Source organism: Pelagerythrobacter marensis (assembly GCF_036700095.1).
Classification (GTDB): Bacteria; Pseudomonadota; Alphaproteobacteria; order Sphingomonadales; family Sphingomonadaceae; genus Pelagerythrobacter; species Pelagerythrobacter marensis_A.
On the sequence record NZ_CP144918.1, the window covers coordinates 695,013 to 922,079 of the forward strand.

The window sequence follows — 227,067 nt, forward strand, 5'->3', positions numbered from 1 at the left end:
CTGAAGAGCGGCCCGGTGCCGCTGTCGATCATGGAGGAGAATGTCGCGGCCTGGGTCGCGGCGCAGAAGGGCGCTTGAGGCGGCCCCGGGGCCGGCCAGTCGCAAACGACTCGCAACTGGCGGTTTTCCGTTGAAAACCGCCGTCGCGGCACATACCTGCAAATCGGAACGAAAAGGTCCGATTTGATGCGACTGTCCAACCTGGCCGACTATGCCGTCGTGACGATGAGCGCCGCCGCACGCCATTGCGGCGGCGAACGCACGAGCGCGGCAGAGCTGGCGGCGGAAACGGGCCTGCCTGCGCCCACGGTGGCCAAGCTGGTCAGCAAGCTTTCCGCCGCCGGCCTGCTGCGTTCCGTGCGCGGCGCGGGCGGCGGGCTCCAGCTCGCCCGGCCGGCGGCGGCGATCACCCTGGCCGATATAATCGAGGCGGTCGAAGGGCCGATCGCGCTGACCCAGTGCGTCGAGGGCGACGAATGCGTGGTCGACCATACCTGCAGCGTCAAGCCGCATTGGCCGATCGTGAACGCGGCCCTGCGCGGGGCGCTTGCCGGCATTCCGCTGACGCAGCTGGCAGCCGATCCTGCGCCGGGCCCGGCCGCCGGCCGGGCGCCTTCGGCGCGCGAAACCACTCTATCCGGAACATCTGCATGAACGAAGACATCGACCTCCAGGACCGCGACGCCCGCGAAGCCGCTGCGAAAGCGGCCGAATACGAGTTCGGCTGGCATTCGGACATCGACACCGAGTTCGCGCCCAAGGGGCTGAGCGAGGACACCGTCCGCTTCATCAGCGCGAAGAAGCGCGAGCCCGAATGGATGCTCGAATGGCGGCTCAAGGCGTTCCGCCTGTGGCAGGACATGGCCGAGCCCGACTGGGCCAAGGTCGGCTATCCGCCGATCGACTACCAGAATGCCTATTATTACGCGGAACCGAAGAAGAAGCCGCAGCTCGATTCGCTCGACGAACTCGATCCCGAGATCAAGCAGGTCTACGACAAGCTGGGCATTCCGCTGGCGGAGCAGGAAGTGCTCGCCGGAGTGAAGGGCGCGCGCAAAGTCGCGGTCGATGCCGTGTTCGACAGCGTGTCCGTGGCGACCACTTTCCGCGAGGAGCTGAAGAAGGCCGGCGTCATCTTCCTCTCGATCAGCGAAGCGATCCGCGAGCATCCCGAGCTGGTAAAGAAGTGGCTGGGCAAAGTCGTGCCGCAGCGCGACAATTTCTTCGCCACGCTCAACAGCGCGGTCTTTTCCGACGGCACTTTCGTCTACGTGCCCGAGGGGGTGCGCTGCCCGATGGAGCTGAGCACTTATTTCCGCATCAATGCGGAGAATACCGGCCAGTTCGAACGCACGCTGATCGTGGCCGAGAAGGGCAGCCACGTCTCCTACCTCGAAGGCTGCACCGCGCCGATGCGCGACGAGAATCAGCTCCATGCCGCAGTGGTGGAACTGGTCGCGCTCGAGGATGCCGAGATCAAGTATTCGACCGTGCAGAACTGGTACCCCGGCAATGCCGAGGGGAAGGGCGGCATCTACAACTTCGTCACCAAGCGCGGCCTGTGCCAGGGCGCACGTTCGAAGATCTCGTGGACCCAGGTCGAAACCGGCAGCGCGGTGACGTGGAAGTATCCGAGCTGCGTGCTCAATGGCGAAGACAGCGTGGGCGAGTTCTACTCGGTCGCCGTGACCAACAATTACCAGCAGGCCGACACCGGCACCAAGATGATCCACAACGGGCGCGGCAGCCGCTCGACGATCATCTCCAAGGGTATCAGCGCGGGCAAGAGCAGCAATACCTATCGCGGCCTCGTCCGCGTCGGTCCGAATGCGGAAGGGGTGCGCAACTTCACCCAGTGCGACAGCCTGCTGCTGGGCGACAAGTGTGGCGCACACACCGTGCCCTATATCGAGGTCAAGAACCCGAGCGCGCAGATCGAGCACGAGGCGACCACGAGCAAGATTTCGGACGACCAGCTGTTCTACGCCATGCAGCGCGGGCTGGACGAGGAAGCGGCCGTGGCCCTGATCGTCAACGGCTTCGCGCGAGAGGTTCTGAAAGAACTGCCGATGGAATTCGCGGTCGAAGCGCAGAAGCTGCTGGCGATCAGCCTCGAAGGATCGGTCGGATGATTGCGATCACCTCCCATCACAATCGTCATGCTGAACTCGTTTCAACATCCATCCCTCAACTCGTTCCGGCGGAGCAATGGGTGAAATGGACCCTGAAACAAGTTCAGGGTGACGAGCCCGACTTTGCGGTGGACGGAGGACCTGGTCGATGAGCGACCGCAAGACCCTCCAGCTCCGCGATCCGTCCGAGACCGCCCCCGCCCCTGCGCTCCAGAAGAAGGGGCGTGGGTGGAAGATTTCGGACAAGCGGCTCGACACCTTGCACGACCGTGCGCGCGAGATGCGGCGCTTTCCCTCGGCTGCGCATACGACATTGGCCGAACGTTTCGCCCGCGCCGATCTCGGGCGTTACAAGTTCACGCGCCATGCGGTGGTCGGTTCGGCGATCGTCGACTTCAACTGCCACAACCTGGGCATGGCGATCATTGTCGAGGAAGAGGGTGAGGACGCAGCGCTCGCCCGCCGTCGCGACAAAAGCCTGGAAGCGGTCGGCATCCGGGTGATGCGGATCAAGGCCGCCGATATCCTCGAGAATCTGGACGAAGTGCTCGCGCGGATCACCGCCGGGATGCGCATGCGCATTGCCGACAAGAACGAAGCGCGGCGCGAACATCATGCCAAATCCGCGCCCAGGAGCCGCCGCTGATGGTCGGCTCCCGCTATCTCCTCTCCCGTCGTCCCGGACTCGATCCGGGAGCCCGCTGTCTTGCCGCACCGTGCGTCGACGGAGACAGCGGGACCCCGGATCGGGTCCGGGGTGACGATGACAATGTTGGGAAGTTCGTAGAATGCTGAAAATCGAAAACCTTCACGCCGAAATCGACGGCACGAAGATCCTCCATGGCCTCACGCTCGAAGTGAACGCGGGCGAGGTTCACGCGATCATGGGGCCCAACGGCGCCGGCAAGTCGACGCTCGCCTATGTGCTCGGCGGCCGCCCGGGATACGAAGTGACCGAAGGCTCGGTCACCTTCAGGGGGCAGGACCTGTTCGATCTCGAGCCGCACGAACGCGCCGCGGCGGGGATGTTCCTCGGCTTCCAGTACCCGGTCGAGATCCCCGGCGTTTCCAACGTGCAGTTCCTGCGCGAGGCGCTCAATTCGCAGCGCAAGGCGCGGGGCGAGGAGCCGCTTTCGGGCGGCGAATTCCTCAAGCTCGCCAAGGACAAGGCCGGGCTGCTCAAGCTCGACATGGACATGCTCAAGCGTCACGTGAACGTCGGCTTCTCCGGCGGCGAGAAGAAGCGCGCCGAAATGGTCCAGATGGGCATTCTCGATCCCGTGCTCGCCGTGCTCGACGAAACCGACAGCGGCCTCGACATCGATGCGCTGCGCGTCGTGGGCGAAGGGATCAACGCGATCATGCGCGCGCCCGACAAGGGCGTGCTGCTGATCACCCATTACCAGCGGCTGCTCGATTACGTGAAGCCCGATTACGTCCATGTGCTGAGCAAGGGGCGGATCGTGAAGACCGGCGGCGCCGACCTCGCCAAACGGCTGGAGGCCGAAGGATACGAGGCGGTCGCGGCATGAAGCTGCTCGCCCTGCCCCTCCTGCTCGCCGCGGCCAGCCTGCAGGCGCAGCCCGTTGTGGAGCCCGCTCGGCAGCCTTCAGCTCCGCAGCAGCCGGACGCGCTCGATGCCGAAAGCGCCGCTGCCAAGCTGAAGGGCTGGAAAGGCAGCGTGACGCGGGCGGACGGGCGGCTGGTGTGCCGCACGCGCACCAGCACCGGCGACCGCCGGCTCGATGCGATCCGCTGCGGCGCCATGCTGACCTGCGCCCGCCCGCTGCAGGGCGAGATCGACCAGCTCATGGCTTCGGCTATGCCGGCCGGCGAAAGGCGGTTGGCTTTCGATCGCCTGCTGGCGACGGCCCGGCCGTGCATGGACCGCTACCAGGACGAGGCGCTCGCACGCCTGCTGACCGAAGAAGGAGGGCAATCATGAACGCCGTCACTCTGCCCACCCGCAAGGACGAGGCCTGGCGCTATTCCGCGGTCGAGGCGCTCGAGGGCGTCGATCTCGACGCCTGGCGCGCGATCGACGTGCCGGCAGGCGAAACCTTCCGCGAATGTCTCACGATCGAGGATGAGCCCGGGACGGCCGCGACCGAGCTGCGCCGGCTGCGCGTGACGCTGGCCGCCGGCGCGCGGTGCGAGCTGTTCGCCGTGATCGCGGCCGGTCGGCTCGGCCGGATCGAGATCGAAGTGCGGCTGGCCGAAGGCGCGCATTTCGAACTCGGCGGCGTGACGCTGGGCGGGCGCGAGACGGTGCGCGAATTCGTCACCCGCGTGGTCCACGCCGAACCCGGCGCGACCAGCAACCAGGTGGTCCGCTCGGTCCACTGGGGGCAGGGCACGGGCAATTTCCTCGGCAATATCGACGTCGTGCGCGATGCGCAGAAGACCGACGCGGCGCAGAGCTTCAAGGGCCTGCTGCTGGAAAAGGGCGCGAGCGTGAATGCCGTGCCTCAGCTGGAGATCTTTGCCGACGACGTGAAGTGCGCGCATGGCGCCAGTGTCGGGCAGATGGACGAGATGGCGCGCTATTACATGGCCGCGCGCGGGCTTTCGCCCGAGCTGTCGCGCCGGCTGCTGGTGCAGGCCTTTATCGGCGATGCTTTCGTCGCGCTGACCGACGAGGGCGAGCGCGAGCGGCTGATGAACATCGCCCTCGCCAAGCTGGACAAGCACCTGTGAGCGTGGCGACGACTCTCGATATCGCCAGCGTGCGCGAGGATTTTCCCGGCCTCCGCGCGCCCGGGGGCGAGCCATGGCACTACCTCGACACTGCAGCCACGGCGCAAAAGCCGCAGGCCGTGATCGATGCCGTGTCGCGGGCGATCGGCGCCGATTATGCCACCGTCCATCGCGGCGTCTATTCGCGTTCTGCCGAGATGACGCTCGGTTACGAGGCGGCACGGCGGCGGGTCGCGGGCTTTGTCGGCGGGCGGGAGGATGAGCTGGTCTTCACCCGCGGCGCGACCGAGGCGATCAACCTCGTCGCCCACAGCTACCCGAACAAGGGCCGCGTGTTGCTCTCCACGCTCGAGCATCATTCGAACATCGTGCCGTGGCAGCTGGCCGGGTGGGAAGTCGACGTCTGCCCGCTGACTCTGGACGGCAAGATCGACCTCGACGCGGCCGAGGCAATGCTGACGCGCGAGCACACGATGGTCGCATTCGCGCATGTTTCCAACGTCCTCGGCTCGACGCTCGACGTCGAGCGCGCGGCGGCGCTGGCGCATTCGGTGGGTGCGAAGCTGCTGATCGACGGGTGCCAGGCGGTGCCGCGCCTGCCGGTCGATGTCGCCGCGCTCGGCTGCGATTTCTATGCCTTCAGCGCGCACAAGCTCTACGGACCGACCGGGATCGGTGCGCTCTGGGCGCGCTCGGAGCTGCTGGAGGCCATGCCCCCCTGGCAGGGCGGCGGTTCGATGATCGAGAAAGTCGCGTTCGAGAAGACGACGTATGCCCCGCCGCCGCAGCGGTTCGAGGCGGGGACCCCGGCGATCGTCGAGGCGATCGGCTTTGCCGCCGCCTGCGACTATGTCGAGCGGATCGGGCTCGAGCATATCCACGCGCACGAATGCACGCTGGTCGAACGCCTTCGCGAAAGCCTGCGGGAGATGAACGACGTGACCGTGTTCGGCCCGCCGGACAGCGCGGGCATCGTCAGTTTTGCGATGGACGGGGTTCATCCGCACGACTTGGGCACCATATTGGATGAAGAAAACGTGGCGATCCGCGCCGGGCACCATTGCGCGCAGCCGTTGATGGCGCATCTGGGCGTTCCGGCCACAGCACGGGCGAGCTTCGGCCTCTATTCGCACGAGGACGACCTCGAAGCGCTGTTGCGCGGGATCGATCGCACCAGGAGGATCTTCGGATGACCGAAGCGAACGAGAAGAAGAGAGACTACGTCGCCGCGCCGACGCCTTACGAGGCAGTCGAGAAGCCGCCCCGCGCGCGGGTGGAGGATGCGGTCGATGCGGTCGAGGAACCGGGCGCGGACGAAACCGCGCGCGAGACGCTGTCGCGCAAGCGCGACTATCTCGAAGGGTTCCTGCAGAAGAAGCCGGAAAGCCTTCCGGGCGGCGCGCCGGGCGGCGAACTCTACGAGGCGGTCGTCGCCGCGCTGAAGGAAATCTACGACCCGGAGATTCCGGTGAATATCTACGACCTGGGCCTGATCTACGGCGTCGAGGTCGATGACGAGGGCGGGGTCGTCGTCACGATGACGCTGACCACGCCGCATTGCCCGGTCGCCGAAACGATGCCGGGCGAAGTCGAGCTGCGCGCCGCAAGCGTGCCCGGCGTGCGCGATGCCGAAGTCAACCTCGTCTGGGACCCGCCCTGGGGCCCCGAAAAGATGACCGACGAGGCCCGCCTGGAACTGGGGATGTTGTGATGGCCGAAACGAAAACCCGCCCCGCGCCGAAGGCCGCGGTCGTGCTGACCGCGGCGGCCGAGCAGCGGATCGCAGACCTTATGGCCCAGGCGCCGGAAGACGCCATCGGGGTGAAGCTGTCGACCCCGCGCCGCGGGTGTTCGGGCCTTGCCTACTCGGTCGATTACGTGAGCGAAGAAAAGGCGTTCGACGAGAAGATCGAAACCCCGGGCGGCACGTTCTATATCGACGGGGCCAGCGTCCTCTATCTGATCGGCAGCACGATGGATTGGCGAGAGGACGATTTCACCGCCGGGTTCGTGTTCGAAAATCCCAATGCCAAGGGCGCCTGCGGCTGCGGCGAAAGCTTCATGGTCTAGGCTTGTTGGTTGAGACGGCCCCGGCCCGCTTCAGCCTTGCCGAAAACGACTCCAAGGCGTGTTCTCAGCACGGCTGAACCGCTTCTTCACCGAAAGCGATCCTGGCGGTCTCGCGCCAGCACCCGCTGGGGTGTCTCATCCGCGCCCAGGGGCCGGCCCAGCCAGGCCCGGGCGGCATCGGCGAGCAAGAGCGGCCATTCCGGCGAATTGTCCTCCGGCCGGGTCGCGTGCTGGATGCGGATCAAGGTTTTCGCCGCCCGCTCCGAGACGGCAGGCGCTCTTCTGCCGCCGGTGGCGAACAGGATTCGCCGGGCGAGACGGCATTCGGCCCCGGTGATATGCGGCACGCCGCCAGTCCGGCGTACGCGCGACGGGCCGCACCCTTCGATCACCGCCGCTTCGATTTGCTGCAGGGCATAGCTTCGCAAGCTGTCGGGAACCGAACGCGCGCGTTCGATCAGCCGGACGAGCAGTTCGAGCTCCGCCATCGTCACAGGCTTTCCGCCGGCCTCGATCGCACCGACAAGCCACTGCGCCTTGCCCGCGTCGCAGGTCTGCGGCGGATGGCTTTCGCGAAGCACGAATTCGCACAGCGCGTCGACGAAGAAGTCGATCCATTCGCCGCTTGCCCGCCACAACGAACGGTTGAGCGCCAGGATCGCTTCGGCCTCGTCCCGGCCGATGGCGCCATCGCTCCACCCGAGCTGGCGCAGCGCGAGCAGCGACGGGGGCGAGATCGCCCCTTCCGCCGCGGCGGAGCGTGCCAGGTCGGTGAACCCGATGGTCATCGCGTCGGTCCTCCCATGCGGAACGGGGCGATTTTCGACCCGATTTCGTAAACAGGGGGTTACCGCAGCGCTCCGCCTGCCGCCTATCTGCGGCGCAATGCCGCAACACAGGCGGCCCGGTCGACATCGAGCCCGTCCGAGGCCCGCCGCGCGTCGACATACGTCGCGGTCGGCTGCGCCCCCGGCCGCAGTGGATAGAGGTAGACGTCGAGCACGCACGCATCGCCGGTGAACTGCAGCTTGCGCGCGTCCCCCTCCCACACGTCGAGCCGCGCCGTCCCGAAAGCGCGCTGCAAGGCCTCGACATCGGCGCCGATGACCCCCTCGAGACCCGGCAGGTCCATAACGCGCGGAGGGCGGAAGGCGGAAGACGGCGGTTGCGGCCGGGTCGGCGGCGGTGCCGGGCGCGTCGCATCCGGGCGCGCCGGGTCCGGCGCGCTTGTCGAAGGCGCGGGGACGGTGGCGCATGCGCCGAGGAGCGGCAGCAGGGCGAATGCGACGAATCTAGGACGAACTGGCAATGGCAACGGACGTTTCCTTGCGGCGATGGACGAGGTGCACGGCGGCGGCTGCGCCCAGGACGGGCGCGAGAAGATTGACGAAGGGCACCGCCAGGAGGCCGGCGATCGTGCCGCCGAGTAGGAACCGCTCGGCCGCGTGGAGCGGACCGTTCGCGGTCGCAGGCCCTTGGCGATGACGCGTCCAGGCCAGGTCCTGCAGCTCGCGACCGAGCAGCCAGGCGTTGACCGCCCAGAACACGATTGCCGGCCCGATCGCGGTGAACACCAGCGGAACGGCGAGCGCGAGAGCCAGGAGATTGGCCAGCACCGCGCGCAAGGTGGCGCGGGCGCTCGTGCCCATCTCCTCGCGCCAGGGCACCGCCCGCGCGGTCTTCCGGGCATCGGGATAGTGCCGCGCTTCCACCGCGGCGACGATCTCGTCGGCGAAGAACTGCAGCACTGCCAATGCGACGAGACGAAACAGCAGCCATCCCCCGACGAGCGCGAGCAGCAGCCCCACCAGGGCGCCCACGCCTTCGCCGCCGGCGATATCCCACCGGTCGAGCGCGGCATCGACCGCGACGCCGGCGGCAACGCCTGCGGCGACGAACACGGCCAGCGTGATCGCAACCGACTTGACCAGAACGCGCAGAATCGCCGGATCGGTCAGCTGGCCGGCGGCGCGGCCGAGGGCGGAAAGGAGCGCGAACATCGTGGCGCGAAAATGGGGCGGGGCGCGGGGGCAAGTCAATCGCAAAGCCGCAGGGTGCACCCTTGGCGCGAGGGCTGCCAGCGGCTAGGCGCAAGGTCCTCTCGCGGCTTTTCCAGGACCACACGTGACCCAGCAGACCAACGAACCCCGCTACGACGTGATCGCCATCGGCAATGCCATCGTCGATGTCATGGCGCCTTGCAGCGAGGAATTGCTCGACGAACTCGGTCTGGCCAAGGGCGGAATGACGCTGGTCGACGCCGCGCGCGCGGAAGAGCTTTACTCGGCGATGGGCCCCGCGCGGGAAATCTCGGGCGGGTCGGCGGCGAACACCCTGGCGGGCCTTTCCGCCCTCGGCGCGCAATGCGCCTTCATCGGCCAGGTTGCCGACGATCAGCTCGGCGCGGTTTTCGCGCACGACATCCGCGCCGTCGGGATCGATTTCGATACGCCGGCGCGGCAAGACGATCCCCCCACCGCACGCTGCCTGATCTTCGTCACGCCCGACGCGCAGCGGACGATGAACACGTTCCTCGGCGCGAGCCAGTTCCTGCCCCCTTCCACTCTCGATGCCGAAGCGGTCGCGGCGGCGAAGATCCTCTACCTCGAAGGCTATCTCTGGGACCCGGAAGAGCCGCGCGCCGCGATGCGCCGGGCGATCGAGGCGGCGCGGGCCGCCGGGCGCAAGGTCGCCTTTACCCTGTCCGAAGTCTTCGTGATCGAGCGCCACGGCGACGATTTCCGGGCGCTGATCGACGACGGCCTGATCGACATCCTCTTCGCCAATCACCTCGAACTCGCGGCATTGACGGGGGAGGAAGGGCTGGAAGCCGGGATCGCCGCATTGCGCGACAAAGTGCCGACCCTGGTCGTGACCCGCAGCGCCGAGGGTGCGGTGGCGGTTCACGAGGGGGAACGCGCCGAAGTCCCGGCCGAGCCGATCGACAAGGTGGTCGACACGACCGGCGCGGGCGATCTCTTCGCCGCCGGTTTTCTCTATGGCTACGTTCGCGGGGAACCGCTGGAAACGTGCCTGCGCCGCGGCGCCATCGCCGCCTGCGAGATCATCTCGCACTATGGCGCGCGTACCGAGGCCGACCTGACCCGGCTGATGGCCGAAAAGCTGGGCTAACCCGCCTCAGCGGCCGCTGCGTTCGCGCTCGACCTCGCGCCAACCGATATCGCGGCGGCAGAAGCCGGTGGGAAAATCGATCGCGTCGACCGCCTGATAGGCCGCCGCCTGCGCCTCGGTCACGCTGTCGCCCGTCGCGGTGACGTTGAGCACCCGGCCGCCATTGGCGACGAGCGTGTCGCCCGCGCGCCTGGTGCCCGCGTGGAAGACTTTCGCGCCGCTGGCTTCGGCATCCCCGAGGTCGATCGCGCCACCTTTTTCAGGCGCGCCGGGATAGCCGTTGGCGGCCATGACCACGGTCAGCGCCGTCTTGGGGGAGCGCTGCACAGGGTCGCACGTGCCGAGCCGGTTTTCGGCGCAGGCGAGCATCAGTTCGCCCAGATCGCTTTCCATCCGCATCATCAGCACCTGGCATTCGGGATCGCCGAACCGCGCATTGTACTCGATCAGCCTGGGGCCGTCTTCGGTGAGCATCAGGCCGGCATAGAGCACGCCGGAGTAAGGCATCCCTTCGTCCGCCATTGCGCGCACCGTCGGCGCGATTATGCGCTTGAGAACCTCGCCGTGGAGCGTGGGGGTCAGCACTTTTGCCGGGCTGTAGGCGCCCATCCCGCCGGTATTCGGCCCGGTATCGCCATCGCCCACGCGCTTGTGATCCTGCGCGGTGCCGCAGGGCAGGATCGTGGCACCGTCGGTAAGCGCGAAGAAGCTCGCCTCCTCGCCTTCGAGAAATTCCTCGATCACGACTTCGGCCCCGGCCTCGCCGAACTGGCCGCCGAACATGTCGGCCAGCGCGGCTTCGGCCTCGCCGCGGGTCTGCGCGATCACCACCCCCTTGCCGGCGGCGAGCCCGTCGGCCTTGAGCACGTAAGGCGCGGCGAACCGGTCGAGCGCGGCAGTCGCTTCGCCGAGCGAGGCAGTGCGGACGTAGCCGGCGGTGGGGATTCCCGCGCGTTCGCACAGATCCTTGGTAAAGCCCTTGCTTCCTTCGAGCTGCGCGGCCGCTTTCGACGGTCCGAAGACCGAAATGCCTTCGGCGCGCAGCGAATCGGCGAGGCCGTCGACCAGCGGCGCTTCCGGCCCCACGACCACCAGGCCGATGCGGTGTTCGTCGCAGAACGCGATCACTGCGCCGTGATCGGCCGCATCCAGCGCCACGCAAGTGGCATGTTCGGCAATGCCGGGGTTGCCGGGGGCCGCGTAGAACTTATCCTCGGCACGCGAGAGAAGGCGGGATTGCGCCAGCTTCCACGCCAGCGCATGTTCGCGCCCGCCCGAGCCCAGCAGAAGGATGTTCATGGCCGCTCCAGATTTCGACGATGGTGGCAGAGACGATGGCAGTGGCGGGCTCGTAGCGCGCTCGCGCCAAGGGGACAACGCCGAGCCGCTTTCGATTACCGAGGTTTCCAACCTTCTCAAGCGGACGGTCGAGGACCGTTTCGGCTTCGTCCGCCTGCGCGGCGAGCTTTCCGGTGTCAAGCGGGCCGCGTCGGGCCATGTCTATCTGTGCCTGAAGGATGAAGGCGCGGTGATCGACGGGGTCATGTGGCGCGGCACTGCACAGCGGCTGACGTTCGCGCCGGAGGACGGGCTGGAGGTCGTCGCGTCGGGCAAGCTGACGACTTATCCCGGCCGTTCGAAGTACCAGATCGTTATCGACAGCCTCGAAATCGCGGGCGAGGGGGCCTTGCTCGCGCTGCTGGAAAAGACGCGCGCGCGGCTCGCCGCAGAGGGGCTGTTCGCGCCCGAGCGGAAACGGGCCCTGCCGTTCCTGCCGCGGACGATCGGGGTGGTGACGAGCCCCACCGGGGCGGTGATTCGCGACATCCTGCATCGCCTGGCGGACCGGTTTCCCAGCCATGTCGTCGTCTGGCCGGTGCTGGTCCAGGGGCAGGGCGCGGCCGAGCAGGTGGCGACGGCGGTGCGCGGGTTCGGCGCACTCGATCCGGCCGGCTCAGGGGGCAGCGCGGTGCCGCGCCCCGATCTGCTGATCGTCGCGCGCGGCGGCGGCTCGATCGAGGACCTGTGGGCCTTCAACGAGGAGATCGTGGTCCGCGCGATAGCCGAAAGCCCGATCCCGGTGATTTCGGCCGTCGGTCACGAGACCGATACGACCCTGGCCGATCATGCGGCCGATCGCCGCGCCCCCACACCCACCGCGGCGGCCGAGATTGCCGTGCCGGTGCGCGGGGAGCTGGTGGCGGCGGTGGCCGATTATGCCGCGCGCAAGCGGCGGGCGATCCTGCGGCCGGTGGCAATGGGGCGCGAACGGCTGGAGGCGCGGGCGCAGCGCCTTCCCAGGGCGGAGGCGCTGCTCCAGCCCCAGGCGCAGAAGCTCGACGACCTGGCCGAACGCCTGCGGCGCGCGCTGGGCGACCGGGCGGGCCGGGGGCGGGAAAAGCTTTCCGAACTGCGCCTTTCGCCGACGGTGCTCCAGCGGGGCTTGCGCGACGCGCGCCGGCGGCTGGAAGGCCAGCGCCTCACTCCCCTGCTCGCGACGCTCCGCCTCCAGCGCGAGCGCGAGCGGTTCGCGGCGTTCGAGCGGCTTTATCTCTCGCTCGATCCCAAGGCGCCGCTGGCGCGCGGGTTCGTCCTGGTCAAGGATCATCGGGGCCAGCTGGTCCGTTCGCGCGCTGCCGCCGCTGCCGAGCCTTCGCTGGAGATCGAATTCGCCGACGGCGCGTTGCGGGTCGCGCCATCCGGTTCAGCCCCGGGCAAAGCGGCCGCGTCCAGAACGGCGAAGCGCACGTCCGCACCTGCGGACGGAAAGGCGCCGCGGCAGGAGGATTTGTTCGGCCGCGAATGACTTGCTAGGGCGATGACCATGTTGATGAATTCCGGTAGCGGCGGCGAGGCGAAACTTGCTTATGGCCCCAACGGCTTTCGCGTTCTGCGCGCGGGCCAATACGTGTTCTGCGCCGTGACCGGGGAGGCGATTCCGCTGGAAGAGCTGCGATACTGGAGCGTCGAGCGGCAGGAAGCCTACGCCAGCGCGGAAATCGCCACTCGCCGCATGACGCAGGGCGAATGAGCGGGCGGCCTTTCCCGGTGCGCCTGTCGGGCGGCGCGGCCGCGATGCTCGCGCTGGCGAGCTGCATCCCCTCGCCCGGCATGCCCGACGAAGTGGTTCAGCCCGTGCCGGCCCCGGTTCCGGCCAATCCCCCTTCTCCGCCGCCTTCTCCCGCGCCCGCGCCCGATATCGCGCGCACGCCCGGGCCGACGACGTTCCTGTTCGAGGGGGAAACCACGCAAGGCGGCTGGATCCGCGGACAGGCGCCGGCGGGAGCGGTTTCGGTTTCGCTGAACGACCAACCGGTCGTGCTCGACGCAGAAGGGCGCTTCTTCGCCGCCTTCGATCGCGACGCGGGATCGCGCGCGACGCTGAGCGCGCAACTGGCGGACGGACGGACGATCGAAAGCCCGATCGCGATTGCCCCGCGCGACTGGAATATCGAACACGTCAATATCGCGCGCCGCACCGGCGGGCCGAGCGAGGCGTTCATGAAGATTCGCCGCCCGGAGCTGGCGCGGATCGCGGCCGCGCGCGCGATCGAATCGGACATTGCCGGCTGGCGGCAGGATTTCATGTGGCCGGTGACGGGCCGCATTTCGGGCCGGTTCGGCTCGCAGCGCATCTATCGCGGCGAGCCGGGCAGTTATCATTCCGGCCTCGACATCGCGACCGGCGAGAGCGGCACCCCTTTCGTCGCGCCCGCAGACGGCGTGGTCGTGCTCGCGACCGAGCGACCGTTCAGCCTCGAGGGCAACCTCTTGATCATCGATCACGGGCAAGGGCTGAACAGCGCCTTCCTCCATCTGTCGCGCATCGCGGTGGCGGAAGGGCAGGTGGTGCGGCGCGGGCAGTATATCGGCAATATCGGTTCGAGCGGGCGCGCGACCGGGCCGCACCTGCACTGGAGCATCAAGTGGCGCGACGCCCGCCTCGACCCGCTGCTGTTCCTCGGCCCGATGCCCTGAGCCGCCGGCCGACGCGATGGCCCTGCGTTCCGTAACCGTCCGCCGTATCGCGGCGCTTTTCGTCGCCGTGCTTGCCGCGCCGGGCACCTGGTTGCGTTCGCCGCTGCCCGAACCCGATTATCGCCCGATCCTGACGATCGATCCGCTCGATGCCGGATCGGGGCAAGCGGGCCGTTTCGAAATTGCCGGGGTGTGGCAACTGCGCAGCCCCAACAGCCACTTCGGCGGCTATTCGGCGCTGGTGGCGCTGCCCGACGGGCGCCTGCTCGCGGCCAGCGACCATGGACGCTTTCTGCGCTTTGCACCGCCCGGTGCCGCCCCGCGGGCGGCGTCCCGGGCGCCCGAGTTCGGGGCCATCGGCGGCAGCGTCCACGCGCGCAAGAACGCGGTCGATGTCGAGGCGCTGACCGCCGCGCCCGGCGCCGCGCGGATATGGGCGGCATACGAGGGCAGCAACACGATCGTTCGCTTCGATCCGGCGCTGCGCCACGGCGAGGGGCATGCTCCGTCCGCCATGCGCCGCTGGTCGGGCAATGGCGGGCCCGAATCGCTGGCACGGCTGCCCGACGGGCGCTTTCTCGCGATCGAGGAAGGCGCGCCCACTGCCGGATCGACCACTGCCGCGCTCCTGTTCCCCGGCGATCCGGTCGAGGGGGGCGAACCGATCGCGTTCCGTTATGCCGCGCCCGAAGGATATCGTCCGTCCGACGCCGCCGCCCTGCCCGACGGACGCGTCCTGATCCTCCATCGCCGGGTGACGATCGGCCTGCCCTATGCGTTTGCCACGACCATAGCGATCGCCGATCCGGCCGCGATTCGCCCCGGCCGAATCTGGCGCGGGCGGGAAGTGGCCGCGATTGCCGCGCCCTTGCCGGCGGACAATTTCGAAGGGCTGGCCGTGGTTCCGCGATCCGACGGTTCGGTTACGGTCTGGCTGATCAGCGACGACAATCGCGGCGTGCTCCAGCGCACCTTGCTCTATCGGCTGGAGGTCGATCCGGCACGCCTTTGATCCGGCCATACTTCGATTCGGCAGCGGAGGCCGGGAGTTGGCGGACAAGCAAAAGGGCGCGCGGATCGCTCCGCACGCCCTTTTCTGCTCGTCCGGGCAACCCCGGGGGCCGCGCGATCAGGCGGCGGTCTGCGCCTTCTTCAGCTCGCGCTTGACCTTGAGCGCGCGCGCGCTGAGCTTCTCGTCGCCGGTCTTGAGCAGCCAGTTGTCGAGCCCGCCGTTGTGCTCCACCGAGCGCAGACCGTGCGTCGAGACGCGGAACTTGAAGCTGCGATCGAGCTTCTCGCTCATCAGCGTGACGTGCTGCAGGTTCGGCAGGAAGACACGCTTGGTCTTGTTGTTGGCGTGGCTCACGTTGTGGCCGACCTGGCGGCCCTTGCCGGTCAGTTCGCAAATGCGCGACATGGGAAAATCTCTCGTTCTTGGCTGCTTGGGAACCGGGCATGCCCGTTCCCGGAAAGCGGCGCGCTTAGCCGGGCAGGGGCGAATCGTCAAGCGCGTTGCGGCGGGCGGCGCAAGCGCGTAGCGGGGCGGGGACATGACCCGCTGGCCGATCCCCGATCCCATGGCGCGCGCGCTGGCGCTGGCGCGGGCGGCTGCGGACCGGGGCGAAGTCCCCGTTGGCGCGGTCGTCGCCCGCGCGGGCGAAGTGATCGGGGAAGGGCGCAACGCCCCGCGCGGGACCCACGATCCCACCGCCCATGCCGAAATCGCGGCGATTCGCGCGGCCGCCGCGGCGATCGGCGACGAGCGACTGAAGGGGTGCGATCTCTATGTCACGCTGGAACCTTGTGCGATGTGCGCCGGGGCGATCGTTCACGCGCGGATTGCCCGTCTCTATTACGCCGCGCCCGATCCGAAAGGCGGAGCGGTCGAGCACGGGGCACGCGTGTTCGACCATCCGCAATGCCTGCACCGGCCCGAGGTCTACACCGGAATCGGCGAGGCCGAGGCGGCCGGGCTGCTGCGTGAGTTCTTCCGCGCGCGGCGGTGAGTCACAGGCCGCGCCAGACCTTCACTCGTGCGGCATCTTTTGCTCCGTATCGGGCGCGATCGCATTTCGCGGGGCGAAAGTCCTTGCCGTAGCAGAGCCGCAATTCCTCCAGCCAGCCGCGTCGGTTGAGCTTGATGCCGACCGCGTCGGCGCGCCAGCCGCGGTTGGCGAGGAGGAACGTCTCGCGAATCTTGCCCACTGTCAGCGTTCGATCGCGCGAAAGGCGGTCCATGTCGGGAAAATGCAGCGATTCCCACAGGATGCGGGTCACGCGGAAATAGGTTTCCGGCCGGCGGACCATGCAGCTTCCATGCTTGGCCCATTGCCGGGCCAGCAATGCCGCGCCGGGGGCGAGGCACAGGTTGCGCCGCACCTCCGCCGGCGAGAGACGGCGCGCGGTCGGGCACCACTGCGGCCAGGTCGTGCGTCCTTCGGGCCATAGCCCGTGGACCACGAAGCCGAAGCGTCCGTTGCGGCCGGAACATTGCACGCGGTGGCGCGCCTGGCCCTCTCGCCCCTTGCAGAATTCGGGCGACCACGAGAGCGCGAGCGTATAGCCGGTTACCGGCACCTGGCGGGCCGGGCCGTCGGGCCGGATTTCGGGCACCGAAACCGCGCGCGGCACGCGGCACTGGTAAGCCTGGGCATGGGCCGCGCCCCCTGTTGCCAGCACCGCGAGGGTGAGGGCGAGGGCGGGCGCGGCCTTCACAGCGGCGTGAAATCCAGCCCGATGTCGGCGGCCGGCGCGCTCTGGGTCAGCCGGCCGACCGAGACGTAGTCGACCCCGGTTGCCGCCTTCGCCGCGATGGTCGACAGGTCGATCCCGCCGCTCGCCTCGGTCGGTACGCGTCCGGCGACGATGGCGACCGCCTCGCGCAGTGTCGGCGGGTCCATATTGTCGAGCAGCAGGCGCGTGGCGCCCGCCGCCAGTGCCGGCTCGATCTGGTCGAGCCGGTCGACTTCGCAAATGATCTCGGTCACCCCTGCGGCGACCGCGCGGCGCACCGCCTCGTCCACGCTGCCCGCCACGAGCACGTGATTGTCCTTGATCATCGCGGCATCCCATAACCCCATGCGGTGGTTCGCTGCGCCTCCCTGCCGCGTGGCATACTTTTCGAGCACGCGCAGCCCGGGCAGGGTCTTGCGCGTATCGAGCAGGGTGCAGCCCGGGTTCGCCATCGCATCGACATAGGCCCGCGTCATCGTCGCGATGCCCGAAAGGTGCTGGACGGTGTTGAGCGCGCTGCGTTCGGCGGTGAGCATGGCGCGCGCATTGCCCGAAAGCCGCATGATGTCGGTGCCCGCCGGTACATGCGCCCCTTCCTCCGCCAGGATCTCGATTCCGATTCCCGGATCGAGCGCGCGAAAGAAGGCGGCGGCGACCGGCAGCCCGGCCACGACGATCGGGTCGCGCGTATCCATGACACCCGCGAACCGCGCATGGGCGGGGATCACGCTTTCGCTGGTCACGTCCCGCCCGCCGCCTGACAGCCCCTCGCCAAGGTCTTCCGCCAGCGTGTCGCGGACGAAACGGTCGAGATCGAAGCCGGGCAGGGAGAATTGCGTCATGCAACGGGTGTGGCGGATTCTATCGGCCGCCTCAAGCCGTCACCGATCCCAGCGCTGACGTGCACGACGAGGCGGAGAAGCGTGCCAGCGGCGTGATGAGGCGCCCTGCACGCGCCAGCCTAATGCACGAAACGCGCGACCACGTCGCGATAGCTCCGGCTCACTTTCACCTCGGCGCCGCTGTCGAGAACGAGAAAGCATTCCCCGTTGGTGTGCGGCCGGACCTGGCGCACCTGGTCGAGATTGACGATGGTCGAGCGATGTACGCGCTGGAACTTGCGCGGGTCGAGCCGACGTTCCAGGTCTTTCATCGTCTCGCGCAGAATCAGCGAGTTGTCGCCGGTGTATATGCACATATAGTCGCCGGCGGCCTCGATATGCTCGATCGAACTCACCTCGACCCGGAAGATCTGGCCCCGGTCCTTCACATTGATGAGCTTTTCGAACCGGTCGCTCGCTTCGCTTTCGCTGTCGACGAACTCTTCCGCCGCGTCGGGGGCGACCTCGCTCAGCACGTTGAGCAGCTTCTCCGCTTCCTCGGCGGAGCGTTTTTCGGACAAGCGCAGGCGGACGCGCTCGATCGTGTCGGCCAGCTTGTCCGGGTCGACCGGCTTCATCAGGTAATTGACCGCATTGGCCTCGAACGCGCGGATCGCATGTTCCTGAAACGCGGTGACGAAAACGAACAGCGGCGGCTCGATCTCCATCACGCCCTTGACCACCGAGAAGCCGTCGAACCCGGGCATCTGGATATCGAGGAAGACGAGATCGGGCTTTTCCGTCTTGATCTTGCGGATCGCCTCGCGGCCGTTGGCGCAAGTATCGATGACCTCGACATCCTCGAAAGGCTCCAGGCGGACCTGGAGGCCTTGAATGGCGAGCTTCTCGTCGTCGACGATAATGGTGCGAATGGTCATGTTTCGGTTCCGATTGGCCGCTTCGCCATCGGCGATGCGGCAGAGGGGGATATCGATTGTTCGGAGATACGCTGGCGGGACGCGGCGGGTTCCGCGCTGGCGGCAGGCTCGTAGGGGATCTCGATAATCACGGTGAAGCCGCCCTCGGGCGGGGTGCGGATCTCGAACACATGGTCGTCGCCATAGGCCTGCGCAAGCCGGTTCCTTATATTGGCGAGGCCGACCCCGGTCGAGACCGCCTGCCCGTCGCCAGAAAGTGCGAGTGGCAGGCTGGGGCGCATCGGGCTGTGTTGCAAGCCCGGCCCGGTGTCGGAAACGGCGATGCGCAGACGGTTTCCGACGAGCCGAGCCGTAACGCTGATTCGCGCGCCTTCCTCCTGCGGCGAAACCGCGTACTTGATCGCGTTTTCGACCAGCGGCTGGAGCAGCATCGAAGGCAGGCACCCTTGCGCCGCGGCGGGCTCGATCGCGAATTCGGTTCGCAGTCGTTCCTCGAACCGCATGCGTTCGATCCCGAGATAGAGTTTCAGCGTGTCGATTTCCTGCGCCAGCGTGACTTTGCCGCCGGGCTGGCTGATCAGCGTATGGCGCAGGAACGAGGATAGCCGGGTCAGCATGGCATTGGCCGGCTCCGTCTGCTTGAGAAGCACGAGCGTGCTGATCGAATTGAGCGTGTTGAACAGGAAATGCGGGTTCAGCTGGTACCGCAGCATTGCCAGCTGCGCGCCGGTGGCCTGGGCTTCCAGCCGTTCCAGCCGGTCCGCCTGCTCTTCGATCTGAAGAAAGAAATTGATCGCATAATAGAGCGCCGACCAGGTGCCGAGCAGTGTCAGCGGATAGATCAGGTAAGCGATCAGCAAGGCCGTGAACCCGGCCTCGCTTTCGGGCAGGGTCAAGCTCTTGGCCCAGACCCCGATCGAGGCGAAAGCCAGAACCGCCAGCGCCAGCGCCAGCGTCGAAAGCCCCCAGGTCACCAGCGGACGGCGATTGATCAACTCGCGATAGAGCACCGACAGGATCAGGCTTATCGAAAAGCCGGCGATCGTTTCGATCACGACGATCACGAAGAACGAGAAATCGAGCGCGTTGATCGCCCCCGAAACAACGCGGAGCAGCAGGGCGCCCCCCCAGCCTGCAAACTGCAGGTTCCAGAACGCGCGCGTCTTGTCCTCGAAAAACGGGGTCGGTCTGAAGGGCAGCATGGCCATGACGGGGGTCTTAGCCGATTTGTGCCGATTTGGTCAGATTGTTTTGACCCTCCGCCGCCGCAGGCGCTAAACTGCCTCGCCGGGAGAGAGAACAGATGGACAAGACGGTCGAACGCGCGACGTTTCGCGAAATGAAAGAGGGCACGGCGCAGGACTGGGCCATAATCGGCGGCGAATATCGCGCTTTCGCCCGCGGCCTGGCCGATCGCGTGCTCGACCACTTGCGCTTGCTGAAGGGCGATTTCGGCGGCTTTCCGGTCTGCCGACTGGAGCATTCGCTGCAGACCGCCACCCGCGCGCACCGCGATGGGCGCGACGAGCAATATGTCGTGATGGCGCTGTTGCACGACATCGGCGACACGCTGGGCAGCTATAACCATCCCGAAGTCGCCGCCGCCATTGTCGCGCCGTTCGTGCGCGACGAGCTGCACTGGATCTGCAAGCACCACGGGCATTTCCAAGGATATTACTATTTCCACTATCTCGGCATGGACCGCGATGCGCGCGAGGCGTTTCGCGGGCACGAGCATTTCGATGCCTGCGCCGAATTCTGCGAGAAATACGATCAGGCCGCCTTCGATCCCGATTACGAGAGCGAGCCGCTATCCTTCTTCGAACCGATGGTGCGCCGCGTGATGGCTCGGCCGCTGGCAAGCCTCTACCGCCTGGAAGAGCCTGCCGAAGCTGCCGAATGACGCCGGTGCCGCTTCGGCCTTGCCGAAAACGCCGCTAATCGGGGATTGCGCGCCGGAAGTATCGCGACCAGTCGGCCTCGCCCGCCTGCGCCAGGCGCGCTTCGACCTGCGCGATTTCGGCCTCGATCGTTTCCGCGCGCTCGTCCCAGCCGTCGTGCGTCCGCTTGCGGAACAGGCCGCCCCCGTGGCGCGGCCCCCATCGCTGCATGAAGCGCAGCGCCGCGTGCGGGTCGTAACCGGCATTGGCGAGCAGCCAGGGCATAAGACGGTCGGCCTCGCGCTCGGTCGCACGAATATCCCGCCGTTTTCGTCCCCGGGCATTAAGCCATTCGGGATGGCCGAGCAGGTTGTGCGCCAGCTCGTGCGCGATCGCCGCGGCCAGTTCGTCCTCGCGGTAACCGAACCCGGGGAAATCGCGACCGACCACCACGCGCGTGCCATCGGCCACCGCGCGCTTGCCCGCGACGACTTCGAACCGGCCGGGACAGGCAGCGACGCCGGAAATCTCCAGCGTCTTGCCGTCGTGCAGCGTCAGTTCGACCCTGCCGTTTGCGGCCAGCGAAGTTTCGATCATGCGGTGGAGCCGCGCCAGCCGGCGCCAGTCGTTCGCGGGTCCGGCGGGGATCGCGGCGGGATCCGCCCCGTCGATGGCCGCGATCCCGTCGTCGGGCCGCAGGCCCGCGGTTTCGGCGGGGGAGCCCGGTGCGACCGCCTGCACCGCGACCGGACCGGCGATGCCGTTTGCGGCACGGATCGCCGCGGGGTCGGCATAAGCGGCGATGTCCTGCAGGAGCAGGCCGATTGCCGGGCGCGCCTCGCGGCAAAAAGGTGCATTGCCCGTTGTCAGCCGCCAGCCGATCGCAAGCAGCCGTCTATCGGCCTGGCGCAGCGCTGCCAGATCCGCGGCCAGGGGGTCAGGGGAGGCGGCGATGCCGCGCGGCGCCGGTTGCGAAGCGGCGGCAGAGGGCAGGGCGAGAAGCGCGGCCAGCAGCGCCCCCGCTGCCGCGCGGCACGTCACGATCCGCGCGCCGCGGCCACGGCCTCCTTCAACCCGTCGTAGCCGATCGCCCCTTCGAAAACCTGGCCGCCGATCACCCAGCTCGGCGTGCCGGAGAAGCCGAGCTTCCGCGCGAAATCCATGTTCTTCGCCAGTTCGAAAGACACCTTCTCCGACCCGGCGAAGGCTTTCGCCGCGGCCATGTCGAGCCCCGCGGCCTGCGCCGCGCGGGCAATGCTTGTCTCTTCGGGCGGGCCGAGTTCGAACATGGCCTCGTGAAAAGCGGCGAACTTGCCCTGTTCGGCGGCGGCCAGCGCCATGCGCGCGGCGGCTTCGCTGCCCTGGAAGATGGGCCATTCGCGCACCACCACCCGCAGATCGGGGTTCGCTTCGACCAGCCGCGCCACGTCGGACCGGCTCATCCGGCAGTAGGTGCAGCCATAGTCGGTGAATTCGACCAGCGTCACGGTTCCTTCGGGATTGCCCAGAACGGCGCCGGGAAAGGGAGTCGCGACTTCGTCGGCGAGATCGGCCAGCTTCCCCTCGGCCTCGCGCGCCTGATAGCGTTCGGCCATTTCGGGCAGAATGTCCGGGTTGTCGAGCAGGTAGGCGCGCGTCCGCGCGTCGCCGAGGCCGCTCCACGACCACAGCGCCGCACCGGCAAAGCCGAATACCAGCGCGAGGGCCGCGGCGACGATATGATCGCGTCTCGTCATGGGCAGGGGCGCTACCGGCGCTCCCGCTCGCGTTCAAGCGCTGCACGCGCCTGCAGGGCGATATCCTGCGCCCGGATCCAGTCCGGCGACCCCTCGGGCAGACCCGCCTCGGCCGCCTGCGCGCTGCGAATGGCCATGGCGTATTGCCGGCTCATCACCTGCTGTTCCGCGCTTGCCAGGCGCGCCCGCGGCATGTCGCCGCGCGCGGCATAGACCACGCCCAGCTGGTACCAGGCAAAGGGATTGAGCCGGTCGCGCGCGACCGCGGCGCGCAGGATCCGTTCGGCTTCCTCGAAATGCGCCTGGTCCTCGGTCGCGATCAGCGCATGGCCGAACATCGATGCGATCAGTGGCTGGTTGCGGGTCAGTTCGCTCGCTCGGCGCAGCGGCTCCAGCGCAGCTTGCGGCTGCCCCGATTCGAGCAGGATCTGACCCTTGAGTTCGAGGAAGTAGGGATCGTTCGGCGCAATGGCGAGAAGGGCGTCCGTTTCGGCCAGCGCGCGGTCCATCTGCGCGTCCTTGTGCCAGGCATAGGCGCGGGCGTAGCGCGCCGGAATGTCGGTCATCGTTTCGGGATAGGCCTGCAAGGTGCGCTGCGGTGTCTTCTGATATCCGAACAGCTTGGCCTTTACGCGTTCGAACCGGCGCTGAAGCTCCGCATCGTCCGGCGCTTCCCAGGCCGGGTCGGCGTGATAGACCTCGCGCAGGCGGGCGATGCGGTCGCCCGAAAGCGGGTGGGTGCGGGCGAAGCCGGCCTCGTCGCTCTGGCTGTAGCCGTAACGGAATTCCTGGTTTTGCAGCTTGGCGAAAAAGGCCAGCGACCCGCGGCCCGAAATGCCGGCTTTCGACAGATACTCCGCGCCCGCCGCGTCGGCAGAGGATTCCTGCACGCGGCTGAAAGCGAGATACTTGCCCAGCGCGGCCTGCTGGCCGGCCATCATCACGCCCATGGCCGCTTCGCCGGCGCCTGCCAGCGCCGCGCCGACCCCGAGGAGCAGCGACAGCAGCGAGATATTCGTCGCCGCGCTGGCGCCTTCGGCATGGCGGATGATGTGGCCGCCGGTGATATGGCCCAACTCGTGCGCAATCACGCCCTGAACCTCGTTGGCGGTGTCTGCCGCGTCGATCAGGCCGGTGTGGATATAGACTGCCTGCCCGCCGGCGACGAAGGCGTTGATCGAGCTGTCGTTGATGAGGACGATGTCGACATTGCCCGGCTGAAGCCCGGCCGCCTCGATCAGCGGCGCGGCCATCTCGTCGAGTAGGGCCTCGGTCTCGGCATCGCGCAGGATCGACTGCGCCGCCACGGGCTGTGCAGCCAGCGACAGCGCGGCCACGAGTGCGAGGATTCGGGCGAGGAGGCGCATTGCCCCCCTTGCTAGCGGTTTGGCGGCTGAACCGCCAATGAAGAAATGTTCGAATGCGTGAACCGCGCGTCGGATCGCGGCGGGTCCTGCCGCGTTCAATTCGCCAGCCGGCGGGCGGCGCGTTCGACGAGCGCCTCGTCGCCCGATATCTCGCCCAGCACGGCGACTTCGCCCGAGTCCATCCGGCGGATGACCACGAGGCCGAATTCCTCTCCGCGGGGGGCGATCGCTTCGAACCCGCGCGGTTCGATCGCGCGCAGCTTGCGCATCAGCTTCTCGCGCGGCTTCCCGGCCTGCGACTGCCGCCCGGCTTCCTCCCGGCGCAACTGGCGCTCGGCCTTGACCACGCCTTTGAGGCCACCTTCCGCCTGGGCGAGAAAATCCGCCAGCGCGCCGGCTTCGAGACCCAGCCGGCGGGCGTGCGACAGCACGGCGGCATATTCGGTCAGGCGCGTCTTGTCGTAATCGACGCCGAAAACGAGCTTGACCACCGGCGTCATCGGCGCGCGCTGCTGCACCTTGAGGCCGTTCTCGCCGACCAGGCGGGCGAATTCCTCCGGCGCCTCGCTCGCGGCGAGGCTGAAGTCGTAGGCACGCGACACCGCGGCATAGAGCGCGCCGCGCGTGCGATCCTCGCTGTTGCGCGCTGCCTCCGCGCATTCGCGGGCGGCGGCCAGCGCTGCCGCAAGACCTTCGTCTGCCGGTGCGGGATCCGCCGCCGGAAGATCGGAACCGATGGCGAGCGCCTCGCTTTCCTCGACCGGCAAGGCATCGTCCGGTTCCAGCGGGATGGCATAGGCTTTTCGGGGGGCGGACTGGCGTGCGATCATTTCGGCCATCCGCCAGGGGCCTTCGGGTATCGGCGCCGGGGGCGTGTCCTCGCCGCCTGCATCCCATTCGCCCGGCCCGGCCGCGCCCGAAGGCCCGTCGGCCCAGTCGGTCACCGGATCGGGTTCGCGCGGCTTTTCGGCCGGCGCGTCTTCATCGAGCGCCTGGTCGATTTCCAGCATCAGCTCGTCGGTGGTGAGCTGGTCGGCCAGCTCCTTCCAGTTGATCACGCCGTAAATGAAGTCGATCGTGTCGTCGTCGCTCGAAAACGGCAGCAGGATGCCGCGATAGAGGATCGTCGCACCGCGCTGGTTGACGAATTCCGCTTCGAACCCGATCGGCGCCTGATTGGCCAGGATCTGCATGTAATGGTCGGTGATCCGGCTGAGCAGAGATCGGGCCGGGACGTCGGCCAGCGATTCGATCCCGCCGTTTGCGCCGCATTCCGTCGCAAGCTCCGCGCCGAGATAGGGAACGGCCGGGTTGTCGACGCCCGAGGTGAAATCGAGCAGCACGCTGTAGGGGCCGAAATCGGGCAGGTTCTCGGGATGGAGATCCTCGATCGAAGGGAACGTGCGCTCGTCGAGCAGGCTGGCCCAGTGGTTGTAGGCACGGACCTGCATCCGCCGCTCGTCGGTTCCGATTCCGGCAGGCGGAAGCTCGCTGCCGCCCTCCTCGTCGGAGTAGTCGTGGTCGCGATCCGCTTCGCCATAGTCGGACGAATCGAAGTTTCCGCGAAGTGTGTCCATTGCCGTGTCGAAGCCCCCGAATGCGGTGTGCAATGCCCGTTCTGGGCCCGTTCTGGCGCGACATGGTAAAGTTACCGTTAAGTCGTGCCGGCTGGCCTTTCCCCGCGGTTCCGGGTGGACGAATGCGGCACGATAGGTCGCAAATCGCAACGCACTATTGACAAGCGGGTAAGCAGGAGCAGGATGGGTCGTGCCACGCACCGGTGTGAAAAAGCGTGCGGGCGAGGAGAGAACATATGGCCACGCAGTTCGCCGAACAGCCCCGGCAGTATCGCACGTCGCCGATCGCGGTCGAAGCGCTGAAGGAGCACCTTGCGCTCCATCCCGAGGAGAAGTGGGAGCATACCCACCCCTACGACGTCAGCCGCAGCGACATCTATTACGAGGACCGGTGGCAGCCGATCTTCGCCGAAATGCGCGCCAAGGGGCCGCTGCACTGGGTCGACGAGAGCCCGGTGGGCCCATACTGGAACGTGGTCAGCCACAAGGCGATCGGCCACGTCGAGGCGCTGCCCGAGCTGTTTTCCTCCAGCTGGGAACACGGCGGGATCACGATCCTCAACAAGCTGGACGAGGAACAGCTCGCCGCGCAAGGCCGCGAGCGGTTCGAGCTGCCGATGTTCATCGCGATGGACCGGCCCAAGCACACCGATCAGCGCCGTACGGTCGCTCCCGCCTTCACCCCGGCCGAGATGAAGCGGCTCGAGGACGATATTCGCCATCGCACCGGCGAGCTGCTCGATTCGCTGCCGCGCGGCGAAGTGTTCGACTGGGTCGACAAGGTCTCGATCGAGCTGACCACCGGCATGCTGGCGATCCTGTTCGGCTTTCCGTGGGAGGATCGCCGCCTGCTGACCTTCTGGTCCGACTGGGCGGGCGATACCGAGATCGCCATGGTGCGCGATCTCGACGAGATGCGGCACGAGATCCTGCGCGAGATGGCGGCCTATTTCCAGCAGCTCTGGGCCGAGCGCGCGAACAAGGAGCCGGGGCCCGACCTGATCTCGATGATGATCCACTCGCCGGCGATGAACCAGATGAGCCCGCAGGAATTCATGGGCAACCTGGTGCTGCTGATCGTGGGCGGCAACGACACGACCCGCAACACGATGAGCGGGATCGTCCACGGGTTCGACACGTTCCCTGACCAGCGCAAGCTGTTCGAGGAGAACCCCGACCTGATCCCCAACGCGGTGCAGGAATGCATCCGCTACCAGACGCCGCTGGCGCACATGCGGCGCACTTGCACCGAAGATACCGAGCTGTTCGGAGAGCAGGTGAAGGCGGGCGACAAGCTGGTGCTGTGGTATCTTTCGGCCAACCGCGACGAGGAGGTGTTCGAGAACCCCGACAAGCTCGACATCACGCGCGAGAACGCGCGGCGGCACCTCGCCTTCGGCTACGGCATCCACCGCTGCGTCGGCGCGCGCTTGGCCGAGTTGCAACTGCGCGTGCTGCTGGAAGAAATGCATGCGCGGCGCATGCGGGTTCACCTGGCGGGCGATGTCGAGCGGGTGCGGGCCAACTTCGTCCACGGCTTCCGCAAGCTTGAGGTCGAGGTGACCGGCTTCTGAGCTTTGCTCGCGCCGTTTCGGCGAGGTTCATGCCGGTTGCGGCATATTCGCGGCGATGGACCTGACATCCGCCAGAATCGGCCGTCGCGCCGCCTTGCGCCTGGCAGCGCTTGGCTCGGCAGGGCTGGCACTCGGCGCATGCGGGAGCGGCCGGGCCGATGCGCGCCGGTGGAAAGTCGTCCGCAGCGAGGCCCAATGGCGCGCGCGGCTGACTCGCAGCCAATATCGCATCCTGCGTGAAGGCGGGACCGAGCGCGCGTTCTCCTCGCCGCTCGATCGGGAGGAGCGCGCCGGCACGTTCGTCTGTGCCGGGTGCGGCAATGCGCTCTATTCGTCGAAGACGAAGTACGACAGCGGCACCGGCTGGCCCAGCTTCTGGAAGCCGCTGCCGGGCGCTATCGCGACCGCGACCGATTTCAAGATCGGCTATCCGCGAACCGAAGTGCTCTGCGCCGATTGCGGCGGCCATCTGGGCCATGTCTTCGGCGATGGGCCTCCGCCGACGGGCAAGCGTTACTGCATGAACGGCGCCGCGATGCAGTTCCGCCCCGCCTGAGCGGGCCGGCGCCGCTTCGGCCTTGCTGAAAACGATTCTAGCTTTCGCCCTGCAGCGGAGCCAGGAGCGAGGGGCATTGCAGCCGTGCGGCGGTGTGCGCCAATTCGCGCAGGTTGAAGGTCGTATCGAAGGAAAGGCCGTAGTGCTGGCGATCGCGCCAGCGGACTCGGGCATGGATTTCCGGCAGGCGCCGCGAAACGAGGCGGAGCGGCTGATCGATCGCGAGAAAGGTCGCGCATTCGATGCAGGCGCCCTGTTGCGAGATATTGACCAGATCGCCTTCCAGGACCTGGCCCGTCGCTTCGATCCGCAGCGGCAGGCCCACATCGAGGCGCAAGGGGCGCTTGGGATAGTCGCCCGGTTCGGCCAGCAGGTCGGCAACCTCCACGTGCCGGGCGAAACGATAGCCGACTTCGTTGCCGCGGTTCCAGACCTCGTCGATCGCGTGGCGTTCGCCGCTCTGAAGCTCCAGCAGCAGGCCCTCCCCCCGGGGCAGGCGATGGAACCCGCGCAGGCTGACGCCCGTGGCCGAAACGTCGCGGATGACGCACAGAAACTGGCCTTGCGGTGCGATCAGCTTCGCCGCTCGCAGCAAAAGCGTGAAACGCGGGGCTGCCCGTGCATCGGCCGGCCCGGCCGGTTCCTGGCTGGAAGCCTGATCCATCAATCGCCTTTCGCCAGCAGCGGCCCATGGTATGCCGCCACTTGCCCAGATCGCATACGAACTATCAGCGATTGGTTGTCAAAGTTCTAAGGGATTTATCGTAGTGCCCGTTCGGGAACGGTGGTGCGGGCGGCGGGACTCGAACCCGCACGAGGGAAACCTCAGGGGATTTTAAGTCCCCGGCGTCTACCATTCCGCCACGCCCGCGGATCGTCTGCCGCGCGCAGGATCGCACGGGCCATGCGCGCGCCGGATTACTCGGCGTTCAGGCGTTCGCGCATTTCCTTGCCCGGCTTGAAATAGGGCACTCGCTTGGCCGGCACGTCCACCGGCTCGCCGGTGCGCGGGTTGCGGCCGGTGCGGGCCTTGCGTTCGCGGGTCGAGAAGGCGCCGAATCCGCGCAGTTCCACACGGCCGCCTTCGGTGAGGCGCGCCGCGATCTCCTCGAAGAAGATGTCCACCACCTGTTCGACTTCGTCCGCGCGCAGTTCAGGATTGTCCTTCGCCAGGGCCTGAAGCAGTTCCGATCGTATCATTCGCTTCCTCCGGTAGGCTTGGATGCTCGCGATCCCGGCGCGAATATCCAAGCAGCAGACCCGATCGCCATGTGTCGTTGCGCGATCATCGCCTGCGGTCTCGCGCCGCGAGGCATGCCAGATGTGCTCGCCGGGTGCAATCGCCGGGCTGCCACGCGGGCGCCCGGCGTCAGCCGCGCTCGAGCAGGTCGACCGGGTCGATCCCGAGGCGTTTCATCCGCGCGCGCAGTTCGGGCCATTCCTCGGCCAGGAACTGCTCGCGCTCGCTGCGGCGCAGCCGTTCGGCCGCACCGGCGACGACATACATGCCGACGCCGCGCTGAACTTCCACCAGACCGTCGGTCTGGAACTGCTGGTAGGCCTTGGCGACGGTGAGCGGATTTGCCCCCTGCTCGGCGGCGAACGCGCGCACCGATGGCAACATTTCCCCCTCGGCATAGTCGCCCTCTATGATGGCCGCGGCGATCTGATCGCGCAGCCTGAGGTAAACGGGGCGGCTCTGCTGTGTCATGGGCGGTGGATCATCGGCTTCGTCCTCGGCGCGCGGGGCGGCGCACCATGGTGCATCAGTGACATAACACAGCGCGGCGCGCAAGGTTCCGCCGCGCGGGAGCCTTTATGTTGCGACGAATCGTCGGTTTCGCCTGTAACTAATACTTCACATGGGAAAATCTGGCGTTAGGGTGCGCGAGCTGAATCGGGCCCGGGGAGCGCCCGCATGAACGGTTGATCCGACAAGGGAGGCGCATTCTAGATGGCAACGCAATCCATGCCGCATGGGGACTCGGCAGGAACGATCATCGGTCATCCCAAAGGGCTGTTCGTCCTTTTCTTTGCCGAGATGTGGGAACGCTTCTCCTACTACGGGATGCGCGCGCTGCTCATCTTCTATCTGGTGCAGCACTGGCTGTTTTCGGATGCCCAGGCATCGATCATCTACGGCGCCTACACCGCGCTGGTCTATATCGCCCCGGTCGTCGGCGGCTACCTCGCAGACCGATACCTCGGCCAGCGGAAGGCGGTCCTTTTCGGCGCCGTCCTGCTGACCCTCGGCCACTTCTTCATGGCGTTCGAAGGCGAGGGCGGACAGTCGAGCGTCATCATCAACGTGTTCTGGCTCGCGCTGGCGCTGATCATCGTCGGATCGGGCTTTTTGAAAGCCAACATCTCGGTGATGGTGGGGCAGCTCTATCCGCGGACCGATATCCGCCGCGACCCGGCCTATACCATCTTCTACATGGGGATTAACCTCGGCGCGGCGCTCGGCTCGCTGATCTGCGGCTACCTCGGCATGCACCCCGACTATGGCTGGTCCTACGGCTTCGGCGCCGCCGGCGTCGGCATGCTGCTGGGCCTCGTCGTGTTCATGTGGGGCAAGCCGCTGCTTCTGGGGCGCGGCGAGCCGAAGGAGCCGGCCAAGCTCAAACAGCGCCGGGCGGGGCTCAACCTCGAATGGTGGACCTATCTCGCCGGTCTGGCGATGGTCGCGCTCTGCTGGCTCGCGATTCAGTATCAGGACCTGGTCGGCTGGGTTCTCGCGATCTTTGGTCTCGGGCTGGTCGCTTATGTGATCTTCATCGCGGTGAGTCGTCTTTCCTCGGACGACCGCGATCGGATCTTCGCCGCGTTGTTCCTGATTTTCGTGTCGATCGTGTTCTGGGCACTGTTCGAACAGGCCGGTTCGTCGCTCAACCTGTTCACCGACCGCCACGTCGACCGTGAGTTCTTCGGAATTGCGCCCACCGCCGCGCAGTTCCAGTCGCTCAATGCGATCTACATCGTGCTCCTGGCGCCGTTGTTCGCGATCGTCTGGACATGGCTCGGCCGGCGCGGATGGGAGCCGTCCACGCCGATGAAATTCGGCCTCGGCGTGGTCCAGGTCGGCCTGGGCTTCCTCGTCCTCGTCTGGGGGGCGCAGGCGGTGGGTCTCGAAAACGCGACTCCCGTGCTCTTCATCTTCCTGATCTACCTGCTGCACACGACCGGCGAACTGTGCTTGTCGCCTGTGGGTTTGAGCGCGATGAATCGCCTCAGCCCGGCGCACATGGCCTCGCTGATCATGGGCACCTGGTTCTTCGCTTCGGCGACCGGCAATTTCGCCGCCGGCCTGATCGCCGCCGCAACGGGGGGCGAGAACGTGGGCGAAGAGGCTGGTCGCGACGTCGTGCTCGGCGTCTACCAGACCGTCGGTCTCTATGCCGTCGGAATCGGCGTCGCCGTCATGGTGATCAGCCCGCTGATCAAGCGCCTGATGCATCTCGACACCCTGGTCGACGACACGGTGGACGACGATCTTCTGGGTGGCGGCGAAGTGGGCGAGCCGCAGGCCGCCGGTATTCATCCGGCAACACGCCAGCAAGATTGAGGTTTGGGATTGCCGGGGGTGCGGAGCGATCTGCGCCCCTGCTTTTTCGGGGGTATCCACATGAAAGCGATCATCCGCCTGTTTTCCGTCGCAGCCACCGGTGCGCTGCTTGCGGCCTGCGCCACGACCGGTTCGGGAGAAACCGCCCGCTCCGCCAGCGCGCGCGACTATCCCGACAGGCCCTATCCTTCGACCTATCGGCCCTATCCCGGCGTGCCGACCGCGCTGGTCGGCGCCACGATCTACGACGGGGCCGGCGGGCGGATCGAGAATGGCACCGTGCTGTTTCGCGATGGGGAAATCGTCGCGGTCGGCGATGCGGCGCTTTCGACCGAAGGGTATACCCGGGTCGACGGCACCGGAAAGTTCGTCACCCCCGGGGTGATCGACATTCACAGCCACCTCGGCGATTATCCGACCCCCTCGGTCGATGCCCATTCGGACGGCAACGAGGCGACTGCCCCGACCACGCCCGACGTCTGGGCCGAACATTCGGTCTGGCCGCAAGACCCCGGCTTTACCCGCGCGCTCGCCAATGGTGGAGTCACCGCGCTGCAGATCCTGCCCGGCTCGGCCAATCTGATGGGTGGGCGTTCGGTCACGCTCAAGAACGTGCCCAGCCGCACGGTCCAGGGGATGAAGTTCCCCGGTGCGCCTTACGGCTTCAAGATGGCCTGTGGCGAAAATCCCAAGCGCGTCTATGGTGGCAAGGGGCGCAAGCCCTCGACCCGGATGGGCAACTTCGCGGTCAATCGCCAGACCTGGTACGAGGCGCGCGAATATGCCGACGGCGACCGCAAGAAGCGCGACCTGGCGAAAGAAACCCTGGCCGGCGTGCTCGATGGCGAGATCCTGGTCCACAACCATTGCTATCGTGCCGACGAGATGGCGCTGGTGATGGATATGGCCAAGGAGATGGGTTACCGCGTGACCGCGTTCCACCATGCGGTGGAGGCTTACAAGATCGGCGATCTCCTGCGCGAAAACGACGTGTGCAGCGCGATCTGGGCCGATTGGTATGGCTTCAAGATGGAAGCCTACGACGGAATTCTGGAGAACGCGGCGCTGCTGCGCCAGGCCGGGGCCTGCGTGGTGATCCATTCGGACAGCGACCAGGGCATTCAGCGCCTCAATCAGGAAGCGGCCAAGGCCCAGGCGGCCGGTGCGCGGATGGGGATCGCGATCCCCGATGCCGAAGTCATCGGGTGGTTCACGCTCAACGCGGCGAAGGCGATGGGCATTGCCGATATGACCGGCAGTCTCGAACCGGGCAAGATGGCCGATGTCGTGCTGTGGAACGGCGATCCGCTGTCGGTCTATTCCCGCCCGGAGAAGGTCTGGATCGACGGCGCGCTGATGTTCGATGCGCTCGATCCCAAGCGGCGGCCGGTGAGCGATTTCGAGCTGGGCCAGCCGGGCGAAGGAGACGTCAAATGATCCGCGCAGCTATCCTTGCGGCCGCCTTCGGTTCCGCTCTGGCCCTCTCGGCCTCCGCAGCCGCGCAGAACTTCGTCGTCACCAACGCCACGGTCGCGACCGGCGACGGCAGCGAGCCGATCGAGGGCGGCTACGTCGTGGTCGAGAACGGGCAGGTGACGCAAGTCGGCAGCGGGACCGCGACGGTCGGCTACCCCGCGATCGACGCCGGTGGCGGCTGGGTGACTCCCGGACTCGTCGCGACCGTCACCTCGCTGGGCCTGTGGGACGTGGGTGCGGTCGGCGAATCGAACGACACGCGCGCGAGCCGCTCGCCCTTCAGCGCCGCGCTCGACGTGGCCCCGGCGATCAATCCCAACTCGCAGCATATCATGATCCATCGCGCCGCCGGGATCACCCGCGCGGCCACCGTGACGACGCCCTCGGGCTCGATCTTCGGCGGACAAGGGGCGATCATCGATCTCGGTGCCGATGGCGATGCCGTCACCCGGGCCCGCGCGTTCCAGATCGTTTCGCTGGGCGAAAGCGGCGCGCGCCTCGCCGGCGGCAGCCGCGCCTCGGCCCATGCGCTGTTCCGCAACGCCCTGCGCGAAGCCGACCGGTTCGGAGAGGACGCGCGGATTCCCGGCCGCGCTTCCCGCCCGGCGGAACGCGATCCGGGCGACGACATGCCGCTCGACCCGCGGCTCGTCGCCGGCAATGCGGAGCGCGGCGACGACGTTCTGCTGACCCGCTTCGATGCCGCCGCGCTGGTGCCGGTCGTGCGCGGAGAGCAGCGGCTCTACGTCGAGGTCGAGCGCGCTTCGGACATTCGCAGCGTGCTGGCGCTCAAGCGCGAGTTTCCGCGGCTCGACCTGGTGCTGGTCGGCGCCAGCGAAGGCTGGCTGGTGGCGGACGAAATCGCCGCGGCCGGGGTGCCGGTGATCGCCGACGGGCTCGACGATCTGCCCGAACGGTTCGAGGAGCTGGCGTCGACCCAGTCGAACATCGGCCGCATGGCCGCGGCCGGGGTGAAAGTGGCGATCAATGCCTCGGCAATGGAAAACCCGCGCAATCTCAATCAGTTTGCCGGCAACCTGGTGGCCCTGGCGAAGATGCCGCGCGCTAGCGGGCTGAGCTGGGGGCAGGCGCTGGCGGCGATCACCTCGATCCCTGCGGAGATCAGCGGGCTTGGTGGCCGCGCGGGCGTGCTCGCCCCCGGCGCGGCCGGCGATCTGGTGATATGGGACAAGGACCCGCTGGAAGTGGGCGCCATGCCGGTCCGCGTGTTCATCGACGGGGTCGAACAGCCGCTCGACAACCATCAGAGCCGCTTGAAGGAACGCTATCGCGATCTCGACGAAAGCCGGCTGCCCAAGGCTTACGACTGGTAAGGCGATGACCGCGAGAAACGCCCAGCAGCCCGCCGGCGCGCTGACGACGCTGGCCGCGCTGGCAGCCGCGGCAATGGCCGTCGCGCTGTTCGCCCTGGTCCCGGCCCTGGCGCAGGATCCGGCACCCGATCGGTCGCGGGACACCGCCTGGCATAACGAGCAGCAGGCCGCGCTTGCCCGGTTGAAGCCGGAGGATGGTTGGCGCACGCTGGAAGGCGGCTTGCGCATCCGGCGGGTGAAGGGCGACGGCATCGGACCGCGTCCCACCGTCGAGGACCGGGTGACGATCCACTATGCCGGAACGCTGACCGACGGGACCACATTCGACAGTTCGTGGGACCGGGGGGAGCCGGCCAGTTTCCCGCTCGCCCGTCTTATCCCGGCCTGGCAGATGGCGGTCCCGCAGATGGCGGTGGGCGATACGATCGAAATCGCGGTGCCGGCCGATCTTGCCTATGGGGCCGGCGGCAAGAGGTCCATTCCGGGGAACGCGACTCTGCTGTTCACAATCGAGTTGATCGCTATAGAAGAGCAATAGGCACACGACCGGGGGAGATGCCTGGATGGACCCGCTTGTTTCCCTGAGCGCGGCGAGCGTGGCATTCGTCGGTACGCATTTCGCACTCTCGCATCCCTTGCGCGCCCCGATCGTCGGCGCGATCGGGGAGAAACCTTTCCTCGGCCTCTATTCGCTGGTCGCGCTTGCCACGTTCGTGTGGATGGTGCTGGCGTTTCGCGCCGCGCCGCCCGCCGACCTCGGCGGTTCCGGCCAGGTCGGATGGATTGTCGCGAGCGTGCTGACGATCCCTGCGCTAGTGCTGTTCCTCGGCTCCCTGTCGAAAAACCCCGCCCTGCCCGATCCGCGCGCGGCCCGATCGGCGCAGCGCGACCCCGCAGGGGTTTTTGCCGTCACCCGCCATCCGATGATGTGGGGCTTCGCGCTCTGGGCCATCGCCCATATCGCGCTGTGGTGGAGCGTTCGCACGCTGATCGTGGCCGGGGCAGTGCTGTTCCTCGCGCTGGTCGGCGCGCATATGCAGGACCGCAAGAAACGCGTCCTTATGGGCGAGGCCTGGGCCGGGTGGGAGGCGCGCACGCGTTACTGGCCGCGCTGGACCGCGCTGCCGCGCGCCGGTCTGGTCCTCTGGCTGGTCGCGCTGGCGCTATGGCTGGTGCTCACCTGGTCGCATATCCACGCCGCCGGCATTCCCGCCGGCCTGTGGCTCTGGATCGGCTGACCGTTCGCCCGGCAGGGCGTTGAGAAAGGTCAGCATCCGCGCCTCGGCCGCGTCGTGCCAGGCGAGATCGTGCCCGGCCCCGGGGAATATCTCCAGTTCGGCCGCCGGCAGGGCCTGCGCCAGAGCTTTGGCATGGGCGGGCGGGATGAGGCTGTCGGCATCGCCGTGCAGGATCAGGACCGGCGCCTCGATCGCGCCGATCTTGTCGATATTCTCGAATCGGTCGCGCAGCAGGATGCCGGTGGGAAGCCAGCGGATCTTTTCGCCCACGAGGCGCGAGAGGCTGGCGAAGGGCGAGATCAGCACCAGTGCGCGCACCCGGTGCTCCGCCGCCATCTGGACCGCGACCCCCGAACCGATCGAATTGCCGACTATGACGACTTCGCCCGGCGCGACTCCCCGCGCACGCAAGTACGCCAGGGCCGCGCGCCCATCCGCATAGAGCCCGTGCTCGCTCGGCCGCCCCGGATTGTCGCGATAGCCGCGATACTCGGCGGCCAGCACGCCATATCCTTCGGGCACCAGGCGATCGGTCGCGACGACGCTCGATTGCCAGTCGGCGCCGTTGCCGTGGAAATAGAGGATCGTCGGCCGGCCGTTCCTCGCCGGTCTGTATCCGGCGCGAATGGTAAGTCCGTCGGCCGTGGTATAGGCGATCCGCTCGAAACCTGCCGGCGCGCCGCCGGGGCCGCGCGGGGCCGGGTAGATGAAGCTGCGCTGCGCCACGAACAGGATACCCGCGAGCAGCAGGTATAGTCCCAGCAGGATGGCCGGAACGATCAGCAAGCGGCGCCTTGCCTTGCTGGGCACGCCCGAAACGAAGCCCCGGTCAGGCTCGCGCCTCTTCCACCCCGGCGCTGTTGTGGCGCAGGGCCTTCAACACCGTTTCGACGATATGCGGCGCGTTGAGCCCGGCCTCGTCGTACTGCCGTTCCGGCGTATCCTGGTCCTGGAACATGTCGGGCAGGCGCATCGTGCGGATCTTGAGGCCGGTGTCGAGCAGGCCCGCGTCGCTGGCGAAAGTCAGCACATGCGCCCCCAGCCCGCCGATAGCGGCTTCCTCGATCGTCACCACGACTTCGTGGCTGGCGGTAAGCTGTTCGATCAGCGCGGTGTCGAGCGGCTTTGCGAAGCGCATGTCGGCGACAGTCGTGGCGAGGCCTTTCGCCTCGAGCTGGTCGGCAGCCTTGAGCGCTTCGTGCAACCGGGTGCCGAGCGAGAGAATGGCGACTTTGCCTCCGCTTGCCTTGCCGCGCACCACGCGGCCCTTGCCGATTGCGAGCCTTTCCGGCGTTTCGGGCAGGGGCACGCCCACGCCCGCACCGCGGGGGTAGCGGAAGGCGATCGGGCCGTCGTCGTGCTCGGCGGCAGTATAAGTCATGTGGACCAGCTCCGCCTCGTCCGCCGCGGCCATGACCACGAAATTGGGCAAGGTGGCGAGATAGGTCACGTCGAACGATCCGGCGTGGGTCGCGCCGTCCGCCCCGACCAGCCCGGCGCGGTCGATCGCGAAGCGGACCGGCAGGTTCTGGATCGCGACGTCGTGCACCACCTGGTCGTAGGCGCGCTGGAGGAAGGTCGAATAGATCGCGGCGAACGGCCGCATGCCCTGCGCCGCCAGCCCGGCCGCGAACGTGACGCCGTGCTGTTCGGCAATGCCGACATCGAATGCGCGATCGGGGTGGGCCTGTGCGAATTTGTCCACCCCCGTGCCGCCGGGCATCGCAGCGGTGATGGCACAGATGCGCTTGTCGCTCTCGGCCAGTTTCGCCAGCGTTTCGCCGAAGACGTTCTGGTAATTGGGCGGGCCGCCGCTCGCCTTCTTCTGCTTGCCGGTGATGACGTCGAACCGGGCGACCCCGTGGTACTTGTCGGCGCTGTTTTCCGCCGGGGCATAGCCTTTGCCCTTCTTGGTCACGACGTGGACCAGGACCGGCCCCTGCTCGCTGTCGCGAACGTTTTCCAGCACCGGGATCAGGTGGTCGAGGTTGTGCCCGTCGATCGGGCCGACGTAGTAGAAGCCGAGTTCTTCGAACAGCGTGCCGCCGGTCACCATGCCGCGGGTATATTCCTCGGCCTTCTCGAGACTGGAATGCACCCGGCGCGAAAGCTTGCGCGCGACCTTGGAGGCGAGGTTCCTGAGGCCGAGATATTCGCTGGAGGATACCATTCGCGCCAGATAGGCCGACAGTCCCCCCACCGGCGGGGCGATCGACATGTCGTTGTCGTTGAGGATCACGACCAGGCGGTTGCCGGCCTGTTCGGCGTTGTTCATCGCCTCGTAGGCCATCCCCGCGCTCATCGCCCCGTCGCCGATCACGGCGATCGCCTTGCCCGGCCGGTCGTTCAGCTTGTTGGCCACGGCAAACCCCAGCCCGGCGGAAATCGAGGTGGAGGAATGGGCCGCGCCGAACGGATCGTATTCGCTCTCTGCCCGCTTGGTGAAGCCCGACAGCCCGCCGCCCTGGCGCAAGGTGCGGATGCGGTCGCGCCGCCCGGTGAGGATCTTGTGCGGGTAGGCCTGGTGGCCCACGTCCCAGATCAGCTTGTCCTCCGGCGTGGCGAAGACGTAATGGATCGCCACTGTCAGCTCGACCACGCCCAACCCGGAGCCCAGGTGTCCGCCGGTGCTGCCGACGGCGTCGATCATTTCGCTGCGCAGTTCGTCCGAAAGCTGGCGCAGCTGGGATTTTTCGAGCCGGCGGAGATCGTCCGGCGTGTCGACCGTGTCGAGCAGAGGTGTTTCAAGGGTTTGGCTCATTCCAACCGCCTTACACCGGGGAATGCGGGCTGTCGATGAAGCCTGCGTGCGAAGCGATCACCTCAGGCGGCGCAGGAATCGCACAGGCCGCGCACCTCGATGATCGGGCGGCGGGTGCGAAACGCGCTTTCCCCGGCTATTGCGCGGACCCGGCGCGAGACGGCCTCGTCGTCGACGTGCGTCGCCTCGCCGCAATCGTCGCAGACGAGGAAGATGCAATCGTGCGCGCACCCGGGATGGGTGTTGGCGAGATAGGCGTTGGCGCTTTCCACCCGCATGGCGAGGTTGTTGGCGACGAACAGGTCGAGAATGCGATAGACGCTGTTGGGCGCGACCCGCTTGCCTCGCGCGGCCGAAAGATTGTCGGCGATGTCGTAGGCCGAGGCGGGGCGGTCGTGCCGGGCCAGTTCCTCGAACACCGAACCGCGCATCGCGGTCCACTGTTCCCCCGACGCGATTAGCGCTTCGCGCGCGGCGGAGACGAGATCCTTGCCGCTGTGTTCGCGGTGGGCGTGATCTTTCGCGGTTGCCATGAAAGCCGATATAGCGATTGCTGCGGCGGCGCGCCAGCTTGCCGGGCCGGGGAGCCTAGCCGCGCTGAAACCGCGAACGGTAATGCGCGGGATAGAGGCGCTCGAGCGCCGCGATCTTCGGCCGGTCCCAGCGTTCGACGTAGCGGTTGTCGGGATTCTTCGCGAGGAAATCCTGGTGTTTCGCCTCGGCCGGGAAGAAAGTCCGCGCGGGTTCGATCTTGGCGACGATCGGCCGGCTCCATTTGCCGGAGGCTTCCATCTGGGCGAGATAGGCGCCGGCAACGGCGCGCTGTTCGGCGCCGATCGGGATCAGCGCGGTGCGATAGTGCGCGCCGATATCGGGCCCCTGCCGGTTCTTCAGCGTCGGATCGGCCACGACCGAGAAGAAGATGCGGACCAGTTCGTCGTACCGCACGACGGCGGGGTCGTAGACGACGCGCACGGCTTCCGCATGGTCGGTGACGCCGGAGGAAACGAGGTCGTAGCGCGCCTGGCGCTCGGCCCCGCCGTGATAGCCGGAAACCGCGCTCTTCACACCCTTGACGTGGCTGAAGACTCCTTCGACGCCCCAGAAGCAGCCGCCGGCGAAGATTGCGGTTTTCAGTTCGCCGGTTTCGCGGGCGATTCGCTCGGCCGGCGGTGCCGCGACGATCGTTTCCGCTGCGTCCGCCGCGGGCTGGCAGGCGCCGAGCGCCAGCGAACCCGCGAGGACGAGGAGAGACCTCACCGCAGCTGCGCGGCTTCGGCCGGAGGAGCGATCGCGCCGACGATGTCGGGACCGGCCTGCAGGCCGACGAGCAGCGCCCCGGCGGCAAAGCCGATGGCGAAATTGCGGAACAGGTCGGTCTTGAACAGTTTCATGGCGTGGGTCTTCGTGCGAATCTCTTGGCTTTGCGACCTAGCAGGCCGCGCTTTCGTCAAGGTGAACGTGGGGTTCGGGCCGCGTTTACGAAAGGGCGAGCGGGCCCAGCGTTTCTTTCAGGGGGTAAACCCGGGTGCGGCGATCCTAGTGGCGGAAATGCCGCATCCCGGTGAAGACCATCGCCAGACCCGCTTCGTTCGCGGCGGCGATCACCTCCTCGTCGCGGATCGAGCCGCCCGGCTGGATCACCGCAGTCGCGCCGGCCTCCACCGCGGCGAGCAGTCCGTCCGCGAACGGGAAGAACGCGTCGGAGGCAACCGCGCTGCCGACGGTTTGCGGGGCGTCCCAGCCGTGGGTCTGCGCCGCCTCGGCCGCCTTCATCGCCGCGATCCGGCTCGAATCGCGGCGGTTCATCTGGCCCGCGCCGATGCCCGCGGTCGCGCCGTCCTTCGCATAGACGATCGCGTTCGACTTGACGTGACGCGCCACCGTCCAGGCGAACAGGCAATCCTGCAATTCCCGCTCGGTCGGCTCGCGTTCGGTCACCACTTTGAGATCGGCCTGCGCGATCGCACCGTTGTCGCGGCTCTGCACGAGCAGGCCGCCGGTGATCGGCTTGATCGACAGGCCGCCGCGGCGCGGATCGGGCAGATCGCCGGTGACGAGCAGGCGCAGGTTCTTCTTCTTCGCGAAAGCCGTGCGCGCATCGTCGCTCACCGAAGGCGCAATTACGACTTCGGTGAAGATCTCGCAGATCGCTTCCGCCGTCGGCCCGTCGAGCTCGGTGTTGACGCAGACGATCCCGCCGAAGGCGGAAACGCTGTCGCAGGCGAGCGCTGCGTCCCACGCTTCGCGCAAGGTCGCGCGCCGGGCGACGCCGCAGGGGTTCGCGTGCTTGACGATCACGACTGCCGGATCGCCGCCCGCAAATTCGGCGCACAGTTCGAGCGCGGCGTCGGCGTCGTTGTAGTTGTTGTAGCTGAGCGCCTTGCCCTGGAGCTGCTCGGCCTGCGCAATGCCGCGCGCGTGCGGGCCGACGGGCGTATAGAGCGCGGCCTGCTGATGCGGGTTCTCGCCATAACGCAGCTCGGCCACACGGTGGCCGTCGACCGCCAGCATGTCGGGAAAGGCCTGCCCCTGATCGACGTTGGCGAACCATTGAGCGATCATCGAATCGTAGGCGGCAGTCGCGGCGAAGGCCTTGGCCGCCATCTTGCGGCGGAATGCGAGCGACGTGCCGCCGTCGTGCGCGGCCAGTTCGTCCAGCAGGTCGTCGTAATCCGCCGGATCGGTCACGATGGTAACGAACTGGTGGTTCTTCGCGGCGGAGCGGACCATGCTGGGCCCGCCGATATCGATATTCTCTATGATCTCCTCGCGCCCGGCGCCGCGCGCGACGGTCGCCTCGAACGGATAGAGGTTGACGACGACCAGATCGATCGCGCCGATGTCGTGCGCCTCCATCGCCGCGGCATGTTCGGGGTTGTCGCGCACCGCCAGCAGGCCGCCGTGGACCATCGGATGCAGCGTCTTGACCCGCCCGTCCATCATCTCGGGAAAGCCGGTGAGGTCGGAGACGTCGCGCACCTCCAGCCCGGCGTCGCGCAGCGCCCGCGCGGTGCCGCCGGTCGAAATCAGCTCGACCCCGGCCCGGGCCAGCCGGGTGCCGAGATCCACGAGGCCGCCCTTGTCGGACACCGACAGAAGTGCCCGCCTGATCGTCACGTCGCTCACAATCGAAATCTATCCCATCTTCTTGAACAGCCAGGAGAAATTTCCCCCGCTGCGTGATGTCATTCCCTGGATGACCAGTTGTTCGACCGGATGGGCCCTGCCCTGCCCGTCGACCCACAGGCTTTCCTCGATCGACAGTTCGCCGCCGTTGTCGCCGCGAGCGAGGCGGAATTGCCAGAAGCTGCCGTCCGGCAGGGCCAGTCCCGCGCCCAGCTTGTCGTCCGACAGGCCGACCTCGACCCCGCGGCCGAGGTGGAAGCGAATCGCATAGCCGATCTTCCCGCGCTTGCCCGTCTTGCCGGCGGGAAGCAACACGTCCTCGCCCCGCAATTCGTGCCCGTTGTCGCGCAGGATCAGGATGCGGCGATGGATCAGGCCGTGCCGCGCGGCATAGCCGTCGTGGCTTGCCTCGATCCGCGTTGCGCTGCCGCCGTTCAGTTCGAGCACGCGGCGGTCGATCTCGACTTCGTTCACACCGGTGCCGAGCTTGCCGTGCAGCAGAACGGCGGTCGAATTCGCGTCGTCGAGCACGAGTGTCGAATGCGCCGCCGTCCCGCGCAGGCCCTGTTCGATCCGCACCGGCACCTGCCCGCCGGCGAAAGCCGCCCCGCCGCAGTTGACCACGATCCGCTGCTCGCCGGCGGAGAATTCGAAGGCGAGCGTCGATGCGCAGCCGGCGCGGGCGTGGCGGGGCAACGGCGGCGGCGCGGCGTCGAACACCAGCACGGACTTGCGCGCGGCGACCCGTTGATAGCCCCATTGGCGCGCGTCCTTGAGCGGACGGGTGCGCACGCCGCTCGCTTCGATCAGCGCGGCGACCCGTTCGGCGCGCACTGCGCCGGCGCCCTGCCAGTTGCCGAGCCCGCCGTCGCCGTGGAGCAGCGAAAGCAGCGGCGGGACGAGCAGTTCCAGCATCGTGCCGACGAACGGCGGCGGTTCGCGTTTCACCGCGCGATAACAGGCGCGCAAGTCGATCAGCGCCGCAATGGCGTCGATCTGCGCGAGCGGGCTGCGCGAAAGCACCCCGCCATCTTCCGCCACCAGTTCGCCCAGGGCGCGGGCCAGCCCGGCTTCGGCATAGAGCCGGCGCGGCTTGCCGTCCGGCAGCAGGAGGCCGGCGGCGACCAGCGCGGTCCAGCCTGCGACGGCGCCCGGTCCGTCGGGCGCCCGCGCCACTTTCCGGTCGAGCCAGCGGGCGGCTTCGGAAATGGCGGACAGCACCCGGCCGCGGAGCTGCGTGCCTTCGCCCGAAAGAATCAGCGGAGCGAAGACCAGCCAGTTGCGCAGGCGATGGCCGACATGCTCCACTTCCCATGCCGGGCCCTTGCCCGGCGCGGGGTTGGCATCGAGCCAGGCGCGCAGCACCCGCTCCGCCGTCGCGGCGCATTGTTCGCGCGGCGCACTGGCGGCAAGATCGCGCAGCCATCCGAAACCGTGCACGACGCGCTCGAACGGCGGCGTCAGGCGCGTGCTCGATTCGAACTCCATCTGCGCGATCGGCGCCTTGACGCCATGGACCAGGAAGTGCCCCGCGCGCAGCGCGACCCCGGCCGCACGATCGCCTTCGAGCGGGCTTTCCACCGTGCCCAGCAGCCGGGGCCGTGCCGCCTTGGCAAACGGCGCGGTCAGCGTGGAGCCGGGGACTCCGAGGCGATAGGCGAACCGTATCAGCGCCTCGCCCGCGTCGAGGCGGGGCGGCGCGAGATCGGACAGGACCAGCGCGCGGCCCGGTTCGAGCAGTTCGCGGCGATCCGCCTCGCCGCGAACGAGCGGCTCGCCGGGGCCTTCGTCCAGTGGCAGGGCCGGCGAGTCTCGGCGACCGGCGTCGGAACGGCGGACGCCTGGCTCTGCCAGCGACGCCGCCTCGGCCATCAGCGCGCCTCCTTCAGCGCGGCGATATTGGCGGCATACCGCTCCGGCCCGCCTGCGAAGGTCGCGGAGCCGGCGACCAGGACGTCGGCCCCCGCATCGACGCAGAGGCGGGCGGTGTCGCGATTGACGCCGCCGTCGACCTCGAGATGGATCGCGCGGCCCGTGGCGTCGATCAGGCGCCGGATCGCCTCGATCTTGCGCAACTGGCTGTCGATGAAGCTCTGCCCGCCGAAGCCGGGATTGACGCTCATCACCAGCACGAGGTCGGCCAGATCGAGCAGATATTCCAGCGCGTCCACCGGGGTGCCCGGGTTCAGCACCACGCCGGCCTTCTTGCCCAGCCCGCGGATGGCCTGGAGCGTGCGGTGCGTGTGCGGCCCCGCTTCGGGATGGACGGTGATGATATCGGCCCCCGCTTCGGCAAAAGCCTCCAGATAAGAGTCGACCGGGGAAATCATCAGATGCACGTCGAACGGCTTGTCGGTGTGCGGGCGCAGGGCCTTCACGACGGCGGGGCCGATGGTGATGTTGGGCACGTAATGCCCGTCCATCACGTCGATATGGATCCAGTCCGCCCCGGCGGCGTCGATCGCGCGCACTTCTTCGCCGAGCCGGGCGAAGTCGGCCGAGAGAATGGAAGGGGAAACGAGCGGAACGGTCATTGTCGATCGCGTTGCAGCGGTGGTCAACGCCCGCCTAGATGGCGCGCCGAATCGCGACAAGCACCCGGGAGACGCTTTTCCACACCGCACCTGCAGGCGGAGCCGCAGGCGCGGCGGTTCGGGCAAGCGGGCTACCCGGCCTGTACGATCAATTCAGCGGCAATTCAGGGCGTTTCGCGCAGGTTCGCGCTTCACGGGCGGAAAGCGCGCCGGCGTGCTAGGGCAGGCTGCGCGATTCGATTTCGGCCAGTTCCCCGCCATTACGGATTGAAACGAACGATGACATTCAGGACGACGTTACGCATCGCTGCCGGGACCGCGCTTGCCGCCGGTCTGGTCGCGAGCCTGCCTGCCAATGCCTATCGGCAGGAGATTTCGAACGATCTGTCGCGCTGCGCCGCGGGCAACGGCCCGTCGGTGAAGGTGACCGTAACCGGGATCAAGGCCTCGCGCGGGACCATGCGGGTCCAGACCTATCGCGGCAACGGGAGCGAGTGGCTGGCCAAGGGCAAGTGGCTCCACCGGGTCGAGGCGCCCGCGCGGCGCGGCACGATGACGTTCTGCCTGCCCGTGCCGGCGGCCGGGACTTATGCGGTGGCCGTGCGCCACGACGTCAACGGCAACGGCGATACGGACTTGCGCGAAGATGGCGGCGGCATGTCCAACAACCCCAGCATCAACATCTTCAACCTCGGCAAGCCGAGTTACAAGAAAACCGCTTTTTCTGTCGGCAACGAGGTCAAGGCGATCACCATCACGATGAAATACTGGGGCTAGTTCCGGTCGCGGCACGGGGCCGGTGCCGCTCCGCCGAAAACACTCTAGCGCCGCCCGCGTTCGCGCCAGACGCGGAACAACACTGCGGGCGCGGCGAGCACCGGGTGCCGCTCGCGCCAGGGCGTCAGTTCGACCGGCACGCCCGTATGCCGCTCGATCTTCCACGCGGCGTAGCGCGCCGCGCCGTCGAACGTGGTGCTGGCCTTGAGCAGGCGCGCGACGTTGAGCGGCTTGCCCAGGCGCCGCCGCCGCGACCACCAGCGCAGCACGCGGCGGCGTTCGCCAGGGGGCAGGTGCGGCGCGAGACGATCCCCTTCGTGCGCGAAGGGAATCCCCTGCGCCTGCCAGGCAAGCGGCAGCAGCCCGTCGAAATGGGCGGCGTTGACCGCCAGGATCGAATCCTCGCGCCCCGGCTTCTCGACCCGGAATTCGGCCCGGTAGGTGGCGCGGAACAGCGCCCGCCAGAAATCGGCCGCGGTTCCGCTTTCCGGGCCCAGGGCAGCGGCCAGACGCGCCGCGGTTCGCGCGGCATCGGCCACGGCCCCGATCACGCGCTCCCGCCAGCGATCGCCCTCGACCCAAACGAGCGCGCTCGGCTGGACGAAGCGCGCCCAGATCGTGGTGTCGCGGCTGTCCCCGCGCGCTGCGCGCTCGAAGGTGGAGAGGGCCATCCGCGCGACCTTGGCCCGCAGGATGCGTCCCTCGTGCTGCCATTCGTGATAGCTGACGCGCGGCCAGATGCGCTCGCGCTGCTTTCCCGGCAGCAGGAGGTAGAAGTCGAGCACCCCCTCCAGCTCGCCGGTGCGCAGATTGGAGCCGTAGAACAACGCCGCACATGCGCCCGCATCCTCGGCCAGATGCGCCGCGAAAGCGGCAACCCCGGGGGCGACCGCCGCGTCGAGCTGTTGCCCGATCCGGTGCCGGAGCGTCTCGGTCACGGGACGAGGAAGCGCAGTTCGGGGCCGGACGACAGGCGATAGCGTCCCGCCGGAAAGGCCTCGCCGTCGAGGATGATCTCGTCCGCGACCGCAATGTCCACCGGGTCCGCGGTCAGCCGGTGCAGCCCCCATTGCTCAAGCCACGCCGGTCCGTGCCCGGTCAGAGCGGCGGGCATTCGCAGCAGCAGGCGGCGCTTCGGGTGATCGACCACGATCAGTTTCAGTCCCGCCCGCAGATCGCCGAAGGGCTTCAGGCCGGCGGGGAAACGCTCCAGCGTCGATGCCAGCACGAAATGGCGCCGCGCCGGATCGCCCATTGCGCTGCGCGGCATCGCCTGCCCTTCGGGCCCGAGGGCGATCTGCATTTCCACCCCGCGCCGCCAGGCGTTGCGGTCGGTGCCCAGCAGCGCCTGCAGCACGCCCCAGGCGGCGGTGACCCCGACCGCGAGGCTGTCGAACGCGCCCAGCCGGTGCGCGTCCTGCCCCGCGCGGATACCCGAAGTGTAGGCACCCGCGCCGAAGATGAAGCCGAGCATGGCCGGGGCCTCGCGGTCGAGCGGCTCGACCCGCAGCGGCCGGCGAACGATGCGCCGGGCGGCGGGCCAGGCCGATATGGCCGCGCCGATCGTCCAGCCCGAAGGCGCGCCGAGATCGACGTTGAGCGCATTGGTCTTGCCCTTGGGCAGCACGGCGAGATCGGGCCAGGCGTCGCCGAATACCGGCAGACCCGCGGTCAGGACGTCGCGCACCGTGCCGTCGCCGCCGTTGATGACGAGGTAGTCGATCCCGCGCGCGGCAAAGCGCGCCAGCGCGTCCTGCAGGCTGGCGGTATCGGCCGGCTGGGCGACGAAGATATTCGCGCGCACGCCCAGGTTCAGGTCCTGCCCGCGGTTGCGGTGGCTGCGCGGGTTGTAGATCACCCCGACAGAGGGCGCCTCGGTCGCAGGGTGGGTGGCGTCGGCGGGAGTCATCCCGCAGCCCTTAGCCGCTGGGACCGGGTGGGATACAGGTCTTTTCGCTTCATGCGGAGGAGGCCCTGCCCTATCGTGGCGCATATGCTGCATCCCGATCTGCTCGATTCCGCCCGCGCGCTCTCCGACCGCATCGTCGCCCTGCGGCGGGCGATTCATGCCGAGCCCGAGCTGGGCCTCCACACCCCCCGGACGATGGCCAAAGTGCGCGAGGCGCTGGCGCATCTGCCGCTCGAATGGCGCGAAGGCACTTCCACCACAGGGCAGGTCGCCGTGTTGAGAGGGGGCGGCGAGGGGCGCCGCGTCCTGCTGCGCGGCGACATGGATGCGCTGCCGATGGCGGAGGAAACCGGGCTCGACTTCGCATCGACGATCGCGGGGCGGATGCACGCCTGCGGCCACGACACGCACACCGCCATGCTGGCCGGCGCGGCGGAACTGCTGGCCGGCCTGCGCGAAAGCTTCGCGGGGGAGATCCTGTTCATGTTCCAGCCGGGGGAGGAGGGGTTTCACGGCGCCCGGTTCATGCTGGAAGACGGGCTGCTGGGCGGCGAGCACCATGGCCCGCTGCCCGATGCCGCCTTCGCGCTGCATATCATGCCCAACGCGCCGCACGGGGTCTTTGCCGGCCGGGCCGGGCCGCTGATGGCGGCAGCCGACCAGTTCGACATCGTCGTGACCGGCAAGGGCGGCCACGCCTCCATGCCGCACGAGACGCGCGATCCGGTGCCGGCGGCCTGCGCGATCGTGACCGCGCTCCAGGCGATGGTGACCCGCCGCTTCGACGCCGCCGACGCGGTGGTCGTCACCGTGACCCAGCTGGATGCGGGGACGGCGCACAATATCGTTCCCGACAATGCCCGCCTGCGGGGCACGATCCGCACGCTCTCGGCGAAGCACCGCGCCGCCGTGCACGCGGCCATGGCCGAAGTAGCCGGCGGGGTGGCTGCCGCGCACGGGGTGGCGGCCGAGGTGACGATCACCGAAGGGTTCCCCGTCACCGTCTGCGACGAGCGCGCGGTGGCCACGGGCCGGGCGGTCGCGGCCGAGGCCTTCGGCGAGGGTGCCTGGCGCGAGCTGCCGGCGCCGATCATGGGGGCGGAGGATTTCGCCTATGTGATCGAGAAAGTCCCGGGGGCGATGTTCTTCCTTGGGGTCGCCCGCGAAGGCGAGGACTGGCGCCAGTGCTGCGGCATTCACAGCCCGCGCATGATGGTCGACGAAAGCGCGCTGCCCCACGGCACCGCGATGCTGGCGGGATGCGCGCTGCGCTTCCTCCAGCACGGGTTCGGCTAGGCGCGCCCTACTCCCCTCCGGCGAGCGGACCCAGCGCGTCGCGCAATTCGCCCAGCCACGGCTCGTAAGGCACCCAGGCGCCCTGCCCCGCCCGGTTGATCGGGCGGCGCACCTGTTCCGAACTGGCGGTGCGCACGGCCCGCCGCGTCTTGTGGAAATCGAGACAAGCAGCCTCGAACGGCAGGCCGAGAAAATCGAGCATGCGGCGCACCTGCCCTTCGAGATCGTCGAGCACGTCCTCGTGCTGCACGCGCAGGACTTTGCCCGGCAGGACGGCGTCCCAGTGCTCCATCAGGTCGACGTAGTCGGAATAATACCGGCCGATCTCGGTCAGGCCGTAAGTGAACTCCTGCCCTTCGGCAAAAAGCTGGCGGAATCCCGAAAAGCAGCAGTCCATCGGCGCGCGCCGGGCGTCGATAATCCTGGCGTTGGGCAGGATCAGGTGGATCAGGCCGATATGGCGGAAATTGTTCGGCATCTTGTCGATGAAGAACGGCGCGCCCTGGCGGTGGATGCGCGTATTGTCGATATAGTCGCGCCCCATCTGCGCCAGCTGCTCCGCCGAAAGATCGTGGAGCACTTGCGGATAGCGCGAAACGCCCGGCTGGCGGCCGCGCAGCCGGTGCGCCAGCGCCAGGATGTCGGGCAGCTCCAGCGTGCCATCGACCTGGCTGTGGCTGGCGAGGATCTGTTCGAGCAGCGTCGATCCCGCGCGCGGGAGGCCGAGGATGAAGATCGGATCGGGCGCCTCGTGCCCGGCACCGCGGTGCTTCTCGAACAGCGCGGGGGTGCAGTGTTCGGCCTGCGCCCGCAGTTCCGCGGCCATCCGGTCGGCGTCGTAACGGGTCTGACGGCGCTTGAGCGTATTGCCCTGTTCGTAGAAGCGGAAGCTTTCCGCATATTCGCCGCGATCCTCGTGCGCCTTGCCGAGGGCGAAGCTGATGTGGACCCGGTCCATGAAGGCGATGCCGGGCCGCTCGACCGCAGCGTGCATCGCTGCCATCTCGTCGTCGGTGAAGCGATAGGTCTTGAGGTTGGCGAGCGCGTAGAATGCGTCGCCGTGGTCGGGCCGCGTGGCAAAGGCGGCCCGATAGGCCGCGATCGCGCCCTCCTGCCGGCCCATTGTCTTGAGCGCATGCCCCTTGCTGGTCAGCGTCGCCGGATCGCCGGGCACTTTCGCCAGAACGCTGTCGAACAGCTCCAGGGCGCGGTCGTAATCGCCGGTCTGCATCGATTCGATCGCCAGATGCGACTGGAACAGGACATTGTCCGGGTCGCTGCGATGGAGCCGCTCCGCCTGTTCGCGCGCTTTGGCAAAGCGCTGCCGGCGGCGCAGCGCATCGATGTAGTCGAGCCGGACCTGCACGTTGTCCGGGGCGAAGGCGACCGCGCTTTCGAGCAGGAATTCGGCATCGTCGAGAATCCCCAGGCGCTTGCCGATCTCGGCCAGCAGGCGCATCGCCTCGACATCGCGCGGATGGCGGCGCAGGTAGTGGCGGCAGATCTCCTCCGCCCGCGCCAGCCGGCCTTCGTACAGATGGTTGGCGACGGCGATCAGCTCGCGCGGGAGCGCCGCGATCCTGTCGGCCTGGGCCAGCGCCGCCTGCGCTTCGGCCTTTCGGCCCTGCGCGGCGAGAAGCTCCGCCTGGGCTCTCCAGCTGGCATCGAGCGCGGGGTTGTACCGCGTCGCACGGGCATAGGCGCCCAGCGCCGCCGCCCGGTCTCCGCGCGCACGCGCCAGATGGCCGCTTTCCTGCCAGGCGCGGCCATATTCGGGCGCGGCGGCGTGCAGCCGCTGCAGGTAATCGTCTGCCCGGGAGTATTCTTTCAGATACCGCGCCCCGACGGCGGTGACATAGAGCGCGTCGCTATCGGCCGCGTCCGCCGCCAGCAGCGTTTCGGCATGGCGGATCGCCTCGGCAAAGCGGCCTGCGCGCAAGGCGTCCTGCGCCTGCTTCAGCCGCGCGCCGCGATCGTGCTCCGCCCCTGTCATTCCGGCTCCCTGCCAGAAGGCGGGGGCCGGGGACAAGCGCTCTCGCCTGCCCCCGGCGCGCCGCGCGCTTCGGGTGTCAGTAATCGACCGAGACGCGGACCCCGACCGTCAGCGGCCGGTTCACGGTCACCCGCGCGCGGTCGAAGTTGAAACTGCCCGCAATCTGGGCGCGCTCATCGGTCAAGTTCTCGCCGAAGACCTCGAACGCCCAGCGGTCCTTCTCCACCCCGGCCGAAAGGCTGAAGGTGGTGTAGCCGTCGAGCTTCAGCTTGTTGATTTCGATGATGTCGGTGTACTTCGAGGAGGAGTGGACGACCTGCGGCATGACGTAGGCGTCCAGCTCGTCCGACAGCGCCCATTCGTAACGCACGCGCAGATTGCCCTGGAACTCGGGGGCATAGGCCAGCGGGCCGCCTTCCACGACATCCTCGGTCGGGGTCAGAACCTCGGTAATCTCGGTATCGAGGATGGAGAACGCCCCGGCGACCGTCAGGCCGGGCACGGTATAGGGCTGGTAGGTGAAATCGCCTTCGATCCCCTTGATCTCCGCATTCGCCGCGTTGTCGGAGAAGAACAGGTTGGTGATCGACGGATCGAAGATCGTCGTCTGCAGCCGGCTCACGTCGACGAAGAAGGCGCTGCCGTTCAGCCGCAGCTGGCGGTCGAACAGCTCGGTCTTCCAGCCGATTTCGTAGTTCTGCACCTCGTCGGTATCGAGCGCGAAAGGCACGATATAGTCGCCGGGGCCCTGCGCGCCGCCGGGGCGGTTGAGCAGGCCGGGGCGGAACCCTTCGGAATAAGTGGCATAGAACAGCAGGTCGCGCGTCGGCGTGAACGTGACGGTGCCCTTGAAGATCGTGCCGTCGGTCTTCGCCTTGTCCGGGTTGCCGTAGGGATTGTCGGGCCCGTACTTGTCCGAAAGGTTGGTGCCGCCGCAGCCGGGGATATTGACCTGGTCTTCGACCGGCACGCCCGCATTGGCCCCGAATATGGGCGAGTTGAGCTTGCAGAAGGCCGATGTCGCGGCACCCTCGATATCCACCTCGATATCGTAATAGCGTGCGCCGCCGGTCACGGTCAGCAGGTCGGGCACGATGTCGAACGACACTTCGCCGAACAGGCCGAACTGCCGGTCGGTGCGTTTCACGTCGTTGCGGAAGCCGACGTTCGCCGGCAGCGGGCCGGGATCGCTGAAATAGCCGGGGGCGGCATTGCCGACGATCCCCGTCACTTCGGTATTGGTGAACGGATAGATCGGCGAGAAGCCGCGCGTTTCCCCGTCCGAACCGCGCACCAGTTCCGATGCGTAGTAGTAGTCGTTGCGTTCCTTCAGAACGAGGTCCGAATAGAACCCGCCGACCGTGGCGCGGATGCGTTCCTGCTGCGGCGTGTTGATGCGCAGTTCCTGCGTGAACACGGTCGTATCGGTGTCGGAGGTGACCGAAAGGTTCGGCGCGTAGCAGGTCGGGTCCGCCGGGGCCTGCGCCACGCTGCCCGGGTAGGAAACGGCCGTGTCGCACATGTAATAGGGAATGTACTGGCCGACGAAGAGATAGTCGGAATAGCCGACTGCCTGCTGCGTCTCGCGGTCGGTATAGGCGCCGGTGTAGACGATATCGAGCGCGGCGAGGCGCCCTTCCAGCGTCCAGCTGGTGTTCGAGAAATCGTCCTCCAGCCGGTCGTCGGAGAAGCGCTGGATGTCGAGGTTGTCGAGGCCGAGTTCCGGGTCGGCGAAGAAGACGCCGTCCGATTCGAGGCTCTGTCGGCTGTGGGCGACGGTCAGGCGCCAGTCGGGCGAGAATTCGTACAGCGCGCTGACGCGGAAGCCTGCGTATTGCGTGTCGTTGAAGTTGTCTTCCACCAGCCGCGCGTTGTCGGCTTCCTGGAAAGTCACTTCGCTGTCGATATAGGCCAGCGAATCGGGATCGGACTGGAAGCCCGCGCGCGTGTCGCTGACCGGGACGCCGTTGTCGCGCACCGTGCCTGCCGGCCGATAGCGTGCGCTGTCGCGCATCGAGCGTGTTCCATGAACATTGTCGATATAGCCGCCCTGGTCGTCGAGATAGGCGACCCCGCGCAGCGCCAGCCGGTCGCTGACCGGCACGTTGAGCATGACTTCGGCGTTGTAGCTCGTCTCGCCGCCCTTGGTGAACGATACGCCCGCCTTGCCCGAGCCGTAGAAGCCGGTGAGGTCGGGCTTGTTGGTGATCAGCCGCACGACGCCCGCCTGCGAGCTGGCGCCGAACAGGGTCCCCTGCGGCCCGGCAAGCACCTCGATCCGCTCCAGGTCGGCGGCATAGACGTCGAGGTTGCGGCCCGGCTGGGCCAGCGGCTGCTCGTCGAGATAGAGCGCCACGTTGGGAGCAAGCCCGGCGACGCCGGCAGTGGTGAGATTGGGCGTGGTCGAGGCGAGGCCGCGAATGTAGATCGTGCTCTGCGACGGGCCGCTGCCGCCGGCGGTGACGTTGGGCAGCTGTTCCAGATAGTCGTCGAACGTTTCGATGCTGAGCTGTTCCAGCCCCTCGCTGTCCATCGCCTGGACCGCGATCGGCACGTCCTGCATGCTTTCGCTGTTCTTGGTTGCGGTGACGACGATTTCCTTCAGCCCGCCCTGCCGGCGTTCGGCGGGCGCGGCGTCCTGCGCGATGGCGGGCGTCGTCACGGCGATGGCGGCGGCAAGCGCGCCAAGACTGCCGCTGCTGCGAAGATTGAGCATGGTTTTCCCCTGCACTCTTGTTCTGGTCGACTGTCGGCCCGGCGCGACTGCGCCGGCGAGCGGCAAGATCGTGAAAGAAAAGCACGAATAGCCAAGGCGGCCCGATATTCACGATCGAACCGCGGTGCGCCGGCTAGCAAAGCATTGCCGCGACCACCACCGGCTGCACAGCGAATTTGCACAATGGCCGCAGCGCCGTTGCAAAATGGCAACATCGATCATTTCGTAAATAAAGCGAGCGAAAGGTTCAATAAATTCTATTTCGCCAGCTCGGCGTTCAATGTCTTTCGGTATACTAATCGAACCAAGCGCCATATATATTTTTATATATATCCAAGAGATACAGCTATATACTGTGCGTTACACCGGGCAGTGGGCGGTGAACCTTCACAGCATGCGCCACTACGCGCCCCAACTGGGAGTGCCCCCGCCTGGCCGTTGCGCACCGTGGAAATCGCGGTGGACAAGCCGGACCGAATCGCTATTAGGCCGTCGATATGTTGTATCGTAATATCATCTCGGCCCGCTCGCTTGCCTTCCCTCTCGGTCTCGCCATCTGCGCGGTGGCTGCACCGGTCCACGCGCAGGATCGCCCTCCTGCTGCGGCCGAGGGTGCCGCCGTGCCGGATTCGGACGACTTCCACGATCGCCGCGTCTCGCCCACAGGCGAAATCGTGGTGACCGCGACCGGCCTGGAGCAGCTCGACGTGCTGGCCGGTACGACGGTCGTCGAAGGGGCGGAGCTGCAGCGCAATCTCGAGGGGCAGGTCGGCGACGTGCTGGCCAAAGTCCCCGGCGTTTCGGCGACGAACTTCTCGCCCGGCGCCTCGCGCCCGGTCCTGCGCGGCTTCTCGGGAGAGCGGGTCAAGGTACTGATCGACGGGATCGGCGCGATCGACGCATCGAACACCTCGGCCGACCACGCGACCGCGATCGACCCGCTCACCGCCGAACGGATAGAGGTCCTGCGCGGCCCGGCGGTCCTGCTCTACGGCAGCCAGGCGATCGGCGGCGCGGTCAACGTGATCGACAAGCGCATCCCGCTGCGCCGGTTGAACGAGCCGTTCCACTTCGACGCGCTGGCCGGCGCGAACACGGTCGCCGACTTGCGCGAGGGCGGCGCCTCGCTCGACCTGCCGCTGGGCGAGGGCTTCGTGGTCCATGTCGACGGCGCATACCGCAAGACCGACGACCTGGACGTTCCCGGCTATGTCCTGGCGCCGGAACTGCGTGCGGACCTTCTCGCCGACGCGGCCGAGGAGGAGGAAGAAGGTCATCTGGAAGAGGCCGAGGAGCTGCGCGAGGCCGCCAATCGGCGCGGCACCCTGCCCAATAGCGGGACCGAGACCTGGAGCGCCAATGCCGGATTCGCCTTCTTCGAAGGCGACAGCAATCTGGGCGCGGCCTTCGGCATCTACGATACGACTTATGGCGTTCCCCTCCGGCCCGGCACCGGCCACCACCACGGCGAGGAGGCGGAGGATCACGACGAGGGTCACGATCACGACGAAGACCACGATCACGGCCACGAAGAAGAGCATGAGCACGGCGAGCAGGTGACGATCGCCCTGCGCCAGTATCGGGCGGACCTGCGCGGACGCCTCGCGCTCGGCGACGGGTTCTTCTCCGCGCTCAACACCCGCGTGGGCTTCAGCGACTATACGCATACCGAGTTCGAGGGCGACGAGGTCGGCACCGTGTTCGAGGTCAAGGGGATCGAGGCCAGGGCCGAGCTGGAACAGAACCGGCGCGGCGGCTGGGGCGGTTCGACCGGCGTTCAGTACTATTTCCGCGATTTCGACGCATATGGCGCGGAAGCCTACCTGCCCAAGAACCACACCGACCAGATGGCCGTGTTCACGCTGCAGGAAATCGACTTCGATCCGTTCCAGCTCGAACTTGCCGCGCGGTACGAGGCGACGGACGTCGAATCGCAGGTGGCGGGTTTCGACCGTTCGTTCGACACGTTCTCGGGCGCGCTGGGGCTGATCTACGAAACGCCGGGCGGCCTGCGTTTCGGGTTGAACGGGAGCCGTGTTCAGCGGGCTCCGAGCGCCGAGGAACTGCTGTCCGACGGCCCCCATATCGCGACCCAGGCTTACGAGATCGGCGATCCCGGTCTCGACGTCGAGAGCGCCTGGGGCGTCGAGGCGTTTGTGCGCGGCGCGCTGGGCGAGGGCACGGTCAGCCTCGCGGTCTTCCGCAACTGGTTCGACGATTACATCTATCTCGCCGAAACCGGCGAGGAGGAAGACGAACTGCCGGTGTTCCAGTACCTGCAGGGCGATGCCCGCTATTTCGGGGTGGAGGGCCAGCTGACCTATCCGCTCTACAAGACCGGAGGTTTCACGCTGCTCGCCGATGTGCGCGGCGATTATGTCCGCGCCGAACTCGACGACGGCACGCCGCTGCCGCGCATTCCGCCGCTGCGGCTGCTCGGCGCGCTGGAGGCGCAGACCGGGCCGGTCGATGCCCGGGTCGAAGTCCAGTGGTTCGACAAGCAGGACCGCCTCGCCCCGTTCGAAAGCGTCACCGACAGCTTCACGTTCGTCAATGCCTCGCTGGCTTGGAAGCCCGTGCGGGGGAACGACAACGTGACCGTGCTGCTCCAGGCGAACAACATCTTCGACAGCGAGGGGCGCCGCCACGCGAGCTTTACCAAGGATTTCGTTCCGCTCGCCGGGCGCAATTTCAAGATCGGCGTGCGGACCAGCTTCTAGCGTTCCGGCCCGGGGCCGCCGCGCCGCACTGCGTCGTCAGTCGGCGCCGGTGGCGGCCATCCCTTCGGCTTTCCCCTCGGCATGGGCAGCGCGCAGCTCGGCCTTGCGCGCGCGGTTGCGCTCGCGCATGTGGTCGAAGCTGCCGCGCATCTGGCCATAGGCGAAGACGACCAGAAGGCCCCCGGCCATGGCGAGGTTCTTGAGCGCGGCCGTCAACTGCTGCTGATCGCCGAACTGGTTGTGAAAGAAGAAGATTGTCAGCAGCGAGAACGCGGCCAGCAGAATCGCGGAAATGCGCGTCATCAGGCCGATCGCCAGCATCAGCCCCAGCACGAGTTCGAACACCCCGGTCGGCAGGGCGAGCGAGCCGGGCAGGGTGGTCGCGCCCTCGATATATTCGGCGGTCGCTGCCGGATCGATGACTTTGTTCAGCCCCGACAGGATGAAAATCGCGGCCAGCATGATGCGGCCGATAATCGCGGCAATGGTGGACATAGGTTGTGCTCCTCTTTCCCCGTGTACGGAAAATACACGCAATTCGCAGCCGGCGCCATCCGCCGCGGTGCGATCAGTCCTCCGGTGCGAAAGCGATCTCGGCGTGTTCCTCCAGCCGTGCGACCAGCGCTTCGCCCAGGAAATGGCCGGGCGTGCCGATGCCGCCGGCGGCGTCGCAATCGAGCAGCGCCATGCCGGTTTCGCCCAGCATGCGGCTGGTCGAACCGTATCCGGGATCGTAGCGGCCCTTGACTCCGTAATGCAGCGTGGCGCCGTCGGCCATTTCGCCGATGAACAGCAGGTCGTAGGAGCCCGCCTCGCGCTCCGCCTTGCTCGGCCCCTCGCCGGGCTTGGGCGGCTTCGCCCCGAACGGGTTCTTGAGCATTTCGGCAACGGCCTGCGCCGCGGCCTTGCCGGCATCGCCCGGGCTGGTCAGCATCATCTCGTCGTAACGGAAATCCTCGCCATAGGGGAAACCGTTCAGGAAATTGGTCCGGTGGACGTTCTTGACGTTGATCGTCGCCATGATGAACGGCGCGGCCCATTTGCCCAGATCGTCTTCGTAGCGGGGAACCATGCCGGCCGGCTGGTCCGGCCCTTCGAACCCGGGCGTAAGGCCGAACGGGCTTTGCAATATCGGGATCAGCGCGGGGTTTTTCGCCACCGCCTTCATCGTGGCGCCCAGGCTGGCTGCGGTCCCGCCGGAGAACGTGCCCTGCATCGAACGCACCCGCCCGCGCACGCGCGGCGCCGGCCCGCCGAAGCGCTTCACCGCCTCTTTCTGCAGCATCAGCACGCCGAGGTCGAAGGGGATCGAATCGAACCCGCTGGAAAAGCAAATGCGCGCCCCGCTGTCGCGGGCGGCGCCATGGTGCCGGTCGATCTGCTCGCGCATCCAGCCCGGTTCGCCGCACAAGTCGGCATAGTCGGTGCCGGTCGCAACGCAGGCCGCCACCAGCGCATCGCCGTAAAGCTGGTAGGGGCCGACCGTCGTCAGGATCACGCGCGTGCGCCGGCACATCGCTTCCAGCGCGGCCGGGTCGTCGGCATCGGCCACGACCAGCGGCGTATCGGTCGGGGCGCCGATCGCGTCCCGCACTTCCTCCAGCTTGGTCAGGCTGCGCCCGGCCATTGCCCATTTCGGCCCGTCCGCAGCATCGCCGTATTCGCGGACGAAGTGTTCGGCGACGAGCCGCCCGGTGTAACCGGTGGCGCCATAGACCACGATATCGAATTCACGCTGTGCCATCGGGCGATTCTCCCTCGGCGAGGGAGAATGACGCAGCGCGGCGCGGGTTACAACCGCGGCAGAGTCACGCCGCGCTGGCCCATGTATTTGCCCGCCCGGTCGCGATAGCTCGTTTCGCACCGTTCGTTGCCCTGGAGGAACAGGAACTGGCAGGCGCCCTCGTTGGCGTAGATCCGCGCGGGCAGCGGGGTCGTGTTCGAAAATTCCAGCGTGACGTGCCCTTCCCAGCCGGGTTCCAGCGGGGTGACGTTCACGATGATGCCGCAGCGGGCATACGTGCTCTTGCCCAGGCAGATCACCAGCACGTCTTCCGGCACGCGGAAGTATTCGACCGTGCGCGCCAGCGCGAACGAGTTCGGCGGGATCACGCAGACGTCGGTCTTGCGGTCGACGAAGGAATTGGCGGCGAAATCCTTCGGGTCGACGATGGCGCTGTCGACATTGGTGAAGATCTTGAACTCGTCGGCCACCCGCGCGTCGTAGCCGTAGCTTGAGAGGCCGTAGGAAATGCACCCCTCGCGCCGCTGCGCCTCCACGAAAGGTTCGATCATGCCCTTTTCGGTGGCCTGGGTTCGGATCCATCGGTCGGAAAGAATCGCCATGCGCCGGTCATTCCCGACCGGCGCGGACGGGGCAAGGCGCGCGCGGGCGTTATCCCCTTTCGCGCTTCGCCATGCGTGCCTGACGACTCTAGTCGACCGGTTTCGCGCCAAGTTGCGGATTGAGGAGGGTGATATGGTTGAGCCATTTCTTCGGGCGGCGGAGCATGTCGCGGGGGTAGTCGACCCTGAGGCCCGCGATCCGCGCCATCGCGCCGACGAAATGGATGCAGTTGCGCCGGTCGAGGTCGTAGTACTTGCCCGGCGCGTCGCGCCATCTGGCGACTTCGGCCCGCACGCGCCAGTATTGCGCGTCGGTCAGCGGGACGGTGAAGTGGCGGTTGGTCTTGCGAAGGTAGGCCTCGTCCTCCGTCATGATCGCATGTTCGACCGGTCCGTTGAGGATCCGGGTGGAAATGGACCTGGCGGTGAAGCCGTAGTTCTCCGCGATCGGCGCGCCGGTTTCGTCCAGGGTGCCTTCCAGCACGATGAACGCATGCGGATAGCGGCCGAACAGGACCGAGCCGTTGAAGCTGTGGAAGCTCATCCGCACTTCGGCAGCCGCCCCCGCCGACCAGGCGAGAGCGAACAGCGCAAGCAACAAGGCGACGAGGCGACCCATCGCCGCCTGCCTAGCAAAACGCCGCGCCGAGAAAAGGCCTTTGCGCATGGCCGCAGCCGGTCCCCGGCCGAGCAGCGCTTCCGTTTCGTCGAGCTTCAACCTCGCTGAAAACGGCCTCTAGCTGGCCAGCAAGGTGGCGTTGCCGCCGGCCGCCGTCGTGTCGATGCAGACCACCCGCTCGGTCGCGAAGCGGGCGACGTAGTGCGGCCCGCCGGCCTTGGGGCCGGTGCCCGACAGCCCCTCGCCGCCGAACGGCTGGCTTTCGACGACTGCGCCGATCTGGTTGCGGTTGACGTAGAAATTGCCCACCCGCGCCCGCGCCTCGACGAAGCGGCGGGTCGCCTCGATCCGGCTGTGCAGGCCGAGGGTGAGGCCATAGCCGGTGGCGTTGATATCCTCGATCACCCGCTCCAGCTCGCTCGCCTTGTAGCGCACGACGTGCAGGATCGGGCCGAAGTTCTCGCGCCGCAGGTCGAGGATCGAATCCATCTCGATAATGGTCGGGGCGACGAAGCACCCAGCGGCCGTGCCGCGCGGCAGCTTGCGCCGCCAGACCTTGCGGCCGTGCTTCTTGCGCCGGGCGACGTGGCGCTCCAGCGCGGCCTTGGCGTCGGGGTCGATCACCGGGCCGACATCGGTTGCGAGATCTTCCGGGTCGCCGATCACCAGCGCTTCGAACGCGCCCTTGATCATCTCGAGCATTTCATCGGCCACGTCTTCCTGCAGATAGAGCACGCGCAGCGCGCTGCAGCGCTGGCCCGCGCTCTGGAACGCGCTGTTGACGACATCGCGCGCGACCTGTTCGGGCAGGGCCGAGCTGTCGACGATCATCGCGTTCTGGCCGCCGGTTTCCGCGATCAGCGTGGCGATCGGCCCGTCGCGCGCGGCGAGGCTGCGGTTGATCGCGTGCGCGGTCTGGGTCGAACCGGTGAAGGCGACCCCCGCGATCCGCGGGTCCGAAGTGATCAGCTGCCCCACCTCGCCCGCGCCGGGCAGCAACTGGAACACGTCCTGGGGAATGCCGGCCTCGTGGCACAGCTTCACCGCCAGCGCGGCGATCAGCGGGGTCTGCTCGGCAGGCTTGGCGACCACGGCATTGCCCGCGGCCAGGGCGGCCGCAGCCGGGCCGATGAAGATCGCGAGCGGGAAGTTCCACGGGCTGATGGTGGCGAAGACCCCCCGCCCGTGCAGGCTCAGCCGGTTCTCTTCCCCCGTCGGGCCGGGCAGGGGCATGGGCGCGGCAAACAGGCGCCGCGCTTCGTTCGCATAATAGCGTAGGAAATCGACCGCTTCGCGCAGTTCGAGCACCGCGTCCATCAGGGCCTTGCCCGCTTCGCGCTGGCACAGGCTGAGGATCTCGTCGGTATGCGCCTCGAACATGTCGGCGGCGGCTTCCAGCAGCAGGGCGCGCTTCTCGCCGCCCAGCGCGTCCCAGCCGGGCTGAATCGCAACGGCGCGGGTGATGGCGACGTCGATTTCCTCGGGCAGGGCGTCGCGCCGGGTGCCGACCTCGTGCGTCAGGTCCTGCGGCTGGGTGATCGGCGCGACTTCGCCCTGCTCGGGCGAGCGCAGCGTCGGCTCGGCATGCCAGCGGCGGGCGTCGAGCACATGGAGACGCTCCAGCAGCGGTTCCACCACCAGCGGATCGGCCAGGTCGATCCCCGCGCTGTTGCGGCGGCCGGGGAAGATGTCGGCCGGCAGCGGGATCTGCGGGTTGCGGCGCGGTTCCATCGCGGCCAGCTCCGCCACCGGATCGCCGGTCAGCGCCGCCACCGGCACTTCGGCATCGGCCATGCGGTTGACGAAGCTGGAATTAGCGCCGTTTTCGAGCAGGCGGCGCACGAGATAGGCGAGCAGGTCCTTGTGCACCCCGACCGGGGCATAGATGCGCACCGGCGTCTTGCGGTTGCCCTCCATCTCGGCCAGCTCGGCATAGATTTCCTCGCCCATGCCGTGCAGCCGCTGGAATTCGTAGGACGGGCCCTGCCGGTCGGCCGGTTCGCTCTTTTCCGCCAGCGCCTTGACCGCGCCGATGGTATAGGCGTTGTGGGTGGCGAACGCGGGGTAGATCGCGTCGCGCGCTTCCAGCAGCCGCGCCGCGCAGGCGAGGAAGGACACGTCGGTCCCGACCTTGCGCGTGAAGACGGGGAAATCCTTGTACCCGCCGACGTGGCTGATCTTGATCTCGGTATCCCAGTACGCGCCCTTGACCAGCCGCACCATCAGCCGCCGGCCGTGATGGCGCGCCAGCTTGGCGACCCAGTCGCACAGCGGCACGCCGCGCTTCTGATAGGCCTGGATGGCGAGGCCGAAGCCCTCCCACGGCGTTTTGCCGGGCCGGGCGAAGATCTCGTCGTCGGCCACCAGCGCCTCGACGATGTCGAGCGACAGCTCGAGCCGCTCGGCCTCCTCCGCATCGATGGTGAAATGCATGTTGGCATCGCGTGCCTTGATCGCGAGATCCTTGAGGATCGGCACCAGCGCCTTGGTGGCCGCCTTGGCATGGAAGTGATCGTACTTGGGATAGAGCGCGGAGAGCTTCACCGAGATGCCGGGCGAACGCGCGATCCCGCCGTCGACTTCGTGCGCAAGCCGCTCGATCGCGTGCTCGTAGGCGCGGCGATAGCGCTCGGCATCGGGGTACGTCATCGCCGCTTCGCCCAGCATGTCGAAGCTGTGCGTCAGTCCGCGCGCGCGTTCGGGTGCGGCGCGTTTCAGCGCTTCCTCGATCGTGCGGCCGAACACGAACTGCCCGCCCAGGATACGCATCGCCTGCAGCGTCGCCTTGCGGATCACCGGCTCGCCCAGGCGGTTCATCGCGTTGCGCAGCGTGCGGCCCATGCCGCGCTGGTGCTCATCCGGCCGTTCGAGCACTTCGCCGGTCAGCATCAGCGAGAACGTGGCTGCGTTGACGAATGTGGAGGAGCTTTCGCCGAGATGCTCCGACCAGTCGATATCGCCGATCTTGTCGCGGATCAGCGCGTCGGCGGTCCTGCTATCGGGCACGCGCAGCAGCGCCTCGGCCAGGCACATCAGCGCGATCCCTTCCTCGGTCGCGAGGCCGAACTGCTGCAGGAAGGCGTCGATCCCGCTCGCCTTGCGTTCGCGCGCGCCGGCAATCAGCGTCCCGGCAATGGCCGCCGCCTCGCCATGCACGGCGCTGGCGGGCGCGGCCTGGCGCAAGCGGTCGGCGACGCAGGCTTCCTCGTCCTGGCGGTAAGCGAGGCGGATGGCGGTGCGATCGAGCGGAGCGGAAACGGGCATGGAGCGACTCGGGGTGAAAGTTGCGGTGGATTCGGCGCCCTTGGACGCGCTTTCGGCGGCAATCAAGCGAAGTCGATATCGTGCGCGGCCGCTACGTTTTCGCGGGCGTCCGAGGCCATATGAAGTCCCAGTTTGCTGCGCCGCCAGAGGACGTCTTCGGCCGTCTGCGCGAACTCTTCGCGGCGCAGATAATCGACTTCGGCTTCGGTCAATCCGCTGCCGTAGTTGCGGCCGAGGCCGGCAAGCGATTGCGCGCTGCCGATCACCCGTTCGATCCGCGTGCCATAAGCACGGGCCATGCGCTGCGCCGTAGCGGCCGGCAGCCAGGGCCAGAGGGCGCCGACTTCGCCCAGAAACGCATCGAACCCGCCCGCGAAATCGCCGCCCGGCAGCGTCGCGTCGGCGGTCCACGGCTTGCCGGGAACGCGGATATGGCGGGCCAGCCGTTCCATCGCGTGTTCGGCGAGCTTGCGGTAAGTGGTGATCTTGCCCCCGAATATGCTCAACAGCGGCGGAGCGTCCCCGGGCGCGTCGACGGCGAATACATAGTCTCGGGTCACGGTAGCGTTGCTCGCGGCATTGTCTTCGTAAAGCGGTCTGATTCCTGCATAGGTCGAAACGACGTCTGCGGGCCGCACCGGTTCCGAGAAATACTCGCTTGCCGCGTTGCAGAGGTAATCGCGCTCCTCGTCCGAGATCGCCACCGCATCACGGTCGCCCTCGAACAGCCGGTCGGTCGTGCCGATCAGCGTGAAGTCGTTTTCGTAAGGTATCGCGAAGACGATCCGCCCGTCGCGATTCTGGAAGATATAGGCGTGTGGTCCCGCGAACTTGCGGCGGATAACGATATGGCTGCCCTGGACCAGCCGCAGGTGCGCTTCGGCCCGGCCCGCGGTGGCGAGTGCGGCGATATCGTCGACCCACGGCCCGGCCGCGTTCACCACCGCGCGGGCGGTCACCGTCTCGCCCCCGCTGCGCGTGCGCAGCGTGGCGCGCCAGTGGTCGCCGGCGCGCTCCAGCGCGGTGCAGCGGGTGCGGGTCAGCACCCGGGCCCCGCGTTCGCGCGCGTCGAGCGCGTTGAGCACCACCAGCCGGGCATCGTCGACCCAGCAATCGGAATAGGCGAAGCCGTGCACGAACCGGTCCTTCAGGATCGCATCGTGCGGCGGCGCGGAAAGGTCGAGAGCATGGCTGCCGGGCAGCGAGCGGTTGCCGCCCAGCCGGTCGTAGAGGAACAGCCCCAGCCGCAGCATCCAGCGCGGCCGCAACCCCTCGTCGTGGGGCAGGACGAAGCGCAGCGGGCGCACGATGTGCGGCGCGATCCGCAGCAGCACTTCGCGCTCGCGCAGCGATTCGCGGACCAGGCGGAATTCGTAGTGTTCGAGGTAGCGCAGCCCGCCGTGAACCAGCTTGGTGCTGGCCGAAGACGTATGGCTGGCCAGATCGTCCTTCTCCGCCAGCACGACCGACATCCCGCGCCCCGCCGCGTCGCGGGCGATTCCCGTGCCGTTGATACCGCCGCCGATGACGAGAAGGTCGTCCATGGCCAGCGGCCCTATCGGTTCGGGCCCGCCATGGCGAGCCATTTGCACCCCGCTCCGCCCCCGCTATGGCCCGGGGCGGTATCGAGCGACAGCAAGGGAGAACAGCGCATGGCAGGCCGCTATTTCGACGAATGGCAGGTGGGCGACCGGATCGAGCACGAGATTCGCCGCACCGTGACCGAAACCGACAACCTGCTGTTCACGACGATGACTCACAATCCCCAGCCGCTGCACCTCGATGCGGAGGCGGCGCGCGAATCCGAATTCGGCCAGATCCTCGTCAACGGCACGTTCACGTTCGCGCTGATGGTCGGGCTCAGCGTTGGGGACACCACGCTCGGCACGCTCATCGCCAATCTCGGTTACGACAAGGTCGCCATGCCGGCGCCGGTCGCGATCGGCGACACGCTGCGCGCGACCAGCGAAGTCGCCGCGCTGCGCGAATCGCGATCGCGGCCCGAAGCCGGGATCGTCACCTTCACCCACCGAATGCTCAACCAGCGCGACGAGGTCGTCTGCCGCTGCGAGCGGACGGCGTTGCTGCGCAGAAAACCTGCCTGACCGGCGCGGGAGCCGATCGGTCCGCCGGGCGTTGTCCCGGCAGCCATGAACGAGGATCCGCACAGCATCGAGGATGTCCTCGACGGGATCGAGGAACTCGGCGAACAGCGCGACGAGGTCTGTTTCGGCGACGCGCTCGACGAGTTCGGGCGGCGCAGTTTCGGGCCGGTCCTGCTGTTCCTGCCGCTGATCGAGCTGTCGCCGATCGGGGGGATCCCCGGGGTGCCGACGTTCCTCGCGCTCGCCATCGCGTTGATCGCGGGGCAGTTGCTGCTGGGGCGCGAACATGTCTGGCTGCCGCAGTTCGTGGAACGGCGTGCGATCGCCGGCGATACGCTGGCGCGCGCGGCGCACAGGCTCGACGGTGCGGCGGAGACGATCGACGGCTGGTTCAAGGGGCGGCTGAGAGCGTTTACCCGTCCCCCCTGGCCACGCATCGCCGCGCTGATGGTGATTGTGCTGTGCTGCACCGTTCCGCCGTTGGAATTCCTGCCCTTCGCCAGTTCCGCACCGATGATCGCAATCGCCGCCTTCGGCCTGGCGCTGATGGTGCGCGACGGGCTGCTGATGCTGATCGCCTTCGCGCTTTCACTGGGTGCGGCCGGGCTGGTCGTCGCGCTGGCGGTCTCCGGCTCCGCCGGGTGAATCCGGCCCGCCGGCCCCGAGCGCCGGCGTTATCTTGCCATTCATCGCGTCGCGCCTACATTATCGGGTGAAAGGATCACGTTTCCGATGAACGACGACAAGCAGCCCGACGGCCCCGAGAACGGCGGCGGTCCCAACCCCTGGATGAAGAGCCTGATGATCTGGGGCGGGATTTTCCTGGCGCTGGTGCTGCTGGTGTCGATGTTCGGCAATGCCGGCCAGCCGGCGGGCAAGGAAATCGGCTATTCGACCTTCCGCGAGAATGTCGAGGCCGGGCTGGTCAAGGACGTGACCATTTCGCCCGAACAGATCACCGGCACGATGAACAACGGCGATACGTTTTCGACCGTACCGGTCGCGAACGACACTCGCCTGACCGAGCTGCTCGATGCGAACGGGGTCGAATATACCGGCACCGCGCCCGAACGGATGAACCTGATGATGGCGGTGCTGATCCAGTCGCTGCCGTTCATCCTGATCCTCGGCATCGCGTTCTTCGCGCTGCGCCAGGTGCAGAAGGGCGGCGGCGGCGGCGCGATGGGCTTCGGCAAGTCGAAGGCCAAGATGCTGACCGAGAAGCAGGGCAAGGTCACTTTCGACGACGTCGCCGGGATCGACGAGGCGCGCGAGGAGCTGGAGGAGATCGTCGAATTCCTCAAGGATCCGCAGCGCTTCTCCAAGCTCGGCGGACAGATCCCCAAGGGCGCGTTGCTGGTCGGTTCGCCCGGTACCGGCAAGACCCTGCTCGCGCGCGCCATCGCGGGCGAAGCGGGCGTGCCGTTCTTCACCATCTCCGGCTCCGACTTCGTCGAGATGTTCGTCGGCGTCGGCGCCAGCCGCGTGCGCGACATGTTCGAACAGGCGAAGAAGAACGCGCCCTGCATCGTCTTCATCGACGAGATCGACGCGGTCGGCCGCCATCGCGGCCATGGCCTCGGCAATTCGAACGACGAGCGCGAGCAGACGCTGAACCAGCTCCTCGTCGAGATGGACGGGTTCGAGGCGAACGAAGGCATCATCATCATCGCCGCGACCAACCGGCCCGACGTACTCGACCCCGCGCTGCTGCGCCCCGGGCGGTTCGATCGGCAGGTCGTGGTGCCGGTGCCCGATATCGACGGGCGCGAGAAGATCCTGGGCGTCCACATGAAGAAAGTGCCGCTCGCCCCCGACGTCAACCCGCGCACGATCGCGCGCGGCACGCCGGGTTTCTCGGGCGCGGACCTCGCCAACCTTGTCAACGAGGCGGCGCTGCTGGCCGCGCGGCGCAACAAGCGCCTGGTGGCGATGCAGGAGTTCGAGGACGCGAAAGACAAGGTCATGATGGGCAGCGAACGCCGCTCGATGGTCATGACCGACGACGAGAAGAAGATGACTGCCTATCACGAGGCGGGCCACGCGCTCGTCAGTCTGAACGAGCCCGCGTCGGACCCAATCCACAAGGCGACGATCATCCCGCGCGGCCGCGCGCTGGGCATGGTCATGCGCCTGCCGGAACGCGACAACTATTCGTACCACCGCGACAAGATGCACGCCGACCTGGCGGTCGCCATGGGCGGGCGCGTGGCGGAAGAGATCATCTTCGGCCACGACAAGGTTTCGAGCGGCGCATCGTCCGACATCCAGTACGCGACCAAGCTGGCGCGCAACATGGTCACCAAATGGGGCATGTCCGACAAGCTCGGCCCGCTCCAGTACGAGGAAAGCCAGGAAGGCTACCTCGGCATGGGCCAGACCGCGCGCACGATGGGTTCGGGCGATACCAACAAGCTGATCGATGCGGAGATCCGCAAGCTCGTCGACGGCGCGCACAAGCGCGCGACCGAGATCCTGAAGGCGCAGGAGGACAAGCTGCACCTGCTCGCCCAGGCCATGCTCGAATACGAGACGCTGACCGGCGACGAGATCCGGGAACTGCTCGACAACGGCAAGATCGATCGCCCCGATGCGCCCAAGGGCCCCACTGTGCGCCCGGTCACCGGCTCGGCCATTCCCAAGGCCGGCAAGCGCTTCGGCGGCACCGGCGAAGGCGCGCCCCAGAACGCCTGAGATAGCGATGCCTGAGCGCCGCGGCCCGAGAGTGGACCCGTCGCTCAGGTCCCCGCCATCAGCCCGACCAGGCCCAGGAACAGGCCGATCGCGATCCACGCGAACAGGCTCAGCGCCAGCATGCGCCACAGCGCGCCGAAGCGGCCCAGCGCATAGGTCCCGCGAAGCTGGCGATACATGTGCCACGGCGCATAGAGGAGTAGCAGCCCGCCCAGGCCACCCAGGCCGTAGAAGAACAGCAGGCTGGAAACCGCGGCGAGCGCGATCATGAAAGCGATCGAATAGGTCGCGAAGACAGTGTGATCGTAACCGCGAAACCGGCGGCTGAACGGGAACAGCAGCCAGACGAACGGCACGCTGAGCGGGATCAGCATCCAGCTGAACTTGTAGGCGTTGGTCTGCACCTTGTAGATCGCGAGCTGCGGATTGGCGCGAACCTTGTCGATCGACTCGGTGATCGCGTTGCCTTCGGGCAGCGGATTTTCCTCGAACCCCTTGCGGAAATCGCGCTCGAACGTCGTGCCGACATTGCCGAGCACCATTTGCAGCCCCTGCTGGTCTTCCTCCAGCGAGGCGATGCGCCTGTCGATTTCGGCCAGATCCTGCGGATCGTCCTCGGTTTCCCGGTCGCGACGCAGCGCCGCAAGTTGGGCCTCGTTGGTGGCATAGGCCGATTTGACCTGTTCGAGCGCGTCCGCCTCCGGCTCGAAGGCTTTCGAACCGCCGATCAGGCTGAACACGGCAAAGCTGAGGAACACCACGAACAGGAACAGCGCGATCGGGCTGACATAGCTGGCGCGGCGCCCGTCGATATATTCGCGGGTCAGCTTTCCGGGCTGCCACAGCAGCAGCGGCAGCGTCCGCCAGGTCTTGCCTTCGAAATGCAGCACGCCGTGCAGCAGATCGTGGAAGAAAGCGCTCAGCGTGCGATGGACATGCGCGCGCTGGCCGCAAGCGTGGCAGTGCGGTCCGGCGAGCCGGGTGCCGCAGTTGAGGCAGGCCTCCTCCTGCGTATGCCCGTCCGCGCCGGGCGGTGCGGCCTCGCCCGCGCCCGGTTCCACCGCCCGCGCCGCCAGGCCGCCGGTGGCGATGTCGCCCATGCTTTCCCCGATGTCGCCCGCCATGCCGCCGCTTCTAGCGCGCCAGCGCTAGACCCGCCAGTCGATCGTGCCGCGCCCTTGTGCCTCCAGGAAAGCGTTGGCCTTGCTGAACGGGCGCGAGCCGAAGAAGCCGCGGTGGGCGGACAGCGGGCTGGGATGGGGGGAGCGCAGGACCAGATGCCGTTCGGCCCGGGCCAGTTCGGGTATCCGCGCTGCCTTGCCCTGAGCATGGCTGCCCCAGAGGATGAACACGCTCGGTTCCGCCCGCGCAGCGACCGCGGCGACGCAGGCATCGGTGATCGCTTCCCATCCCTTGCCCGCATGGCTTCCCGCGCGCCCGGCCTCGACCGTCAGCGCGTTGTTGAGCAGCAGGACGCCCTGCCGCGCCCATGCGCTCAAGTCGCCGTGATCGGGCCGGAGCAGGCCGAGATCGCTTTCCAGTTCCTTGTAGATATTGAGCAGGCTGGGCGGGAGCCTGACCCCCTGCGGCACCGCGAAGCACAGCCCCATCGCCTGGTTCGGCCCGTGATAGGGGTCCTGTCCCAGGATAACGACCCGCACCCGGTCGAGCGGGGTCAGGTCGAGCGCCGCCAGGCGCTTTCCGCGCGGGGGATAGACGGTCCGCCCCGCGTCCTCTTCCGCCCGCAGCCATCCGCCCAGGCGGCGCGCCTCGGGCGTGGTCAGCACGGGTTGCAGCGTCGCGCGCCAGCTTTCGGGGATCGCCTCGGTCATGACGGGGACGATAGTGCGGCTGCGGCCCGCTCGCCAGCAGCCCTTTCCCTCAATCCCCAATCGGCCTAAGGGCGGGCGTTATGGCAGTGCATTTCCACGAAGAAGACCTTCCCGCAGGCGTTCTCGCCCCGGGCCCGGTGGCCGTCGATACCGAGACGATGGGCCTCGTCACCCCGCGCGACCGCCTGTGCCTGGTGCAGATAAGCGACGGCCAGGGGGACGAACACCTCGTCCGGTTCGCGGTCGACAGCACGTTCGCCGCGCCCAATCTCAAGGCGGTGCTCGCCGATCCGGCGCGGCTGAAGCTGTTCCATTTCGCGCGCTTCGACCTTGCCGCGATAGAGCACTATCTCGGCGTGACCGCGGCCCCGGTGTTCTGCACCAAGATCGCGAGCAAGCTGACGCGCACCTACACCGACCGGCACGGACTCAAGAATCTGGTGCAGGAGCTGCTCGGCGCGGACATTTCCAAGGCGCAGCAAAGCTCGGACTGGGGCGCGAGCGAAATTAACGAGGCGCAGCGCGATTATGCCGCTTCCGACGTGCGCTTTCTTCACCGACTGCACGCGGTATTCGTCGAAAGACTTGCGCGCGAAGGGCGTAGCGACCTGGCGCAGGCCTGTTTCGATTTCCTGCCCACGCGGGCGCGGCTCGACCTTGCCGGCTGGGCCGAACAGGACATATTCAGCCATGCGTAGGGTGCGCGGTGGCAGGCGCGGCGAATGGTTATCAAGCGACGCATAGAAACCCGCGAGGCGGCGCAGCTGAGGAGCAAGCGCCAGCATTTCGCCGCCCCCGGCGGATCGCACGACCGGCTGATCGGCTTCCTGGTCAAAGTGCTGCCGATGGGGGTGGGCGTGATCGCGGCGCTGATGGTGATAACCCCGCTCAGCCCGCGCGGCGAAGTCAGCTTCCTGCTCGACCGTAACAAGGTCGCGGTGATCGACGAGCGGTTGCGCGTCGATAACGCGATGTACCGCGGGCAGGATAACAAGGGGCGGCCGTTCTCGCTGACCGCGGGCGAGGCGGTCCAGCGGTCGAGCGCGGAAGGGATCGTGCGGATGAACGATCTCGTCGCGCGCCTCGCGATGACCGAAGGCCCCGCCCGGCTGGCCGCGCAGGCCGGGGCTTACGACATCAGCGAGGATCGCGTCACCGTGTTCGGCCCGGTGCGCCTGACCGCCGCCGACGGCTATCGCATGGTCGCGCGCGGCGTTTCGGTCGACCTGGCGGCCAAGCGGATGGTGGGCAGCGGCGGGGTCGAGGGGGAGATTCCCGCCGGGACGTTCTCGTCCGACAAACTGGTCGCGGACCTGCAGGCCCGCACTGTCACGCTTGACGGCAACGCCCGCTTGCGCATGGTGCCCGGCGAATTGAGGATGCCCTGATGACTTCGCACCTTTCCACCGCATCGCGCTGGGCCCTTGCCGGCTTTATCGGCGCCCTGGCGATTTTCGCCGGGATGCAGGCGGGCGCGCAGGCGATCGCGGCGCACAATTCCAATGCCCCGGTGAACTACGCCGCCGACCGGATCGAGCTTCAGGACCGGCAGAACCGCGTGGTTCTGTCGGGCAATGTCGATATTACCCAGGCCGGCCTGCGGGTTCGCGCGGCGCGCACGCTGGTCAATTATTCGGATGCCGGCTCGCTCAGGATCCAGCGCATCACGGCGACCGGTGGAGTGCGGGTGACGCGCGGCAACGAGTCGGCGACCGGCGATGTCGCCGTCTACGACTTCAACCGCCGGATCATCACGATGGCCGGCAATGTCCGCCTGCGCCGCGGCAGCGACACGCTGAACGGCGGAAGGCTGGTGATCGACCTCGCCAGCGGCGTCTCCAGCGTGGACGGAAGCGCCTCGGGCTCTTCCGGTGTGAGCGGGCAGACGAGCGGTTCGGGCGGGCGCGTGTCGGGCACGTTCCAGGTTCCCGAGAACTAAAGTCGTTTTCAGCGGGCCGGCACCGGTGCGGGCCGGCGCCGCTTCTTCAGCCCTGCTGAAAACGACTCCAAAGGCGTCAGCGCCGGCCGGCGTGGCGGGCGATTTCGGCAAGGCCTTGCGCCAGCAGCAGTTCGGCCGACTGGCTGTTGGCGAGCAACGCGCGGTGGAGCGCGACGAGCTTCGCCACCAGCCGGTCGAGCTCGCGCCCGCGCCAGCGCTGGAGCTGGGCGGCGATATCGCGCTCGTCCTTCCAGAAAATGCCCAGCCGGGCTTTCGTCCCGCGATCGAGATCGTTCAGCCGCCGCGAACCGAGCGTCGCCGTGAGCCGCGCAAGCTGCGCCGCGCGCCGCTCGAGCGCGAGCAGGACGCCGACCGGATTGAGCGACAGTTCGCGCAAGCGGTGGATCTCGCCGGGGATCTTGCGCACCTCGCCCGCCAGAACGGCGTTGACCAGCGACATGAACCCGTCTTCCTCGGTCGTCGCGCCGATCGCCTCCAGCGCTTCCGCATCGGCGGTGCGCGGTGCGGCGGGCGAGGCGTCGAGATAGAGCGAAAGCTTCTCCACTTCCGAGCGGGCGAGCCGCACGTCCAGCCCGGCGGCGCGCGCGATCCGTTCGGCGATGTCGCCGTTGAGCCGCAGGCCGGCGGCGTCGGCCATCGTCCGCACGCTGGTGGTGACGGAGGCGAGATCGGGCGGCCAGAACATCGCCACCAGGGCATCGTCGCGCTTCTCCAGCAGCTTGGCGGTGCGCGACTTGTCGGTGGCGGACGTGGCGACGATCAGGACCGGGCAGGCATCGCCCGTTCCGTCGAGCAGGTTGGCGACTGCGTCGTGCGCTTCGTCGCCGTTCGCGCGAACGTAGATGTGGCGCGCGCCGCCGAAGAGCGAGGACGATCGCGCCTCGTCGCCCAGCAGGACCGGGTCCTTGCGCAAGGCGGCGCCGGCCATCTCGACCCGCTCGCCCGGCTCGTCCAGCAGCGCGACGATCCGGTCGGCGGCGGCGGAGGCGCCGGCCTCGTCGGGGCCGCAGAAGAAGAACACCCCGCACTGGCGCGCCGCACGCTGCGCGGTTCCCGCGAAATCGCGCTGGGTCGCCTTCACCGGTCCTGCTGGCGCAGCGTCAGCGACAGCTGGGTGACGATCCGGTCGGCCACGTCCTGCGCCAGGTTCTCGAGCGCGGTCTGTTCCGCTGCGATGGTTGCGTATTCGCTGGAGACGACGTCGATGCCCGCGTCGGAGCCGGCGGTGGCGTCGAGCAGGATCGCCCCGTCGGCGGTGTCGACGAGCTGGTAGCGCGCGCGCAGCGTGCGGCGCTCGCGGCCGACGGTGTCGTCGCTCAGCACGCCGAGCCCCTCCAGCCGGTCGTCGAGCCGCACGTCGAGACGGTAGCGCGGGCTTTCCGGCCCTGCGGCGCCCAGCCGGTCGCGCAGGGCATTGCGCACCAGCCATCCGGCGCGTCCCTCGATCGGGGCGACCTCGACCGCGGCCAGCCCCCGCGCCACCTGGCCGTTGCCGCCGCCGGCGTACATCGGCTGCAGCCCGCAGCCGGCGAGCGCGACCATTACCGCGGCGAGGGCGGCGGCACGAATCATGTGACGATGTTCACCAGCCGGTCGGGCACCACGATCACCTTGCGCACGCTTGCTCCGTCGATCGAACGCTGCACTTTCTCGCTGGCGAGAGCAAGCGCTTCGAGATCCTCGCGCGAAGCGCCCTTGGGCACGGTCAGCGTATCGCGCAGCTTGCCCTTGTGCTGGACGGCGATGGTGACTTCGTCCTCGACCAGCAGGGCCGGGTCGAAGGCCGGCCAGGGCGCGTCGGCGACCAGACCTTCGCCGCCGATCGCGGCCCAGCCTTCTTCGGCCAGGTGCGGCATCATCGGGCTGGAAAGCAGCAGGATCGTGCGGATCGCTTCGCTGCGCGTGGCCGAGGGTCCGGCCTTTTCGGCAGCGCCTGTCAATTCGTAGATCCGCGCGACCGCCTTGTTGAACGAAAGCGCCTCGATATCCTCGGCCACCGCGGCGATCGTCTGGTGGACCTTGCGCAGCAGGGCCTTGTCCTCGCCGCTCGCCGCCCGGTCGTACTGCCCGAACAGGCGCCAGAGGCGCTGGACGAAGCGCCAGCATCCCTCGATCCCGGCTTCGGACCACGGCAGGTCGCGCTCGGGCGGGCTGTCGGACAGCATGAACCAGCGCACCGCGTCGGCGCCGTATTTCGCGACGATCTCGTCCGGGTCGACGGTGTTCTTCTTCGACTTGGACATCTTGATCACGCGGCCGATCGAGACTTCGCCCCCGTCGGCCTTCAGCAGGGCGCGGTCGGCCTCGCGGCTGATTTCGTCCGGCGCGTAATAGACGGTCTTGCCGTCTTCGCTGCGGCTATAGGTCTCGTGCGTGACCATCCCCTGCGTGAAGAGGCTGGCGAAGGGTTCGGCGAAGTCGAGCTGCCCCATGCTCTGCAGCGCGCGGGTCCAGAAACGGGCGTAGAGCAAGTGCAGGATCGCGTGCTCGATCCCGCCGATATACTGTTCCACCGGCAGCCACTTCGCCACTTCCGCGCGATCGAATGGCTTGTCCGCCGGCTGGCTGGCGAAGCGCAGAAAATACCAGCTCGAATCGACGAAAGTGTCGAGCGTGTCGGTCTCCCGCTCCGCCTCGCCGCCGCATTGCGGGCAATCGACGTGCTTCCAGGTCGGGTGCCGTACCAGCGGGTTGCCGGGGGTCTGGAAATCGACGTCTTCAGGCAGGGTGATCGGCAGGCTGTCCTTGGGCGCGGGGACCACGCCGCAGTCCGGGCAGTGGATGAAGGGGATCGGCGTGCCCCAATAACGCTGGCGCGAAACGCCCCAGTCGCGCAGGCGCCAGACGGTCTTGCCCTCGCCGCGCCCCTCGCCCTCGATCCGGCGGATCACTTCGCGCTTGGCGCTTTCCACATCCATTCCGTCGAGGAAGTCGGAATTGACGATCACGCCCTCACCCGGCTCGGCCGCGCCGTCGAAAGGCTTGCCGGCATCCTCCACGCTCGGGGCGACGACGCGCGGGATCGGCAGGCCATATTTGGTCGCGAATTCGAAGTCGCGCTGGTCGTGGCCGGGCACGGCCATGATCGCGCCGGTGCCGTAATCCATCAGCACGAAATTGGCGATGAAGACGGGCAGGTGCTCGCCGGTAAAGGGATGTTTCGCCCCGATCCCGGTGTCGAAGCCGAGCTTTTCCGCCGTCTCCAGCTCGGCCGCGGTCGTGCCGCCGCGCTTGCACCGCTCGACGAATTTCGCCGCATCGCAGTTTTGCGCCGCAACCGCCTGCGCCAGCGGATGGTCGGGCGCGACGGCGACGAACGTGGCGCCGAAGATCGTGTCGGGCCGGGTGGTATAGACGGGCAGCGTCTCGCCGTTCGACAGGTCGAACGCGAACTGCAGCCCGCGCGACTTGCCGATCCAGTTTTCCTGCATCAGGCGGACTTTGTCCGGCCAGTTCTCCAGATCGCCCAGTCCGGACAGCAGGTCCTCGGCAAAGTCGGTGATCTTCAGGAACCACTGGTTGAGCTTGCGCTTCTCGACCTCGGCGCCCGAGCGCCAGCCCTTGCCGTCGATCACCTGCTCGTTGGCGAGCACGGTCATGTCGACCGGGTCCCAGTTCACCTCGCTTTCCTTGCGATAGACCAGACCCGCTTCGTAGAGGTCGATGAACAGCGCCTGCTCGTGGCCGTAGTATTCGGGATCGCAGGTGGCGAGTTCGCGGCTCCAGTCGAGCGCAAAGCCGATCCGCCTGAGCTGCGCCTTCATGTTGGCGATGTTGCCGCGCGTCCAGCCGCCGGGGTGGACGCCCTTTTCCATCGCCGCGTTCTCGGCCGGCATGCCGAAGGCGTCCCACCCCATCGGGTGGAGCACTTCGTGCCCGGTCATCCGTTTGTACCGCGCGAGCACGTCGCCCATCGTGTAATTGCGCACGTGGCCGATATGGATCCGCCCCGAGGGGTAGGGAAACATCTCGAGCACGTAGCTCTTGGGCTTGTCGGAGCGGCTGTCGGCTTCGAAGCAGCGGGCTTCGTCCCATGCACGCTGCCAGCGCGCGTCGGCTTCGGCGGGATTGAAACGGTTATCGGTCATCGCACGCCCTGTTAGGCGATTTGCGCGCTATTGGAAGGCGCGAGTTGGGAAGGCAGCGGGACGGGGAGAGGCACCGGTGCGCGGCATGTCGCCGCCGGTGCGGGCGATCAGCTGACCGTCTGCCGGCGCAGGTCGCGCGCCTTGGTCAGGATAATGCTTTCCAGCTTCTGCACCGTCGCCGCCTGGACCGGGGCATCGACCCAGGCGCCACCCTGGTTGACCTGGCGGCTGGCGGCGACGCGCACCGCGTCGGCGCGCAAGTCCTGGTCGAGGATCGAGACGGTCAGCTTGACCCGCTCGCCCGGATTGTCGGGGTTGGCGTACCAGTCGGTCACGATCACCCCGCCCGCGCTGTCGGCCTGGAGCAGGGGCGCGAAGCTGACCGTTTCGAGCGCGGCGCGCCAGAGATAGGAATTGACGCCGATCGTCGTCACCTGGCTGGCGGCGAGGTCGGCGGCCGGACGGTCGCGGCCGCCGCAGGCCGCGAGGCTGGCCAGCGCCAGCGTGGCGAAAACGGCGCGGGACGCGATCGGGGTTAGGCGGGTGACGTTCATGATGATCCGGTGATGTCCTGTCGCTATGCTCGTCGGCCTCTATAACCGCCCGCACGCGGGCGGCAAGCGCAGCGTGGAATCGCTGCCGACCGGCCCGATTGACCTTCGCGCGCTTGAACAGCGCCTTAATCGCCGCGGCCGTCTGTGTGCGCCGCGCAACAGTTGCCGGCGATTCGCGCCGCGCCGCTTGTGGAAAAGCTGGCCAAGCGGCCCGATTGACACTAGCTTTCGATTCGAGAGTGCTTGCGATTCCCGCCTCGCCGCCGTGCTGACGAAACAATGTCATGGCGAAGGGGCATCGGGGAACCGGGAAACCGCAAGCGCGGCACGCAAAGTCAGGAACGGTTCAGGTGCCATCGCGTCTGAATGTCGGGGAAAAGGCAGGTAAGGGGCAGATGGCTCGGTCAGGCAGAAAGACAGACAAGGGCGGGTTCGTCCCCCTGCTGCTGTCTGCCGCGTGCCTTGCGCTGGCGATTCCATCCGCCGGGCTTGCGGTCGCCGGGCTCGATAACGCCGGCGCCGTTCCCGATCTCGGCGGCTTCGCGCCGTTCACGCCGGCTTCGGTCGATCCCGAACTGGCTCATCGCGTCGCCGAACGGATTGCCGCAAGCGGGCAGGCGCTGCGCTTCACGCCGGCCGGCCCGGCCCGGCCGCTCGACCGCACGGTGACCGTCGCGGTTCGCGTCGACGAAGATACGGCGAAGGCGATTTCCTTCCGCTCGACGCTCGCCGCCGTTGCCGGAGAGCCCGGGAAGGCCCCCGCGCTTGCGTCCACCCGATACAACCTCGGCGTTGCCCGCGGGTATCAGAGCTTCGCCAAGACGCCTTCGCTCCCCGCCGGCGTGCGCAAGATGGAGGTTCCCGACCTGGCCAGCTTCAAACCGTCCGAAGGGGCCGCGGACAAGCCGAGCCGCCTGCAGCCGCGCATTTCTTTCGAGCGCGATCGCAGCCTCGGCCGTTCGCCCCGCACGCTGGAGGGGCTGGGCGATCAGTCGGTCGATCTGGGCGGCGCCTATCGCGTGACGCGCAATCTCGACGTTACCGCGGGCGTGCGCCTGTCGCAGGACCGCGACCGCCTCGCGCCGCTGACCGATATGGAAGAGGACAGCCAGGCGGTCTACGTCGGCACCCAGTTCCGTTTCTGAGTCCCCGGTGCCGGGGCCGACATCGTTTCGTAACACCATTGTTCTTCGACAGACCCCGCCCCCGGCTGCCCGGCGGCGGGGTTTTGCTTTGTAGCTGCGCGCGCCTGGCCTAGGCTTGCGCGGGGGCGAAGACAGCGGATCATTCGGGAGAGATTTCTATTATGGCACGAGTGGCGATTGTTACCGGCGGAACACGCGGCATCGGCGAGGCGATCAGCCTTGCCCTCAAGGCGCAGGGGCGCACCGTGGTCGCCAACTACGCGGGCAACGAGGAGAAGGCGAAGCGGTTTTCCGACACGCACGGCATCGCAACCTACAAGTGGGACGTCGGCGATCACGAAGCCTGTATCGAGGGGTGCAAGCGGGTCACGGCCGAAGTCGGCGAAATCGACATCGTGGTCAACAATGCCGGGATCACGCGCGACGGCACATTGCACAAGATGAGTTACGACGACTGGAACGAAGTCATGCGCATCAACCTGGGCGGGTGCTTCAACATGGCCAAGGCCTGCTTCCCCGGGATGCGCGAGCGCGGGTGGGGCCGGATCGTCAATATCGGCAGCATCAACGGCCAGGCGGGGCAATACGGCCAGGTCAACTATGCCGCGGCGAAGAGCGGCATTCACGGCTTTACCAAAGCCCTGGCGCAGGAAGGCGCGCGTTTCGGGGTGACGGTGAACGCGATCGCGCCCGGCTATATCGATACCGACATGGTCGCCGCCGTGCCCGAGCCGGTGCTGGAAAAGATCGTCGCCAAGATCCCCGTCGGGCGGCTCGGCCAGGCGGAGGAAATCGCCCGCGGCGTGGCTTTCCTCACCAGCGACGACGGCGGTTTCGTCACCGGCTCGACCATGAGCATCAACGGCGGGCAGCACATGTACTGAGGGGACGATCGCTGCCCGCCCCCTATCACCCGCCGGTCAAGCGCTCGGTCGAAATCGCCGGGCACAAGACCTCGATCAGCCTGGAACCGCTGTTCTGGGACATGCTGCGCGAGGCCGCGGCGCGCGAAGGGGTGCCGGTCAACGCGCTGGTGGCGCGGATCGACGAGGAGCGCATTCGGGCGCAAGTTCCGCCGGGCCTGGCCGGCGCGATCCGTCTCTGGCTGGTTGCAAACCGGCCCGGCCTTTCGTTGCCTGAAGTCATATTGACGGAAGGCGCACCCGGAGACGGATAGATGCGATGCCGATGAAGTCTGCCTCTTCGGGCATGGACAGCCGGGATGAAGCGTTCAAAGAACCTCCATTCCTCGTCACCCGGCCGCGCATGATCCGACCGGGCCGATCTATCCGACCCCCATTCCTCCATCCGAACTCAAAGCGCTACCTGTTGCGAATGTGAGGTCGGGTGATGCCATTGAAACGATAAAGGCCGCAATCTCCTCGGGACGAGCCATACGCTTCATTCCGTGTACGTTGGATTTCGCCCATTGTGCCGAGCCCACCTGCCAAACGGCATCTGGCACGTTCTCCATACCAGCAACTCGCCTCACCAATGCAGTGTCGGTGGTACCAGGATTGATCGCGTTTATCCGGATGCCCTTCTCCGCATAATCCAGCGCGGCTGAATGAACCATCCCGACAAGCCCGGCTTTCGATGCGACATAGGCGCTTTGAGCGGGGCCTGCGACATTGGCGACCGAGGAGGCAACGACGAGAATCACGCCCCCGCCCGCGTTCAGCATCGCGGGTATCGAATGCTTCAAAGTGAAGAAGCCGCCATGCAGGTTGGTGTCGATCACATCCTGCCATTCCGGAGTCGCGTAGTCATGCAGCGGCTTCTGGATTGTGATCCCGGCATTTGCGACAACGATGTCCAGCCCACCCAATGCCCGACGCGCCTGGTCGAGAAACCTGGCCACGTCCTCTTCACGCCTCACGTCCGCCTGAATGTATTTTGCCTGCCCACCCGCCGAGGCGATGGATTGTTGAACCTCTTCGCCAAGCTCGGCCCGCCTTCCGCAGAAGGCGACCTTCGCGCCGTGTGCGGCAAAGAGTTCGACCGTGGCCCGGCCAATACCCGACGTTCCGCCGGTAACAACAACGGCCTTTCCAGCGAAACGATCATCCGCTTGCAGCGCGATGGGCGCAGGCGGCCGCGATCCGGCGCCGACGGCCGCACCGGCCACGGCACCAACCGCAAGACCACCAGCCGCACCCAGCATCGCCCTCCGCCCCGGATTGGCGGGTTTGTGTGTATCGGTCATTCCATGCCCTTTTATATTGACAATGAACATATACCCTTTCCTGCACATAATGTTCATTGTCAATATTAAACTGTGGTTGCAGATCTTGCCCGCGAAGAATTCACATCGTGAATCCATGTGGTTAGAGGGGTATCGACGGGCAAAGGGAACGTCATGCCTCGGGCGCTGGTTCGGCAACAACGCCTATGGATGATCGCAACTGCCGGTCGATAACGGAGGAGCGCGCATGGCGACGGGAAAGAGACGCCCTGGCGAGAAGCATGGCGATCTGAAGGTAGCGTTGCTGCAGGTCGCCGGAAAACAACTGGAACAGGATGGCCCCGAAAAACTGTCCCTGCGTGCCGTTGCGCGGATGGCCGGCGTGTCCCAGACCGCGCCTTATAACCATTTCTCCAGCCGCGAAGGACTTCTTGCGGCGCTCGCCGCGCAGGGTTTCGAGCTTCTCGCGACAAGTCAGGCCGCTACCGCACAAGGCCACGACGATCCCCGGATCGCCCTCGAACGCCTTGGATACGAATACATTCGCTTTGCCCGCGAGCACCCCAAGCTCTATCGTCTCATGTTCGGTGCCGGCGTCGGCGGCGAGGGTTGGCACCACGACGAACGCGTTGCGGAGCGGAAATCCAGAAGCTTCGCGCCGCTTGGCGGGGTCATTCGCCGTTTGCTGCCGGCACCGGTTTCTCCGGAGCAAGTCGACAACGGGGCCATGGTCTGCTGGGCCTTCGTGCACGGTTTGTCGATGATGCTGATCGATGGCACCCTTGCTCACCGGGTTAAAGACGATGACGCTCTCGCAGAGCTTTCGCGTCAGTCGATAGCGGTCATTCTGGATGGTTTGACTTGAGGTGCAGGTCCGCAAAGAACCGGCGCGATCCGTCCTGGGTTGCTCTGCCTCAAGCAGATCGCAATGCCGCGTCGACGCCCTAGCGCACCGGGGCCGGATCGCCCGGGGCATCGCCGTTCGCTTCGATATCGGCGATCAGGGCGTTCATCTCGTCGATTTCCTGCACTTGCGCGGCGATGATGCGGTTGGCGAGGTCGCGCACGCGCGGGTCGGAGATCTCCGCGCGGCGGCTGGTCATGATCGCGATCGAATGGTGCGGGATCATCGCTTTCATGTAGCTGACGTCGCCCACCGTCGCCTGACTGCGCACCAGCCACAGCGAGCCGGCGAAGGCGGCGACGGCAAGGCCCAGGATCGCCAGGTTGAGCTGCAGCCGGCCATACATGCGCCACATGAAGCCGAGCATGATCACCGCCATCGTCGCACCCATCAGCAGCGCCATCCAGGCGCGCGTCTGGCTGAAGCGGACGTGATCCCATTCGTAAGTGTTGAGGTACATCAGGGCGTACATCACCAGCGTCCCCGTCGCGATCATGGCGAGGAAGCGGGTGTAGCCCATGCCGGAATCGTTCGATGTCTGTGCCATGCAAGGCAAAGCGGGCGAAACCGCGACGGGTTCCGCCCGCTTCGGCGGCGCGGTTGCGCGTGGGCCTCAGTAATTCGCCGGCGGGTCGCTGGCGGGGAAGCTTTCGTCGCTGGCTTCGTCGGCCTTGCTCCATCCGCGCTTGGGCTTGTCGCGCATTGCTTCCGGCCCTGCGTCGCGCACGTCGGCTTCGCCCTGGTTGCCGGCGTAGGCGGCGTGGTCGGCTTTTTGCTTTTCGTAGAACTTGTACCCGACGTAACCGAGCGCGCCGAGCGCAGCGAGTTTGATCAGTGCCATTGGAACGGTCTCCTTCTTTGCGTTTGTCCGGTCAACGCCGAACGCCGCGGAAAGGTCCGCGCGCCCGGTGCCGCCTGTCGATCGGGGCCCTATTCGTCGCCCACCCGTTCCACTTGCGCGCCGACCAGCGCGAGCTTCTCCTCCAACCGCTCGTACCCGCGGTCGAGGTGATAGAGGCGGCGGACTTGCGTCTGCCCTTCGGCCGCGAGCCCGGCAATCACCAGGCTCATCGAGGCGCGCAGGTCGGTCGCCATCACTTCGGCTCCGGTGAGCTGGGCCACCCCGTGGACGATCGCCGTCCGGCCCGAGGTTTCGATATGCGCGCCCATGCGGTTCAGCTCGGGCACGTGCATATAGCGGTTTTCGAAGATCGTTTCGGTCAGCACGCTCGTCCCCTCCGCGCGGGTGAGCAGCGCCATCAGCTGCGCCTGCATATCGGTCGCGAGCCCGGGATAGGGCGCGGTCGAGAGGTTCGCCGCCTTCAGCGCCCCGTTGGCCGCGACGCGCACGCCCTTGCCTTCCGCCTCCGTATGGACGCCGATCGTGCGCAGCGCGTGGAGCGTGGCCTGCATCTCGCTCGCGTTCGCCCCGTCGAGCAGGACCTCGCCCCCGGTGATCGCGGCGGCGCAAGCATAGGATCCGGCCTCGATCCGGTCGGGCATGACGCGGTAGGTCGCGCCGTGCAGCCGCTTCACCCCGTGGACGGTGAGGTCGGACGTGCCGATCCCCTCGATCTCGGCCCCCATCGCCACCAGCAGGTTGCACAAGTCGACGATCTCCGGCTCGCGCGCGGCGTTGAACAGGCGGCAGGTCCCGCTCGCCAGCGCGGCCGCCATCAGCGCGTTCTCGGTCGCGCCGACCGAGACCACGGGGAAATCGTACTCCCCGCCCGGCAGCCCGCCGTCGGGCGCATGGGCGCGGACATAGCCCTGTGCGAGTTCGATCCGCGCGCCGAAAGCTTCCAACGCCTTCAGGTGCAGGTCGATCGGGCGGTTGCCGATCGCGCAGCCGCCGGGCAGCGAGACGGTCGCTTCCCCCATGCGCGCCAGCATCGGGCCGAGCACGAGGATCGAGGCGCGCATCTTGCGCACCAGCTCGTAAGGCGCGACGGTGCCGGTGATCCGCGGCGCTTCCAGCGTCATCACCCGCCCGAAATCCTCCGGCCGCGAACCCTGGATCGAGGTGGTGACCCCGAACTGGTTCATCAGGTGCTGGAACCCGTCGATATCGGCCAGCCGCGGCAGGTTGCGCAGCGTCAGCGGCTCTTCGGTCAAGAGAGCGCAGGGGATCAGGGTGAGCGCGGCGTTCTTCGCGCCCGAAATCGGAATCGTGCCGGAAAGGCGCTTGCCGCCTTCGATGATGATCTTGTCCATGGGCGAGCGTTTAGCGTGAATCGGTGCGCCCGCAAGCCGTTGCCCGCATCGTCGCCGCCGGCACGCGGGCGCTTGCACCGGGGCGACCCGCTACCTATCCATGACGGATGAGCGAGCGCAAACCGATCAGAAAAGCCGTTTTCCCCGTCGCCGGGCTGGGCACCCGGTTCCTCCCCGCGACCAAGGCTATCCCCAAGGAACTGCTGCCGATCGTCGATCGCCCGCTGATCCAGTATGCGGTGGACGAGGCGCGCGAAGCGGGGATCGAGCAGATGATCTTCGTCACCGGGCGCGGCAAGTCGGCCATCGTCGAACATTTCGACGTCGCTTACGAACTGGAAGCGACAATGGCCGAGCGGGGCAAGGATCTCTCGATCCTCGATTCCACCCGCTTCACCCCCGGCGACATCATCACCGTGCGCCAGCAGGTGCCGCTCGGCCTCGGCCATGCGATCTGGTGCGCGCGCGCGATCGTGGGGGACGAGCCCTTCGCGATCCTCCTGCCCGACGAGCTGATGGTCGGCGCCCGGGGCGACGGCGCGGGCACCGGCTGCATGAAGCAGATGGTGGAAGCCTACGAGCAGGTCGGCGGAAACCTCGTCTCCGTGCTGGAAGTCCCGCAGGAGGATGTCTCCAGCTACGGCGTGATCACGCCGGGCGAAACCCGCGGCGCGCTGACCGAAGTGCGCGGCCTGGTGGAAAAACCGCCAGTGGAAGAGGCGCCGTCGAACAAGATCGTCTCCGGCCGCTATATCCTCCAGCCCGAAGTCATGCGCACGCTGGAAGGGCAGGAGAAGGGCGCGGGCGGCGAAATCCAGCTGACCGACGCGATGGCGCGCATGATCGGCACCCAGCCGTTCCACGCGGTCACTTTCGCCGGCCGCCGCTTCGACTGCGGCAGCAAGACCGGCTTCGTCGAAGCGACCCTGGCCCTGGCGCTGGAACGCGAGGACATGGGCGAAGAGGTCAGGGCGATGGCCCAAAGACTGCTGAAATAGCGCGGTTGTTGGGGCAGCAATAATGCCCTCTCCCCTTCAGGGGAGAGGAAGGAGGTGCGTCAGCGCCGGAAGGAGAGGGGGCCGCCTTACGCATCGCCCGTATCGAGCGGCAGGACGATCTCGTGCATGATGCGGTCGGTTTCCGCCAGGATTTTCACGATCTTCTGATAGTGGCCGATATCGTCCCAGGTCAGCGCCCGGCCCTTGCGGTCCTTTAGCCATTTCTGCGCCGGCTGGTAACCGCCGATGTAGAAACCCCATGAGACGTCCGGCACGCCGTCGAAATACTGCCCTTCGGCCCCCTTGCCGTTGATATAGACCCGCCCCTTCTCGAACCTCGGGTGCCGGGGCGCGACGACATTGTCGCCTTCCCCGTCGAAGGGATAGGGCGTGTCGCCAATCGCCGCCGGTTCCATCAGGTGGAGGCGGCGTAGCTGTTCCCCCTTTTCGCTGACATGGCGGAAGACTTCGGGCGAGGGTGGATAGGGAATGCGCGGGAAGTCGATCTTGAGGAATTCGGCGAACGTCTCGCGATAATCGGGGCTGTGCAACACGCCGTAGATATAGTCGAAAACCTTGATCTCGCTGGGTCGATCCTCGCCGGTCGGCGCGCGGAAGTCGTCTTCCGGTCCGGCGGTGTCGGTGGCATCGATCCCGGCAGCTTCGCAGATGGCGGTGTAGAGCTTAGGGTCGAGGTTGAGCGTGCGTTCGGTGGGGGCCAGCGCATCGACTTGCTTGGCGCTTTCATCAGGGTAGAGGTAGAGAGGGGCTAAATAACTTATTCCACCTCCGGCCGATTTATTTGCGACTGCACATTGGTCTATAACACCGTCGGTCACTCCATTCGATAGATCAACAAAAGTTCCTTTTGCTCGAGAGAACAAAAGCCCGAGATTATCCCCCAAAATCATAGGCTGCATTGCGAGAGGTGATGGCCAAGCAATGAAGCCCTTGCTGTCAGCAGTATAGTATGTATATCGTAAATCGAACGGTCTATATAGGCAGTGGATAAATCGTCTGTCATCTAATCCGTTTTTGCGAACTGATTTGGATACATACTCAACTTTCCCATCTCTGCTATTCCAGCTTGAAAGTGGGTATCTCGCTACAATTTCTTCATCTGTCAGCGTAGAGATGTCGCGGACAACCTTCCTCAATTCTTCTTTATCGAATTGAAATGCGAGACTGTCTCTCTTGGAAACCATTCCATAATTATTGAGGGGGAATAGGCTCGCGATGTCAAAGCCAACTTCATATTGCGTGCCGACGAGAGCATCGCGATTGACGAGGTCAACTTGCGGTATTGTGGGAGTGATCCGGTTCTTGATCGCCTGGGAAAGAATGCCAACACCCAATCCTTCGTACTTGCTTTTCCGACTCCCCCATAAATCACCATGCCAAACCTCGGCCAGTTCTTCGCTCCCCGCGCCCTTCCGCACCGCAATAATTAGCGCGACGCCTTGCTGGATATCGAACACGTTCTTGTCGGGTGAACCGTCGGGGCTGACTTCCTTCTTCTTGGCGTTGCCGTGCAGGTCCAGCACCCAGATCTTGTCGAAGGTCTTGAGCAGGTGCCAGCGCATCCCGCGAAAGGTCGGGTTGTCGAGATAGCCGTGGTTGGTGATGAAGCCGAGCACGCCGCCAGCCGGGTTTCTGGCGATCAGGTCTTCGCTCATGCGGATGAACTTGACGTAATCGTCGTTGATCCATTTTGGATTGCGCTCTTTCAGCCGCTCCTTGCCGCCCGGCTCCATCTTGTAGGCTTCCATCAGCCCCATGATGTGATCGCCCTTGTTGGCGCTCTCGCCCGAATAGGGCGGATTGCCGATCACGCACATGATCGGGGTCTGGCGTTTGACCTCGCTCGCGCCCTTCGCCTCCCTGGCCAGGGCGGGCATGAACAGATCGGCAATGTCGCGGTCCGCCGGTTCCAGCGCATTGGTCAGCCAGACGGAAAGGCGCGGCGGGTCCTTGCTCGGGACATAGCCGCTTTCGGTCAACTGCATGTCCAGCTTCATATGGCACATGGCGTAGCTGGCCATCAGCAGCTCGAACCCGTGCAGGCGCGGCAGCAGGTCGTTCTCGACGTAGCTCGACCACATGCCCGGTGCGCGCGCCTTCACCCGGTCGGCAATGGTCTGCACCGCCTTGGCCAGAAACGTGCCGGTGCCGGTCGCGGGGTCGAGAATCTGGACCCGGTGGACATCCTTCTTGACCGTGACCGCTTTGCCGTTCCTGGTTTCCCCGGTGTCCCAGTCCACCGTCACCTTGCCGGTGTCGGCCAGCCCGTCGGCCAGGCCGAATTCGGTTTTCAGCACGTCGTCCACCGCGCGGACGATGAAATCGACCACCGGTTCGGGCGTGTACCAGACGCCGCGGCTCTTGCGTTTCTTGGGGTTATAGGCGGCCAGGAAGTCTTCGTAGAAATGGATGAAGGGGTCGTTTCGCGCGGTGAAACGGCCGAAATCCTCGAACAGGTCGTGCGGATTGCTGGCACGCAGCACTTCGGCCAGATCGTCGACGATCCATGCGATCCGGTCGTCCAGATCGTAGCCGGCGACGAATTGAAACAGGCTGCGCAGGAAGGGGTTGGACTTGGGCAGCAGCTCCAGCGCCTCGCGCCGGTCGAACGTGCCCGGCGTCCGGTCGTGGAACCGCGCGGCGAACATGCCGTAAGTGATCGTTTCGGCGTAGATGTCGGCGAATTCGTCCGGCGTCAGGTTGGGCAGCAGGTTCGCCTTGAAACTCTTGTATTGCCCTGCAAGGTCCGATTGCAGGTCGGTATCTTCCTTCAGCACCTTGCCCAGCACGTCCTTGATCAGCTTGGCCTTGCCCGCCATCAGTTCGGCAAGGCGTCGCGCGCTGCGGATGCTGATTGGCTTTTCCGCCGCGAAGGCGCGCAAATACGTTTCCAGCCGCTCGAACTCCTCCGGCCGGGCGGGCAGCGCGGGGCTGGTGATGTCGGCGATGGTGATGAAGGCGGTCTGCTCACCATCGCGCAGAAATTCGAAATCCAGCCCGTTGGTATAGATCAGGTTGGGCAGGCCGCTGCGATACCGCTCCTTCTGCTCCTTGCTGTAACCCTTGAGCTTGATGACATCCTTGTCGATGTCCTTGTGTTCGCACCAGCCGCGCGCCACGCCGTCTCGCTGGAAGATGAAATCGGGCGCCCCCACCTCGACCCGGCGCGGTTCGTTGATTACATCCAGATCGGGGTCGATGCTGGCGAACAGATCGCGCAAGGCGGGGCGATAGCTATGCTCGCTTGCCACCCCGGTGGCATGGATCTTGCGGATTTCTTCCAGGTAACCGGCGATATCCATTGTCGTCACAACTTCCCCCTGTCGCCCCATCCTATCGCCCGCCGGGGCGCGGTCACGCAAATCATTTTCCTACACCCCCGCCGGTGTGCTTCAACGCGAATCATGCAGCGACGTGCGGCGATCTTTGGCGGGGGCATCGGTGGCGGTGCGGGCGGTCCGGCGCGGGGCGCGGGAAGGCTGTGTCGCGGGGGGCGGCGGGGAAAGTCACAGGCGGGTGTGACCCGGTGGCGGAAGGTCACAACCGGCGCGGTTCGGCCCGGTTTTGCGCGCGGGCTGGGCGTGGAGGGCGCGGCGCTGGCCCGGCAGAAAAAGGCGTGTTTTTCAGCGCTATATCTCCGCCGGTCGGGCGGTGCGGGGCGCGGCGGGGCCGGGGCCGCTGCGGAAAGTCACAGGGCACAAGATGCCCCTCGAGTGTCACACGGCAGGCAGGCGCGCGGCGCCGGGAGCGGGGTCAGGCTTCCTCCTTCGCCCGCGCGGCGAACTCCTCGCGCAGCTCGCGCTTGTAGAGCTTGCCGTTGGCCTCGCGCGGCAGCTCGGGGCGGAAGTCGAACAGGCGCGGCATCTTGATGCGGGCGAGTTGGGGGGCGAGGAAATCGCGCAGCTCCTGCTCCAGCGCGGCGGCGCCGTCGCCCCGCGCCGCGGCCATGTCGGCCGGCTGGACGACGGCGACGACTTTCTCCCCCAGGTCGGCATCGGGCGCGCCGATCACCGCCGCGTCCATGACTTTGTCGTGCGTTATCAGCAGGTTCTCGATCTCCTGCGGATAGATGTTGACCCCGCCGGAGATGATCATGTGGCTCTTGCGGTCGGTCAGGTAGAGGAAGCCGTCCTCGTCCACATGGCCGATGTCGCCCAGCGTCATCCACCCTTGCGGGTGCATCGCCTCCGCCGTCTTGGCCGGGTCGTTGTGATAAGTGGGGATCGTGTCGTTCTCGAAATAGATCAGCCCGTCGGCGCCGGCGGGCAGCTCCTCCCCGTCGGGCCCGCAGACGTGGACCTTGCCGTGGATCGCGGGGCCGACGGAGCCGGGGTGGGTCAGCCAGTCCTCGCTGCGGATCAGGGTCATCCCGATGCCTTCGGAGCCGGCGTAGTACTCGGTGACGATCGGGCCCCACCAGTCGATCATCGCGCGCTTGACCGGGATCGGGCAGGGCGCGGCGGCGTGGATCGCGCGCTGGTGGCTGGCGAGGTCGTGGCGGGTGCGCGCCGCCTCGTCGAGCTTGAGCATGCGGACGAAGTGGGTCGGGACCCACTGGCTGTCGGTCACGCGGTACCGCTCGATCGCGGCGAGCGCGGCTTCGGGATCGAACTTCTCCATCACCACGACCGTGCCGCCCAGGCGGTGGACCGTGCAGCACCAGCCGAGCGGCGCGGCGTGGTAGAGCGGGGCGGGCGAGAGATAGACCATCTCCCCGTCGGCCGGCATCCCCGCGCCCATCGTGGCGAGCATGACCAGCGGATTGCTCGCCTGCACGTCCGGCTCTTTCGGCGGGGCCGGGCGAATGCCCTTGGGTCGCCCGGTCGTGCCGGAGGAGTAGAGCATGTAGAGGCCGGGCCAGGGATCGTCGATCGGCCCCTCGGGCTGGCGGGCGAGCGCGGCTTCCAGCCCGTCTCCCGCATCGCCGCCGACGAGGTGGATCGTGAGGTCCGGCCGTTCGCGGCGCAGGACCTCCACGACATCGGCGAAGCGCGTCGAGGCGACGAGGCACTTCGCCCCGCTGTCCTCCAGGATATAGGCGATCTCGGGCGCGGTCAGCCGGGTCGAGACCGGGACCAGCATCGTGCCCGCGCGCTGCGATCCCCAGACGAGCTGGAGATAGAGCGCGTTGTTCTCCATCAGCAGGGCGAAGGCATCGTCGCGGCCCATGCCCTGTTCGCGCAGGAAATGGGCGAAGCGGTTGGCGGTGTCGTCCAGCTCGGCATACGTGACGGTCTCCCCCGATCCGGCCATTACGATGGCGGGGCGGTCGGGGCGTGTCTGGGCATGGGCTATCGGGTGCATCGGCGGTCTCTCTCCACTCGCTGCGCCCCGCTGGATCTGCGCCGGCCCGGATTTGCCCGGTGCCGGCTGGGGCGTCTGGTTGTGATAAGAAACCTAGCTTGCGCAGTCCTTGCGGCAAGCAAAAAGGCGGCGGGTCGCAACCCGCCGCCTTTTCAGGCATCCTCCGCGAATGCCGGCCCCGCCCGAGAGCGGGGCGTGAAAGGGTTATTCGTCCCCGCCGCCCATGCCGCCTTCGCCGGTGGCGAGTGCGAAGGCCTGCTGCGCCTCGCTCTCGATCATGTAGGGCATCGGGTTCACCGCCTTGCCGTTCACGCGCACTTCGTAATGGAGGTGCGGGCCGGTCGAGCGGCCGGTCGATCCGACATAGCCGATCAGGTCGCCTTTCCTGACCCGCTGACCATCGGCCACGGCCAGCTTGGACAAGTGGGCGTAGCGGGTCTGCAGGTTGGCGCCGTGTTCGATCTGGATGAACAGGCCGTAGCTGCTGAACCAGTTGGCGCGGCCTACGATACCGTCGGCCGTGGCATAGACGGGGGTGCCGGTCGGCGCGGCGAGATCGACCCCGCTATGCGCGCGCCGGCCGCCGAGCACCGGGTGGTTGCGCATCCCGTAATTGCTGGTGAGCCGCGAATCTTCGAGCGGCATGCGCGAGGGGACCGAGATCCCCGTGGTTGCGACCGGCTGTGCGCCGGTTCCGTCGAGCGAGCGCCAGCTGGCAAAGAGTTCGCGGAACTGCGCGTCGCCGCCCATCGGGCCGGCCTGGGCATCCTGCACCGGGGCGGACATGTCGGCCGCCGCGGCGCTGGAATTGGCGAGCGCCGGAGCGGCAGCGAGCGTGGCGGCGGCGGCGGCGGACATTGCCGCAGCGCGAGCGATCCGCCGGCTGAAAGGAGTTACGACCAAAAGTCCCGTCCTCTTTGTTCGCGGCGCGAGCGCCGCAGCGATCCGTATCCGCAATCGGAGGCAAGAAAGCCGTGCGGCATTTTTCTGGAGACTTGGGAACCCCCCGCCGTCTCAGGAATTGTGGGGTAACCGGGCATTCGCCCCGGAAGCAACACCGCCGTAGAACTCTCGCGACAAACCGGCTGCCGAACGCGCCGAGTCGTTGAACGGTGGTTTCAACGCCCCCCGAAAGTGCGTTTTTACGAGATTTTTCCAGCATTCTGGCGGATTCACGCCATCCGTCTCGCAACGAGCTACAAAATGTTTGGTACCGAACCGAACATGACGAATTTCGTCGTCAAGGATTCGTTGCAGGATGCGGGCACCGTCCTCGTCTCCGTGAGCACGTACACGATCCCGCGTGGTCGGGGTGACGTCGAGGCCGCGCGCTTCGAGTACCATAGGCACGACCGCCAATCGGGCGCGTACGTCGTGTCGAGTTTCATGCGCGGCTTGCCATAAACCGTCATGCGCTGGCAGTTTGCCATAGGCGCTGCCGAGGCGCCGCAGCTTGCGGTCGAGAAGCGCAAAATGCATTGCTTCGTCTGCAGCCACCGATAGGAAATCGTCCACGAAACCGCGCCCCATCTCGCCACCGAACCGACCGGCCATATCGAGCGCGAGATCAATCGCGACAAACTCGATGTGAGCCAGAGCGTGCCACAGGGCGATCCGGCCACGCTCCGAGCCGCCTTTGCCCCGCTTGGGCATGCGGTGGGGGGGCAGCAGCTCGGGCTCGGCGGGCCAGGCCGGGCTTTCGGGCATGGCGACATCGAATCGCCACGCGAGCCGTCCGAGCCGCCAGCGGCGGGCGACTTCGCGCGCGGCGAAGAGTTTCGCCTTCGGTTCGGGCGTCAGCAGGGCGCGGCGAATGGCCGCCGCGACCGATTCGCGCGGACCGGTCAAAGCGCGCGGGCGGCGTCGAGCACGTCCTGCGCGTGCCCTTTCACCTTCACCTTGTTCCACACTTGCGCGATCCGGCCTTCGGCATCGACCAGATAGGTCGTGCGGATCATGCCCATGAAGGTCTTGCCATACATCTTCTTTTCCCCCCACACGCCCAGCGTGTCGGACAGGCCGCCTTCCTCCGCATCGGTCGCCAGCGGGACCTTGAGGTCGTGCTTGGCGATGAAGTTGCGGTGCTTCTGCGGCGAATCCTTGCTCACGCCCAGGATCGCGGTGCCGGCCTTCTCGAACTCGCCGGCAAGTTCGGTGAAATCCTTCGCCTCGGTGGTGCAGCCGGGGGTATTGTCCTTCGGATAGAAGAACAGCACCAGCTTGCGCCCGCGGAAGTCGGACGGGCGCACGGTGCCGCCGTCGGGCGTTTCCATCGCCACGTCGGGCATCGGGTCGCCGGCTTGTGCAGGTTCGCTCATCGGTCTGTCTCCAGTCGTTCCTCGAATATTTCGTACCACGCGGAAGCCACGCATTGGCGTGCCGCCCCCAGCTTGTGCAAGACTTCGTTCAGGTCCGCGCAGCCGCAGGCCCCGGCCAGCGCGCGGGTGGCTGCCGGGGGCGGAGACACGAGGTCGGGTGCAAGCAGCCGCCCGGCCACCAGCAGCCGGGTCATCATCGTTTCCGCCTCGCGCATCGCCTCGGGCAAGAGGCCGCGCTCGACAAGACAGGCGATGGCCTGCCCCAGGTCGGGGAAGATGCAGCCGCCCTGGCGCGTGCTTTCGCGCAGCTGCAGGAAATGGACGAGAAATTCGAGGTCGACCAGTCCGCCGCGCAGCAGCTTGGCATCGAGCGACCCGCGTGGCGGCTTGTTCGCCGCCATGTCCGCGCGCATCCGCAGTACGTCGTGCCGCAACCCGTCGGGATCGCGCGGGCGGATCAGCGCGTCGGCGATCGCGCTTTCGAGCGCGGCGCGGGCTTCGGGCGAGCCGTAGAGCGGCCGTGCGCGGGTCAGCGCCATGTGTTCCCAGGTCCAGGCATCCTCGCGCTGGTAGCGGGCAAAGCTGTCGAGGCTGACCGCCAGCGGACCTTGCGCCCCCTGCGGCCGGAGCCGGGTATCGACTTCGTACAGCGCGCCCTGTGCGGTCGGCACGCTGAGCGCGCCGCTGACCCGCTGGGCGAGGCGATTGAAATAGAGCGTCGCGCCCAGCGGCCTCTCGCCGTCCGATTCGGCGCCGTGATCCCCGGTGAAAAGGTAGACGATATCGAGGTCGGACGCATGGGTCAGCGCGCCGCCGCCCAGCCGACCGAGGCCGAGGACAAGCAGTTCCCCGCCGGGCACCGTGCCATGGCGGGCGGCGAAATCCTGCTCGGTCGTGCGCGCCGCGATATCGAGCGCCGCCTCCGCCGTGCGCGAGAGTGCGGCGGCAATCTCCAGCGGGTCGTGAACCCGCTCGATCAACTGCACGCCGAGGGCGAAGCGCGTTTCCGCGGTGACGATACGAATGCGGTCGAGCGCGGCCTCGTAATCGTCGCCCGTTTCGCCGCGGGCCATGCGGGCGGCGAGTTCGGGGACATCGCCGGGCAGGTCGAGCGCGCTGCGGTCGATCAGCGCGTCGAGCAGGTCGGGCCGCCGGGCCAGTTCCTCGGCCAGCGGCGGCGCGAGCGTGAGCACGCCGACGAGCTGGTCGAGCAGGGCGGGCCGCGCGTCGAGCAGGCGGAACAGGTTGATTGCGCTCGATGCCTTGGTGATCAGGTCTTCCCACAGGATCAGCGCGCGGCGCGGATCGGGCGCCTCGGCCAGCGCTTCCAGCAGTCGCGGCAGGAGCGCGTCGAACGATGCCCGCGCCGCCTCGCTGCGCAGCGACCGGATGCGCCCGTCGCTCCATCCGGCGATCCGTTCGGCCAGCGCTTCGGGATCGGCGAAGCCCAGCCGCTCCAGGCGCGCAGGCAGGCTTTCCCCCGCCCCGGCCGGGGCGGCAGGCGTGCGGCCGTCCTTGTCGAGCAGGCGGGCGTAGCGGGCGGCGACGTCGGCGCACAGCGGGCGCAGGTCGGCCAGCAGGGCGGCGCCGTCGGCGAGGCCGTCGAGCCGCGCGACACGGTCGAGCGCTTCGCCTTCGGGCAAGGTGTGGGTCTGGTGATCCTCGATCATCTGCAGGCGGTGTTCGACCGTCCGCAGCCGGTCGTAGCTGTCGCCCAGGCATCGGGCGTCCTCCGCCGAGATTTGCCCGGCGGCGGCGAGAGCGTCGAGTGCGGCGCGGGTGCCGCGCTCGCGCAGGCCGCGATCGCGGCCGCCGTGGATCAGCTGATGCGCCTGGGCGAAGAACTCGATCTCGCGAATGCCGCCGCGTCCCTGCTTCAGATTGAAGCCCGGGCCGGGTTCGAGCGGGCCGGAGTACTGTTCGCGGATACGCGAGGTCAGCCGCCCGATGTCCTCGATCGCCCCGAAATCGAGGCTGCGGCGCCAGACGAACGGGCGGATCGCGGCCAGGAACTCCTCGCCCGCCGCGATGTCGCCGGCCGCCGGGCGCGCCCGGATGAAGGCCGCGCGCTCCCACGCGAGGGCGGAACTCTCGTAATGGCTCAGCGCCGCATCGAACGAGATCGCCAGCGGGCTGACTTCGGAGGCCGGGCGCAGTCGCAGGTCGACGCGGAAGACGTAGCCTTCGGCGGTATTGGCGGAGAGCAGCTGAACCACGTCGCGCGCATAGCGTTGCGCCGCCTCCCCCGGCTCGTCGCGCGCCCGCCGGGGGAGCGTCTCCGGGTCGTAGAGCAGGATCGGATCGATGTCGGAGCTGTAGTTGAGTTCCCCCGCGCCGTGCTTGCCCAGCGCCAGCGCGAGGAAACCGGCCGGTGCGGCGCCTTCCACGCGGCGCGCAATCGCCTCGCCGATCGCCCGGTCGAGCGCGCGGTCGGCGAGACCCGACAGCTCGGCCATGACCTGCGCGAGGGGGAAGGCGCCGGCAAGGTCGCCGATTGCCAGCGCGGTCGCCAGCGCAAGCCGCTCGCGCCGCAGGGCGGTTTCGCAGTTCGGCGCCCCTTCGCCCGCCGCCCGCGCCATCTCCAGCGCGTCCCCGCCCCGGCCCTGCCGCAAGAGGTCTTCCAGCGCGGGCTGCCGGTCGAGCGCGCGCGCGAGGAACGGCGCGTTGGCGCGGGCGCGGGCGATCGCGTCTGGCCAGTCGAAGCTCATGCGCGCTCCCTGCCCACTCGCTGCCGCCGGCACAAGCGCGCTGTGCCGCATGGCTTGCGGGCCGGCCCGCGACCTGCCAAGCATGGACCGTCGCAGAAATTCGAGAGAGTATCATCATGATCCGCCGCATTCTTGCCGCCACTGCCGTGCTGACGCTCGCCGCGTGCAACGGCGCCGTCGACGAAACCCGGGGCGATGCCGCGCTCGACATTCCCGAAGTCGAAGTGCCCGACATTTCGGTCGAGACCGTGCGCGAAGCGACTCGCGTATTGTCGTCCGACGAATTCGAAGGCCGCCTGCCGGGCACCGCGGGCGAGGAGAAGACCCTCGCCTATCTCGTCGAGCAGTTCGAGAAGGCCGGGCTGGAGCCGGGGAACGAGGGCAGCTGGTTCCAGGAGGTTCCGCTGGTCGAGATCACCGGGCGCGATTTCGCGCCGCTGACGGTGAAGGCCGGGGGCGAGACGATGGCGTTCGATTACGCCGACGACTGGGTGGGCGTTTCCTATCGCGAGACGCCCACGACCACCGTCGAAGACAGCGAACTGGTCTTCGTCGGATATGGCATCAACGCGCCGGAAAAAGGCTGGAACGATTACGAAGGCGTCGACATGACCGGGAAGACCGCGGTCATCCTGGTCAACGACCCCGATTACGAATCCGAAACGCTGGACGGCCCGTTCAACGGCAAGGCGATGACCTACTACGGCCGCTGGACCTACAAGTACGAGGAGGCCGCGCGCCAGGGTGCGACCGGCGCGATCATCGTGCACGACACTTACCCTGCGTCCTATGGCTGGACGACGGTCCGCAACAGCTGGTCCGGTGCGCAGGCCTATGCCCAGCGCGAGGACGGCGGGGCCGACCAGACGGTTATGAACGGCTGGATCCAGAAGCCGGTGGCCGAACGGATACTCGAAGCGACCGGCCATAGCCTGGCCGAGCTTTCGGAAGCGGCGAAGAAGAAGGGCTTCAAGGCCGTGCCGCTGGGCGCGACGGTGTCGACCTCGTTCGAAAACGACACGCGCAGCTTCGCCTCGAAGAACGTGATCGGCATTCTTCCGGGCGCCGAGCGCCCCGACGAATACGTGCTCCACACCGCGCACTGGGACCATCTGGGCAAGTGCGCGCCGGGCGAAGAGGACGAAATCTGCAACGGCGCGATCGACAATGCCACGGGCACCGCCGCGCTGATCGCTCTGGCCGAGGCCCATGCCCGGGCCGGCGCGCCCGATCGCAGCCTCGTGTTCCTGGCCGTTACGGCCGAGGAGCAGGGCCTGCTGGGGTCGGAGTATTACGCCGCCAACCCGGTCTTCCCGCTCGAACAGACGGTTGGCGGGGTCAACATGGATGCGCTGTCGCTCGCCGGACCGGCGAACGATGTCACCGTGGTCGGCCCGGGCAAGTCGCAGCTCGACGATTTCCTCACCGCCGCGCTGACGGCGGAAGGCCGCGTCGGCACGCCCAACCCCTCTCCCGAGGCGGGTTACTACTATCGTTCCGACCACTTCAGCATGGCCAAGCGCGGCCTGCCGATGCTCTATGTCGATGGCGGGCAGGACCTTGTCGACGGCGGCACCGAGGCGGGCAAGGCCTACGAAGACCGTTATCGCGAAACGGCCTATCACGCCGTCGGCGACGAGTTCGACGAGAACTGGGACTGGTCGGGCGTCGCGCAGGATCTGCGCCTCTATTACCGCCTCGGCCGCATGCTCGCGATGTCGACGTCGTGGCCCAACTGGCGCGAAGGCGACGAATTCCGCCGCACCCGGGATGAAGCCTGTACGGCGGCAGAGGACGGCTGCTGAACCGGCTCGGCTGACGGCGAGGGCCATGGCGATGCCCCCGATGCCGCCCGAATGGGCGCCGCAGGACTGGCTATGGATCGGCTTCCCCCACGATGCCGGCGAATGGCCCGGCTATCTGGAGCGCGCGCAGGAACAGATCGCGGCTTTCGCCAATACGGTCGCCGAAAGCGGGCAGGCCGTGCGCCTGCTCGTGCGCGATGCGGCGAACGAAGCGCGGGCGAGGGCGCTCGTTTCGGCCGGCGTGACGCTGGAGCGGCGCGCGTTCGGGGACATCTGGCTGCGCGACACCGGGCCTCTGGTGCGTGCCGACGGATCGGCGCTGCGCTGCGGCTTCAACGGCTGGGGCGGCAAGTACGAAATGGCCGGCGACCGGGAGATCGGGGCCGATCTGGCGCGCGACGCCGGCTTGCCGCTGGCCGTGTCGGACTGGATCCTCGAAGGTGGGGCGATCGACGGCGACGGCACCGGCCTCGTCGTCACCACCGAACAGTGCCTGCTCAACCCCAATCGCAACCCTTCGCTCTCGCGGCAGGAGATCGAGCGGTGGCTGGCGCGCGATCTCGGCTTCGACCGGGTGCTGTGGCTGGGCGAGGGGCTGGTCAACGACCACACCGACGGGCACGTCGACAACCTTGCGCGCTTCGTCGCGCCGGGTCGGCTGGCACTGCCGCGTGCGACTGGCTCGGGCGACCCCAATGCCGCGATTTATGCCGATGCGAAAACCCGGGCCGAGGCGTTTGGAGTGGAGGTCTGCGAAATCCCCTCGCCGGGCCTGGTGACGCGGGGGGACCTGATCGAACCGGCGAGCTACGCCAATTTCGCGATCACCACGAACCTCGTGGTGGTGCCGACTTTCGGCTCGATCCACGACGACGACGCGGTGGCTGCCATCGCCGCGCTGTTCCCCGACCGCGCGACCATCGGCCTTCCCGCCGATGCCGTCCTGGCCGGCGGGGGCGGATTCCATTGCGCCAGCCAGCAGATGCCGGCGCAGGTGCTCGGCGATTAACCTTTCGTCAGCCTTGTCGGTCGATAAGGGCGACGATGACCCATGGTGCCAAACTAGCAGATCGCATCGAATCCGCGGCGAGCGAGGTCCTGCGTGCGGCGCTTGTCAGCGGCTGTGCGCTCGCGCTGATCGCCGCCGGCCCTGCATCTCTCTTCTTCTGAAGTCTTCCCCCGCAAAGATCAGGCAATCGGCCACAGCGCGTCGACCGGGCGCTCCAGCACTTTTGCGGCGACCGGGTGAAGCACCTCCGGCGCAAGGCGCCCGTCGGCGGCGGCCTGCGCGATCCAGCGTTCGATATCGCCACCGGTTTCGGTCCAGCCATCTTGTCTCAGCAGGCCATAAAGCCCCGCGGCGAGCACGTGGATGCCATCGTCGGCCTTGCGCCAGCGATTGGCGGGATTGCGCGCGACGCCGAGCGCTTCGCTGATCAATTGGTCGAGAGCCTGACAGACGTCTTCGTTGAGCATCCCTTCAAGCGTTGTGTAGCCCCATTTGGGATCGTGCTCGCGGACGATGCGCACGATCAGCGCGTCGCGCTCGAGAACGGATAGCGCCGCCTTGGCAGCGGGACCGTCCATCGGGAACGGCGGATGAAGCATTTCGTGGGCTGCGATCCGTACGGTTGTTGCAGTGTTGTAATCGGCAGCCTGGACGAATGTCTGGCCCGCCATTTTCGCGGCGTGCGGCCTGGAGAACGCCAGCAGCACGATATTGATGACCGGATCGAAGGTTCGCCCGGTCAGCTTTTCCTGCCAACGAACGACATCGTAATCGCCCAGGGCGCGAGAAACCTCGGCGATTCGGTTCTCGAACCCGGCCCCCAGCGTCGCCTCGCGAAGGGCGGCGAAGTCGGCGTCGCGCATCGCGGTGAAGACCTGCAGCAGCCTTGCGGCGCGCTGTGCAAACCAGTCCCATCGTTCTTCCGATCCGCTGGGATTGGCCGCATAGCTCGGCCGGAGGCGGGTCATCGGATCGGCAAGCAATGCAATGACCGAATCGAGCGTGGTTACCCGCGCGCTGCTGAGCGTGTTCGCGAGCATCGGCCATAGCAACCCGAACGAAGACGATTCCGCTTCGGCCGCCAGATTCGGGATATCCTCGCGCACGGCGGGGGGCAAGTTCGCGGCAAAGGCATCGGCTTCGGCGGCGTAGAAGCGGCGATAAAGCTCGCCCCCGCTGAGTGCGCCGAGAAAGGCGATGGCGTCGTAGCCTTCCGACCCGCCGACCTGCCATCGTGTACGCGGTGGCGAAGGCAGTCGGGCGAGAAGGGGCGCGGCAGGGAGCGCGAGCGCTGCGGAAAGAAACAATCGGCGATCCATGCCGCCGGTCTAGGCGTTCGAAATCTTGCGGGCTTGAACGGACTTTGCCCGGACGATCACATGCTGCCGCGGTTCAGGCCTCGCCCGGATCGCCGGTGTCGCTGCGCCGGAGGAAGGAGGGTGCCGTGCCCGTCAGCGTCCGGGCCGAACGGGCGAGATGGGCCTGATCGGCAAATCCGCATTCTGCTGCCAGTGCCGCGAGAGAGCCGGACCAGTCGGCCAGCGCAAGCAGGGCACGCCGCGTGCGCGTTTCGAGCCGGAAACGCTTGGGGGAAACGCCATAGACGCGGGAGAACCCGCGGCTGACCGAGGCGGGGTCCAGCCCGACCTCGTGCGCCCAGTCGCGAATTGCGAATGTCTCGTCGGTCGAGAGCGCCCGGGCGAGCAGGTCGGGCCAATCCACCGCCTCTATCGCGCGAGGGCGAAAATCGGCCCGCACCGCTTCCGCCGCGGCAACCGGGTCGCGCTCCGCCAGACGCACGATCGCGTCGGGGTCGGCGACGGTTCCAGGCCCTTCGTCCAGCCCCGCCGCCAAGGGAAGGTTGAGAACGCGCGCGCCGCGTGTCCCAAACCGGTCGCGATGGGCCGACCAGGGGTGGTGGACCACCACTGTCCCCGGTGCGGCCCGCAGACGGCCGGTCTCGCCGGCTTCCTCGTACCCGCCTTCCAGAACGAGCGCGATATAGCCATCGGTGTGGCGATGGCGGTCGAGCGCTGCCCCCGGTTCATGGCGCTCGGGCGCTGCGCAGGTCACCCGCGCAGGTCCGGCGGCGATGCCGCCTCGCGCAGCATTGCGATTGCATCGTCGAGCGGCATGACTTTCTGTTGCCGTTCACCCAGTGTGCGCACCGCGACGGTGCCTTCCTCCGCCTCGCGTTTGCCGACCACCAGCAGGTGGGGGACTTTGGCCAGCGAGTGTTCGCGCACCTTGTAGTTGATCTTCTCGTTCCTGAGGTCGCGTTCGGCGCGGATTCCTGCCGCTTCGAGCTTGGCCGCGACGTCGTTCGCATAACTGTCGGCATCGGAAACGATCGTCGCCACCACGGCCTGCGTCGGCGCGAGCCAGACCGGGAGACGGCCGGCGTAGTGTTCGATCAGGATGCCGATGAAGCGTTCGTAGGAACCGAAGATCGCGCGGTGCAGCATGACCGGGCGGTGCTTCTCGCCATCTTCGCCGACATATGTGGCGTCGAGCCGTTCGGGCAGCACGCGGTCCGACTGGATCGTGCCGACCTGCCAGGTGCGGCCGATCGCGTCGGTCAGATGCCATTCGAGCTTGGGAGCATAGAACGCGCCTTCGCCGGGCAGTTCCTCCCACCCGTATTCCTCGGTTGCCATGCCGGCATCGATCACCGCCTGGCGCAGCTCCGCCTCGGCCTTGTCCCAGTCGGCATCGCTGCCGAAACGCTGTTCGGGGCGCAGGGCCAGCTTGATCTCGTAAGAGAAGCCGAAATCCTTGTAGATCCGGTCGGCCAGCTCGCAGAACTTGCGCACCTCGTCGACGATCTGCGCTTCGGTGCAGAAGATGTGGGCGTCGTCCTGCGTGAACTGGCGCACGCGCATCAGCCCGTGAAGCGCGCCGTGCGGCTCGTTGCGGTGGCAGCACCCGTTTTCGTAGAGGCGCAGCGGCAGGTCGCGATAGCTGGTGATGCCCTGCTTGAAGACCAGCACATGCGCCGGGCAGTTCATCGGCTTGAGCGCCATCCAGTCGGCGGCGTCGGACACCAGCGGCCCCTCGTCCTCGACATTGGGCACTTCGTCGGGGATGACGAACATGTTCTCGCGATACTTGCCCCAGTGGCCGGACTGCTCCCATTGGCGCGCGTCCATCACTTGCGGCGTCTTGATCTCGCGATAGCCGGCTTCGTCGATCGCGCGGCGCATATAGGATTCGAGCGCGCGCCAGATGCGATAGCCCTGGGGGTGCCAGAAGACGCTGCCGTGCGCTTCTTCCTGCAGGTGGAACAGGTCCATCTCGCGGCCCAGCTTGCGATGGTCGCGCTTGGCCGCTTCCTCCAGCCTGTGAAGATGCGCGTCGAGCTGTTTCTTGTTGAGCCAGCCGGTGCCGTAGATCCGCGTGAGCTGGGCGTTGCGCTGGTCGCCGCGCCAGTAGGCGCCGGCCACCCGCATCAGCTTGAACGCCTGCGGGTCGAGCTTGCCGGTGGAAGCGAGGTGCGGGCCGCGGCACATGTCGAGCCAGTCGTCGCCCGACCAATACACCGTCAGCTCTTCGCCCTCGGGCAATTCCCTCGCCCATTCGGCCTTGAACGTTTCGCCTTCGGACTGCCACTTGTCGATCAGCGCCTCGCGGCTCCAGACTTCGCGGCGCAGCGGTTTGTCGGCGCGAATGATCTCGCGCATCTTCTCCTCGATCGCGGGCAGGTCGTCCATCGAGAACGGATCGCGGCTGTCGGGCGCTTTCACGTCGTAATAGAAACCGTCTTCCGTCGCCGGGCCGAAAGTGATCTGCGTGCCCGGCCAGAGGGCCTGGACCGCCTCCGCCAGGACGTGGGCATAGTCGTGACGGACCAGCTCCAGCGCATCGGCCTCGTCGCGCGCGGTGATCAGCGCCAGTTCGGCATCGCCTTCGAAGGCGCGGTTGAGGTCGCGCACCTCGCCGTCGACGCGAGCGGCGAGCGCCGCCTTGGCCAGCCCCGGTCCGATCGCGGCGGCAACATCGGCCGGCGTGGTGCCCGGCTCGACCTCGCGCACCGATCCGTCTGGCAGGCTGATCTTGAGCAGTTCCGTCATCGTTTTCCGTTACCGTTGTTATGTTGCGGCGCCCGCGGCAGCCGCCGTCTGCGGGTGCCATGGCACAGGCGCGCGCGCGCTTGAAGAGCGGCGTTGGCCGGATGGCGATTTCGGGGAGGAACGCCGCACCACCCGAAACCGGGCGGCGGCGGATCGCGTCAGCGCGCGACCGACCGCACCCGGGCACGCCGGGCGGTGGTAGTCGCGGTTGAGCGATGCGCGTTCATGAACGTTCGAGATAGCGGCGAGAGGCCGACGCATCAAGCCGCTTCGGCAGTTGCACGATAGCCTGTCGTCCCGCAGCGGAAAGACATGGCAAGAATCGATGTCATTCTGTCATGCTTGCTTGACATGCCCAGCCTCCTGTGTCTATGGTCCTTTACATCGAATCAAGGGAGCTTGACTCATGCCCGCAATTCGCCCCTTCCTCTGGGCTATCGCCGTTTTCGCCGTCGCCCTGCTCGACATCGCCGATGTGCTGCCCGGCTGGGCCACGATCGCGGCGGTCCTGACGCTGCCGTTCATGGCTGCGGTTTCGGGAATGCGCTGCCGCTATGCGGCGGGAGGCGACCGATGAGCGGCGATCGACCCGGGGCCGGCAGCAGACACCCCGGCCGCCCGCGCTGGCTGTGGGCCGGGCTAATGTTCGTATCGTTCGCGGCGATCGCAGGCTTGCGCATGAGCGGTGCGATCAACGAACCGACCGGTTTCGTCCTGCTTGCGGTGGCGATGCTGCTGATGATTCCGCTGGTCCGCGCCGGACTGGCCCACCGGCGGCAAACCGGCCATCTCAGCCCCGCCGTCGTGCGCTACACCCGGCGTTTTCTCGGCGCGACCTTCGGCTACGTGCTCGGCATGGGCCTCGCCGTCATGCTGCACGAACGGATGGACCTTAGCGGGCCGGAAGCCATCGCCATCGCCCTGCTGCCCGTGGTGCCGATCTTCGCGATGATCTGGGCGATGGGCCGCTATCTGGTCGAGGAGGAGGATGAGTTTCTGCGCCACCGGGCGACGCTCGCGTCGCTCTTCGGCCTCGGGGTCGTGCTCGCCCTGGGCAGCTTCTGGGGCTTTCTCGAAACATTCGGCGTGGCGCCGCATATCTGGGCCTGGTGGACTTTCCCCGTCTGGGCGATCGGCATGGGGCTGGCCCAGTGCTGGATGGCGTGGCGCGACCGTGCGGGGGCCGAAGGGTGAAGAACCGGCTCAAGGTGCTTCGCGCCGAACGCGACTGGAGCCAGCAGGATCTGGCGCAGCGGCTCGAAGTTTCGCGCCAGAGCGTGAACGCGATCGAGACGGGCCGCTACGATCCCTCGCTTCCGCTGGCCTTCCGCATTGCCGCATTGTTCGAAATGCCGATCGAAGCTATATTCCAGCCGGACTGATGAGGGACAGATGAAGCACGTCGCTGCACTGCTGCTTGCCTGCCTGCTCGTTGCCGGATGCGGTGAGCAGTCGGAAGAGCCGTCGCATTTCCAATACGTGCCCGCGCTCTATTGACGCGGGTTGCCATTGCCCCCGCCGGGCGGGCATGGCCACGCGCATGACCGACGATATCGATTTCCACCGGCTCGGCGATGGCCGCCGCATCGCTTTCCGACACTTTGCCGGCCACGGCGATGGCGCCGCGCAGCCGACGCTGGTGTTCCTGCCCGGCTATATGTCCGACATGGCGGGCGGGAAGGCGACTGCGGTGTTCGGGTGGGCCAGGTCGCGCGGGCAGCCCTGCCTTCTGCTCGACTATTCGGGATGCGGCCGCAGCGGGGGCGAATTTGCCGAGGGCACTTTGTCGCGCTGGCGCGAAGAAGTGCTCGCGCTGGTCGCGTCGCGTGCAGAAGGGCCGGTGACCCTGATCGGGTCCTCGATGGGCGGATGGCTCATGCTGCTCGCCGGCGAAGCGCTCGGCCCCCGTATGGCCGGCATGGTCGGAATCGCCGCGGCGCCCGATTTTTCCGACTGGGGTTTCGACGAACGGCAGAAAGCCGATCTGGCCGCCGGGCGAACGGTGCTGGAAGACAATCCCTACGGTCCCGAACCCACGCCGACCTATCCGGCGTTCTGGCAGGATGCGCAGGACAACCGCCTGCTGGAGCGCGAGATCGCGGTCGATTGCCCGGTGCGCCTGCTGCATGGCCAGCGCGATCCCGACGTGCCCTGGGAAACCAGCTTGCGGACCGCAGCGGCGCTGCGTTCGGACGACGTACAGGTGACATTGGTGAAAGACGGCGATCACCGCCTGTCGCGCGAACAGGATATCGACCTGCTGTTGCGAACGCTCGCCGCGCTCCCCATCCAATAGCAGGCACCGCCAAATCAGGAGCCTGCCCGAATGACCCCGCTTCTCGCCCTCCTGCTCCAGGTCGGCCCCGCGCCGACGCTGGAGCCGATCTCGCCCCTTCCGCCGGAAATGGAGCAGCAACGCGCCGACCGCGCGCGCCGCGACGCCTATGTCGAGGTGGGCCCGCCGACCAGCCGGCTCGCGCAGTGCCTCGCGCGCACCCGGCGCGATCCCGGCGGAGCGGTGGAAGAAGCCGAGGCCTGGCTGGCGTCGGCAAGCGGTGCGGAGCGCGGCGATGCCGGCCAGTGCCTCGGGGTTGCGCAGGCGCAGCTGGGGCAAGGCGCGGCGTCGGCCGAGACTTTCCTCGCCGCGCGCGACGCCACCCCGGCCGACGATCGTCGGGCGCGGGCGCTGCGGGGCGCGCTGGCGGGGGGTGCGCTGCTGGCCGAAGGCGATCCGGCCGCCGCCCTCGCGTTGCTCGACACGGCGCGCGAGGACGCCCGGGCCGCCGCCGAAGGGGAGATTGCAGGCCAGATCGCGATCGACCGGGCCATCGCGCTGGTGGCGCTGGATCGTGCGGACGAGGCCGCCGATGCGCTCGCGGCGGCGCGTGCCGCCTTGCCCGACAATGCCCAGGCCTGGCTGCTTTCGGCGACGCTTTCGCGCCGCGCCGGCGATCTGGCCGAAGCGCAGGTGCGGATCGAGCGCGCGGCCGTGCTGGCGCCGCTCGACCCGGCAGTGGGCCTGGAGGCTGGCGTGATCGCCGCCATGGCCGGGCGCGACGAAGCCGCTCGGCGCAGCTGGCGCTCGGTGATCGAAGCGGCTCCGGGCAGCCAGGCCGCCATCGCCGCGCAGCGCTACCTCGACAGATTGGACGACGCATGATCGATTTTTCCGTTCTCGACCTCGTTCCGGTGCGCGAAGGCGGCACGCTGGAGGAAGCCTATGCCGCCTCCGCCGCTCTCGCCCGTACGGCCGAGGCCACCGGGTGCAAGCGATTCTGGATCGCCGAACATCACGCGATGGAGGGGATCGGGGGCGGTGCGACATCCGTCGTCATCGCGCATATCGGGCAGGCGACCTCCACCATTCGCATCGGTGCGGGCGGGATCATGCTGCCCAACCACAACCCTTTCGTGATCGCCGAACAGTTCGGCACGCTGGCCGCGCTGTTCCCCGGCCGGGTCGATCTCGGGCTCGGGCGTGCGCCCGGTGCCGGGCCGGAGCTGCAGCGCGCCTTGCGCAAGGATCTGCACCGCGCGGCCGAGCTGTTCCCGCAGGACGTGGCGGAACTGCGCGCCATGCTGTCGGGCGATCCGGAACTGCCTATCCGTCCGACACCCGGCTTCGGCGCCGATGTCGAGATGTGGATGCTCGGCTCCAGCCTGTTCGGGGCGCAGCTCGCCGCGCGCCTGGGCCTGCCCTATGCCTTCGCGAGCCATTTCGCGCCGACGCATCTCGACGCGGCGCTCGCGCTCTATCGGCGGGACTTTCAGCCTTCGGAAGCGCTGGAGAAACCGCGCGTCATGGCGGCCATGACGGTGTTCGCCGCGGAAACCGCCGAAGAAGCCGAGCTGATCGCCTCGTCGCAGGCGCAAAGCTTCGTCCGGCTGCGCACCGGCAACCCGGGGCGCCTGCCGCCGCCCGTCCCCGGCTATCGCGACAGCCTGCCGCCGCAGGCACGCGCGATCCTCGACCATATCGGCGAGGCGTCGGCAATCGGCACGCCCCACGACGTCAGGGCGAAGATCGAGGCGTTCGTCGACCGAACCGGGGCAGACGAAATCATGCTGTCGGGCGCGACTTACGCGCCCGAGGCGCGCATCCGCATGCTGGAGCTGGTGACCGAGGCGATGGGCTGAGCGCGGCGCCATCCGGCCGCTCCGGCGTGCAGCCGTGCGCTGTGGAGGACTTGTTCGCCGTAGGGGAAATGCGCGCCGGAAACGTGGCTTGCGGCGCGAACGACTTGGGCGTAGTCGCGCAACATTATTGCCGCATCGGCGGTGTCTTTGGGCGGGCGTCAAGCGCCCGATGGAGCGATTTCGATGAGTTCGAGTGCAGCTGCGTCTTCGGGCAAGTCCCGCCGCGGACAGGCCGGCCTTTCCTCTCTCGTCGGGACTTTGACCGACCGGATTTGCGATTCGCTGCTGCCCGGCGATACGCCGTTCGCGAAGGAGAAGGTGCGCGAGGCCGCCGCCTTCATGCTCGAAGCGGCAGCGCGGCGCGAGCGCGGCGAAGCGTCGATCGCCCTCGCCTCCGCCACCGACGAGCGGCGTTTCATGCGGATCGCGCTGGTCAACGACGACATGCCGTTCCTGGTCGATTCGGTCGCGGCGACGATCGCAGCCCAGGGCCTCGCGATCGATCGCCTGGTCCACCCCGTGGTTCACGTTCGCCGCGACGACGACGGCGCATTGCGCGAGATTGCCGGGCAGCGCGGCGACGACACGCGCCGTGAATCGATGATCTACGTCGAGACGGTGCGGATCGACGCGCGCCAGCGGCGCGTGCTGGAGCGCGAGCTGCGGACCACGCTCGCCGACGTCCATGCCGCCGTATCCGACTGGCCGAAAATGCGCGAGGCGATGCGCGCCGACGCCGCCCGAATCGAGGATGTCGAAGGGGCGGAGCTGCTCCGCTGGCTGGAAAGCGGAATGCTGACCCAGCTCGGCCACTTGCGGCGCCATCGCGACGGAAGCCACTCGGGCCTGCTCGGCATCTGCCGCAAGAGCGCGAGGCAGATCCTCGCCGACGCGTCCTACGATCGCGCGTTCGAGTGGTTCGGCGCGGCGGACGAAGGGCGCGAACTGTTGATTATCAAGGCCAACCGCCTTTCCAACGTGCACCGCCGCGTTCCGCTCGACCTGTTCATCACGCCGATCCGCGAGGACGGCGAAGTCGTCGCCCTGTCGATCCATGCCGGCGTGTGGACCAGCGCGGCGCTGGCCGCGTCTCCTGCACAAGTGCCACGCCTGCGCGCGCAGGTTTCCGGCCTTATGGAGAAGTTCGAATTCGATGCCGGCGGCCATGCCGGAAAGGCGCTCGTTCACGCGCTCACCGCGCTGCCGCACGATCTCGTGATCGGTTTTTCCGCAGAGGATATCGAGCGGGTCGCGACCGCGATGATGAGCCTGGTCGATCGCCCGCGCCCCCGGCTTGCTCTGGTCGAGGCGCCGCTGGCCCGGCACCTGTTCGCATTCGTGTGGATGCCGCGCGACATGCTTTCGACCCAGGTTCGCCACCGGATCGAGGACCTGCTGGAAGAAGGCGCCGGGGCCACGATGCTCGACTGGAGCCTGCAGGTTGAAGGCGGCAATCTGGCCATGTTGCGCTTCGTGCTCGACTTGCGCGGCGGGCAGGTCTCGACGCCGGAAGCCGAGCTGGAGGCGCGCCTGCAGAAAATGCTGCGCGGCTGGGCCGAAGCGGTCGAGAGCGAACTGGCCGAGCAGATGGAGGCCGGCCGCGCCGCCGCGATCGCGACCCGTTTCGCCGAAGCGTTTCCGGCCGCCTATCGGGCGGATTACGGCGCGGCCGAGGCTGCGCTGGATATCGCCCGGATGCGCCATCTCTCGGCTCTCGAGTCCGAAGCGCCCAGCGGTGCGCCGCTGCAACGCGACGCGCGCCTCTATGCGCTCGACGGCGATCCCGAAGCCGAACTGCGGCTCAAGATCTACGAGCACGAAGGGGCACTGCCGTTGTCGGACGCGGTGCCGGCGCTGGAAAATTTCGGCTTCCGGGTGCTCGCGGAAATCCCCACGCCGCTGGACGAAGGGCGCCTGGGCACGATCCACGACTTCACCCTTGCCCTGCCCGAAACGGATACCCTGGCGGCGCTGCTCGAGCGTGCCGACGCGATCGAGGAAGCGATCGCGGCAGTGCTCAACGGATCGGCGGAGGACGATCCGTTCAACCGCCTGGTGATCGGCGCGGCGCTGAGCGCCGACGAGGCCAACTGGCTGCGCGCCTTCTATCGCTATTTGCGGCAGGCGGGGGTGAGCTTCACGATCTACACCGTGGTCGACGCGCTCGACCGCGCGCCGGATGTGACGCGTGCCCTGGTGCGCCTGTTCGCAGCACGCAACGATCCCGATTTCGCCGGCGACCGCGAAGCCGCGACCCGCGAATGCGAGGATGCGATCAAGCAGGGGCTCGCCGGGGTTGCGGCGATCAACGACGATCGCCTCCTGCGGCTCTATCACGCGGTGATCGGCGCCATCCTGCGGACCAACGCCTTTGCTCCCGCGGGGCAGGAGGCGCTGGCGTTCAAGATCGATTCGCAGCTCGTGCCCAACTTGCCCCGGCCGATTCCCTGGCGGGAAATCTTCGTCTATTCGCGGCGGGTGGAAGGCATTCACTTGCGCGCCGGCCCCGTCGCGCGCGGGGGGCTGCGCTGGTCCGACCGGCGTGACGACTTCCGCACCGAGATCCTCGGCCTGATGAAGGCGCAGCGGGTCAAGAACGCGGTCATCGTGCCCACCGGGGCCAAGGGCGGGTTCTATCCCAAGCAGCTTCCGGCCCCCGAAAGGGACCGCGCCGCCTGGGCGGCCGAAGGGCAGGCGAGCTACGAGATATTCATCCGCACCCTGCTGTCGGTGACCGACAACCTGGAAGGCGACAAGGTCGTCCATCCCCCGCGGGTGGTGATCCGCGACGGGGAAGACCCCTATTTCGTGGTCGCGGCCGACAAGGGCACGGCGCGTTTTTCCGACGTTGCCAACGCCATTGCGGACAAGCGCGACTTCTGGCTCGGCGACGCTTTCGCCAGCGGCGGCTCGAACGGATACGATCACAAGGCGATGGGAATCACCGCGCGCGGGGCGTGGGTCTCGGTCCAGCGGCACTTCCTCGAACTGGGCGTCGACGTGCAGCGCGATCCGGTGCGCGTGGCCGGTTGCGGCGACATGTCGGGCGACGTGTTCGGCAATGGCATGTTGCTGTCGAAAGCGATCAAGCTGGTCGCGGCTTTCGACCATCGGCATATCTTCATCGATCCCGACCCCGATCCCGCGGCGAGCTGGAAAGAGCGCAAGCGACTGTTCGACCTGCCGGCATCGAGCTGGGAGGATTACGACAAGGCCCTGATTTCGAAGGGCGGCGGCGTCTGGCCGCGAACGATGAAGCGCATTCCGCTGTCGGCCGCCATGCGCAAGATGCTGGGCACCGACGCGAAAGAGATGGAGCCCGAAGCGCTGATTTCGGCCATCCTGCGGGCCGAAGTGGATCTGATCTGGTTCGGCGGCATCGGCACTTACGTGAAGAGCCGGGCGGAAAACAACGTTCAGGTGGGCGATCCGGCGAACGATTCCCTGCGCGTCGATGCGGCCGATCTGCGCGCGAAAGTGATCGGCGAGGGTGCCAACCTCGGGGTTACCCAGGCCGGGCGGATCGAATTCGCGCTGCGCGGCGGAAGGATCAACACCGATTTCATCGACAACTCCGCCGGGGTCGACTGCTCGGACAACGAGGTCAATATCAAGATCGCGCTGGCCGGCGCGCGGCGGGCGGGGCGCCTTTCGGAGCCGCGGCGCAATGCGCTGCTGGTGGAAATGACCGACGAGGTCGCCGAACTGGTGCTCGAAGACAATCGCCTGCAGGCGCTGGCCCTGTCGATCGCCGAACTGGGCGGGGCCAAGGCGACCGCCTCGCAACTGCGCCTGATCGAAACGCTCGAGGATCGCGGCTATCTTGATCGCCGCACTGAAGGCCTTGCCGATGGCGAAGCCCTGGCCCGCCGGGCCAGCGACGGCGCGGGCCTGACCAGACCCGAGCTCGCGGTGCTGCTGTCCTCGACCAAGCTGGTGTTGCAGGATGCCATCGAGCAGGCGGCGTTGCCCGACGATCCCGCGCTCGAAGCCGATCTGTTCGAGTATTTCCCCGCCCCGATGCGCGGCAAGTTCAAGACGCAGATCCTCGAGCACCGGCTGCGCCGCGAGATCATCGCGACGAGCCTGGCGAACCGGATCGTGAACCGTCTCGGGCTGGTCAATCCGTTCGAGCTTGCCGAAGAGGAGGGGGTGGAGCTGGCGCAGGTCGCGGCGGCGTTCGTCGCGGCGGAAAAGCTGTTCGGTATCGAGGACTTGTGGGACCGCCTCGACCGGACCGCGATGGTGGAAACCGCGCGCATCATGCTGTTCGACCGTGTCGCGACCGCGATGCGCAGCCAGATGGCCGACCTGCTGCGGGCGGGCGTCGGACGCGTCGGCCCGTCGCAGATCGTCGAGGAACTGGCCAAAGGTATCGCAGAACTCGCCGCCGGAACCGAGGGGCTGCTCGCGGCCGAATCGCGTCAGCAATCGGAAAAGATGCGCGCCGCCTTCGCCGAGAAGGGAGCGCCTGCCGACCTCGCCGCCGACGTCGCGCACTTGTTCGACATGGATGGCGCGGTCGGCCTGGCCCGGCTCGCGCGCGACGCGGAAATCGGCCCGCGCGCGCTTACCGGCGCCTTTACCGACCTGGGCGCGCGGCTCGGGCTCGACTGGGCCCAGGGAACCGCTGCGCTGATGGACCCGTCCGACGTGTGGGAACGCCTGCTCGTTGCCGGCCTGGCGCGCGATTTTCAGCAGATGCGGCTCGACTTCCTTCGGCGGTTGTCGCGGCGCAAGGATGCGAAAAGTGATCCGGTCGGCGCGGTCAGCAGCTGGGCGGAAGAGAACGGCACGGCCATTCGCCAGTTTCGCGCCATGATCGGGCGCGCGCAGGCGCAATCGCCGGTCGCGCCGGCGATGCTCGCGCAGATTGCCAGCCAGGCGCGGAATCTGCTCGGGCGATAGGGTTCGTTGCCGGGCGGGCTTGACCCGGCTGCCGATTTGCCCAAACCCCCGCGACATGGATAGCGCCGACATCGTGATCGTCGGCACAGGGCATGGCGGGGCACAGGCCGCCATTGCCCTGCGCCAGAACGGATTTGCCGGCTCGATCGCCATGATCGGGCGCGACAGCGAACCGCCGTACGAGCGGCCGCCTCTGTCGAAGGAGTATCTGGCCGGGGAGAAGCCGTTCGAGCGGATATATATCCGCCCGCCGCAGTTCTGGGCCGACAAGGACGTGACGCTCCGGTTGCGGACCTCGGTGGTCGAGGTCGACCCGCACGCTCACGAACTCGTGCTCTCGGACGAGAGCCGGGTCCGCTACGGCCAGCTGATATGGGGCGCGGGCGGCGATCCGCGGCGTCTCCCCTGCCCGGGGGCCGATCTGCCCGGCGTGCATTCGGTGCGCAACCGAGCCGACGTCGACCGGATGATCGCCGAGCTCAAAGGCGGGGCACGCCGCGCGGTGGTGATCGGCGGCGGTTATATCGGGCTGGAGGCTGCGGCGGTGCTGCGCAAGCTGGGGTGCGAGGTTGCTCTGCTCGAAGCGCTCCCCCGCGTGCTCGCGCGGGTTGCGGGGGAGGAGCTGTCGCGGTTCTACGAAGCCGAACATCGCCGGCAGGGCGTCGATATCCGGTTGGAAGCCGCAGTCGAGCGGATCGAAGGGGACGACAGGGTTACCGGCGTGGCGCTCGCAGGGGGCGAGATCGTGCCGGCCGATCTGGTCGTCGTCGGGATCGGCATCGTGCCTTCGGTCGGCCCCCTGATCGCGGCGGGCGCGGCGGGCGCCAACGGAGTCGATGTCGACGAGTTCTGCCGCACCTCGCTCGACGACGTCTATGCGATCGGCGACTGCGCGGCACATGCCAATCCCTACGCCGGCGGCGCGGTGATCCGTCTCGAATCGGTGCAGAACGCCACCGACATGGCGAATGTCGCGGCAAAATCGATCTGCGGCGATCCCCGTCCTTACCAGGCGGTGCCGTGGTTCTGGTCGAACCAGTACGATCTTCGCCTGCAAACCGTCGGTCTGTCGCTCGATCACGACGAGACGGTCCTGCGCGGCGACCCGGCAGCGCGCAGGTTTTCGGTCGTCTATCTCAGCGAAGGTCGGGTGATCGCGCTCGATTGCGTCAACGCGACCAAGGATTATGCCCAGGGCCGCAAGCTGGTCGAGGCCGGGTCGAAGCCCGAGCGCGAGGCGCTGGCCGACCCGGAGATTTCGCTCAAGGCGCTGGTGTAAGCTCGCGCATGGCCCATCGGGCCGCTTCGGCGACCGCCGGATCGGGATCGTCCACCAGCGCGCGGACCGGGCCGGTCAGCGCCGGATTGCCGCTGTTGCCCGCGGCGATCAGGCAGTTGCGGACGAAGCGGTCGCGTCCGATGCGCTTGATCGGCGAGCCGGAAAAGAGCTTCCGAAAGGCCGCATCGTCGAGCGTGAGCAGCGCGTCGAGCCGGGGAGCCACCAGTTCGGCGCGCGGCAGGAACGCACGGTTGCGCGCCGCCGCGTCGGCGAACTTGTTCCACGGGCACACGGCCAGGCAATCGTCGCAGCCGTAGATGCGATTGCCGATCGCCTTGCGGAATTCGTGCGGGATCGGTCCCTTGTGCTCGATCGTGAGGTAGGAAATGCAGCGCCGGGCATCGATCCGATAGGGTTCGGGAAAGGCGTCTGTCGGGCAGGCGTCCTGACACGCACGGCACGATCCGCAGTTGTCGCGGTGCGGCGTCGCCGGTTCGAGATCGAGCGTGGTGTAGATCGCGGCGAGGAACAGCCACGACCCGTGTTCGCGGCTGACGAGGTTGGTGTGCTTGCCCTGCCACCCGATTCCCGCCGCCTCGCCCAGCGGTTTTTCCATCACCGGCGCCGTGTCGACGAAAACCTTGAGCCGGGCCTCCGGCGCGCGCGCGACGAGCCACCGCGCGAGCGCCTTCGCCGCTTTCTTGACCGTGTCGTGATAGTCGCGGCCCTGGGCATAGACCGATATGCGCGCGCGCTCCCGATCGCCCTCCAGCGCCAGGGGATCGCGATCGGGGGCATAGCTCATGCCCAGCGCGATCACGCTCTTCGCCTCGGGCCACATCGCCTGCGGGCCCTGACGCACCTCGGCGCGGTCTTCCATCCAGCCCATCGTGCCGTGGTATCCGGCCGCGATCCATTCGCGCAGGCGCCGGGCGCGTTCGGGATCGTCGGCCGCAGGGGCAATCCCGACCGCGACGAAACCCAGCCGCCGCGCCTCGGCGAGCAGGTCCTCGCGCAGTGCGGCATTTTCGCGGGCTTCGGACACGCTAACGGGTTGCTCCCTGCAATGCGCAGCGGCTACCGCGCGGATATGGAAACTGCGCTAAGCGATCCGCCCCGCGCGGGCAACGATACCGCGTCCGGTGCGCCGCTTGCAATCGAGGCGCACGGCCTGGTCAAGCGGTTCGGGGACACCACGGCCGTCGACGGGGTCGACCTCGCCGTGCCCGAAGGGGCGATCTACGGCGTGCTGGGCCCCAATGGCGCGGGCAAGACGACCACGTTGCGGATGCTGCTGGGCATTATCGACCCGGACCGGGGGGTGCGCCGGCTGTTCGGGCACGACGATCCGCACGATATCGCCGGCCTGGTCGGCTATCTGCCCGAGGAGCGCGGCCTCTACCCGGCGATGAAGGCCTGCGATGCGATCGCCTTCATGGGCGCTCTGCGCGGCATGGCGCTGTCGGACGCGCGCGAGCGGGGGCGTGTCCTGCTGGAAGATCACGGGCTCGGCCATGCGGCGGACAAGCAGATCCGCCAGCTTTCGAAAGGCATGGCGCAGACCGTGCAGTTGCTCGGCACGCTGGTGCACGATCCGCGCCTGGTCATCCTGGACGAGCCGTTCTCCGGCCTCGACGCGATCAACCAGGGCAAGCTGGAAGTGCTGATCCGCGGGCTGGCGGAGCGCGGCACCACGGTGATCTTCTCGACCCATGTCATCGCCCATGCGGAGCGCCTGTGCGAAGGCGTGGCGATCATTGCCGGGGGCAGGGTGCCCTATGCCGGCTCGGTCGACGCCGCGCGCGACCGCATTCCGGCGCGCGTCCGCCTCGAAACCCGCGCGCACGAAGGGCGCTGGCGCGAAGCCTTGCCGGCCGACGCGCGGCGCGAAGGCGATTTCTGGTATTTCTCCCTCCCCGAAACGGGTATCGAACCGCTGCTGCGCGCGCTGATCGAAGGGGAGGCCGGCATACTTTCGCTATCGATCGAGCGTGCCGGGCTGCACGATGCCTTCGTCCATATCGCGGGCGAGGCGGCGGCACGCGCGCTGGAGGAAGAGAGCGCGGCGGGAGGGGCATCGTGACCGGCCCCTTGCCCGGCCGGCGTTCGCGGCTGCCGCTCTGGCGCGCGGCATGGGTGATCGCCCGGCGCGATTTCACCGCGATCCTGTTTTCGAAGGCCTTCCTGTTCTTCCTGGTCGGGCCGCTGTTCTTTATCGGCATCAGCGGCGCGGCGGGCGCGCTCAGCGCCCAGGCGGTCGACAGCGCGCAGAACCCGCGGCTGGCGGTGGCGCTCTCGGCCGCGGAAGGACGCGCCTTTGCGGCGGCTCATGGGCGCCTGGCCGAACTGGTCCGCCTGCCCGAGATCGAGGTGGTCGATCCCGCCGAAGCGACCGATGCGGACAGTCTGCTGGCCGACGACGGACGCAATTTCGGCGCCGTTCTCGATGGAACGCTCGCGGCGCCGCGGCTGATCGGAACCGAGGAGCGGATAGAGGACTGGCGCGGGCGCGTGGCGCTGGTGGCGGCAGAAGCGAGCGGCGCCTCGGCGGCGGACTATCCGTCGGTTGCGCTGGCCCCGACCGCCGCCACGGTCGCCAGCAAGCGCAGCGCCAATGCCGCGACCGCCACGGCCGGGCTGACGCTGCTGTTCCTGCTGACGATGCTGCTGGCAGGCATGGTCATGTCGAACCTGGTGGAGGAGAAGGGCAACAAGATCATCGAGATCCTCGCCGCGGCGATCCCGATGGACGCGGTTTTCTTCGGCAAGCTCTTCGCCATGCTGGCGGTCAGCTTCGTCGGGATCGCGATCTGGGGAAGTGCCGCGGGGGCGATCGTCGTGGCGACCGGGGTGCTCGACGATTTCTCTCCGCCCGCCGTGGGCTGGCCGGCGTTCGCCGCGCTATTTCTCGTCTATTTCGCGATGGCCTATCTCCTGATCGGCTCGATCTTCCTCACGATCGGATCGATGGCGCCGACGGTGCGCGACGTTCAGACGATGTCGATGCCGGCAACGATCCTGCAGCTCCTGGTGTTCTTCCTCGCCAGCTTCGCGATGACCGACGTCGGCTCGCCGGTGGAACTGTTCGCGGTGATCTTTCCGCTCAGCTCGCCATACGCGATGGTCGCGCGCGCGGCGCAGGAACCGGCGCTGTGGCCCCACGCCCTCGCCCTGGCCTGGCAAGTGCTGGCGGTCGTGGTTTTCGTTCGCTTCGGGGCGCGCCTGTTCCGCCGGCGGGTGATGAAATCGGGACCTGCGCCGGCCAAGGGCGGCCGGGGGCTGTGGGCAAGGTTCGCCGGGCGGCGATAGCGGCCGGCCCGCTCAACGCGCGAAGCGGTCGGACAGGCCCCGATCGGTGCCGCAAAGGCGATCCCAGAAGCGGAAATAGAGGCCGTAGTTGCAGGCATAGCGCTCGTGATGGCGCTGGTGGTGGCTGGCGGTGATCAGCCAGTCGCCCACGCGCGAGCGCAGGAGCGCGCGCGGAAACATTTCCCAGCCCATGTGATTGGTCACGCCCATCACGGTCATGATCGCGAGCACGATGCCCAGCACGGCCACATGGATCGGGATAAGGAAGACGAGTGCGGGGATCACCACCGCTCCCGTTACCGCCTCCAGCGGGTGAAAACTCATCGCGGCCCAGGCCGTCGGCGGGCGGCTGGCATGGTGGACCGCATGGGCGAGCCGAAAGAGGCGCGGCCGGTGCATCCAGCGGTGCGTCCAGTAAAACCAGGTATCGTGCGCGAGGAGACAGGCGAACAGCGAAAGCGGCATGACCCACAGGGGATAGGCCAGCGGGTCGGCATAGATCAGCGTCCACCCGTGCGCCTGCCAGCCCCAGGCGACGATCCCGGCAGGCAGGCCGTAGATCGCGGCCGACAGCAGCGACCAGCCGATCTCCCGCCGGATCTGCGGGCCGAGCGAGTCGTAGAGCCCCGGGCGCAGGCGTGTCGTCGCCCATGCGAACAGCCCGCTCGTCGCGAGATAGCGCAGGGCGACGATGGCGATCATCGCCAGGGCGGAAAGAAGGGCAGCGGCAATCATGGCCGGGCGCACTATGCCCGAAGGTGTCGCGCCGGGCGACAGGTTTCAGGCCGCCTCGCGCTCGATATATTCGGGGTAGAAGGCCGGTGCGCGGTCGGACCAGGCGGGGGCGGTGGCGGCGGCTTCGCTGAGCGACTGGAGCAGGATCTTGCGCCGGCCCGGCTTGATCTGCGGCAGCGCGCCGGCGGCGCAGAACGCGCTCGGCAGCCAAGGGCGGGCCTCGGGGCCGATCAGTCGTTCATAGAGGAAGCGAAAGGCGGAAAAGCACTCGATCCGTTCCTGCGCCAGATCGAAAGCGGCCACACGGGTGAGCTTGCCGATGAAGTCTTCGATCCCGTCCAGCCCGCTTTCCACGGGGATCGTGGCGCGCAGGACCTTCAGTTCCTGATAGGCGACGTACTGGCTGCGGATCGCAGCGCTTTCGCCGGCATCGCGCGCCCAGCGCTTGAACGCGTCCTGGCGGCCCAGCCCGATATCGAGGCTGCGGCGGATATAGCGCTGCTCGGCAGGCGTGAAGCTCGCGAACTCGCGCATTTCGGCGATAGTGAGCGATGCAGTGGCGGCCTTGGGCATAGTGCGGTTCCCTGTTGCACCGCCCACCATCGCCGGACTTGGTTAAATTGGGGTTAGCCTTGGGCTCCGCGCCGTCTCAACGAAAACGACCCTCAGATCAAACCGGCGAGCGGGCTCGACGGATCGGCGTATTTGCGGGTCGCCATGCGTCCGGCGAGATAGGCGTCCCGCCCCGCCTCGACCGCCAGCTTCATCGCACGGGCCATGCGGAGCGGATCTTTCGCCTCGGCGATCGCGGTGTTCATCAGCACCCCGTCGCAGCCGAGTTCCATCGCGACGGCCGCGTCGCTTGCCGTGCCCACGCCCGCGTCGACCAGCACCGGCACGCTGGCGCCTTCGACGATGAGACGGATCGTCACCCGGTTCTGAATGCCCAGACCCGACCCGATCGGCGCGCCCAGAGGCATGACCGCGACCGCCCCGGCGTCTTCGAGCTGCTTGGCCGCGATCGGATCGTCGACGCAATAGACCATCGGCAGAAACCCCTCCTTCGCGAGGACCTCGGTGGCTTTCAGGGTCTCGCGCATATCGGGATAGAGGGTTCGCGCCTCACCCAGAACCTCCAGCTTCACGAGGTCCCATCCGCCGGCCTCGCGCGCCAGCCGCAGCGTGCGGATCGCTTCGTCGGCGGTGAAGCACCCGGCGGTGTTGGGCAGGTAGGTGATCTTTTTGGGGTCGATGAAATCGGTCAGCATCGGCGCCTTGGGGTCGCTCACGTTGACCCGGCGGACGGCGACGGTGACGATCTCCGCGCCAGAGGCTTCGAGCGCGGCGGCGTTCTGCTGGAAATCCTTGTATTTGCCGGTCCCGACGATCAGCCGCGAGCGAAACGTGCGGCCGGCGACCGTCCAGCTGTCATCCGATGCCGCCTGGCCGCCGCCGACGAAATGAACGATTTCCAGCGTATCGCCATCGGCGAGCGGCGCCTCGTCCAGTGTCGAGCGGGGCACGATCTCGCCATTGCGCTCGACCGCGACCTTTTCCGGCGCAAGATCGAGTTCGCGCACGAGAGCGGCGATCGTGGGGGCGGAAGTGCGGCGGGTTTCGCCGTTGACGGTGAGAGTGAGCATGGCGGCCATGCCCGGCGAGATAGCGCTCAATCCGCGCGGCGCAAGTTCAGCAGGTGCCCGAGCGCGACGAGCGCCACGCCGATCACGGTCAGAACGGCCTCCCCCGCGCCATGGGGCATCGCCAGCGCTCCGCCCATGAACGTCAGGCCCATCATCGCGGTCACGAACGGGACCGGGCGGCGATGGGTCAGTGCGCCCCAGCCGATCGCCACGGCGGCGATCACCAGCGCGATGGCGAGGCCGACCCGGTGGAATGCAGGGGCGAGCAGGAACTCGGCGCCGATCCCGAGGGCCGAAACGATCGCGATGGACGCGATGCAATGAACGACGCACAGCCCCGACAGCATGATGCCGGCGCGATCGAGCTTCGCACGAATCGGGGTTTTTTGCGCATCCATGGACGAACGTCATGTATGTGACGGTGTAACATTGCGCAAGAGCAAATTGGGCCGGCGCTGCGGCCTTCGGTCGGAAGGTCTTGAGATTCGGCGGTCGCCGTCGCATCAGGCGCACCCATGGCCGTTCCCGAAAGTCCCGACCCGGTTGCATCCGCAACATCGCCCGACACCGCCCGCCCGGCTGCGCTGGCGCGCTGGCTATGGTTCGTCGCCTGGCTGATCGTTGCGATCGTGGTGGTCGGCGGGATCACCCGCCTGACCGAATCGGGGCTGTCGATCACCGAGTGGAAGCCGGTTACCGGCGCGATCTCGCCACTGAACGAAGCGCAATGGCAGGCCGAGTTCGAGGCTTACCAGCAGATCGGCGAGTACCGTCATATCACCGGGCCCGCCGGGATGACGCTGGCCGATTACAAGTTCATCTACTTCTGGGAATGGGCGCATCGCCTGATCGGACGCATCATCGGCCTTGCATTCGCGCTGCCGCTGGCGTGGTTCTGGATCCGCGGGGCGATCCCGTCCGGGTACAAGCCACGGCTTGTCGCCTTGCTCGCGCTGGGCGGGCTTCAGGGGGCGTTCGGCTGGTTCATGGTCCGTTCGGGCCTGTCGGAGGAAGTGACCGACGTCAGCCATTTCTGGCTTTCGATCCACCTGCTCACCGCGTTGTTGACCCTGGGGGCAGTGGTCTGGACCGCGCTCGATTTCGGCCGGCTGGCCCGGATACCGGATGCGCGCGCGCCGCGTTTTGGCCGGCTGGCCTGGCTGGTCGGCTCGATCGTGTTCGTCCAGCTCCTCCTCGGCGCCTGGGTGGCCGGTCTCGACGCCGGCCACGCATCCGATACCTGGCCGCTGATGCAGGGGCGCCTGGTGCCGGAATTCGACATGTCGCGCGGGTTCTGGTGGGCGCTGACCCACGATCCCTTTCTGATCCATTTCCTCCATCGCTGGTGGGCCTGGGTCGCCGTTGCCGCGCTGATCGTGCTTGCGCGCAAGGTGCGCCCGTTCGAACGACGCGCCTCGGTCGCGATCCATGCCGCGTTCGGCACCCAGATCGTGCTCGGCATTGCGACCGTGTGGACGGGCGTTTCGCTGTGGGTCGCGACCGCGCACCAGTTCGTCGGCGCCCTGCTGGTCGTGGCCACTGCCTGGGGCCTTCACATCGTCGGGAGGCGGCGTTGAGCGCGCTCGTCTGGTGTCCTTGCCCCGACGAGCGCACCGCCATGGCGCTCGCCCGCCAGCTGGTGGAAGAGGATCTGGCGGCGTGCGGGAACGCGATCGGCCCGATGCGGTCCGTGTTCGCATGGAACGGCACGGTGGAGGAATCGCGCGAATGCGGCCTGCTGCTCAAGACCCATGCGCGCGTGCTGGATCGCGCGGTGGCGCGGCTCGAAGCGCTGCATCCGTATGACGAGCCGGCCGTGCTCGGCTGGCGCTGCGAGGCGGCGGGCGCGGCCACCGCAGCCTGGCTCGCCGCTCTCGGGACCGATATGCCGGAGGGCGACGGGCCATGAAGGCAGCAGGTTCGACGCGGTGGATTCTTGCCGCACTCGCGCTGTTCGCAGCCGCAGGGCCTGCATCGCTAGCCGCCCGGGATACAGAGCGCGCGCCGGCCGCTTTCGTCGCCCCGGCAGAACCGATGAAGCTGACCCGCGTTCTGGAACGCCGCCTGGGGGATGGTCAGGCGATCGTGGTCTCGCGCAGCTGGCGCGTCCGTTTCGTGCCGCATGCGGGCGGATACCGGGTCGAGGGCGAACAGATCGCCGTTGCGGTCGAAACGCCGCCCCGCCTGGCGCGACTGGCGGAGGTGGAACGCAACAAGCCGCAGGGGGGCGATTTTCCGATCCTGCTCGACGCTGCGGGCCGGATCGTGGGCAACGCCTCGGGCAGCCTCCCGGCAATTCCGGGCCTGGGGGAAGCTGTCCGGGCGTTCGTCGCCGACCGCGACGATGCGCGCCGGGACGAGGCCCTGCAATATGTTGCGGCCGTGCAGCAGGCGGGGGCGGCGATGGCGAGCCGCTGGCCGCCCGATCTGTTCTTCCCGGCCGCTTCGCGCGAGGAACGGCGCGAACTGCCTTTGCCCGGCGGCGGCGAAGGCGCGGTGCAGGTCCGCTTCGAAGGGACGCTGGACGGCACGGGTAAACGGCTCGCCACGGCGCGCCGCCGGATCGTGACCCGGGTGGGAGAGAGCGAGCGGATCTCGCTCGAAACCTGGCGGCTCGAACCTCTCGATTGACGCCAAGGTATTATTTTACCTCTACCAAAAGGCGCGGATTTGCTTGACTTCGGAAGGGTGAGGCGACAAATGCGCCGCTCTCGCGGCTGCCCCGGCAGATTCGCGGCGAGCAACATTTCGAAGGAATTCAAGCCATGAAGGCGCTCCACAAGAGCACCCGGTCGATCAAGCCGGCCGAGGTCGAGAAGAAATGGCATCTGATCGACGCCGAGGGGCTGGTCGTCGGCCGCCTCGCCTCGATCATCGCCAATATCCTGCGCGGCAAGCACAAGCCGAGCTACACCCCGCATGTCGATTGCGGCGATCACGTGATCGTGATCAACGCCGACAAGGTGCGTTTCACCGGCAACAAGCTGGGCGACAAGGTCTATTACAAGCACACCGGGTACGTTGGCGGGATCAAGGAAACGACCCCGGCCAAAGTGCTCGAAGGCCGTTTCCCCGAGCGCGTTCTGGAAAAGGCGGTCGAGCGGATGATTCCGCGCGGGCCGCTGGGCCGCCAGCAGATGAAGGCGCTGCACCTCTATGCCGGCACCGAGCATCCCCATGACGGGCAGAAGCCCGAAGTGCTCGACGTCGCCTCGATGAACCGCAAGAACAAGGTGTCCGCATAATGGCTGACGAGAAGAACACCGTGTCCGATCTGTCGGACCTCAAGGACATCGCCGGCGACGCGCCCGAAGGCGACGCCGCGACGATCGCGGAAAGCACCGCGCCGCTGCGCGAGCAGGAGCTGGACCAGCACGGTCGCGCCTATGCCACCGGGCGCCGCAAGGACGCCGTCGCCCGCGTCTGGATCAAGCCGGGCAAGGGCACGATCACCGTCAACGGCAAGGATCAGGAAACCTATTTTGCGCGCCCGACGCTGCGCCTGATCATCAACCAGCCGTTTGCGATCACCGATCGCGTGGGGCAGTTCGATGTGATCGCCACCGTCAAGGGCGGCGGGCTTTCGGGTCAGGCCGGTGCGGTCAAGCATGGCATTTCGCAAGCGCTCGCGAAATACGAGCCGGCGCTGCGCTCCACGGTCAAGGCCGCCGGTTTCCTCACCCGCGACAGCCGCGTGGTCGAACGCAAGAAGTATGGCCGGGCCAAGGCTCGCCGCAGCTTCCAGTTCTCGAAGCGTTAAACCGCTTCGGTTCGAATACCGGACGAATCGCGAAGGGCGGCCCCAAGGGTCGCCCTTTTCGTATGGTTCCGGGAGGGGCGATCACGCCGGCACCGGTGGAATCCGGCGCACAGTCTTCTTTCTGTCACGCGATCGCCATTCACCGGTAACAGTGCGCGACTAGCCGCCCGTCCAGATCGGTTCTGGAGGGCAAGTTTCAATGAACATCCGCAAGCGCTGTCTCGTTTCATCCGCCGGCATTGCGCTGGCGGCGACTTTCGCGACGCCGGCCATCGCCGGCGACATCGTCGGCACGGTGCTCGACGCCAGCGAAACGATCGCGCTCCAGGCTGCGCAAGTTCGCATCGTCGAACTCGACCGGGTGGCCACCACCCAGCGCGACGGCAGCTTCCTCTTCGCCGACGTGCCGGCCGGCGAATATACGCTGGAAGTCACCTATGTCGGCGCCCCGACCGTCCGCCAGGCCGTCAGCGTGCCGGCCGACCGGTTCGTGCGCGCCGATATCCTCCTCGGCGGCGACAGTTCGCGCGAGATCCTCGTCGTCGGCCAGAGCGCCAATCTCGCCAGCGCCCTGTCGCGCAAGCGTGGCAACGATGGGGTCAGCGACGTGCTGACTCGCGATGCGATCGGCCAGTTCCCCGACCAGAACGTCGCCGAATCGCTGCGCCGCCTGCCCGGCGTCAATGTGTTGAACGACCAGGGCGAAGGCCGCTTCGTCTCGGTCCGCGGCCTCGACCCGGAACTCAACGCAACCTCGCTCAACGGCGTGCGCCTGCCCGCCCCCGAATCCGACGTACGCTCGGTCGCCCTCGACGTAATCTCCAGCGACATCATCGAATCGATCGAGATCAAGAAGTCGCTGACGCCCGACATGGACGCGGACACGATCGGCGCCTCGATCGAGATCGAGACCACCAGCGCCTTCGACCGCAGGAAGGACCTTCTGACCGCCAAGGTCGAAGGCAGCTACAACGATTACGCCGATCACGTCTCACCCAAGGGCAGCATCGATTTCGCAGCCAGGATCAGCGACAATTTCGGCGTCTCGGGCGGTGTGTCCTACTACAAGCGCAAGTTCGAGACCGACAATGTCGAGGCCGATGGCTGGGTGGAGGCGGACGACGGCATTTTCGCGCAGGAAGTGCAGTATCGCGACTACGACGTGGAGCGGGAGCGCATCAGCGCGACGCTCAACTTCGATGTTCGCGCATCGGATACCACCAAGCTTTATGCGCGCGGCGTGTGGAGCCAGTTCGACGATCAGGAATACCGCCGCCGGACGACATTCGACCTCGGCGATTTCGAAGAGGACAGCCCGCCGGTGATCGACGGCATGACCGCGACATTCGACGACGGCGAGGAGGAATATACCGTTGAACGCGACATCAAGGATCGCTTCGAACGCCAGCGTATTCGCTCCGTTGCGATCGGCGGCGAAACCGATACGGGCGGCTGGGTCGCGAAATACTCCGCCAGCTACGCGAAATCGAGCGAGATCGAGCGCGGATCGCTCGACACCACGCAGTTCGAGCGCGACTTCGACGGCGACGGACTGATCACCACGTTCGACTATTCCGATCCCCGCGTGCCCCTTTATCAGGTGTCCGGCAATGTCGACGCGTTTACCGACGCGTCGGAATACCCGCTCAACGATGTCGAATATACGCGGCTTTCCGCTTCGCAGGACGAGGAATGGGCCGCCAGGCTGGATCTTGCGCGCAACATCATCACCGACAGCGGCACGTTCACGGTGCAGGGCGGCCTGAAAGGCCGCTGGCGGGACAAGCGTTACAACAAGGACGTCGAGTTCTACGAACTTGACGGTTACACGCTGGCCGATGTCCTGGGCAAAGGGCAGACCTATCGTCTGACCGATATCTCGCCCGTCGCCGATTACACGCGGCCCACGCAGTTCTTCCACGACAACTTCGACCAGTTCGCGCTCGTGGAGGCCGATTCGCAATTCGATTCCGCTGTTGAAGACTATTCGATCTCCGAAGATGTCCTCGCCGGCTACCTGCTCGGCCGTTGGGACAGTGCGACGCTGCGCGTGATCGGCGGCGTGCGGTACGAGCGCACGAAGAACGACATCGTCGGCAACAATGTCCTCCTGGTGGAAGAAGGCGGCCAGCTTCCGGGCGGGGGCGAGGCCGAGGAGGATACCGTGCTGGTGACGCCGGTGGCTTCCGAACGCGATTACGACCACTGGCTGCCCAGCCTCACCGTCCGCTTCGAGCCGCAGACCGACCTCGTCCTGCGCGCGGCGGCCTATCGCAGCCTGGTGCGGCCGAAGCTGTCGAAGCTGCCGCCGCGCTTCGTGGTGGAGGAAAACGACGAGGGCGAGCGCGAGGGCGCGTTCGGCAATCCCGACCTGCTCCCTTACGAAGCGTGGAATTTCGACGCCTCGGCCGAATATTACTTCTCGGGCAACGGGGCCGTTTCGGCAGCGGTCTTCTACAAGGATATCAAGAATTTCATCGTCGATACCGTGCGCGAGGACGGCGAATACCGGGGCATTGCCTTCGACCAGGCGGAAATTCCGATCAACGGCGAGAGCGCCGAGGTCTTCGGCGCCGAGTTCTCGATTTCGCAGAAGCTCGACATGTTGCCGTCGCCGCTCGACGGCCTGCTGGTGCAGGCCAACTACACATATACCGACGCGACGGGCCGCGTCCCCATCGATGGCGATCCTGACGACTTGCGCGGGATCATGCTGCCGGCAACCTCGAAGCACACCGCGAACATCGCGCTCGGTTACGAGAAGGGCCCGGTCAGCCTGCGGCTTGCCGGCACCTATCGCGACAAGTACCTCGACGAGCTAGGCGACGACGCGACGGAAGACCGGCTGGTCGACGACCACTTCCAGCTCGATCTGAGCGCGAAATACCGCGTCAACGACAATGTTCAGGTCTTCTACGAATGGGTGAACATCAACAACGCGAAATATTTCGCTTACAACACCCTGGGCGCGCGCAAGAACCTCTACCAGTTCGAGGAATATGGCTGGACGATGAAACTCGGCGCGCGAGTGAACTTCTGATGCGGGGCGCGGCAATCTCCCTCTCGCTCGTTGCGCTGCTGACCGCAGGGTGCGCGACAACGCCGATCGTGGGCGATCCGGCGGTCCCGGTCGCGGCCACGGCCGAGACCGAGCCGGTCGGCACCGCCAACGCCGATGCTGCCGACGATCCGGCGATCTGGCGCAATGCAGCCGATCCTGCGGCGAGCCTGATCGTCGCGACCGACAAGAAGGCCGGCCTCTACGTATACGACCTGGACGGCAAGGTGCGGCACTTCCTCGCCGGCGGCCGGCTCAACAATGTCGACCTGGTCGAACTGCCCGACGGGACGGTGATCGTCGGCGCGAGCGAGCGGACCGATCCGGCCAATGCCAAAGTGGCATTGTTCACGCTCGATACGGCCAGCGGCACGCTGGCGCGGGTCGCGACGATCGATGTCGGCCCGGGCGAAGGCTATGGCTTCTGCATGGGGCCGGGGCGCGGCGGCGCCGATGCAATGCTCTATTCGCCGGTCAAGGACGGTTCGCTCCACGGGCAGGCGCTGCGCTGGAACGCCGGCCGACCGAGCGTGGAGACGGTGTTCCGGCACAAGCTTGCGACCCAGCCCGAAGGATGCGTCGTCGATCCGCGCGACGGCACGCTCTACGTGGGCGAAGAGATGGCCGGCATCTGGCGCTTCCGCATGGACGGCACGCCGGGCGAGCTGGTGGCTTCGATCGATAACGCGATGCTGGTGGCCGATGTCGAAGGCCTGGCGATTGCGCCCGAGGGGGCCGATGGCGGGCTGCTGGTCGCGTCGAGCCAGGGTGACAACGCCTTTGCGGTATACCGCCTTCCCGGCATGGAGCCGGTCGGCCGATTCCGCATCGCCGCCGGTGCGCTCGGCGGCGCCGAGGAAACCGACGGGATCGATCTCGCGCTCGGCGATTTCGGGCCGGAGTTCCCCGCGGGTCTGTTCGTGGCGCAGGACGGCGTGAACGCCCCTGCCGCGCAGAACTTCAAGCTCGTTCGGTGGGACAGCGTGCTCCGGGCGCTGGCGGAAGAGGCCGGTCCGGCCGACTGAGGGCACCCGGCATCGGCGGCAACGCGAGTTGACCCGCGCCCGCGCATGCCCAAACTATGCGCGGACCACGGAGAAACGGCATGCCGCATCATACCCCGTTGATCGGAACCATCGTCGCCGGTTTCGTCGCCGCCTTCCTGATGGGGGCGCTGGCGCAGAAGCTGCGCATCTCGCCGGTTGCAGGTTACCTCTTCGCCGGAGTCCTCGTCGGGCCGTTCACGCCGGGCTTCGTTGCCGACACGGCTCTGGCCAACGAACTCGCGGAGATCGGCGTGATGCTGCTGATGTTCGGGGTCGGCCTGCACTTTTCGTTCCGCGACCTGCTGTCGGTCAAGCACATCGCGCTGCCGGGCGCGGTGCTGCAGATCGCGGTTGCCACGGGCCTCGGCCTCGGCCTCGCGACTTATCTCGGCTGGTCGATCGCCGCCGGCCTTGTTTTCGGCCTGGCGCTGTCCGTTGCAAGCACGGTGGTGCTGTTGCGCGCGCTCGAGGCGCGCAACCTGGTCGAGACCGACCGCGGCCGGATCGCGGTCGGCTGGCTGATCGTGGAAGACCTCGCGATGATCCTCGCCCTGGTTCTGCTGCCCGCCATCGCCGGAATGCTGGCGGGCACAGCGGACGGTAGCGGGCTGCCGACGATCCTGGGCACGACTCTGTTGAAGGTCGGCGGATTTGTCGCCTTCATGCTGATCGTTGCGCGCCGGGTCATCCCTGCGGCCCTGCACTGGACGGCGCATACCGGTTCGCGCGAGCTGTTCCGTCTGGCGGTTCTTTCGATCGCCTTGGGGGTCGCGCTGGGAGCGGCATATATCTTCGACGTTTCGTTCGCGCTCGGTGCGTTCTTTGCCGGGATGATCCTCGGCGAAACGCAATTGAGCCGCCGCGCGGCGGAGGAAACACTGCCTCTGCGCGATGCCTTCGCCGTGCTGTTCTTCGTTTCTGTCGGGATGCTCTTCGATCCTGCCGTGGTGCTGCAGCAGCCCGGTCCCCTGATCGCGACGGTGCTGATCATCGTGGTCGGAAAGTCGCTGGCGGCATATGCGATCGTGCGGGCGTTCGGGCACGACAACGGGTCGGCCCTGACCGTCGCGGCGAGCCTCGCGCAGATCGGCGAATTCTCCTTCATTCTGGCCGGTCTGGGAACCGAGGTCGGCGTCCTCCCGCCGGAGGGGCGGGATCTCATCCTGGCCGGCGCGATCTTCTCGATTCTTGTAAATCCGGTAATCTTCGCGCTGGTTGCCGGCCGATTGGCAGCGGTGCCCGCGCCCGAAGAAGCGGACCCTGGGGAAAGCGAGCGAAGCTGCCAGGACGAGTGGCGCGAACACGTGATCCTGGTCGGGCACGGGCGGGTCGGACGCCTGATTGCGGAAGGGGCAGCCCGTCGCGGCCGGACGATAGTGGTCATCGAGGAACAGATCGACTTCGCGCGTCAGGCGGAAGAAGCCGGTCGCGAAGTCGTGATCGGCAATGCGACAAGTCCGCATGTCCTGGAGGAAGCGGGCGTGCGCCACGCGGCCAAGCTGATCATCGCCACTCCCGAAGGGTTCGAAGGCGGCGCGATCGCCGAGCATGCCCGACGGGTGAACCCCGATATCGTGATTTTCGCCCGCGCCCATTCGGACGACGAAGTGACTTATCTGGAAGGGTTAGGAGTGGACCATGTGATCATGGGCGAACGCGAAATCGCCCGAACCATCCTGGGCCTTGTCGCCCCCGGCCCTGCCACGGCCTGACCGGCAGGATGAATCAGTGGACCGGCGGATCGGTGCGCGGGATCTGCCGCACCGGGGCCACCGGCTCTCCGGGCTCGCGCGGCGGGCGTGCGTCTTCGGGCACGTCGTCGATCTGCATGTCGCGGGTTCGGATACGCTCCAGATTCCGCACGCGCACGCGCAAGGTCTCGCCGTCCCAGGTCAGTTCGTTGAAGCTGGGCGGTGTCGATCGCGTGCGCTTGGACAGCGTGCCCGCGCCGATCATGCGGACGGGGCCGTTGTCCGTTTCCTCGACGATGTCGAACGCGTCGTGGACATGGCCTGACAGCACCGCGAGCACCGGGCGCTTCGCCAGTTCGGCAAGCGCTCTGCCACCGCCGCGGGTCAGCGCCGTCCCGGCGGTCCCGACTTCGCGCAAGGGATGATGGCAGGCGACGAGAGCCTGGACTCCGGAGGGCAGGCTATCGATCGCCCCAAGGCATTTTTTCAGCGCGCGTGAGCTGACCCAGCCTTTAGACCAGTTGAGCCGGGGCTGGGCGCGAACCGCCGTCTTCAGCGGCACGATGGCGAGGCCGGGCAGGTCGATCGCGCGCTCTACCCTATCGGCGATGCCATGGAACCGGCGATAGGGCTGGAAGAACCGTTCGATCAGGTTGAAATAGGGCAGGTCGTGATTGCCGACTTCCACCGTCACGGGCACATCCAGCGAACGGATCCACCGGCAGGCCGCGTCGAACTCGCGGTGGCGCGCACGCATTGTCAGGTCGCCGGTGATCGCCACTGCGTCCGGGCGCTTTTCCGCAATCTCCCGCTTGACCCAATCGAGCGCGCGATTGTCCTCCAGCCCGAAGTGGATATCGCTGATGTGGAAGAGAAGACTCGTCTCAGCCGCCATGCCCGGTCGCTAGCAGATCGACCTCGCATGCGGCCATGACGAATTCCTCCCGAGCTTGCCCTTGTGCAGGCTCGCCGTCGATCAGCAGGCCGATGGATCGGCTTTCGCTGTCGGCGACCACGATCCGGTCGAGCAGCCCGAGGCGGTCGTGCGGCCCTTCGCGAAACTGCCGACGGAGCAGGGCCCACCCCTGCTGCAGGAACTCGCCGGCGTTTTCGGCATGATAGGCGTCGACCTGCATGCCCCACGGGCCGGGCGTGAATTCGATCAGCGGATAGCCGTCGTCGCGACCGATCTGCGGATCGCGGCAGCGCAGCATCGATCCGCCGGTCGTTTCTGCAAGAGCTTCGCCGGCACTGTCGGCCATGGCTGCGATATCCGCGTCGCGCATGGCCTCGCGCACGGCGTACCAACTCGTTCCCGGCCCGGCGAGGAGGCCCGCCAGGGCGTCGCCATGGGCGGTCCGCGCGATATCCGGGCGCACTCGCCGCGCCGCGCCCCTGCCCGCCCGCAGCAGGATTTCCTCGCTCGTCGCATCGCCGTGCAGGCGCTGCGCCAGCAGGTTCATCGTCCCCCCGGGCAGGACCAGGATCGCGCCCCGCCAGCCATAGAGGCCGGTTACCGTAGCGTTGATCGTACCGTCGCCGGCATAGACCGCCAATGTATCGACACCCGCCGCGTCGAGCGTTGCGGCATCGGGCAGCGGCTGGTCCGGGAAGTCGATTCGGCGGGCGAGTGTCAGGCCATACTGGTCGCAGCAGCTTTCCAGCGCCTCGATTGCGGCGGGGTTGTTGTTGCCGCTGGCGGAATTGACCACCAGCCAGAGCGCGCGCGTCGTGTTCATGCCAGCGAAGCGCCGGAAGGCGGGTGCGGTTCCCGCATTTACACCCGCCCGGTGAGGATCAACCAGGCGGAGGCGACATTCAGCGCCGTATAGCCGAGATAGGCCCAAACGATCGCGGGCCACCCGTTCGCGACCGACAGCATCGCCGCAAGCAGGACGAGGAACTCGGTCACCAGAGTGATCCGCCCGCCGAGCATGTGCACGAACCAGGGCATGCGCCCGAGCAGGGGATGGCCGCTTTCCAGCACGGCCTTGTGCATCGCGAAATTGCCGATGCCCATGAAGAAGACGAGGATCAGGATCACGGTGCGCATCATGCACCCGCGCCCGTCGGTTGCCAAACACGGTTCGTCGGGCGGTTCGATCCGTCCGTCAGGCGGCCCGGGCGCCTGTCGACGCAGGGCGATCTGCGGTCGATGCGCGGATGCGGCCGGCGGAGGGCGGGCCTATCCCATGGCTTGCGGGTCGCCTCTCCCCCCAATCGATTTCGGAGGCGCCCGCTGATGGAGGAAAGCTCATGAAACGCCCCCTTGTCGTTCTTGCCGCCGTTGCCGCATTCGGTGCGACCGCGGCGCCTGCCTATGCCGATACGCTGTCCATTCCCTACCGCGATCTCGACCTCTCGACCGCTGAAGGTCAGAAGGCTCTCGACCGGCGGATCGACGTTGCCGTGCGTGAATTCTGTGCGCTCGACCAGCAGCTCACGGGCACCCGAATCGCGACGAGAGAGTCGCGCAAGTGCTATGCCGAAACGCGGCGCCAGGCGGACAAGCAGTTCGCTGCCATCATGGATGAGCAGCGGGTCGGCGGCTGATCACTCCGGTCGCGACCTCGGCCCGGACCGGTTCAGTCCCCCGGTCCGGGCCGAATTGCGTGCGAACCGTGCGCGGAAGAAGCGCGGCCCCCGGCCTCGCCGGAGACGATTCTAGCGTCCGGCCATTCCCTTGACTTTCGGCAGATAGGTCCGTCCGATCCGCACCGTCTCGCCATCCTCCAGTTCGGCCGACCATACGCCCAGCCCGTCGTGGCGCAGCCCGCGGATGCGATCCTTCCTGAGGATGGTCGAACGATGGACGCGGATGAACTCTGCCGGATCGAGCCGTTCTTCGAGCCCTGCAATCGTCTGCAACAGCAGATAGCTGCGATCGCCCAGATGGAGCCGGACATAATCGCGCTCCGCATCGATGCGGTCGATCTGGTCGATTTCGATCCGCAACAGTTCCGAACGATGCGGGACCCATAGCTCGGTAAGCCACTTGCTCTCGTTCCGCGCCGGTTTGCTGCGACGCGAAACGGCCCGCTCGATCGCGCGCGCGAGCCGGTCGTGCGCCACGGGCTTGAGAACGTAGTCGACGGCATCGAGATCGAACGCTTCGACGGCGAAATTGTCGTGCGCGGTAACGAAGATCACCGCGGGCCTTTGTGCGCGTTTTGCCAGCTTTCGGGCGACCGCAAGCCCGTCGGCTTCGGGCATCGTCATGTCGAGCAGAACGAGATCGGGGCCGAGCGCCTCCACCAGGCGCAGCGCGGCGGCACCGTCGCTTGCGGTCCCCACGACTGCGAGTTCGGGCAGCTTGGCGCAGATAACCTGCATGCGTTCGACCGCGAGCGGTTCGTCGTCGACGATCAGCGTGCGAAGGGGTCGGTTGTCGTCTTCAGCCATGTTTCACCAGGGGGATGCGAATTTCGGTCAGGTAGCCGCCCTCGACCGGGCCGGATGTGAGCGAGGCCTCGCGCCCGAAGCGGGCCTGCAGGCGATCGCGAACATTGGCGAGCCCGATGCCGAACCCCTCCCCGGCTGCCGACGACGCGCCCGGGCCATTGTCCTCGACCGTGATCGCGAGGCGGCCGTAATCCTCGCGCGCAGCGACGCGTATGGTGACGGGTTGCCTGTGCGGCGCCACGGCATAGCGAACCGAATTTTCGACCAGGGGCTGGAGGATCATGCCCGGCACGCGTGCTTCGGCAAGTTCGGCGGGCAGATCGAACACCGCGTCCAGCCGGGCCGGGAAACGGACCGATTCGATGGCGAGATACTGCCGCTGAAGCTCGAATTCGTCCTCTATCGCGACGTCGTTCGTGGGGTCTTCCGCCAGGCTGTGGCGATAGAAGCTGGCGATCGACTGGATCATGGTTTCGGCCCGGTCGGTCCTGCCGGTCATCACCAGCGAAGACAGCGAGTTGAGCGTGTTGAACAGGAAATGCGGGTTTACCTGGTACCGCAGCGAGCGCAGTTCGGCCGCCTTGGCTGCACTGCGGAAACGCTCCTCGCGGCGTTCCGCTGCGCGCGCCTGCGCGCCTGCGAGCATCGCGAAATAGAGCGAAGCCCAGGCGAGAAGCAGGAAATAACGGCCGAGCGCGATATCCACGACTTGCAGCCACTGGTCGAGGCGCGAGGGCGCCGGGGCGATCATCACGCTCGCCGGCGCGCCGGCGGTGGCTGCGTCGCTGCTTACGCCCAGCCCCGTCAGGTCGCGGAAGCGTTCGGGCGGAATGTCGACCAGCAGGTTGCCCGCCTCGTCGCGGCGAATGTTGATCCCGCGGTCGCGGCCGAAGTTCTCTTCGACCTTGCGCTGCATGTCCGCAAATACCCACTGGTTGGTCTGGGCGATGGGGATGGCGATCGGGACCGCGACCAGAACGGCGGCGAGGATCTTGGTCCACAGGGGGCGATCGTCGAACAGCCGCAGGATCGCCCACAGCAGAACGGTCATGCCGATGCCGACCAGCGTGACCAGCCCCCGGCGCCAGAGCATCTCGACCTGGGGCTCGAAACCGACGATCGCCGCGCGAACGGTGGTGAGCAGGAAATAGCACAGCCACAGTCCCGCCATGGAGGCGAGAACGGTGACGACGGGCACGCGGGCGCGTTCGTCGGCGGGAGCGGTTTCGACCATTTTCAGCCTCCCGCTCTAATCCCGGCGGGGGGCATGCGGCCAGCGCGGTCGTCGGAGCGCCTCGGCGCTTCGTCGAACGCCGTCACGCGCCCTCGAGCAGCTTTTCGCGCGCGATCCGCTCTTTCCATTGCGCGGGGGCGAGCTTGTGGACATTGTTCCCGGCGGCATCGACCGCCACGGTGACCGGCATGTCCTCCACCGTGAATTCGTAGATCGCTTCCATGCCGAGATCCTCGAACGCCACGACTTCCGCCTGCTTGATCGCGCGTGCGACAAGATAGGCCGCGCCGCCGGTCGCCATTAGGTAAGCGACCTTGAAGCGGCTGATCGCATCCACTGCGTCGGCGCCGCGCTCGGCCTTGCCGATCATCGCAAGCAGGCCGAGGTCGAGCATCATCTCGGTAAACTTGTCCATCCGGGTGGCCGTGGTCGGGCCCGCAGGGCCGACGACCTCGCCCATCACGGGGTCGACCGGGCCGACGTAATAGATCGCCCGCCCCCTGAAATCGACCGGCAGCTCCTCGCCCCGGGCGAGCATATCCTGGATGCGCTTGTGCGCGGCGTCGCGCCCGGTCAGCATCTTGCCCGAAAGCAGCAGCCGGTCGCCGTGCTGCCAGCTCTCGACTTCCTCTTTCGTCAGGCTGTCGAGATCGACCCGCCGTGCGGCAGCATCGGGCTGCCAGTGGACATCGGGCCATTCGTCCAGCTTCGGCGGCTCGAGGTAAGTCGGGCCCGACCCGTCGAGCGTGAAATGCGCGTGGCGCGTCGCGGCGCAATTGGGGATCATCGCCACCGGCTTGCCCGCCGCGTGGCAGGGCGCGTCGAGGATCTTGACGTCGAGCACTGTCGACAACCCGCCCAGCCCCTGCGCGCCGACACCCTGGGCATTGACCGCGTCATAGATATCGATCCGCAACCTCTCGATATCGCTTTGCGGCCCGCGCGCCTTGAGCTGCGCCATGTCGATCGGTTCCATCAGGCTCTGCTTGGCCAGTTTGACGCAGTGCTCGGCCGTGCCGCCGATCCCGATCCCCAGCATCCCCGGCGGGCACCAGCCGGCGCCCATAGAGGGGATCTGTTCGAGCACCCATTCGACAATGTTGTCGCTGGGGTTCATCATCTTGAATTTGGACTTGTTTTCGCTCCCGCCGCCCTTGGCCGCGACGTCGATCTCGACCTTGTCGCCGGGGACCATTTCGACCGAGAGCACGCACGGCGTGTTGTCGCGCGTGTTGCGGCGGGTAAAGGCCGGATCGGCCAGGATTGAGGCGCGCAGCTTGTTGTCCGGATGGTTGTAGGCCCGCCGAACCCCCTCGTCGACGACCTCCTGCAGGCTGCGCGCCGAATCGAGCCGGCAATCCTGCCCCCACCTGACGAAGACGTTGACGATTCCGGTATCCTGGCAGATCGGCCGGTGCCCTTCGGCGCACATCCGGCTGTTGGTCAGGATCTGTGCGATCGCATCTTTCGCGGCCGCGCCCTGTTCTGCCTCGTAAGCCGCGCCGAGCGCGCGGATATAGTCCATCGGGTGATAGTAAGAGATATATTGCAGCGCGTCGGCCACGCTTTCGATCAGGTCCGCCTCGCGGATCGCTACCAGGGGCCGTCCTTCAAAGTCGCTCATCGAAGCCAAGTTCCTTCCCATCGATTGGCGAATCCCATAGGCGCGGGGAATGCCTAGCGTCAAAGCGCTTGGCCGGGCGGGGCGATACGCCTAAAGCCATGCCCGATTGACCAACTGTGTTAAGCATGTAATACAGCGCGCCGAGGCTCTCCGATGACACTTGCTGAAACCCGCCCCCCCCAGACCGATTTCGCCGCCGCGCGGCGCGCCATGATCGACAGCCAGCTTCGTACGAGCGGCATCAACGAAGCCTTCGTGCTTGAACGGATGAACGCTGTGCCGCGCGAGGACCATGTGCCGGATTCCGCGCGCGGGGTGGCCTATATGGACCGTGCGATCGCCTTCGACGAAGGCGGCCATATTGCCGCCCCGCTGTTTTACGGCATGATGTTGCGCGAAGCGCAGCCGGGGCCGGACGACGCCGCGCTCGTGGTCGACGGGGGCAGCGGCTATCTGCCCGCGCTGCTCGAACCGCTCGTCGCCTCGGTCAAGACGGTCACGCCCGAGGGGGCGCAGGGCACGCTGCGCGGCACCTATCCGCTGATCCTGGTCGACGGCGCGGTCGAGGTGTTGCCGGCCACGCTCACTCGCCGTCTGGCCGAAGACGGCCGCATCGTTACGGGCCTGATCGAGAACGGCGTGACCCGTCTGGCCGTGGGTCGCCCGGCAGGCGGCGGGATCGGCTGGCTGCGTCTCGCCGAAATGGGCATTCCGCGCCTTGCGGTCTTCGATGCGCCGAAGCGATGGAGCTTCTGAGATGATGGGGAGGGGCGCGCGGCCGGCCATCTCGGCCCTGATGGCCGGTGCGGCGCTGGTTGCGGCACCGGCCAGCGCCGATACCCTGCGCGAGGCATTGGCCGAAGCCTATCGCACCAATCCGAATCTCCAGGCCGCGCGGGCCGAACAGCGTGCGGTCGACGAAGGCGTGCCGATCGAAAAATCGGCCGGCCGGCCCAGCGTCGACGCCTCCGGGCGATATTCCGAGTTCCTCAACCAGAGCTCCACCAGCTTCACGGCGCCTGAGCGTGCAATCACCGCCAATGTCGACCTCGGCGTTCCGATCTATTCCGGCGGCGCGGTCAAGAACGCGGTTCGCGCCGCCAAAGAGCGCGTGCAGGCCGGGCAGGCCGATCTGCGGGCCACCGAATCGGCCGTCTTCAGCCAGGTCGTCGCCGCCTATATGGACGTGATCCGCAACGAGGCGATCGTCGGGCTTGCCGCCAACCAGGTCGATGTTCTTTCAACCAATCTCCAGGCGACCAGCGACCGTTTCGAGATCGGCGACCTTACCCGCACCGACGTTGCCCAGTCCGAATCGCGGCTCGCGATCGCGCAGAGCGATTTTCGCTCCGCACAGGCGAATCTGATCGCCGCGCGGGAAAACTACATCGCGCTGGTCGGCAGCGCGCCCATCGATTTGCAGCCGCCGCCGCCGCTGCCCGGCTTGCCCGACAATCCCGACGTCGCAGTCGCGGCCGCGTTGGAAAACAATCCCGATCTTATCGCCGCCCGCGAACGGGCGGAGGCTGCCGGCTACGACATCGACGTCGCCGGCGCGGGCCGGCTGCCGCGTGTCTCGCTGTTCACCGGCTATGGGTATGAAAACTTCCTCGGCACCCGCGGTGGCGCGGTGATCGACGATCCGACGCTGCCCGATGCCGACGTATCGCAAACCTCGGCCAGCGTCACGGCGGGCGTTTCGGTCAGCATTCCGATCTTCCAGGGCGGCCGTCCCGCTGCGCTCCAGCGCCAGGCCCAGGCGCGCGCTTCGGCCGCGCTCGAGGGCGTCATTGCGGCGGAGCGTGACGTGATCGCGCAAGTGCGCGCTGCCTATTCCAGCTGGCAGGCCTCGCTTGCGATCATCGAAAGTTCGCGATCGGCGGTCGCCGCCGCCGAACTGAGCCTGGAGGGTGTGCGGGCGGAAAACTCGATCGGCAACCGCACGATCCTCGACGTTCTCAATGCCGAACAGGAACTGCTCAACGCGCAGGTCGAACTCGTGACCGCCCGGCGCAACGCCTACGTCGCCGGGTTCAGCCTGCTCGCCGCGATGGGCCGCGCCGAGGCCCGCGATCTGGGCCTCGACGGCGACGGCCTGCTCTACGATCCGCAGATCAATTTCGAGCGGGTCGAAGGCAAGTGGTTCGATTGGGATCGCGACCCGGCCCCGGCTGTGCGATCGACGAGAACCGTTGACATCCCGGCGCAAGACGCTGACATTCCGCGCGAATGAACGGGCTCGGTTCGGCTGCGCGCCGGGCTGGCATCAATCGAGGGCCGAAACGGGGGGCCGGGATACGTGCGCCAGCATAGCGAAGCATCGGTCGAAGAAATTCTCGAATCGATCAAGAAAGTGATCGCGCGGGACAATCGCGCGAGTGCCGTCGAAACGCGCCGTCGACGCGAGGAGGACGGCGTTCCGGTAGCGGCCGGCGACGCCGACAGTGCAGACGAGCACGAGGGCGTGCTCGATCTGGGGGCGGCCGCCTTCGTCGAGGAAGCGCGAGATGCAGAGGTTTCGGAAGAGGACAGCGAGGATTCGCCGCTGACCACCGATGCCGTGCGCGATTCGCTGCGCGAGAACCTCGCCGCGCTTGCCATGCTGGCGGAGCCCGGGGCGCAGCCGCAGATCGTCCGCTCGGGCGAAACCTCGCTGGAAGGCCTGGTGCGCGACATGCTGCGGCCGATGCTCGCCGAATGGCTGGATCGGAACCTTCCCCCGATCGTCGAACGGCTGGTGAAGGCCGAGATTTCGCGGATTGCAGGCAAGCGCGGTTGAAGCGATCCGGCCGGGGCGACGGGCCGGCGATAGAGATCGTTGCAGGTTGCGATGCCGGACGCTAGGCCAGCGTCCATGATCAGGATCGCAGGCTTCGCAGCCTCCCTCGCCGCGCTGACGATGGCAGCGCCCGCCCTTGCCCACGAGACCGCGCCGATGACGGCGCAGGACCTGGTAACAATGCCGCGCCTGGGCGCGCCGGTCGCTTCGAACGATGGCCGATACGCGGTCTATCCGGTGACCAGGACCGACCCCGACAGCCATGCGCGCACGGTGCAGCTCTATCTGCGCGACCTTGCCGATGCCGATGCGGAGGCCGTGGCGCTGGACCTCGGCGGCGCGGCCGGCAGCCCGGCGTTCGGCCCGGACGGCTGGCTCTATTTCCTCTCCGATCGCGCGGGCGCCGACGGGGAGGAGCGTAGCCGCGTCTGGCGCGTTGCGGTCGGGCCGGCGGGCGCGGTGTCGGCGCCGGAACAGGTGACGCAAGCGGCGGCCGACGTGACCGGTTTCGCGATCTCGCCCGATGGCGGAAAGATCGCGCTGTTCGGCGACATTGCCCGCGATTGCCCGACGTTCGGCTGCGCGCCTGACGCGGGCGGCGCGACACACCTGCCGGGGCCGGGCGACGGCATGCTCTACGACGCTGCCGACGGTTTCGTGCGGCACTGGGATACCTGGGAAACGCCGGGCATTTTCGCCCGCGTTTTCGCTTTCGACCTCGTCGACGGCAAGGCCTCCGGGCAGGGCGTACCGCTCGACGGGCCGGCGGGCGCGGATGCCCTGGTGGGCGACACCCCGACCCGGCCTTTCGGCGGGGGGGAGGACGTTGCCTGGGCGCCCGACGGTTCGGGGGTCTATTTCGCCGCACGCCGCTCGGACGCCAGCGAGCCGACCTCGACCAATGTCGATATCTGGTGGAACGACCTGTCGGGCGCGCCGCCGGTCAACCTTACTGCCGACAATGCGGCGACCGACACGCTTCCCGCCCCCTCGCCCGATGGAAGATGGCTTGCCTGGGCCGCAATGGCGCGCCCCGGTTACGAATCCGATCGTCTGGTGATCCACCTGCGCGATCTGGCCAGCGGCGAAACGCGTGCGCTGACGCAGGATTTCGACCGCTCGTTCGGCTCGCTCGCGTGGACGCCCGATTCGCGCTGGCTCGTTGCCACCGCGCAGGACGTTCTCGACACCCCGGCCTATCGGATCGACCCGGCGACAGGGCAGGTGGAAGAACTCGACCTGATGGCGGGTAACGAGGCGCATATCGGCAATGTCGTTCCGCTTTCGGGCGAGCGCCTGCTGTTCACGCGCGATTCGATCGGCGCCCCGCCCGAGCTGTTCCTTTCGCAGGGCTGGCAGCAGGCCATGCCGCTGACCGAGGTCGCCGGGCGCCACCTCGGCCGGCTCGCACCTATCGTCACCCGGCGGTTCAGCTTTGCAGGCGCCGGCGGGGCCACGGTCTGGGGCCAGATCACCAAGCTCGACGGGCGCGATGGGCCGATGCCGGCAATCCTCTACGTCCACGGCGGCCCGCAGGGGTCGTTCAACGACAGTTGGTCGACGCGGTGGAACCCCCGCGTTGTGGCGAGCCGGGGCTATGCGGTGATCTCGGTCGACTTTCACGGGTCCACCGGATACGGCCAGGCCTTCACCGATGCGATCAACCGCGACTGGGGCGGCAAGCCGCTCGAGGATCTGCAAAAGGGATTGGCCGCCGCCCTGGCGCTCGATCCGCAGATCGACGGGACGCGCGCCTGCGCAATGGGTGCGAGCTATGGCGGTTACATGATGAACTGGATCGCCGGGCAATGGCCGGACCGGTTCGACTGCCTGGTGCAGCACGATGGCCTGTTCGACATGCGCAGCTTCTATTACACGACCGAGGAGCTGTGGTTCCCGCGCTGGGATTTCGGCGGATCCTATGCCGCCAATCCGGAACTTTACGAAAAGTGGAACCCCGTCCACCACGTCGACAAGTGGAAGACCCCGATGCTGGTCGTCACCGGCCAGAAGGATTTCCGCGTTCCCTATACCCAGGCGCTGGGCGCGTTCACGGCGCTGCAGGAACGCGGCGTGCCGGCGCAACTGCTCGTCTTCCCAGGCGAAAATCACTGGGTGCTGGGGGCGAAGAACTCGTTGCAGTGGCATGAGACGGTCTTTGCCTGGCTCGACCGTTGGCTGGGCGAGGAATGACCGCTCCGAAGGAACTGGGCAAAGCGCAGAAGGCGCTCCGCGCGATCGGCGGCGAAACGGTTGCGCGCCATATCTTTCTGTGCGCGATGTCGGACAAGCAGAAATGCTGCCGCCGCGAAGAGGGGGAGCGCGCCTGGAAATACCTCAAGAAGCGGCTGAAGGAGCTGCGCATCGCGGGCTCGGTCGTCCAACGGACGAAGGCCGATTGCCTGCAGATATGCGAAGCGGGGCCGATCGCGGTCGTCTGGCCCGACCAGGTCTGGTATCATTCGTGCACCGAGGGGGTGCTCGAACGGATCATCCAGGAACACCTGATCGGCGGCGTGCCGGTCGAAGAATTTCGTCTGCGCAGCGCGCCCGATCGCTGAACGCCTTCACGATGCCGGGGCGTGCCCGGCTGTTCCCATTGCGGCGCATTGCGGATCGAGCGCGATCACGCCGCGGCGCAGGGCCGTGCGCGCGAGCCGTTCGACTTCGACTTTCCGCCGGGCGGGCGAAAGCGGTTGCGACGGCGCGGGGCGGACGATTTCGGCGTCGTAGCCGTCGGCGACGATGACCCCGCAGCAATCGGGGCGGAAATCGGCGAGGTCGAGCGGCGAACGATCGAGCGCAAGCGGGAGACCCCAGTAAAACCGGTCGCAGAAATCGAGATAGTCGGGCCACTTGCCGTCGCCCAGCAGATCGGCGCGGCTCACCTTGATTTCGACGATGACGATGCGGCCTTTCGCGTCGATTCCCATCAGGTCTGCGCGCCTGCCGTTGCGCAGCGGCATTTCGCCGAGGCACCAGATATCGTTGCGGGCGAACAGGCGGCCGATCCCGCGCGCCACGTCGGCGGCACTGGCGTTTTCGAGAGCGGACGGTGCGGGCAGCGGGGCGTCGATCATCCGCCATTTGTTGGAACAGATAGTGAACTCAGTCAAGCCTGCAGGCGGCCGTCTGCGGTTCTCAGACGCCTGAGCGAGGTCCGGACGCGCCGGCGTCCGGTGCGAGAGCCAGCAGCGCGGTGAGCCGCATATTGCCCATCCGCTTGCCGAAACGCTGACCCGCCGCGGCGATCCGCGGAACCTCCGTCAAATTCAACTGGCACGCGGCGCCCCCCTTTGCTAAGCGCCCCGCTCGCGCCAGCACCCGTAGCTCAGCTGGATAGAGCGCTGCCCTCCGAAGGCTGATGTCAAGGGGCTGGGCGACAAAGAGGAGACAAAAAGAGGTAGTGAGAACAAGGATTTGCGAGACCCTCGTTCTGATCTTTCAACTCGCGAAAAGTTCACGTAAGCACTGCGTAAGCATTTGCGACACGGTAAGCACCCATAGCTCAGCTGGATAGAGCGTCGCCCTCCGAAGGCGAAGGCCCCAGGTTCGAATCCTGGTGGGTGCGCCACCTCCCCCAAATTGCATCCGCAGGCTTGGTCAATCTCACGCCGAATGAACTGCCGTTCGCCCGACGCGCCACATTGTCCACGCCTTCCGAGCAAGCGCGGTCTTATAGAAGGCCACGACCATAGACCGACTGGTCCGAGAAGACGAGGGCCAGTGCGACTCCGACTAGTCTAGAACTCCAACGTTTCGGTGCTCACGTACAGGAACCCGACGGCACCGCTCTCCCTAGGAGCGGCGATCAAGGTGCCACTGGATGCCGCCGATCAATGTCGAGCCCCAGCGGTTCCAGACAGTTCTCATAAGGCGTAGAGTTTTGTCGCCGCCCGAAACGACTATTCCGAAATGATGGAACATCTCACCCGATTTCCTCGTCAACGGCAACGAACTCGAATGCCGAGCGACAGGCTCTCGGCGCCTCATTCATTGGGCCAGATCTTCATCGCCATATCGGCGACGTCGTTCAGCTCCGCCCGTGACGCACCGCTTTTGGCCTGAACCGCCATTCCTGTCGCTACCGTCATGACATAGCCGGCGAGCGATCGCGCGCTCCAGCCAGACGGGAGTTCGCCAGCCTCCTCGAACTGCGCGAAGCGGGCAGCGACATCGGCTTCGGCAGCTCGACGCAGCCTCGCCATCGCTTTCCGGACGTCCTCGGATTCCGGACTGGTGGCCAAAGCGCCCTGCACCATCAAGCAGCCTTCGGGGGTATCCTTCCCGGAGACGAGATCGATTTCGCCCATAAGAATGCCAAGTGCGACTTCGCGTGCGGACGTCTTCTTGAACGCCTCCTCGTAGAGACCTGCGCTGTACCGGTCGTAATGATCGACGGCTTTCAAGAACAGGCTCTCCTTGTGGCCGAATGCGTTGTAGACGCTCGCCACGGTCAAACCCATTGCCTCCGCCAGCGTGGAAATCGCCGTCCCCTCATAGCCATGGCGCCAGAACAGGCGCAGGGCAACGTCTACTGCCTGCTCCTCGTCGAACTGTCTCGGTCGGCCTCTCGGCATTTTTAGAACCTACACTATAAAATTCTTGACTCAATCATCACGCTTAATATTATAGCGACCATTCTAATAATCAAGCGTATCTCGCATCAGCGGGACTCCGGAGATCAGAGGAGGCGAAAATGCAGCCGACAATGCGCACCAAGGCCGGCACCAGGGAATGGCTGGGACTTGCGGTTCTGGCGCTTCCCACGCTGCTGGTATCGATGGACATGACGATCCTCTATCTGGCGACGCCCTCGCTCAGCGCGGCGCTGCGGCCCAATGCCGCCGAGCTTCTCTGGATCTCCGACATCTACGCCTTCCTCGTCGCCGGTGCTCTCATTCCGATGGGCGCGATCGGCGACCGCATTGGTCGGCGCCGTCTGCTGCTTATCGGTTCGGTCTTCTTTGGACTCGCCTCTATCCTAGCGGCGTTTTCCACAAGCGCCGCCATGCTGATCGTGGCACGCGCCATCTTGGGCATCGCCGGCGCGACCTTGCTGCCCTCGACGCTGGCATTGATCCGAAACCTGTTCCACTCTCCGGAGCAGCGGGGCCTTGCCATCGGCATCTGGACCACCTGTTTCACTCTTGGTGGTGTGCTGGGCCCTCCGGTCGGTGGTTTCCTGCTGCAGCACTTCTGGTGGGGCTCGGTATTCCTGATCGGCGTGCCGGTTATGGCGGCACTGATCCTTCTCGGCCCGGTCTTCTTGCCTGAGTGCCGCGAAGAGGATGGCGAGACCGTCGACTATCCAAGTGTATTCCTGTCGATGACATCGCTCCTCGCGATCGCCTATGGCGTCAAGCATATTGCCGAAGCGGGCGTCACGGCCATGGCCGCCGCAATACTCGGTTTCGGCGCTGCTGTCGGTTGGGTGTTCGTCCGCCGCCAGAAACGGCTCGAAGCGCCACTGGTCGATCTCGCGCTGTTCCGGTGTCCGTCCTTCACGGCTGCGCTCGGCGCGAACACGATGGCGCTGTTCGCTTGGGTCGGCGTGTCGTTGCTGGTTGCGCAATATCTCCAACTCGTGCTCGGCATGGCGCCGATGATGGCCGGACTGTGGACTATTCCGCCGGCCGCCGCCTGTGTTGCTGGCTGTCTGGGCGCGCCGGCATTGGCACGCCGGATCGCGCCCGGGACTATCGTCGCTCTGGCGCTTCTGCTCGTCGCGGCCGGCTTTGCGATCATGGCGGCATTCACGAGCGGATTCGGCCTTTTCGCGATCGTTGCTGGCATGATGGTTCTAGGCTTGGGGGTCGCGACGATCGTGACCATGGGAACTGACCTGATCCTCACCGCGGCACCGCCGCAAAAGGCCGGCGCGGCCTCGGCGATTTCGGAGACGGGCGCCGAGATCGGTGGCGGCCTGGGCGTTGCGCTGCTCGGCAGCATCGGTGTCGCGGTTTACCGGGCGATGGTCTTGATTCCCGGAAACCTCGCAAATGAGGATGCGGCTGCGGCGCGCGACACGCTCGGCGCAGCCGTCGACGTTGCCAAGGAACTGCCGGACGCCTCCGGCACAATTCTGATGACTTCGGCACAACACGCGTTCGAACGCGGCCTGGTGATCGCCACGGCCGCCGGGTGCGGCGTTCTCCTCGTCACCGCATTCTTGTTTGCATGGACCAATCTTCGGCACCACGCATCTCGCCCCGAGTTTCAAGGCCAGCAGGAAACGTTGTGACGAGCTGAAACCTGAAGGTTCAAGGGCGCAACGAGAACTCAGTGATGGAGCGGACAATGACGTTTCCCGATGTTGTACCTCGTAGAGAGTGGCTGGCTGCGCGCGGCGAGCTCCGCGACAAGGAAAAGCACCTGGCTAGACAGCGCGAGGCGCTGAACGATGAGCGGCAAACGTTGCCGATGTGGAAGGTCGAGGAGACACCTTTCTTTGAGGGGCCGGATGGCCCGTTGCGGCTCCGGGATCTGTTTGCGGGGCGGCGCCAGCTAATCGTCTATCACTTCTGGTTCGAACCCGGCGCGGCGCCTTGCGACGGCTGTTCCCTCTGGACGGACGATCTCGGCGACCTTGGCGGCGACTTCGCCAATCTGCATCGACACGACACGTCTCTGGCCTTCGTTTCCCGCGCCTCGCAGGCAGAAATCGCGAGCGTGAAGGGGCAACATGGCTGGAATATGCCGTGGTTCACCGTGGCCGACGAAACGTTCAACAAGGTGACTGGCTACGAAGGCTGGGCGCAGCTTTCCATCTTCGTCCATGATGGGGAGCATTCGCACTTGGCCAATATCGTTCCTATGGAGGACCTCACGGCGATCGGCAACCACTGGACCCTGCTCGAACGCTGTCCTTTCGGCTTGGCGGGAAGTTGAGGAACACGCGCTAGGTCGAAACAAACTGATCTGGTCTGAATGTTGGGTTTGCCGCTCGCCGATCTATTAGGAACGTCGACCCTATGCGGTTACGAACGGATCCAGCGCGCCGACGTACCCTGCCTTTTTTGAAACACCGGGATAGCCGCCGCGTTGTCGGGATGCGAATCGATGCCCGGACTCTCCTCATAAGCGGAGGAATGACGGGTCTCACGTCACAGCGTTTTCCAAAACGCTCGAACGCCTCGATTTTCGACGGATCGATAACGTCGTCCACGACACAAGTGATCATATCTGCTCTATCTGAGTTAGAGGGGCCTTCGATGTGCCCGATTGTATTCGGCCGAGCGGTATATTAAGCACAATGCCTTGCTACCGAAGGTAGAGGGCATGGGCACTTTTCCCGTATGCTCGCATATGCGACTGGTCGATGAGATCGTGAGCCTGATGTTGCCGAAAAGTCGGCGCGGTTCCCGGTAACCATGAACAACGGCCGTCAGTGGTTCACGATGCCTGCCGAAAGGCGGCCTCGACGTTGTTGCCGTCGGGATCGATCACATAAGCGGCATAGTATCCGGGATCTCGTTCGCCCGGCGCACCATTGTCCGCGCCTCCTGAGGCGAGCGCCGCCTTGTAGAAGGCGTCCACCGCCGACCGACTGGTCGCCACGAAACAGATATGAACCGGAGACGACGACGGTGTGTGGGTTTCGGACCAGAATTCCGGCGCATCGGGGCCTACATACAGGAACCCGGCCGCACCGCCCTCCTCGGGAGCGACGATGAAGGCGCCGTTCGGATGCCGCTGAACAATTTGGAGACCGAGCGGTTCCAGACAGCTTTCGTAAAACCGCAGGGCCTTACCGGCATCCGAAACGATCATTCCGAAGTGGTCGAACATCCAGTCAACACTCCTCTCATGGGTGGCTACAACTCAAATGCCGGCCGGCAGCAACATGGCGTCTTGCTCCGCGTGCCAGATCTTCATCCCCCTATCGCTAAGGGAAAAGGAACTGATCCGGCCTGTGTGACGGGTTGGTCGCCCGCCGATCCATGAGGAGCGCGGGCCCCCATGCGGTTTCGACCCGGCCCCGCGCAGCGACGAACCCGGCCTTTTCAAAGCACCGGATCGCCGCCGCATTGTCGGGATGCGGATCGATGCCGACGGCGGGTGCGCCTGAGCTGAAGAGATGATCCACATACTGACGCAGGAGGGCCGCCCCGTGGCCGGCCCCAAGCATGTCCGGCTCGCCGACATAAAGGTCGATCCCCCGCGACCCCGGCGGTAGATAGCCGAAGTGATGGCCCGGCCAGGCATGGATCTCATAGTCCTGAAGGAAGGCGAACGGGCGTCCGGCATGGCTGGCGACCCAGAGCGCGATGCGCGGGTCGTCCAGTTTATCGGTATCCGGCTCGACGTCCGGATCGTCCCACCACCGGCGGACGTGGGGTTTGGAGCGCCATCGGCGGAGCAAGGCGAGGTCGGCTCTGCGGACGGGGCGAATCTCGTACCGGTTGTTCATAGTGTACCCGAAGGGATCGCCGCATCCAGGGTTTCGCCAAGGTGTTCGAGCACGGCCGGCCAGCCGTTGCGCATGCCCTCATAAGCCTGTTTGGCAAGCGGCGAGTCCAGATCGAAACCGTCGTGGACGAGTTTCAATCGCGTTCCGCCGCCTTCGGGGCTGAGATGCCAGGTGATGATTGTGTCGAGCGCGAAGCGGTATTGGAGCAGTCGCTCCGGTTCGACCTGTAGAACCTCGCACGGCTGCATGCCCCATTTGCCCATGTCGAGCTCGAATGTATGGCCGACCACTGGGCGAACATCGCCTGCCGCCCACCAGCGCGCATGCAGCTTCGGGTCCGTCAGCGCCTTCCAAACCTTGGCTGGAGGGTGAGCATAGACGTGCTCCACCTCGATGGATCTCCGCTTCGTCATTGACCTTCCTCATCGTCCAGCAGTTGTTCGAGAGCCGTCATGCGCTGCTTCCAGTAGTGAGTGAAGGCATCAAGCCAGGTCTCGACATCCGCCAAGGGCCGCGGATCGAGATGGTAGTAGCGTTCGCGGCCGCGCGGCTCTTCCCGGACAAGGCGCGCCCGGCGCAGCACCTGCAAATGTTCCGAAACCGCCGGGCGGCGGATTTCGAATCCGCGCGCGAGCTCGCTGACCGGCCGGGGCCCCTCACGCAGGCTGACGAGAATTTCCCGGCGGATCGGATTGGCGAGCGCGGAAAAGACATCGACCTCGTTCATGCGCTTTGCCCGTGGGCGTGCGTCCCTTCGGACTGTGCCGCGGGTTTGCGGCGCCAACTGTCGGTACCAGGCATCGGCCGACCGGTCTCAAGGATTGTCTTCAGGCTCGACAGAATCGCCGGCCACCCTTGGCGCGCCATATCGTCGGCTGCAAGCGGCGCATGGGTGAGCGTTAACTTGGTGTCGTGGCCGGTTGGCTGCAGGCGGAACTTCACCGTGGACGGCGGGGCGTCGGGCGCCATGGTGACGTTCCAGGTGTAGGACACGGTGTTTGGCGCCTCGCAGGCGATGACCTCGCCAAAGACTTCGAAGTCCGCGGTGTCGTCGATGTAAAGATGAAAGGGCGATCCCGGTCGCCAGTCAGTGGTGATACGCCGCCCCGCCCAATACTTCGCGGTCTTATCGGGATTGGTGAGAGCCTCGAAGACCCTCTCCACGGAGGCGTCGATATAAATCGTGTAGTCGAAGGTTTCGTCCGTCATCGGTTTCTCCCGGTTCGCTGATGCAATCGAGATGCCCGTCGGCAAAGTGCCCACGCCACGGTTATCTCAACGCAGCATAATATGTCGGAATATTCCGACGCGTCAACTTTTTCCGACGCATCCGATATGGCAAGGGTGTCCCCTCATTCGGCACTTGGCGTATCGGTCTGATCGGCCAACGCCGACAATATTCGGTAAGCAGCCGACACGCGCTCGGGTATGGGGTAGTTCCTGTTGGCCAGGATCACGATGCCAATGTCGCGGGATGGGATGAACGCAGCATAGGCTCCAAAGCCGTTCGTCGAGCCTGTCTTGTTGATGAACACATTTTCCCGAGGCGGCATCGGCGGCGCGAACCGTTCGACTTCATGGGCTTCGAACGCCATTTGACGTGAATTTCCCGCCAGTAGCCGATCGCGTTCCGTCGGGTAGGCATACATCTCCCAACCGAGCCCCTGAACCATCCCGTCGACCGTATAGTATCCAGTGTGCGTGGCCGTGACGGCGCGCTGCAGTGCGGCGTCCAAACCCGTGGGGTTCATATTGATCTCGACGAACCGGATCAGGTCTGCGGCGGAGGTCTTCACGCCATAGGCTTCGGCGTCCCAGATGCCGGGGTTCACGCGAATGGGCCGACCATCCTTCGAATAGCCGTAGGCGTAGTCGCGCATCCTGTTTTGCGGCACGTGGATAAATGTATTGCTCAGCCCGAGCATCGGGAAAATCGTCCCTTCCATCAGCTCGTCGAAGGGTTGACCTATGCTTCTTGCCGCCAGATGCCCGAACAAACCTATGCTCGCATTCGAGTAGCGCCGGTGCGTTCCGGGAGCGTATTCCGGTTGCCAGTTCCTGTAGTAATCGGACCAATTCTCTTCGGTGACGTGGCCCGGAACCTGGAGCGGGAGACCGCCGGCCGCGTAGGTGCCGAGGTCCAGGAGGCTGATGCTGTCGAAGCTGCTGCCGGCAAGCCCCGGCAGATACGCGCTCGCGGGGTCGGAAAGCGAGAGCGCCCCGGTCTCCTCCGCATAGGCGGCCAGGGTCGCCGTGAACGTCTTGCTGATCGAGCCGATCTCGAAAAGCGTGTTCTCGGTGACGGCCTGTCCGCTCGCTCTCGAAGCGACGCCATAGGTGAAGACGTGTCGCGTTCCCCCGACGGTGATGGCGACGGCCATGCCCGGCACGTCATGGTTTTGCATGATCGGGTGGATTGCCTCGTCCACGATGGTTTGGAGGCCGCTTGGGGCATCGCCTTCGGACGCATGCGCTCCAGGCCAGAACAAGAGCAGCGAGAACATCGCGAGGGCCAATCCCGACTTGCAAGAAAGAGTTTTTGTCATGGCGGCGCACATTCCTGGCAGGGCGGTTGAGGGCATCGTGGGGGCCCGAAATGAGAGTCTCGGACTTTTTACCCGGGTGTTATTGTAATTGCAATAATACCCGGATATTAAAAAGAGATGACTGAACGACACACCCATACGGCCTTTGTCGGCGAACGATTGCTGGCCACCGGTTCGGCGGCGGACGTGGCGCTGGCGGTGAAGGCTGCCTCGCCAGCGTCCGATGAGGACCCCATTCGCATTTTCGACAACCGAACGGGCCGAATGGTGGATTTCGATTTGCGTGGCAGTGACGAGGAGGTCGCAGCCCGGCTGGCCGCAGACAGTGAGAACGGCGGGGCCAAAGAAGCCAAACGGTCGCGCGGTCGCCCGAAGCTCGGCGTCGTGGCGCGCGAGGTGACGCTGCTGCCCCGGCACTGGGAATGGCTGGCCGCACAACCCGGCGGCGCTTCGGTGACGCTTCGAAAGCTGGTGGAGGCGGCACGGAAAAACGATCCGAACCAGACCGGTGTGCGTCAGGCGCAGGCGGCCGCGGACCGGTTCATGTTGATCATGTGTGGCAATGAGCCCGGCTTCGAGGAGGCGACACGTGCGCTCTACGCGGGCGACAAGGCGCTGTTTCTGTCGCTGACCAAAGGGTGGCCCAAGGACCTACGCGATCACGCGCGACAACTGGCCGAACCAGCCTTTATTACATCCGGTGAGAGTTGAAGGAACCAGAAGGAGGAAAGCATGCACATCAAATTCGCAGAAATACCGGTCTCCGATCAGGACCGGGCAATTGAATTCTACACCAAACATCTGGGCGCAAGCGTGATAACGGATCGCAACTATGGCGGTGATGGCTGGCGCTGGGTGGAGCTCGGCTTCGACGGAGAAAGAACGCATCTGTTCCTGGCGCACCGTGCGGACGATCAACCGTCGGACAAGCCGACCATGGTGTTCATCGACCCCGATGTGGAAGGCGTCATTAGCCGGCTGGAGAAAGCCGGTGTGGAAGTTATCACGCCGCCGCAGGAGGCGCCCTGGACGCCTGGCCAGACCTTCGCGGAATTCCGCGATAGCGAGGGCAACCGGATCGTTCTGAATTCACAATAGCGCGACTTCCCCTGAGTTCAGCGCGCTTGCAGTAACCGCGAAGTCGACTTCGGCGGGCAATCTCGTCGTCCGGGTCAGGTCGAGCGCAAGTGTCAGAGCGACGAGGATCGGCAAGAGGATGTACAATCGTCAACTCATCCTGCGTGAGCGCCCCACCGGGGCGGTTGAATTCGCGCACTTCGAGATGGTCGAAGCGCCGGTTCCCACGCTTGCGGCGAACGAGGCCTTGGTGCGGGTGGTCTGGCTCGGTATCGATCCGACGCAACGCACATGGCTCAATCCGACCGCGACTTATGCCGCGCCGGTCGCTGTCGGCGACGTGATGCGGGGGAGCGGAGTCGGCAAGGTCATCGCCTCCAGGTCCGAAAGATTTGCGGTGGGCGACTGGGTCGCGGGCGAGACTGGCTGGCAGGACTATGCGGTGGCCAGGAGCGAAGGCCTTGCCGGTTTCACCAGGATTCCCGAGGGGCTCGATCCCAAAGCCATGCTGTCGGTTTTCGGCGTCAGTGGGCTGACGGCCTATTTCGGAATGACGGATATCGGCCGTCCGGTTGAAGGCGACACGGTATACGTTAGCGGGGCGGCGGGCAGCGTGGGGTCGCTCGCGGGTCAGATCGCGCGGATCGAAGGCGCGCGCGTGATCGGTTCGGCGGGCGGCCCGGCCAAATGTGGATGGGTCACGGAGGCCGCCGGTTTCGAGGCCTGCATCGACTACAAATCGGAAGACGTCGCGGCCCGGCTCGGGAACCTGGCCCCCGACGGCATCGATATCGTGTTCGACAATGTCGGCGGTATAACGCTCGAACACGCGCTGGACAATCTGGCGACAGGCGCTCGCGTCGTTCTGTGCGGGAGCATATCGTCGGGCTATGGCGAAGCGGCCTATGGCGTTGGCCCGAGCAACTACATGCAGCTCGCCTTCAAGCGGGCGCGCATGGAGGGGTTTATTTTCCTGGACTATGTCGAGCGCTTTCCGGGCGCCGTTGCCGACCTCGCCAAATGGGTTGCTGAGGGTCGGCTGATCTACCGTGAGGATATTCTGGGAGGGCTCGAAAACGCGCCTGCGGCTCTGCAGGGCCTGTTCGATGGCCGGAACACCGGCAAGCAACTTGTGCAACTTTGCGATCCTAGTGAGGTGCGAACATGATCGGCCGTTCCCCAATGGATCTCCTGCGCCTGCGCTATGTCATAGCAGCGGCGGATACGGGAAGTTTTCGGAAGGCGGCTTCGAAGCACAACGTACAACAATCAACCATAAGCCGCGCGATCCGACAGCTTGAAGACCAACTGGGCGTCTCGATCTTCGAACGGAGTCGAACGGGAGCGTGTTTGACCGATGCAGGCCGTCGACTGCTGGAGGAAGCGCGAACAGCGGTCGAACTCCTTGACCTGGCGGCGCTGTCAGCAGGAGAAGCTGGACGTGCAGAGACTGGAATCGTTCGTGTCGGCATAATTTCCTCGCTTGCCGCGGGCTTTCTGCGCGAGCTTCTCTCCAGCTATTTCTCAAAGCATCCGAACATAGATGTCGATATTCAGAATGGCCGCCGTGATGAACATATCACCGCTGTCCAGCGCCGCTGGGTCGATGTGGCGATTCTGGCGGGTGTAAGCGACGTCGAAGGGTGTGACACGGTCGTCTTGTGGGAAGAACGCATTCACGTAGCGCTTCCATCAGATCACAGACTTGCCGATCGTAAGCAGGTCGATTGGCCGGACCTGTTCGAAGAGACTTTTATCGTCTCCAGAATGGGACCGGGGCCCGACGTCACTGACTTCATTCTTCGGCGCTCGGCCAGTCTGGGCGTGATGCCAAATGTCGTCTACAGAGCGGTTGTTCAGGAGACCCTCCTGCACCTCGTCGCTTTGGGACAAGGCATCACGCTTGTATCGAGTGCTTGGATGGCGGTTCAACTGCCCGAAATAGTGCTGCGACCATTGAGCGGGTCAGCTTCGATCGTCCAGTTCAGCGCTGTATGGTCGACTCAGAACGACAACCCCGCTCTTCGCTGCTTCATCAGTGTGGCACATGTTCTTGCTGGTCACGTACGCAGAGGTAGTTCCGACTGGGTGCGGCATTCGGTATAAGGGCGGTAGTATCGGAATGAGCGTGGCGTGTTCTAAATGACTGACAATGCCGGAAGCGCGTTCATCCGATAAACTGACCGTTCCGATCTACGGCTCCGACCGCCTTGGCGCTTCGCGACGCCGATGATCTTTCCTGGCCTTCGCAAATCCCCGATCGGTCGCCATGAACCGTGCCAGCATTGGGGAGATGAGTTTGGCCGGCTCGTTCTTCTGTCCGGTTTCCCGAGCCAGTACGTCAGCATAGGCTACGAGGTCCCGGTGGACATCTGCGGGCAGTTCGATATTCAGTTTGACAGGTTTGTCGTCAGGTATGGCGCCCAGTTTCAGCTTGGTCATTGATCAGCTCCGATAAGGTTCGAGGATCAGATCGCGCGTGACCATGACCCTTACGGGAAAACCCGGGCGGATGGTCAGCGTCGGTGGAACAGACATATGGCGGCGCACGATCTCATCACCGGCGCGGCCGACTGTGTCTTGCGTCCCCTCGCGAATGGCGCGGGCAATGTCACTCTCATTGTCGGCGCCAAGTTCCACACCGATATTGAGGACGGTGGCGAGACCGGCCGCCATGAACAAGCTGCCCCAGTGATGATCGACGCCGTCTTCCAGACCAGCGTAACCGGCTTCGTCGGCGCCGGGCTGGCGTTCAAGAGTAATGGAGCGGCCATTGGGCAGGATCAGCCGCGTCCATACCAGAAGCACCCGACTCTGCCCGAAGGCGACGCGGCTGTCATACTCGCCGATGAGGCGCGATCCCTGCGGGATCAGCAGGAAACGCCCGGTCGGGCTGTCATATACATGGGATGTCACCTGGGCGGTGATCTGGCCGGGAAGATCGGAGCGAAGGCCGGTAACAAGCGCTGCGGGAATGACCGCACCGGCCTGGACAACATACGGGCTCGGCGGATCGGTAAGCCGGTCGGTACTCGTCGTGCGGCGATCGACAGGTTCGTCGAGAAAGGCCTCGCGCCGTTCCGTCGCGTCCGGCGCGGCCGAAGCCGCATTGGCGGGAAAGAATGACTCGGCGGTGGGCGGAGCGGCAGCCACTTGCGCGGTTTGCGGCGGTTCCCGAACGGCGGTGTTGGCCTCGGCGAAGAGTTGGCTGAGGCGAGCCGCTTCCATTTCCTGGGCGCGGCGCTGTTCCTCCGGATCGGCAGCCGGTGTGGTGACCACTGGCGAGCGTACCGGCACACCGCGCTGCTGAGCCGACAGGATCGGCCGTCCGAGCTCGCCAGGCAGCGGCGGGCCGAGCTGCGGTACATCCGTGTAATCCGCCGGCAGGCGCGACAGGCCTTCAGCCTCCTGAATGCGCTCTGTGGAATAGAGCTCTTGCGGACCAACAACAGGATCGCGGTCCTGCAAGGCGACGATCAGGATGGCCCCGAGTCCCAGACCGCCAGCCGTTCCCAGAACCATGAGCGTCCGGCGAGAGAGCCGCATGACACGCGGCGGGTCAGCACGCAGTCTCAGCGATGCAGCGATTTCCTTTTCGTCTCGGGTCTCCGGTCCCGTCCCAGTATTTTCGGTCATTCGGGCCCTCCACCGGAGGCATGGCGTGCGGCTCCGCTCTGCCGCACGCCATCGGTGCGGACGATCCGTATCCGCTTCTGTTCGTCGCCGAGGCGCAGCTCGGCGGCGGCGAAGAGCCGGTCGACGATCATGTAGTTGCGGCGGATGCGGTAGTTGACGAGTTGGCCTTCGCCTTCGGGCCCAATGACAAAAAGTGGCGGCATCTCACCCTGACCGATTCCGCGCGGAAACTCGATGAAGACCTGCCGCCCGTCATCGAAGGCGCGCCGCGGCCGCCAGGGCGCGCGGTCGCCTTCGATCCGGTAGCGGAAGCGCAGAGAGTCGAGCGCGACGTCGCGTTCGATCGGCAGAGCAGCCTCAGCCTCGGCATTACGTCGCCTGAGGGCGATCAGCGCGTCCTCGGCATAGGTCCAGGAGACCGACGCCATATAGGCGGACGGATTCGCCCTCAGTTCGAGATGATAGGTCCGCCGATCCGTATTGATGACGAGATTGGTCTGAAGATCGGGCCGTGTCGGTTTGACGAGGATATGGATGCGCTGGGAATCGCCCGAACCGCTTTGCGTATCGCCGATAATCCAGCGTGCCGTGTCGCCGGCGGCGATGGGACCGGAGCCGGTCAGCTTCTCGCCAGGCTGAAGCGCGATGTCGGTGATCTGGCCTGGCGAGGTATAGACCTGATAAAGCGCACCCTCGCTATACGGATAGAGCTGGACGGCATTGATGAAACCGTCGCGCACCGGCTCCATTCGGGCGGCGGCGTTCGCCTCGGTCACGCGTTCGGCAGGATCGGTGGGCTCCGGCTCTCCCTCTTCGCCATCAACCGGCTTGAGCTGTCCCGGAAGGGGCAGCGGTTCGGTTCGCTCGACGATCCGCACCGGACGGTCCGGTTCCGGGAGAAGCGTCGCTTCGATGGCGGGTTCGTCATAGGCGATTTCGGGCGGCTTGAAGGTCGCGCATCCCGACAAAGTGGTGGCGGCCAAAAGGACGGCGATGGAGGCTTTGCGAGGCGAACGTGTTCTTGTCATTGGGCAGTCTCCCGGGACCAGTTGATGGCGTTGACGAAAATGCCGAGCGGGTTCTTGCGCAGGCGCTCGGCGTCGCGCGGCTGTTGCAGGACGATGGTGAGAATGGCGGTCCAGCGCTCGGTCGCAGCGAGTTGCCCGTTCGTGTAACGGCGCTCGATCCAGGCAATGCGGAAACTGCTCTCCGAAGCGCGGATGACGCTGGAGACCTCGACCGAGATCTGCGTTTCGCCGACCTTGGCGAAGGGGTCGTTCACGCGGGCATAGTCGTTGAGGGCGACCGCCCCTCTGTCGGTGGTGAAGTCATAGGCGCGCAGCCAGTTCTGGCGCAGCACGATCGGATCGGCGGGGATCTGGCGCACATTCTCGATAAAGCGCGACAGGTGATAGGCAATCTGCGGGTCTTTCGGGCGGTAGTCTGCGGTCGCGGGCGCCACAGCTTGCGCCGCGCCGAGCCGATCCACTTCGACGACATAGGGCGTGATCGTCCCTTGCATGGATTGCCAGGCCAAGGCTGCGCTGAGCCCGGCCGACAGCAGCAAGGACCCGAACGCCATCAACCGCCAGTTCCTGGCCTGGACGCGCGCCGAACCGATCCGTTCGTCCCAGGCCTGGGCGGCTTTCTGATAGGGCGTGACGGGCTCGGGTGTCTTGGAATAGCGAACGCTTGGACGACGGAACATCATGATTTCTCCGAAAGGCTGACGGCGGTCCCGCCACCGCTATGGTCGCCGGAGCGAATGACATGGGTGGCGACGGCGGCGCCGTGGTGAAGGGTCTGCTGGTGTTTCATGCGGCGCGCCCAGGCAGGCGGCCCGCTTGGTGATCCTGGCGCGGACGCAGACCTTTCGGGGGCGTTGGTGAACCCGCCGCCGGTGGCCTCGAAGGCAGCGCGCGAACCGGACCGGTAGCTCTCGCTCATCGAGCGGCGGAGCGGACTCGTCGCGGCGGCGACACCGGCCTCTCCGACACTGGCTATGCCTGCTGCGACACCCGGAGCGCCGCCGCCTGCGGAGGTGCTTCCCATGCGATAGGCGGTCGACGCCCCGCCGGCGAGTGCCGCCGTTCCACGAGCCCCGGCGCCTGCCGCGCCGGCGGCAAGCTTTGCGCCCGCCACGCCACCCATTGCCATGCCGCCTGCGGCGAGACCGGTTCCGACCGCGGCGCCAGCGCCGAGTTGCGGACCACCAGAAACGATCCCATTGGCGATGCCGGGGCCGAAAATGCCGAGCGCCAGCATGGAGAGCGCGGCGAGCACGATCGCCATGGCGTCCTCGATTGTCGGTTCGCCAGTGAAGCCAGCCGTGAACTCGCCGAAGATGGTCGAGCCGATGCCGATGATCACGGCGAGCACCAGCACCTTGACGCCCGACGAGATCACCAGTCCGAGCACGCGCTCGGCCATGAAGGCGGTTTTGTTGAAAAGACCGAAGGGCACGAGGATAAAGCCGGCCAGTGTCGCCAGCTTGAACTCGATCAAGGTGACGAAGAGCTGGATCGCCAGAATGAAGAAGGACAGGAGAACGACCAGCCAGGCGAACAGCAGGATGACGATCTGTAGGAAATTCTCGAAGAAGGACACGAAGCCCATCAAGTCGGCGATGGACGCAAGGATGGGGCGGCCAGCTTCGAGCCCGATTTCGGCGATGCGGCCCGGCTGGAGAAGTTCACCGGCGCTCAGGCTGCCGCCCGAAGCGATCAGCCCGAGGCCCGCGAAGCTTTCGAATACGATGCGGGCGAGCGCGTTCCAGTTGCCAATGATGTAGGCGAAGACGCCGACGAAGAGCGTCTTCTTGATGAGCCGGGCGAGGATGTCGTCGTCTGCGCCCCAAGCCCAGAAGAGCGCGGCGAGCGTCACGTCGATCGCGATCAGCGTCGTTGCGAGGAACGCGACATCGCCGCCGAGCAGGCCGAAGCCGGAGTCTATGTAGGAGGTGAAGACCTGGAGGAACCGGTCGATGACGCCCACGCCCTCCATCCTTTAATCCTCCTCGGTTCGGTCGGCAGGCAGACCGAGGAAGCGGCGACGATGCTCGGTCCAAGCGGCGCGGCAGGTTGTATCGGTATCCAGATTTTCCGGCGTTATCGTCCGGCACCGCGCTAGCTCTTCTTGCAATGGATCATCGCCCGCTGACGGCTCCACTGGCGCTTCTGGTGCGGCAGTGGTCGCCAACTCGACGGCTGCGAAGAGCGCCGCAAGGCCGCCGAGGCCGAAGGCGATGTGCCGAAGAATATGGTCGGGGGAGTTGCGCATCGGCCTACCGGAACATGGTGACGATGGTCGGCCGGTAGCCGCTTCCATAGTCGAGGAAGCGATAGAGGTTCTCGCGGGCCTGAGCCTCGGCGGAGGCCCTTCGGGCCGCGTCCAGCGCCTGCGCGCGGTTCTGCGCGGCGATGGCGGCGGTCAAATCCGTCATCTGCTGACTTTGCAGCGCGAGAAGCTGATTACCCGCCTGCGCCGCCTGCAGGGCGCCGGTTGCGCCCTGGCTCTGGGAAACAAGATTGCTGAGCTCGGCGCGCGTTCCTTCGATATTGTCGACGACGCCCGCCTGAACCTTCAGGGCATCTTCATAGCCGGCGACGGAGGTGCGCCAGCGCGCTTCGGCGTTGGCGATCATGTCGGCGAAATCGCCGTTCGCAGCCGCCTCGCCATACTGTTCGTTGAAAGCGGTCTCGATCTCCGAGACCTGATAGGCGATGTTCTGCGCCTCGTTCAGGAGATCCTGAGTGTGGGCGATCGTGTTCTGAAGCTGGGTGAGCGAGGAATGCGGCAGGCTCGCAAGATTGCGCGCCTGATTGATCAACATCTGCGCTTCGTTCTGAAGCTGCTTGATCTGATTGTTGATCTGTTCGAGCGTACGCGCGGCGGTCAGGACGTTCTCGGCATAGTTTGACGGATCGAACACGATGTCGCCAAAGCCAAACAGTGCATGAGCCGGTTGCACCGGCGCGAAAGCGATGGCGCCGGTCATCATGAGGGCGGCAAGTTTCTTACGCATTTGTATTCTCCTGGGTTTGAGATGAAGGATCTGGATCGGGGACCGGGCCGAGCAGTTCGACGGCCCAGTCGAGTCCGAGCTGGGCGAGCCAGGCGGCGGCGAAGCCGTCCCGCCCGTTTTCGGTGAGGATGTCGGTGATGGCGGTCTGGTCGGTTTTGGAGGATGCCGCGGTGAAGGCGAGCGCGACCTCGCCGAGGCCGAGCGAGAAGAGCCGGTTGCCCCGCCGCGACTGGCAGTAATAGTCACGCTTCGGCATGGCCCGCGCGACGATCTCGATCTGGCGCTCGTTGAGACCGAAGCGCCGATAAATCTCGGCGATCTGCGGCTCGAAAGCGCGTTCGTTCGGCAGAAAAACCCTGGTGGGGCAGCTCTCGACGATGGCAGGCGCGATAGCCGAATTGTCGATGTCGGCGAGCGACTGGGTGGCGAAGAGGACGGAGGCGTTCTTCTTTCTCAGCGTCTTCAGCCATTCGCGGAGCTGACCGCCGAACGTCCCGTCATCGAGCGCGAGCCAGCCTTCGTCGACGATGATCAGGCTCGGGCGTCCGTCGAGACGCTCCTCGATCCGGTGAAACAGGTAGGCGAGCACGGCGGGGGTCGCGGCCGATCCGATCAGTCCCTCGGTCTCGAACGCCTGAAAATCGGCTGTTCCCAGTTCTTCCGTCTCGGCGTCCAGCAACCGTCCAAAGGGGCCGCCCAGACAGAACGGCGCGAGCGCCTGTTTGAGCTCGGTCGACTGCAACAGGACCGAAAGACCTGTCAGGGTGCGTTCCTCGACGGGCGCCGAAGCGAGCGAGGTCAGCGCCGACCAGAGATGATCCCGCGCCACGGGGTCGACAGTGACACCTTCGCGCACGATCAGGTCGGACAGCCAATCCTGCGCCCAGGCGCGCTCGCTCGTCTCGTCGATGTTGCGCAGCGGCTGAAGCTGGACCGCCGCCTCATCCTCCGCCAACGCCCCGGCGAGATTCTGCCAGTCACCGCCGCAGGCAACCGTCGCGCAGCGGATCGAACCGCCGAAATCGAAGGCGAACACAGGGCACGGGCGCGGTGCGATTGAGCCGCTTCTGCTTGACCAGCAATTCGAGCGCCCGGTAGCGGCGTCCGCCGGCCGGGATCTCGAACATGCCGGTTTCCGCGCCAGTCTCATCCAGCACCGGCCGGACCGTGATCGAGGACAGAAGTGTGCGCCGGGCGATATCTTCGGCCAGCTCCTCGATCGAGACGCCGGCCTTCACACGCCGGACATTGGACTGGCTCAGCACCAGCTTGTTGAAGGGGATGTCGCGCGAGGCGCTGAGAGTGATTTTCTGAGACTTTGTCATGTCAGTTCTCCGCGACGGGCCAGCCGGGAGCCTCTCTCTCGACCTCCAAACCCGTCACGAAAAAACCGGCCCGCCTCTTCCTCTCCAGGAAGCGACGGACCGAAGACAGACAGAGCGCCGATTTCAGACTACGCCGCACGCTCCAGGAGTTTCTTCGCCTTGCCCTCCATATCGAGCCGGGCGTCCTGCTGAGGCTTCGACCGGGCCACGGCAGTGATGCCCTGCACAAAGTCGAACACGGACTCCGGCGGGCGGCCTTCCTCGGCGAGAACCGTCTCGACGATCCTGGCCGTTTCCGCCTTGGAGAACCCGCGCTTGCGCAAGAAGTCGGTGCGATCGTCGTCACTGCGGGCGACGATCCGCTCGCGCGCCGCACGGATACCTTCGACGAAGGGGTGTGGCGAGGAGTCGGCGAAGCGGGTCAGCGCCGGCGCAGCCTCGTGCGCGAAGCGGTTGGCGGCGTATTTGGAATGCCGGATGCTGATCTCCTGGAAGTCTTCGACGCCCCAGAGATTGCGGTTCTGGCAGACGGCGCGGAGATAAAAGCTGGCGATGCCGAGCGTCTTGGCGCCGACTTCCGAGTTCCAGCAATAAAATCCCCGGAAATAGAGGTCCGGCGATCCGTCCGGCAGCTTGCCCGCTTCGATCGGGTTCATATCGTCGACCAGGAAGAGAAGGACGTCGCGGTCCGAGGCGTAGAGCGTTGTCGTGTCCTTGGTGATGTCGACCATCGGGTTATAGACGCCGCTCGACCAGTCGAGCGCGCCGGGCACTTTCCAGCGCGTATCGCCGGTGCCATTGCCTGCGATCTTCTGCACGGCGGCGACGAGTTCGTGGTCATAGATGCGGCCATAATCCGGGCCGGTGACGGCGCGTAGCTCCGTGCGTCCGTCTTCGGTCTCCAGCGTCTTGATCTGCTCGGCGCGGTGCGAGGTGAGCCCGTATTGCAGATTGATGCCAGCAAGCGGCGCCGGAAGCTGGCGCAGATAGGCTGCCGGTGCGCTGACTAGGCTGGCGAGCTGGCCGAAGCTCCAATGGGTCGGGGCGACCGGAGTATCGGCGTTGGGCAGGATGAGCGCCAGGCTTTCCGGATCGTCGCGATGCGCCTCGACGCGGATCGCGGCGCTCTCCACCGTCCGCGTGCGGCTGCGCTCGGCGCGGCTTTTCACCGAGGCATGGAGCTCCGATAGAGACAGATAACGCTCGTCATCCGGCCGCGAAAACCACTCTGAGGAGACACGGCCGATCCGCTCTCCGCGCGAAATATCGACTTTGTAACCGCCGCTCGCGTCACGCCGGCCGTCCAAGATTTCAAGGTTCGTCATGGGTCAATCTCCGCGACGGGCCGGCCGGGAGCCTCTCTCTCGACCTCCAAACCCGTCACGGCGAAAGCCGCCGAACTCTTACTCTCTGGGGGCGTTGCGGGGTCTCCCCGCTCGAAGGGGTCGGCCGAGACTTCAGGATCGGCCGCAGGGAAGGCCTTCCCCTCCTGGCTTTCAGACCGCGAATTAGCGGCTTCCAATTTGCGGGTCGTTGAATTCCAATCAGCCGATATCGATGCCCTCCCGGTTTGGGGACCGGGGGACCGTGTTCGCCGCTCGCAACTGGACGGTATGTGCATGGGGATCGGGACGGGTTCTTTCTGGCGCCAACGCTCTCGGACGACGTCGCGCTGCATCTCGAATGCAGTGACATTTGCTCTGCTTCCATCGGTAAGTGCAGAGGTTTCATCGCTATACTTGTGGAGGTACTGTTAACCGGAAGTCCGGTTTGTCTTTTGTTTGTATGATACATAGCCTCACACGGTGGACGGCAAGGTGAGAGAATAGATATCGGTGGTCCAGCTCGATCTCAGCACGAGTCCACGACCTCCTTGAGACACACGGATTCCCGCGCCTTGCGGAACCTTGGAAAGTGGGAGTGGGGGGAACGGGAAATGAGAATACGCCGACTGAGGCTGTCGAACTTCCGAAGCGTTGCCGACGGTGAGGTGATCTTCCCGGGTCACACGGTCATCATCGGCGGGAACAGCGTCGGGAAATCGACGATGTGCGAAGCCCTGGACCTGTTGCTCGGTCCGGATCGCTTGTCGCGGGCATCACCGATCGACGAGCATGACTTCTTCGCGCGCCGTTACCTCGATGATGACGGCGACCCCATCGTCATCGAATTGGAAGTGGTACTCACCGGTCTTACTGCTGATGTGCTTACCAAGTTCCGAACCCACCGCGAATACTGGAACACGACCACGAACACGCTGCTGGATGAGACAGCGACGCCGGAAGATGTCGAGGCCGACGATGTCGTGCCGGCGCTTCGGATCAGGTTCGAGGGCGTCTACGACATTGAGGAGGACGAGTTCCGTGCGGAGACCTACTTCGCCAGTCCGCCGCCGGACGATGAAACCCGACGCGCCAGGGTCACGCGCCCCGCAAAACGTCAGTTCGGTTTCATCTATCTTCGCGCGCTGAGGACCGGCTCCAGGGCTCTCAGCCTGGAACGCGGCTCCCTGCTCGACATCATCTTGAAGCTCAAGGACGATGATCGCTCCGCCATGTGGGAGCAGACGCTCGGTGCAATGGAAGATCTGGATCCGGCGATTGACGCCATACCCCAGCTCAGAGCGATCCTGGACGAAGTCGACAGCCGCGTGCGCCGTTTCGTGGGTCTTTCCGATGATGATCGTGCCTTCCGCCTGTATCCGTCCGCGTTGACGCGAGAGAGCCTGCGTCGCTCGATTACACTGTTTGGTTCCTCGGAGCGCTCGAACACGCCTGTTCCGTATTGGTGTCTGGGGTCGGGTGTCATCAATTCGATGGTATTCTCGCTCCTGACGTTCATCGCGGACCTCAAGTCCAACGTGATATTCGCGATGGAGGAACCGGAGATCGCGATTCCGCCGCACACGCAGCGCCGCATTGTCCAGTTTCTCCAAAGGGAAATGGATCAGTCGATCCTTACGACCCATTCCCCGTTCGTGCTCGAGCAATACGATCCGGAAAACGTCATCCTTCTGGAAAGGGGCGGTGGCGGGACGGTCGCAGGCCGCCGCATCGAAGTCACCGGCATCAAGGCCAAGGCCTATCGGGGAAACCTTCGCCGCGTCCTCGCCGAAGCCATGCTCGGCAACGGTGTGCTTTGCGTAGAGGGTGTTTCCGACAGCGAAGCGATCTACTCCGCTTCCGCCATTCTCGAGAGGCATCGTGCCGAGGGCGCGTACACGCCGCTTGATCTGTCGGGCGTCACGGTGGTGCAGTGCGAGGGGGATGGCGGGCTGTTGCGCTACGGCGAGTTCTTCTCTGGCCTTGGCCTGAAGACCTACGCCTTCTACGACCGACAGAAGAATGAAGCGATCAGCGAGGAGATAATGGAGGTCTTCGATGCGGCCTGGGAGCTGGAGCAGACAGGGATCGAGTATCTGCTTGCCGACGAGATAACGGTCGACGTCATCCGCACATTCCTCGTCGAGGCTTCGGAGTGGGACGACTATCCGTACAACGCAAAGAACGCGAGCCTGTTCGAGTATGACCCCGGTGCGGATGACGAAGTTGTACAGGCACTCTGCAAGAGGGTTCTCAAGGCCCGGAAGGGTGCCGGCTATGCGCAGCGGCTGGTCGAACTTTGTACGGAAGCGGATCTGCCAGCCATCATCGTCGAAGCTCTGGAGCGCATCAGCGGGGATCTTCCCAACGAGCTTTCCGCCGGTGATGGAAATGATGATGAAGACAAAGATGATGATCCAGAAGCGCCCGACGACGAGACATGACCAATCCGGAAGGCCGCTTCGACCTCTGCGATAAACGCCGTGCCATTCTGGGTAATGCGGGTCACATGTTGGTGTTGGGTGGGCCCGGCTCCGGCAAGACGACCATCGCTCTCCTGAAGGCGAGACGCATGGTCCTCGAGCGACTGCAGCCGGAACAATCGGTCCTCTTTCTCAGCTTCTCCAACGCCGCGATTCGGCGCATTCTAGAAAGCGCGGGCAGCGTCCTGACGCGCGAAGTCAGCCGCCAGGTTGAAATCAAGACCTACCATTCATTCGCATGGGACATCCTGCAGTCTCATGGCTATCTGCTGTCATCACAGCGAAAGCTGGGGATCGTCGCGGCGCAGGACGCCGCCGTCATTCGAGCAGGGCTGGATGATGACGCGTGGCTTGCCGAGGAAGATCGGCTGTTTCAGGAAGATGGTCGCGCCACCTACGATCAGTTCGCGCCGCGCGCCGCGGATATTCTTGAGAGATCTGCCATCGTTCGCGATTGCTTTTGCTCGGCGCATCCGCTGATCCTGGTCGACGAGTTCCAGGACACCGATGAGGATCAATGGAGACTGGTTCGGGCATTGTCGGAGAACGCCGAGATCATCGCTCTCGGCGACACCGAGCAGCGAATCTACGCCTGGCGAAAGGGTGTCAGCCCCAAGCGTATGAATGAGTTTGCCGAAACGCTGGGCGCGGCCACCTACGATTTTCAGAACGAGAACAATCGCAGCCCGGCAACGGGCATCGCTGGATACGCCCGTGGTCTATTGTCTCCCGATGTCCGTCTTGAACTGCCCGATGACATTGCATTCAAGCGGTTTCGGCCGGGCCAGTTTGCGATTGGCGTTCGCGTCGGGCTCATCAAGGCGTGGAACGAGACCGTGAAGAGAGCGGGACATCGCGAAATCACGGTGGCGGTCGCCGCTCGCAGTCGCACGATGGTGCGCCTGATCTCGGATGCGTTGGCACAAAAACTCACGCTAGGCGTGAAGGAGCACGGGCCTGTTCCGCACGACGTGATGTTCGACCAGATGCAGATCACCCTTGCATCGCGGGTGATCGCCTATCTGCTGGCGTCGCAGCACGACCCGCGAGGTGAAAGGCTGGCCGGTGCGCTGGAAAGGATCAGCGCCGTTTTCCGTTCCTCCGGAAAGAAGACAGCGATCAAGACATCCGATCGCTTGTTGGGCTGGGCGGGGAAGTGCCGTGACGGAAAGGTGCCAGTCACGAAATGCGTCACCGCTCTGACGGTCGCACTTGATGCGATCGATGCCGACGGATTTTCAGGCTCACCGACCGAAGACTGGCTCCTGGTCCGCCGCGCCCTGGAGCGGGCCGACGCGGATGAACTGAAACGAACGGGAGATCATGCTCGGTATCTCCGATTGCTGCGGCGTGGATCGGCAATCGAGGATCAACTGGCGGAGCTGTGGAAGCAGACTGGAACCTACGCCGGCGCCGAAGCCGCGTTGGAAAATGCGATCCTGCAAGATCAGATGACGGACAGCCATAGCGAAGTCTCGAGCATTAGCGTTATGACGATGCATCAGCTCAAGGGCCGGGAATACGATGCCGTCCTTCTTATCGAGGACCAGCACAGGACATTTCGGGGGAGAGACCAGGAGCCGCCCTACATGGAAACACGGCGACTGCTGCAGGTCTCGTTAACGAGGGCTCGCCATTTCGCCTATGTCCTATCGGCAACGAAGAACGCCACGTTGGATGTCCTTTTCGACGACTGAGCACCCGTCTCTCCACTGACCGATCGGATTCGTATCCCTCCCGCGCCCAGCAGTTGCATATACTTGAACATTCTGATAACAGTCATATCTGACGATTAAATTCTGAATGGGCATCAGATATGGCGGTTAAGATAAGTTCCTTGAACGCGCGGCGAGCCCTTGAGGCTCTGGGTGCGAACATCAAGACGGCCCGTTTGAAGCGGCGCATCTCCATGCAGGGATTTGCCGAACGGGTCGGTGTGTCCGAGAGTACCATCAGCCGCCTAGAGAAGGGGGACGATGGCGTCAGCATTGGTACACTGGCGATGGCATGCCTGGTGCTCGGCGAGATCGGGCGGATTTCGGACTTCCTCGATCCAGGGTCCGACGATACCGGACTGCTGCTCGACAGAGCGGCACTGCCCAAGCGGATCGACCGGAAGCGAGGCTCAAGACGCGCTGAATCTGCGAAGGGGGAAAACACTCTTCCGGACGGTAGCGACGATGATGAAGGGGTCGGTTTCTAATGCCCGAAGCGATCGTCGCCCTCGGCGAAGGCAAGCGTATCGTTGGCCGTCTGCGGTTCGAGACCGACGGCCGGCGCCAGCATTCACAATTTGAGTATGCCGCCGAGTGGTTGGCGGCGCCCGACCGCTTCGCGCTCTCTCCCGGCCTGCCTCTGCGTGAGGGCGGCCATTTCAGCGCAGGCCGCGGCGATCGCCGTTCGGCGCTACCTGGTTGTTTTTCCGACGCCGCGCCGGATTCTTGGGGACGGGCGCTAATGACCAAAGCCTTGGGCGGTGGTCTCAGCGAGTTCGACTATCTGGTGCTGTCCGACGACCGCACCCGGCAGGGCGCGTTGCGGTTTCTCGGGGACGACATGGAGTCGTTATCTGACCTGACGCCGCCGATCCCGCGACTGGTCGAGCTCGACCGCCTGCGAGCGCTCGCGCACCGCTTCGAGCGCGATCCCGGCGGCACGGAGGAAGAAGTGCGCGATCTGGCCGGTGTCGCCGGATCGCTCGGCGGCGCCCGCCCGAAAGCCAATGTCGAAGGCGATGGACATCTGTGGATCGCCAAGTTCACCTCAGCCCAGGACACCAAGCCAGTCGAGCGCGTCGAGGTCGCCACGCTGAAGCTGGCGGCGAAATGCAGCTTGCGAGTCGCCGAAGCAAGACTCGAGATGCGCGACAGCGACAGCCCGATCGCGCTGATCCGACGGTTCGACCGCCGCGGCAATACACGAATTCCCTACATTTCAGCTCGGACCGCGCTCGACTGGGACAGCGACGAAGGTGGGTTCTACACGGACATCGCCGACGTAATCCGCCAGATTTCGAGCAAGCCCTCCGACGATCTGCATGAACTCTGGCGGCGGATCGTCTTCACGATTCTCGTATCCAACAAGGACGACCATCTAAAGAACCATGGCTTCATCTACGCAGGAGGAGATCGGTGGCGACTGTCACCGGCTTTCGACATCAATCCCTCCCCCTCACGGAACAGAATACTGGAAACCGGCATAATCCAAGGTGGATCGTTCGACGCCTCACTAGATATTGCATTCGAAGCATGCGAGTTTTTTGATCTAACACTGGCTAGCGCTAAGCTTGAAGCGTTTCGTCTAGCCAAAACAATTGCGGGGAATTGGAAACGAGCTCTTCTAGAAGAAGGATGTACCTCGGCGGACGTGCAGAGCTACGCAAATGCCTTCGAACATAGCGAGAGCGAGCTTGCGTTGGCCAATGGCGAGGAGGGAACAGTTTGATCCGTATGGAGGACTCCCGACAGGGAAGGCTGGCGCGCTCTGAGCCCGAGGCTGCCTATGCTTTACCGGGTTTGCATCCGGTCGCGAGTTCACCGACGGAGGAGGAGGACGCATCCGAGCAGACGATTAGTCGCCGGCTGTACGACCTGAGGCGGATTGCGGCATCGCTTCGAGCCGACGGCGTATCTCCACTCTCCGCATGCGAAGCGGTTATGGCCGATCGTCTGAAGAACGAAGCGGCCCGGCAGTTCTTCGTCGATCTGCCCGATACGGAAAAGCACTACTGGATATCGAGTCTGTATGCGCTCCTCATGCCGAGCGGAAGAAGGCAACGTCTCGCCGCCTATTTTACACCACCTCATCTGGTTCGGTACGTGCTCGATGTTCTGGCGAAATCCGGGGTACAGCCGGGTCAGCATAGGATTCTCGATCCCGCTTCCGGCGGCGCAGCGTTCCTCGTGCCGCTGGCGGCACAAATTGCGAAGGCCGAACGCGCGCGCTACACAAACCCGGAAACGATCCTTCGTATTGTCGAAACCTCTCTGGCCGGCGTGGAAATAGAGCCGCGCCTCGCCCAGTTATCGCGATTACTTCTGACGGACCTGCTCTGGCCAGAGTTGGCCGAGGCGCAGCGGGAATTCCGGGTCGGAATTCAGCGCGCAAATACGCTAAAGCTCGCACCTCCCGAGGAACTCTATGACGCCGTGGTGGGCAATCCACCTTACGGGCGCGTGTTCAGACCGTCTGACACCCTGCTGTCGGAATACGCTTCGGTCGTCACCGACGGCTACGTCAATCTCTACGCACTATTCATTGAACAGTCCCTGCGCTTCACGCGTCCGGGCGGAATCGTCTGTCTTATCGTCCCCATGTCTTTCGTGGGGGGAGCCTATTTTGCGGCTCTGAGAAAACGCATTCTCGAACAATCAGAGGTGCTCCGTGTTGATCCGATCGACAAGCGCAGCGACCTCTTCATGGACGTTCTGTACGATGTCTGCGTGCTCGTATTGAGGAAGTCCGCTCCTGAGGTGCCGCCAGTACTGGCCGAAAGCGCTCTTTTGACCGTCGGCAAGCCGCCGCGCCATCTGGGGCAGATAGACCTTCCCAAGAAGCCGGGTGACCGCATCTGGGCCCTGCCTGACGGGCAGCTCGACGACTGCCTTTTTCAGGACGGTCTCGAGACACTGGCGGCCTACGGATACCTGGTCAAAACAGGATATTTCGTATGGAACAGAGAAAAGGAACGCTATCGCGCCGGCTTCAGTCCCCGTGCGAACGAGGTTCCCCTGTTCTGGGCTCATAACATTCGTCCGAACGAAATTTGCCAGCCCTATGACAGAGACTCCGCTACCGACCGTATCGGCATGGTGAGGATCGCGAAGGACAGCACGGCTTTGATTGCTTCCGACGCTATCCTTTTGCAGCGGACGACAAACAGAAGGCAGAAGCGCCGGATCATCGCCGGTGTCGTTCGCAAAAGGCTGGTGCCGGGCGGCCGGGGATATGTGAGCGAGAACCACACGATCATCGTAGTTCCTGATCCTGACAAGAAGCAGGCGATCACGCTTAAAACCTTATGCCGGCTTCTCAATACGGAAGCGGTGGACGCCCGGTTCCGGCGAATCTCGGGTTCGGTCAGTGTTTCCACAAAAGCGCTACGGCAGCTCCCGCTGCCAACCCCGGATGCCGTCCGCGAAGCGTTCGCGGTCATCAAGGATGATGAGGCCGCCGCGGTGCAGGCATACGCTTCCTCGCTTTCCGGCGCTGCGAGCCAAGCGACACCATCAGATGGCGGGGGCGGTGATGACGGCTAGCCCGAACGCCTCACTTTCCCCGGCACCCGAGCCCGCCGGGGCCTACACGGGGATACCCTTGCGGCGGCGTAGCGCACCGCAAGATGTCCAGCATCTTGGCGCTTCCGCAGAAGAGGTTTTGCACCGGTTTGACGAGGCAATCCGCTCGGGAACGAGCGAGGCGCTGCTGCTCTGGCCTCAACGTCCGGACGGCGTGGCCGTCTTCCACGCGCTGGCGGCTCTTGGCCGGATCGGAACCTGCGATCAAACGCCGCTCGCCACACTGCTATTCCCGTGGAGCCGCGGCGTCGGCGGCACACAAAGAACGCTTCTGGTCGACCGGGATTTTCTTTCGGCGACGACGTTGCCCGCGCTCAATCGGGCGCTGTCCGCTCCCGGTCCCGTCTTCGGCTATTTGATGGCCCTCCATAGCCTCAAGCATGTCTTCTCCAGCGGAAAGAAGGATAAGCGCTTCAAGGCGAAACTGGAGGCCGATCCGGGCGTCGTCCATCCAACGTTGTTTGAAATCACCCCCCAACACGGCGTGCAAAATTCCGGGTTTCGGCCCTACGGCGATCAGTTTTTGCGGCGGCTGAGACGCCATACATGGATCGGCGATCAGTCAGCACATATCGAGGCCGCGACAGATCCCTCAAAGACGCCGTTTTTCCTGTTCGGCGTTCACGCTGACGCTGTGCGCGTGAAATTGTTGCGGGATGCGGGCCTTGATCCGCGTCACGGCGGCCGAGTGCCTGACATCGTTCTACTTGATCTCACCCACCGGGGCCGCAATCGGCTGGGCGCGGGCTGGAGGCAATCTCTCACGCGGTTTTTTGCCACCACCTGCGATCTCTATGCAGCTTCGCAGGCGCCGCCGATCCTTGCCGTCACCGATGATGTGTTTGTACTCCGCTCCCTCAGGTGGGAGATCATCAAGGACTATGAGCAGCGTCGCGGCACGCGCGGCGCTCGCGACAAAAGGCCGGAAGCCGCGCGGCTGGTTCTTCATCCCAAGCCTGATCCATTGGAACAGGAAGTCATTCGTCCAGGTGCCCTGTCGGCGCTGAAAGCCGAGGTTTACGGCTCCGACGTTCTCAAGATCGTCGAGTCAGCCCTGAAGCTCAGACGAGCTCTCCTGGCATCGGGGGATGACGAAATCGCGGATGCCGTCACCACCGCCATGCAGGTAGCCCAGAACCTGATCGGTCTGCCAGGCTCACCGAAAGAGTTTCATGATTTTCTGATCGAGAACTATGAGGGCTATGAACGCCAGAAGATGGGGGCACGTTATGACCCTCTGGCCCCTCGAAGCCGTATCCAGTCCGCCCTCCAGCAGGGACTTGCCGGCGTCAATCACAAGCACCTGTCCCAGTTTCTCGACGCGTATGACAAGCTCCGCAAGATTGCCGATTCCGACAATCCGGGAAGCAAGCTCTTTGACAAGTGCATCAGCGAGCTGGTGCAGAAATCAACGCGCTCGATTGTCGTCTTTTCGAGCGAGTTGCTGCGTGGTTTTGCCGAGTGGCGGCTGGATTCCGATCCGGCGATTTCGCGACATGTCGGGCGCAAGCTGCTTCTGGTTGATCGCCGGGAGGCTATCGAAGAACTGGAACTCGATGGGCAGGAACTGAAGCTCTTCCACCGGATCGTCTTCGTGGAGCCTTTCCCGGATGATCTCCTTCATGTCCTTATGCGGCCATGGCTGCCCCAGAATGTCATTATTCTTGCCAACCTCGCCCTCGCCGAGCAGGCGCGCCGCCGCATCCATATTCTGCGTGACCTTGAGGGCGCCGCGCCCATTCTCGACTTGCTCGCGGCCGTAGAAACCGAATTCGCGCGGGTCCTGCAGGGGCACAGCGTGGAGGTGCCCGATCTCGACACGCCGCCAGCGCTACCGCGACTGGGGACGCTCGATCTGACGACCGCCAGCACCTGCGGTTCCGGCTCACCGCGGCTCATCAGGACATCGGGGGATCTTGAAATCCGGGCGTTCGACGGTTCCGAAATGGCGGCCTATGATCCGGAAGCCTTGCAGGTCTTTTCAAGAAAGGTCGCGAAGGATCTCGTACCCGGCGACCAGATATGTGTCTTCAGCTCCGATTTTGTCAGCATGGCGCGCGAAAAGCTCAATCTCTCCGCCAATGCTTCGGACATCCTGCCCCTTTATCACAAGGCGGTGGCAGATACCGTGCAGGAACTGCCCGGCGCGGACATGACCTCGAAGGCGCACGCCCTTCGCGCACGTATGCGCGAAAACAATCCTGATCTGGAATTGCCGACCGTTCAGGCCGTGCGGCACTGGATAGACGTGGCCGCTCTGATCGACGCGCCGCGTAATGAAGTGAGGCCGCAAGCGCCGCGCAACCGCCAGCACTATCTGTCTTTCATGTCGGCGCTGGGGATCAGCGAAGATGTTGCCCGTCATTACTGGGACTGGGGAATTTTCTGGACCCGCTCGATGCGTATCCGCAGCGGCGCGGCGTTCCATCAGGTCTTTATGGGTATTCTTGTCGATCCGCACGCCACGGCGTCCCGGCTTCCCGAAGCGCGGCGGCACGATGTCTGGCGCATCTACGAGACAGCCGAACACCACGTGGTCACCGTGGAATCCAACGAACTGGAGGCAGGGTAATGGTCAGGATTTCCGACATGAAGCTTCCGCAGGAAGTGGCCAGCCGCGTTAGCGACGCCAAGGAAGGTCTTGTGGACGCGCTGCTGAACCTCACGTGGCAGAGAGTGAGCGGCGCGGGCGATGAGGGGGAGGTTGTTTACGGCACGAAGCCGTCGCTGCGCTTTGTCTCGGGTTTTTTACTGCCGCGTTACGAGGAGACCGGCCAGCAGGACGAGACGTCGGACATCCATCTGAGTACGCATGGACTTGATCTTCAGATTACTGATGACGCGGAAGGCCAGCTCACCGTCGAAGCGCGCTTTGCGATCTATATCCGCGCGCTCCCCGACTGGAAGGAACTTGTCAGGCCTGAACTCGACCTATTTCCGAATCCGCCCCTTCGCCGGGACCTTGAGCAGCATATCCGCGATGAAATGAAGGCGCGCCTTGCGGAAGCGAAAGTATCCGAGGCCGCGAAGCCGGAAGAGGAACGGCGTTCCCATCGGGAGCTTCAGCAGGAGATTTACCGCGCGCTTCTCGGAGAAAACGGCGTCGAAGTGTCTCCAGACGGTATGGTGGCGGATGCCGAGGAGAACGTGGCAGACGACACTGATGCCGATCAGGAGACGGAGAACGGGGAAGATAACGACACGGATGAGGAGATCGGCGGCCGCCTGCATACGCCGCGCGGCCATTACATCTTTCACAACGACAACGCCGCGCAGGACGTGGACATTCCGCAAAAATGGCGCCGGCTTCCGGTCAATCTCGAACCGCTGTCCATCGAGCTTTCGGAGGACAATCAATCCCGGCAGGCTGCCATCGCCGCGTGGGTTTCCGCCATGCGGGCAGCGGTCAAGGCCACGGTCAGGAACTGGGTGGAAAGCGCTGACGGCCGCGATTGGGCCTATCGCCCGGCCACCATCCGACCCAGCCATTTCCGGACGGAAGAGACGTGGAATGCCTTTCTGACGGAGCTTCGCAAGAGCGCGCCCGTGATTGATGACATTGCGCCTAACCTCGACGGTTTGTCGCTGACGATCCAGGACGAGAGCGACCTGCGCGATCCGCGCCGCCGCAATTTACGGATCATGCTTGAGAACAACGGCCGGGACGCTCCCCGCCGCCGGCGCGAACGTTTCGAGCAGGCCATTCATCAGGTTCGGATCGTGGTTGACCTTCCGGCGGCGGTGCATCGTCCTCTCAGGCTTGATCGTGTCGAGGCGTCGTACCGTTTCCGGGACTTTCTCTCCTATCCTGCAATCGGCATTAACTGCGGGGTTTCGGAAAAGCAGATCGACGGCCAGCTGCATCTCGCTACCAACTGGATGCCGCGCTATCACCAGCCCCGCATTGTCCCGAATGCTATTGAGGGCGTGCCAACGGAATTCGCGGTCCTGGGCGGCGAGGATTTTGATCCGGCCTTGTTGCGGCCGCTGATCGAAGCCTACGACGACTGGATTTCGGCGGAAGAATCCACTCTCGACCCTGCGCACGGCGTCAAAGATCAGGACGAAGCCCAGCGTGAGCGGAAAAAATTCGAGGGCGATATCGCGAGCTACCGGCGCGAGGTCCGCAGGATTGCTCTTGGCATCGATCTTCTTGAAACTGCCTATGGCAAATTCAAGGAAGACGCATCGGCGTCGGAAGCGATGCCGTACAGGGCGTGGCAGCTTCTCAATCAGGCGTTTCAGGACGCTGGTGCCGCGCGGGGCATTACCGGCTGGCGGCTGTTCCAGCTGACATTCATCCTCGCCCACATTCCCACCATCGCCTCGCGCATGCCTGCGTATGCAAAAGAGCCATGGTTCGATTCCGACTTCGACGAGGAAACCGCGACCCTCCTCTATTTCCCGACAGGCGGCGGCAAGTCCGAAGCATTTTTCGGCCTGCTCGTGTTCAACCTCTTTCTTGACCGCCTGCGGGGCAAGCGCATCGGCGTGACAGCGCTGATACGATACCCGCTCCGGCTTCTCACACTTCAACAGGCACAGCGGCTGCTGGCGATCCTCATGCGCGCCGAGCTGTTGCGCCGGCGGGCAGGGCTAGAGGGCGCACCCTTCGAAATCGGCTTTTGGGTGGGGCGCGGGAACACGCCGAACCGCACGGACGACGACCGCCTTGATCCGGTGCCGCGTATGGGCAGTCCCAAACACGAAAACGACGAGACGACCAGCGCGTCGTACCGGGAGGTCAACGAGAGTTTCAACAAGATTCCGGTCTGCCCGATTTGCGGAGAGCATACCGGATTGCGTCGCATCTCCTGTCCCGTGGACGAGGAGATCGCGATCGTTTGCTTCAACAAGACCTGCAGCTGGAACACGGCAACGGAGAACAGTCCCCTTCCTTTCCTGATCGTGGACCGGGACATCTACCGCCATGCGCCAGCGGTCTTGCTGGGGGTGATCGACAAGCTCGCCCTGATCGGTCAGCACCCTGCCACCATCAACCGCGTCATGGGCATGTTCGGCCTGGCGCGCTGGCAGGAGCGCGAAACCGGCAGGCTGGTCATGCCCACGCGGCGCATGCTCAGGGACGGTCCGGCCGCCAATGGCTGCGAACCGCTGGCACCCGCATACGAGCAGGGCCGCGACGTTTTTCTTGATTCGTTCCCCTCGCTTATCATTCAGGATGAGGCGCATCTGCTGGAAGAGAGTCTCGGGACGTTTGCTGGGCTCTTCGAGACGATGTTGGAGCAGCTCTTTGCGCGGACCTCCGATATTCTGGGTGACCGCGCCGCGCGCGGTCCTTCTGCAGGAAGCCCTGTGCGCCTTCCGAAAATCGTCGCCGCCACAGCCACGGTGAGCGTGCCGGAGCAGCAATTCGGCGCTTTGTACCAGCGGCGTCATATGCATTTTCCCTATCCGGGTACGTCCATTTACCGGTCTTTCTATGCCGTACCGGCAACGCCCGCGCGGACGGAGCGCCGCGGGCTGGGTGGTGGGGGGCCGCGTGCGCCGGAAGTCGAAGCGCCGTGGATGCGCGTCTATGCCTCGATCATGACCAACGGGCGTAATCACACGGTTACGACTGTGAGCGTGCTGGCCGCGTACCACCTCGCAGTTACCGAGCTCTGGCTGGACCTGCTCGATGAGACAAGGCGCGACGATGCGGCCGACCGCATTCTGGGCGCACTCACGTCCGATACGCCCCTTGCCATATTCCATTCCGATGCGATCGAGGCTTGCGCGGGTCAGGACCCCAACATCCTGCCAACGCTGCTCGACCTGATGCGGATTTCGCTCACCTATGTGACGAACAAGAAGGGTGGCGATCAGGTCATCGACGCATTCAGGGAGGAGGTGGCGAAGCTCCATCGCCGACACGGGCGCGACATGGTTCAGGTCTATACGCGCCTTATCTCCGGCGGCGTCGACGTGGCGGAAATTCAGGAAATCATGCGCGAGGCCGAAGGGGAAAACGGGCCGGGCGATCCGTTTCCCGATCTTTCCCAGTCGCTGCGGAATATCGTGGCGACCTCGGCGATCTCTCATGGCGTTGACGTGGACAAGTTCAACGCGATGTTTTTCGCGGGAATGCCTAACGACATAGCGGAGTTCATACAAGCGTCCTCCCGCGTAGGACGCACGCATGTCGGCTTCAGCCTCCTGATCCCGACGCCCCACGCGCGGCGCGACCGCTACATCGTCGAGACGCACGACGTATTTCACCGCTTCCTTGAACGGATGATCGCCCCACCGGCTATCACGCGCTGGGCGGAGAGCGCACAGGAACGCGTGCTGACCAGTCTGTTCCAGTCATGGCTTTGCGGCTGGGTCGAGCAGAAGCTGTTCAGCGAAAAACCGGAGAGCGAAAAGGTCCGCGCTCCTGCTTTTGAGACCGTGAGCGACGTGAACCGCCTGCTGACGGGGCCGGACATGCCCGATGCCGCCGATGATTTCATGGACTTCGCGGTGCGCGCGCTCGGTGTCCGGGGGCGGGGCGCAGACCATATCGGCGGCGCGTTCCACCCGGACTACTACGAGGATCGTATCCGCAACCTCGCCAAGCAGCTTATCGATGAATTCCGCACCGAGTATGCGACGACGCGGCTGGGGGACTACTGGGATAACGCGCCGGTTGGTCAGCGTCCCATGATGTCGCTGCGGGATGTCGATGAAGCCGGCCGTTTCTTGGCGGCGCGGCACTTCCGGGAGCGTAAGCTCAGGGGCGAGGAGGAGAAGGCCGTTCTCGCGGAGGCCCTGCGCATCGTCAGGCGTCAGGCCGGACGCGTTAGCGAACTCGATAGTGATTCCGGGGAGCTGTAACGCCTATGCAGAGATCGCGCACGCAAATCGCCACTTCATACGCCCCAGGCGCCCTGTTCACGTACGAGGGCGGGCTTGGCTGCTGTATCGCCGTACCTGTTGCCACACCTTATACGCCGTCCTCCCCGGCCGTGGCCAAGCAGCTTTTTGAACATCTCGCCGAGTATGTGGAGTCATGGTTTGAACGGGCCATACGCGCCCGTGCGGACCCGGAAGTTCTTCCAGAGCAGTGCGTCGATCCAGTCTTTCTGAACAACAAGAAGGAGCCGCTTGTTGATCCGGGACGGTTCTCACTCAACCAGCCCAGCCGGATCGGGTTCGCACCCGATCCGCTCGTGTTCGTGTGTTCAAATACCGACTGCGGTAAACTCGTAGAATTCGAGAATGTCGAGGATCTGACGCGGCGCTGGCCGCAGACCGAAAAGCGCACAGATTGCCGGGGATCGTCCTCGGGCCGCCATGAATGGCGTCAGATCGATGTAGTATTTGCTCACTGGTCCGGCAACTACGCCGGTCTCAGTCCCTATCGCTGGGTGATGGCGCCTGACGGAAGCGTCAATCAGGCCAAGAAGTGCCAGAACTGCGGGCAGGACGAGTACCAGCTCGTCACGAGGTCGTCGCCGTTTTTCAGCGACTGGAAGTTCCAATGCTGTAATTGCCTCGCGCTCAAAGACGTTGTGCAGGCCGACCGGGAGACGCTGGAGCTGCTCAAGCCGCGGATGGACGGCGGGCACGGGAATCTTCCGAAGGAATGGAACATGCTGCCGGTGTCATACCGCGCATCGTCGGTTTTTTATGTGCAGACGGACAGCTTCATTCTGTTCCGGGACGCTGAAGTCACGTCATTGCTCAGTACGGCCCGCCGCAGCGACCTGATCTCTCGTCTCATGAAGCTGTATACCTTTCCCGGCACGCCGCTCACCCATAAGGAAGTTATCCGTCAGCTGCAGGACAACGGTCAGGATGCGAAGGCGACAGAGTACAAGCAACTCATGGACATCGCGGCGGCTCTTGTCGGCGACCAGAAGGCGGTGATCGAAAACCAACTCGCCGACAAGCGTACCAGCTACGAAGCGGCCGGGCTGATTGCCAAACAGCACGATGAGTCGCCGGTGCTCAGAACGCAGGCTGAAAGAAGTCAGGACTGGGCGCGTCGGTACAACCCGATCCGGCTGGCGATCGAGCATGCTTCATTGTGCGATGAGGTGGTAGAGCGTCAGGGAAGCGATCCGAGCCTTCCCGCCGTTTCCGTCCGCAACCCCGAGGTATGCGACATTGACCCGACGGATACGGCGGCGCGCGGGGCCTACGCCGCGCGCGTGGATCAGGAACTGAGGCGTCTGGGGCTTGATGAGCTGGTGATGCTGCGCGGTCTTGATATCTGCGAGTTCAGTTTCGGGTACACTCGCGTCGGCTCCACGCCCTCCATAACGGTGAAAGACCGGGAAATGCCGGTGCGGCTGCGGGCGTTCGATTATGCGGAGAAGAACAGGCGCCCTGTCTATATTCTCGAGCAAAAAAATGAAGGCTTTTACATCCGGCTCAATGAAGCGCGGGTCATTGACTGGCTCGCGAGTAACGGTCTGGGCGGGGACCTCCCGCCGCGCGACGGGATGCATCTGGGAGGATTGCTGATTGAACAATACGCCGATTTCGGGCGGTTTCTTGAGGACTACAAGGAGCGGACGGCAGACGCCCGCACGCCGCGCTCATTGCCGAGCTATGTTTATCTTCTGCTGCATACCATGGCGCATCACTTCGCACATGCTGTCGTCGAATATTCCGGGCTGGAGCACGGCTCGATCGGGGAATACGTCTTTCCGGCCGATCTGGCTTTTCTCGTCTATCGCCGCGGCATGACGCCCGATCTGGGGAACCTGTCAGCCATGTGGCGCAATCACGGCCTGACCGTCCTTGAGCAGCTCCTTTCGGACCGCGCGCTCAAGTGCGATGGCGGCAGTCTGTGCGATCAGCGGGGCGGCGCTTGTCCGGCCTGTATCATGGCACCGGAAGTCACGTGCATTGCGGGGAACAATCTCCTTTGCCGCGCGGCGCTCAATGGCGGCGCGCCCCCTGGATGGGATGCGGACAGAACGCCCCTGACCGGATATTTCCGGCTCGCAGGTGCGGGGGCGGAGGCCGCGTAGACATGAACATGTCGGAAAGCACGCAGCAGGATTCCCGCTATCCGCTCGAGGCCTTGCCGCGCCGGATATTTCTGGATTCCTGCACGGCACAAACGCTCAGAGACTACGACTATTACATTTATGAAGGCGAACCTGTCCCGCCGTCCGACCGCCTTCACACTATTCCGGAAGGCATGGAGAATCTCGACGCCCTGCGCCGGATTTTCCTGCTGAATGAACGCGCGCTCTTTGAGTGGATCGTGTCGGGGGCCAGCATGCAGGAAGCTCACGACAAGCGCGATCCTGGCCATATGCAATGGTTGTGGGACGTTGCAGACCACTCCGGCGTCTGCCTCGACGATGATGCGGCGACCACCGAGAGCGAGACGCTAGCCGCACGCCTGAGCGAATCCCGGTTCGGGTATCTCAGCAAGAAGGACCGCTTGCTGCTTCAGCATGCCATCGCGCTGCGCTGTCAGGGCTTCCTCACAATGGAGCGCCGGTTGCCGCGAAATGCCGCTCACATTCGTGAGCAGCTTGGATTGCTAGTACTGACCCCGCGCATGCATTGGGAAATGCTGCACCCTTGGGCAGCATTATGGTTGTAGGTGTGAATCAGGCAGTCACTTGGCTGCTGGGTCATTCATCCACCGGGAGCGAAGGAATTGTCACGCCGATCTACAGATAGGCCTCTTTCGAGTTACCGGGTGTCATCAGCGACCTTCTTTGGCTCCAAATTGATGTTAATGAAAGTATATATGTCCCTCAAATTTAGTTTCTTGGCCAAGAAGACATGAACCAAGCGGAATTTGCACGAATATTCTGTGAACGACCGGAGGGTTACGCGTGGTTCTTGGGAGCCGGTGCATCGCACAATGCCAATCTTCCGACAGCAGAAGATATCATCTCGGATCTCAAGCGGCGATACTACTGCAGCGAAGAAAACCAGACCCTCTCGACGAAGGACCTGCAAAATGATGCTGTGCGGGCGAAGGTAGAGGCCTATATGCAATCGCGCGGATTCCCGGAGCGCTGGTCGGCGTCGGAATACACAACCTATTTCGAGACGATTTTTGGTGACGACCGCGAGCGGCAGCGACGCTACATATCGAGCATCTTGGCGGAAGACCGCGCCAGATTGGCTGTTGGCAACCGCGTTTTTGGCGCACTGCTAGCCAGCGGTATGTGCCGTATGGTTTTCACAACGAATTTCGATCCGGTTGTCGAAAAGGCCGTCGCGGAGATTTCCGAAAAGCCATTGTCAGCCTACCACATCGAAGGTGCCCGGAATGCTGTGTCGGCGCTCAACAACGAACAGTTTCCTATCTACTGCAAGCTGCACGGCGACTTTCAGTATGACAGCATAAAGAACCTGTCCTCTGATTTGGCAGCGCAAAATGAAGAGCTCTCGAAATGCATGGCAATGGCTGGCTCAAGGTTTGGCTTTGTCGTTGCAGGGTATTCGGGGCGCGATGAGAGTATCATGGCCTTGTTCCGGGCCATACTGGCAGCCCCCAATCCATTTCCGCACGGCCTTTACTGGATGAAGATGAGGGGGGCGATGCCACTTGAGGGCGTCGCCGCGCTCATGAGGGACGCCAAGGCTGCCGGAGTTCGTGCTGAGTTCGTCGACATCGATACCTACGACACCCTGATGCTCCGGCTGTGGCGTAATCTTCCCGACAAGCCGGATGAGCTTGATGCGAAGGTGCGCAAAGGTCGTGTCGGAAAAGTTCAAATCACGATACCAGGTCCGGAGGGCGGCAAGCCCGTTCTGCGCTTCAATGGGCTGCCAATGACACAGGTCCCGACGACTTGCGCCAAGGTGAAACTGAAGTCCGCCACGAACTGGGACGCCATTGCCGAACTCAAACGAAAGCCGGAGACGAGCGCGGTTCTTACTATTGACGGCGACGTTATGGCTTGGGGCGGACCCAAAGATATTGAAGGCAGCTTCGGAACGGATTTTCTCGACCAAAGCGAGATGACATTCGATTCGGATTGGCGGACTGGATCACGACTCCACATCAAGAACTTTCTCGAAGAGGGCTTGGGGCGGGCGCTGTGCCGGGAACGGCCGCTGCTCCAACGTCGCCAGAGGTCTGGGGTTTCCTTGATCGTTGATCATAAGGCGCAAGATGTGGGCATTTTGGAGGATCTGTATCGTGAGGCTGGCAAGGTCACCGGGCAAGTGCCAGGGCTTTCCCTTCCAGCGACCGAAGAGCATGACGCGGTCCATCAAGTGCACTTCGCTGAGGCGGTCCACCTTTCGCTTAGTTATGCCGACGAGCGGCTCTGGTTGCTCTTGAAGCCCGATGTCTGGATATGGCCGACTATTGCGCGTCAGCATGCAACGCAGTTTCTAGATAGACGCAAAGCGGGTCGGAGGAACGACAAGCATGACCGTCTGCTTTCTGCTTGGATTGGCGTATTGTCGGACCATGCGGGGAAGGATGTTGAAGTGACGGTCTCGCCCTTTGAAGGCGATATCGGTTTTGCAAATCCGGTCTTCGGCTTCTCGACTCAGACAGGCTTTGCCATGAAGAGGGGCAGAAAATGACCGATGCGCTTCCCGCATATGCGGTCGCTCCCGAACCTGAGCTGATCTTTCACGGCGGGAGGACCGATCGGCATCCCCTGCGCGGGCTGATCGATCACGGCCCCTTCAGTCTACGGTTCGGCGCACCATCAGTGGTCCGATTCGCCGTGATTGCCCCGCAGGCCGATATGGCTCGGATTGATGGGTTGGTTCGGGAATTGAACTCATCAGCGAAACCGAAAGAAGCACCGGCCTACTATCCGGAATATCCGGGCTTTGAAGCACTGATGCGCACGCCAATCACTGATATCGAAGACGCTATGCGTTTCGCGTTACCGGACGAACTGAACCGGCTTGCGGCTGCGAGGAACAGGCTGGGGTTAGCGCAGGCTTTGCTCAATGAGGTGATCAAGCTGCGGGCAGAGCGCCACCGTTTTGATGTCGCGTTGGTCTACCTCCCACGCTCCTGGAGCGATTGCTTTGAGGGGGAGCGTTTCAACCTGCATCACTTCATCAAGGCCTATTGCGCCCCCACTGGCATTCCGATCCAGATTTTGAATCAGGAAAGTTTCGATCGGTCGTGTAGAGCCAATGTGATGTGGGGGCTGTCCGTGGCGCTGTTTGCAAAGGCCCGCGGCGAGCCCTGGAAACTCACTGGGCTTGACCCACAAGAAGCCTTCATCGGCATCAGTTACGCTACGCGCCGGAAAACCGACGGCAGCGGACAAGAATATACGACGTGTTGCAGCCAGGTGTTTGATCCGGATGGAACAGGATTTCAGTTTGTCGCTTATGACGCCAAGGAGTTCACGGAGGACCGCCGCCACAATCCGTATTTGTCGTATTATGAAATGCAATCCGTGCTCGCGAAGAGCTTACACGTCTATCAATCTGGCCATGTCGGCAGGACGCCCAAGAAGATAACGATCCATAAGAACACTGAGTTCAAGGAGGAGGAGATTGAAGCAGCGCTTGACAGCTTCAACGAAGGCACTGAGGTCGAACTCGTGCAGGTCGTTCAATCCACCGATTGGACCGGCCTGCGATACACTTCTGGAAAGCAAGCGCAGTACGGCAATCCGGCTGAACCACCGAAGCCATATAACTATCCTGTCGAGAGAGGGGCGTATGTTCCGATCTCTCCATCGGAAGCGTTGGCTTGGTCGCAGGGAAGCGTTACCGGTGTTCAGCTCAAAAACCCCAACTATAACATCTACAAAGAGGGCGCACTCAAACCTACGCCATCGCCGCTCTTGTTGCGTCGTTTTTCAGGCCAGGGTGGCTGGCATGAGACCGTTAACGGCATTCTTGCGCTGACCAAAATGGATTGGAACAACAACACGTTGTATAAGAAGCTGCCAGTGACGATGGTTTATTCGGGCCGCTTTGCGGAGATCATTCAGCAAAATCCCGAGCTGGTGGACCAAGTCTTTGATTTCCGTTGCTTCATGTAGGGATCAAAGGATCGTTAAATTGTGAATTGAGTCTATTCTACGTGAAGACAGTAGGACACCCTTTTGTTCCTACACCGCTGGCCTAGATTCCGTGAGCATTTGATCGATTGCGCTCTTCCTGGATTGTCGATCCAGCGTGTAAGTGTTCCGTCTGAATTCGACGCCTTCAAGCAAGGCCTTTACGTAGCCCGACACGGTGTCCGCAGCCATGATCAACGTTGAGTCGAGGGTGTGGACGTATTTGCTCGTGACCGATCCCTTCGCGTGGCCGATCAGAGCGGCGATCGTGATCTCTGTGAAACCCAAGTCGTTCGCGATACTTGCGAAACTGTGCCGTAGCACGTGAGGCGTCACATCCCAGAGCGGGGTATCCTTGAACAGCTTCTTCCAACTCTGCGGGAAGTTGCCGACCGCATTGTCGAAGCCTTGGCCGGGAAAGACATAAGTTCCGGTTCTGTGCGGTCGTTCCTTCTCCAAATATTCCACGACTGGAAGGCCTACCGGGCGAACCGAGGAGCCTTCCTTGCTATCGACCAGCCGCAAGCAGCTACCCTCAAGGTCGATCTCACTCCATTTGAGGTTGACGATTTCTCCGCGCCGACACCCGGTCAGCGTAATCAGCCTCAGGATCTCGGCATGTATTCTGAAGCGATCGCTTTGCTGAGCCTGACGAAGGATGTCTCCCAAAATACGGTACTCAGCCTCGCTGAGCCGACGGTCGCGAACCTGGTATTTCGGTTTGCGGAGACCGTGCGTCGGATTGTGTTCGATCACCCCGGCCTCGACCGCGTAGGAGAAGATGCCGCCGAGCAGACCCATTGTCCGTATTGCAGTGCCACGGCCACCGCGAACGATCGCCTTGCCGCGCAGCTTTTCGGTCTTCATGGTCGCGCGTGTCTTGCCGGCGATGATGTCCTTCATCAGGTTGTTCATGTCGGGCTTGGTGATGTCCCGCACGCGTCGCGTCCCGAGAAGAGGGATGATGTGCCTGCGGATACGCCCGACATCGGTGGCGATGGTGGTCTCCTTCTTCGGTCGGCCGCCTTTGCCCAGGATGAGGCCGGCTTCCATGTCGGCGATGTACTGCTCACACAGCTGCTTGATTGTCAGCGCCTTGCGGTCTTCTTCGCGTTCTTCAGCCGGATCGCCGCCATGGGCGACCTGTCCGAGCAGGGCCTTGGCTTCGCGGCGCGCAGTCTCGGGCGTCCACACGCCATGAAGGCCGATCGTGTAGCGACGCGAGCGGCCACGGGATCGGTACTGGACGATGTAGCTGCGCTTGCCGGAGGGATAGACGCGAAGACCGAAGCCTGGCAATTCGTCGTCCCAGACGACGTGACCTTTGCTCTGCGGCTCGACGGCCTCCACGAACCGTTTGGTCAGTTTGGTCATGCTCCCGTCCCTCGGAAGCCCCAATTTCGAGTAAGCACCACGCAAGCACGCGGGCGGAAATCAAGGCGTAATCTCGGATAGAGACTTCGGAGAGCGGATTCTGAAAATCAATATATTTCAGCTGGTTATCGTGCTCTGGCGTGCCCTATCGTGCAATTCGGATAGGCCCTTAGACCAGCTCCGAAGGCAGAGGTCACAGGTTCGAATCCTGTCGGGTGCGCCAGCTTTTGAAATTCAAGGCTTTACGCAGACACCGGTTGTCGCTTCGTGCGCGTGCGGAAACGTCACGGCATTGGTCGGAAATGGGATTGGCGCAAATCGGCGGTCTACCTTGGCTGACCTTGCGAAATTTTAAAACGCATATTATATAATAGATATTGCAAAACGGGAGGTCCCGTATGGCGCGGCCGCGAACGTTTGACGAAGAGACAGTCCTGTCCGGTGCGATGCATGTGTTTCGCCGCCAGGGATATACAGCCAGCTCGGTCCGCGACCTGGAGGAGGCAACGGGGCTCACCTCCGGCAGTCTCTACAACACCTATGGCGACAAGCGCGGGCTCTTCCGAGCTGCGAGCGATCATTACAATCGCAAGGTCTTGATGCGCCGCCTTCAGGATCACGCACCGAAGGGCTCCGGTATCGAGGGCCTGCGCCGCCTGTTCCTGTCGCTTCTGCACGAGCCGAACGGAGGCTCGTCAGGCTGCCTGATCACGAACAGCGCCGTCGAGTTCGGCGACACGGAAATACCGCCCTTCGTATCACACGGGTTCGACCTCCTTCGCGAGGCTTTCGCCGACCGGCTTGGCGGCGACGGACCCGACGCGGTGGGGTTGCTGGCGCTCTACCAGGGCGTCCTCGTCCTGGTTCGTGCGGGTTACGAGACCCGCGACCTGGAAAAGATGATCACCAACCATTTCAGCATATTGGAGGCGTGTCATGGACGCTGAAACACTTTGGCAGCGCTACGCGAAGATCTGGTCGTCAGAACCGGCTGTTCGCGAGAGCGAATTACAGGAGTGCCTGGCCGACGAGGCAACTTATTGCGACCCGAACGGGCCACTGAGCGGCCGAGCGGCGCTTTCCGACTATATGGGCGGCTTCCAGCAAAGCGTTCCGGGCGGCCGTTTCCAGATCAGCCAGGTGATCGCCCACAACGGTCGGTCTCTGGCCCGATGGGCGCTCCTGGGTGCGGACGACGCGGTCCTGCAACGCGGCGCCAGTTTCGCTCTGCACGATGAACAGGGCCGACTGCAAAGCATCAGCGGGTTCTTTCCGCTGACAGCCCCGGACGCCGCCCAATGACGGGGCGGACAACATGGAATTCGGCCTCGTCATGACGGGGTTTTCCATTTGCGCTGACGATGCCGACCGCCGCGGCTTCCTTTCGCACGGCAGCGCTCCGCCTGGGCGGTCGACGCCCTGCAGGTGCGGCGTTCGCCACCGAACTGGAGAAGCAATGGCCTCGCCTCCTGCCAAGGACGGCAGAGAAAGAGGGGGCGTCTTCCATCGAGGCCATACCGCCTCGTCGCCGGTTATTCGGGAACGTAGACGAGGTTCCCGTCGGGCAGGCGGTAAGTCGTTCCGGCCTTCACCCCGCCGCCCTCGCCGAGCCGGTCGGTCGAGGTATAGCGCTCCAGCTTCTCGCCATCCTTTATCGTGACGGTCATGTCCTCCGCACCGGGGTTCTCCACCACCACGACGTTGTCCGACTGGAAGGGATTGAGCGGGTTGCGGACGATCAGCACCATCAGCACCGCGGTGATCACGAGGAACAGGTCGACGAGGTTGACCACGGAAAGAATCGGATCGTCGGCCTCATCATCTTCGAGAAAGCGCATCATGCGGCCTCCCGCGCGGTTTCGAGCATGCGCAGTTCTTCCAGCAGCCAGCGGCGGCGGATCGTGTAGACGAAGAACGAGATCGAGGCGGCGATCAGCGCCAGGATAACGGAGGAGAAGGCGACGACCAGGTTCCTGCCGACCTCCGCCGCGTCGTCGGTGCCCAGCGCCAGCAAAGCAGGCCCCATCGGGATCATCGTTGCCACGAGCCCCAGCATGGGCGCGCTGCGCGAGACGATGCGCAGCCACTCCAGCCGGCGCAGGACGACAAGTTCCAGATCTTCGCCCGTGTGACCCGTGCGGCGGTTATGTTCCGTGAGCGGCCGGCGGGCGCGTCCCGCCGCCCTCGCGGCGGCCTCGGCAGCGAAGCGCCCGAGGCTGATCAGCGCGTAGGCGAGCGATGCCAGGATCAGCACGATCACGGGCACGAGGAACAGGCGGGAGGCATCGTAAAGGGTGGCTTCAAGCACGAGCATCGGCGGTTTCCCAGGTTCTGGAGGAGCGGCGGCTGCCCGCTTCGAGCAGCACGCCGGCAAGGAACAGCAGCATCAGCAGGATCGCGGCGGGAAGCTGCCCGCGAAGCGACGGCGGCCGCGGCGGATCGGGCAATACCTGCCGTTCGAGGATACGGCCCATAACGGGGGGCACCGGCGGCGCGGCCGATGCAGCGGCGGCGGCCGCGCTCGACGCTGCAGGCGGCGCGCCCGTTGCAGCCGCGAGGCCGAAACCCCGGCGCCGGGCAGCGTCGTTCGCAAGATCGCCCGCGGCGGCGACCAGGCCCTGCAGTTCGCGCCGCCGCTCGGCCAGCGATCGGCGGGTGGCCTCGTCCGCCTGCCAGTATCCGCGCGCGATCGCCTCCTGCATCCGCTCGATCATCTGCAGCTGCGCATCGGGATGCACCCGCTCGAAAAACCGGTCGAGGCCGAGCCGGCGCGCATCGCGCACATAGGTATCGTGCATCGCCTGCCATTGATCGGCGCGCACGCTGCCGGGATCGGCGACCTGCCAGCCCCAGAGATTGTCGACGATGCCGAGCATCGTGTTGGCCCCGGCATAGCCTTCCTTCTGCATTTCCCCGATCCAGTGCGGATTGAGATAGCGCACGCGCAGTTCGTCGGAGAGGAAGGACGCGGCCGTGGCCAAGCGTGCCTCTCCGCCGCGCATATCGGTGACGTAGAGCGCGGGCGAGTGGCCGGTCAGGTGCCGCACGGCGAGCGACAGCCCGCCCAGGTGTTCGAACGGGTGATCGGTCGACAGGAGGCCGTGCAGATTGGAGGAGCGGCTCATCACTGCCGCGTCCACATGGCGGAGCTGCTCGGCGAAGAGATTGGTGCCTTCGAGCTTCAGGCCCCAGTCGCGCGCGCCATAGGCATATTGCATCCGCGCGAGGAAAGGATCGGCGAGATCGCCTTCCCCCTCCCAGCTTGCGGCCCCGCCGCTGCCGCCCGCGGCGATAGCGTCGGGCAGCCCCGTACCGTAGTCGCCGGGGGCATTGGTGAAGATGCGCAGGCGGGACAGTTCGCGCGCGCGCGCCGGCGCGATGCCGCGCGCGATCAGGGTTTGCTCGAGGTCGTGCGCTCCGGCCGCGGGGCCGCTGTCCTCGTCGAGGTCCGCGAGACGGTCGATCCCGTCCGCGAGCAGGCGCAGGAAGGCGTCGAACTGGTCGCGATAGACGCTGGTCGGCTGCATCACCACGTCGATGCGCGGACGGCCGAGTTCCTCCAGCGGCACGATGTCCAGCCGCTCCACCCTGCCTCCGCGGTCCCAGACCGGACGGAGCCCGAGCGCGTGAAGGATCTGCCCCTCGCCGATCCCCAAAGTGCGGATGGTCTCGCCGGAGAAGACCGAGAAGGCGATCTTGCCCGGTATCTCCCCATGCCGCGCCTTGTGCGCTTCGATCATCCGCTCGAGCGCCCTGCCGCCTTCTTCATAGGCAGCGGGTGCCGGCACTTTCTCCGCCTCGAAGGCGTAGAGATTGCGCCCGCTGCGGATCTCGGGGTTGCGGATCGGGTCCCCGCCTGCGCCGGCACGAACGAAACCCCCGGCCAGCCCGGTGAGGAGAGCTTCGGTTTCGCCGGGATCGGCCAGGTTGCGGTCGTAGGCGGCGGCCAGCGCGATCTGCTCGCGCAGCGCCGGGTCGGCGATCGCGGCGATATCCTCGCCCTCGCGCAGATAGCGCGCGAGCGTGCGATAGGGCGCGCTTGCCGCGATGTCGTCGAAGTGCTCCGCGAACGCTTCCTGCGGATCGAGGCCGAGCGCGGCGAGATAGTCCGGCCCCAATTGCTGCATCACCGTCGTCAGCCGCCGATCGGGCGTGGCCGGCGCGCCGAAGACGTGGAGGCCGAGCGGGATCGAGGTTCGCGCCAGCTGGTGCAGATGATCGTGCAGCGCGGTGTAGTAGCCGGGAAAATCGCGCGCGGCCGCCTCGTCGCTCCAGCCCATGTCGGCATCGAGCCGCGCGCTGCGCGCCTGGGCGCGAATCGCTTCGGCCACGCGATCGCGCACCGGCCCCGCCTCGAGCTGGGCATATTGATGGATCAGCGCATGGATATCGCGCAGTTCGTCGTAGAGGCCCGACGGGGCAAAAGCCGGCGTCTGATGGCTGACCGTCACCGCCCGCCCGCGCCGCCGCGCCTGGAGCGCCTCGGCGACGTTGTCCTGGATATAGGGATAGAACACCGGCACGTCGCCCACCAGCAGGAAGGGGTAATCGCCGGCCCATAGCCCGCGATCCTTGCCGGGCGTCCATTCCTGCGTGCCATGCGTGCCCATGTGGACGATCGCATCCGCCCGTTGCCCCTCGCGCACCCAGAGATAGGTCGCGAGATAGCGGTGATCGGGCGGCGTGGCCTTGTCGTGATAGGCGCTGCCGGGGTCGCGACCGCGCGGCGGCTGCGGCAGGATGGCCAGCTTGCCCAGCATAAGACGGGGAATGACGAAATCCCCGCCAACGACCGCCGGGCTCTCTTCCGGCGGCCCCAGAGCGGCCACAAGCTCCTCGCGGCGCGAGGCGGGCAAAGCGTCGAGCCACGCCTTGTAGGTGGCGAGCGGCAGGCGCGCGGCAAGATCGCGGTCCAGCAGACTGCCAAGCGTTTCGGGGCGATAGAGCCCGCCGAGCATGGCCTGGGCCGCGGCGATCAGCGGCGCGCTTTCCTGCGGCGCGACGTCGTAGCCGGCCGCCGCCAGATCGCGCGTAAGCTTCTCCAGGCTCAGCGGCAGATTGAGGTTGGATGCGGCAAGGTTCTTCTCGCCTTGCGGATAGTTCCAGAAGAACAGCGCCAGTCGCTTGGAGCCGGCAGGCGTCGTGCGCAGCGCCACGAGCCGTGCGAGCTTGGCTGTCAGAAGCTCGACCTGCTCGGCAATGGGGACGGGCGCGCCGTCCTCGACCGCGCCGAGGACGACGGGATCGGCAACGCCCCATGCTTCGGGGACTGTCAGCATGACCGCGGCGGAAGACCCGCCGATGCCGGATAGGCTTTCGCGCCATTGCGCCGCCGTGCCCGACCTTTCGTTCAGGCCCTGGAGCACGGGAAGGTTCAGCGCCTCGAACTCGGCCTTTCGCGCATCGCCGTCCTGCATATGCGTCAGGTTGACCAGCGCCTGCGCCGCGAGCGGGCGGATCATGCGCGCGATGCCCTGCGGATCGCGCTCGTCGTACCAGAAGAAGACCGGCATCAGCCCGCGCGCTGCGGCGCTGTCTGCCAGCGCCTCGATCACCGCGGTCTGCATGTCGCGGATCGCGCCGCCGGAAATGGCGAAGGCGACCACCGGGCGCGCTTGCCATCCCCTCTGCTCCATCCAGCGCCCGACCTCCCCGGCTTCCCGGAAAAGCCGCGGCGCCTGCGGGTGGTAGTAACCGGTATCGGGCATGGGCCGGGGCGGCGGCAGGCCGTCCAGACTCTCCCCGGCCAGCGCGAGCGGCACCGCGGCGACGAAAGTTTCGAGATTGGCCGCGCCGCCGCCGGCATAATAGGCGATCAGGCGCCGCGCGGCCGCGGGAGGCAGGTTGCCGAAGCCCGGCGGCCCGCCGCCGACGCTCAGCCACGGGATCGGGAGCGCCGCGAGCGGCCCCACGGCCTGCTTCGCCGCCGCCATGTCGCCGGGGCGCGGTCCGTCGAGTACGAGAAAGTCGGCGCCGGCGGCGGGATCTCCGGCATCCCGGTCGCTCTCACCGACATGGACCCATTCGAGGCGATAGCCGGCATCGCGCGCCCAGGCCTGCATCGGCCGGAACTTCGCGGGGAGCACGAAGGGCGTGGTCACGATACGCACGACCGGCCGGGCCTCTTGCTCCTGCGCCGCGAGCGACGGCGGGAGCAGCAGCAAGGCGCAAAGAAGCAGGAGCAGCCGCGGCATCGGTCAGAGCGACACACCCAGGCCGACGAAGAAGACCCGGCCGGGCTCGGCCACGCGGTAGAGCGCGGATTCGTCCGCCAGCCGCGTCTCGAAAATGTTGTCGACGCCTGCCTTGAGCGTGAGCTTGTCGTCGAGATCGTGGCTTATATCGAACGACCACACGTCGTATCCGTCCAGGCGCAGCGGCTCGGCGTTGGCATAGACCGTCTGCCTGCCGATATAGCGGCCGCGCAGGTTGAACAGCGTCGCATCGGTCGCCTGCCACGCCAGCTGCAGCTTGGCGCTGTGGTTCGGGCGCTCGGCCAGTTCCCGGTCGGCGGACAGGTCGCGCGGGTCGAGATAGCTGTAGCTGGCGGACAGGGTCAGCGCTTCGACAGGCGCGATCTCGCCGCCGACTTCGATGCCGCGGATGCGGGCCTTGTCGACGTTGAGATAAGTGCGCCGTTCCTGTCCGCGAATGCCGCAGCTTTCGACGCATTCGGTCTGCACCAGATTGGAAAGATCGTTCTGGAACAGCGTGGCGCCGAAATGCCAGTTCGCGCCGTAGTAGGCCGCTCCGATTTCGTAGCTCGTGCTCGTTTCCGGCTCGAGGTCGGGATTGCCCGTGATGATGAAGCGCCCGCCGGCGGCAACGGTGATGTAGCCCGGCGAAAGCTGTTTGAGCGTTGCCGCCTTGAACGCTTCGCCCATGCCGCCGCGGATGACGAGGCCGTCCGCCGGCTCGACCACGAGATAGGCGCGCGGGCTGGTTTTCCAGCCGTAGGCGGGATGATGGTCGAAGCGGCTGCCCAGGGTGAGCGTGGCACGCGGGGCGAATTCCCACTCGTCCTGTATGAAGACGGCATCGTGGTCGACGCTATCCTCGCCCTCGGCATTGACGGTGGCGTCGCGCAGCTTTTCGTGGCGATGCTCGGCACCGATCGTCAGCCGATTGCCGGCGAAAGGCATTACCGCGAGCCTGCCGTCCACGACGACGTCGGTCGCCTTGGTGGGTGCGGTCGGCCGCTGATCCCGGTCGCGCGCGTTCACCCGCTCGAGCACCGAACGATAGGCGCCCAGCTGAAGCTCGCCCCAGGTCCAGGTGCCGGTATATGTGCCCGAGGCGCGCGCCCGGGCGATGTGATCCCGATACTCGTAATGGACGGGGTTCGGACCCGAGGTGACGGTATCGCGGGCCCGGTCGTCGTCGCTCGCCATATAGCCGAGTTCGATGCGCTGGCCCACGGCCGGTTTCCACCAGCCGATGACGCTGCCGCTCCATGCCTCGCGAGCTTCCAGCTCGCTCTGGAGCGGGTCCTCCTCGCTTTGCGTGCGGTCGCGGCGGCGATATTCGCCCCAGGCGACCAGGCCGATCCGCTCGTCGATCGGCCCGCCCACAAGGGCGGCGACCTGGCTGGAATTGCCACCCGAACCGTCGCGGAAGCCTTGCAGGGCGAGCGCACTGGCTTCCAACCCTTCCTCGGGACGGCGGGTGATGACATTGACGACACCGGCCAGCGCCTCCGATCCGTACAGGGCCGAAAGCGGGCCGCGCACCACTTCCACCCGGTCGATCGCAATGCTCGGCACCCAGCCGAGATTGAAATCGACATGCGCCATGTTGGCGCTGGCATCGTTGATCCGCTTGCCGTCCACCAGCGTCAGCACATGCTCTTCGGACATGCCGCGGATGGATATGCCCCGGCGCGTCATGCCGACCGAGTTGATCAGCAGGCCGGGTTCGTTCTCCAATGCCTCGGCGAGATCCTGGACCGGCCGGCGGCGCGTCTCGCTGCCCTGTACGACAGAGATGCTCGCCGGTGCCGTGCGGATTTGCTGCGAAGTCTGCGAAGCCGTCACCACGATCGCGGATCCATCGAGATCCCGCTGGCGCTCCGCGCGTTGCTGCGCGCTGCCGTCCTGTTCCTCTGCGTGCGCGACATGCGCCAGGGCGAGCGCCGTGAACGCCAGATATCTCAGTTTTCTCATGAATCCCTTCGATCCGTTGGGACCGTCCGGCGGTTTCCCGGACGTGCGACCCTTGCCCGTTCTGCGCGATGCCGTGCCGATCCCGCGACACGATTCGCAGCACGTTATATCGTCTCATTCATGCGTTGCAATATGGGCCGGGGGTTTCCTCCGTTCGCATCGAAGCCGGTGCGGCCCGCCCCGCGTGGGCAGGACGGGCCGCATTCGGGGCCGGTTACTTCCTGTCGATCGACGTGATCCGGTTGCCGCTGTCGCTCATGCCGAAATCGAACGCGATTTCGTCGCCAACCGTCACCTGCCGGCGCAATTCCTCGTCCGCGTCGAAAGCCATCGTCATCGCCGGCCAGTCCACCGCCGGGACGGGGCCGTGATCGATCGTGATCGTGCCTGCCGCGTCGTCGACGGCGGTGACGGTGCCTTCCGCGCGCGCCATGCGCATCCCGCTGTCGGAGGCCATCGGCGGGCTTTCGGCGTCGCTGCCGTCCGCACCGCTGTCGCAGGCGGACAGGGCCAGCGGGACGGCCAGCATCGTCGTGAGAGCTACTGCACGCATTCTTCGTCTCCTTCGGGTTGGGTCGGCCTCGCGGGCCGGGGGCGCCGCATCAGCAGATAGGCGGCGGGAAGCAGGAACATCGACAGCAGCGGGGCAGTGATCATGCCGCCCACCATCGGCGCGGCGATGCGGCTCATCACTTCGGAGCCGGCTCCCGTGCCGATGAGGATCGGGAACAGCCCCGCGAGGATCACCGCCACGGTCATCGCCTTGGGCCGCACGCGCAGCAGCGCGCCTTCGCGGATCGCCGCGTCCACCTCTTCGGCAAGGGGCCCGGCCCCGCGCCGCTCCAGCGCGGCCTTGAGGTAGATCAGCATGACCACGCCGAACTCGGCGGATACGCCGGCGAGCGCGATGAAGCCCACGGCAGTCGCCACCGACTGGTTGTAGCCGAGCAGGTAGAGCAGCCAGAACCCGCCGACGAGCGCGAAGGGAAGCGTGCCCATGATCAGCAACGCTTCGTCCAGCCGGCGGAAGATCAGATAGAGCAGCAGGAAGATGATCGCGAGCGTCGCCGGCACGACGATCTGCAGCCGCTCATAGGCGCGCGTCAGATACTCGAACTGCCCGGCATAGGAGAGGCTGACGCCCGGCGGGAGGTCCACTTCGGCTGCCACCCCTTCCTGCAGGTCCGCCACGACAGAGGCGAGGTCGCGCCCGCGCACGTCGACATAGACGTAGCTCGTCGGGCGCCCCTGGTCGCTCTTGAGCATCGGCGGCCCGTCGGTCACCCGCACCTCGGCCACGGTGCCGAGCGTAATCTGCTGCCCCGACGGCGTCAGCACCGGCAGGTTGCGCAGCTCGTCCACGCTGTCGCGGATTTCGCGCGGGTAGCGGACATTGATCGGGTAACGCGCCAGCCCTTCGACCGTGCGGGCGACATTGGCACCGCCGATCGCGCCGGAGACGATCGCCTGCACGTCGGCGATGTTGAGGCCGTAGCGGGCCGCAGCCGTCCGATCGATATCGACATCGATGTATCGCCCGCCCGAAAGCCGTTCCGCCAGGGCCGAGCTGACGCCCGGCACACGGGCGGCGACTTGTTCGACCTCGAGCGCCACACGCTCGAGCTGTGCCAGGTCCTCGCCCGAGACCTTCACCCCGATCGGGCTCTTGATCCCGGTCGCCAGCATGTCGATCCGGTTGCGGATCGGCGGGACCCAGACATTGGCGAGGCCGGGCACCTGCACCGCCCGGTCCAGTTCCTCGACCAGTTTGTCGGGCGTCATCCCCTCGCGCCACTCGTCGCGCGGCTTGAACTGGATGGTCGTCTCGAACATCGTCAGCGGGGCGGGATCGGTGGCCGTGTCGGCCCGCCCGGCCTTGCCGAAAACGGTCTCCACCTCGGGCACAGTCTTGATCAGCCGGTCGGTGCGCTGGAGCAGCTCCGAAGCCTCCCCCGGCGACAGGCCGGGCAAGGCGCTCGGCATGTAGAGCAGGTCGCCTTCGTCGAGCGGGGGCAGGAACTCGCCGCCCAGCCGGTTGAACGGGATCAGCGCGGTCAGGAACACCAGCCCGGCGATCGCGAGCGTCGCCTTCGGCCGGCGCATGACCCAGTCGAGACCGGGGCGATAGGCGCGTGTCAGCGCGCGGTTGAGCGGATTGCTGTCCTCGCGCGGGATCTTCCCCCGGATCAGCCAGCCCATCAGCACCGGCACGAGCGTGACCGAAAGGATCGCCGCCGCCGCCATCGCATAAGTCTTGGTGAACGCGAGCGGCGCGAACAGCCGGCCTTCCTGGGCCTGCAGCGTGAACACCGGGAGGAACGACAGCGTGACGATCAGCAGGCTGAAGAACAGCGCCGGGCCGACCTCCTTCGCGGCATCGGCGACGATCCGCCACCGCTCCTGCACCGAAAGAACCGCGTCGGGGTTCTCGTCCGTCCAGCGCTCGATGTGCTTGTGCGCGTTTTCGACCATCACCACCGCGGCATCGACCATCGCGCCGATCGCGATGGCAATGCCGCCGAGCGACATGATGTTGGCGTTCACCCCCTGGAAGCGCATCACGATGAAGGCGGCGAGCACGCCCAGCGGCAGCGTGACGACCGCCACCAGGGCCGAGCGCACGTGCCACAGGAACAGCGCGCACACGAGGGCGACGACGATGAACTCCTCGATCAGCTTTTCCGTCAGGTTCTCGACCGAGGCGTCGATCAGCTCGGACCGGTCGTAAGTCGTGACGACCTCGACCCCTTCGGGCAGGCTCGCCTTGAGCTGCTCCAGCTTCTCCTCGACCGCCGCGATCGCCGCCCGCGCATCGGCGTCCTGCCGCAGGATGACGATGCCGCCGGCGACCTCGCCCTCTCCGTTCAGCTCGGCGATCCCGCGCCGCAGCTCCGGGCCGACCTGGATATGCGCCACGTCGCCGAGGGTGACCGGCACGCCGCCGGCCGCGGCCCTGAGCGGGATCCGCCGGAAGTCGTCCAGGTCGCCGAGATAGCCCGATGCGCGGACCATATATTCGGCTTCGCCCATCTCGACGATCGAACCGCCGGTTTCCCGGTTCGCGCTCTGGACCGCATCGACGATCTCGCCGTGGGTCACGCCGAGCGAGGCCATCCGGTACGGATCGAGCACGACCTGGTACTGCTTGACCATCCCCCCCACGCTGGCGACTTCGGATACGCCGGGGACGGTCTTCAATTCGTAGCGCAGGAACCAGTCCTGCAGGCTCCGGAGCCCCGCCAGATCGTGCCCGCCGCTGCGGTCGACCAGCGCGTACTGGTAGATCCAGCCCACGCCGGTGGCGTCGGGGCCGAGCGCCACGGTCACCCCCTCCGGCATGTCGTCCTGCGTCTGGCTCAGGTATTCGAGCACTCGCGAGCGCGCCCAGTAGAGGTCGGTGCCGTCTTCGAAGATGACGTAGACGAAGCTGTCGCCGAACATCGAGAAGCCGCGCACCGTCTGCACGCCGGGCACCGAAAGCATCGTCGTCGCCAGCGGATAGGCGACCTGGTCCTCGACGATCCGCGGCGCCTGCCCCGGATAGCTCGAGCGGATCACCACCTGCACGTCGGACAGGTCCGGCAGGGCGTCGACCGGCGTGGTCCGCACGGCCCAGAAGCCGCCCAGCGCCAGCGCGATCGCCGCCAGGGCGACGAACACCCGGTTGGCGATCGAGGCGTCGATGATGCGCGCGATCACTGGCCGCTTCTCCCGATGGAGACGATCCGCGGCCCCGTACCCTCCTGCACGAACGTGAAGGCGACTTCGTCGCCCGGCTTCAGGCCTCGCATTTGCGCCGGCCCCTCGATGGCGAAAGCCATCGTCATCGCCGGCCAGTCCAGCGCGGGGATCGGCCCATGCCGCAGAGTCACGTTGTGTTCGCCGATCCGGGTCACCGTTCCCCTGGCGGTGTGGCGGACGGGCTGCTCTTCGGCGCGCTCCGCCCTCTCCCCGCCGATCGGGCGCACGTCGATCCCGGAAAGGCTCGCTTCGGAATCGAGCAGGAACTGCCCGGAGGTGACAACGTCCTCGCCCGGAGCCAGGCCCTCCAGCACTTCGGTCCGCCCATTGGCTTCGCGCCCGATCCGCACTTCCGCCGGGCGATAGCCGCCTTTGCCCTGCGCGATCATCACCAGCGTGCGCGCGCCGGTGCGGATGACCGCCTCGGACGGCACCAGCAGCGCCTCGCGCCGCTCGGGGGCGAGCGAGACTTGCGCGAACATGCCGGGTTTCAGCCGCCGGCCCGGATTGGCCAGGCGGGCGCGCACGGTAATCGTGCGGCTTTCTTCGCTGGCACTGGGCAGGATGTCGATGATCCGGCCCGCGAAGCGCTCGCCCGGGAAGGCGGTCAGCGTCGCGCCGACCGGCTGGCCGACCCGCACGGTTCCCGCCAGCCGCTCGGGCACCGCAGCCTCGAGCCAGATCGGCGCGAAGTCGGCGATCTCGGCGAGCGTCTGCCCGGCCGCAACCGTCATGCCCGGCCTGACGGACAGCTGCGTTATGGCGCCCGAAATCGGCGCGGTGACGGTAATGGTCGAGTGCGGCGTCCGCGTGCGGGTCACTCGCGCGATCAGGGATTCGGGCATGCCCAGCAGCATCAGGCGGCTGCGCGCGGCCTGCGCCAGCGCCTCGTCCCCGGTGCCGAGCACCGCCAGATACTCGCGCTGCGCGCCGCCCCACTCGGGCACCAGCAGGTCGACGATCGGCGCGCCCTGCGCAACGACGTCCTGCGGCGCGCGGCCATAAGTGCGCTGCACATAGCCGCCCGCCCGCGGCTGGACAATGGCCACGGCGCTGCCGTTGTAGGCCAGCGTCCCGGTGACCGTGACGTCCGGCTCGAGCACGCCGATCTCCGCCTTCGCCGTCCGAATGCCGAAGCTCTGCACCAGCGCCGGGTCTATGGCGACCCCGCCGGCGCCCGCCGCTTCTCCGGCGCACTTGGGCACGAGCTGCATATCCATGAACGGCGATTTGCCCGGTTCGTCGAAATGCTGGTCGGGCACCATCGGGTCGTACCAGTAGAGCACGTCCTCGCACGCCGTCGCCGCGGCATCGCCGGCGCCCGTGCCGCCGTTCCCGCCGAGCTGCCCGAGCCCATAGCCGGCCGCGATGCTTACGATGGCAATCGCGGCTGCCGCCGCCCACGACCTCTGCCGCGGCGTCGATCTTTCCCACACCCCGATCATGGCCTGTGCTCCGTATAAGTCAGCCGCAGGGTGGCAGCCGCCTCGACGGTCGCCGCCTCGCGTTCGAGGATATCGAGCCTGAGGATCGCCAGCGCCGTCATCGCCTCGACCACGTCGAGCAGCTCCGCGCGCCCGGCGGCAAAGCTCGCCCGTTCCAGATCGGCGCGCTCGCGGGCGAGCGGCAGCAGCTCTTCCTCCGCCCGCTGCCACTGCCGATAGGCGCTGCGCCAGGCGGCGAGGTCGGCCTCGAACTGCGCCTCCAACTCGCGCAGCCGGTCGTCGCGCTGGGCGCGCGCGGCGGCCTCTTCCGCCTGGGCCGCCCTGATCCGCGGGTCCTGCCTGCGGCCGGAAAAGAGCGGCAGCGTCACCGAGCCCATGACCGAGAACACGTCGCCGTACTGTCCGTCGCGCAGGCCATAGCCGACGCCGATGGCGAAATCGGGCCGCTTGTCCGCGCGCGCGCGGTCGGTCGCGGCCTGCGCCCGGCCGACCGCCGCACCGGCGAGCAGGAATTCCGGGTTGTGCTCCAGCGTCGCGCGAAGCCGCGCGGCGTCGATCTCGGCCGGGGGAGCGGCGCCCTCGGCCACCGGCGCCTCGACCGCGACGTAGCGCTGCAGCCGCGCCTGCGCCGCCTCGCGCTCGGCCTCGATCCGCGTGCGCGCGTCCTCGATCTCCAGCAGCGCGCGCCGGATCTCGAGGCTTTTCGCCGGGCGCGCCGAACCCGAAGCGACCGCGCTGCGGGCGACCGGCACCAGCTCGCGCAACTGGCCAAGCGTCTGGTCGGCGAGCGCAAGGCGCCGCTGGGCGAAGGCCAGCGCGATCCACGCCCGCCCGGCGCCGAGCCGCGCCATGTGTTCGGCATGGGCAAGCTCCGCGCGGGCGAGGCTCACGTCGGCCTCGGCAATGCCCGTTTGCGCGTGACGCTTGGCGAGGTTGGGTATCTCCTGCTCCACGCCCAGCTGGAGCATGGTCATCATCTGCCCGGTCGGGTCGAGCGCTTCCGGCCCGGTCACCGGCAGGTTCATCAGGCCGGCCGTGAGCCGCGGGTCCGGCAGTTCGTCCGCCGCCTCGGCGGTTTGCCGCCGGGCCTCGATCTGCGCCTCGCGCGCCTGCAGCGCGGGCTGTTCCAGCGCGGCCAGCCGCAAGGTTTCTTGATAGCCGACCGGCTGCGCCTGGACAGCCGGGGCCGAAAGCAGGGCCGCCGCAGGGGCCCAATAGATTCGCCAATCCATAGGAATGCTCACTCAGCAGGTGGAGCAGGCGGGGCGCCGCGTTCGCGCTTCGGCAACGAGGCCGAGAGCGGGCGCGGATGTCCGGCTGCCCGTGCCCGGTGCAAGCGCACCGGGGGTGAAAGCTATGCTGTGAGCGCGGGTTGTGGAGGCGGCGATTCCGGCGGCAGCGGCGCGCCGTTCAGCCACGCGATTCCATGCGGTTGATAGGGGGCCCCGATCGCATGAAACGGCGCATCGGCGGCGGCCGGCTCGGCCAGCGCGATCGGCGGAATGCAGTTCATCGCGATCAGGCACTCAAGCGTCTTGCCGCACGGCCCGCCTTCGACCTCGGGCTGCATTTGCGCGTCGGCGTTCCCGGAATGCGCCATCTCGGCGCAATCCATCGTGCCCGACGCCTGCACCTGCACCTGCGGCATCGCCGATGCCTGCGCCGCGACCTGCACGAACAGGCCGAATGCAAAGCAGATCAGAGCCAGGGCGCGGACATATTGCACGCGGTCACTATATGCCGCCGCGCCGGCGATAACAAGCGGATCGCCGGCGCGGCGGCCGGCCCCGGCGGTTTCGGCGAAGGGCCTGCCTTTCGTTGCAAGCGGGTGGTGAAACGGATATAGTTCGGCGAGCAAATAGGGGGGCTCGTCATGCACCTACGTTTGGGAAGTAAACGCCGGAAGCCGGTTCACGGTTTCCCCTCCGCTTCCCGAACGCCGGCATCGGCCCGGATCGACGAAGGCCTGGCGGCCGGCATATCGCGGCGGTCGGCCTTGCGGGGCATTGCCACCACTCTGGCCGCGTCGTCGCTCGGCGGTTCCGTCGCTTTCGCCCAGGGATCGGACAGGCCGGTCCTGTTCACCAATGCGCGCATCTTCGACGGGCGGTCGGGCAGGCTGATCGAGGGATCGAACCTCCGCATTGCCGGCAACAAGGTCGATGCGCTGATCCCCGCCGGCGAGAACGTCGCCGACGTGGAAGTGGTCGATTGCGGCGGCCGCGTGCTCATGCCCGGCCTCATCGACGCTCACTGGCATGCGCTGATGGCGGCGATTCCCGAGGTTGTCGCGCTGACCGCGGACCTGCCCTATGTCCATCTGGTGGCAATGCGGGAAGCGGAGCGGACGCTGATGCGTGGCTTCACCACGATCCGCGACGTCGGCGGCCCGTCCTTCCCGCTGAAACGCGCGATCGACGAAGGGACGGCTCCCGGCCCCCGGATATTCCCCTCGGGTGCGATGATCTCCCAGACTTCGGGGCATGGCGATTTCCGCATGCGCCACGAAGTGCCGCGCGCTTCGGGCGGCCACCTCAGCCATCCCGAGATGGCCGGCATCGCGGCGATCGCCGACGGCGTTCCCGAGGTGCTCCGCCGCGTGCGCGAGCAGCTGCTGCTGGGGGCAAGCCAGATCAAGATCATGACCGGGGGCGGCGTTTCCTCCGCTTACGACCCGATCCACGTCAACCAGTTTACGGCCGAGGAAATCCGCGCCGCTGTGGACGCGGCGTCGGATTGGGGCACTTATGTCTGCACCCACGTCTATACCCCGGAAGGCATTCAGCGAGCCTTGCGGAACGGCGTGAAGTGCATCGAACACGGACAGCTCGCCGACGAGGATTCGGTCAGGATGATGGCCGACACGGGCGCGTGGTGGAGCCTGCAGCCGTTCCTTGCCGACGAGGACGCCAATCCCAAGTCCGACCCCGTGCAGAGGCAGCAGCAGGAGGAGATCGCCATAGGCACGATGCGGGCTTACGAGCTTGGCAAGAAGCACAATGTCAACCTGGCCTGGGGGACCGACGTTCTCTTCAACCCGAAGGGGACCGCCACCCAGGGCAAGCAGCTCGCCAAGCTTTCGCGCTGGTTCGACAATGCGGACGTGCTGCGCATGGCCACCGGCCGCAACGGGGATCTTCTTGCTCTTTCGGGCGAGAGAAACCCCTATCGCGCCAGGCTGGGCGTCATCGAGCCGGGGGCGCTGGCGGACATTCTCGTCATCGACGGCAATCCGCTGGAGGACATCAATCTGATCGCGGACCCGGACAGGAACCTGGCGCTCGTCATGAAGGACGGGAAAATCCACAAGAACGCGCTGCCGAGCTGAGGGGCATGGCCATGGCCAGATCCGCAGCATCCCCGGCCCTTGCGGCTGCGCTGTTCTTCCTGGGGGCGACCGCCGCCTACGCGGCCGATCCGGCACCGCCGGAAGAGGCGCCCCCGGAACCCGCACCGTCGTCCGGGTGGGTCGTCCAGGTCACGCCCTATGTCTGGGCCGCGGGCATGGAGGGCGACGTCTCGCCGTTCCGGCGCGCGCCGACCATCCATGTCGAGAAGGATTTCTCCGACGTCCTCGACGATCTCAACGTCGGCGGCTTCGTCAATTTCAGGGCGCGCAAGGACCGGTTCGTCATTGCCGGCGACATAATGTATGCCAACCTCACCGAAAGCGCCGTGGCGGGGCCGATTCCGATCGTCGGCGCCATCGGAGCCGATTACGACACGGCGCAATTCGCCGCCGCGCTGCAGGCCGGATACCGGCTCCACGACACGCCGCAGTTCACTTTCGACGTTCTGGCCGGCGCCCGGTTCTGGCATCTTTGGAACGATCTCAACGTGAGCGTCGCCGGCCGCACCCGGACGATCGAGAACGATTTCGGCTGGATCGATCCGGTCGTCGGCGCGCGCGCCCATGTCCGCGTCAACGACAAAGTCTCGTTCCTTGCCCAGGGCGACATGGGCGGGTTCGGGGCCGGCTCCGATTTCACATCGCAGGGGCTGGTAACCGTCAACTATGCGTTCAACGACAAGATCGCCCTGTCCGCAGGGTACAAGGCACTCTTTGTCGATTACGAAGACGACGGGCGCGTCTTCGACACGACGCTGTCCGGTCCGGTTGTGGGATTGACGTACCGGTTCTGAAACGCCGGACTTCGCTCCGCCTTGTCCGGCCTTTGGAAGGTGCCGCTTCAGCCTCGCCGAAGCGTCTTCAGTACCGGCCCACCAGGTTTATGAAGAACCCTTTCTGATCGTAATCGAAGTCGGTCAGATCGTCGCTGAACTGGGTGAAGTTGTAGCCCACACCGATGCGAAGGTTCTGGGCGATGTCGCGGTCCACACCGACCAAGAAGCCGTGCCGGATACCGCCGTCCTTGACGTCGAGGGCGCGGTATTCGGCCAGGGCATGCCATTTCGACAGGACTTCGTAACGGGCCTGGACGGCACCGAAGGTGGCCGCCGAATCGAACCATTGGCCGGTGCCGCGGCCCATGCGCACTTCGCCTTCGCGCCGCGCGATCTTGGCGGCGAATTCCCAGTTCCGGTCGAACCGGTGAACGCCTTCGAGCGAGAAGATCTGCGATTTCTGGTCGTAGTCCGCGCCGCCTTCCTGGCCCAGCGTCGCAAGGTCGTAGAGATAGGTATAGCGGCCGAAGACACCCCATCGCGTGCTGTTCCACGGACGCCAGGCGAAGCCGGCGTTGCCCTCGATAAATCGGGCGCTGGCGCGCGGATCGATACGGTCGTTCGTGTCCGAATAGTTGAAGCGCAGGGCCACGCGCCAGCTTTCGTTGATCTTGTGCGCGATGCGATTGGTGGAAACCCATTGGGTGCGCTGCTCGGCGCCGGAATCGCGCCGCCATTCGAGCTTGCTCTGCCAGTCGGTATCGGGCGAGGTGCGCCCTAGGCGCACGCTCACCGCCCGGCGCCTGACCAGTCCACCGCCCTCGTTGCGCAACTCCCCGGTCTGGAGGGTGAAGCCCGTGCTCCAGCCCCGCGCCGGATAGAAATCCAGGCCATAAGTATGCGCCAGGCCGGATTGCGACGGCTCCTTGAGATACTGGCTTTCGTTGAAGATGTTGACCTGGTTGGACAATCGCCAGCGTTGCCCCAGTGTCCAGCCGTTCTGCCGGTTGGGATTGAGGAGCGATTGGGATTCGGTCGTGTCTGTGGAATAGGTATAGACGCCGTAGAGCGTGTGATCGGGCGCCAGCCGGTATTCCGCGTTCACGCTGGCCGCGTCGCCGCGATCCCCGGTGCTGACCTCTCCGCCGATCGAGGACTGATCGTTGAAGAGATAGCGCGCGCCCGTCAGGATCATGTCGTTGTCGCGATAGCGGCCCTGATCGTCGTCGAGCGTCAACTGTCCCTGGACATAGAGGTCGAGCGCCGTGCCGACACGGCGGGTATATTTGAGCGCGCCCAGCGTCCCGGCGCCATCGGCATAGGTCGAACGTTCCTCGACATGCCTGATTTCCGCGGCGAGGCTGTTCGTGTCGTCGAGCCGCCAATCGAGGGTGCCCTGGGCCTGGGTAAGCGAATCGGCGCCGCTTTCGGCCTTGCTGTAGCGGGCGTAGAGGCCGAGGCTGTTGGTGATCTGGCCCAGCAGTTCGCCGCCATATTCGGTGGTGGGCCGGCCGGTGTTGTAGCGGCTGGTGGAATAGCCCGCATCGGTGTCCCGCCACCAGGCCGCCGCGCTCCAGTCGAGCGCGACCCACCCCATCTCCTTCAGGTTGACGCGCGCCTCGATCGATTTCGCTTCCCCCTCCTGCGGGCCGGTGCCGGAAAGGCGGGTGAAGTCGAAACCGCCGTTGCTGGAGAAGAAGGTTGGCGCGGCGAGCGCCTTCGTATTGGCATATTCGGCCTTGAGATAGGTGCCCCGGCCGGCTTGCAACGTTATGTCGCCGCCATAGAGGGTGTAATCCTCGCCGGCGCGATTTTCCTCCACATAAGTCGCGCCGATGCCGATATGGTCGCCGAACCATTGCTTGCCGCGCACGCCGGCCGCGATCTCGTCGCTGTCGAAGCTCGAGGGCACCCATTCATAATCGACGATCAGCCGCTGCTCGAAGCCGTCGAGCGGCCCGTCGCGGGTGATCGAGGGAACGTTCTCCCGCGTGATCTGGGCGAGCGGGCGGGTGAGGATGATCCGGCCCTGCAACTCGTCGATTTCGTAGTCCGCACCCCGCGTGAGCCGGACCCGGTTTTCCGGGCGCCCCGTGGTCCGGTCCCTGATTTCGAGATAGACGACGTCCGAACCCGGCAGCACATCGGTATGGCGCAAGTAATAGAGGCTGCCGCCGGTGCCGATGAACTCGTTGTGCCCCGGGGCGGTCTGCGCCTGGGAGCCGAAGGCCCGCAGTTCCGTCTTCGGGTCGCCCCAGCGGTTGTTGCCGTTGGACCGCCAGTCGAGCGCCGCGCCATAGAGCGAGCGGACATATTGCGCATAATCGGTGCCGGTGATGCCGGTCTGATAATTGCCCCACAGCGCCTGGTTCTTATCCCAATCCGCGCGCAGATAGAAACGGCCCATCGTATCGACGTCGCGATACGTGGTCGAATCGTCGCCGTAGACGGGGTAATAGAGATCGGGATCGAGCCGGCGGAAGATGTCCTCCGGGTCGGCCTTTCCAAAGCCCTTGAAGAGATCGCCGAGATCGCGCTCGGTCGTATCGGCCTGCGCGGTGACCAGAAAGCGGCCGCCGAGCTTGGATTTCAGATAGAACGCCAGCCGGCCATCGGCGAGAATGTCGTCGTCCGCCCGGTCGTCGCCGGCGAACGGTTCGACCGACCCGGAAATATCGTTCTGCGAAATGGTGAGGTCGGCAATGCCGACGCCGAAGAAATAGCGACCCGTTACGTCGATATCGAGCCGGTGATGGCGCGCGGTTTCGCCGCCGCTGCCGCTCAGTGCGATGTCGAAAGTGTGCCTGCCGATCGGCGAGAGATATTCGGCGACGAACTTGCGTTCCAGATCGACCGGATAGGATGCGCCATTGATCGTGAGCTGTTCGTTCTGCGGCAGGTTGCGCCCCTGGATACGGATGCGCGAGCCGTGGATGGCAATGTTCTGCTGGCGGAGGCTGTTGCCGGCGAACACGTCGTCGATCAGGTTCTGGGTTTGCGCCTCTTCGGAAGAGAGCGACGTGCCCAGCTTCCGTTCGATATCGGTCCGCAGCAACTGGTTGTTGCGCGCGACGTCTTCGGGCCGGACCAGTTGCAGGCGTTTCTGATGGGTTTCGTCGAATGCGCCGTTTTCGCCATAGGCCCGCAGGACGTAGATCAGCTCGTCGCCCGTGCGGAAGCGATGCCTGGCGGGCAGGGTGCCGTCCCAGCTGGCCTCCGTCACCGCCGCCACGTCGAGCGGAACGACCGCCAGCGGCTCGACCATATCGGCATCTGTGCTGCGGTAGATCGAGATTTCGAGCCGCTCGATGAAGCCGGGATAGTTGCCGCGGACGAAGAAGCGAACCGGCTCCACGATCCGCGCGCCGTCGTAGGCGACGATGCTGGGGGCCGAAACGGAAAGTTCCGGCCGGCCGAGATTGGGGTCCTCCGTCGCCCAGATCGTGCCGCCATTGGGCAGCGAGATGGAGAACTTGCCCAGCGCGGTCGCCTGGCCCGGCTGTTCGACCGCAACGGTCGCGCGCCGATCGGGCTGGAGGGCTTCCGCCGGGGAGGAGGCGTTCGTGCCGTCCGTTACGGGGCGCGAATAGCTGCGCGTGCGCAGGCGGAAGAGAAGGTCCTCCCCGTCCGAGCATTCGTCGCGCGTGCAGACGAGGGTGCCATCGCCTTCATCGCCGGGTTTCGCCGCCGCCTGCTGCCCGCCATCCTGGGCGAGGGCGGATGGCGAAACGCTGGCCAAAAGGCTGGCGATCGTTAGACCGAGGAGCTTGTTCTGCATGGTTCCGCGCCCCCTCACTTGTGCTGCTCGTTGATCGGTGCGGCCGGATCGTCGCTGGCTTCGACGCGGATCTTCGATCGTATGTCCGGCGGGACCCTGTCGGCGAGCGCCTGGTAGACCGCACGGGCGCGGCGCATGCCCAGCGCGCTGTTGTAGTCGAACGATCCCCGGACATCGGTATGGCCGACGATGGCAATGGTGCCGCCGCCCTGAGCCGCTATCCATTCCGCGATCCGGTCGAGCAGAGGCTCGAACTGCGGCCTGATGTCGGCCTTGTCGGTATCGAACAGGACGGTGCCGAGCAGGGCGCCGCCTTCGTCCACGCCGACGATCATCGAGGAAGGATCGCTGGCTTCGCCCCGCGCGACGACGCGGAGATTGCGTGCCGCTTCCGGCTGGAGCCGGGCCAGGAGCGCCGCCCTGACCGCATGGGCCCGTTCGTAGGCGAGCGCTTCTTCCTCGGCCGTGGCGTCGATCACCACTTCGCCGCCCCGATACTCGTGGACCATCGCCGCCATGCGCTCGATTGCGGGCAGATATTGCTCGCTCACTTCGGCGCTCCCGGGGGCGAAGATGATCCGCCCCATCTCCAGCTCGATCTCCTCGTCGACGCCCTCGATCTGTATGACCGGCAGCTTGACGCCCCAGTCGAAGCGGACCGGGATACCGGGCGTGATCCGGCGAAGTTTCGGGTTGTCCGTGGTGAAGGTCGCGCCGTCCGGCAGCGTGGCGGGATCGACCTTCAGGATGAAGTTGCGCCCGCGCCGCCATTCGCCCCCGGGAATGCCCGCCAGGTGATAGCGGCCGAACTGGTCGGTCTCCATGATGAGGCCTTCGACCGAGGCGATGCGCACGCCGGGGATGCCGCGTTCATCGATGCCGGCGTTCTCGACGACATAGTCGACGATATAGCCGCCTTCTCCCTGTGCGACCCTGCGTTCGACGCGCGGTTCGGCGCCGTTGAGGCCCTTTGCCGCGTCGCCGCTCTTCTCCACGCTGGTCTGCCCCGCCGCGTCCATGCGCACGGTCACGCCTTGCGCATTGGTGAGCACGAAATCGTCGGTGAAGGAGAGGGCGCTCAACCGCTGGCGGATCACGATCCGGTGATTGTCGATCGGATCGCTTTCCGACTGGCGCGCGCTCAGGCGGCCCAGGCGGATGCCGTGCAGCAGCGGCGCGCTCTCATCGGGTTCGGGCCGCATGCCTTCGCCCCGATCGATGCGCGTGGAGCCGGGAACGTATGCGTCCGGTGCGAAGCCGCCCTGGACATGCAGGCCCGACAGGGCGGCGCTGTCCTGCCAGCCGTCGCCGTCGCGATCGTCGAAGACCGTGCCGAAGATCAGCGAATCGTCGATCAGCGGATCGCCCACCAGTTCGACCTGCGCCGTCGCCGGGTTGGACACGGGGAGGCCGTCCAGCGCGCGGACCTGCGCCTGGTTGATATGGGTTCCGGGGCGGACCCCAGCGCCGACGCGCATCAGATAGGCGAGCGTGGCCGTTTCTCCGGCTTCCACGTCGACATTCTCGAACCGCAGCGGGCTCTGGCCGGAGACGGTTGCGGCGCCGTCCGCATCGAAGGCCTGCAGCGAATCCTCGACATAGGTAAAGCCGGCGGGCGGCGTGTCCACGATGCTGCCGGCGACGAGATCGCGCGTGCCGACATTTTCGACCGAGAGCGTGTAGCGGACCAGATCGCCGATCCGCACTTCGCGCACGGCTGCGGTCTTGACCAGCCGGATCAGCGGCAGGTCGACCTGGTGCTCGACCACGCAGGCCTCGCAATTCGGCTCGGAGCCGCCGCCGGTGGCCGTCACCATGTTGCGGACGGTTTCGCCGGCGTCATCGTTGACGGTCGCGCTATAGACCAGCTCGTGCCTGCCGACCGGCGTGCCCGCGGGCAGGGTGCAGGTGACCGTTTCCCCGGTCGCCTCGCAGGCCGCAGGCAGGTCGGTCACGGTCAGGCCCTGTCCGGGGGTGTCGACCAGCACCAGCGGCTCGGTGATCGCGCCGTCGGCGATCGTGACCACCAGCGCATAGGTCAGCGTCTGGCCGACCTGCACGGTCTCGCCGGCGGCGGGATCGGCCGATTTGCTGACGCTGACGAGGGAGGTGGCGACCGGGGTGCTGGTGGTGCAGGTGTCGGCGCAGCCCGGGCCGTCGGTTCCGCTGCCGACCACGCTGTTGGTAACCGCCCCGGACGCAGTGGCGTTCACCGTGGCGGTGTATGTCATGGCATAGCTGCCCGGCGCAGTGCCTGCCGGCAGCGTGCAGACCAGCGGGCCGCTCTCGTCGCAGGTGAAGGCGCCGGCATCGGTGATGGCGGCGAAGTCGAGCCCGCTACCCAGCGTGTCGGTGAGGGTCAGGACGTCGACGGTTGCCGAATTGGCGACGGTGACCGTCAGCGTATAGGCAATCGTATCTCCGGCCCTGACAGTATCCGCCGGTGCCGAGGCGCTCTTGGCATAAGTGACGGCGGGGTCCGCGACCGTCGTGTCGGTGCCGCAGGCGGTGGTGCAGGTCGGGTTGTCGTCGCCCGATCCGACGACGACGTTGCTGACCGATCCGCTGGCCTGCTCGTTGACCCTGGCGGTATAGGTGACTTCGTAATCACCGGGTCCGGCGCCGGCGGGCAGGGTAAACTCGATGACCGGATCGCCCGAGGTGTCGACGCCATAGGGGCCGGCATCGGTGACGGCGACGAAGTCGAGACCGGTGCCGAGCGTGTCGGTCAGCAGGACGACATCGGATGTCGTCTTGGAATTGGCGACGGTCGTCGTCAGCGTGAAGGTGATGATGTCGCCCGCGCTGACCGGCCCCGCCGTATCGGCCGCCTTGGCGAAGCTGACCTCGGGCGCGACGAGCGGCGTCTCGGTCTCGCAGGCCCCATCGCACGCGGGATTGTCGCCGCCCGTGGCGCGCACGGTGTTTCTGACGCTGCCGGTGGCGGAACCGTTGACCGTCGCGGTGTAGGTCAGGCTGTAGACGCCGGCCAGAGTGCCCGCCGGCAGCGTGCAGACGAGCGGTCCGCCGCCGTTGCAGGTGAATGCCCCGGCATCGGTGATTGCGGCGAAGTCGAGCCCGCTACCCAGTGTGTCGGTGAGCGTGACCACGTCGGTCGTCGGCGCATTGGCGACCGTGACGTCCAGCGTATAGGCGATGGTATCGCCGAGTTTCGCCTGCGCGGCGTTGGCTCGCTTGCCATAAGTGACGCTGGGGTCGGTGACTGTGGTGCTCGTGCCGCAAGCGGTGGTGCAGGTGGGGTTGTCGTCGCCCGATCCGACGACGACGTTGCTGACCGATCCGCTGGCCTGCTCGTTGACCCGGGCGGTATAGCTGACCGCATAAGTGCCCGGCCCCGTTCCGGCAGGCAGGGTAAATTCGATGACCGGATCGCCCGAGGTGTCGACGCCATAGGCGCCGGCATCGGCGACGGCGACGAAATCGAGCCCGTCGCCCAGCGTATCGGTCAGCAGGGCGACATCCGATGTCGTCTTGGAGTTGGCGACGGTCGTCGTCAGCGTGAAGGTGATGACGTCGCCCGCGCCGACCGGGCCCGCGGTGTCGGCGGTCTTGGCGAAGCTGACCTCGGGCGCGACGAGCGGCGTCTCGGTCTCGCAGGCCCCGTCGCACGCGGGATTGTCGCCGCCCGATCCGACCACGGCATTGGTGACGCTGCCGCCTGCGCTCGCATTGACCGTGGCAGTGTACGTGAGGTCATAGGTGCCGACCGGCGTGCCGGCGGGCAGCGTGCATTCCAGCGGGTTGCCCGGCGTGCAGGCGAAGGCGCCCGCATCGGTGACCGCGGCGAAATCCAGCCCCGCGCCGAGCGTGTCGGTAAGGGTGAAATCGTCGGTCGTGGCCGAATTGGCGACCGTGGCGGTCAGCGTATAGGTGATCGTGTCGCCCACTTTCACCTGCGCGGCATTGGCGCTCTTGGCATAACCGATTTCGGACGGGGTAACGTCCGTCTCTGTGGTGCAGGCCCCGACGCAGCTCGGATCATCGCCGCCCGATCCGACCACGGCATTGGTGACGCTGCCGGTGGCGCTGTCATTGACGGTGGCGGTGTAGGTGAGGCTGTAGCTCCCGACCGGCGTTCCGGCGGGCAGGGTGCATTCCAGCGGATCGGCCGCATTGCAGGTGAACAGGCCCGTATCGGTGACCGCATTGAAATCCAGGCCCGCGCCGAGCGTGTCGGTGAGCGTGACCACGTCGGTCGTCGGCGAATTCGCGACAGTGACGGTCAGTTCATAGCTGAGCACATCGCCGGCACTGACGGTCGCGGAAGGTGCGTTGACACTCTTGCCATAAGTGACGGCGCTGTCTTCGACCGTTGTGTTCGTGCCGCAATCGACAGTGCAGGTTGGGTTGTCGTTGCCCGATCCGACCACGACATTGCTGACCGATCCGCTGGCCTGCTCGTTGACCCGGGCGGTATAGCTGACCGCATAAGTGCCGGGTCCGGCGCCCGCGGGCAGGGTAAACTCGATCACCGGATCGCCCGAGGTGTCGACGCCATAGGGGCCGGCATCGGTGACGGCGACGAAGTCGAGACCGGTGCCGAGCGTGTCGGTCAGCAGCACGACATCCGATGTCGTCTTGGAATTGGCGACGGTCGTCGTCAGCGTGAAGGTGATGATGTCTCCGGTGGAAACAGGCCCTGCGGTGTCGGCCGTCTTGGCATATGTCACGTCCGGCGCGACCACAGGGGTGTCGGTGTCGCAGGTGCCGCCGCAGCTCGGATTGTCCGGTCCCGTTCCGAGAACGGCATTGGTGACGCTGCCGGTCGCCTCGTCATTGACCGTGGCGGTGTAGGTGAGGCTGTAGCTCCCGACCGGCGTTCCGGCAGGCAGGGTGCATTCCAGCGGGTTGCCCGGTGTGCAGGTAAAGGCGCCCGCATCGGTGACCGCGGTGAAGTCCAGGCCGGTGCCCAGCGTGTCGGTGAGAGTCAGGACGCCATTCGTGGCGGCATTGGCGACGGTGGCGGTCAGCGTATAGGCGATCGTGTCGCCCACCTTCACCTGGGCGGCGTCGGTGCTCTTGCCATAAGTGACGTTGGGGTCGGTGACCGTTGTGTCGGTGCCGCAATCGACGGTGCAGGTCGGGTTGTCGTTGCCCGATCCGACGACGACGTTGCTGACCGATCCGCTGGCCTGCTCGTTGACCCGGGCGGTATAGCTGACCGCATAAGTGCCGGGTCCGGCGCCCGCGGGCAGGGTAAACTCGATCACCGGATCGCCCGAGGTGTCGACGCCATAGGGGCCGGCATCGGTGACGGCGACGAAGTCGAGACCGGTGCCGAGCGTGTCGGTCAGCAGCACGACATCCGATGTCGTCTTGGAATTGGCGACGGTCGTCGTCAGCGTGAAGGTGATGATGTCTCCGGTGGAAACAGGCCCTGCGGTGTCGGCCGTCTTGGCATATGTCACGTCCGGCGCGACCACAGGGGTGTTGGTGTCGCAGGTGCCGCCGCAGCTCGGATTGTCCGGTCCCGTTCCGAGAACGGCATTGGTGACGCTGCCGGTCGCCTCGTCGTTGACCGTGGCGGTGTAGGTGAGGCTGTAGCTCCCGACCGGCGTTCCGGCGGGTAGCGTGCATTCCAGCGGGTTGCCCGGCGTGCAGGTAAAGGCGCCCGCATCGGTGACCGCGGTGAAGTCCAGGCCGGTGCCCAGCGTGTCGGTGAGCGTGAACACGCCCGTAGTCTGCGAGTTGGCGACCGTGGCCGTCAGCGTATAGGCGATCGTGTCGCCCACCTTCACCTGGGTGGCATTGGTGCTCTTGGCATAAGTGACGGCAGACGAGGCGACGGTGGTGCTGGTGTCGCAGGTGCCGCTGCAGCTCGGATTATCGCCGCCCGTTCCCAGAACGGCGTTGGTGACGCTGCCGGTCGCATCGTCGTTGACCGTCGCGGTATAGGTCAGATCGTAAGTGCCGACCGGCGTTCCGGCGGGCAGGGTGCACTCCAGCGGGTTGCCCGGCGTGCAGGTGAAGGCGCCCGTATCGGTGACCGCGGTGAAGTCCAGCCCCGTGCCGAGCGTATCGGTGAGGGTGAGCACCTCCGTGGTCGGCGAATTGGCGATGGCGACACTCAGCGTATAGGTCAGGACATCGCCGACCGCCACCGTCGCACCGGGCGCGGTCACGCTCTTGCCGTAGGTGACGCTGGTTTCTTCGACAGGCGTATCGGTTCCGCAGTTGACGGTGCAGGCCGGATTGTCGTCGCCCGATCCGACGACCACGTTGCTGACCGACCCGGTCGCCTCCGGCGCGACGACGGCCGTGTAGCTGACCTCATAAGTGCCCGGCTCCGTGCCTGCGGGCAGGGTGAACTCGATCACCGGATCGCCCGAAGTGTCGGCCCCATAGATGCCGGGATCGGTGACGGCGACGAAGTCGAGGCCGGTGCCCAGCGTGTCGGTCAGGACAACGTCCGAGGTGATCAGCGAATTGGTGATCGTCGTGGTCAGCGTGAACGTGATCACGTCGCCCGTCGAAACCGGCCCCGCGGTGTCGGCCGTCTTGGCATATGTCACGTCCGGCGCGACCACAGGGGTGTCGGTGTCGCACGACCCTGCGCAGGTCGGATCATCGCCCCCCGTTCCGACCACGGCATTGGTGACGCTGCCGGTGGCCGATGCGTTCACGGTGGCGGTGTAAGTAAGTTCGTAGACGCCCACCGGCGTGCCCGCCGGCAATATGCATTCCAGCGGGTTGCCCGGCGTGCAGGTGAAGGCGCCCGTATCGGTGACTTCGGTAAAGTCCAGCCCCGGGCCCAGCGTGTCGGTGAGCGTGAGATCGTCGGTCGTGGGCGAGTGAAACACCTCGGCCGTCAGCGTATAGCTGATGACATCGCCCACCGAGGCATCGGTTGCACTCGTGCTCTTGGCATAAGTGATGGCCGGAGCGACCGGGGTGACGACGCATTGGCTGGACGGACAGGGAGGGATCGACCCGTTGGGATCGCGGGCGATATTGGAGATCTCGGTCAGGGTTGGCGGCAGGGGATCGTCCACCTCCACAACCACGGAGAGGGCGAGCGAGCCGCCTGCAGGAATGGACAAATTCGTCCATTCGACATCGCCGCCGTTCGGCGCACCGCCGTTCGTCGCGCTGACGAAACTCGTGTTCGCATCGAGCGTGTCGATAACGCTGTAGCCGCTGACCGCGACGCTGCCGGTGTTGGTCAGCGCGATCTGGTAGGTGAGCTGTTCGCCGGGTTCAGCGCTGCCCGGAACTTCGCCGCTTTCGTCGATCAGGGATTTCGCAACCTCGACCCCGGCATCCACATCGGTGGCACTGTTATTGGATGGATCGGTCTCGAGCGCCGTATCGGGCGGCGTGACCGTCGCGGTGTTGGTAAGATCGCCCGAATAGTCGGACGGTATCTCCAACGTCATGCTGAAAGTGACGGATGCCCCTACCGGCAGGTCGACGGTTTGACCGGCAATTGCTCCGCTGCCGCTCGCTTGACCGCACACGCCGCCGCCGGTCGCATCTCCGCACGTCCAATCCGCAGCCGTCGTTCCGGTCGGCAGCGGATCATCGACGACGGCTCCCTGAACGCCGAACGGACCGCTGTTGCTGACCACGATGCTGTAGGTCGTGCTGGTGCCCGCAGTGTAGAAATTGCGGTTGTCCGTCTTGGTGATCGCAAGGTCGACACCGAACTGTAAGGGGGTGCTATAGCACTTCGCGCCGTCATTATTGGTCGTGCTCGGCGAAGAGGAGATGAGCGTCGCGTTGCCCGTCAGAAGGTTGAACTGGTAGAAGCCGCCGGAATTGTTGATACCGAAGACGCCGTTGGATGCACTGGCGAAAGCTCCGAATGCGCCGCTGACGCCGGCCGGGCCGATGTCCTGCACCTGGCCACTGGAAGGGTCGATCGTGTACAGAGTATCGGTGTTTGAATCATGCGAGTAGAGGAGGCCGTTATACCAGGCCAGATCCACTGAACTGCGTGGTTGCGACAGGTTGATGCGCGTCGCAACCCTGGTCGAAAGATCGACCCGATATAAGGCTTGGTCACCGGGTGCTGCGTACTTGACATAAAAGAAGCCATCTGCGCCGATTTCGCCGGCAACCGGAAGACCGCTCGGTACGTTGATATTGCCGCCCGTTATTGTCCCGACGACCTGGACCGCTCCATTGCTGCCGATACGCAACAGGCGAATGTTCGAGCCGCTAGGCCGGTCCAAGCCATAGATGTAATTGTCGGCCGGATTGAAGGCGATTGCATTGTAAGGTCCGCTGTATGCCGGGCCGATGTTTGGATAGGTGAAGGGATTGGTGGTCGTGTCGACCCGGAACAGTTGTGTCGGGTTGTTCTGTCCAAGGTAAACGTCCGACGTGCAGCCTGAAAACGGCGGGGGTGTCGCCTGAGCGTGCGCCGGCGACGCGAAAAAGAAGAACTGCGCCAGCACGAGGCTGGCGGCCAGCAAGCTTGCCACAGCCCATCGAATATTCGCTGCGATGCACGAGGTAATCGCAGACGCCATTTCTGATGAACGCGCGTTCGTTAGAATGCGGCTCAGCGTCATGTTCATCCCGTTCCCCCTCGGATCGAATCCTGATCGGGGCAAATCCACATCAAGTTGATGTATAAATATATAACGGCGACGCTTAATGCCGGCACAGTCCGTTGCTCGGGCGCTTCCCATCCCGCCTGCGCAAGATTTTCATTTTTTATTTATTATTCAAATATTTGAATGATGAACGCACGTGGTGCTCGGCCGGTTGGAGCCGGCGTCATCTTGGCGGCAATGGCGGTCCGAGCATGGAAAGGGCGAGGATTCGGCCATGCACGGCAGGAACCGAAGGCCATGTTTCGTTTTTACTGCACAGTGGTGTAATGAAAGGGCCGGGCCGCACAGGCGGACAAGTGTACATATAACCCCTGAAATTTTTGGCACATTCTATACTTATGACGATATGTCCGAGGTAGAAGGATATGCGAATTGATTAGAGGAGGAGTGCTTGATCCAAGGTATCAGCAATTGATTTCTTCTCTGGTGAAGGCACGCAAGACCAATAAGATATCGCAATCGAAGCTCGCTTTTCAGCTGGGGCGCGCGCAGCAGTTTGTTTCACGCTACGAACATTCTGAAAGAAGGCTGGATATTATCGAATATGTCGATATCGCCTCCGCTCTTCATCTGGATCCTGTGTCCGAGCTGAAAAAAGTTATGCATAAGCATAACAGGAAGTAGTTCCAGCCCACGCAATTGCAGCCGGCCCGGCCGTGCCGGCGCGCCGGCCGTGCCCAGGCGGTGGCGGGCACCTCCAACGGCGTGGCTTCCTGCGGTCGGGCCAGGCACCCGGCGGGGTACAACCATTTCGGATGTATCGCCCTCCGTTCGGCTCCGGAACGGACGGGGCCGTCGTTGACCGACTCGGCCCGGACATAGGATTGTCCCCCTCGCGCAACATTCGGATTTTACGTCAGAATCCTGCGGCGCAAGGGGGGCGCGCTATGCAAGCTGTGGTCAAGTGCCATGCCCGCGAAGGGCTTTGGATGTGCGACGTGGCGAAGCCCGATCCGGCGCCCGGCGAAGTGCTGGTGAAGGTCCGCAAGACCGGAATTTGCGGGACCGATCTCCATATCTGGAACTGGGACGAATGGGCCCGCGGCGCCATCGCCGTTCCCACGACCGTGGGGCACGAATTCGTCGGCGAAATCGTCGAGCTTGGTCGCGACGTGACGCATCTTTCATGCGGGCAGCGGGTTTCCGGCGAAGGCCACGTCGTTTGCATGCACGGCCGCGCGGCGCGGGCGGGCCGGCCGCATCACTCCGCGCAGATGGAGGCGATCGGAATCACCCTGCCCGGCGCCTTCGCCGAATACCTCGTGCTTCCTGCAGCGAATGTCGTCCCCTTGCCGGACGCGATCCCCGACGACATTGCAGCCATCCTCGACCCGCTCGGCAATGCCGTGCACGCCGCGCTGTCGTTCGATCTTGCCGGGGAAGACGTTCTGGTAACGGGCGCGGGCCCTATCGGCATTATGGCGGCTGCCGTCGCGCGTCATGCGGGCGCTCGCAAAGTGGTCGTCACCGATATCAACCCCGGCCGCCTCGCCCTCGCGCGGGCGGTGGTCGATGCAACGACGGTCGATGTCTCGGCCCGTCCCCTGGCCGATGCCATCGGCGAGTTGGATATCGGCGACGGCTTTGCCGTGGGGCTGGAGATGAGCGGCGCGCCGTCGGCATTCGACACGATGGTCGATGCGATGGCTCCGGGGGGCCGGATCGCCTATCTCGGCATTGCGCCGCGTCCGATGCTGGTCGACTGGACGCGGATCATCTTCAAAAGCCTGATTATCAAGGGGATTTACGGGCGGGAGATGTTCCGCACCTGGCACAGGATGATCGCGCTGCTCGAATCCGGGTTGAATGTCGAGCCGGTCATAACGCACCGGCTCGACGCCGCCGACTTCGTATCGGGGTTCGAGGCCATGCGCTCCGGCCGGGCGGGCAAAGTCGTGTTGTCCTGGCCCCCCGGCACGAGCGTCGCGGCGCGCCGCTCCGCCGCCGAGCGCGTGGAGGCATAGAGCGGTGGGCGGCGAACCGGAAGTCATCGTGGCGAAGACGATCGACGCGGTTCCCGCCGGCGCTTACGACGATCTGGCGGCGCATTGCGGAGCCTCCGCCTATTACGACCGGCGCTTTCTGCGAGCCGCGGAACGGCACCCTCTGTTGCCGATAGAGAGCCTGCACTACCTGCTCGTGCGCGATGGCGACCGGCTCGACGCCTTCATGCCCGTCTATTGCCATGCCGTGTCGACCGCCGATCCGCTCGGTCTCCTGTCGCGCACCGCCTCGGCCGGCTTTCACTCGTCGGAAAGCGCGCTTTTCAGCCATGTCATGCATTGCTGCGACACGCGGCTGCTCTTGCGCGACAATGCGCCGGCTCTGTTCGCGATGCTCATGGACCGGCTCGAACGGCTCGCGCGCGACAGCGGGGTGCCGCAGTTCGCCATCGCCAATGTGGCCGACCCGGCCTTGCTCGCAATGGCCGAGGCCAGGGGGATGGAGATCAATTACTCGGTCGATCGCTACCAGATGGATCTGGCCGGGATCGATTGCGTGGAGGATCTGATCACACGGCATATTCCGGCGGACGGACGACAGGAAATTCGCCGCCAGCGCCGCAAGCTGGCCGAATACGGGGTCCGGGTGGAGATCGAGGCCCCGCCATTCGCGCGAATCGAAGAAGCCGGGCGGCTCTGTCACGAGACGACGGCGCGGCGCGGCACGCCCGGCTATCTGCCCGCAGACGCGCTGGCACGGTTCCTGACCGAGTGCGGCTCGCTGCTGCGGATCGTGTCGATATACCACGGCGACCGGCGCATCGGTGTCAGCGCGCTGCTTCTCGACCGGCCGACGGTGCACCTCTGGCTCGCCGGCATGGACTACGCGCTCGACACCTTCAGCCCTTACACCGTCACCTTCGATACGCTTTTCCACTTCGCGTTCGAGCATGGCTTCACCCGCATAGAGTGCGGCCGGCTCAACGAACGGACCAAACAGCGCTTCGGCTTCACGCCGCGCCCGCTCCACGCGATCGTGCAGCGGGTGGAGGCGCGGCCAGGACGGGATGCGAAAGGCGCGCCGTCGCCGGCCGGTTCGCCCCGTCACGATCAAACCCCGATTTGCCCGAACCCTCCGCCTGAAAGGACAGGACCATGAATACCGTCACGTTCCCCTCTTCCGTCGCCATGCCGCGCAACGACGACCGGCCGCTATGGGATGTCCTGCTGGGCGTCTTCGGCCTGCCGGCGCTGCTCATCGGGCATCGGCTCGGGATGTTCGAACTTGTCGATGCGAAGAAGCCGACTTTCGAAGAGCTGTGCGCGGAGCTGAAGCTCGCGCGCCGCACGGCGCAGATTCTGGTGAGCACTGCGACCGCTCTCGAATTCATGGCCCTCGACGAGGGCCGCTACCGGCTGACGCCATTGTCGGAAGACTACCTGCTGCCGCGCAGTTCGACCTATTTCGGATATTACTGGGACCTAATCATCGACAATCACCAGGTGTTCTCCTTCGACGCGCTGACCGAGGCGATCGTGCACGACAAGCCGACCGCCTACGGGGTCGACGATATCTATCAGACCCATCGCGAGGAGGAGGAACGGACGCGCGAATTCACCCGCGCGATGCATTCGATCAGCCTGCCTCCGGCCATGGCCTGGGCCCGCAAGCTCGACTTGTCGCAACATCGGCGAATGCTCGACATCGGCGGCGGGTCCGGGGCGCACGCCCTGATGGCTGCCAAGGCCGTGCCCACGCTCGAGGCGACGATCTTCGAGCTGGAAACGGTCTGCCCGGTGGCGGAAGAATTCATCGCGCATTACGGCCTGGCGGATCGCGTGTCGGCCGCGCGGGGGGATATGTGGATCGACCCGTTCCCCGCCGCCGATTTCCATTTCTATTCGCACGTCTTCCACGGCTGGCCGCCGGAGAAATGCGCATTCCTGAGCCGCAAGAGCTTCGAGCATCTCGAACCCGGCGGCCGCATCGCGGTTCACGAATTCGTCTATCGCGATGCCGACAAGACCGGGCCGTTCCCGGTCGCTGCGATGAGCATGGTAATGCTGGGCTGGGGCGTCGGAGAGCAGTATTCGGCGGACGAAATCACCGAGTTCCTGACGCAAGCGGGCTTCGTCGACGTCGAAACCGTGCCGACCTTCGGCTACTACAGCATCGTGACCGGCAGGAAGCCGTGAGCGACCGTAGGATGCCGGTGCCGGATCGGCTGGACCGCCGATTGGCCGAACGGATCGAAGGAACGGTCGTCGGCCGCGGCGCGCCCGATTACGAAGCGCGCCGCACCGGGCTCGTCTGGAACGGGCGCCCGGCCCCGAACTGTCCCGATCTCATCGTGCGGCCGGATAGCGTCGAGGATGTGCGCGTCGCGATCGCCTTTGCCCGGGAGCACGGCCTGTGCGTCGATATGCGCGGGAGCGGCCACAGCTACAGCGGTATCTTCCTGCACGATGGCGGCATGCTGCTCGATCTGTCGGCGCTCGACGACATCGTCCCGGATCCGAAAGCGCAAACGGTATCGGTCGGGCCGGGTGCGACCGCCGGCCGCATCGATGCCGCGCTTGCGCCGCATGGGCTGGCCTTCCCGGTAGGACACGGGGCGCAGGTGGGGATCGCGGGGTTCCTGCTCGGCGGCGGGATAGGGATCAACGGCGGGGCCTGGGGCGGGATGAGCTGCCACAATATTCTCGCCGCCGATCTGGTCATGGCCGACGGCCGCCTCGTTCGCGCCAGCCCCGACGAGAATGCCGATCTGTTCCGCGCGCTTCGCGGCGGAGGGCCGGGACTGCCCTTCGCGGTCGTGCGGTTCACGCTGCGATGTTTTCGCCGGCCTGCCCATATCGGCCTGGTCAACCATTTCGTCCGCTTTTCCCGGCTGCCGGACCTGACGCAGGCGATCGAAGGATCGACCCATCGGCTCGATCCCCGGCTGCAACTCATGCTCGCGATCGTCCCTGCGCCGGCCGGGCTGGCGCCCCGGTTGCAGGAAGGCGATCACGGACGGGTCGGCGCCTTGACCGCGATCGCCTTTGCCGACGATGCGAACGAGGCCGCACTGTTGCAGGCGGCGCTGGACGGTGCGCCCGCATTGCAGGCCGCGCTCCATCGTGAGGCCATCGATCCGGCCGACTTTGCCGACATCTTCGCGATGACCGATATGGCGCTGACGGCCCCGCGGGTGCGCGCGGACAATATCTTCACCGACCGGCTCGGCGATGCGGTTGCCACGATAATGCGGCATCTTCCCGCGGCGCCCTCGCCGGCGTGCATTCCGCTGATCGTGCGGCGCAACGCCCCCGCTTTACGGCCCGACGCCGCGTTTTCGATCCGCGGCCGCTTTTCGGTTTCCACATACGCGCAATCGGAACGGGCGTGCGAGGATGCTCCCACTGCGGCATGGCTCCATCGCCTCTACGACGATCTCCTGCCGATCGCTTCCGGGTCCTACGTCAACGAGGTGGATCTGGAAGGGCGGCGGGATGCGCTCGATCGCTGCCATTCGGACGCCGTGCGCGAGGACCTTGCGGCCATTCGCGAGCGCCACGATCCGCGCCGGCTGTTCCGGCGCCTCGCCGCCTGAGCGCCAATCTGCAAGTCACCCGCGTCACGCATTCGCGCAGCGTTTCCTCCGGGCTGTCGAAGAGGCTGCAGCGCGCTGCGCCCCTCGGACATGTCTGTGAGACAGGACGGCGACTTCGATCTCACTATGGCTTCGGGCCGGAAAGTCGCGGGCAGCGGGCGCTATCGGCGGGGTATCGAGAGCCCGGATCTGCCGGACCAATAAGCCCGCTCCCATGTTCGGGCCGGTCGGTGCCGTCTCGATCAACGCGGCTCTAGCGTCCCTCGCCGTCGGGAGGGCTGGACGTTTGCGACAGGAAGGCCTCGACCAGCCGGGCCACCGTCGGCGAACGGACAAGATCGTAGTGAGTCGCGCCCGGGACGATCGCGAAACGATGGAGTGGCCGCGACGCTCCATCGAGGCCGGCGTCGCGCTTCCCCCCGCCGATCAATTGCCAGGCTTCGGCCATATAGCCGGGCTTCAGCGCGTCGGCGTCGGCGAAAACGAGCATCGTCGGTGCGTCGATCTCAGCCACTTTTGCGGACCAGTCGTAATCTTGCGCCAGAAGCCGCCCTGTCTTGGCAAAGAGCGTCACCCAGTCGACTTCGGGATAGGCTGCGGCAAGAGGCGACCGGGCGACATTGGCGCCGATCTGCGGCGCCATGGCTTCCATTCGGTCGAACTGCTCGAGCACTTCGGGGAAATAGCCGTCCCGCTTCCATCCGCTCGAAACGACGACCAGCCGATCGACCATGCCGGGATGCCGGATTGCAAACTGCGTCGCGACACCGCCCCCCAGCGAATAGCCCATGATGTCGGCCTTTGGGATCGCCAGATGGTCGAGCAGAGCAGCGATGTCGTCCGCCATCGCCTCGTAGGACAGGGGCCGGTCGATATCCCTGGTGTGCCCGTGACCCTGCAGGTGGACCAGGATAACCTGCCGGTTGGGGGTGAAGACCGGCAGGCCGGATTCGAAAATTTCGAACGCGGCGATTCCTCCGTGCAGCAGGAGCAGCGGCTTTCCCTCCCCATGGACCTCGTAATAGAGATCGAGCCCGTTGACGGGGGCGTAGCGACCGACCGTTTCCTCCTGCCTGTCGGCCGCGCGAGTGTCCGCGGGCGACTGAGCCTGGACCAGGGGGGCCATGACGGCCGCGAGGGCGAGGGCAAGGGCGGGCAGCAAATGTCTTGGCATGATGAACTACCGATCCCGACAGTTGGTATGCATGGCAGCCAGGTCGGGAACGTTCGCCCGACCGGCCCCTTTTACAAACATGAGCCTCTCTCATATTTCGGCGCCGGCCGCAAGCCGGCGCTTGACTGTACGGACCGACGGTTCGCCTTGCAGAGCTGCAGAAGGAGCCCCGCCAGCCGGGTGCGCTCGCCGCTTGCCGCGCAAACCGGCACGGTCGCGCTCAAGGGGGCCTGGAATGGCGATCGAGGCGGGACGTGCGGGTGCGCCGGCGGGAAACCGGTCCCACTGTCGGAGCTGACCGGGGGGGCAGTCCGCGACCGACGGTGACACAGGCGGCCGGTCAGATTTTTCCGCCTCCGATGTCACAATCGGACCGAAGCCGGCGTCATGGGAGTGGTTCCCCGGAAAAGGGGAATCGTCAGAAGAGGACCCGATCACATGTATGGATTGATTATCGAGCATCGCGCGCTCGCCGGCCGGCGGGAAGACGTCGAAGCGGTCTGGGCAAAGCACATGAAAGACGCCATTGCCGGCAATCCCGGACACCGGGTCTATGCCTATTCCTACGGGCCGGGGGAGGATCGGATCGTCGCATTCCAGGTCTATGACACGCAGGAACAAGCGAACGATTTCCTGAAGCATTCCTCCTACAAGGCCTATCTCGCCGAATCGCGTCCGCTCCTTGCGCGCGATCCGGTCATCACCGTCCTCGATGTGCGATGGCTGAAGCGATAGGCGGACGACCGCCCGGATTTGCGGCGGCAATGGATACGGCCCTTGCCGCCTGCGCCATACCGGGACCCCTGGCAGACGCCGAAGATGTTCTCCAGGAACGCCTTTGCAAGATGGAGCGCCTGTCGCCCCTCGAGCGAGCGCGCCCGGGCTACGCGTCACCTTTGTGCGATCGCGCGGTTTACCTGAGGCGCTCGAGCACGCCCTTCCGCTTGGCGATATTCGCATAGTCCCATGCAATCGCCTTCGACTTCTCGAGCCAGCGGCCGACATCGGCCAGGTCGACTTCGTCGAGCGTGCGGTAATAGATCGAGGCATCCTTGAACTTGCCCCCGATTTCGGTGAGCCCGGGTTCGTCGAAACCGGCTCCGCTCCAGAACATCAGCCTCAATCCCTTCTTCTGCTTGCTGTAGCCGACGGTGGGATTGCGTTCGAGAAACCATACCGGATGGCGATGCCAGACCTTGCTCTCGGCTTCCGGGAGATGGTCGTCGATCGTCTGTGCGAGGAGATCCGCGATCTCCCGGTCACCGTCGTCGAGCGCGTCGTTGTATGCGCGAATATCCTCGTTCATTTTCCTGCTCCTGCGTGGAAAGGATCGACAGTTTCGGGCTCCCCCGTCGCCTTGCATTGCCGGCCCGTTCGAAACAGGCTCAGTCGCGCCGCTCGCTTGCCTCGTCCCGGTCCCAGCCCGCCTTGTAGCGATCGAACCAGGCGAGTATCGCCGAGGTCTTGGCCGCCGATTGCGAGGGGCGCGCGGCAAAGCTGCCGTGGCTGGCGCCGGGAACCTTGACCAGGGCGGTCGGGACGCCGCGCAGGCGGAGCGCGGTGTAGTATTGTTCGGATTCGCTGACCGGCGTGCGATAATCCTCGCTGCCGACGACAACCAGCGTGGGCGTCTCGACATTGCCGACCAGCGACAGCGGGGAACGGCGCCAGTAGGCCTCGGGGTCTTCCCAGGGCTGGGCGCCGATCCAGTACTTGCCGAAGAAGGCGGGGCCATCGGCGGTCAAAGCCTGCGTCGTCCAGTTGATCACCGGCTTCTGCGTTGCCGCGGCCTTGAAGCGATTGGTCTTGCCGACGATCCAGCTGGTCAGCACGCCCCCGCCCGATCCGCCGGTCACGAACAACTGGTCGGGATCGGCGATGCCGAGCGCGATCGCGCGGTCGACGATCGACATGAGGTCGAAATAGTCGTTGCCGGGATAGGCCTTGTCGATGCCGTGCGCGAAATCCTCGCCATAGCTGGTCGAACCGCGCGGATTGGCCGAGAGCACTGCGTAACCGGCGGCGGCGTAAAGCTGGTTGTCGGTCGAGAAATGCGGACCGTAGGCGGCAAACGGGCCACCGTGGATTTCGAGGATCAGCGGCACGCGCTGGCCCTCTACGTAATCTGGCGGGAGGGTCAGCCAGCCCTCGATCTCGAGCCCGTCGTGGCTCGACCGTGCGGCGATACGGCGCACTTCGCCGAACGATTTCACGGTTCGCAGCGAACGGTTGAGGTCGGTCAGGATCCGCGACTCGCCGCCGCGCCGCAGCTGGACTTCGGCAGGCCGGGTCGCCGTTCCGCCGGTATAGGCGATGGCATCGTTGTCGGAGACCGTGAAGCTGCCACCGGTATAAGGCCGGTCGAGTCCGCCGCCCGACAGCCCTTCGGCGACATCGCGCACCGAGCCGTCGAGCGCGATACGAGCCACCCGCGTCTCCCCTCTGATGTCGTATTGCGCGTAAATGCCCCGGCCGTCGGCGTCCCATCGGATGCTGGCGGGGCTGTAGTCCCAGTCGACCGTCAGGTTGCGGATGTCCGATCCGTCGCGATTCATCACGTAGAGATCGTTATCCTCATAGGCGCGCAGCGCATCGTCGAAGCCGAGATAGGCGATCAGGCGACCATCGGGCGAAGCCACCGGGTTGGCGTCGGGGCCGTCGCGGTCCGTCAGTTGGCGCACGCCGGCCGTCGCGACGTCGATCGCATAGACCTCGCTCTCGAGCGGATCGCTTTCCCAGTCGGGACGACGGTTGGCAGCGAAGTAGAGCGTCGAGCCGTCGGGCGACCAGGAGAGCGGCCCGCTGTCGTGGTAACGGCCGAAGGTGATCTGGCGCGGCGCGCCGCCCGTGGCCGGAACAACGAAGATCTTCTCGAAACCCGGTTCGATATAGCCCCGACCGTCGGCCCGATAGGTGAGCAGGTCGCGAATCTCGAGCGGTTCCGCCCATTCGGCGCCCTCGGGCTTGTTGGCAGGTGCGGCGCCGAGCTTCGGCGCTTCGCCTTTCACGAGCATCGTATAGGCGATCGAGCGACCGTCGGGCGACCAGGCGATGTTCGATGGACTGGTCGGCAAGCCGGTCAGGCGCACCGCCTCGCCGCCTTCCATCCAGCGGACCCAGAGCTGGGGGCCGCCCGCCTCGGTAGAGGCATAGGCGAGCCGATCGCCGGTGGGCGACCACCGCGGACCGAAGGCGTCGCCGTTGCGCCCGGCGATCGGCGTTTCGCGGCCCGTGCGGGTGTCGACGAGCCAGATCGAACTGACTGCCCGGTCGGACATTGCATCGTTCGTTTGGCGGACATAGGCGATACGGCGTCCGTCCGGGCTGATCTGCGGATCGCTGGCAATCGCGATATCGAACAGGTCGGCCCCGGTGAAACGCCGCTCGGGTCCGCTGCGGTCGCTGCCGGCAGCGGCGCCGGACATCGGTGCCGGGTCGGCGGATCGGCCTGGAGCCTCGACCGGCCGCTCCTGCGTCGACCGGGCCGGCGTCTCCCGGGCGATACCGGTTTGCGCCTGAACGGCGAGCAGGCTCGCTCCAACGAAGATCAGTTTACGAACTGTCATGGACATCTCCCGCCTGAGGTCGATTTGCGTGGATCATGCAAGCATCGCCGCACATGTACTCCGCCCACACGCCGTGCGCCGATATCGATACGGCGATCGCGATCTTTGCATCGGCGGCGGGTGCATGGCAATCTGGAAGGGGCGCAGATCCATAGGGCCCCGCTAGTGCCGCAGTGGGCCATGAGGGCGAGAAATCGCGCCCTCCGACCAGTCTCGCGCCATGCTGCGAAAATGATCCATCAGGGCGACGTAAGGGGCCGGCCCGGCACTGATCCGCGCGACGCCTGCGTCGATCCATGGCTGTTTGGCGGCCAGGACATCGGTGACCATGACGTTCACGGGCAGATCTATGACCTCGCACAGGTCCGCCGCCAGGTCCGCATCGTCGAGGCCGGGGAAGAATACTCCGGATGCGCCCGCCTCCTTGTAGGCGAGGGCCCGCTCTATTGCCTCCGACTTGGCCGCCAGCCGGCCGGGTGTCGCCGCCGTGCGAAAGAAGACGTCCGAGCGCGCATTGATGAACAGGGGCGCTTCCGCCCGCCACGCGGCCTCCCTTGCCACCCTCAGCTTATCGCATTGCACCGCCGCTTCCAGCAGATCGTCCCCGGCCGGATCGCGATCCTCGATATTCACGCCGACCACGCCGCTCGCGATCAGCCTGTCGACATTTCGCGCCAGTTCCCGGTGATTGCGGGCGAAGCCGGTCTCGATATCGACTGTCACGGGAACGGAAAGCCGGGAACACATCTTCGAAGCCATCTCGAGCATCCGGTCGAACGGCATCTCCTCTCCATCCGAATGCCCCGAAGCCGCCGCCACCGACCGGCTGCTCGTTCCGACAGCGGCCGCGCCGGTTTGCTCCAGGGCCGTGGCGCTCCCGATATCCCAGACATTGAACAGCAGAAGCGGCCGGCCTTTCTCGTGCAGTCTCGCGAACCGCTCGAATGGATCGGGATCCACGGCCGAAGCGATATCGAGCATCAAGCACCCTCCTACCAGCCTTCCCAGGGGGTTCGCCCACCGGCCGAGGCCCTGCCAAGGCACGCCGCCCCGGCTCGATAGCGACCGGCCGATCGAACGGCGTTCGTCGCTGCGATCTAGATGGTCCGGGTGGTGCAAGAAAATGTTCCACTTTCGAATGATTTTTACTATACCAATTTCGGCGGCAATGCCCCGCCTGCCGCGGCGGGCGGAGCCAAGAGATCGGCCACTCGTGAATAGCCTGGAATTCGAACTCGACGTCCCGCCGCCCGGATCGCGTTCGCGTTTCCGGGCGCTTCACCGGCAGTTGCGCGAAGCGATTCGGTCGGGCCGGCTTGCCGATGGAGCCAGATTGCCGGCCACGCGGGATTTTGCCGCGCAATACGGCCTCTCGCGAAATACCGTCGTCGCGCTTTACGACCGGCTGCAGCGAGAGGGGCTGATCGAAGCCAGGCGCGGATCGGGAACCTTCGTTGCAAATGCTGCCTCGGGGTCCACCGAAATCGAGCGTGTGGCAGATGCACCCATCCATTTGCCCTGGGCCGGAATGAAGGGTTCGGGCGAACTCCCGCCGCGGCCGGAAGGCGAGCTGGAGGCCGATTTCGGCATCGGCTTTCCCGACACCTCCCGGCTTCCACTGGACATCTGGCGTCGGCTGTATGCTCGCGAACTGCGGCGGCTGCCCGCGTCGCAAACCCAGTACCGCCGGCCGCATGGAGAGGAGCGGTTCCGTGTCGCGGTATCCCGGCATCTGTCCTATTCGCGGGCAGTGGCCAGCAGCCCGGATACGATCGTAGCCACGGCGGGGGCGCAACAGGCCTACGATCTGATCGCCCGGACGCTGGTGCAGCCGGGCAAGACGCTGGTGGCGCTGGAGGATCCGGGCTACCCGCCCATGGGGGCGGCTTTTCGTTTCGCCGGCGCGCGCATCGCCCCGGTTCCCGTCGATGACCACGGGATTGTCGTCGAACGTATTCCGCGTGGAACCGATATCGTTTGCGTTACCCCTTCGCACCAGTTTCCGACCGGCGTCGTTCTCTCAGCTCAGCGGCGCGCGGAACTGCGCGATCGCATCGAGAATGAAGGACTGATCGTTGTCGAAGACGATTACGACAGCGAGTTTCGATACGGCGCCAAGCCGCTCGATGCGCTCAAGACGGCCGACATCCGGGACCGGGTTTTCTATGTGGGGACCTTCTCCAAATCGCTGTTTCCCGCGCTCCGGCTTGGCTTTCTCGTCAGCCCGCGATGGGCTCTCGAAACGATTGGCCAGACCAAGAGAATATCCGATTGGCACAGCCCGACACTCTCGCAGCTCGTTCTGTCGGCGTTTATCGAAGACGGGCACCTTTCGCGCCATATCCGAAGCATGCGCCGAATCTATGCAAGGCGCCGCGCGTGCCTTATCGCGGCGCTGGAAAGAAGGTGCGGAACGGCGTTGACCCTCTATCCTTCGGCAGCCGGCCTCCATCTCGGCACGCGTCTGTCCGGGATCGAAGCCGTGTCCCTGGCAGCGACGCTGCTCGAACGGGGTATCGGTATCGAGACTTTCGAACGGTATTCGCTCGGGCCCAACCGAATAAACGGCCTGCTCTTCGGCTTCGGGCAATGTGCCGAGGAGAATATTTCGACCGGCGTCGACATGATCGCCCGTACGATCGGGGAATTGTCGGGTTGATGCGGCAGATGCTTTCCCACCCCACGCGAGCGATCAGCGGTCGCAGGGTGAAGGCCTTGTCCCGGCGTTCCGCTGGGCGCCTCTGATCGGCGATTGTCGCTTGCGATCGCCGGATGGAAAGGATGCCGTATCATCCGAGCATGGAGAACGGATCCTGCGGGATACTGCGCTTGTACATGGCCAGCACGGCTTCGGCGTCGGCCCGATCGAGCGTGATCGCGAGCCGGACGGTCGCAGCAATCTGGTGGTTCAAAAGGCGCGCGAGATTGAACAGCTGCGCAGCGTCGCCTTGCGGCAGGAGCCGATGAAGTTCGGAGGCCAGGATCTGGATGTGGGCATCCATGTCGCCTCCCTCGATATCGCGCAGCCTCCTGTCCGCCTTCGTGGCATGCCAGATGTGGCGCATGACGGGTTCGGCAAGATACAGCTCGTAGAATCCGTCGACAATCGCGCAAATGCCTGCCTTCAAATCTGCCGGGTCATCGATGCGGGCCAGCACGTCCTCGACACAGCGCTGTCCGCGTTCGTTGAAGCGCTCCGCCAGGGTAAGGATGACCGCCGACTTGTCGGGGAAATACTGATAAAGCGAGCCGAACGACACTTCTGCCTTTTCGGCCACTTCCTTCATCGTGAGGCCGTCGCTTCCCTTGTCCGCTATGATCTGGGCCGAAACGTTCAGAATGCGGGCGAACCTTTCCTGGCTTCGCTGTTGCACGGGATATTTGCGCGGTCCGGGGGACTCCCGTTTCCCCGTGGTGCCCTTCTTTCTTGTGCTGGCCATATTCTCGCCCTCTGCCGATGGGCCGCGAACGGACCCTGTCGTTATACGGCCGCAGCCGCCGCCATGCCCGTTTCGCGCGTCTAACCCATTGCCCCTGCAATTCAAATCGCGAGGGCCTTTTCCGCGGGATGTCGGCTTAAGCCGGGGTTGAATGCGAGATATTCTCACATTATAACGGGGCCAGCACGGGCCGGGTGAGTCGCAGGCGGATGAGCACCGACGCAAGAAACATCGTAATCGTCGGCGGCCCCGGAAAGGTCGGGAAGCGGGTGGCCGATCGTTTGTCCGCCCTCCGAAACGCAAACGTGCGCTTCGCGTCGCGGTCGACTTCGCCGCCTTTCCATTGGGAGCGTCCGGCGACCTGGCCCGCGGCATTGCGGAATGCCCATGCTGCGTTCGTGGCATTTCAACCCGATCTTGCGCTTCCCGCGGCCGCGGATGCGATCCAGTCGCTTGCCGAAATTGCCAACCGGCAGGGCCTGGCACGGATCGTCCTGCTCTCCGGCCGCGGCGAGGAGGGCGCTCTCGAAGCCGAGCGCCGCCTTGCGACATTCGAAGGTGAATGGACCGTCGTTCGGTGCAGCTGGTTCAGCCAGAATTTCAGCGAAACGTTCCTGGCGGACCAGGTGCGCTCGGGCGAGGTGAGCCTGCCGGTGGGGACCATGCGCGAGCCCTTCATCGATGCACGCGATATCGCCGAGGTTGTCGGCGCAGCTCTCATGGATGCCGGCCATGCCGGCGAGACATATGAACTGACCGGGCCGGAGGCCCTTACTTTCGCGGAAGCGGTAGAAGCCATCTCGGCGGCGCTCGGGCGCGAAGTCATCTATCGCCAGGTCACCCCGGGACGGTTCAGGGAGCGTTTGCTTGCCGACGGTGTCGACCGGGAGCTTGCCGATCTTCTGGTCGAACTGTTTTCGGTCACGATGGACGGTCGCAATGCGGCGCCGGCGGACGGCGTCGAACGCGCCCTTGGCCGGCCGCCGAGGTCTTTCGCCGACTATGCGCTCCAGACAGTGCGCGAGGGGAAATGGGCAGTCTGATGCCGGGAGTGGAGATCGTTCTCGCGCTCGCCGCAGGGGCAGGATCGCTGTTTTTGGGCGGCTTTTACTACGCCTTCTCCAACAGTGTAATCGAGGGGCTCGACTCCCTCGAACCGGATCATGGCGCGGCGGCGATGGTGCGGATCAACGAACTGGTGCCGCGATCGCTGTTCCTTCCCCTGTTTTTCCTTACCGCGCTTTCCGCGCTGGGCGCCGCAGCGGCCGATCTGACGCTGCACGGCGATACGATTTCCCTGCTGATCGGTGCGGGAAGCGCGCTTCACCTGCTGGCCTCGTTCCTTTCGACCATCATCCGCAACGTGCCTTTGAACAATGCGCTGGCCAGGGCGAGCGAACAGGATCGCGGGCGGGTCTGGGCGACCTATCGCCGCGACTGGCTGCGCTGGAACAATCTTCGCGTGGCGGCTTCGCTCGCCGGCGGCATGCTCCTGCTTTGCGGCACGCTGGCAAGGCTCCTCTGAGGGCCCCGCAGACCTCCATGGCAGCGCGGATGCGCAGAGGCGGGCTCGGCCGGAGAAACGGAGAGGCGGCAAAGTCCGGCGCTTCCCCGGCCCGGCAGATACCCCGTGACGCGGGGGGGTGAGGTGGAGCGACAATGCCTTCCAGAATGGCGAAACGATTTCCACCTGCGAGTAGAGGGCGGCGCGCGGTTCGCCTTGCTCCCGAAGCCCGGAAGGCACGGAGTTCAAGGGCGGCAGGGCAGCTTCGAGTACCCGCCGGCCGAATTGCGCAAGACTTGGTATGAAATGGAGCGGGCGAAGAGATTCGAACTCTCGACCCCAACCTTGGCAAGGTTGTGCTCTACCCCTGAGCTACGCCCGCTCACTGGCGTTTCCGGCGGCGCATGGCCCCGGTGGGAGGCGGCGCGATTAGCAGCGGCTGCCGAAGGCTGCAAGGGGAAAATCGCCAGTCGCCCCGCCGCGCACTTCGCCCTTCACAATGCGCACAAAAAGCCCACATTGGCGGCTTATCCGAAAGCGTGACAACGGGAGCGAACCTTGGCGAGCATGGGCCTCAATATCGACGAGCAGAAGGCGGTGGACCGCTTCCGCAAGGATGTGGTCGAGCCTTCGATGACGAAACTCGTCGTCCTCGATTTCTGGGCCGAGTGGTGCGGCCCGTGCAAGGCGCTCGCTCCGGTGCTGGAGAAAGTGGCCGCCGAATACGCCGACAAGGGCGTGATTCTGGCCAAGATCAACGTGGACGAGGAACAGTTCATCGCCAGCCAGTTCCAGGTCCGCTCCATCCCCACCGTCTATGCCCTGTTCCAGGGCCAGCCGGTCGCGGACCTGACGAATGCGCGCAGCGAATCGCAGCTGAAGCAGACGCTCGACCAGCTCCTTTCCCAGCTGCCGGTGCAGGGCGGCGATGGCGGTGCGGCCCAGCAGCAGGGGCAGGACATCGAACAGTTCGTCGCGATGGGCGAGCAGATCCTGGCCGACGGCGATGCAGAGCGTGCGGCCGGCATTTTCGGCCAGGTGATCGATATGGCGCCCGACAACGCAGCCGCCCACGCCGGCCTGATCCGGGCGCTGGTCGCGGCGAAACGCGTGGAGGAAGCCCAGGCATTGGTGGCGGGGCTTCCCCCGGCGCTGGCCGACGACCCGGCGGTGAAGACGGCGAAAAGCGCGCTGGAACTGGCCGGGACCTCGGTCGACGAGGGCGAGCTGCAGACCTTGCGCGCCGCGGCTGCCGAAGACCCTGCCGATATGGAAAAGCAGCTCGCCTTTGCCGAGGCCGCCTTCGCTGCGAACAGCCGCGACGAGGCGGCCGACACGCTGCTGGCGATGGTGGAGCGGGATCGCGAGTGGAACGATGGTGCCGCGCGGGCCAAGCTGCTCCAGATTTTCGAAGCGGTCGGGCTGGAAGATCCGTGGGTCGTCGCCACCCGGCGGCGCCTTTCGAAGATCCTGTTCGGATGACCATGGCCCGGCGCCTTCGCCGCGAACGGGTCTGCGGGTGACGACCCGACTCTCGATCTTTCCGCTGCCCGGGGCGATCCTGTTCCCGGGCCTCCAGCTGCCCCTGCACGTTTTCGAGCCGCGCTATCGCGCGCTGGTAAGCGATGCCCTGGCGCGCGACCGGCGGATCGCGATGATCCAGCCCCAGCGCCCGGCCGAGGGCGCCCCGCTGTTCAAGGTGGGGTCCGTCGGACGCATCGGCGAAGTCGAGGCGCTGGACGATGGCCGCTACAACATCGTGCTGGAGGGGCAGGCGCGCTTTCGTTTGATACGCGAACTCGACGTGACCACCGCTTTCCGCCAGGTCGAAGCCGAACTGATCGAAGATCGCGGCGGCGAAGTGCTCAGCAGCGTCGAGCGGGCCGGGTTCGAGGCCGAGGCGCGGCGCTTCGCCGACGCCCAGGGCTATAGCGTGGACTGGGATTCGGTCGCGCGGCTCGACGATATGGCGCTGATCAACGGGGTCAGCCAGATCGCGCCGTTCGATCCGGCGGCCAAGCAGGCGCTGCTGGAAGCGCCGGGCCTGAGCGAACGGTGCGAGTTGCTGATCCAGCTCATGCAGTTCTTCGGCTATCGCGACGGCGACGACGGGCGCGTGACGCTCCAGTAAAGGCGAGGCGTCAGAAAAACGCTCCGCGCAATCCGTCGATCACATATTGTGCGGCCAGCGCCGCCAGGAGCACGCCGAGCAGCCGGGTGATAACCGCTTCCACGCGCGCGCCGAAGAAACGCATCAGCGGGCCTGCTGCGAGAAAGGCCAAGAGGGTAATCGCCAGCACGAGGAACAGCGCGCCGAGAACGACCATCGTCTGTTCCGTCCCTTCGGCCTCGTTCATCAGCAGCATGATCGCGGCGATCGCACCGGGGCCGGCGAGCATCGGCATGGCCATCGGAAAGACGGAGACGTCCTCGATCTCCGGCGTGGCGGCGACTTTCTCGGCCCGTTCCTCGCGCCGCTGGGTGCGCTTTTCGAACACCATTTCGAACGCGATCCAGAACAGCATCAGCCCGCCTGCGATACGGAAACTGTCGAGTTCGATATGCAGCGCGCCGAGGAGTTCCTGCCCGAACAGGGCAAAGACCAGCAGGATCGCAAGCGCGATCAGGCAGGCGCGAATCGCCATGGCGCGCGCCTGCGCGGCGGTCGCTCCTTTGGTCAGCCCGGCATAGATCGGCGCGCAGCCGGGCGGGTCGATAACCACGAAGAGGGTGATGAAGGCGGAAATGAACAGCTCGACCATCGCGTATCAGTCTCCGGCCGGCGCGGCGACTTCGCTGCGCAGCACCTCTTCCATGGCGTCGCCCTGGCGCAGGAAGACCGTTACGACGCGCGAGCGATCGGGGGCGACCCGATAGCGGTAGACCAGCGTCCGGTCCCGCGATTCGCCGTAACCGTCGGCGAGACCCAGGCCCATGGCGTCGGTATTGGCATCCCGGTCGGCCTGTGCCGAAGCGAACGCGGCCGGCGGGCCGCCTGGCGCGCAGTCGGCCACCCGGGTGCGGATAATATCGGGTTCGGCCAGCGGCTCGGCCAGGGTGTCGGTGTGATCGAGCATCCAGCGATGCTCCTCCTTGTCCCCCGGCCGCCCGCGCCGTTCCCACACAGTGATGAAATAGCCGGTCGTGCCGTCGGGTTTCTGCCATGCACCGCGGGTGACCGAAAGCGATCCGTCGCAGCTCGACCACAACATGTGCGGCTGCCGCCGCACCGGCTGCGGCGGGTCCTGGCGGCGAGCGAGCCATTGGCGGGCGTCGACCGCCTCGGGCACGAACATCACCGCATCGTCCGCCGCAAACCTGCGGAACGCGGTCCACTGGCCCCTCTCGCGCGCCTCGCGAGCGAGCGCCAGTTCGGTTGCGATCACGGCGCTGGGGTTGGCCTGCGGTTCCAGCGAGCGGTAGAAGCGATCGCGCGCGCTCCCGCCCGGTCCGCCCGCGCACCCGGCCAGCAGCACGGCGACAGACAGGGCGGCGGCGAGGTTTTTCATATCGTGCCTTCGGGAAGAGCGATCCCGGCGTTGCGATGCGCGGCGACCAGCGTGTTGCGCAGCAGGACCGCGATCGTCATCGGCCCGACTCCGCCGGGAACGGGCGTGATCGCGCCGGCAACCTCGCGCACTTCGTCAAAGGCGACGTCGCCCACCAGCCGACCCTTGTTCGCGCCCGGTTCGGGGGCGAGGCGGTTGATGCCGACGTCGATCACGGTCGCGCCGGGCTTGATCCAGTCCGCCCTGATCATCTCGGCGCGGCCGACCGCGGCGACCACGATGTCGGCCCGCCGGACGACGTCGGCCAGATCCTTCGTCCGGCTGTGCGCGATGGTGACCGTGGCATTCGCGTCGAGCAGGAGCTGCGCCATCGGCTTTCCGACGATGTTCGAGCGGCCGATGACGACCGCGTTCAGCCCCGAGAGGTCGCCCAGCCGATCGGTCAGCAGCATCATGCAGCCCAGCGGCGTGCAGGGGACGAAGCCGCTTTGCCCGACTGCCAGACGGCCTGCATTGGCGACATGGAACCCGTCCACATCCTTGTCCGGGTCGATCGCGGCGATCACCGCCTGCTCGTCGATATGATCGGGCAGCGGCAATTGCACCAGAATGCCGTCGACCGCCGGATCGGCGTTGAGCCGTTCGACCAGCGCAAGCAGATC

199 protein-coding genes, 3 tRNA genes and 2 pseudogenes (2 of these 204 running past the window's edge) are annotated in these 227,067 nt (G+C 66.0%); 99 read left to right on the forward strand and 105 right to left on the reverse strand.

What is annotated here, in order from left to right:
- From V5F89_RS03255 to V5F89_RS03305, 11 genes are all read left to right on the forward strand, one after another.
- Positions 1-78, forward strand: partial view of a DUF885 domain-containing protein gene (locus V5F89_RS03255; protein WP_338446826.1) — the 3' end only. The gene continues 1,731 nt to the left of window position 1, outside the view; 78 of the gene's 1,809 nt are visible here — the last part of the coding sequence; its start codon lies beyond the left edge, outside the window; its stop codon occupies positions 76-78.
- 108 nt (positions 79-186) lie between these two features.
- Entirely contained in the window at positions 187-654 is a 468-nt protein-coding gene (locus tag V5F89_RS03260) for an SUF system Fe-S cluster assembly regulator (protein WP_338446827.1), read from the forward strand.
- Positions 651-2,132, forward strand: a complete 1,482-nt coding sequence (gene sufB, locus V5F89_RS03265) for a Fe-S cluster assembly protein SufB (RefSeq protein ID WP_338446828.1) — start codon at positions 651-653, stop codon at positions 2,130-2,132. The genes V5F89_RS03260 and sufB overlap by 4 nt, the downstream gene beginning before the upstream one ends.
- Complete coding sequence (locus V5F89_RS03270; protein WP_338446829.1) at positions 2,129-2,284, forward strand: hypothetical protein; 156 nt, start codon at positions 2,129-2,131, stop codon at positions 2,282-2,284. The genes sufB and V5F89_RS03270 overlap by 4 nt, the downstream gene beginning before the upstream one ends.
- A complete protein-coding gene (locus V5F89_RS03275; protein WP_338446830.1) occupies positions 2,281-2,778 on the forward strand; it encodes an endonuclease domain-containing protein in 498 nt (165 codons plus the stop codon). Before V5F89_RS03270 ends, V5F89_RS03275 begins: the two co-directional genes overlap by 4 nt.
- Before the next feature lie 142 nt (positions 2,779-2,920).
- Positions 2,921-3,664, forward strand: a complete 744-nt coding sequence (gene sufC / locus V5F89_RS03280; protein ID WP_338446831.1) for a Fe-S cluster assembly ATPase SufC — start codon at positions 2,921-2,923, stop codon at positions 3,662-3,664.
- Positions 3,661-4,077: a hypothetical protein gene (locus V5F89_RS03285; RefSeq protein ID WP_338446832.1), complete on the forward strand. Its 417-nt coding sequence runs from the start codon at positions 3,661-3,663 to the stop codon at positions 4,075-4,077. Before sufC ends, V5F89_RS03285 begins: the two co-directional genes overlap by 4 nt.
- A complete protein-coding gene (locus V5F89_RS03290; RefSeq protein ID WP_338446833.1) occupies positions 4,074-4,829 on the forward strand; it encodes a SufD family Fe-S cluster assembly protein in 756 nt (251 codons plus the stop codon). The genes V5F89_RS03285 and V5F89_RS03290 overlap by 4 nt, the downstream gene beginning before the upstream one ends.
- Positions 4,830-4,831: 2 nt before the next feature.
- Positions 4,832-6,022 carry a cysteine desulfurase gene (locus tag V5F89_RS03295; protein WP_338446834.1) on the forward strand — a complete coding sequence of 397 codons (1,191 nt, stop codon included), beginning with the start codon at positions 4,832-4,834 and terminating at the stop codon, positions 6,020-6,022.
- Entirely contained in the window at positions 6,019-6,540 is a 522-nt protein-coding gene (locus V5F89_RS03300) for an SUF system Fe-S cluster assembly protein (RefSeq protein WP_338446835.1), read from the forward strand. Before V5F89_RS03295 ends, V5F89_RS03300 begins: the two co-directional genes overlap by 4 nt.
- Positions 6,540-6,899 (forward strand): iron-sulfur cluster assembly accessory protein, encoded by a 360-nt coding sequence (locus V5F89_RS03305; RefSeq protein WP_338446836.1) that lies wholly within the window; start codon positions 6,540-6,542, stop codon positions 6,897-6,899. Before V5F89_RS03300 ends, V5F89_RS03305 begins: the two co-directional genes overlap by 1 nt.
- A gap of 86 nt (positions 6,900-6,985) precedes the next feature.
- Here the strand turns inward: V5F89_RS03305 and V5F89_RS03310 are convergent, their stop codons facing one another.
- The 3 genes from V5F89_RS03310 to V5F89_RS03320 all read right to left on the reverse strand — a co-directional run bounded on the left by V5F89_RS03310 (position 6,986) and on the right by V5F89_RS03320 (position 8,899).
- Entirely contained in the window at positions 6,986-7,687 is a 702-nt protein-coding gene (locus tag V5F89_RS03310; RefSeq protein ID WP_338446837.1) for a hypothetical protein, read from the reverse strand.
- Positions 7,688-7,770: 83 nt separating this feature from the next.
- Positions 7,771-8,214, reverse strand: coding sequence for a hypothetical protein (locus V5F89_RS03315; RefSeq protein ID WP_425334370.1), 444 nt, complete (start codon positions 8,212-8,214; stop codon positions 7,771-7,773).
- A complete protein-coding gene (locus tag V5F89_RS03320) occupies positions 8,192-8,899 on the reverse strand; it encodes an EI24 domain-containing protein (RefSeq protein WP_338446838.1) in 708 nt (235 codons plus the stop codon). Before V5F89_RS03320 ends, V5F89_RS03315 begins: the two co-directional genes overlap by 23 nt.
- Before the next feature lie 190 nt (positions 8,900-9,089).
- Between V5F89_RS03320 and V5F89_RS03325 the strand changes: the two genes are divergently transcribed.
- Positions 9,090-10,031 carry an adenosine kinase gene (locus V5F89_RS03325; protein ID WP_338447503.1) on the forward strand — a complete coding sequence of 314 codons (942 nt, stop codon included), beginning with the start codon at positions 9,090-9,092 and terminating at the stop codon, positions 10,029-10,031.
- A 6-nt stretch (positions 10,032-10,037) separates the two neighbouring features.
- Here V5F89_RS03325 and purD read toward each other — a convergent pair whose 3' ends face one another.
- On the reverse strand, positions 10,038-11,330 hold the full coding sequence (gene purD, locus V5F89_RS03330; protein ID WP_338446839.1) for a phosphoribosylamine--glycine ligase: 1,293 nt from the start codon (positions 11,328-11,330) through the stop codon (positions 10,038-10,040).
- Here purD and xseA point away from each other — a divergent pair.
- The 4 genes from xseA to V5F89_RS03350 are packed head-to-tail and all read left to right on the forward strand — an operon-like array spanning position 11,329 to position 15,021.
- Entirely contained in the window at positions 11,329-12,837 is a 1,509-nt protein-coding gene (gene xseA, locus V5F89_RS03335) for an exodeoxyribonuclease VII large subunit (protein WP_338446840.1), read from the forward strand. The two genes, purD and xseA, sit on opposite strands and share 2 nt — an antisense overlap.
- 18 nt (positions 12,838-12,855) lie before the next feature.
- Positions 12,856-13,062 (forward strand): DUF2093 domain-containing protein, encoded by a 207-nt coding sequence (locus V5F89_RS03340; RefSeq protein ID WP_338446841.1) that lies wholly within the window; start codon positions 12,856-12,858, stop codon positions 13,060-13,062.
- Positions 13,059-14,009, forward strand: a complete 951-nt coding sequence (locus V5F89_RS03345; protein WP_338446842.1) for a M23 family metallopeptidase — start codon at positions 13,059-13,061, stop codon at positions 14,007-14,009. The genes V5F89_RS03340 and V5F89_RS03345 overlap by 4 nt, the downstream gene beginning before the upstream one ends.
- A 16-nt stretch (positions 14,010-14,025) precedes the next feature.
- Positions 14,026-15,021, forward strand: coding sequence for an esterase-like activity of phytase family protein (locus V5F89_RS03350; protein ID WP_338446843.1), 996 nt, complete (start codon positions 14,026-14,028; stop codon positions 15,019-15,021).
- Positions 15,022-15,138: 117 nt separating this feature from the next.
- On the opposite strand, the gene rpmB is transcribed toward V5F89_RS03350, so the two are convergent.
- A complete protein-coding gene (rpmB, locus tag V5F89_RS03355; protein ID WP_119514216.1) occupies positions 15,139-15,426 on the reverse strand; it encodes a 50S ribosomal protein L28 in 288 nt (95 codons plus the stop codon).
- Positions 15,427-15,559: 133 nt separating this feature from the next.
- On the opposite strand from rpmB, the gene tadA reads away from it, so the two are divergent.
- Positions 15,560-16,015, forward strand: a complete 456-nt coding sequence (gene tadA / locus V5F89_RS03360; RefSeq protein WP_338446844.1) for a tRNA adenosine(34) deaminase TadA — start codon at positions 15,560-15,562, stop codon at positions 16,013-16,015.
- A 1-nt stretch (position 16,016) separates the two neighbouring features.
- On the opposite strand, the gene V5F89_RS03365 is transcribed toward tadA, so the two are convergent.
- The 4 genes from V5F89_RS03365 to V5F89_RS03380 all read right to left on the reverse strand — a co-directional run bounded on the left by V5F89_RS03365 (position 16,017) and on the right by V5F89_RS03380 (position 19,709).
- Entirely contained in the window at positions 16,017-16,724 is a 708-nt protein-coding gene (locus tag V5F89_RS03365) for a ribonuclease T2 family protein (RefSeq protein ID WP_338446845.1), read from the reverse strand.
- Positions 16,721-17,584 (reverse strand): carboxylating nicotinate-nucleotide diphosphorylase, encoded by an 864-nt coding sequence (gene nadC / locus V5F89_RS03370; protein WP_338446846.1) that lies wholly within the window; start codon positions 17,582-17,584, stop codon positions 16,721-16,723. The genes V5F89_RS03365 and nadC overlap by 4 nt, the downstream gene beginning before the upstream one ends.
- A gap of 119 nt (positions 17,585-17,703) precedes the next feature.
- Positions 17,704-18,501: a LytTR family DNA-binding domain-containing protein gene (locus V5F89_RS03375; RefSeq protein ID WP_338446847.1), complete on the reverse strand. Its 798-nt coding sequence runs from the start codon at positions 18,499-18,501 to the stop codon at positions 17,704-17,706.
- Positions 18,498-19,709: a sensor histidine kinase gene (locus V5F89_RS03380; RefSeq protein ID WP_338446848.1), complete on the reverse strand. Its 1,212-nt coding sequence runs from the start codon at positions 19,707-19,709 to the stop codon at positions 18,498-18,500. The genes V5F89_RS03375 and V5F89_RS03380 overlap by 4 nt, the downstream gene beginning before the upstream one ends.
- 95 nt (positions 19,710-19,804) lie before the next feature.
- On the opposite strand from V5F89_RS03380, the gene V5F89_RS03385 reads away from it, so the two are divergent.
- The gene (locus tag V5F89_RS03385) at positions 19,805-20,404 is read left to right on the forward strand and encodes an HD domain-containing protein (RefSeq protein WP_338446849.1); all 600 of its coding nucleotides are present in this window, start codon (positions 19,805-19,807) and stop codon (positions 20,402-20,404) included.
- Between the two features lie 34 nt (positions 20,405-20,438).
- Here the strand turns inward: V5F89_RS03385 and V5F89_RS03390 are convergent, their stop codons facing one another.
- The 4 genes from V5F89_RS03390 to V5F89_RS03405 form a co-directional block, all read right to left on the reverse strand.
- On the reverse strand, positions 20,439-21,422 hold the full coding sequence (locus V5F89_RS03390; protein WP_338446850.1) for a M48 family metallopeptidase: 984 nt from the start codon (positions 21,420-21,422) through the stop codon (positions 20,439-20,441).
- Complete coding sequence (locus V5F89_RS03395; RefSeq protein ID WP_338446851.1) at positions 21,419-22,117, reverse strand: DsbA family protein; 699 nt, start codon at positions 22,115-22,117, stop codon at positions 21,419-21,421. Before V5F89_RS03395 ends, V5F89_RS03390 begins: the two co-directional genes overlap by 4 nt.
- Before the next feature lie 11 nt (positions 22,118-22,128).
- The gene (locus V5F89_RS03400; RefSeq protein WP_338446852.1) at positions 22,129-23,484 is read right to left on the reverse strand and encodes a M48 family metalloprotease; all 1,356 of its coding nucleotides are present in this window, start codon (positions 23,482-23,484) and stop codon (positions 22,129-22,131) included.
- A gap of 95 nt (positions 23,485-23,579) precedes the next feature.
- A complete protein-coding gene (locus V5F89_RS03405; protein WP_338446853.1) occupies positions 23,580-25,061 on the reverse strand; it encodes a hypothetical protein in 1,482 nt (493 codons plus the stop codon).
- Positions 25,062-25,297: 236 nt separating this feature from the next.
- Here V5F89_RS03405 and V5F89_RS03410 point away from each other — a divergent pair, with 236 nt between their 5' ends.
- Together V5F89_RS03410 and msrB are read left to right on the forward strand one after the other, a co-directional pair.
- Positions 25,298-26,635 (forward strand): cytochrome P450, encoded by a 1,338-nt coding sequence (locus V5F89_RS03410; RefSeq protein WP_338446854.1) that lies wholly within the window; start codon positions 25,298-25,300, stop codon positions 26,633-26,635.
- Between the two features lie 55 nt (positions 26,636-26,690).
- Entirely contained in the window at positions 26,691-27,191 is a 501-nt protein-coding gene (gene msrB / locus V5F89_RS03415) for a peptide-methionine (R)-S-oxide reductase MsrB (RefSeq protein WP_338446855.1), read from the forward strand.
- 37 nt (positions 27,192-27,228) lie between these two features.
- On the opposite strand, the gene V5F89_RS03420 is transcribed toward msrB, so the two are convergent.
- From V5F89_RS03420 to V5F89_RS03435, 4 genes are all read right to left on the reverse strand, one after another.
- Positions 27,229-27,855 carry a PilZ domain-containing protein gene (locus V5F89_RS03420; protein ID WP_338446856.1) on the reverse strand — a complete coding sequence of 209 codons (627 nt, stop codon included), beginning with the start codon at positions 27,853-27,855 and terminating at the stop codon, positions 27,229-27,231.
- A 121-nt stretch (positions 27,856-27,976) separates the two neighbouring features.
- Positions 27,977-28,062 (reverse strand) — tRNA-Leu (locus tag V5F89_RS03425).
- 47 nt (positions 28,063-28,109) lie between these two features.
- Complete coding sequence (locus V5F89_RS03430; protein WP_338446857.1) at positions 28,110-28,391, reverse strand: integration host factor subunit beta; 282 nt, start codon at positions 28,389-28,391, stop codon at positions 28,110-28,112.
- 169 nt (positions 28,392-28,560) lie between these two features.
- Positions 28,561-28,902, reverse strand: a complete 342-nt coding sequence (locus V5F89_RS03435; RefSeq protein WP_338446858.1) for a GntR family transcriptional regulator — start codon at positions 28,900-28,902, stop codon at positions 28,561-28,563.
- A gap of 243 nt (positions 28,903-29,145) precedes the next feature.
- On the opposite strand from V5F89_RS03435, the gene V5F89_RS03440 reads away from it, so the two are divergent.
- Genes V5F89_RS03440 through V5F89_RS03460 form a run of 5 tightly spaced genes read left to right on the forward strand, consistent with a single transcriptional unit; the run spans position 29,146 to position 34,804 of the window.
- Positions 29,146-30,756, forward strand: coding sequence for a peptide MFS transporter (locus tag V5F89_RS03440; protein ID WP_338446859.1), 1,611 nt, complete (start codon positions 29,146-29,148; stop codon positions 30,754-30,756).
- A gap of 60 nt (positions 30,757-30,816) precedes the next feature.
- A complete protein-coding gene (locus V5F89_RS03445) occupies positions 30,817-32,193 on the forward strand; it encodes an amidohydrolase (RefSeq protein ID WP_338446860.1) in 1,377 nt (458 codons plus the stop codon).
- On the forward strand, positions 32,190-33,566 hold the full coding sequence (locus V5F89_RS03450; protein ID WP_338446861.1) for an amidohydrolase family protein: 1,377 nt from the start codon (positions 32,190-32,192) through the stop codon (positions 33,564-33,566). The genes V5F89_RS03445 and V5F89_RS03450 overlap by 4 nt, the downstream gene beginning before the upstream one ends.
- A 4-nt stretch (positions 33,567-33,570) precedes the next feature.
- Positions 33,571-34,104, forward strand: coding sequence for an FKBP-type peptidyl-prolyl cis-trans isomerase (locus V5F89_RS03455; RefSeq protein ID WP_338446862.1), 534 nt, complete (start codon positions 33,571-33,573; stop codon positions 34,102-34,104).
- A 25-nt stretch (positions 34,105-34,129) separates the two neighbouring features.
- Positions 34,130-34,804: an NnrU family protein gene (locus V5F89_RS03460; RefSeq protein WP_338446863.1), complete on the forward strand. Its 675-nt coding sequence runs from the start codon at positions 34,130-34,132 to the stop codon at positions 34,802-34,804.
- Here V5F89_RS03460 and V5F89_RS03465 read toward each other — a convergent pair.
- The 8 genes from V5F89_RS03465 to rpe form a co-directional block, all read right to left on the reverse strand.
- Positions 34,730-35,590, reverse strand: coding sequence for an alpha/beta hydrolase (locus V5F89_RS03465; RefSeq protein WP_338446864.1), 861 nt, complete (start codon positions 35,588-35,590; stop codon positions 34,730-34,732). The genes V5F89_RS03460 and V5F89_RS03465 overlap by 75 nt on opposite strands.
- 43 nt (positions 35,591-35,633) lie before the next feature.
- The gene (dxs, locus tag V5F89_RS03470) at positions 35,634-37,565 is read right to left on the reverse strand and encodes a 1-deoxy-D-xylulose-5-phosphate synthase (RefSeq protein ID WP_338446865.1); all 1,932 of its coding nucleotides are present in this window, start codon (positions 37,563-37,565) and stop codon (positions 35,634-35,636) included.
- A 62-nt stretch (positions 37,566-37,627) separates the two neighbouring features.
- A complete protein-coding gene (locus V5F89_RS03475) occupies positions 37,628-38,098 on the reverse strand; it encodes a Fur family transcriptional regulator (protein ID WP_338446866.1) in 471 nt (156 codons plus the stop codon).
- Positions 38,099-38,153: 55 nt separating this feature from the next.
- The gene (gene msrA / locus V5F89_RS03480; protein WP_338446867.1) at positions 38,154-38,825 is read right to left on the reverse strand and encodes a peptide-methionine (S)-S-oxide reductase MsrA; all 672 of its coding nucleotides are present in this window, start codon (positions 38,823-38,825) and stop codon (positions 38,154-38,156) included.
- Positions 38,822-38,959, reverse strand: a complete 138-nt coding sequence (locus tag V5F89_RS03485) for a hypothetical protein (protein ID WP_338446868.1) — start codon at positions 38,957-38,959, stop codon at positions 38,822-38,824. The genes msrA and V5F89_RS03485 overlap by 4 nt, the downstream gene beginning before the upstream one ends.
- A gap of 145 nt (positions 38,960-39,104) precedes the next feature.
- Positions 39,105-40,694, reverse strand: coding sequence for a bifunctional phosphoribosylaminoimidazolecarboxamide formyltransferase/IMP cyclohydrolase (gene purH / locus V5F89_RS03490; protein ID WP_338446869.1), 1,590 nt, complete (start codon positions 40,692-40,694; stop codon positions 39,105-39,107).
- A 9-nt stretch (positions 40,695-40,703) separates the two neighbouring features.
- Positions 40,704-42,566, reverse strand: a complete 1,863-nt coding sequence (locus tag V5F89_RS03495) for a heparinase II/III-family protein (RefSeq protein WP_338446870.1) — start codon at positions 42,564-42,566, stop codon at positions 40,704-40,706.
- Positions 42,566-43,228 carry a ribulose-phosphate 3-epimerase gene (gene rpe / locus V5F89_RS03500; RefSeq protein ID WP_338446871.1) on the reverse strand — a complete coding sequence of 221 codons (663 nt, stop codon included), beginning with the start codon at positions 43,226-43,228 and terminating at the stop codon, positions 42,566-42,568. The genes V5F89_RS03495 and rpe overlap by 1 nt, the downstream gene beginning before the upstream one ends.
- Positions 43,229-43,507: 279 nt before the next feature.
- On the opposite strand from rpe, the gene V5F89_RS03505 reads away from it, so the two are divergent.
- The gene (locus V5F89_RS03505; RefSeq protein WP_338446872.1) at positions 43,508-44,005 is read left to right on the forward strand and encodes a DUF2141 domain-containing protein; all 498 of its coding nucleotides are present in this window, start codon (positions 43,508-43,510) and stop codon (positions 44,003-44,005) included.
- Positions 44,006-44,049: 44 nt separating this feature from the next.
- On the opposite strand, the gene V5F89_RS03510 is transcribed toward V5F89_RS03505, so the two are convergent.
- The gene (locus tag V5F89_RS03510; protein ID WP_338446873.1) at positions 44,050-44,943 is read right to left on the reverse strand and encodes a hypothetical protein; all 894 of its coding nucleotides are present in this window, start codon (positions 44,941-44,943) and stop codon (positions 44,050-44,052) included.
- Complete coding sequence (locus tag V5F89_RS03515) at positions 44,940-45,914, reverse strand: diacylglycerol kinase family protein (RefSeq protein ID WP_338446874.1); 975 nt, start codon at positions 45,912-45,914, stop codon at positions 44,940-44,942. Before V5F89_RS03515 ends, V5F89_RS03510 begins: the two co-directional genes overlap by 4 nt.
- A gap of 84 nt (positions 45,915-45,998) precedes the next feature.
- Here V5F89_RS03515 and V5F89_RS03520 point away from each other — a divergent pair, with 84 nt between their 5' ends.
- The gene (locus tag V5F89_RS03520) at positions 45,999-47,210 is read left to right on the forward strand and encodes a M20 family metallopeptidase (RefSeq protein WP_338447504.1); all 1,212 of its coding nucleotides are present in this window, start codon (positions 45,999-46,001) and stop codon (positions 47,208-47,210) included.
- A gap of 7 nt (positions 47,211-47,217) precedes the next feature.
- Here the strand turns inward: V5F89_RS03520 and V5F89_RS03525 are convergent, their stop codons facing one another.
- Complete coding sequence (locus V5F89_RS03525; protein WP_338446875.1) at positions 47,218-49,203, reverse strand: tetratricopeptide repeat-containing sulfotransferase family protein; 1,986 nt, start codon at positions 49,201-49,203, stop codon at positions 47,218-47,220.
- Positions 49,204-49,279: 76 nt separating this feature from the next.
- Positions 49,280-51,919, reverse strand: coding sequence for a TonB-dependent receptor (locus V5F89_RS03530; RefSeq protein WP_338446876.1), 2,640 nt, complete (start codon positions 51,917-51,919; stop codon positions 49,280-49,282).
- Positions 51,920-52,416: 497 nt separating this feature from the next.
- On the opposite strand from V5F89_RS03530, the gene V5F89_RS03535 reads away from it, so the two are divergent.
- The gene (locus V5F89_RS03535) at positions 52,417-54,639 is read left to right on the forward strand and encodes a TonB-dependent receptor (protein WP_338446877.1); all 2,223 of its coding nucleotides are present in this window, start codon (positions 52,417-52,419) and stop codon (positions 54,637-54,639) included.
- A gap of 36 nt (positions 54,640-54,675) precedes the next feature.
- Here the strand turns inward: V5F89_RS03535 and V5F89_RS03540 are convergent, their stop codons facing one another.
- From V5F89_RS03540 to glpD, 6 genes are all read right to left on the reverse strand, one after another.
- Positions 54,676-55,134: a DoxX family protein gene (locus tag V5F89_RS03540; RefSeq protein WP_338446878.1), complete on the reverse strand. Its 459-nt coding sequence runs from the start codon at positions 55,132-55,134 to the stop codon at positions 54,676-54,678.
- Between the two features lie 73 nt (positions 55,135-55,207).
- A complete protein-coding gene (locus V5F89_RS03545) occupies positions 55,208-56,383 on the reverse strand; it encodes a saccharopine dehydrogenase family protein (RefSeq protein WP_338446879.1) in 1,176 nt (391 codons plus the stop codon).
- Positions 56,384-56,430: 47 nt separating this feature from the next.
- Complete coding sequence (gene dcd, locus V5F89_RS03550; protein WP_338446880.1) at positions 56,431-56,985, reverse strand: dCTP deaminase; 555 nt, start codon at positions 56,983-56,985, stop codon at positions 56,431-56,433.
- An 88-nt stretch (positions 56,986-57,073) separates the two neighbouring features.
- Positions 57,074-57,604 carry a hypothetical protein gene (locus V5F89_RS03555; RefSeq protein WP_338446881.1) on the reverse strand — a complete coding sequence of 177 codons (531 nt, stop codon included), beginning with the start codon at positions 57,602-57,604 and terminating at the stop codon, positions 57,074-57,076.
- 117 nt (positions 57,605-57,721) lie between these two features.
- Entirely contained in the window at positions 57,722-60,868 is a 3,147-nt protein-coding gene (putA, locus tag V5F89_RS03560) for a bifunctional proline dehydrogenase/L-glutamate gamma-semialdehyde dehydrogenase PutA (RefSeq protein ID WP_338446882.1), read from the reverse strand.
- Positions 60,869-60,930: 62 nt separating this feature from the next.
- Entirely contained in the window at positions 60,931-62,412 is a 1,482-nt protein-coding gene (gene glpD / locus V5F89_RS03565) for a glycerol-3-phosphate dehydrogenase (RefSeq protein WP_338446883.1), read from the reverse strand.
- 108 nt (positions 62,413-62,520) lie between these two features.
- Between glpD and V5F89_RS03570 the strand changes: the two genes are divergently transcribed.
- The 3 genes from V5F89_RS03570 (at position 62,521) to ftsH (ending at position 65,667) form a co-directional block, all read left to right on the forward strand.
- Positions 62,521-62,973 carry a MaoC family dehydratase gene (locus tag V5F89_RS03570; RefSeq protein ID WP_338446884.1) on the forward strand — a complete coding sequence of 151 codons (453 nt, stop codon included), beginning with the start codon at positions 62,521-62,523 and terminating at the stop codon, positions 62,971-62,973.
- A 45-nt stretch (positions 62,974-63,018) separates the two neighbouring features.
- Positions 63,019-63,618: an exopolysaccharide biosynthesis protein gene (locus V5F89_RS03575; protein ID WP_338446885.1), complete on the forward strand. Its 600-nt coding sequence runs from the start codon at positions 63,019-63,021 to the stop codon at positions 63,616-63,618.
- A gap of 87 nt (positions 63,619-63,705) precedes the next feature.
- The gene (gene ftsH / locus V5F89_RS03580; RefSeq protein ID WP_338446886.1) at positions 63,706-65,667 is read left to right on the forward strand and encodes an ATP-dependent zinc metalloprotease FtsH; all 1,962 of its coding nucleotides are present in this window, start codon (positions 63,706-63,708) and stop codon (positions 65,665-65,667) included.
- 44 nt (positions 65,668-65,711) lie between these two features.
- Here ftsH and V5F89_RS03585 read toward each other — a convergent pair whose 3' ends face one another.
- Positions 65,712-66,791 (reverse strand): DUF3667 domain-containing protein, encoded by a 1,080-nt coding sequence (locus V5F89_RS03585; protein WP_338446887.1) that lies wholly within the window; start codon positions 66,789-66,791, stop codon positions 65,712-65,714.
- Positions 66,792-66,815: 24 nt separating this feature from the next.
- Complete coding sequence (gene ung / locus V5F89_RS03590; protein ID WP_338446888.1) at positions 66,816-67,499, reverse strand: uracil-DNA glycosylase; 684 nt, start codon at positions 67,497-67,499, stop codon at positions 66,816-66,818.
- An 80-nt stretch (positions 67,500-67,579) separates the two neighbouring features.
- Between ung and V5F89_RS03595 the strand changes: the two genes are divergently transcribed.
- The 3 genes from V5F89_RS03595 to V5F89_RS03605 are packed head-to-tail and all read left to right on the forward strand — an operon-like array spanning position 67,580 to position 69,438.
- Complete coding sequence (locus V5F89_RS03595) at positions 67,580-68,197, forward strand: ribonuclease D (RefSeq protein ID WP_338446889.1); 618 nt, start codon at positions 67,580-67,582, stop codon at positions 68,195-68,197.
- A gap of 24 nt (positions 68,198-68,221) precedes the next feature.
- Positions 68,222-68,887: an LPS export ABC transporter periplasmic protein LptC gene (locus V5F89_RS03600; RefSeq protein WP_338446890.1), complete on the forward strand. Its 666-nt coding sequence runs from the start codon at positions 68,222-68,224 to the stop codon at positions 68,885-68,887.
- On the forward strand, positions 68,887-69,438 hold the full coding sequence (locus V5F89_RS03605; protein ID WP_338446891.1) for an LptA/OstA family protein: 552 nt from the start codon (positions 68,887-68,889) through the stop codon (positions 69,436-69,438). The genes V5F89_RS03600 and V5F89_RS03605 overlap by 1 nt, the downstream gene beginning before the upstream one ends.
- Positions 69,439-69,514: 76 nt before the next feature.
- Here V5F89_RS03605 and holA read toward each other — a convergent pair whose 3' ends face one another.
- The 4 genes from holA to V5F89_RS03625 all read right to left on the reverse strand — a co-directional run bounded on the left by holA (position 69,515) and on the right by V5F89_RS03625 (position 74,101).
- Positions 69,515-70,540 (reverse strand): DNA polymerase III subunit delta, encoded by a 1,026-nt coding sequence (gene holA / locus V5F89_RS03610; RefSeq protein ID WP_338446892.1) that lies wholly within the window; start codon positions 70,538-70,540, stop codon positions 69,515-69,517.
- Positions 70,537-71,031, reverse strand: a complete 495-nt coding sequence (gene lptE, locus V5F89_RS03615) for an LPS assembly lipoprotein LptE (RefSeq protein ID WP_338446893.1) — start codon at positions 71,029-71,031, stop codon at positions 70,537-70,539. Before lptE ends, holA begins: the two co-directional genes overlap by 4 nt.
- Entirely contained in the window at positions 71,028-73,547 is a 2,520-nt protein-coding gene (gene leuS, locus V5F89_RS03620; RefSeq protein ID WP_338446894.1) for a leucine--tRNA ligase, read from the reverse strand. Before leuS ends, lptE begins: the two co-directional genes overlap by 4 nt.
- A gap of 107 nt (positions 73,548-73,654) precedes the next feature.
- Positions 73,655-74,101: a DUF3576 domain-containing protein gene (locus V5F89_RS03625; RefSeq protein WP_338446895.1), complete on the reverse strand. Its 447-nt coding sequence runs from the start codon at positions 74,099-74,101 to the stop codon at positions 73,655-73,657.
- 395 nt (positions 74,102-74,496) lie between these two features.
- Between V5F89_RS03625 and V5F89_RS03630 the strand changes: the two genes are divergently transcribed.
- The 3 genes from V5F89_RS03630 to V5F89_RS03640 all read left to right on the forward strand — a co-directional run bounded on the left by V5F89_RS03630 (position 74,497) and on the right by V5F89_RS03640 (position 76,423).
- The gene (locus tag V5F89_RS03630; protein WP_338446896.1) at positions 74,497-75,246 is read left to right on the forward strand and encodes a hypothetical protein; all 750 of its coding nucleotides are present in this window, start codon (positions 74,497-74,499) and stop codon (positions 75,244-75,246) included.
- A 161-nt stretch (positions 75,247-75,407) separates the two neighbouring features.
- A complete protein-coding gene (gene phbB / locus V5F89_RS03635) occupies positions 75,408-76,130 on the forward strand; it encodes an acetoacetyl-CoA reductase (RefSeq protein WP_338446897.1) in 723 nt (240 codons plus the stop codon).
- Positions 76,131-76,141: 11 nt separating this feature from the next.
- Positions 76,142-76,423 carry a ribbon-helix-helix domain-containing protein gene (locus V5F89_RS03640; protein ID WP_338447505.1) on the forward strand — a complete coding sequence of 94 codons (282 nt, stop codon included), beginning with the start codon at positions 76,142-76,144 and terminating at the stop codon, positions 76,421-76,423.
- Positions 76,424-76,531: 108 nt separating this feature from the next.
- On the opposite strand, the gene V5F89_RS03645 is transcribed toward V5F89_RS03640, so the two are convergent.
- The gene (locus tag V5F89_RS03645; RefSeq protein WP_338446898.1) at positions 76,532-77,452 is read right to left on the reverse strand and encodes an SDR family NAD(P)-dependent oxidoreductase; all 921 of its coding nucleotides are present in this window, start codon (positions 77,450-77,452) and stop codon (positions 76,532-76,534) included.
- 226 nt (positions 77,453-77,678) lie between these two features.
- Between V5F89_RS03645 and V5F89_RS03650 the strand changes: the two genes are divergently transcribed.
- On the forward strand, positions 77,679-78,296 hold the full coding sequence (locus tag V5F89_RS03650; protein WP_338446899.1) for a TetR/AcrR family transcriptional regulator: 618 nt from the start codon (positions 77,679-77,681) through the stop codon (positions 78,294-78,296).
- Between the two features lie 79 nt (positions 78,297-78,375).
- Here the strand turns inward: V5F89_RS03650 and V5F89_RS03655 are convergent, their stop codons facing one another.
- From V5F89_RS03655 to murA, 3 genes are all read right to left on the reverse strand, one after another.
- Complete coding sequence (locus V5F89_RS03655) at positions 78,376-78,855, reverse strand: DUF305 domain-containing protein (protein WP_338446900.1); 480 nt, start codon at positions 78,853-78,855, stop codon at positions 78,376-78,378.
- A gap of 93 nt (positions 78,856-78,948) precedes the next feature.
- The gene (locus tag V5F89_RS03660) at positions 78,949-79,176 is read right to left on the reverse strand and encodes a hypothetical protein (RefSeq protein ID WP_338446901.1); all 228 of its coding nucleotides are present in this window, start codon (positions 79,174-79,176) and stop codon (positions 78,949-78,951) included.
- A gap of 89 nt (positions 79,177-79,265) precedes the next feature.
- Positions 79,266-80,549, reverse strand: a complete 1,284-nt coding sequence (gene murA, locus V5F89_RS03665) for a UDP-N-acetylglucosamine 1-carboxyvinyltransferase (protein WP_338446902.1) — start codon at positions 80,547-80,549, stop codon at positions 79,266-79,268.
- A gap of 107 nt (positions 80,550-80,656) precedes the next feature.
- Between murA and V5F89_RS03670 the strand changes: the two genes are divergently transcribed.
- Positions 80,657-81,547: a UTP--glucose-1-phosphate uridylyltransferase gene (locus V5F89_RS03670; protein WP_338446903.1), complete on the forward strand. Its 891-nt coding sequence runs from the start codon at positions 80,657-80,659 to the stop codon at positions 81,545-81,547.
- An 86-nt stretch (positions 81,548-81,633) separates the two neighbouring features.
- Here the strand turns inward: V5F89_RS03670 and V5F89_RS03675 are convergent, their stop codons facing one another.
- The 6 genes from V5F89_RS03675 to glnE all read right to left on the reverse strand — a co-directional run bounded on the left by V5F89_RS03675 (position 81,634) and on the right by glnE (position 91,898).
- Entirely contained in the window at positions 81,634-84,870 is a 3,237-nt protein-coding gene (locus V5F89_RS03675) for a type ISP restriction/modification enzyme (RefSeq protein ID WP_338447506.1), read from the reverse strand.
- A gap of 451 nt (positions 84,871-85,321) precedes the next feature.
- Positions 85,322-86,872 carry an acyl-CoA synthetase gene (locus tag V5F89_RS03680; protein ID WP_338446904.1) on the reverse strand — a complete coding sequence of 517 codons (1,551 nt, stop codon included), beginning with the start codon at positions 86,870-86,872 and terminating at the stop codon, positions 85,322-85,324.
- A gap of 204 nt (positions 86,873-87,076) precedes the next feature.
- Positions 87,077-87,730, reverse strand: coding sequence for a M23 family metallopeptidase (locus V5F89_RS03685; protein WP_338446905.1), 654 nt, complete (start codon positions 87,728-87,730; stop codon positions 87,077-87,079).
- A gap of 156 nt (positions 87,731-87,886) precedes the next feature.
- A complete protein-coding gene (locus V5F89_RS03690; RefSeq protein WP_338446906.1) occupies positions 87,887-88,720 on the reverse strand; it encodes a ferritin-like domain-containing protein in 834 nt (277 codons plus the stop codon).
- Positions 88,717-89,190: a peroxiredoxin gene (locus V5F89_RS03695; protein WP_338446907.1), complete on the reverse strand. Its 474-nt coding sequence runs from the start codon at positions 89,188-89,190 to the stop codon at positions 88,717-88,719. The genes V5F89_RS03690 and V5F89_RS03695 overlap by 4 nt, the downstream gene beginning before the upstream one ends.
- Positions 89,187-91,898 carry a bifunctional [glutamate--ammonia ligase]-adenylyl-L-tyrosine phosphorylase/[glutamate--ammonia-ligase] adenylyltransferase gene (gene glnE, locus V5F89_RS03700; protein ID WP_338446908.1) on the reverse strand — a complete coding sequence of 904 codons (2,712 nt, stop codon included), beginning with the start codon at positions 91,896-91,898 and terminating at the stop codon, positions 89,187-89,189. Before glnE ends, V5F89_RS03695 begins: the two co-directional genes overlap by 4 nt.
- A gap of 116 nt (positions 91,899-92,014) precedes the next feature.
- Between glnE and V5F89_RS03705 the strand changes: the two genes are divergently transcribed.
- Genes V5F89_RS03705 through V5F89_RS03715 form a run of 3 tightly spaced genes read left to right on the forward strand, consistent with a single transcriptional unit; the run spans position 92,015 to position 94,873 of the window.
- Positions 92,015-93,703, forward strand: a complete 1,689-nt coding sequence (locus V5F89_RS03705; RefSeq protein ID WP_338446909.1) for a M28 family metallopeptidase — start codon at positions 92,015-92,017, stop codon at positions 93,701-93,703.
- Positions 93,704-93,728: 25 nt separating this feature from the next.
- Positions 93,729-94,712: an agmatine deiminase family protein gene (locus V5F89_RS03710; protein ID WP_338446910.1), complete on the forward strand. Its 984-nt coding sequence runs from the start codon at positions 93,729-93,731 to the stop codon at positions 94,710-94,712.
- 35 nt (positions 94,713-94,747) lie between these two features.
- Complete coding sequence (locus tag V5F89_RS03715; RefSeq protein WP_338446911.1) at positions 94,748-94,873, forward strand: hypothetical protein; 126 nt, start codon at positions 94,748-94,750, stop codon at positions 94,871-94,873.
- Positions 94,874-94,891: 18 nt separating this feature from the next.
- Here the strand turns inward: V5F89_RS03715 and V5F89_RS03720 are convergent, their stop codons facing one another.
- The 3 genes from V5F89_RS03720 to thrS all read right to left on the reverse strand — a co-directional run bounded on the left by V5F89_RS03720 (position 94,892) and on the right by thrS (position 98,782).
- Positions 94,892-96,031 (reverse strand): hypothetical protein, encoded by a 1,140-nt coding sequence (locus V5F89_RS03720; RefSeq protein WP_338446912.1) that lies wholly within the window; start codon positions 96,029-96,031, stop codon positions 94,892-94,894.
- A 73-nt stretch (positions 96,032-96,104) separates the two neighbouring features.
- The gene (locus tag V5F89_RS03725; protein WP_338446913.1) at positions 96,105-96,785 is read right to left on the reverse strand and encodes a helix-turn-helix transcriptional regulator; all 681 of its coding nucleotides are present in this window, start codon (positions 96,783-96,785) and stop codon (positions 96,105-96,107) included.
- On the reverse strand, positions 96,782-98,782 hold the full coding sequence (gene thrS / locus V5F89_RS03730; protein ID WP_338446914.1) for a threonine--tRNA ligase: 2,001 nt from the start codon (positions 98,780-98,782) through the stop codon (positions 96,782-96,784). The genes V5F89_RS03725 and thrS overlap by 4 nt, the downstream gene beginning before the upstream one ends.
- A gap of 406 nt (positions 98,783-99,188) precedes the next feature.
- Here thrS and V5F89_RS03735 point away from each other — a divergent pair, with 406 nt between their 5' ends.
- The 8 genes from V5F89_RS03735 (at position 99,189) to V5F89_RS03770 (ending at position 109,106) form a co-directional block, all read left to right on the forward strand.
- Positions 99,189-99,359, forward strand: a complete 171-nt coding sequence (locus V5F89_RS03735; RefSeq protein WP_338446915.1) for a hypothetical protein — start codon at positions 99,189-99,191, stop codon at positions 99,357-99,359.
- Positions 99,356-99,976, forward strand: coding sequence for a hypothetical protein (locus V5F89_RS03740; protein WP_338446916.1), 621 nt, complete (start codon positions 99,356-99,358; stop codon positions 99,974-99,976). The genes V5F89_RS03735 and V5F89_RS03740 overlap by 4 nt, the downstream gene beginning before the upstream one ends.
- Positions 99,973-100,164 (forward strand): helix-turn-helix transcriptional regulator, encoded by a 192-nt coding sequence (locus V5F89_RS03745; RefSeq protein WP_338446917.1) that lies wholly within the window; start codon positions 99,973-99,975, stop codon positions 100,162-100,164. The genes V5F89_RS03740 and V5F89_RS03745 overlap by 4 nt, the downstream gene beginning before the upstream one ends.
- 158 nt (positions 100,165-100,322) lie before the next feature.
- Complete coding sequence (locus V5F89_RS03750; RefSeq protein WP_338446918.1) at positions 100,323-101,078, forward strand: alpha/beta hydrolase; 756 nt, start codon at positions 100,323-100,325, stop codon at positions 101,076-101,078.
- A gap of 30 nt (positions 101,079-101,108) precedes the next feature.
- Positions 101,109-101,942 carry a hypothetical protein gene (locus V5F89_RS03755; RefSeq protein ID WP_338446919.1) on the forward strand — a complete coding sequence of 278 codons (834 nt, stop codon included), beginning with the start codon at positions 101,109-101,111 and terminating at the stop codon, positions 101,940-101,942.
- On the forward strand, positions 101,939-102,919 hold the full coding sequence (locus tag V5F89_RS03760) for an LLM class flavin-dependent oxidoreductase (protein ID WP_338446920.1): 981 nt from the start codon (positions 101,939-101,941) through the stop codon (positions 102,917-102,919). Before V5F89_RS03755 ends, V5F89_RS03760 begins: the two co-directional genes overlap by 4 nt.
- Before the next feature lie 183 nt (positions 102,920-103,102).
- Positions 103,103-107,827: an NAD-glutamate dehydrogenase gene (locus V5F89_RS03765; RefSeq protein WP_338446921.1), complete on the forward strand. Its 4,725-nt coding sequence runs from the start codon at positions 103,103-103,105 to the stop codon at positions 107,825-107,827.
- 55 nt (positions 107,828-107,882) lie between these two features.
- On the forward strand, positions 107,883-109,106 hold the full coding sequence (locus tag V5F89_RS03770; RefSeq protein ID WP_338446922.1) for an NAD(P)/FAD-dependent oxidoreductase: 1,224 nt from the start codon (positions 107,883-107,885) through the stop codon (positions 109,104-109,106).
- On the opposite strand, the gene queG is transcribed toward V5F89_RS03770, so the two are convergent.
- Positions 109,090-110,151: a tRNA epoxyqueuosine(34) reductase QueG gene (gene queG / locus V5F89_RS03775; RefSeq protein ID WP_338446923.1), complete on the reverse strand. Its 1,062-nt coding sequence runs from the start codon at positions 110,149-110,151 to the stop codon at positions 109,090-109,092. The two genes, V5F89_RS03770 and queG, sit on opposite strands and share 17 nt — an antisense overlap.
- A 45-nt stretch (positions 110,152-110,196) precedes the next feature.
- On the opposite strand from queG, the gene V5F89_RS03780 reads away from it, so the two are divergent.
- The gene (locus V5F89_RS03780; protein WP_338446924.1) at positions 110,197-111,189 is read left to right on the forward strand and encodes an ABC transporter ATP-binding protein; all 993 of its coding nucleotides are present in this window, start codon (positions 110,197-110,199) and stop codon (positions 111,187-111,189) included.
- Complete coding sequence (locus tag V5F89_RS03785) at positions 111,186-112,415, forward strand: ABC transporter permease (RefSeq protein ID WP_338446925.1); 1,230 nt, start codon at positions 111,186-111,188, stop codon at positions 112,413-112,415. Before V5F89_RS03780 ends, V5F89_RS03785 begins: the two co-directional genes overlap by 4 nt.
- 12 nt (positions 112,416-112,427) lie before the next feature.
- On the opposite strand, the gene V5F89_RS03790 is transcribed toward V5F89_RS03785, so the two are convergent.
- From V5F89_RS03790 to V5F89_RS03805, 4 genes are all read right to left on the reverse strand, one after another.
- Positions 112,428-113,150 (reverse strand): sterol desaturase family protein, encoded by a 723-nt coding sequence (locus tag V5F89_RS03790; RefSeq protein WP_338446926.1) that lies wholly within the window; start codon positions 113,148-113,150, stop codon positions 112,428-112,430.
- 45 nt (positions 113,151-113,195) lie between these two features.
- Positions 113,196-113,723, reverse strand: a complete 528-nt coding sequence (locus tag V5F89_RS03795; RefSeq protein WP_338446927.1) for a hypothetical protein — start codon at positions 113,721-113,723, stop codon at positions 113,196-113,198.
- Positions 113,724-113,815: 92 nt separating this feature from the next.
- Positions 113,816-114,802 carry a sulfur carrier protein ThiS gene (thiS, locus tag V5F89_RS03800; RefSeq protein WP_338447507.1) on the reverse strand — a complete coding sequence of 329 codons (987 nt, stop codon included), beginning with the start codon at positions 114,800-114,802 and terminating at the stop codon, positions 113,816-113,818.
- 17 nt (positions 114,803-114,819) lie between these two features.
- Positions 114,820-115,191, reverse strand: coding sequence for a MerC domain-containing protein (locus V5F89_RS03805; RefSeq protein WP_338446928.1), 372 nt, complete (start codon positions 115,189-115,191; stop codon positions 114,820-114,822).
- A gap of 117 nt (positions 115,192-115,308) precedes the next feature.
- On the opposite strand from V5F89_RS03805, the gene V5F89_RS03810 reads away from it, so the two are divergent.
- From V5F89_RS03810 to ybaL, 8 genes are all read left to right on the forward strand, one after another.
- Positions 115,309-116,370, forward strand: a complete 1,062-nt coding sequence (locus V5F89_RS03810; RefSeq protein WP_338446929.1) for a COX15/CtaA family protein — start codon at positions 115,309-115,311, stop codon at positions 116,368-116,370.
- Complete coding sequence (gene cutA, locus V5F89_RS03815) at positions 116,367-116,702, forward strand: divalent-cation tolerance protein CutA (RefSeq protein WP_338446930.1); 336 nt, start codon at positions 116,367-116,369, stop codon at positions 116,700-116,702. Before V5F89_RS03810 ends, cutA begins: the two co-directional genes overlap by 4 nt.
- Before the next feature lie 125 nt (positions 116,703-116,827).
- On the forward strand, positions 116,828-117,424 hold the full coding sequence (locus V5F89_RS03820) for a hypothetical protein (RefSeq protein ID WP_338446931.1): 597 nt from the start codon (positions 116,828-116,830) through the stop codon (positions 117,422-117,424).
- A 134-nt stretch (positions 117,425-117,558) separates the two neighbouring features.
- Complete coding sequence (rplM, locus tag V5F89_RS03825) at positions 117,559-118,038, forward strand: 50S ribosomal protein L13 (RefSeq protein WP_338446932.1); 480 nt, start codon at positions 117,559-117,561, stop codon at positions 118,036-118,038.
- Positions 118,038-118,553, forward strand: a complete 516-nt coding sequence (rpsI, locus tag V5F89_RS03830) for a 30S ribosomal protein S9 (RefSeq protein WP_338446933.1) — start codon at positions 118,038-118,040, stop codon at positions 118,551-118,553. The genes rplM and rpsI overlap by 1 nt, the downstream gene beginning before the upstream one ends.
- Positions 118,554-118,752: 199 nt before the next feature.
- Positions 118,753-121,593, forward strand: coding sequence for a TonB-dependent receptor (locus tag V5F89_RS03835; protein ID WP_338446934.1), 2,841 nt, complete (start codon positions 118,753-118,755; stop codon positions 121,591-121,593).
- Positions 121,593-122,636 carry a phytase gene (locus V5F89_RS03840; protein ID WP_338446935.1) on the forward strand — a complete coding sequence of 348 codons (1,044 nt, stop codon included), beginning with the start codon at positions 121,593-121,595 and terminating at the stop codon, positions 122,634-122,636. The genes V5F89_RS03835 and V5F89_RS03840 overlap by 1 nt, the downstream gene beginning before the upstream one ends.
- Before the next feature lie 80 nt (positions 122,637-122,716).
- Positions 122,717-124,369: a YbaL family putative K(+) efflux transporter gene (ybaL, locus tag V5F89_RS03845; RefSeq protein ID WP_338446936.1), complete on the forward strand. Its 1,653-nt coding sequence runs from the start codon at positions 122,717-122,719 to the stop codon at positions 124,367-124,369.
- A gap of 13 nt (positions 124,370-124,382) precedes the next feature.
- Here the strand turns inward: ybaL and V5F89_RS03850 are convergent, their stop codons facing one another.
- The 3 genes from V5F89_RS03850 to V5F89_RS03860 are packed head-to-tail and all read right to left on the reverse strand — an operon-like array spanning position 124,383 to position 126,404.
- Complete coding sequence (locus tag V5F89_RS03850) at positions 124,383-125,243, reverse strand: metallophosphoesterase (RefSeq protein WP_338446937.1); 861 nt, start codon at positions 125,241-125,243, stop codon at positions 124,383-124,385.
- Positions 125,233-126,087, reverse strand: a complete 855-nt coding sequence (locus tag V5F89_RS03855; protein ID WP_338446938.1) for a diacylglycerol kinase family protein — start codon at positions 126,085-126,087, stop codon at positions 125,233-125,235. Before V5F89_RS03855 ends, V5F89_RS03850 begins: the two co-directional genes overlap by 11 nt.
- A gap of 38 nt (positions 126,088-126,125) precedes the next feature.
- Positions 126,126-126,404 (reverse strand): hypothetical protein, encoded by a 279-nt coding sequence (locus V5F89_RS03860; RefSeq protein ID WP_338446939.1) that lies wholly within the window; start codon positions 126,402-126,404, stop codon positions 126,126-126,128.
- A gap of 200 nt (positions 126,405-126,604) precedes the next feature.
- Between V5F89_RS03860 and V5F89_RS03865 the strand changes: the two genes are divergently transcribed.
- Positions 126,605-126,901 (forward strand): UrcA family protein, encoded by a 297-nt coding sequence (locus V5F89_RS03865; protein ID WP_338446940.1) that lies wholly within the window; start codon positions 126,605-126,607, stop codon positions 126,899-126,901.
- Between the two features lie 111 nt (positions 126,902-127,012).
- On the opposite strand, the gene V5F89_RS03870 is transcribed toward V5F89_RS03865, so the two are convergent.
- The 3 genes from V5F89_RS03870 to V5F89_RS03880 form a co-directional block, all read right to left on the reverse strand.
- Complete coding sequence (locus V5F89_RS03870) at positions 127,013-127,750, reverse strand: LytTR family DNA-binding domain-containing protein (protein ID WP_338446941.1); 738 nt, start codon at positions 127,748-127,750, stop codon at positions 127,013-127,015.
- The gene (locus V5F89_RS03875) at positions 127,743-128,984 is read right to left on the reverse strand and encodes a sensor histidine kinase (RefSeq protein WP_338446942.1); all 1,242 of its coding nucleotides are present in this window, start codon (positions 128,982-128,984) and stop codon (positions 127,743-127,745) included. Before V5F89_RS03875 ends, V5F89_RS03870 begins: the two co-directional genes overlap by 8 nt.
- A gap of 82 nt (positions 128,985-129,066) precedes the next feature.
- Positions 129,067-130,608, reverse strand: a complete 1,542-nt coding sequence (locus V5F89_RS03880; RefSeq protein ID WP_338446943.1) for a fumarate hydratase — start codon at positions 130,606-130,608, stop codon at positions 129,067-129,069.
- A gap of 153 nt (positions 130,609-130,761) precedes the next feature.
- Between V5F89_RS03880 and V5F89_RS03885 the strand changes: the two genes are divergently transcribed.
- The 5 genes from V5F89_RS03885 (at position 130,762) to V5F89_RS03905 (ending at position 135,948) form a co-directional block, all read left to right on the forward strand.
- Positions 130,762-131,364, forward strand: coding sequence for a protein-L-isoaspartate O-methyltransferase (locus tag V5F89_RS03885; protein ID WP_338446944.1), 603 nt, complete (start codon positions 130,762-130,764; stop codon positions 131,362-131,364).
- A 4-nt stretch (positions 131,365-131,368) separates the two neighbouring features.
- The gene (locus V5F89_RS03890; protein ID WP_338447508.1) at positions 131,369-132,841 is read left to right on the forward strand and encodes a TolC family outer membrane protein; all 1,473 of its coding nucleotides are present in this window, start codon (positions 131,369-131,371) and stop codon (positions 132,839-132,841) included.
- Positions 132,842-132,907: 66 nt separating this feature from the next.
- Positions 132,908-133,387 carry a DUF2497 domain-containing protein gene (locus V5F89_RS03895; protein WP_338446945.1) on the forward strand — a complete coding sequence of 160 codons (480 nt, stop codon included), beginning with the start codon at positions 132,908-132,910 and terminating at the stop codon, positions 133,385-133,387.
- 75 nt (positions 133,388-133,462) lie between these two features.
- Entirely contained in the window at positions 133,463-135,580 is a 2,118-nt protein-coding gene (locus tag V5F89_RS03900) for a S9 family peptidase (protein ID WP_338446946.1), read from the forward strand.
- Positions 135,577-135,948 (forward strand): (2Fe-2S) ferredoxin domain-containing protein, encoded by a 372-nt coding sequence (locus V5F89_RS03905; protein WP_338446947.1) that lies wholly within the window; start codon positions 135,577-135,579, stop codon positions 135,946-135,948. Before V5F89_RS03900 ends, V5F89_RS03905 begins: the two co-directional genes overlap by 4 nt.
- Positions 135,949-135,954: 6 nt before the next feature.
- Here the strand turns inward: V5F89_RS03905 and V5F89_RS03910 are convergent, their stop codons facing one another.
- Entirely contained in the window at positions 135,955-136,467 is a 513-nt protein-coding gene (locus V5F89_RS03910) for an MmcB family DNA repair protein (protein ID WP_338446948.1), read from the reverse strand.
- Positions 136,468-136,884: 417 nt separating this feature from the next.
- On the opposite strand from V5F89_RS03910, the gene V5F89_RS03915 reads away from it, so the two are divergent.
- A tRNA-Arg gene (locus V5F89_RS03915) sits at positions 136,885-136,961 on the forward strand.
- Positions 136,962-137,376: 415 nt separating this feature from the next.
- Here the strand turns inward: V5F89_RS03915 and V5F89_RS03920 are convergent.
- Positions 137,377-137,967: a TetR/AcrR family transcriptional regulator gene (locus tag V5F89_RS03920; RefSeq protein ID WP_338446949.1), complete on the reverse strand. Its 591-nt coding sequence runs from the start codon at positions 137,965-137,967 to the stop codon at positions 137,377-137,379.
- A gap of 131 nt (positions 137,968-138,098) precedes the next feature.
- On the opposite strand from V5F89_RS03920, the gene V5F89_RS03925 reads away from it, so the two are divergent.
- Both V5F89_RS03925 and V5F89_RS03930 read left to right on the forward strand, forming a co-directional pair.
- Positions 138,099-139,631, forward strand: coding sequence for an MFS transporter (locus tag V5F89_RS03925; protein ID WP_338446950.1), 1,533 nt, complete (start codon positions 138,099-138,101; stop codon positions 139,629-139,631).
- Between the two features lie 56 nt (positions 139,632-139,687).
- A complete protein-coding gene (locus V5F89_RS03930) occupies positions 139,688-140,278 on the forward strand; it encodes a DUF899 family protein (RefSeq protein ID WP_338446951.1) in 591 nt (196 codons plus the stop codon).
- A 504-nt stretch (positions 140,279-140,782) separates the two neighbouring features.
- On the opposite strand, the gene V5F89_RS03935 is transcribed toward V5F89_RS03930, so the two are convergent.
- From V5F89_RS03935 to ampC, 6 genes are all read right to left on the reverse strand, one after another.
- A complete protein-coding gene (locus V5F89_RS03935) occupies positions 140,783-141,178 on the reverse strand; it encodes a VOC family protein (RefSeq protein WP_338446952.1) in 396 nt (131 codons plus the stop codon).
- 97 nt (positions 141,179-141,275) lie between these two features.
- Positions 141,276-141,800, reverse strand: coding sequence for a GNAT family N-acetyltransferase (locus V5F89_RS03940; protein ID WP_338446953.1), 525 nt, complete (start codon positions 141,798-141,800; stop codon positions 141,276-141,278).
- Positions 141,797-142,213 (reverse strand): SRPBCC domain-containing protein, encoded by a 417-nt coding sequence (locus V5F89_RS03945; RefSeq protein ID WP_338446954.1) that lies wholly within the window; start codon positions 142,211-142,213, stop codon positions 141,797-141,799. The genes V5F89_RS03940 and V5F89_RS03945 overlap by 4 nt, the downstream gene beginning before the upstream one ends.
- A complete protein-coding gene (locus V5F89_RS03950) occupies positions 142,210-142,527 on the reverse strand; it encodes a metalloregulator ArsR/SmtB family transcription factor (RefSeq protein WP_338446955.1) in 318 nt (105 codons plus the stop codon). The genes V5F89_RS03945 and V5F89_RS03950 overlap by 4 nt, the downstream gene beginning before the upstream one ends.
- Positions 142,524-143,009: an SRPBCC domain-containing protein gene (locus V5F89_RS03955; RefSeq protein ID WP_338446956.1), complete on the reverse strand. Its 486-nt coding sequence runs from the start codon at positions 143,007-143,009 to the stop codon at positions 142,524-142,526. The genes V5F89_RS03950 and V5F89_RS03955 overlap by 4 nt, the downstream gene beginning before the upstream one ends.
- Positions 143,010-143,152: 143 nt before the next feature.
- The gene (gene ampC / locus V5F89_RS03960; RefSeq protein ID WP_338446957.1) at positions 143,153-144,346 is read right to left on the reverse strand and encodes a class C beta-lactamase; all 1,194 of its coding nucleotides are present in this window, start codon (positions 144,344-144,346) and stop codon (positions 143,153-143,155) included.
- Positions 144,347-144,463: 117 nt separating this feature from the next.
- Here ampC and V5F89_RS03965 point away from each other — a divergent pair, with 117 nt between their 5' ends.
- Positions 144,464-145,057, forward strand: a complete 594-nt coding sequence (locus tag V5F89_RS03965) for a DUF2239 family protein (protein ID WP_338446958.1) — start codon at positions 144,464-144,466, stop codon at positions 145,055-145,057.
- Positions 145,058-145,078: 21 nt separating this feature from the next.
- Positions 145,079-145,444: a VOC family protein gene (locus V5F89_RS03970; protein WP_338446959.1), complete on the forward strand. Its 366-nt coding sequence runs from the start codon at positions 145,079-145,081 to the stop codon at positions 145,442-145,444.
- On the opposite strand, the gene V5F89_RS03975 is transcribed toward V5F89_RS03970, so the two are convergent.
- On the reverse strand, positions 145,436-145,570 hold the full coding sequence (locus tag V5F89_RS03975) for a hypothetical protein (protein WP_338446960.1): 135 nt from the start codon (positions 145,568-145,570) through the stop codon (positions 145,436-145,438). The genes V5F89_RS03970 and V5F89_RS03975 overlap by 9 nt on opposite strands.
- On the opposite strand from V5F89_RS03975, the gene V5F89_RS03980 reads away from it, so the two are divergent.
- Positions 145,563-146,591: an NADP-dependent oxidoreductase gene (locus V5F89_RS03980; RefSeq protein ID WP_338446961.1), complete on the forward strand. Its 1,029-nt coding sequence runs from the start codon at positions 145,563-145,565 to the stop codon at positions 146,589-146,591. The two genes, V5F89_RS03975 and V5F89_RS03980, sit on opposite strands and share 8 nt — an antisense overlap.
- Positions 146,588-147,529: a LysR family transcriptional regulator gene (locus tag V5F89_RS03985; protein ID WP_338446962.1), complete on the forward strand. Its 942-nt coding sequence runs from the start codon at positions 146,588-146,590 to the stop codon at positions 147,527-147,529. Before V5F89_RS03980 ends, V5F89_RS03985 begins: the two co-directional genes overlap by 4 nt.
- Positions 147,530-147,616: 87 nt before the next feature.
- Here the strand turns inward: V5F89_RS03985 and V5F89_RS03990 are convergent, their stop codons facing one another.
- The 10 genes and pseudogenes from V5F89_RS03990 to V5F89_RS04035 form a co-directional block, all read right to left on the reverse strand.
- Positions 147,617-147,865 (reverse strand): DUF2274 domain-containing protein, encoded by a 249-nt coding sequence (locus tag V5F89_RS03990; RefSeq protein WP_338446963.1) that lies wholly within the window; start codon positions 147,863-147,865, stop codon positions 147,617-147,619.
- A gap of 3 nt (positions 147,866-147,868) precedes the next feature.
- Positions 147,869-149,059 carry a TrbI/VirB10 family protein gene (locus V5F89_RS03995; RefSeq protein ID WP_338446964.1) on the reverse strand — a complete coding sequence of 397 codons (1,191 nt, stop codon included), beginning with the start codon at positions 149,057-149,059 and terminating at the stop codon, positions 147,869-147,871.
- Positions 149,056-150,087 (reverse strand): P-type conjugative transfer protein TrbG, encoded by a 1,032-nt coding sequence (gene trbG / locus V5F89_RS04000; protein WP_338446965.1) that lies wholly within the window; start codon positions 150,085-150,087, stop codon positions 149,056-149,058. Before trbG ends, V5F89_RS03995 begins: the two co-directional genes overlap by 4 nt.
- Complete coding sequence (gene trbF, locus V5F89_RS04005; RefSeq protein ID WP_338447509.1) at positions 150,084-150,767, reverse strand: conjugal transfer protein TrbF; 684 nt, start codon at positions 150,765-150,767, stop codon at positions 150,084-150,086. The genes trbG and trbF overlap by 4 nt, the downstream gene beginning before the upstream one ends.
- Positions 150,767-152,062, reverse strand: coding sequence for a P-type conjugative transfer protein TrbL (trbL, locus tag V5F89_RS04010; protein ID WP_338446966.1), 1,296 nt, complete (start codon positions 152,060-152,062; stop codon positions 150,767-150,769). Before trbL ends, trbF begins: the two co-directional genes overlap by 1 nt.
- Before the next feature lie 3 nt (positions 152,063-152,065).
- A complete protein-coding gene (gene trbK-alt / locus V5F89_RS04015; protein ID WP_338446967.1) occupies positions 152,066-152,386 on the reverse strand; it encodes a putative entry exclusion protein TrbK-alt in 321 nt (106 codons plus the stop codon).
- Positions 152,343-153,083 carry a P-type conjugative transfer protein TrbJ gene (gene trbJ, locus V5F89_RS04020; RefSeq protein ID WP_338446968.1) on the reverse strand — a complete coding sequence of 247 codons (741 nt, stop codon included), beginning with the start codon at positions 153,081-153,083 and terminating at the stop codon, positions 152,343-152,345. The genes trbK-alt and trbJ overlap by 44 nt, the downstream gene beginning before the upstream one ends.
- Positions 153,076-154,119, reverse strand: a pseudogene (locus tag V5F89_RS04025) (conjugal transfer protein TrbE); the annotation flags it as partial. The pseudogene V5F89_RS04025 and the gene trbJ, both read right to left, overlap by 8 nt.
- Positions 154,115-154,408 (reverse strand): annotated as a pseudogene (locus V5F89_RS04030) (ParB/Srx family N-terminal domain-containing protein); the annotation flags it as partial. The pseudogenes V5F89_RS04030 and V5F89_RS04025, both read right to left, overlap by 5 nt.
- A 128-nt stretch (positions 154,409-154,536) precedes the next feature.
- On the reverse strand, positions 154,537-155,733 hold the full coding sequence (locus V5F89_RS04035; protein WP_338446969.1) for a DUF932 domain-containing protein: 1,197 nt from the start codon (positions 155,731-155,733) through the stop codon (positions 154,537-154,539).
- 611 nt (positions 155,734-156,344) lie between these two features.
- Between V5F89_RS04035 and V5F89_RS04040 the strand changes: the two genes are divergently transcribed.
- From V5F89_RS04040 to V5F89_RS04090, 11 genes are all read left to right on the forward strand, one after another.
- Positions 156,345-158,174, forward strand: a complete 1,830-nt coding sequence (locus tag V5F89_RS04040) for an ATP-dependent nuclease (RefSeq protein WP_338446970.1) — start codon at positions 156,345-156,347, stop codon at positions 158,172-158,174.
- The gene (locus V5F89_RS04045; RefSeq protein ID WP_338446971.1) at positions 158,171-159,910 is read left to right on the forward strand and encodes an ATP-dependent helicase; all 1,740 of its coding nucleotides are present in this window, start codon (positions 158,171-158,173) and stop codon (positions 159,908-159,910) included. Before V5F89_RS04040 ends, V5F89_RS04045 begins: the two co-directional genes overlap by 4 nt.
- A 119-nt stretch (positions 159,911-160,029) precedes the next feature.
- Positions 160,030-160,416 carry a helix-turn-helix transcriptional regulator gene (locus tag V5F89_RS04050; protein ID WP_338446972.1) on the forward strand — a complete coding sequence of 129 codons (387 nt, stop codon included), beginning with the start codon at positions 160,030-160,032 and terminating at the stop codon, positions 160,414-160,416.
- Positions 160,416-161,657: a type II toxin-antitoxin system HipA family toxin gene (locus V5F89_RS04055; RefSeq protein WP_338446973.1), complete on the forward strand. Its 1,242-nt coding sequence runs from the start codon at positions 160,416-160,418 to the stop codon at positions 161,655-161,657. The genes V5F89_RS04050 and V5F89_RS04055 overlap by 1 nt, the downstream gene beginning before the upstream one ends.
- Before the next feature lie 212 nt (positions 161,658-161,869).
- On the forward strand, positions 161,870-163,471 hold the full coding sequence (locus V5F89_RS04060) for an Eco57I restriction-modification methylase domain-containing protein (protein WP_338446974.1): 1,602 nt from the start codon (positions 161,870-161,872) through the stop codon (positions 163,469-163,471).
- On the forward strand, positions 163,446-166,082 hold the full coding sequence (locus V5F89_RS04065) for a hypothetical protein (RefSeq protein ID WP_338446975.1): 2,637 nt from the start codon (positions 163,446-163,448) through the stop codon (positions 166,080-166,082). The genes V5F89_RS04060 and V5F89_RS04065 overlap by 26 nt, the downstream gene beginning before the upstream one ends.
- Positions 166,083-166,099: 17 nt before the next feature.
- Positions 166,100-170,329 carry a DEAD/DEAH box helicase family protein gene (locus V5F89_RS04070; RefSeq protein WP_338446976.1) on the forward strand — a complete coding sequence of 1,410 codons (4,230 nt, stop codon included), beginning with the start codon at positions 166,100-166,102 and terminating at the stop codon, positions 170,327-170,329.
- Between the two features lie 5 nt (positions 170,330-170,334).
- Complete coding sequence (locus V5F89_RS04075; RefSeq protein WP_338446977.1) at positions 170,335-172,476, forward strand: hypothetical protein; 2,142 nt, start codon at positions 170,335-170,337, stop codon at positions 172,474-172,476.
- A gap of 2 nt (positions 172,477-172,478) precedes the next feature.
- Positions 172,479-173,063, forward strand: coding sequence for a hypothetical protein (locus V5F89_RS04080; protein WP_338446978.1), 585 nt, complete (start codon positions 172,479-172,481; stop codon positions 173,061-173,063).
- 185 nt (positions 173,064-173,248) lie between these two features.
- Entirely contained in the window at positions 173,249-175,015 is a 1,767-nt protein-coding gene (locus V5F89_RS04085) for an SIR2 family protein (RefSeq protein ID WP_338446979.1), read from the forward strand.
- Positions 175,012-176,448, forward strand: a complete 1,437-nt coding sequence (locus V5F89_RS04090) for a nuclease PIN (protein WP_338446980.1) — start codon at positions 175,012-175,014, stop codon at positions 176,446-176,448. The genes V5F89_RS04085 and V5F89_RS04090 overlap by 4 nt, the downstream gene beginning before the upstream one ends.
- A gap of 69 nt (positions 176,449-176,517) precedes the next feature.
- On the opposite strand, the gene V5F89_RS04095 is transcribed toward V5F89_RS04090, so the two are convergent.
- Positions 176,518-177,840 (reverse strand): tyrosine-type recombinase/integrase, encoded by a 1,323-nt coding sequence (locus tag V5F89_RS04095; protein WP_338446981.1) that lies wholly within the window; start codon positions 177,838-177,840, stop codon positions 176,518-176,520.
- A gap of 398 nt (positions 177,841-178,238) precedes the next feature.
- Between V5F89_RS04095 and V5F89_RS04100 the strand changes: the two genes are divergently transcribed.
- Together V5F89_RS04100 and V5F89_RS04105 are read left to right on the forward strand one after the other, a co-directional pair.
- Positions 178,239-178,787: a TetR/AcrR family transcriptional regulator gene (locus tag V5F89_RS04100; protein WP_338446982.1), complete on the forward strand. Its 549-nt coding sequence runs from the start codon at positions 178,239-178,241 to the stop codon at positions 178,785-178,787.
- Complete coding sequence (locus tag V5F89_RS04105) at positions 178,777-179,142, forward strand: nuclear transport factor 2 family protein (protein WP_338446983.1); 366 nt, start codon at positions 178,777-178,779, stop codon at positions 179,140-179,142. Before V5F89_RS04100 ends, V5F89_RS04105 begins: the two co-directional genes overlap by 11 nt.
- 230 nt (positions 179,143-179,372) lie before the next feature.
- On the opposite strand, the gene V5F89_RS04110 is transcribed toward V5F89_RS04105, so the two are convergent.
- The 9 genes from V5F89_RS04110 to V5F89_RS04150 form a co-directional block, all read right to left on the reverse strand.
- The gene (locus tag V5F89_RS04110; protein ID WP_338446984.1) at positions 179,373-179,681 is read right to left on the reverse strand and encodes a DUF2149 domain-containing protein; all 309 of its coding nucleotides are present in this window, start codon (positions 179,679-179,681) and stop codon (positions 179,373-179,375) included.
- Entirely contained in the window at positions 179,678-180,154 is a 477-nt protein-coding gene (locus V5F89_RS04115) for a MotA/TolQ/ExbB proton channel family protein (protein WP_338446985.1), read from the reverse strand. The genes V5F89_RS04110 and V5F89_RS04115 overlap by 4 nt, the downstream gene beginning before the upstream one ends.
- Positions 180,141-184,034, reverse strand: coding sequence for a cobaltochelatase subunit CobN (gene cobN, locus V5F89_RS04120; RefSeq protein WP_338446986.1), 3,894 nt, complete (start codon positions 184,032-184,034; stop codon positions 180,141-180,143). Before cobN ends, V5F89_RS04115 begins: the two co-directional genes overlap by 14 nt.
- Positions 184,035-184,037: 3 nt before the next feature.
- Complete coding sequence (locus V5F89_RS04125; RefSeq protein ID WP_338446987.1) at positions 184,038-186,002, reverse strand: TonB-dependent receptor domain-containing protein; 1,965 nt, start codon at positions 186,000-186,002, stop codon at positions 184,038-184,040.
- Between the two features lie 214 nt (positions 186,003-186,216).
- On the reverse strand, positions 186,217-186,555 hold the full coding sequence (locus V5F89_RS04130; protein ID WP_338446988.1) for a copper-binding protein: 339 nt from the start codon (positions 186,553-186,555) through the stop codon (positions 186,217-186,219).
- Positions 186,543-189,701, reverse strand: a complete 3,159-nt coding sequence (locus V5F89_RS04135) for an efflux RND transporter permease subunit (protein WP_338446989.1) — start codon at positions 189,699-189,701, stop codon at positions 186,543-186,545. The genes V5F89_RS04130 and V5F89_RS04135 overlap by 13 nt, the downstream gene beginning before the upstream one ends.
- On the reverse strand, positions 189,698-191,188 hold the full coding sequence (locus V5F89_RS04140; protein ID WP_338446990.1) for an efflux RND transporter periplasmic adaptor subunit: 1,491 nt from the start codon (positions 191,186-191,188) through the stop codon (positions 189,698-189,700). Before V5F89_RS04140 ends, V5F89_RS04135 begins: the two co-directional genes overlap by 4 nt.
- Entirely contained in the window at positions 191,185-192,420 is a 1,236-nt protein-coding gene (locus V5F89_RS04145; RefSeq protein WP_338446991.1) for a TolC family protein, read from the reverse strand. The genes V5F89_RS04140 and V5F89_RS04145 overlap by 4 nt, the downstream gene beginning before the upstream one ends.
- Before the next feature lie 122 nt (positions 192,421-192,542).
- On the reverse strand, positions 192,543-192,836 hold the full coding sequence (locus V5F89_RS04150) for a hypothetical protein (RefSeq protein WP_338446992.1): 294 nt from the start codon (positions 192,834-192,836) through the stop codon (positions 192,543-192,545).
- A 225-nt stretch (positions 192,837-193,061) separates the two neighbouring features.
- Between V5F89_RS04150 and V5F89_RS04155 the strand changes: the two genes are divergently transcribed.
- Both V5F89_RS04155 and V5F89_RS04160 read left to right on the forward strand, forming a co-directional pair.
- Entirely contained in the window at positions 193,062-194,516 is a 1,455-nt protein-coding gene (locus V5F89_RS04155) for an amidohydrolase family protein (RefSeq protein ID WP_338446993.1), read from the forward strand.
- Positions 194,517-194,527: 11 nt separating this feature from the next.
- Positions 194,528-195,331 carry a hypothetical protein gene (locus V5F89_RS04160; RefSeq protein ID WP_338446994.1) on the forward strand — a complete coding sequence of 268 codons (804 nt, stop codon included), beginning with the start codon at positions 194,528-194,530 and terminating at the stop codon, positions 195,329-195,331.
- 67 nt (positions 195,332-195,398) lie between these two features.
- Here the strand turns inward: V5F89_RS04160 and V5F89_RS04165 are convergent, their stop codons facing one another.
- A complete protein-coding gene (locus V5F89_RS04165; protein ID WP_338446995.1) occupies positions 195,399-199,091 on the reverse strand; it encodes a hypothetical protein in 3,693 nt (1,230 codons plus the stop codon).
- Between the two features lie 14 nt (positions 199,092-199,105).
- Complete coding sequence (locus V5F89_RS04170; protein ID WP_338446996.1) at positions 199,106-207,538, reverse strand: isopeptide-forming domain-containing fimbrial protein; 8,433 nt, start codon at positions 207,536-207,538, stop codon at positions 199,106-199,108.
- A 507-nt stretch (positions 207,539-208,045) separates the two neighbouring features.
- On the opposite strand from V5F89_RS04170, the gene V5F89_RS04175 reads away from it, so the two are divergent.
- From V5F89_RS04175 to V5F89_RS04195, 5 genes are all read left to right on the forward strand, one after another.
- Positions 208,046-208,297, forward strand: a complete 252-nt coding sequence (locus tag V5F89_RS04175) for a helix-turn-helix transcriptional regulator (protein ID WP_338446997.1) — start codon at positions 208,046-208,048, stop codon at positions 208,295-208,297.
- Between the two features lie 263 nt (positions 208,298-208,560).
- Positions 208,561-209,637, forward strand: a complete 1,077-nt coding sequence (tdh, locus tag V5F89_RS04180) for an L-threonine 3-dehydrogenase (RefSeq protein WP_338446998.1) — start codon at positions 208,561-208,563, stop codon at positions 209,635-209,637.
- A gap of 4 nt (positions 209,638-209,641) precedes the next feature.
- A complete protein-coding gene (locus tag V5F89_RS04185) occupies positions 209,642-210,775 on the forward strand; it encodes a GNAT family N-acetyltransferase (RefSeq protein WP_338446999.1) in 1,134 nt (377 codons plus the stop codon).
- Entirely contained in the window at positions 210,772-211,812 is a 1,041-nt protein-coding gene (locus V5F89_RS04190; RefSeq protein ID WP_338447000.1) for a methyltransferase, read from the forward strand. Before V5F89_RS04185 ends, V5F89_RS04190 begins: the two co-directional genes overlap by 4 nt.
- On the forward strand, positions 211,809-213,212 hold the full coding sequence (locus V5F89_RS04195; protein WP_338447001.1) for an FAD-binding oxidoreductase: 1,404 nt from the start codon (positions 211,809-211,811) through the stop codon (positions 213,210-213,212). Before V5F89_RS04190 ends, V5F89_RS04195 begins: the two co-directional genes overlap by 4 nt.
- Positions 213,213-213,465: 253 nt before the next feature.
- Here V5F89_RS04195 and V5F89_RS04200 read toward each other — a convergent pair whose 3' ends face one another.
- Positions 213,466-214,386 carry an alpha/beta hydrolase gene (locus V5F89_RS04200; protein WP_338447002.1) on the reverse strand — a complete coding sequence of 307 codons (921 nt, stop codon included), beginning with the start codon at positions 214,384-214,386 and terminating at the stop codon, positions 213,466-213,468.
- A 438-nt stretch (positions 214,387-214,824) separates the two neighbouring features.
- Between V5F89_RS04200 and V5F89_RS04205 the strand changes: the two genes are divergently transcribed.
- A complete protein-coding gene (locus V5F89_RS04205) occupies positions 214,825-215,121 on the forward strand; it encodes an antibiotic biosynthesis monooxygenase (protein ID WP_338447003.1) in 297 nt (98 codons plus the stop codon).
- Positions 215,122-215,299: 178 nt separating this feature from the next.
- Here V5F89_RS04205 and V5F89_RS04210 read toward each other — a convergent pair whose 3' ends face one another.
- From V5F89_RS04210 to V5F89_RS04220, 3 genes are all read right to left on the reverse strand, one after another.
- Positions 215,300-215,692 (reverse strand): DUF1801 domain-containing protein, encoded by a 393-nt coding sequence (locus V5F89_RS04210; RefSeq protein WP_338447004.1) that lies wholly within the window; start codon positions 215,690-215,692, stop codon positions 215,300-215,302.
- A 79-nt stretch (positions 215,693-215,771) separates the two neighbouring features.
- Positions 215,772-217,952 (reverse strand): S9 family peptidase, encoded by a 2,181-nt coding sequence (locus tag V5F89_RS04215; protein WP_338447005.1) that lies wholly within the window; start codon positions 217,950-217,952, stop codon positions 215,772-215,774.
- Positions 217,953-218,114: 162 nt separating this feature from the next.
- On the reverse strand, positions 218,115-218,933 hold the full coding sequence (locus V5F89_RS04220; protein WP_338447006.1) for an isocitrate lyase/phosphoenolpyruvate mutase family protein: 819 nt from the start codon (positions 218,931-218,933) through the stop codon (positions 218,115-218,117).
- A 232-nt stretch (positions 218,934-219,165) separates the two neighbouring features.
- On the opposite strand from V5F89_RS04220, the gene V5F89_RS04225 reads away from it, so the two are divergent.
- Positions 219,166-220,611 carry a PLP-dependent aminotransferase family protein gene (locus tag V5F89_RS04225; protein WP_338447007.1) on the forward strand — a complete coding sequence of 482 codons (1,446 nt, stop codon included), beginning with the start codon at positions 219,166-219,168 and terminating at the stop codon, positions 220,609-220,611.
- 130 nt (positions 220,612-220,741) lie between these two features.
- Here the strand turns inward: V5F89_RS04225 and V5F89_RS04230 are convergent, their stop codons facing one another.
- Positions 220,742-221,797 (reverse strand): TetR/AcrR family transcriptional regulator, encoded by a 1,056-nt coding sequence (locus V5F89_RS04230; protein WP_338447008.1) that lies wholly within the window; start codon positions 221,795-221,797, stop codon positions 220,742-220,744.
- On the opposite strand from V5F89_RS04230, the gene V5F89_RS04235 reads away from it, so the two are divergent.
- Together V5F89_RS04235 and V5F89_RS04240 are read left to right on the forward strand one after the other, a co-directional pair.
- Positions 221,791-222,435: an NmrA family NAD(P)-binding protein gene (locus V5F89_RS04235; RefSeq protein ID WP_338447009.1), complete on the forward strand. Its 645-nt coding sequence runs from the start codon at positions 221,791-221,793 to the stop codon at positions 222,433-222,435. The two genes, V5F89_RS04230 and V5F89_RS04235, sit on opposite strands and share 7 nt — an antisense overlap.
- Positions 222,435-222,917 (forward strand): DUF1772 domain-containing protein, encoded by a 483-nt coding sequence (locus V5F89_RS04240; protein WP_338447010.1) that lies wholly within the window; start codon positions 222,435-222,437, stop codon positions 222,915-222,917. Before V5F89_RS04235 ends, V5F89_RS04240 begins: the two co-directional genes overlap by 1 nt.
- Before the next feature lie 286 nt (positions 222,918-223,203).
- Here V5F89_RS04240 and V5F89_RS04245 read toward each other — a convergent pair.
- Positions 223,204-223,278 (reverse strand) — tRNA-Gly (locus V5F89_RS04245).
- A gap of 185 nt (positions 223,279-223,463) precedes the next feature.
- Between V5F89_RS04245 and V5F89_RS04250 the strand changes: the two genes are divergently transcribed.
- A complete protein-coding gene (locus V5F89_RS04250) occupies positions 223,464-224,378 on the forward strand; it encodes a tetratricopeptide repeat protein (RefSeq protein WP_338447510.1) in 915 nt (304 codons plus the stop codon).
- Between the two features lie 31 nt (positions 224,379-224,409).
- Positions 224,410-225,027 (forward strand): LON peptidase substrate-binding domain-containing protein, encoded by a 618-nt coding sequence (locus V5F89_RS04255; RefSeq protein ID WP_338447511.1) that lies wholly within the window; start codon positions 224,410-224,412, stop codon positions 225,025-225,027.
- 10 nt (positions 225,028-225,037) lie between these two features.
- On the opposite strand, the gene V5F89_RS04260 is transcribed toward V5F89_RS04255, so the two are convergent.
- The 3 genes in view from V5F89_RS04260 to folD are tightly spaced (at most 6 nt apart) and all read right to left on the reverse strand, a layout consistent with a single transcriptional unit that may run on beyond the window.
- On the reverse strand, positions 225,038-225,658 hold the full coding sequence (locus V5F89_RS04260; RefSeq protein ID WP_338447011.1) for a MarC family protein: 621 nt from the start codon (positions 225,656-225,658) through the stop codon (positions 225,038-225,040).
- A 6-nt stretch (positions 225,659-225,664) separates the two neighbouring features.
- Positions 225,665-226,405, reverse strand: coding sequence for a hypothetical protein (locus tag V5F89_RS04265; RefSeq protein WP_338447012.1), 741 nt, complete (start codon positions 226,403-226,405; stop codon positions 225,665-225,667).
- Positions 226,402-227,067 carry the 3' portion of a bifunctional methylenetetrahydrofolate dehydrogenase/methenyltetrahydrofolate cyclohydrolase FolD gene (gene folD, locus V5F89_RS04270; RefSeq protein ID WP_338447013.1) on the reverse strand. The gene runs 231 nt beyond the window's last position, so 666 of the gene's 897 nt are visible here — the last part of the coding sequence; the start codon falls outside the window, past its right edge; its stop codon occupies positions 226,402-226,404. Before folD ends, V5F89_RS04265 begins: the two co-directional genes overlap by 4 nt.

Excerpts from the sequence above, each read along its gene's own strand:
- V5F89_RS03475 (WP_338446866.1), bottom strand. The coding sequence starts at position 38,098 with ATGGCAACCGCGAAAGATCACGCCCACCGCGAACACAGCGGCAAGGAT.
- V5F89_RS03875 (WP_338446942.1), bottom strand. The coding sequence starts at position 128,984 with ATGGTCGAAACCGCTCCCGCCGACGAACGCGCCCGCGTGCCCGTCGTC.
- thiS (WP_338447507.1), bottom strand. The coding sequence starts at position 114,802 with ATGGCCGCCATGCTCACTCTCACCGTCAACGGCGAAACCCGCCGCACT.
- V5F89_RS04200 (WP_338447002.1), bottom strand. The coding sequence starts at position 214,386 with ATGCCAAGACATTTGCTGCCCGCCCTTGCCCTCGCCCTCGCGGCCGTC.
- V5F89_RS03935 (WP_338446952.1), bottom strand. The coding sequence starts at position 141,178 with ATGTTCGACCACTTCGGAATGATCGTTTCGGATGCCGGTAAGGCCCTG.
- V5F89_RS04105 (WP_338446983.1), top strand. The coding sequence starts at position 178,777 with ATGGACGCTGAAACACTTTGGCAGCGCTACGCGAAGATCTGGTCGTCA.
- V5F89_RS04250 (WP_338447510.1), top strand. The coding sequence starts at position 223,464 with ATGGGCCTCAATATCGACGAGCAGAAGGCGGTGGACCGCTTCCGCAAG.
- V5F89_RS03740 (WP_338446916.1), top strand. The coding sequence starts at position 99,356 with ATGAGCGGCGATCGACCCGGGGCCGGCAGCAGACACCCCGGCCGCCCG.
- dcd (WP_338446880.1), bottom strand. The coding sequence starts at position 56,985 with ATGGCGATTCTTTCCGACCGATGGATCCGAACCCAGGCCACCGAAAAG.
- V5F89_RS03485 (WP_338446868.1), bottom strand. The coding sequence starts at position 38,959 with ATGAAACTGTTCAAGACCGACCTGTTCCGCAATTTCGCCATCGGCTTT.
- V5F89_RS03450 (WP_338446861.1), top strand. The coding sequence starts at position 32,190 with ATGATCCGCGCAGCTATCCTTGCGGCCGCCTTCGGTTCCGCTCTGGCC.
- V5F89_RS03555 (WP_338446881.1), bottom strand. The coding sequence starts at position 57,604 with ATGGGTCGCCTCGTCGCCTTGTTGCTTGCGCTGTTCGCTCTCGCCTGG.
- V5F89_RS04035 (WP_338446969.1), bottom strand. The coding sequence starts at position 155,733 with ATGACGAACCTTGAAATCTTGGACGGCCGGCGTGACGCGAGCGGCGGT.
- V5F89_RS03270 (WP_338446829.1), top strand. The coding sequence starts at position 2,129 with ATGATTGCGATCACCTCCCATCACAATCGTCATGCTGAACTCGTTTCA.
- V5F89_RS03930 (WP_338446951.1), top strand. The coding sequence starts at position 139,688 with ATGACGTTTCCCGATGTTGTACCTCGTAGAGAGTGGCTGGCTGCGCGC.
- V5F89_RS03340 (WP_338446841.1), top strand. The coding sequence starts at position 12,856 with ATGTTGATGAATTCCGGTAGCGGCGGCGAGGCGAAACTTGCTTATGGC.
- ampC (WP_338446957.1), bottom strand. The coding sequence starts at position 144,346 with ATGACAAAAACTCTTTCTTGCAAGTCGGGATTGGCCCTCGCGATGTTC.
- V5F89_RS03965 (WP_338446958.1), top strand. The coding sequence starts at position 144,464 with ATGACTGAACGACACACCCATACGGCCTTTGTCGGCGAACGATTGCTG.
- V5F89_RS04220 (WP_338447006.1), bottom strand. The coding sequence starts at position 218,933 with ATGCTCGATATCGCTTCGGCCGTGGATCCCGATCCATTCGAGCGGTTC.
- V5F89_RS04190 (WP_338447000.1), top strand. The coding sequence starts at position 210,772 with ATGAATACCGTCACGTTCCCCTCTTCCGTCGCCATGCCGCGCAACGAC.
- V5F89_RS03810 (WP_338446929.1), top strand. The coding sequence starts at position 115,309 with ATGGCCGTTCCCGAAAGTCCCGACCCGGTTGCATCCGCAACATCGCCC.
- V5F89_RS03455 (WP_338446862.1), top strand. The coding sequence starts at position 33,571 with ATGACCGCGAGAAACGCCCAGCAGCCCGCCGGCGCGCTGACGACGCTG.
- V5F89_RS03430 (WP_338446857.1), bottom strand. The coding sequence starts at position 28,391 with ATGATACGATCGGAACTGCTTCAGGCCCTGGCGAAGGACAATCCTGAA.
- V5F89_RS04070 (WP_338446976.1), top strand. The coding sequence starts at position 166,100 with ATGAAGCTTCCGCAGGAAGTGGCCAGCCGCGTTAGCGACGCCAAGGAA.
- putA (WP_338446882.1), bottom strand. The coding sequence starts at position 60,868 with ATGCCCGTTTCCGCTCCGCTCGATCGCACCGCCATCCGCCTCGCTTAC.
- V5F89_RS03995 (WP_338446964.1), bottom strand. The coding sequence starts at position 149,059 with ATGACCGAAAATACTGGGACGGGACCGGAGACCCGAGACGAAAAGGAA.
- V5F89_RS03435 (WP_338446858.1), bottom strand. The coding sequence starts at position 28,902 with ATGACACAGCAGAGCCGCCCCGTTTACCTCAGGCTGCGCGATCAGATC.
- V5F89_RS03675 (WP_338447506.1), bottom strand. The coding sequence starts at position 84,870 with ATGGATATCGCCGGTTACCTGGAAGAAATCCGCAAGATCCATGCCACC.
- V5F89_RS03545 (WP_338446879.1), bottom strand. The coding sequence starts at position 56,383 with ATGGCACAGCGTGAATTCGATATCGTGGTCTATGGCGCCACCGGTTAC.
- V5F89_RS03865 (WP_338446940.1), top strand. The coding sequence starts at position 126,605 with ATGAAACGCCCCCTTGTCGTTCTTGCCGCCGTTGCCGCATTCGGTGCG.
- V5F89_RS03925 (WP_338446950.1), top strand. The coding sequence starts at position 138,099 with ATGCGCACCAAGGCCGGCACCAGGGAATGGCTGGGACTTGCGGTTCTG.
- V5F89_RS03990 (WP_338446963.1), bottom strand. The coding sequence starts at position 147,865 with ATGACCAAGCTGAAACTGGGCGCCATACCTGACGACAAACCTGTCAAA.
- V5F89_RS03625 (WP_338446895.1), bottom strand. The coding sequence starts at position 74,101 with ATGAACGTCACCCGCCTAACCCCGATCGCGTCCCGCGCCGTTTTCGCC.
- sufB (WP_338446828.1), top strand. The coding sequence starts at position 651 with ATGAACGAAGACATCGACCTCCAGGACCGCGACGCCCGCGAAGCCGCT.
- V5F89_RS04155 (WP_338446993.1), top strand. The coding sequence starts at position 193,062 with ATGCACCTACGTTTGGGAAGTAAACGCCGGAAGCCGGTTCACGGTTTC.
- trbJ (WP_338446968.1), bottom strand. The coding sequence starts at position 153,083 with ATGCGTAAGAAACTTGCCGCCCTCATGATGACCGGCGCCATCGCTTTC.
- rpmB (WP_119514216.1), bottom strand. The coding sequence starts at position 15,426 with ATGTCGCGCATTTGCGAACTGACCGGCAAGGGCCGCCAGGTCGGCCAC.
- V5F89_RS03515 (WP_338446874.1), bottom strand. The coding sequence starts at position 45,914 with ATGACTCCCGCCGACGCCACCCACCCTGCGACCGAGGCGCCCTCTGTC.
- rpsI (WP_338446933.1), top strand. The coding sequence starts at position 118,038 with ATGGCTGACGAGAAGAACACCGTGTCCGATCTGTCGGACCTCAAGGAC.
- V5F89_RS03770 (WP_338446922.1), top strand. The coding sequence starts at position 107,883 with ATGGATAGCGCCGACATCGTGATCGTCGGCACAGGGCATGGCGGGGCA.
- V5F89_RS04260 (WP_338447011.1), bottom strand. The coding sequence starts at position 225,658 with ATGGTCGAGCTGTTCATTTCCGCCTTCATCACCCTCTTCGTGGTTATC.
- V5F89_RS03670 (WP_338446903.1), top strand. The coding sequence starts at position 80,657 with ATGAGCGAGCGCAAACCGATCAGAAAAGCCGTTTTCCCCGTCGCCGGG.
- V5F89_RS04265 (WP_338447012.1), bottom strand. The coding sequence starts at position 226,405 with ATGAAAAACCTCGCCGCCGCCCTGTCTGTCGCCGTGCTGCTGGCCGGG.
- cobN (WP_338446986.1), bottom strand. The coding sequence starts at position 184,034 with ATGCCGCGGCTGCTCCTGCTTCTTTGCGCCTTGCTGCTGCTCCCGCCG.
- V5F89_RS04080 (WP_338446978.1), top strand. The coding sequence starts at position 172,479 with ATGAACATGTCGGAAAGCACGCAGCAGGATTCCCGCTATCCGCTCGAG.
- V5F89_RS03495 (WP_338446870.1), bottom strand. The coding sequence starts at position 42,566 with ATGGCCGAGGCGGCGTCGCTGGCAGAGCCAGGCGTCCGCCGTTCCGAC.
- V5F89_RS03980 (WP_338446961.1), top strand. The coding sequence starts at position 145,563 with ATGTACAATCGTCAACTCATCCTGCGTGAGCGCCCCACCGGGGCGGTT.
- V5F89_RS03710 (WP_338446910.1), top strand. The coding sequence starts at position 93,729 with ATGGCGATGCCCCCGATGCCGCCCGAATGGGCGCCGCAGGACTGGCTA.
- V5F89_RS03890 (WP_338447508.1), top strand. The coding sequence starts at position 131,369 with ATGGGGAGGGGCGCGCGGCCGGCCATCTCGGCCCTGATGGCCGGTGCG.
- tadA (WP_338446844.1), top strand. The coding sequence starts at position 15,560 with ATGACCCGCTGGCCGATCCCCGATCCCATGGCGCGCGCGCTGGCGCTG.
- V5F89_RS04160 (WP_338446994.1), top strand. The coding sequence starts at position 194,528 with ATGGCCAGATCCGCAGCATCCCCGGCCCTTGCGGCTGCGCTGTTCTTC.
- V5F89_RS03885 (WP_338446944.1), top strand. The coding sequence starts at position 130,762 with ATGACACTTGCTGAAACCCGCCCCCCCCAGACCGATTTCGCCGCCGCG.
- V5F89_RS03350 (WP_338446843.1), top strand. The coding sequence starts at position 14,026 with ATGGCCCTGCGTTCCGTAACCGTCCGCCGTATCGCGGCGCTTTTCGTC.
- thrS (WP_338446914.1), bottom strand. The coding sequence starts at position 98,782 with ATGACGGAACTGCTCAAGATCAGCCTGCCAGACGGATCGGTGCGCGAG.
- V5F89_RS03780 (WP_338446924.1), top strand. The coding sequence starts at position 110,197 with ATGGAAACTGCGCTAAGCGATCCGCCCCGCGCGGGCAACGATACCGCG.
- V5F89_RS03860 (WP_338446939.1), bottom strand. The coding sequence starts at position 126,404 with ATGATGCGCACCGTGATCCTGATCCTCGTCTTCTTCATGGGCATCGGC.
- V5F89_RS03400 (WP_338446852.1), bottom strand. The coding sequence starts at position 23,484 with ATGCGCCTCCTCGCCCGAATCCTCGCACTCGTGGCCGCGCTGTCGCTG.
- V5F89_RS03755 (WP_338446919.1), top strand. The coding sequence starts at position 101,109 with ATGACCCCGCTTCTCGCCCTCCTGCTCCAGGTCGGCCCCGCGCCGACG.
- V5F89_RS03325 (WP_338447503.1), top strand. The coding sequence starts at position 9,090 with ATGGCGCCTTGCAGCGAGGAATTGCTCGACGAACTCGGTCTGGCCAAG.
- V5F89_RS04095 (WP_338446981.1), bottom strand. The coding sequence starts at position 177,840 with ATGACCAAACTGACCAAACGGTTCGTGGAGGCCGTCGAGCCGCAGAGC.
- V5F89_RS03955 (WP_338446956.1), bottom strand. The coding sequence starts at position 143,009 with ATGACGGACGAAACCTTCGACTACACGATTTATATCGACGCCTCCGTG.
- V5F89_RS03970 (WP_338446959.1), top strand. The coding sequence starts at position 145,079 with ATGCACATCAAATTCGCAGAAATACCGGTCTCCGATCAGGACCGGGCA.
- V5F89_RS03530 (WP_338446876.1), bottom strand. The coding sequence starts at position 51,919 with ATGCTCAATCTTCGCAGCAGCGGCAGTCTTGGCGCGCTTGCCGCCGCC.
- V5F89_RS04165 (WP_338446995.1), bottom strand. The coding sequence starts at position 199,091 with ATGCAGAACAAGCTCCTCGGTCTAACGATCGCCAGCCTTTTGGCCAGC.
- phbB (WP_338446897.1), top strand. The coding sequence starts at position 75,408 with ATGGCACGAGTGGCGATTGTTACCGGCGGAACACGCGGCATCGGCGAG.
- V5F89_RS03375 (WP_338446847.1), bottom strand. The coding sequence starts at position 18,501 with ATGACCATTCGCACCATTATCGTCGACGACGAGAAGCTCGCCATTCAA.
- V5F89_RS04060 (WP_338446974.1), top strand. The coding sequence starts at position 161,870 with ATGGCCGATCGTCTGAAGAACGAAGCGGCCCGGCAGTTCTTCGTCGAT.
- V5F89_RS03910 (WP_338446948.1), bottom strand. The coding sequence starts at position 136,467 with ATGATCGACGCCCCGCTGCCCGCACCGTCCGCTCTCGAAAACGCCAGT.
- V5F89_RS03685 (WP_338446905.1), bottom strand. The coding sequence starts at position 87,730 with ATGTCCGCCGCCGCCGCCGCCACGCTCGCTGCCGCTCCGGCGCTCGCC.
- V5F89_RS04240 (WP_338447010.1), top strand. The coding sequence starts at position 222,435 with ATGCCGGGAGTGGAGATCGTTCTCGCGCTCGCCGCAGGGGCAGGATCG.
- V5F89_RS04050 (WP_338446972.1), top strand. The coding sequence starts at position 160,030 with ATGGCGGTTAAGATAAGTTCCTTGAACGCGCGGCGAGCCCTTGAGGCT.
- V5F89_RS03695 (WP_338446907.1), bottom strand. The coding sequence starts at position 89,190 with ATGAGCGAACCTGCACAAGCCGGCGACCCGATGCCCGACGTGGCGATG.
- trbL (WP_338446966.1), bottom strand. The coding sequence starts at position 152,062 with ATGGAGGGCGTGGGCGTCATCGACCGGTTCCTCCAGGTCTTCACCTCC.
- V5F89_RS03880 (WP_338446943.1), bottom strand. The coding sequence starts at position 130,608 with ATGAGCGACTTTGAAGGACGGCCCCTGGTAGCGATCCGCGAGGCGGAC.
- V5F89_RS04140 (WP_338446990.1), bottom strand. The coding sequence starts at position 191,188 with ATGATCGGGGTGTGGGAAAGATCGACGCCGCGGCAGAGGTCGTGGGCG.
- V5F89_RS03505 (WP_338446872.1), top strand. The coding sequence starts at position 43,508 with ATGACATTCAGGACGACGTTACGCATCGCTGCCGGGACCGCGCTTGCC.
- V5F89_RS03750 (WP_338446918.1), top strand. The coding sequence starts at position 100,323 with ATGACCGACGATATCGATTTCCACCGGCTCGGCGATGGCCGCCGCATC.
- V5F89_RS03300 (WP_338446835.1), top strand. The coding sequence starts at position 6,019 with ATGACCGAAGCGAACGAGAAGAAGAGAGACTACGTCGCCGCGCCGACG.
- V5F89_RS03790 (WP_338446926.1), bottom strand. The coding sequence starts at position 113,150 with ATGATTGCCGCTGCCCTTCTTTCCGCCCTGGCGATGATCGCCATCGTC.
- V5F89_RS03760 (WP_338446920.1), top strand. The coding sequence starts at position 101,939 with ATGATCGATTTTTCCGTTCTCGACCTCGTTCCGGTGCGCGAAGGCGGC.
- trbF (WP_338447509.1), bottom strand. The coding sequence starts at position 150,767 with ATGTTCCGTCGTCCAAGCGTTCGCTATTCCAAGACACCCGAGCCCGTC.
- V5F89_RS03920 (WP_338446949.1), bottom strand. The coding sequence starts at position 137,967 with ATGCCGAGAGGCCGACCGAGACAGTTCGACGAGGAGCAGGCAGTAGAC.
- V5F89_RS03950 (WP_338446955.1), bottom strand. The coding sequence starts at position 142,527 with ATGAACGAGGTCGATGTCTTTTCCGCGCTCGCCAATCCGATCCGCCGG.
- V5F89_RS03680 (WP_338446904.1), bottom strand. The coding sequence starts at position 86,872 with ATGCACCCGATAGCCCATGCCCAGACACGCCCCGACCGCCCCGCCATC.
- msrB (WP_338446855.1), top strand. The coding sequence starts at position 26,691 with ATGGACCTGACATCCGCCAGAATCGGCCGTCGCGCCGCCTTGCGCCTG.
- sufC (WP_338446831.1), top strand. The coding sequence starts at position 2,921 with ATGCTGAAAATCGAAAACCTTCACGCCGAAATCGACGGCACGAAGATC.
- rpe (WP_338446871.1), bottom strand. The coding sequence starts at position 43,228 with ATGACCGTTCCGCTCGTTTCCCCTTCCATTCTCTCGGCCGACTTCGCC.
- xseA (WP_338446840.1), top strand. The coding sequence starts at position 11,329 with ATGGCCGCTCCAGATTTCGACGATGGTGGCAGAGACGATGGCAGTGGC.
- V5F89_RS04205 (WP_338447003.1), top strand. The coding sequence starts at position 214,825 with ATGTATGGATTGATTATCGAGCATCGCGCGCTCGCCGGCCGGCGGGAA.
- V5F89_RS03275 (WP_338446830.1), top strand. The coding sequence starts at position 2,281 with ATGAGCGACCGCAAGACCCTCCAGCTCCGCGATCCGTCCGAGACCGCC.
- V5F89_RS03645 (WP_338446898.1), bottom strand. The coding sequence starts at position 77,452 with ATGACCGATACACACAAACCCGCCAATCCGGGGCGGAGGGCGATGCTG.
- glnE (WP_338446908.1), bottom strand. The coding sequence starts at position 91,898 with ATGAGCTTCGACTGGCCAGACGCGATCGCCCGCGCCCGCGCCAACGCG.
- lptE (WP_338446893.1), bottom strand. The coding sequence starts at position 71,031 with ATGATTCGTGCCGCCGCCCTCGCCGCGGTAATGGTCGCGCTCGCCGGC.
- V5F89_RS03575 (WP_338446885.1), top strand. The coding sequence starts at position 63,019 with ATGAACGAGGATCCGCACAGCATCGAGGATGTCCTCGACGGGATCGAG.
- ftsH (WP_338446886.1), top strand. The coding sequence starts at position 63,706 with ATGAACGACGACAAGCAGCCCGACGGCCCCGAGAACGGCGGCGGTCCC.
- V5F89_RS03840 (WP_338446935.1), top strand. The coding sequence starts at position 121,593 with ATGCGGGGCGCGGCAATCTCCCTCTCGCTCGTTGCGCTGCTGACCGCA.
- V5F89_RS03855 (WP_338446938.1), bottom strand. The coding sequence starts at position 126,087 with ATGAACACGACGCGCGCGCTCTGGCTGGTGGTCAATTCCGCCAGCGGC.
- V5F89_RS03525 (WP_338446875.1), bottom strand. The coding sequence starts at position 49,203 with ATGACAGGGGCGGAGCACGATCGCGGCGCGCGGCTGAAGCAGGCGCAG.
- rplM (WP_338446932.1), top strand. The coding sequence starts at position 117,559 with ATGAAGGCGCTCCACAAGAGCACCCGGTCGATCAAGCCGGCCGAGGTC.
- V5F89_RS03835 (WP_338446934.1), top strand. The coding sequence starts at position 118,753 with ATGAACATCCGCAAGCGCTGTCTCGTTTCATCCGCCGGCATTGCGCTG.
- V5F89_RS03535 (WP_338446877.1), top strand. The coding sequence starts at position 52,417 with ATGTTGTATCGTAATATCATCTCGGCCCGCTCGCTTGCCTTCCCTCTC.
- V5F89_RS03905 (WP_338446947.1), top strand. The coding sequence starts at position 135,577 with ATGACCGCTCCGAAGGAACTGGGCAAAGCGCAGAAGGCGCTCCGCGCG.
- V5F89_RS03540 (WP_338446878.1), bottom strand. The coding sequence starts at position 55,134 with ATGTCCACCATTGCCGCGATTATCGGCCGCATCATGCTGGCCGCGATT.
- V5F89_RS04210 (WP_338447004.1), bottom strand. The coding sequence starts at position 215,692 with ATGAACGAGGATATTCGCGCATACAACGACGCGCTCGACGACGGTGAC.
- V5F89_RS03570 (WP_338446884.1), top strand. The coding sequence starts at position 62,521 with ATGGCAGGCCGCTATTTCGACGAATGGCAGGTGGGCGACCGGATCGAG.
- V5F89_RS03945 (WP_338446954.1), bottom strand. The coding sequence starts at position 142,213 with ATGACGAAGCGGAGATCCATCGAGGTGGAGCACGTCTATGCTCACCCT.
- V5F89_RS03585 (WP_338446887.1), bottom strand. The coding sequence starts at position 66,791 with ATGGCGGGCGACATCGGGGAAAGCATGGGCGACATCGCCACCGGCGGC.
- V5F89_RS03765 (WP_338446921.1), top strand. The coding sequence starts at position 103,103 with ATGAGTTCGAGTGCAGCTGCGTCTTCGGGCAAGTCCCGCCGCGGACAG.
- V5F89_RS03655 (WP_338446900.1), bottom strand. The coding sequence starts at position 78,855 with ATGGGCTACACCCGCTTCCTCGCCATGATCGCGACGGGGACGCTGGTG.
- V5F89_RS04040 (WP_338446970.1), top strand. The coding sequence starts at position 156,345 with ATGAGAATACGCCGACTGAGGCTGTCGAACTTCCGAAGCGTTGCCGAC.
- V5F89_RS04125 (WP_338446987.1), bottom strand. The coding sequence starts at position 186,002 with ATGAGAAAACTGAGATATCTGGCGTTCACGGCGCTCGCCCTGGCGCAT.
- V5F89_RS03305 (WP_338446836.1), top strand. The coding sequence starts at position 6,540 with ATGGCCGAAACGAAAACCCGCCCCGCGCCGAAGGCCGCGGTCGTGCTG.
- V5F89_RS03285 (WP_338446832.1), top strand. The coding sequence starts at position 3,661 with ATGAAGCTGCTCGCCCTGCCCCTCCTGCTCGCCGCGGCCAGCCTGCAG.
- V5F89_RS04065 (WP_338446975.1), top strand. The coding sequence starts at position 163,446 with ATGGCGGGGGCGGTGATGACGGCTAGCCCGAACGCCTCACTTTCCCCG.
- V5F89_RS04145 (WP_338446991.1), bottom strand. The coding sequence starts at position 192,420 with ATGGATTGGCGAATCTATTGGGCCCCTGCGGCGGCCCTGCTTTCGGCC.
- V5F89_RS04110 (WP_338446984.1), bottom strand. The coding sequence starts at position 179,681 with ATGATGCGCTTTCTCGAAGATGATGAGGCCGACGATCCGATTCTTTCC.
- V5F89_RS03940 (WP_338446953.1), bottom strand. The coding sequence starts at position 141,800 with ATGAACAACCGGTACGAGATTCGCCCCGTCCGCAGAGCCGACCTCGCC.
- V5F89_RS03385 (WP_338446849.1), top strand. The coding sequence starts at position 19,805 with ATGGACAAGACGGTCGAACGCGCGACGTTTCGCGAAATGAAAGAGGGC.
- V5F89_RS04215 (WP_338447005.1), bottom strand. The coding sequence starts at position 217,952 with ATGACAGTTCGTAAACTGATCTTCGTTGGAGCGAGCCTGCTCGCCGTT.
- trbG (WP_338446965.1), bottom strand. The coding sequence starts at position 150,087 with ATGACAAGAACACGTTCGCCTCGCAAAGCCTCCATCGCCGTCCTTTTG.
- V5F89_RS03440 (WP_338446859.1), top strand. The coding sequence starts at position 29,146 with ATGGCAACGCAATCCATGCCGCATGGGGACTCGGCAGGAACGATCATC.
- V5F89_RS04045 (WP_338446971.1), top strand. The coding sequence starts at position 158,171 with ATGACCAATCCGGAAGGCCGCTTCGACCTCTGCGATAAACGCCGTGCC.
- V5F89_RS03805 (WP_338446928.1), bottom strand. The coding sequence starts at position 115,191 with ATGGATGCGCAAAAAACCCCGATTCGTGCGAAGCTCGATCGCGCCGGC.
- V5F89_RS04230 (WP_338447008.1), bottom strand. The coding sequence starts at position 221,797 with ATGCCACGAACGCAGCATGGGCATTCCGCAATGCCGCGGGCCAGGTCG.
- V5F89_RS03310 (WP_338446837.1), bottom strand. The coding sequence starts at position 7,687 with ATGACCATCGGGTTCACCGACCTGGCACGCTCCGCCGCGGCGGAAGGG.
- V5F89_RS04130 (WP_338446988.1), bottom strand. The coding sequence starts at position 186,555 with ATGCGTGCAGTAGCTCTCACGACGATGCTGGCCGTCCCGCTGGCCCTG.
- V5F89_RS03870 (WP_338446941.1), bottom strand. The coding sequence starts at position 127,750 with ATGGCTGAAGACGACAACCGACCCCTTCGCACGCTGATCGTCGACGAC.
- V5F89_RS03660 (WP_338446901.1), bottom strand. The coding sequence starts at position 79,176 with ATGGCACTGATCAAACTCGCTGCGCTCGGCGCGCTCGGTTACGTCGGG.
- ung (WP_338446888.1), bottom strand. The coding sequence starts at position 67,499 with ATGACCGAGGCGATCCCCGAAAGCTGGCGCGCGACGCTGCAACCCGTG.
- nadC (WP_338446846.1), bottom strand. The coding sequence starts at position 17,584 with ATGACGCAATTCTCCCTGCCCGGCTTCGATCTCGACCGTTTCGTCCGC.
- V5F89_RS03460 (WP_338446863.1), top strand. The coding sequence starts at position 34,130 with ATGGACCCGCTTGTTTCCCTGAGCGCGGCGAGCGTGGCATTCGTCGGT.
- V5F89_RS03795 (WP_338446927.1), bottom strand. The coding sequence starts at position 113,723 with ATGCCCAAGGCCGCCACTGCATCGCTCACTATCGCCGAAATGCGCGAG.
- V5F89_RS03405 (WP_338446853.1), bottom strand. The coding sequence starts at position 25,061 with ATGGACACACTTCGCGGAAACTTCGATTCGTCCGACTATGGCGAAGCG.
- V5F89_RS03595 (WP_338446889.1), top strand. The coding sequence starts at position 67,580 with ATGGCAGTGCATTTCCACGAAGAAGACCTTCCCGCAGGCGTTCTCGCC.
- V5F89_RS03600 (WP_338446890.1), top strand. The coding sequence starts at position 68,222 with ATGGTTATCAAGCGACGCATAGAAACCCGCGAGGCGGCGCAGCTGAGG.
- V5F89_RS03260 (WP_338446827.1), top strand. The coding sequence starts at position 187 with ATGCGACTGTCCAACCTGGCCGACTATGCCGTCGTGACGATGAGCGCC.
- V5F89_RS04100 (WP_338446982.1), top strand. The coding sequence starts at position 178,239 with ATGGCGCGGCCGCGAACGTTTGACGAAGAGACAGTCCTGTCCGGTGCG.
- V5F89_RS03395 (WP_338446851.1), bottom strand. The coding sequence starts at position 22,117 with ATGACGAGACGCGATCATATCGTCGCCGCGGCCCTCGCGCTGGTATTC.
- V5F89_RS03410 (WP_338446854.1), top strand. The coding sequence starts at position 25,298 with ATGGCCACGCAGTTCGCCGAACAGCCCCGGCAGTATCGCACGTCGCCG.
- V5F89_RS04075 (WP_338446977.1), top strand. The coding sequence starts at position 170,335 with ATGCAGAGATCGCGCACGCAAATCGCCACTTCATACGCCCCAGGCGCC.
- tdh (WP_338446998.1), top strand. The coding sequence starts at position 208,561 with ATGCAAGCTGTGGTCAAGTGCCATGCCCGCGAAGGGCTTTGGATGTGC.
- V5F89_RS04055 (WP_338446973.1), top strand. The coding sequence starts at position 160,416 with ATGCCCGAAGCGATCGTCGCCCTCGGCGAAGGCAAGCGTATCGTTGGC.
- murA (WP_338446902.1), bottom strand. The coding sequence starts at position 80,549 with ATGGACAAGATCATCATCGAAGGCGGCAAGCGCCTTTCCGGCACGATT.
- purD (WP_338446839.1), bottom strand. The coding sequence starts at position 11,330 with ATGAACATCCTTCTGCTGGGCTCGGGCGGGCGCGAACATGCGCTGGCG.
- V5F89_RS03735 (WP_338446915.1), top strand. The coding sequence starts at position 99,189 with ATGCCCGCAATTCGCCCCTTCCTCTGGGCTATCGCCGTTTTCGCCGTC.
- V5F89_RS03290 (WP_338446833.1), top strand. The coding sequence starts at position 4,074 with ATGAACGCCGTCACTCTGCCCACCCGCAAGGACGAGGCCTGGCGCTAT.
- V5F89_RS03630 (WP_338446896.1), top strand. The coding sequence starts at position 74,497 with ATGGCTCGGTCAGGCAGAAAGACAGACAAGGGCGGGTTCGTCCCCCTG.
- V5F89_RS03715 (WP_338446911.1), top strand. The coding sequence starts at position 94,748 with ATGACCCATGGTGCCAAACTAGCAGATCGCATCGAATCCGCGGCGAGC.
- V5F89_RS03720 (WP_338446912.1), bottom strand. The coding sequence starts at position 96,031 with ATGGATCGCCGATTGTTTCTTTCCGCAGCGCTCGCGCTCCCTGCCGCG.
- glpD (WP_338446883.1), bottom strand. The coding sequence starts at position 62,412 with ATGGACGACCTTCTCGTCATCGGCGGCGGTATCAACGGCACGGGAATC.
- leuS (WP_338446894.1), bottom strand. The coding sequence starts at position 73,547 with ATGACCGATAACCGTTTCAATCCCGCCGAAGCCGACGCGCGCTGGCAG.
- V5F89_RS03820 (WP_338446931.1), top strand. The coding sequence starts at position 116,828 with ATGAAGCTGACCCGCGTTCTGGAACGCCGCCTGGGGGATGGTCAGGCG.
- dxs (WP_338446865.1), bottom strand. The coding sequence starts at position 37,565 with ATGAGCCAAACCCTTGAAACACCTCTGCTCGACACGGTCGACACGCCG.
- V5F89_RS03345 (WP_338446842.1), top strand. The coding sequence starts at position 13,059 with ATGAGCGGGCGGCCTTTCCCGGTGCGCCTGTCGGGCGGCGCGGCCGCG.
- V5F89_RS04085 (WP_338446979.1), top strand. The coding sequence starts at position 173,249 with ATGAACCAAGCGGAATTTGCACGAATATTCTGTGAACGACCGGAGGGT.
- V5F89_RS03850 (WP_338446937.1), bottom strand. The coding sequence starts at position 125,243 with ATGGCGGCTGAGACGAGTCTTCTCTTCCACATCAGCGATATCCACTTC.
- V5F89_RS03650 (WP_338446899.1), top strand. The coding sequence starts at position 77,679 with ATGGCGACGGGAAAGAGACGCCCTGGCGAGAAGCATGGCGATCTGAAG.
- V5F89_RS03900 (WP_338446946.1), top strand. The coding sequence starts at position 133,463 with ATGATCAGGATCGCAGGCTTCGCAGCCTCCCTCGCCGCGCTGACGATG.
- V5F89_RS03605 (WP_338446891.1), top strand. The coding sequence starts at position 68,887 with ATGACTTCGCACCTTTCCACCGCATCGCGCTGGGCCCTTGCCGGCTTT.
- V5F89_RS03320 (WP_338446838.1), bottom strand. The coding sequence starts at position 8,899 with ATGTTCGCGCTCCTTTCCGCCCTCGGCCGCGCCGCCGGCCAGCTGACC.
- V5F89_RS03380 (WP_338446848.1), bottom strand. The coding sequence starts at position 19,709 with ATGGCCATGCTGCCCTTCAGACCGACCCCGTTTTTCGAGGACAAGACG.
- V5F89_RS04150 (WP_338446992.1), bottom strand. The coding sequence starts at position 192,836 with ATGCCGCAGGTGCAGGTGCAGGCGTCGGGCACGATGGATTGCGCCGAG.
- ybaL (WP_338446936.1), top strand. The coding sequence starts at position 122,717 with ATGCCGCATCATACCCCGTTGATCGGAACCATCGTCGCCGGTTTCGTC.
- V5F89_RS03445 (WP_338446860.1), top strand. The coding sequence starts at position 30,817 with ATGAAAGCGATCATCCGCCTGTTTTCCGTCGCAGCCACCGGTGCGCTG.
- V5F89_RS03420 (WP_338446856.1), bottom strand. The coding sequence starts at position 27,855 with ATGGATCAGGCTTCCAGCCAGGAACCGGCCGGGCCGGCCGATGCACGG.
- V5F89_RS03985 (WP_338446962.1), top strand. The coding sequence starts at position 146,588 with ATGATCGGCCGTTCCCCAATGGATCTCCTGCGCCTGCGCTATGTCATA.
- trbK-alt (WP_338446967.1), bottom strand. The coding sequence starts at position 152,386 with ATGGAAGCGGCTACCGGCCGACCATCGTCACCATGTTCCGGTAGGCCG.
- V5F89_RS03705 (WP_338446909.1), top strand. The coding sequence starts at position 92,015 with ATGATCCGCCGCATTCTTGCCGCCACTGCCGTGCTGACGCTCGCCGCG.
- V5F89_RS04115 (WP_338446985.1), bottom strand. The coding sequence starts at position 180,154 with ATGCTCGTGCTTGAAGCCACCCTTTACGATGCCTCCCGCCTGTTCCTC.
- V5F89_RS03520 (WP_338447504.1), top strand. The coding sequence starts at position 45,999 with ATGCTGCATCCCGATCTGCTCGATTCCGCCCGCGCGCTCTCCGACCGC.
- V5F89_RS04090 (WP_338446980.1), top strand. The coding sequence starts at position 175,012 with ATGACCGATGCGCTTCCCGCATATGCGGTCGCTCCCGAACCTGAGCTG.